General features: G+C 60.0%; 185 protein-coding genes and 15 tRNA genes (2 of these 200 cut by a window edge). 141 read left to right on the top strand and 59 right to left on the bottom strand.

The genetic code is table 11. The features are described 5' to 3' along the window. The 6 genes from FGKAn22_RS07320 to FGKAn22_RS07295 all read left to right on the top strand — a co-directional run. Nucleotides 1–66 carry the 3' portion of a hypothetical protein gene (locus tag FGKAn22_RS07320; protein ID WP_212784959.1) on the top strand. 540 nt of this gene lie to the left of the window's left edge, so the window shows 66 of its 606 coding nt (coding positions 541–606); its start codon lies off the left edge, out of view; its stop codon occupies nucleotides 64–66. Between the two features lie 4 nt (nucleotides 67–70). Next, complete coding sequence (locus tag FGKAn22_RS07315; protein WP_212784958.1) at nucleotides 71–820, top strand: oxygen-binding di-iron domain-containing protein; 750 nt, start codon at nucleotides 71–73, stop codon at nucleotides 818–820. 129 nt (nucleotides 821–949) lie between these two features. Further along, nucleotides 950–1,762 (top strand): CheR family methyltransferase, encoded by an 813-nt coding sequence (locus FGKAn22_RS07310; protein WP_246487362.1) that lies wholly within the window; start codon nucleotides 950–952, stop codon nucleotides 1,760–1,762. Continuing rightward, nucleotides 1,755–2,330 carry a chemotaxis protein CheD gene (locus FGKAn22_RS07305; RefSeq protein WP_212784956.1) on the top strand — a complete coding sequence of 192 codons (576 nt, stop codon included), beginning with the start codon at nucleotides 1,755–1,757 and terminating at the stop codon, nucleotides 2,328–2,330. The genes FGKAn22_RS07310 and FGKAn22_RS07305 overlap by 8 nt, the downstream gene beginning before the upstream one ends. Further along, nucleotides 2,327–3,403, top strand: coding sequence for a protein-glutamate methylesterase/protein-glutamine glutaminase (locus tag FGKAn22_RS07300; protein ID WP_212784955.1), 1,077 nt, complete (start codon nucleotides 2,327–2,329; stop codon nucleotides 3,401–3,403). Before FGKAn22_RS07305 ends, FGKAn22_RS07300 begins: the two co-directional genes overlap by 4 nt. Before the next feature lie 120 nt (nucleotides 3,404–3,523). Next, nucleotides 3,524–3,919: a hypothetical protein gene (locus FGKAn22_RS07295; RefSeq protein ID WP_212784954.1), complete on the top strand. Its 396-nt coding sequence runs from the start codon at nucleotides 3,524–3,526 to the stop codon at nucleotides 3,917–3,919. Between the two features lie 86 nt (nucleotides 3,920–4,005). Here the strand turns inward: FGKAn22_RS07295 and FGKAn22_RS07290 are convergent. Then, nucleotides 4,006–4,080: transfer RNA gene (locus tag FGKAn22_RS07290), tRNA-Val, on the bottom strand. 113 nt (nucleotides 4,081–4,193) lie between these two features. Between FGKAn22_RS07290 and gltX the strand changes: the two genes are divergently transcribed. From gltX to flhD, 5 genes are all read left to right on the top strand, one after another. After that, on the top strand, nucleotides 4,194–5,603 hold the full coding sequence (gltX, locus tag FGKAn22_RS07285; protein ID WP_212784953.1) for a glutamate--tRNA ligase: 1,410 nt from the start codon (nucleotides 4,194–4,196) through the stop codon (nucleotides 5,601–5,603). A 60-nt stretch (nucleotides 5,604–5,663) separates the two neighbouring features. Then, nucleotides 5,664–5,739, top strand: a tRNA-Ala gene (locus tag FGKAn22_RS07280). Between the two features lie 14 nt (nucleotides 5,740–5,753). Then, nucleotides 5,754–5,829, top strand: a tRNA-Glu gene (locus FGKAn22_RS07275). Nucleotides 5,830–5,948: 119 nt separating this feature from the next. Beyond that, nucleotides 5,949–6,024: transfer RNA gene (locus FGKAn22_RS07270), tRNA-Glu, on the top strand. Nucleotides 6,025–6,354: 330 nt separating this feature from the next. Beyond that, nucleotides 6,355–6,663: a flagellar transcriptional regulator FlhD gene (gene flhD, locus FGKAn22_RS07265; protein ID WP_212784952.1), complete on the top strand. Its 309-nt coding sequence runs from the start codon at nucleotides 6,355–6,357 to the stop codon at nucleotides 6,661–6,663. A gap of 127 nt (nucleotides 6,664–6,790) precedes the next feature. On the opposite strand, the gene FGKAn22_RS07260 is transcribed toward flhD, so the two are convergent. Then, the gene (locus FGKAn22_RS07260) at nucleotides 6,791–7,753 is read right to left on the bottom strand and encodes a GGDEF domain-containing protein (protein ID WP_212784951.1); all 963 of its coding nucleotides are present in this window, start codon (nucleotides 7,751–7,753) and stop codon (nucleotides 6,791–6,793) included. Nucleotides 7,754–8,159: 406 nt separating this feature from the next. On the opposite strand from FGKAn22_RS07260, the gene FGKAn22_RS07255 reads away from it, so the two are divergent. The 16 genes from FGKAn22_RS07255 to FGKAn22_RS07180 all read left to right on the top strand — a co-directional run bounded on the left by FGKAn22_RS07255 (nucleotide 8,160) and on the right by FGKAn22_RS07180 (nucleotide 43,215). Then, entirely contained in the window at nucleotides 8,160–8,540 is a 381-nt protein-coding gene (locus FGKAn22_RS07255; RefSeq protein WP_212784950.1) for an Ig-like domain-containing protein, read from the top strand. Between the two features lie 311 nt (nucleotides 8,541–8,851). Beyond that, the gene (gene modA, locus FGKAn22_RS07250) at nucleotides 8,852–9,619 is read left to right on the top strand and encodes a molybdate ABC transporter substrate-binding protein (protein WP_246487361.1); all 768 of its coding nucleotides are present in this window, start codon (nucleotides 8,852–8,854) and stop codon (nucleotides 9,617–9,619) included. Between the two features lie 737 nt (nucleotides 9,620–10,356). Next, nucleotides 10,357–11,007: an SCO family protein gene (locus FGKAn22_RS07245; RefSeq protein WP_212784949.1), complete on the top strand. Its 651-nt coding sequence runs from the start codon at nucleotides 10,357–10,359 to the stop codon at nucleotides 11,005–11,007. Between the two features lie 176 nt (nucleotides 11,008–11,183). Next, nucleotides 11,184–25,127, top strand: coding sequence for a choice-of-anchor D domain-containing protein (locus tag FGKAn22_RS07240; RefSeq protein ID WP_212784948.1), 13,944 nt, complete (start codon nucleotides 11,184–11,186; stop codon nucleotides 25,125–25,127). 98 nt (nucleotides 25,128–25,225) lie between these two features. Continuing rightward, a complete protein-coding gene (locus tag FGKAn22_RS07235; RefSeq protein WP_212784947.1) occupies nucleotides 25,226–27,190 on the top strand; it encodes a hypothetical protein in 1,965 nt (654 codons plus the stop codon). A 64-nt stretch (nucleotides 27,191–27,254) separates the two neighbouring features. Continuing rightward, the gene (locus FGKAn22_RS07230; RefSeq protein ID WP_212784946.1) at nucleotides 27,255–27,677 is read left to right on the top strand and encodes a hypothetical protein; all 423 of its coding nucleotides are present in this window, start codon (nucleotides 27,255–27,257) and stop codon (nucleotides 27,675–27,677) included. A gap of 44 nt (nucleotides 27,678–27,721) precedes the next feature. After that, complete coding sequence (locus FGKAn22_RS07225; protein WP_212784945.1) at nucleotides 27,722–28,411, top strand: FKBP-type peptidyl-prolyl cis-trans isomerase N-terminal domain-containing protein; 690 nt, start codon at nucleotides 27,722–27,724, stop codon at nucleotides 28,409–28,411. A gap of 135 nt (nucleotides 28,412–28,546) precedes the next feature. Beyond that, nucleotides 28,547–30,235: a cytochrome c/ABC transporter substrate-binding protein gene (locus FGKAn22_RS07220; protein WP_212784944.1), complete on the top strand. Its 1,689-nt coding sequence runs from the start codon at nucleotides 28,547–28,549 to the stop codon at nucleotides 30,233–30,235. A gap of 231 nt (nucleotides 30,236–30,466) precedes the next feature. Continuing rightward, complete coding sequence (locus FGKAn22_RS07215) at nucleotides 30,467–33,787, top strand: multicopper oxidase domain-containing protein (protein WP_212784943.1); 3,321 nt, start codon at nucleotides 30,467–30,469, stop codon at nucleotides 33,785–33,787. Further along, nucleotides 33,769–34,716 carry a choice-of-anchor D domain-containing protein gene (locus FGKAn22_RS07210; RefSeq protein ID WP_212784942.1) on the top strand — a complete coding sequence of 316 codons (948 nt, stop codon included), beginning with the start codon at nucleotides 33,769–33,771 and terminating at the stop codon, nucleotides 34,714–34,716. The genes FGKAn22_RS07215 and FGKAn22_RS07210 overlap by 19 nt, the downstream gene beginning before the upstream one ends. 55 nt (nucleotides 34,717–34,771) lie before the next feature. Continuing rightward, nucleotides 34,772–35,125 (top strand): hypothetical protein, encoded by a 354-nt coding sequence (locus tag FGKAn22_RS07205; RefSeq protein ID WP_212784941.1) that lies wholly within the window; start codon nucleotides 34,772–34,774, stop codon nucleotides 35,123–35,125. Nucleotides 35,126–35,419: 294 nt separating this feature from the next. Beyond that, nucleotides 35,420–37,654 carry a S8 family serine peptidase gene (locus FGKAn22_RS07200; protein ID WP_212784940.1) on the top strand — a complete coding sequence of 745 codons (2,235 nt, stop codon included), beginning with the start codon at nucleotides 35,420–35,422 and terminating at the stop codon, nucleotides 37,652–37,654. 91 nt (nucleotides 37,655–37,745) lie between these two features. Continuing rightward, nucleotides 37,746–38,117, top strand: coding sequence for a hypothetical protein (locus tag FGKAn22_RS07195; RefSeq protein WP_212784939.1), 372 nt, complete (start codon nucleotides 37,746–37,748; stop codon nucleotides 38,115–38,117). Between the two features lie 169 nt (nucleotides 38,118–38,286). Further along, nucleotides 38,287–41,583: a PAS domain S-box protein gene (locus tag FGKAn22_RS07190; protein ID WP_212784938.1), complete on the top strand. Its 3,297-nt coding sequence runs from the start codon at nucleotides 38,287–38,289 to the stop codon at nucleotides 41,581–41,583. A gap of 3 nt (nucleotides 41,584–41,586) precedes the next feature. Beyond that, nucleotides 41,587–42,204, top strand: coding sequence for a response regulator transcription factor (locus FGKAn22_RS07185; RefSeq protein WP_281411861.1), 618 nt, complete (start codon nucleotides 41,587–41,589; stop codon nucleotides 42,202–42,204). Between the two features lie 318 nt (nucleotides 42,205–42,522). Next, on the top strand, nucleotides 42,523–43,215 hold the full coding sequence (locus FGKAn22_RS07180) for a sensor histidine kinase (RefSeq protein WP_212784937.1): 693 nt from the start codon (nucleotides 42,523–42,525) through the stop codon (nucleotides 43,213–43,215). A 335-nt stretch (nucleotides 43,216–43,550) separates the two neighbouring features. Here the strand turns inward: FGKAn22_RS07180 and FGKAn22_RS07175 are convergent, their stop codons facing one another. After that, on the bottom strand, nucleotides 43,551–43,745 hold the full coding sequence (locus tag FGKAn22_RS07175; RefSeq protein ID WP_212784936.1) for an SAP domain-containing protein: 195 nt from the start codon (nucleotides 43,743–43,745) through the stop codon (nucleotides 43,551–43,553). A gap of 296 nt (nucleotides 43,746–44,041) precedes the next feature. Between FGKAn22_RS07175 and gspG the strand changes: the two genes are divergently transcribed. The 20 genes from gspG (at nucleotide 44,042) to FGKAn22_RS07075 (ending at nucleotide 61,605) form a co-directional block, all read left to right on the top strand. After that, nucleotides 44,042–44,479, top strand: a complete 438-nt coding sequence (gene gspG / locus FGKAn22_RS07170) for a type II secretion system major pseudopilin GspG (protein ID WP_246487359.1) — start codon at nucleotides 44,042–44,044, stop codon at nucleotides 44,477–44,479. A gap of 39 nt (nucleotides 44,480–44,518) precedes the next feature. Next, nucleotides 44,519–45,709 carry a type II secretion system F family protein gene (locus tag FGKAn22_RS07165; RefSeq protein ID WP_212784935.1) on the top strand — a complete coding sequence of 397 codons (1,191 nt, stop codon included), beginning with the start codon at nucleotides 44,519–44,521 and terminating at the stop codon, nucleotides 45,707–45,709. Nucleotides 45,710–45,729: 20 nt separating this feature from the next. Further along, nucleotides 45,730–47,409, top strand: a complete 1,680-nt coding sequence (locus FGKAn22_RS07160) for a GspE/PulE family protein (protein ID WP_212787182.1) — start codon at nucleotides 45,730–45,732, stop codon at nucleotides 47,407–47,409. Beyond that, nucleotides 47,387–48,268: a hypothetical protein gene (locus tag FGKAn22_RS07155; RefSeq protein WP_212784934.1), complete on the top strand. Its 882-nt coding sequence runs from the start codon at nucleotides 47,387–47,389 to the stop codon at nucleotides 48,266–48,268. The genes FGKAn22_RS07160 and FGKAn22_RS07155 overlap by 23 nt, the downstream gene beginning before the upstream one ends. Continuing rightward, the gene (locus tag FGKAn22_RS07150) at nucleotides 48,268–48,789 is read left to right on the top strand and encodes a hypothetical protein (RefSeq protein WP_212784933.1); all 522 of its coding nucleotides are present in this window, start codon (nucleotides 48,268–48,270) and stop codon (nucleotides 48,787–48,789) included. Before FGKAn22_RS07155 ends, FGKAn22_RS07150 begins: the two co-directional genes overlap by 1 nt. After that, nucleotides 48,786–49,445 carry a GspMb/PilO family protein gene (locus FGKAn22_RS07145; protein ID WP_212784932.1) on the top strand — a complete coding sequence of 220 codons (660 nt, stop codon included), beginning with the start codon at nucleotides 48,786–48,788 and terminating at the stop codon, nucleotides 49,443–49,445. Before FGKAn22_RS07150 ends, FGKAn22_RS07145 begins: the two co-directional genes overlap by 4 nt. Next, nucleotides 49,442–50,005: a hypothetical protein gene (locus FGKAn22_RS07140; RefSeq protein ID WP_212784931.1), complete on the top strand. Its 564-nt coding sequence runs from the start codon at nucleotides 49,442–49,444 to the stop codon at nucleotides 50,003–50,005. Before FGKAn22_RS07145 ends, FGKAn22_RS07140 begins: the two co-directional genes overlap by 4 nt. Then, the gene (locus FGKAn22_RS07135; protein WP_246487358.1) at nucleotides 50,002–52,377 is read left to right on the top strand and encodes a secretin N-terminal domain-containing protein; all 2,376 of its coding nucleotides are present in this window, start codon (nucleotides 50,002–50,004) and stop codon (nucleotides 52,375–52,377) included. Before FGKAn22_RS07140 ends, FGKAn22_RS07135 begins: the two co-directional genes overlap by 4 nt. Continuing rightward, entirely contained in the window at nucleotides 52,374–52,856 is a 483-nt protein-coding gene (locus FGKAn22_RS07130; protein ID WP_343214977.1) for a type II secretion system protein, read from the top strand. The genes FGKAn22_RS07135 and FGKAn22_RS07130 overlap by 4 nt, the downstream gene beginning before the upstream one ends. A 6-nt stretch (nucleotides 52,857–52,862) precedes the next feature. Then, nucleotides 52,863–53,240, top strand: a complete 378-nt coding sequence (locus FGKAn22_RS07125) for a type II secretion system protein (protein WP_212784930.1) — start codon at nucleotides 52,863–52,865, stop codon at nucleotides 53,238–53,240. A 77-nt stretch (nucleotides 53,241–53,317) separates the two neighbouring features. Then, complete coding sequence (locus FGKAn22_RS07120) at nucleotides 53,318–53,755, top strand: type II secretion system protein (protein ID WP_246487357.1); 438 nt, start codon at nucleotides 53,318–53,320, stop codon at nucleotides 53,753–53,755. Nucleotides 53,756–53,803: 48 nt separating this feature from the next. Further along, complete coding sequence (locus FGKAn22_RS07115) at nucleotides 53,804–54,487, top strand: response regulator (protein WP_246487356.1); 684 nt, start codon at nucleotides 53,804–53,806, stop codon at nucleotides 54,485–54,487. 190 nt (nucleotides 54,488–54,677) lie between these two features. After that, a complete protein-coding gene (locus FGKAn22_RS07110; protein ID WP_246487355.1) occupies nucleotides 54,678–55,265 on the top strand; it encodes a lytic transglycosylase domain-containing protein in 588 nt (195 codons plus the stop codon). A 144-nt stretch (nucleotides 55,266–55,409) separates the two neighbouring features. Next, the gene (gene hfq, locus FGKAn22_RS07105) at nucleotides 55,410–55,643 is read left to right on the top strand and encodes an RNA chaperone Hfq (RefSeq protein ID WP_212784928.1); all 234 of its coding nucleotides are present in this window, start codon (nucleotides 55,410–55,412) and stop codon (nucleotides 55,641–55,643) included. Next, entirely contained in the window at nucleotides 55,643–56,824 is a 1,182-nt protein-coding gene (gene hflX / locus FGKAn22_RS07100; RefSeq protein ID WP_212784927.1) for a GTPase HflX, read from the top strand. The genes hfq and hflX overlap by 1 nt, the downstream gene beginning before the upstream one ends. A 12-nt stretch (nucleotides 56,825–56,836) precedes the next feature. Continuing rightward, nucleotides 56,837–58,024 (top strand): FtsH protease activity modulator HflK, encoded by a 1,188-nt coding sequence (gene hflK / locus FGKAn22_RS07095; RefSeq protein ID WP_212784926.1) that lies wholly within the window; start codon nucleotides 56,837–56,839, stop codon nucleotides 58,022–58,024. Next, nucleotides 58,024–58,911, top strand: coding sequence for a protease modulator HflC (hflC, locus tag FGKAn22_RS07090; RefSeq protein ID WP_212784925.1), 888 nt, complete (start codon nucleotides 58,024–58,026; stop codon nucleotides 58,909–58,911). The genes hflK and hflC overlap by 1 nt, the downstream gene beginning before the upstream one ends. Before the next feature lie 33 nt (nucleotides 58,912–58,944). Then, nucleotides 58,945–59,112 carry a DUF2065 domain-containing protein gene (locus tag FGKAn22_RS07085; RefSeq protein WP_212784924.1) on the top strand — a complete coding sequence of 56 codons (168 nt, stop codon included), beginning with the start codon at nucleotides 58,945–58,947 and terminating at the stop codon, nucleotides 59,110–59,112. Continuing rightward, nucleotides 59,113–60,270 (top strand): ATP phosphoribosyltransferase regulatory subunit, encoded by a 1,158-nt coding sequence (locus FGKAn22_RS07080; protein ID WP_212784923.1) that lies wholly within the window; start codon nucleotides 59,113–59,115, stop codon nucleotides 60,268–60,270. A 24-nt stretch (nucleotides 60,271–60,294) separates the two neighbouring features. Continuing rightward, nucleotides 60,295–61,605 carry an adenylosuccinate synthase gene (locus FGKAn22_RS07075; protein WP_212784922.1) on the top strand — a complete coding sequence of 437 codons (1,311 nt, stop codon included), beginning with the start codon at nucleotides 60,295–60,297 and terminating at the stop codon, nucleotides 61,603–61,605. A gap of 317 nt (nucleotides 61,606–61,922) precedes the next feature. Here the strand turns inward: FGKAn22_RS07075 and FGKAn22_RS07070 are convergent. Next, nucleotides 61,923–62,009: transfer RNA gene (locus FGKAn22_RS07070), tRNA-Leu, on the bottom strand. A 400-nt stretch (nucleotides 62,010–62,409) separates the two neighbouring features. Further along, nucleotides 62,410–62,496, bottom strand: a tRNA-Leu gene (locus FGKAn22_RS07065). Between the two features lie 43 nt (nucleotides 62,497–62,539). Between FGKAn22_RS07065 and rnr the strand changes: the two genes are divergently transcribed. Together rnr and rlmB are read left to right on the top strand one after the other, a co-directional pair. Beyond that, nucleotides 62,540–64,825 (top strand): ribonuclease R, encoded by a 2,286-nt coding sequence (gene rnr / locus FGKAn22_RS07060; RefSeq protein WP_212784921.1) that lies wholly within the window; start codon nucleotides 62,540–62,542, stop codon nucleotides 64,823–64,825. Further along, nucleotides 64,818–65,555 (top strand): 23S rRNA (guanosine(2251)-2'-O)-methyltransferase RlmB, encoded by a 738-nt coding sequence (rlmB, locus tag FGKAn22_RS07055; RefSeq protein ID WP_212784920.1) that lies wholly within the window; start codon nucleotides 64,818–64,820, stop codon nucleotides 65,553–65,555. Before rnr ends, rlmB begins: the two co-directional genes overlap by 8 nt. Before the next feature lie 208 nt (nucleotides 65,556–65,763). On the opposite strand, the gene amrS is transcribed toward rlmB, so the two are convergent. The 11 genes from amrS to FGKAn22_RS07000 form a co-directional block, all read right to left on the bottom strand. Next, on the bottom strand, nucleotides 65,764–66,852 hold the full coding sequence (gene amrS, locus FGKAn22_RS07050; protein ID WP_212784919.1) for an AmmeMemoRadiSam system radical SAM enzyme: 1,089 nt from the start codon (nucleotides 66,850–66,852) through the stop codon (nucleotides 65,764–65,766). A 14-nt stretch (nucleotides 66,853–66,866) separates the two neighbouring features. Then, complete coding sequence (gene amrA, locus FGKAn22_RS07045) at nucleotides 66,867–67,454, bottom strand: AmmeMemoRadiSam system protein A (RefSeq protein WP_246487354.1); 588 nt, start codon at nucleotides 67,452–67,454, stop codon at nucleotides 66,867–66,869. Continuing rightward, nucleotides 67,435–68,247 carry an AmmeMemoRadiSam system protein B gene (gene amrB, locus FGKAn22_RS07040; RefSeq protein ID WP_212784917.1) on the bottom strand — a complete coding sequence of 271 codons (813 nt, stop codon included), beginning with the start codon at nucleotides 68,245–68,247 and terminating at the stop codon, nucleotides 67,435–67,437. Before amrB ends, amrA begins: the two co-directional genes overlap by 20 nt. 128 nt (nucleotides 68,248–68,375) lie before the next feature. Next, a complete protein-coding gene (locus FGKAn22_RS07035) occupies nucleotides 68,376–69,638 on the bottom strand; it encodes a complex I 51 kDa subunit family protein (protein ID WP_212784916.1) in 1,263 nt (420 codons plus the stop codon). Continuing rightward, nucleotides 69,626–71,224, bottom strand: coding sequence for an FAD-dependent oxidoreductase (locus FGKAn22_RS07030; protein ID WP_212784915.1), 1,599 nt, complete (start codon nucleotides 71,222–71,224; stop codon nucleotides 69,626–69,628). The genes FGKAn22_RS07035 and FGKAn22_RS07030 overlap by 13 nt, the downstream gene beginning before the upstream one ends. Further along, entirely contained in the window at nucleotides 71,221–71,850 is a 630-nt protein-coding gene (locus FGKAn22_RS07025; protein ID WP_212784914.1) for a 2Fe-2S iron-sulfur cluster-binding protein, read from the bottom strand. The genes FGKAn22_RS07030 and FGKAn22_RS07025 overlap by 4 nt, the downstream gene beginning before the upstream one ends. Beyond that, nucleotides 71,847–72,734, bottom strand: a complete 888-nt coding sequence (locus tag FGKAn22_RS07020; protein WP_212784913.1) for a 2-oxoacid:ferredoxin oxidoreductase subunit beta — start codon at nucleotides 72,732–72,734, stop codon at nucleotides 71,847–71,849. The genes FGKAn22_RS07025 and FGKAn22_RS07020 overlap by 4 nt, the downstream gene beginning before the upstream one ends. Next, complete coding sequence (locus tag FGKAn22_RS07015; protein WP_212784912.1) at nucleotides 72,731–74,449, bottom strand: 2-oxoacid:acceptor oxidoreductase subunit alpha; 1,719 nt, start codon at nucleotides 74,447–74,449, stop codon at nucleotides 72,731–72,733. Before FGKAn22_RS07015 ends, FGKAn22_RS07020 begins: the two co-directional genes overlap by 4 nt. A gap of 297 nt (nucleotides 74,450–74,746) precedes the next feature. Next, the gene (locus FGKAn22_RS07010; protein ID WP_212784911.1) at nucleotides 74,747–75,727 is read right to left on the bottom strand and encodes a malate dehydrogenase; all 981 of its coding nucleotides are present in this window, start codon (nucleotides 75,725–75,727) and stop codon (nucleotides 74,747–74,749) included. Nucleotides 75,728–75,813: 86 nt separating this feature from the next. Next, the gene (locus tag FGKAn22_RS07005; RefSeq protein WP_212784910.1) at nucleotides 75,814–76,068 is read right to left on the bottom strand and encodes an RNA-binding protein; all 255 of its coding nucleotides are present in this window, start codon (nucleotides 76,066–76,068) and stop codon (nucleotides 75,814–75,816) included. Next, on the bottom strand, nucleotides 76,069–76,401 hold the full coding sequence (locus FGKAn22_RS07000) for a MarR family transcriptional regulator (protein ID WP_212784909.1): 333 nt from the start codon (nucleotides 76,399–76,401) through the stop codon (nucleotides 76,069–76,071). It abuts the gene before it with no gap. Between the two features lie 235 nt (nucleotides 76,402–76,636). On the opposite strand from FGKAn22_RS07000, the gene sdhC reads away from it, so the two are divergent. From sdhC to FGKAn22_RS12590, 19 genes are all read left to right on the top strand, one after another. After that, entirely contained in the window at nucleotides 76,637–77,011 is a 375-nt protein-coding gene (gene sdhC, locus FGKAn22_RS06995; RefSeq protein WP_212784908.1) for a succinate dehydrogenase, cytochrome b556 subunit, read from the top strand. Continuing rightward, on the top strand, nucleotides 77,005–77,352 hold the full coding sequence (sdhD, locus tag FGKAn22_RS06990) for a succinate dehydrogenase, hydrophobic membrane anchor protein (RefSeq protein WP_212784907.1): 348 nt from the start codon (nucleotides 77,005–77,007) through the stop codon (nucleotides 77,350–77,352). The genes sdhC and sdhD overlap by 7 nt, the downstream gene beginning before the upstream one ends. Then, complete coding sequence (gene sdhA, locus FGKAn22_RS06985; protein WP_212784906.1) at nucleotides 77,352–79,115, top strand: succinate dehydrogenase flavoprotein subunit; 1,764 nt, start codon at nucleotides 77,352–77,354, stop codon at nucleotides 79,113–79,115. Before sdhD ends, sdhA begins: the two co-directional genes overlap by 1 nt. Nucleotides 79,116–79,127: 12 nt before the next feature. Beyond that, nucleotides 79,128–79,823, top strand: a complete 696-nt coding sequence (locus FGKAn22_RS06980; RefSeq protein WP_281411860.1) for a succinate dehydrogenase iron-sulfur subunit — start codon at nucleotides 79,128–79,130, stop codon at nucleotides 79,821–79,823. Continuing rightward, nucleotides 79,820–80,053: an FAD assembly factor SdhE gene (locus FGKAn22_RS06975; protein ID WP_212784905.1), complete on the top strand. Its 234-nt coding sequence runs from the start codon at nucleotides 79,820–79,822 to the stop codon at nucleotides 80,051–80,053. The genes FGKAn22_RS06980 and FGKAn22_RS06975 overlap by 4 nt, the downstream gene beginning before the upstream one ends. Before the next feature lie 28 nt (nucleotides 80,054–80,081). Beyond that, the gene (gene gltA / locus FGKAn22_RS06970) at nucleotides 80,082–81,371 is read left to right on the top strand and encodes a citrate synthase (RefSeq protein ID WP_212784904.1); all 1,290 of its coding nucleotides are present in this window, start codon (nucleotides 80,082–80,084) and stop codon (nucleotides 81,369–81,371) included. A 26-nt stretch (nucleotides 81,372–81,397) separates the two neighbouring features. Then, nucleotides 81,398–84,235 carry a 2-oxoglutarate dehydrogenase E1 component gene (locus FGKAn22_RS06965; RefSeq protein ID WP_212787176.1) on the top strand — a complete coding sequence of 946 codons (2,838 nt, stop codon included), beginning with the start codon at nucleotides 81,398–81,400 and terminating at the stop codon, nucleotides 84,233–84,235. Further along, a complete protein-coding gene (locus FGKAn22_RS06960; protein WP_212784903.1) occupies nucleotides 84,222–84,380 on the top strand; it encodes a hypothetical protein in 159 nt (52 codons plus the stop codon). The genes FGKAn22_RS06965 and FGKAn22_RS06960 overlap by 14 nt, the downstream gene beginning before the upstream one ends. Then, nucleotides 84,370–85,518: a 2-oxoglutarate dehydrogenase complex dihydrolipoyllysine-residue succinyltransferase gene (gene odhB / locus FGKAn22_RS06955; protein ID WP_212784902.1), complete on the top strand. Its 1,149-nt coding sequence runs from the start codon at nucleotides 84,370–84,372 to the stop codon at nucleotides 85,516–85,518. The genes FGKAn22_RS06960 and odhB overlap by 11 nt, the downstream gene beginning before the upstream one ends. 106 nt (nucleotides 85,519–85,624) lie before the next feature. Continuing rightward, on the top strand, nucleotides 85,625–86,617 hold the full coding sequence (locus FGKAn22_RS06950; protein ID WP_212784901.1) for an oxidoreductase: 993 nt from the start codon (nucleotides 85,625–85,627) through the stop codon (nucleotides 86,615–86,617). Nucleotides 86,618–86,779: 162 nt separating this feature from the next. Next, nucleotides 86,780–86,864: transfer RNA gene (locus FGKAn22_RS06945), tRNA-Leu, on the top strand. Between the two features lie 36 nt (nucleotides 86,865–86,900). Continuing rightward, nucleotides 86,901–88,199, top strand: coding sequence for a trigger factor (gene tig, locus FGKAn22_RS06940; RefSeq protein WP_212784900.1), 1,299 nt, complete (start codon nucleotides 86,901–86,903; stop codon nucleotides 88,197–88,199). 4 nt (nucleotides 88,200–88,203) lie between these two features. Next, nucleotides 88,204–88,812 carry an ATP-dependent Clp endopeptidase proteolytic subunit ClpP gene (gene clpP, locus FGKAn22_RS06935; protein ID WP_212784899.1) on the top strand — a complete coding sequence of 203 codons (609 nt, stop codon included), beginning with the start codon at nucleotides 88,204–88,206 and terminating at the stop codon, nucleotides 88,810–88,812. Nucleotides 88,813–88,855: 43 nt separating this feature from the next. After that, a complete protein-coding gene (gene clpX, locus FGKAn22_RS06930; protein WP_212784898.1) occupies nucleotides 88,856–90,106 on the top strand; it encodes an ATP-dependent Clp protease ATP-binding subunit ClpX in 1,251 nt (416 codons plus the stop codon). Between the two features lie 104 nt (nucleotides 90,107–90,210). Continuing rightward, nucleotides 90,211–92,631, top strand: a complete 2,421-nt coding sequence (gene lon / locus FGKAn22_RS06925) for an endopeptidase La (protein WP_212784897.1) — start codon at nucleotides 90,211–90,213, stop codon at nucleotides 92,629–92,631. Nucleotides 92,632–92,772: 141 nt separating this feature from the next. Beyond that, nucleotides 92,773–93,045 carry an HU family DNA-binding protein gene (locus FGKAn22_RS06920; RefSeq protein ID WP_212784896.1) on the top strand — a complete coding sequence of 91 codons (273 nt, stop codon included), beginning with the start codon at nucleotides 92,773–92,775 and terminating at the stop codon, nucleotides 93,043–93,045. Nucleotides 93,046–93,057: 12 nt separating this feature from the next. Beyond that, nucleotides 93,058–93,133: transfer RNA gene (locus FGKAn22_RS06915), tRNA-Val, on the top strand. A 14-nt stretch (nucleotides 93,134–93,147) separates the two neighbouring features. Continuing rightward, nucleotides 93,148–93,224: transfer RNA gene (locus tag FGKAn22_RS06910), tRNA-Asp, on the top strand. Between the two features lie 71 nt (nucleotides 93,225–93,295). Continuing rightward, the gene (locus tag FGKAn22_RS12590; protein ID WP_212784895.1) at nucleotides 93,296–95,185 is read left to right on the top strand and encodes a SurA N-terminal domain-containing protein; all 1,890 of its coding nucleotides are present in this window, start codon (nucleotides 93,296–93,298) and stop codon (nucleotides 95,183–95,185) included. A gap of 65 nt (nucleotides 95,186–95,250) precedes the next feature. Here FGKAn22_RS12590 and fabI read toward each other — a convergent pair whose 3' ends face one another. Further along, nucleotides 95,251–96,039 carry an enoyl-ACP reductase FabI gene (gene fabI / locus FGKAn22_RS06900; protein ID WP_212784894.1) on the bottom strand — a complete coding sequence of 263 codons (789 nt, stop codon included), beginning with the start codon at nucleotides 96,037–96,039 and terminating at the stop codon, nucleotides 95,251–95,253. Between the two features lie 103 nt (nucleotides 96,040–96,142). After that, nucleotides 96,143–97,462 carry an enoyl ACP reductase FabMG family protein gene (locus FGKAn22_RS06895; RefSeq protein WP_212784893.1) on the bottom strand — a complete coding sequence of 440 codons (1,320 nt, stop codon included), beginning with the start codon at nucleotides 97,460–97,462 and terminating at the stop codon, nucleotides 96,143–96,145. A 228-nt stretch (nucleotides 97,463–97,690) separates the two neighbouring features. On the opposite strand from FGKAn22_RS06895, the gene ccmA reads away from it, so the two are divergent. The 13 genes from ccmA to FGKAn22_RS06830 all read left to right on the top strand — a co-directional run bounded on the left by ccmA (nucleotide 97,691) and on the right by FGKAn22_RS06830 (nucleotide 109,953). Then, on the top strand, nucleotides 97,691–98,305 hold the full coding sequence (gene ccmA / locus FGKAn22_RS06890; protein ID WP_212784892.1) for a cytochrome c biogenesis heme-transporting ATPase CcmA: 615 nt from the start codon (nucleotides 97,691–97,693) through the stop codon (nucleotides 98,303–98,305). 13 nt (nucleotides 98,306–98,318) lie between these two features. After that, nucleotides 98,319–99,002: a heme exporter protein CcmB gene (gene ccmB / locus FGKAn22_RS06885; protein ID WP_212784891.1), complete on the top strand. Its 684-nt coding sequence runs from the start codon at nucleotides 98,319–98,321 to the stop codon at nucleotides 99,000–99,002. A gap of 4 nt (nucleotides 99,003–99,006) precedes the next feature. Further along, a complete protein-coding gene (ccmC, locus tag FGKAn22_RS06880) occupies nucleotides 99,007–99,741 on the top strand; it encodes a heme ABC transporter permease CcmC (protein WP_212784890.1) in 735 nt (244 codons plus the stop codon). Next, nucleotides 99,741–99,908, top strand: coding sequence for a heme exporter protein CcmD (gene ccmD, locus FGKAn22_RS06875; protein WP_212784889.1), 168 nt, complete (start codon nucleotides 99,741–99,743; stop codon nucleotides 99,906–99,908). Before ccmC ends, ccmD begins: the two co-directional genes overlap by 1 nt. Beyond that, nucleotides 99,909–100,382 carry a cytochrome c maturation protein CcmE gene (ccmE, locus tag FGKAn22_RS06870; RefSeq protein ID WP_212784888.1) on the top strand — a complete coding sequence of 158 codons (474 nt, stop codon included), beginning with the start codon at nucleotides 99,909–99,911 and terminating at the stop codon, nucleotides 100,380–100,382. 17 nt (nucleotides 100,383–100,399) lie between these two features. Then, complete coding sequence (locus tag FGKAn22_RS06865; RefSeq protein WP_212784887.1) at nucleotides 100,400–102,391, top strand: heme lyase CcmF/NrfE family subunit; 1,992 nt, start codon at nucleotides 100,400–100,402, stop codon at nucleotides 102,389–102,391. Then, a complete protein-coding gene (locus FGKAn22_RS06860) occupies nucleotides 102,388–102,915 on the top strand; it encodes a DsbE family thiol:disulfide interchange protein (protein ID WP_212784886.1) in 528 nt (175 codons plus the stop codon). Before FGKAn22_RS06865 ends, FGKAn22_RS06860 begins: the two co-directional genes overlap by 4 nt. Next, nucleotides 102,912–103,403: a cytochrome c-type biogenesis protein gene (locus FGKAn22_RS06855; RefSeq protein WP_212784885.1), complete on the top strand. Its 492-nt coding sequence runs from the start codon at nucleotides 102,912–102,914 to the stop codon at nucleotides 103,401–103,403. Before FGKAn22_RS06860 ends, FGKAn22_RS06855 begins: the two co-directional genes overlap by 4 nt. Further along, complete coding sequence (gene ccmI, locus FGKAn22_RS06850; protein ID WP_212784884.1) at nucleotides 103,400–104,659, top strand: c-type cytochrome biogenesis protein CcmI; 1,260 nt, start codon at nucleotides 103,400–103,402, stop codon at nucleotides 104,657–104,659. Before FGKAn22_RS06855 ends, ccmI begins: the two co-directional genes overlap by 4 nt. A gap of 265 nt (nucleotides 104,660–104,924) precedes the next feature. Further along, nucleotides 104,925–106,079: a porin gene (locus FGKAn22_RS06845; RefSeq protein WP_212784883.1), complete on the top strand. Its 1,155-nt coding sequence runs from the start codon at nucleotides 104,925–104,927 to the stop codon at nucleotides 106,077–106,079. Then, nucleotides 106,069–108,060 carry an MASE3 domain-containing protein gene (locus FGKAn22_RS06840; protein WP_212784882.1) on the top strand — a complete coding sequence of 664 codons (1,992 nt, stop codon included), beginning with the start codon at nucleotides 106,069–106,071 and terminating at the stop codon, nucleotides 108,058–108,060. The genes FGKAn22_RS06845 and FGKAn22_RS06840 overlap by 11 nt, the downstream gene beginning before the upstream one ends. Continuing rightward, nucleotides 108,053–108,508: a response regulator gene (locus FGKAn22_RS06835; protein ID WP_212784881.1), complete on the top strand. Its 456-nt coding sequence runs from the start codon at nucleotides 108,053–108,055 to the stop codon at nucleotides 108,506–108,508. The genes FGKAn22_RS06840 and FGKAn22_RS06835 overlap by 8 nt, the downstream gene beginning before the upstream one ends. A gap of 2 nt (nucleotides 108,509–108,510) precedes the next feature. Beyond that, nucleotides 108,511–109,953 (top strand): HD domain-containing phosphohydrolase, encoded by a 1,443-nt coding sequence (locus FGKAn22_RS06830; protein WP_212784880.1) that lies wholly within the window; start codon nucleotides 108,511–108,513, stop codon nucleotides 109,951–109,953. A gap of 16 nt (nucleotides 109,954–109,969) precedes the next feature. Here FGKAn22_RS06830 and FGKAn22_RS06825 read toward each other — a convergent pair whose 3' ends face one another. Genes FGKAn22_RS06825 through FGKAn22_RS06810 form a run of 4 tightly spaced genes read right to left on the bottom strand, consistent with a single transcriptional unit; the run spans nucleotide 109,970 to nucleotide 114,496 of the window. Further along, on the bottom strand, nucleotides 109,970–111,190 hold the full coding sequence (locus FGKAn22_RS06825; protein ID WP_212784879.1) for an ABC transporter permease: 1,221 nt from the start codon (nucleotides 111,188–111,190) through the stop codon (nucleotides 109,970–109,972). After that, nucleotides 111,187–111,888, bottom strand: coding sequence for an ABC transporter ATP-binding protein (locus FGKAn22_RS06820; protein WP_212784878.1), 702 nt, complete (start codon nucleotides 111,886–111,888; stop codon nucleotides 111,187–111,189). Before FGKAn22_RS06820 ends, FGKAn22_RS06825 begins: the two co-directional genes overlap by 4 nt. Continuing rightward, complete coding sequence (locus FGKAn22_RS06815) at nucleotides 111,888–113,099, bottom strand: efflux RND transporter periplasmic adaptor subunit (RefSeq protein WP_212784877.1); 1,212 nt, start codon at nucleotides 113,097–113,099, stop codon at nucleotides 111,888–111,890. Before FGKAn22_RS06815 ends, FGKAn22_RS06820 begins: the two co-directional genes overlap by 1 nt. Next, nucleotides 113,096–114,496 (bottom strand): TolC family protein, encoded by a 1,401-nt coding sequence (locus tag FGKAn22_RS06810; RefSeq protein WP_212784876.1) that lies wholly within the window; start codon nucleotides 114,494–114,496, stop codon nucleotides 113,096–113,098. The genes FGKAn22_RS06815 and FGKAn22_RS06810 overlap by 4 nt, the downstream gene beginning before the upstream one ends. 484 nt (nucleotides 114,497–114,980) lie before the next feature. On the opposite strand from FGKAn22_RS06810, the gene FGKAn22_RS06805 reads away from it, so the two are divergent. The 7 genes from FGKAn22_RS06805 (at nucleotide 114,981) to FGKAn22_RS06775 (ending at nucleotide 121,690) form a co-directional block, all read left to right on the top strand. After that, nucleotides 114,981–117,236 carry a TonB-dependent receptor gene (locus FGKAn22_RS06805; RefSeq protein WP_212784875.1) on the top strand — a complete coding sequence of 752 codons (2,256 nt, stop codon included), beginning with the start codon at nucleotides 114,981–114,983 and terminating at the stop codon, nucleotides 117,234–117,236. Nucleotides 117,237–117,247: 11 nt separating this feature from the next. Continuing rightward, nucleotides 117,248–118,180, top strand: a complete 933-nt coding sequence (locus FGKAn22_RS06800; protein ID WP_212784874.1) for a hypothetical protein — start codon at nucleotides 117,248–117,250, stop codon at nucleotides 118,178–118,180. Nucleotide 118,181: 1 nt separating this feature from the next. Further along, a complete protein-coding gene (locus tag FGKAn22_RS06795; protein ID WP_212784873.1) occupies nucleotides 118,182–119,219 on the top strand; it encodes a 4Fe-4S binding protein in 1,038 nt (345 codons plus the stop codon). A 1-nt stretch (nucleotide 119,220) separates the two neighbouring features. Beyond that, nucleotides 119,221–119,880: a sulfite exporter TauE/SafE family protein gene (locus FGKAn22_RS06790; RefSeq protein WP_212784872.1), complete on the top strand. Its 660-nt coding sequence runs from the start codon at nucleotides 119,221–119,223 to the stop codon at nucleotides 119,878–119,880. A gap of 77 nt (nucleotides 119,881–119,957) precedes the next feature. Further along, nucleotides 119,958–120,629 (top strand): energy transducer TonB, encoded by a 672-nt coding sequence (locus tag FGKAn22_RS06785; RefSeq protein ID WP_212784871.1) that lies wholly within the window; start codon nucleotides 119,958–119,960, stop codon nucleotides 120,627–120,629. Further along, a complete protein-coding gene (locus FGKAn22_RS06780; protein WP_212784870.1) occupies nucleotides 120,626–121,282 on the top strand; it encodes a MotA/TolQ/ExbB proton channel family protein in 657 nt (218 codons plus the stop codon). Before FGKAn22_RS06785 ends, FGKAn22_RS06780 begins: the two co-directional genes overlap by 4 nt. A gap of 3 nt (nucleotides 121,283–121,285) precedes the next feature. After that, nucleotides 121,286–121,690 (top strand): ExbD/TolR family protein, encoded by a 405-nt coding sequence (locus FGKAn22_RS06775; RefSeq protein WP_212784869.1) that lies wholly within the window; start codon nucleotides 121,286–121,288, stop codon nucleotides 121,688–121,690. A 213-nt stretch (nucleotides 121,691–121,903) separates the two neighbouring features. Here FGKAn22_RS06775 and FGKAn22_RS06770 read toward each other — a convergent pair whose 3' ends face one another. Both FGKAn22_RS06770 and FGKAn22_RS06765 read right to left on the bottom strand, forming a co-directional pair. Next, nucleotides 121,904–122,044 carry a hypothetical protein gene (locus FGKAn22_RS06770; RefSeq protein WP_212784868.1) on the bottom strand — a complete coding sequence of 47 codons (141 nt, stop codon included), beginning with the start codon at nucleotides 122,042–122,044 and terminating at the stop codon, nucleotides 121,904–121,906. Nucleotides 122,045–122,061: 17 nt separating this feature from the next. Continuing rightward, nucleotides 122,062–123,621: a DEAD/DEAH box helicase gene (locus FGKAn22_RS06765; RefSeq protein ID WP_212784867.1), complete on the bottom strand. Its 1,560-nt coding sequence runs from the start codon at nucleotides 123,619–123,621 to the stop codon at nucleotides 122,062–122,064. Nucleotides 123,622–123,944: 323 nt separating this feature from the next. Here FGKAn22_RS06765 and htpG point away from each other — a divergent pair, with 323 nt between their 5' ends. From htpG to pnp, 17 genes are all read left to right on the top strand, one after another. Continuing rightward, nucleotides 123,945–125,843 carry a molecular chaperone HtpG gene (gene htpG / locus FGKAn22_RS06760; protein WP_212784866.1) on the top strand — a complete coding sequence of 633 codons (1,899 nt, stop codon included), beginning with the start codon at nucleotides 123,945–123,947 and terminating at the stop codon, nucleotides 125,841–125,843. 292 nt (nucleotides 125,844–126,135) lie between these two features. Beyond that, on the top strand, nucleotides 126,136–126,945 hold the full coding sequence (locus FGKAn22_RS06755) for a phage tail protein (protein ID WP_212784865.1): 810 nt from the start codon (nucleotides 126,136–126,138) through the stop codon (nucleotides 126,943–126,945). Between the two features lie 90 nt (nucleotides 126,946–127,035). After that, the gene (locus FGKAn22_RS06750) at nucleotides 127,036–128,181 is read left to right on the top strand and encodes a sel1 repeat family protein (RefSeq protein ID WP_212784864.1); all 1,146 of its coding nucleotides are present in this window, start codon (nucleotides 127,036–127,038) and stop codon (nucleotides 128,179–128,181) included. A 187-nt stretch (nucleotides 128,182–128,368) separates the two neighbouring features. Next, the gene (locus tag FGKAn22_RS06745) at nucleotides 128,369–133,597 is read left to right on the top strand and encodes a YDG domain-containing protein (protein ID WP_212784863.1); all 5,229 of its coding nucleotides are present in this window, start codon (nucleotides 128,369–128,371) and stop codon (nucleotides 133,595–133,597) included. Between the two features lie 41 nt (nucleotides 133,598–133,638). Beyond that, nucleotides 133,639–135,300 (top strand): ShlB/FhaC/HecB family hemolysin secretion/activation protein, encoded by a 1,662-nt coding sequence (locus tag FGKAn22_RS06740; RefSeq protein ID WP_212784862.1) that lies wholly within the window; start codon nucleotides 133,639–133,641, stop codon nucleotides 135,298–135,300. 66 nt (nucleotides 135,301–135,366) lie between these two features. Beyond that, the gene (locus tag FGKAn22_RS06735; RefSeq protein ID WP_212784861.1) at nucleotides 135,367–135,633 is read left to right on the top strand and encodes a hypothetical protein; all 267 of its coding nucleotides are present in this window, start codon (nucleotides 135,367–135,369) and stop codon (nucleotides 135,631–135,633) included. A 149-nt stretch (nucleotides 135,634–135,782) separates the two neighbouring features. After that, complete coding sequence (gene typA / locus FGKAn22_RS06730; protein WP_212784860.1) at nucleotides 135,783–137,612, top strand: translational GTPase TypA; 1,830 nt, start codon at nucleotides 135,783–135,785, stop codon at nucleotides 137,610–137,612. Between the two features lie 104 nt (nucleotides 137,613–137,716). Continuing rightward, nucleotides 137,717–139,225, top strand: a complete 1,509-nt coding sequence (locus FGKAn22_RS06725) for a DNA recombination protein RmuC (RefSeq protein WP_212784859.1) — start codon at nucleotides 137,717–137,719, stop codon at nucleotides 139,223–139,225. Between the two features lie 113 nt (nucleotides 139,226–139,338). After that, complete coding sequence (locus FGKAn22_RS06720; RefSeq protein WP_212784858.1) at nucleotides 139,339–140,358, top strand: OmpA family protein; 1,020 nt, start codon at nucleotides 139,339–139,341, stop codon at nucleotides 140,356–140,358. 105 nt (nucleotides 140,359–140,463) lie between these two features. Further along, entirely contained in the window at nucleotides 140,464–142,068 is a 1,605-nt protein-coding gene (locus FGKAn22_RS06715; protein ID WP_212784857.1) for an NAD+ synthase, read from the top strand. 163 nt (nucleotides 142,069–142,231) lie between these two features. Continuing rightward, the gene (rimP, locus tag FGKAn22_RS06710) at nucleotides 142,232–142,657 is read left to right on the top strand and encodes a ribosome maturation factor RimP (RefSeq protein ID WP_212787175.1); all 426 of its coding nucleotides are present in this window, start codon (nucleotides 142,232–142,234) and stop codon (nucleotides 142,655–142,657) included. A gap of 52 nt (nucleotides 142,658–142,709) precedes the next feature. Continuing rightward, nucleotides 142,710–144,182 carry a transcription termination factor NusA gene (gene nusA, locus FGKAn22_RS06705; protein WP_212784856.1) on the top strand — a complete coding sequence of 491 codons (1,473 nt, stop codon included), beginning with the start codon at nucleotides 142,710–142,712 and terminating at the stop codon, nucleotides 144,180–144,182. 24 nt (nucleotides 144,183–144,206) lie between these two features. Next, nucleotides 144,207–146,789, top strand: coding sequence for a translation initiation factor IF-2 (infB, locus tag FGKAn22_RS06700; protein WP_212784855.1), 2,583 nt, complete (start codon nucleotides 144,207–144,209; stop codon nucleotides 146,787–146,789). Next, on the top strand, nucleotides 146,789–147,154 hold the full coding sequence (gene rbfA / locus FGKAn22_RS06695; RefSeq protein ID WP_212784854.1) for a 30S ribosome-binding factor RbfA: 366 nt from the start codon (nucleotides 146,789–146,791) through the stop codon (nucleotides 147,152–147,154). The genes infB and rbfA overlap by 1 nt, the downstream gene beginning before the upstream one ends. 7 nt (nucleotides 147,155–147,161) lie before the next feature. After that, nucleotides 147,162–148,103 (top strand): tRNA pseudouridine(55) synthase TruB, encoded by a 942-nt coding sequence (truB, locus tag FGKAn22_RS06690; RefSeq protein WP_212784853.1) that lies wholly within the window; start codon nucleotides 147,162–147,164, stop codon nucleotides 148,101–148,103. A 48-nt stretch (nucleotides 148,104–148,151) separates the two neighbouring features. Further along, nucleotides 148,152–148,421, top strand: coding sequence for a 30S ribosomal protein S15 (gene rpsO, locus FGKAn22_RS06685; RefSeq protein WP_212784852.1), 270 nt, complete (start codon nucleotides 148,152–148,154; stop codon nucleotides 148,419–148,421). Nucleotides 148,422–148,524: 103 nt separating this feature from the next. Beyond that, nucleotides 148,525–150,636, top strand: coding sequence for a polyribonucleotide nucleotidyltransferase (gene pnp, locus FGKAn22_RS06680; RefSeq protein ID WP_212784851.1), 2,112 nt, complete (start codon nucleotides 148,525–148,527; stop codon nucleotides 150,634–150,636). 195 nt (nucleotides 150,637–150,831) lie between these two features. On the opposite strand, the gene dksA is transcribed toward pnp, so the two are convergent. From dksA to FGKAn22_RS06665, 3 genes are all read right to left on the bottom strand, one after another. Then, nucleotides 150,832–151,254, bottom strand: coding sequence for an RNA polymerase-binding protein DksA (gene dksA / locus FGKAn22_RS06675; RefSeq protein ID WP_212784850.1), 423 nt, complete (start codon nucleotides 151,252–151,254; stop codon nucleotides 150,832–150,834). A gap of 70 nt (nucleotides 151,255–151,324) precedes the next feature. After that, a complete protein-coding gene (locus tag FGKAn22_RS06670; protein ID WP_212784849.1) occupies nucleotides 151,325–152,041 on the bottom strand; it encodes an SAM-dependent methyltransferase in 717 nt (238 codons plus the stop codon). Between the two features lies 1 nt (nucleotide 152,042). Further along, nucleotides 152,043–152,627: a Maf family protein gene (locus FGKAn22_RS06665; RefSeq protein WP_246487352.1), complete on the bottom strand. Its 585-nt coding sequence runs from the start codon at nucleotides 152,625–152,627 to the stop codon at nucleotides 152,043–152,045. Between the two features lie 56 nt (nucleotides 152,628–152,683). Here FGKAn22_RS06665 and FGKAn22_RS06660 point away from each other — a divergent pair, with 56 nt between their 5' ends. The 8 genes from FGKAn22_RS06660 (at nucleotide 152,684) to dbpA (ending at nucleotide 159,312) form a co-directional block, all read left to right on the top strand. Continuing rightward, nucleotides 152,684–153,181: a YceD family protein gene (locus FGKAn22_RS06660; protein ID WP_212784848.1), complete on the top strand. Its 498-nt coding sequence runs from the start codon at nucleotides 152,684–152,686 to the stop codon at nucleotides 153,179–153,181. 21 nt (nucleotides 153,182–153,202) lie between these two features. Then, the gene (rpmF, locus tag FGKAn22_RS06655) at nucleotides 153,203–153,382 is read left to right on the top strand and encodes a 50S ribosomal protein L32 (protein ID WP_212784847.1); all 180 of its coding nucleotides are present in this window, start codon (nucleotides 153,203–153,205) and stop codon (nucleotides 153,380–153,382) included. 86 nt (nucleotides 153,383–153,468) lie between these two features. After that, a complete protein-coding gene (gene plsX / locus FGKAn22_RS06650; protein WP_212784846.1) occupies nucleotides 153,469–154,506 on the top strand; it encodes a phosphate acyltransferase PlsX in 1,038 nt (345 codons plus the stop codon). After that, nucleotides 154,506–155,465, top strand: a complete 960-nt coding sequence (locus FGKAn22_RS06645) for a beta-ketoacyl-ACP synthase III (RefSeq protein WP_212784845.1) — start codon at nucleotides 154,506–154,508, stop codon at nucleotides 155,463–155,465. The genes plsX and FGKAn22_RS06645 overlap by 1 nt, the downstream gene beginning before the upstream one ends. 9 nt (nucleotides 155,466–155,474) lie before the next feature. Next, on the top strand, nucleotides 155,475–156,407 hold the full coding sequence (gene fabD, locus FGKAn22_RS06640; protein WP_212784844.1) for an ACP S-malonyltransferase: 933 nt from the start codon (nucleotides 155,475–155,477) through the stop codon (nucleotides 156,405–156,407). Between the two features lie 33 nt (nucleotides 156,408–156,440). After that, nucleotides 156,441–157,184, top strand: a complete 744-nt coding sequence (fabG, locus tag FGKAn22_RS06635) for a 3-oxoacyl-ACP reductase FabG (RefSeq protein ID WP_212784843.1) — start codon at nucleotides 156,441–156,443, stop codon at nucleotides 157,182–157,184. A gap of 245 nt (nucleotides 157,185–157,429) precedes the next feature. After that, nucleotides 157,430–157,912: a hypothetical protein gene (locus FGKAn22_RS06630; protein WP_212784842.1), complete on the top strand. Its 483-nt coding sequence runs from the start codon at nucleotides 157,430–157,432 to the stop codon at nucleotides 157,910–157,912. 8 nt (nucleotides 157,913–157,920) lie between these two features. After that, complete coding sequence (gene dbpA, locus FGKAn22_RS06625) at nucleotides 157,921–159,312, top strand: ATP-dependent RNA helicase DbpA (RefSeq protein ID WP_212784841.1); 1,392 nt, start codon at nucleotides 157,921–157,923, stop codon at nucleotides 159,310–159,312. A gap of 22 nt (nucleotides 159,313–159,334) precedes the next feature. Here dbpA and FGKAn22_RS06620 read toward each other — a convergent pair whose 3' ends face one another. The 3 genes from FGKAn22_RS06620 to FGKAn22_RS06610 form a co-directional block, all read right to left on the bottom strand. Beyond that, nucleotides 159,335–160,045, bottom strand: coding sequence for an MbcA/ParS/Xre antitoxin family protein (locus FGKAn22_RS06620; protein WP_212784840.1), 711 nt, complete (start codon nucleotides 160,043–160,045; stop codon nucleotides 159,335–159,337). 86 nt (nucleotides 160,046–160,131) lie between these two features. Beyond that, the gene (locus FGKAn22_RS06615; protein WP_212784839.1) at nucleotides 160,132–160,866 is read right to left on the bottom strand and encodes a UPF0149 family protein; all 735 of its coding nucleotides are present in this window, start codon (nucleotides 160,864–160,866) and stop codon (nucleotides 160,132–160,134) included. A gap of 50 nt (nucleotides 160,867–160,916) precedes the next feature. Next, nucleotides 160,917–162,773 carry an ABC-F family ATP-binding cassette domain-containing protein gene (locus FGKAn22_RS06610; protein WP_212787173.1) on the bottom strand — a complete coding sequence of 619 codons (1,857 nt, stop codon included), beginning with the start codon at nucleotides 162,771–162,773 and terminating at the stop codon, nucleotides 160,917–160,919. Nucleotides 162,774–162,933: 160 nt separating this feature from the next. Between FGKAn22_RS06610 and FGKAn22_RS06605 the strand changes: the two genes are divergently transcribed. The 12 genes from FGKAn22_RS06605 (at nucleotide 162,934) to FGKAn22_RS06550 (ending at nucleotide 171,278) form a co-directional block, all read left to right on the top strand. Beyond that, entirely contained in the window at nucleotides 162,934–163,140 is a 207-nt protein-coding gene (locus FGKAn22_RS06605) for a hypothetical protein (RefSeq protein WP_212784838.1), read from the top strand. A 160-nt stretch (nucleotides 163,141–163,300) separates the two neighbouring features. Continuing rightward, nucleotides 163,301–165,076 (top strand): type IV pilus assembly ATPase TfpB, encoded by a 1,776-nt coding sequence (gene tfpB / locus FGKAn22_RS06600; RefSeq protein WP_212784837.1) that lies wholly within the window; start codon nucleotides 163,301–163,303, stop codon nucleotides 165,074–165,076. 156 nt (nucleotides 165,077–165,232) lie between these two features. After that, on the top strand, nucleotides 165,233–165,466 hold the full coding sequence (gene acpP / locus FGKAn22_RS06595) for an acyl carrier protein (RefSeq protein WP_212784836.1): 234 nt from the start codon (nucleotides 165,233–165,235) through the stop codon (nucleotides 165,464–165,466). A gap of 37 nt (nucleotides 165,467–165,503) precedes the next feature. Further along, the gene (gene fabF, locus FGKAn22_RS06590; protein WP_212784835.1) at nucleotides 165,504–166,736 is read left to right on the top strand and encodes a beta-ketoacyl-ACP synthase II; all 1,233 of its coding nucleotides are present in this window, start codon (nucleotides 165,504–165,506) and stop codon (nucleotides 166,734–166,736) included. A 14-nt stretch (nucleotides 166,737–166,750) separates the two neighbouring features. Further along, nucleotides 166,751–167,560 (top strand): aminodeoxychorismate lyase, encoded by an 810-nt coding sequence (gene pabC, locus FGKAn22_RS06585; protein WP_212784834.1) that lies wholly within the window; start codon nucleotides 166,751–166,753, stop codon nucleotides 167,558–167,560. Then, nucleotides 167,557–168,537 carry an endolytic transglycosylase MltG gene (mltG, locus tag FGKAn22_RS06580; RefSeq protein WP_212784833.1) on the top strand — a complete coding sequence of 327 codons (981 nt, stop codon included), beginning with the start codon at nucleotides 167,557–167,559 and terminating at the stop codon, nucleotides 168,535–168,537. The genes pabC and mltG overlap by 4 nt, the downstream gene beginning before the upstream one ends. Further along, entirely contained in the window at nucleotides 168,534–169,136 is a 603-nt protein-coding gene (gene tmk / locus FGKAn22_RS06575) for a dTMP kinase (protein ID WP_212784832.1), read from the top strand. Before mltG ends, tmk begins: the two co-directional genes overlap by 4 nt. 43 nt (nucleotides 169,137–169,179) lie before the next feature. After that, the gene (gene holB, locus FGKAn22_RS06570) at nucleotides 169,180–170,136 is read left to right on the top strand and encodes a DNA polymerase III subunit delta' (RefSeq protein WP_246487350.1); all 957 of its coding nucleotides are present in this window, start codon (nucleotides 169,180–169,182) and stop codon (nucleotides 170,134–170,136) included. A 2-nt stretch (nucleotides 170,137–170,138) separates the two neighbouring features. Beyond that, nucleotides 170,139–170,936 (top strand): TatD family hydrolase, encoded by a 798-nt coding sequence (locus FGKAn22_RS06565; RefSeq protein ID WP_212784830.1) that lies wholly within the window; start codon nucleotides 170,139–170,141, stop codon nucleotides 170,934–170,936. A 38-nt stretch (nucleotides 170,937–170,974) separates the two neighbouring features. Then, a tRNA-Gly gene (locus FGKAn22_RS06560) sits at nucleotides 170,975–171,050 on the top strand. Between the two features lie 57 nt (nucleotides 171,051–171,107). Continuing rightward, nucleotides 171,108–171,181: transfer RNA gene (locus FGKAn22_RS06555), tRNA-Cys, on the top strand. Nucleotides 171,182–171,188: 7 nt separating this feature from the next. Next, a tRNA-Leu gene (locus tag FGKAn22_RS06550) sits at nucleotides 171,189–171,278 on the top strand. A gap of 117 nt (nucleotides 171,279–171,395) precedes the next feature. Here FGKAn22_RS06550 and FGKAn22_RS06545 read toward each other — a convergent pair. Genes FGKAn22_RS06545 through FGKAn22_RS12585 form a run of 7 tightly spaced genes read right to left on the bottom strand, consistent with a single transcriptional unit; the run spans nucleotide 171,396 to nucleotide 178,849 of the window. Further along, entirely contained in the window at nucleotides 171,396–173,372 is a 1,977-nt protein-coding gene (locus FGKAn22_RS06545) for a pilus assembly protein (RefSeq protein ID WP_212784829.1), read from the bottom strand. Between the two features lie 58 nt (nucleotides 173,373–173,430). Continuing rightward, nucleotides 173,431–175,746 (bottom strand): pilus assembly protein, encoded by a 2,316-nt coding sequence (locus FGKAn22_RS06540; protein ID WP_212784828.1) that lies wholly within the window; start codon nucleotides 175,744–175,746, stop codon nucleotides 173,431–173,433. A 19-nt stretch (nucleotides 175,747–175,765) separates the two neighbouring features. Beyond that, on the bottom strand, nucleotides 175,766–176,305 hold the full coding sequence (locus tag FGKAn22_RS06535) for a hypothetical protein (protein WP_212784827.1): 540 nt from the start codon (nucleotides 176,303–176,305) through the stop codon (nucleotides 175,766–175,768). 2 nt (nucleotides 176,306–176,307) lie between these two features. Further along, nucleotides 176,308–177,300, bottom strand: a complete 993-nt coding sequence (locus FGKAn22_RS06530) for a PilW family protein (RefSeq protein ID WP_212784826.1) — start codon at nucleotides 177,298–177,300, stop codon at nucleotides 176,308–176,310. Then, a complete protein-coding gene (gene pilV / locus FGKAn22_RS06525; RefSeq protein ID WP_212784825.1) occupies nucleotides 177,297–177,866 on the bottom strand; it encodes a type IV pilus modification protein PilV in 570 nt (189 codons plus the stop codon). The genes FGKAn22_RS06530 and pilV overlap by 4 nt, the downstream gene beginning before the upstream one ends. Continuing rightward, entirely contained in the window at nucleotides 177,863–178,396 is a 534-nt protein-coding gene (locus FGKAn22_RS06520) for a GspH/FimT family pseudopilin (RefSeq protein ID WP_212784824.1), read from the bottom strand. The genes pilV and FGKAn22_RS06520 overlap by 4 nt, the downstream gene beginning before the upstream one ends. Before the next feature lie 6 nt (nucleotides 178,397–178,402). Beyond that, the gene (locus FGKAn22_RS12585; protein ID WP_212784823.1) at nucleotides 178,403–178,849 is read right to left on the bottom strand and encodes a type IV pilin protein; all 447 of its coding nucleotides are present in this window, start codon (nucleotides 178,847–178,849) and stop codon (nucleotides 178,403–178,405) included. 250 nt (nucleotides 178,850–179,099) lie between these two features. On the opposite strand from FGKAn22_RS12585, the gene glk reads away from it, so the two are divergent. The 8 genes from glk (at nucleotide 179,100) to FGKAn22_RS06475 (ending at nucleotide 195,882) form a co-directional block, all read left to right on the top strand. Further along, complete coding sequence (glk, locus tag FGKAn22_RS06510; RefSeq protein WP_212784822.1) at nucleotides 179,100–180,104, top strand: glucokinase; 1,005 nt, start codon at nucleotides 179,100–179,102, stop codon at nucleotides 180,102–180,104. A gap of 53 nt (nucleotides 180,105–180,157) precedes the next feature. Next, entirely contained in the window at nucleotides 180,158–182,719 is a 2,562-nt protein-coding gene (gene glgP / locus FGKAn22_RS06505) for an alpha-glucan family phosphorylase (RefSeq protein ID WP_212784821.1), read from the top strand. 1 nt (nucleotide 182,720) lies between these two features. Further along, nucleotides 182,721–184,169, top strand: a complete 1,449-nt coding sequence (glgA, locus tag FGKAn22_RS06500) for a glycogen synthase GlgA (protein WP_212784820.1) — start codon at nucleotides 182,721–182,723, stop codon at nucleotides 184,167–184,169. Between the two features lie 296 nt (nucleotides 184,170–184,465). Beyond that, nucleotides 184,466–184,597 carry an ESPR domain-containing protein gene (locus tag FGKAn22_RS12620; RefSeq protein WP_212784819.1) on the top strand — a complete coding sequence of 44 codons (132 nt, stop codon included), beginning with the start codon at nucleotides 184,466–184,468 and terminating at the stop codon, nucleotides 184,595–184,597. Nucleotides 184,598–184,608: 11 nt separating this feature from the next. After that, nucleotides 184,609–186,225 (top strand): ShlB/FhaC/HecB family hemolysin secretion/activation protein, encoded by a 1,617-nt coding sequence (locus FGKAn22_RS06490; RefSeq protein WP_212784818.1) that lies wholly within the window; start codon nucleotides 184,609–184,611, stop codon nucleotides 186,223–186,225. A gap of 18 nt (nucleotides 186,226–186,243) precedes the next feature. Next, nucleotides 186,244–187,611, top strand: a complete 1,368-nt coding sequence (locus tag FGKAn22_RS06485; RefSeq protein WP_212784817.1) for a FecR family protein — start codon at nucleotides 186,244–186,246, stop codon at nucleotides 187,609–187,611. Between the two features lie 25 nt (nucleotides 187,612–187,636). Continuing rightward, entirely contained in the window at nucleotides 187,637–188,395 is a 759-nt protein-coding gene (locus FGKAn22_RS06480; protein WP_212784816.1) for a SapC family protein, read from the top strand. Between the two features lie 17 nt (nucleotides 188,396–188,412). Further along, entirely contained in the window at nucleotides 188,413–195,882 is a 7,470-nt protein-coding gene (locus FGKAn22_RS06475) for a two-partner secretion domain-containing protein (protein ID WP_212784815.1), read from the top strand. Nucleotides 195,883–195,962: 80 nt separating this feature from the next. On the opposite strand, the gene FGKAn22_RS06470 is transcribed toward FGKAn22_RS06475, so the two are convergent. From FGKAn22_RS06470 to glgB, 3 genes are all read right to left on the bottom strand, one after another. Next, on the bottom strand, nucleotides 195,963–197,153 hold the full coding sequence (locus FGKAn22_RS06470) for an EAL domain-containing protein (RefSeq protein ID WP_212784814.1): 1,191 nt from the start codon (nucleotides 197,151–197,153) through the stop codon (nucleotides 195,963–195,965). A 90-nt stretch (nucleotides 197,154–197,243) separates the two neighbouring features. After that, nucleotides 197,244–198,887 carry a glucose-6-phosphate isomerase gene (gene pgi, locus FGKAn22_RS06465; RefSeq protein ID WP_212784813.1) on the bottom strand — a complete coding sequence of 548 codons (1,644 nt, stop codon included), beginning with the start codon at nucleotides 198,885–198,887 and terminating at the stop codon, nucleotides 197,244–197,246. A gap of 24 nt (nucleotides 198,888–198,911) precedes the next feature. Next, nucleotides 198,912–201,074, bottom strand: a complete 2,163-nt coding sequence (gene glgB, locus FGKAn22_RS06460) for a 1,4-alpha-glucan branching protein GlgB (protein WP_212784812.1) — start codon at nucleotides 201,072–201,074, stop codon at nucleotides 198,912–198,914. 85 nt (nucleotides 201,075–201,159) lie between these two features. On the opposite strand from glgB, the gene glgC reads away from it, so the two are divergent. The 4 genes from glgC to FGKAn22_RS06440 all read left to right on the top strand — a co-directional run bounded on the left by glgC (nucleotide 201,160) and on the right by FGKAn22_RS06440 (nucleotide 207,002). Continuing rightward, nucleotides 201,160–202,485, top strand: coding sequence for a glucose-1-phosphate adenylyltransferase (gene glgC / locus FGKAn22_RS06455; RefSeq protein WP_212784811.1), 1,326 nt, complete (start codon nucleotides 201,160–201,162; stop codon nucleotides 202,483–202,485). After that, complete coding sequence (locus tag FGKAn22_RS06450; RefSeq protein WP_212784810.1) at nucleotides 202,482–204,239, top strand: glycoside hydrolase family 57 protein; 1,758 nt, start codon at nucleotides 202,482–202,484, stop codon at nucleotides 204,237–204,239. The genes glgC and FGKAn22_RS06450 overlap by 4 nt, the downstream gene beginning before the upstream one ends. Before the next feature lie 51 nt (nucleotides 204,240–204,290). After that, nucleotides 204,291–205,793 carry a 4-alpha-glucanotransferase gene (malQ, locus tag FGKAn22_RS06445; protein ID WP_212784809.1) on the top strand — a complete coding sequence of 501 codons (1,503 nt, stop codon included), beginning with the start codon at nucleotides 204,291–204,293 and terminating at the stop codon, nucleotides 205,791–205,793. Nucleotides 205,794–206,225: 432 nt separating this feature from the next. Further along, nucleotides 206,226–207,002, top strand: a complete 777-nt coding sequence (locus FGKAn22_RS06440; RefSeq protein ID WP_212784808.1) for an endonuclease/exonuclease/phosphatase family protein — start codon at nucleotides 206,226–206,228, stop codon at nucleotides 207,000–207,002. Nucleotides 207,003–207,024: 22 nt separating this feature from the next. Here the strand turns inward: FGKAn22_RS06440 and FGKAn22_RS06435 are convergent, their stop codons facing one another. The 12 genes from FGKAn22_RS06435 to FGKAn22_RS06380 all read right to left on the bottom strand — a co-directional run bounded on the left by FGKAn22_RS06435 (nucleotide 207,025) and on the right by FGKAn22_RS06380 (nucleotide 220,402). After that, entirely contained in the window at nucleotides 207,025–209,007 is a 1,983-nt protein-coding gene (locus FGKAn22_RS06435; protein ID WP_212784807.1) for a hybrid sensor histidine kinase/response regulator, read from the bottom strand. Then, complete coding sequence (locus tag FGKAn22_RS06430; RefSeq protein ID WP_212784806.1) at nucleotides 209,004–209,852, bottom strand: ABC transporter substrate-binding protein; 849 nt, start codon at nucleotides 209,850–209,852, stop codon at nucleotides 209,004–209,006. Before FGKAn22_RS06430 ends, FGKAn22_RS06435 begins: the two co-directional genes overlap by 4 nt. A gap of 83 nt (nucleotides 209,853–209,935) precedes the next feature. Continuing rightward, the gene (locus tag FGKAn22_RS06425) at nucleotides 209,936–211,864 is read right to left on the bottom strand and encodes a TonB-dependent receptor plug domain-containing protein (RefSeq protein ID WP_281411908.1); all 1,929 of its coding nucleotides are present in this window, start codon (nucleotides 211,862–211,864) and stop codon (nucleotides 209,936–209,938) included. Between the two features lie 168 nt (nucleotides 211,865–212,032). Then, nucleotides 212,033–212,108: transfer RNA gene (locus tag FGKAn22_RS06420), tRNA-His, on the bottom strand. A gap of 31 nt (nucleotides 212,109–212,139) precedes the next feature. After that, nucleotides 212,140–212,216, bottom strand: a tRNA-Arg gene (locus FGKAn22_RS06415). Nucleotides 212,217–212,249: 33 nt separating this feature from the next. Then, nucleotides 212,250–212,326: transfer RNA gene (locus FGKAn22_RS06410), tRNA-Pro, on the bottom strand. A gap of 39 nt (nucleotides 212,327–212,365) precedes the next feature. Next, nucleotides 212,366–212,938 carry a CDP-diacylglycerol--glycerol-3-phosphate 3-phosphatidyltransferase gene (pgsA, locus tag FGKAn22_RS06405; protein ID WP_212784804.1) on the bottom strand — a complete coding sequence of 191 codons (573 nt, stop codon included), beginning with the start codon at nucleotides 212,936–212,938 and terminating at the stop codon, nucleotides 212,366–212,368. A gap of 4 nt (nucleotides 212,939–212,942) precedes the next feature. Continuing rightward, entirely contained in the window at nucleotides 212,943–214,751 is a 1,809-nt protein-coding gene (uvrC, locus tag FGKAn22_RS06400; protein WP_212784803.1) for an excinuclease ABC subunit UvrC, read from the bottom strand. Continuing rightward, a complete protein-coding gene (locus FGKAn22_RS06395; RefSeq protein WP_212784802.1) occupies nucleotides 214,741–215,385 on the bottom strand; it encodes a uracil-DNA glycosylase in 645 nt (214 codons plus the stop codon). Before FGKAn22_RS06395 ends, uvrC begins: the two co-directional genes overlap by 11 nt. Next, a complete protein-coding gene (locus tag FGKAn22_RS06390) occupies nucleotides 215,386–217,521 on the bottom strand; it encodes a hypothetical protein (protein ID WP_212784801.1) in 2,136 nt (711 codons plus the stop codon). Between the two features lie 32 nt (nucleotides 217,522–217,553). Then, on the bottom strand, nucleotides 217,554–218,405 hold the full coding sequence (locus FGKAn22_RS06385) for a 23S rRNA (adenine(2030)-N(6))-methyltransferase RlmJ (RefSeq protein ID WP_212784800.1): 852 nt from the start codon (nucleotides 218,403–218,405) through the stop codon (nucleotides 217,554–217,556). After that, nucleotides 218,405–220,402 (bottom strand): UvrD-helicase domain-containing protein, encoded by a 1,998-nt coding sequence (locus FGKAn22_RS06380; RefSeq protein ID WP_212784799.1) that lies wholly within the window; start codon nucleotides 220,400–220,402, stop codon nucleotides 218,405–218,407. Before FGKAn22_RS06380 ends, FGKAn22_RS06385 begins: the two co-directional genes overlap by 1 nt. A gap of 206 nt (nucleotides 220,403–220,608) precedes the next feature. Between FGKAn22_RS06380 and FGKAn22_RS06375 the strand changes: the two genes are divergently transcribed. Both FGKAn22_RS06375 and FGKAn22_RS06370 read left to right on the top strand, forming a co-directional pair. Further along, nucleotides 220,609–222,126: an EAL domain-containing protein gene (locus tag FGKAn22_RS06375; RefSeq protein ID WP_212784798.1), complete on the top strand. Its 1,518-nt coding sequence runs from the start codon at nucleotides 220,609–220,611 to the stop codon at nucleotides 222,124–222,126. Between the two features lie 111 nt (nucleotides 222,127–222,237). After that, complete coding sequence (locus FGKAn22_RS06370) at nucleotides 222,238–222,447, top strand: hypothetical protein (RefSeq protein WP_212784797.1); 210 nt, start codon at nucleotides 222,238–222,240, stop codon at nucleotides 222,445–222,447. On the opposite strand, the gene FGKAn22_RS06365 is transcribed toward FGKAn22_RS06370, so the two are convergent. From FGKAn22_RS06365 to surE, 4 genes are read right to left on the bottom strand one after another with little or no spacing between them, the layout of a single operon-like run. After that, nucleotides 222,444–223,301 (bottom strand): radical SAM protein, encoded by an 858-nt coding sequence (locus FGKAn22_RS06365; RefSeq protein WP_246487349.1) that lies wholly within the window; start codon nucleotides 223,299–223,301, stop codon nucleotides 222,444–222,446. The genes FGKAn22_RS06370 and FGKAn22_RS06365 overlap by 4 nt on opposite strands. Beyond that, complete coding sequence (locus FGKAn22_RS06360; protein WP_246487348.1) at nucleotides 223,298–224,215, bottom strand: peptidoglycan DD-metalloendopeptidase family protein; 918 nt, start codon at nucleotides 224,213–224,215, stop codon at nucleotides 223,298–223,300. The genes FGKAn22_RS06365 and FGKAn22_RS06360 overlap by 4 nt, the downstream gene beginning before the upstream one ends. Beyond that, entirely contained in the window at nucleotides 224,212–224,868 is a 657-nt protein-coding gene (locus FGKAn22_RS06355) for a protein-L-isoaspartate(D-aspartate) O-methyltransferase (protein ID WP_212784796.1), read from the bottom strand. The genes FGKAn22_RS06360 and FGKAn22_RS06355 overlap by 4 nt, the downstream gene beginning before the upstream one ends. After that, nucleotides 224,865–225,611: a 5'/3'-nucleotidase SurE gene (gene surE, locus FGKAn22_RS06350; RefSeq protein ID WP_212784795.1), complete on the bottom strand. Its 747-nt coding sequence runs from the start codon at nucleotides 225,609–225,611 to the stop codon at nucleotides 224,865–224,867. The genes FGKAn22_RS06355 and surE overlap by 4 nt, the downstream gene beginning before the upstream one ends. Nucleotides 225,612–225,879: 268 nt before the next feature. On the opposite strand from surE, the gene bcsZ reads away from it, so the two are divergent. Next, nucleotides 225,880–226,974 (top strand): cellulose synthase complex periplasmic endoglucanase BcsZ, encoded by a 1,095-nt coding sequence (gene bcsZ, locus FGKAn22_RS06345; protein WP_212784794.1) that lies wholly within the window; start codon nucleotides 225,880–225,882, stop codon nucleotides 226,972–226,974. A 57-nt stretch (nucleotides 226,975–227,031) separates the two neighbouring features. Here the strand turns inward: bcsZ and bcsG are convergent, their stop codons facing one another. From bcsG to bcsE, 3 genes are read right to left on the bottom strand one after another with little or no spacing between them, the layout of a single operon-like run. Then, nucleotides 227,032–228,663, bottom strand: a complete 1,632-nt coding sequence (gene bcsG / locus FGKAn22_RS06340) for a cellulose biosynthesis protein BcsG (protein WP_212784793.1) — start codon at nucleotides 228,661–228,663, stop codon at nucleotides 227,032–227,034. Continuing rightward, nucleotides 228,660–228,830 (bottom strand): hypothetical protein, encoded by a 171-nt coding sequence (locus FGKAn22_RS06335; RefSeq protein ID WP_212784792.1) that lies wholly within the window; start codon nucleotides 228,828–228,830, stop codon nucleotides 228,660–228,662. Before FGKAn22_RS06335 ends, bcsG begins: the two co-directional genes overlap by 4 nt. Before the next feature lie 12 nt (nucleotides 228,831–228,842). Beyond that, complete coding sequence (gene bcsE, locus FGKAn22_RS06330) at nucleotides 228,843–230,450, bottom strand: cellulose biosynthesis protein BcsE (RefSeq protein ID WP_281411859.1); 1,608 nt, start codon at nucleotides 230,448–230,450, stop codon at nucleotides 228,843–228,845. Nucleotides 230,451–230,600: 150 nt separating this feature from the next. Here bcsE and bcsR point away from each other — a divergent pair, with 150 nt between their 5' ends. Beyond that, nucleotides 230,601–230,686, top strand: the start of a protein-coding gene (gene bcsR, locus FGKAn22_RS12615; protein ID WP_425513842.1) for a BcsR/BcsP family cellulose biosynthesis protein. It continues 109 nt past the right edge of the window; 86 of the gene's 195 nt are visible here — the first part of the coding sequence; its start codon is at nucleotides 230,601–230,603; its stop codon lies beyond the right edge, outside the window.

The raw sequence follows: 230,686 nt of genomic DNA, 5'->3' as shown, positions 1-230,686 counted from the left end.
ATCGAAGAAGCGGTGAGCCATATCCTGGCGACACTGAAACAGATCCAAGTACAAATGGCGGGTTGAGGCAATGAAGACTTTTCAGTACATCTATGAGGCCGGGGCGCACAAATGGGGTGCCATCACGCGCGACCCGACGAAGCCGGATTGCCTGATCGATACCAACGAATATCTGATCGTGAACGGAGATCGGGGGCTGATGACGGATCCGGGCGGTTCGGAGATATTCCCGGACGTATTTCTGGCGCTCAGTGCAGAATTCGACCCCGCCAAGGTCACCCACTTGTTTGCATCGCACCAAGACCCGGACATCATTTCGTCGCTGGCGCTCTGGCTCGAATTCAATCCTGAATTGCAGTGTTATCTGAGCTGGTTGTGGAACACCTTCGTTCCACATTTCGGCGGCAACGCGGATACCTTCATCTCCATTCCGGACGAGGGCATGCCTTTGGCGCTGGGAGACCTGACCTTGCAGGCGGTTCCGGCCCATTATCTGCACTCGTCGGGCAACTTCCATTTGTATGACCCTGCTGCCAAGATCCTGTTTTCCGGGGATATCGGCGCCGCATTGTTGCCGCCGGGTGAGGATGATCTGTTCGTGAAGAACTTCGATCGCCATATCCGCAATGCGGAAGGTTTCCACCGCCGCTGGATGGGTTCCAACGAGGCCAAGCTGGACTGGTGCGAACGGGTCAGCAAGCTGGAGATCGACATGTTGTGTCCGCAACACGGAGCGATCTATCAAGGCAAGGATGTGGGGCGCTTCATCGACTGGCTCGCCGCGTTGCCGGTAGGCAGCGGAATTCGCGCCCGGGGCTAGTCATGGATGGCGTGGTCGCAACATCGGTGCTATCGTCCATGCAACTCTAGACGACCATGTGGATGGGGGCGGCGAGGCGTTGCTGGATGACCCGACTCAAAGGACAGGAAAAAAATGAAGGTAAGCACAGTGAATCAGCTGGCACTCAGCGACCAGGAGTTCCGTCAGTTCCAGACGATGATCTACGACATCGCAGGGATCAGCATGTCGCCCGCCAAGAAGCCGCTGGTCAGCGGGCGGCTGGCGAAGCGCGTCAAGCAACACGGTCTGAACAGCTACGGCGACTATTTCCGCATCCTGATGCAAAAGGACAAGCGCGACGAGTTACAGGTAGCCATCGACCTGTTGACCACCAACGAGACTTATTTCTTCCGTGAACCCAAGCACTTCGATTTCATGCGCCAGCATGTGCCCGCGCTGCGCCGTCCGGGGAAACCTTTTCGCATCTGGAGCGCGGCGAGTTCGTCCGGCGAGGAACCGTACACCATCGCGATGGTGCTGGCCGATGTGCTGGGCGACGATGCCTGGGAGGTGATTGGCTCGGACATCAGCAGCCGGGTGTTGGAAAAAGCGCGCGGCGGACATTACCCCATGACGCGCATCGAAGGCATCCCGCGCCATTACTTGAGCCGTTTCTGCCTGAAGGGAACGGGGCCGCAGGAGGGTACCTTCCTGGTCGATCGCAACCTGCGCAACCGGGTATCGTTCCAGCAGGTGAACCTCAACGAGAATTTACCCAAGCTGGGCGAGTTCGACATGATCTTCCTGCGCAACGTGATGATCTATTTCGACATGGAAACCAAGCAGCAGGTGGTGGCGCGCATGCTGCCGCTGCTGCGCCCAGGCGGCTATTTTGTGGTCAGTCATTCGGAAAGCCTGAATGGCATCACCGACGCACTCAAGATCGTCTCGCCCTCCATTTACCGCAAGCCAGATGCGTAAACCCGATCATGTGATCGAAATATTCCTGCAGCCGGGGGATTTCTACTTCGGCGACAAGGATACGCGGATCCGTACCGTGCTGGGTTCTTGCGTTTCCATCTCGATGTGGCATCCGCAGAAGCTGATCGGCGGCATGTGCCACTACATGCTGCCCACTCGCGGGCATCGCCGGGCAGGCGAGCTGGACGGGAAGTATGCCGACGAGGCGATGGAGATGTTCATGCGCGAGATACGCGCCGCCCATACCGAACCTTCCGAATATCAGGTCAAGATTTTCGGGGCCGGAAACATGTTCCCATCGACCGGCAAAACCAGGAAACACGGCTGCCAGCGCTGCACTCCGGAGGCGGCCTACCTCAAGCCGGAAGGCGTCTGTCCCAAGGTACATTGCCGCAACGGTCAGGTAGCCCATTACCTGGTGCAGAAGTACGGATTTTCGATACATGCCAAACATCTCGGCGGAGAAGGGCACCGTCAATTATTCTTCGATGTCTGGAGCGGCTATGCATGGATGAAGCACGTTCCGGCTACTTCCGGTATTCCAATGAAAGGGACAGGTCAGGGATGAGCAAGATCAGGGTGTTGATCGTGGACGATTCGGCGGTAGTGCGGCAGGTGCTTACCGCGATGCTATCCGAGGATACGGACATAGAGGTGGTCGGTGTCGCTTCCGATCCTCTGTTCGCCATGGAGAAGATGGCAAAGCTGTGGCCGGATGTGATCGTCATGGATGTGGAAATGCCGCGCATGGACGGCATCACTTTCTTGAGGAAGATCATGACGGAACACCCTACGCCGGTCGTGATTTGCTCCACGCTCACCGAGAAGGGCGCGGAGACGACCATGCAGGCCCTGTCGGCCGGGGCGGTGAGCATCGTCACCAAGCCCAAGGTCGGATTGAAGAGTTATCTGCAGGACGCGTCGGACAATCTGATCCATACCGTCAAGGCAGCCGCACGCGCCAACGTGAAGCGGTTGGGTGATCCGGCCAAGGCATTGCAGGTCGCGCCGAAATTGACGGCGGATGCGATTTTGCCAGCTAGCACAAGCGCCATGGCGCAGACCACGGAAGCGGTGGTGGCGATAGGCACCTCGACGGGCGGTACGCAGGCGCTGGAAGCGGTGTTGACCAAGTTGCCGCGAGTCTCTCCCGGCATCGTCATCGTGCAGCACATGCCGGAGAAATTCACCGAGGCCTTCGCCAACCGACTCAACGGCATCTGCCAGATTGAGGTGCGCGAAGCCAGGACCGGCGATCGCGTGATGCCGGGGCTGGCGCTGATCGCGCCGGGCGGGCGGCATATGATGCTGAAACGCAGCGGTGCCTATTACCACGTGGATGTGGTGGATGGGCCGCTGGTGAATCGCCATCGTCCTTCCGTCGATGTGCTGTTCCGTTCGGCGGCGAAGTGCGCCGGGTCGAATGCCCTGGGCATCATCATGACCGGCATGGGCGACGATGGGGCGCGCGGACTGAAAGAGATGCGCGATGCCGGCGCCAGAACCATTGCGCAGAACGAAGAGACCTGTGTCGTTTACGGGATGCCCAAGGAGGCAGTCAAACTGGATGCGGTAGACCGGATAATGCCTCTCGGAGATATTCCTCATGCGATTCGGACGGCCACGGCCGGAAGGATGTAACGAGTGATTAAGCGGGGTAATCCGTCTCAATATCGGGGATTGTTTGCGTCATGGCATTGTTACGATGGCGTGATGACCTATACAGTAGCCGTATAAACTTAAACAGCCAGAGCCATAACCATGAAGAAAAGAAAACCGCTTCGCATCCCCGTCACGCGCGGCCTGAAAGATATCTACGCGATGGACATGCACCTTGCCTACCAGGCCGCCTGTCTCGGCCAGTTCAATGTCATGTCCTTCGGTCGTTTGGCGGCGGCGCTCTCGGTGGTGCGGTCGGCGCTCGAGCGGAATCAGACCACGAACCCCGACGCCGTCCCCACGCTGGACGCTTCCATCGAAACCCTGCTTGAAGTGAGGCGGCGCGGCGATGAAACGGATGTGTGGGAAATCACCGAGAGCGAGCGTCCTTCCGTGCTGGCCGGTATCGACATGGCCGAGGAATGCATCGGAACGCTGGATGTCGCATTGCTGGAACGAACCGCGGCAACGCTGCTCAAGCAAGTTTCAGGAGAGTAGGGTTAGAGCCGGAATCGAAATATTTTCGTACAGTTCGTACAAATAAAAAGGCCACTCTTCCGAGTGGTCTAAGTGTCTGGTTTGATTGGTGGGCGATACTGGGTTCGAACCAGTGACCCCTGCCGTGTGAAGGCAGTGCTCTACCGCTGAGCTAACCGCCCAATCAAGCGGCGCGCATTTAACCACAGCTGTATGTGCCGGTCAATTTGTTTATGAGATAGCGTGCATCTGGCGTAAAATGCGCGCCTTGTTTTTTGCCATCCCGTTTTTCATTATGACGACCATACGCACCCGTTTCGCCCCCAGCCCCACCGGTTACCTGCACATCGGTGGCGCGCGCACCGCGTTGTTCTCCTGGGCTTATGCACGCAAGCACGGGGGCACGTTCATTCTGCGCATCGAAGATACCGATGTGGAACGCTCCACTCCGGAAGCCGTGCAAGCCATCCTGGACGGGATGAACTGGCTCAATCTGAACTACGACGAAGGTCCGTTCTATCAGATGCGCCGCATGCCGCGCTACAAGGAAGTCATCCAGCAGATGCTGGATGCCGGGCATGCCTATTATTGCTACACCACGCCCGAAGAGCTCGATGCCCTGCGCGAAGCACAACGCGCGCGCGGCGAGAAGCCGCGCTACGACGGACGCTGGCGTCCGGAGCCGGGCAAGGTGTTGCCGACGCCGCCCGAAGGCATCCAGCCGGTGGTGCGCTTCAAGACGCCGATCTCCGGCTCGACTTCATGGAACGACCTAGTCAAGGGGCAGATCGTTTTCGACAATAGCGAGCTCGACGATCTCATCGTTGCACGCGGCGATGGCACGCCGACCTACAACTTCTGTGTGGTGGTGGACGACTGGGACATGGGCATCACCCATGTCATCCGCGGCGACGATCATGTCAACAACACGCCTCGCCAGATCAATATCCTCAAGGCGCTGGGCGCGACGGTGCCGCAATACGCGCACCTGTCGATGATCCTCGGCGACGACGGCACCAAGCTGTCCAAGCGCCACGGCGCCGTGAGCGTGATGCAATACGACGAGGATGGCTATCTGCCCGAGGCGGTCATCAACTATCTCGCCCGCCTGGGCTGGTCGCACGGCGATGAGGAGGTCTTTTCGGTGGAGCAGTTCTGCCAATGGTTCGATCTCGACCACATCACGCCCTCCGCCGCCCAGTTCAACACCGAGAAGCTGAACTGGCTGAACAATCATTACCTCAAGCTGACCGACAACGAGCGGCTGGCGGAAATGGTTCGCCCTCGCCTCGAAGTGCGCGACATCAAGGTTTCCGACAGCCCTGCGCTCTCTGCCATCTGTGGCCTGTATAAAGAGCGTGTCGCGACACTGAACGAACTGGCCGATGCGGCAGAAGTGTTCTACATCGACTTGCATCCGGAGGCTGCGCTGCTGGATGCCCAGCTTTCTGCAGAGGCCATCCCGGCTTTCGGTGATCTGATGCAGCTATTCACCACCGTTGCATGGGATGCTGCGTCCATCGGCGCCGCCATCAAGGAAGTCATCGGCAAGCATGGCTTGAAAATGCCCAAGCTCGCCATGCCGTTGCGCGTGATGCTGACAGGGCAGACCCAGACGCCTTCCGTTGATGCCTTGGTGGCGCTGTTCCCGCGCGAGATGGTGTTGGCGCGTATCGAAAAGAACCTTGCGAAAAAAACCGCGTGATCCGCTTTACAAGGTAGGGGCGCATCACTATAATGCGCGCTCTTTTCGGGGCATCACCCTGGGGGTATAGCTCAGCTGGGAGAGCGCTTGCATGGCATGCAAGAGGTCAGCGGTTCGATCCCGCTTACCTCCACCAAGAAAAGAAACGAAGTCCCCTTCGTCTAGAGGCCTAGGACACCGCCCTTTCACGGCGATAACACGAGTTCGAATCTCGTAGGGGACGCCAATTCGGTTGCACGTTGTTTCAGGACGCTGCAGCGGCATAACGACGAAAAATCAGACAAATAGCCCTTCGGGGCTTTTTTGTTGCTGACAGCGTTGTTGTGCATTCACAGGTTTTAAGAAGTCCCCTTCGTCTAGAGGCCTAGGACACCGCCCTTTCACGGCGATAACACGAGTTCGAATCTCGTAGGGGACGCCAAACATCAAAGAGCCAGGTTAACCCTGGCTCTTCGCTTTTGTGGCGCATCGACGTGCGACGTCAAAATGGACAGAGCAACGTTGCCCCTCGCTTGTATGCCGCGTTTCCGCTGGCCTCATCTGCCGTTGCCGCAAATAAACACCTGAATATCCCGCTGTTCATCCGTTCGCTTACGGGCTGAATCCGGATAATGAGAGCATCCTTCCTACATTCCTGTAATGATTCTTCCTACAAGAGAATTATTCTTTTTCTGATTTTTTCTTTTCATCACCCCGCGCAAAATGCAGTCGTCGAATCAAGACGTCAATTTCAATAGCGGGGGGAGTGAAAATGAACATCAGCCAATTGCACCAGGAAATCAAGCACACCAATCTGGCCTTCATGCAGCTCAGTCAGCAAATGATCCGTGCAGACAAGGCTCATGCCGTTTCCAGTCTTGGCATGAGCGAGGAGATGGCGGATCTGGTCGCCGGACTCTCCGAGGAGCAACTCATCAAGCTATCCACCGCCAATATGTTCCTGTGCTGCTTCCACTTCGATGACAGCGTGTTGCTCAATATGCTGACCGGTTACAGCAAAGACACGCAAACAGGGAAAATTGCTGTTGCAAGCAGGAAGGAAGAACTCATCGCCGCTTAGGCTCGATGACTCGGGGCGGGGCACGATAGGGCGCTCCCGCCTTGCCCGGGCGCGTGAGACGGGCATTCTTCCCGGCGTCCTTAGTCGTACGCCGTTACTAGCGGATTTCAGTTGTTGCGTCCGGGAATTATTCCTCGCACTTGACGCTGTTGCCGCCGCTCTCCTGGGCTATATGTAAAGCTCCCTCTGCCCGGGCAAACAAGCTGTCCAGATTATCATCCATATGCATTTGGACGACACCGATGGAGATACTGACGGGGGGGAGCGCATCACCGCTAGGCAGCACAACGGCGGCTTGGTTGACGGCGGCTCGCAGTCTTTCTGCTGCGGTGCAGGCATTGGCCAGAGATGTCGCATTGGGCAGGAAAACGCTGAACTGCGGGCCGCGGTAGCGTCCCGCCTGATCATCCGGGCGCAGAGAGGACAATATGGTCTGGGCAATGGTCCGGAGTGCCTGGTCGCCGCCCAGAGTTCCGAACTTGTCGCAAAAGTCCTGGAAGCCATCCATCTCAAGCATAAGCATGCAACTCAATTTTTGGTCCGCGATCCTGCGCTGCAAATATCGCCCCAGCTTGTCATGAGACCATTGCTGGCTATAGAGCCCGGTCAGTTCGTCAACTGTGTCGGAGCCTACATAGCCTTGCTCCCGCTCAAGGCTTTCAGCCATGCGCTGATCGCCAACGCGAATGCGGTGGCTCAGGATGCTGAGCATGTTGCGCGAAGCTTCCGATGAATTGTCGATCAGCGCCCAGAGGGCGGCTTGGTCGATGGCGATCAGTCTGCAGTCTGTCGCGGCAATGACATATGCGGAGACATAGCCGTCACCCAGAACGGACATTTCGCCCACACACTCGCCCTCGCCGAACATGGCTATAGGCTCGCCCCGGAATTCTTTCATCTGGACACTCAGGCGGCCAAACAGAATGATGTAAATCTGGTCGTTCAGTTGTCCGGGAGTTAATAGCGTGTCGCCTTTTTTCAGGCTGAGCAGCTTGGACTGGCTCAGTGTCTTGATGAGGAAATTGCGCGGCACACCACGGAACAAAGGTGATGTTGTCAGCAATGTCAGGATTTCTGGAGAGTGGTTCATAAATTACCTTCTTAAAAATCCGTTGCCAGCATCAGTCAGGGCGGTCACTGTGCGGAGATTTTCGGGGAATTCCACACTTTGCTTAAATCAGGCTGCTCGATTCATTTTCATGTTTATTGTGCCTGACTAGTTTGCTCCTGTTTGCATGTTCGCGACAGTGCACTGAATAGTATCAACTTTTGATATTCGATGCATGTCCGCGCATTCACCAAGAGCAGTTTAAGCGGCCGGGGTAAACGCGTGCGCTACGTTTCCGGAAAAACGGAAATACATTGTCTGCCTTATTTTCTCCTCTCTTCTTCGCGCATATGGTTGGCGCCATCGTAACGTTGGTTTGGATGGTGTGTTACGTGCTCGACTAGCGTCCGCGTAGCGTCATCAAGACCTGAAGAAAAGGCAGGATGTCATGAACTTTCCATTATCAAATCAGGGTCACCGAGACTTGTTCGCATATCTGGCAGCGGTATTCGTTGTGCTGCTGATACTGGTTCATCCCGGGGATGTGCCGCCATTGAATGTTTCATCCTCCTTGTTGCAAATTAAAGTGGGTAATACGGCAAGCATCAATGTTTCCGATGCATCGGGTGATGTGAGCGCCAGGTCGTCAGACAGCAATATCGCTACGGTAAGTTATGACCACGGTGCTGCCTTCATTAAGGGACTGTCTGCCGGATCGGTGACGATTACTATCTGGGACAAGGAGAGCAGTCAGCGAGTGGCAGTTGCGGTGATGCCTTCCGTTGGTGGCGAGGCGGTCACCAGTGCCCCCGGAGTGCCGGCGACATGAGTTGGCTCATCATTTGAAGACTATGTTTCTGGATATCCTCTCAAAAATTCCATAAATCCTTCACGCAAGCTTGAACTGGTGCCGGTATTGATCAAACGGTGTTGCCAGTTCGCGGCATGCATGCACGGCCCGGTAAATCCCGTCTGCACCAGTCTCATGCACGAAACGCTACCGCGCTCACCATGCGTACAAGGAGCGCGGTCACGTTCATGCGTTCACGGCTCGGCTATGTCCCGGCATGAATCGAGGCTTGGCGGCGGTACTATAATGAGACGATTGCCCCATAACTGGATTAGCCTCAGGTGTCGATAATGATGATCTCTGCATTGCGCGGCCATGTCGCCGCGGCCATGATGTTGTTCGGTCTGATGAGTTCACCGGTGTGCGCCGGCGAGGTGCGCGCTGCAGTGGCGTCGAATTTTTCCGCACCGATGGAGCGCCTTGTTGCATTGTTCCAGCAAGAAAGCGGTCACACGGTGAAGGTCAGCCTCGGTTCCAGCGGCAAGTTCTATTCGCAGATCAAGGGCGGTGTGCCGTTCGACGTGTTCCTTTCGGCGGACGAGGCGATTCCGAAGCGTCTGGTGCAGGAGGGGATGGCCGTCGGCGATTCGCGTTTGGTCTATGCCGTGGGCAGGCTGGTGCTGTGGAGCGCCCAGCCCGGTTTCGTGGATGCCAAAGGCGCCGTGCTATACAAGGGAGGCTATAACAAGCTGGCGATCGCCGATCCCCGGCTTGCACCCTACGGCATGGCGGCAAGAGAGACCCTGGAAAAATTGACGATGTGGAATGCGATACAGGGCAAGCTGGTGAAGGGCGAGAACATCACGCAGACCTATCAGTTTATCGCGACCGAGAATGCCGAACTGGGGTTCATCGCGCTGTCGCAGGTCATGCGCGACGGCCAAATGACCGCAGGCTCATGGTGGCTGGTGCCGCCCGAACTGCACAAACCCATCCGGCAGAGTGCGGTGTTGCTGTCCGGCGCGAAAGATCAATCTGCGTCGCGCGCGTTCCTCATGTTCCTGAAGAGCGAGAAAGCTGCGGCGGTGATGCGCAGTTTTGGATACGAGCTGCCTTAAGCAAACATGACGCTTCCACCCGACGAGCATCAGCGCGCATAACCGAGATACGCGACGAAGGCCCTGACAAGATGATCGTGCGCATGGCGGTCGGCGAATCGCATGTGCTGCTTTCGCGCATCACGCGCCGTTGCCGGAAGGTCTCCAGTCAGACATGACTCGGTTTTAAGCGAGGCATACACCTTCAGTCTGGTTCGGGCTCGGGCGTATTGTTGTGATTCGCGACGTGCTCCTCGAATACTTCCCTGATTACCCACTGGAAGCACACCGGACAGATGAACCTCACGCCTGAGGCTTCTACATTTGCATCTCCGGACCACAGCGGTTTTGTCGAGGTAATCGGCGATTCTGGTTTCATGGCATCCCTCCTGTTGTAGTTGCTGATCCAGTCTCAACGAGTAAGCCTGGTTTGCCTGTCGGCATCTCTCACAACCTGGGAAGCGATGCTATAGAAAAGCCTTTCGATAATTTATTCCGCGCACTGTGTAATTGCCGCTTGAGGGGGCGGTATTTTCGGGGGCGGGTAGGGTGTCTTGGCGGTGGTGGAAGCCATTAGTCAAGGCCGGCCCGGTGTGCTGTTCCCCATGTATCGCCGCACATGTTTTTTTACAGTCAACCCCCACCTCCCGAATACAGCCTTCCATATCCGGAAATACCCCTTGCCCGCCAGTGTGCTTGTTGAACCTTTGGTTGACACTTGCGCCACGGTTACGAACAGCCAGGAACAGGGAGAAGCCATGAAAAAGCACCAATCAATTCTTGCCATCGTGGCGCTATCGGTGGGGCTTGCAATCGTGTCCCTCAACAGTTTTGCATCCGGTGATGCCGATCAGTACCTGGCGATGGAGCACTACCAGACGATGGAACATCACCATCACCATGCAATGGTCGGCAATGGCTACACACGCTCTGTCGTTTCGTACCAGACCCCGGATGTGAAATTGATGGATACACATGGCAAGAAGGTTGCGCTTAACGACAGTCTCGATGTGGACCAGCCCGTCATGCTGAATTTCATCTTCACTACGTGTACGACGATCTGTCCGGTGATGAGTGCCACTTTTTCCCAGGTGCAGGAAAAGCTTGGACCGAACGCCGGCACGGTGCGCATGGTTTCGATATCCATCGATCCGGAACACGATTCTCCGGCAAAGCTGAATGAGTATGCAAAGCGGTTCGAGGCCGGGCCGCAATGGAGCATGTTGACCGGCAGTGTCGAGGACAGCATTGCCGTTCAGCGTGCCTTCAATGTCTACCGCGGCGACAAGATGAATCACGAGCCGGTGACGTTCCTGCGCAAAGGGGCCGACAAGCCTTGGGTGCGTATCGATGGCTTTGCCAGCGCAGATGAACTGCTGCGCGAGTACCACGGGTTGGTGCCGGACTAACAGATTTTGCGTATTGGGATATGCGATGAAAGTCATCGCCAAAAGCAGGTCTTTGCCTTAGTGCATCGAGTGAATGCGGTAACGAAAATACCTGAAACCGCCCAGTCATGGGCATTGGGACTCGGCAACCATATAGACAACGCAGGTGTTGCAAACATACCTGAGGGAGTATCGCCATGAAGCAGCGTAAATTCAGTCTTTACCGAATGACCGCATCAGTAGTGCTTGCCATGGCCGCCATGGTGGCGATCAATCCGGCTCACGCAGGTGCAGGTTGGGGAAATAGCACCAATGCGACCGGGGCGCCAATCAAGGTCCCCACTTATTATGCCAACAGTCCCTCCGGTTTCCGGTCAGACCTGTCGCCTATCGCCTTGCCGGGAGCGATGGTCAACACCGGGGTGCCCCTCAGAAAATTCGTCGATTCCCTCCCGGGCTTGGGAGCTACAGGTATCAACAACCTGGGCCAGTATTTGCCGGTTGCCGTTCCGGATACTACGACCTATCCGGGATCGGACTATTACGAGATCGGTGTGGTCGAATATACGCAGAAGATGCACAGCGATCTGCCCAAAGCCACGACGGTGCGTGGTTACGTGCAACTGGAGACGGCATCGAATGCCCTGTCGAGCAAGCACGTCGCACTGGCCTATCCCAATGGGACTCCGATATTAAATGCCGCGGGCCAGCAGGTGTTTGCGGTGGACAATCCGCATTATCTGGGACCGGTCGTCAGCGCGAAGCGTGGCGTTCCCGTGCGCTTCAAGTTTTCGAACCTGCTGCCGACCGGACATTACGACCCGATCACCAATTCTCGCGGCGGAGATCTGTTCCTTCCTGTGGATCAGACCCTGATGGGGGCAGGTTTTGGGCCGGACGGGATCAACAAGTACACCCAGAACCGTATCAACATCCACCTTCACGGCGGCGATGCTCCATGGATCAGCGACGGCACGCCCCACCAATGGATCACCCCTGCCGGCGAGAACACGCCTTATACCAAAGGGGCCAGCTTCCAGAACGTTCCTGATATGCCGGACCCGGGGCCGGGTTCCGGGACGCTGTATTACCCCAACAACCTGAGCGCCCGCATGATGTTCTTCCACGATCATACTGCGGGGATCACGCGCCTCAATGTCTATGCCGGCATGGCCGCGGGTTACCTGATATCGGATCCGGTGGAGCAGGGACTGGTAACAACAGGTGTCCTTCCCCTCGATCAGATTCCCTTGGTCATCCAGGACAAGACCTTCGTGCCGGCGGATATTTCCATGCAGGATGCGAAATGGGATGTAGCGCACTGGGGGCAGCCGGGGGACCTGTGGTTCCCTCATGTATATGAAACCAACCAGGACCCGAATTCGTTCGACGGCACCAATCCTGTCGGGCGCTGGGATTATGGACCGTGGTTCTGGCCGGTGTTCCCTGCGCCGAAGGCCTTGCCGACAGGCGAGTACGGCAATGAAACCATCGTGGCTGAAGCCTTCATGGACACTCCAGTGGTCAATGGTACTGCCTATCCCACCGTCAAGGTCCTGCCCAAGGCTTATCGCTTCCGCATCCTGAATGCCACAAACGATCGCTCGCTCAACCTCGGCCTCTATGAGGCTGAACCGCTCACCATTGAGGTTACTGCAGGCGGGGCTGGCTATTCGGCGACACCGGCGGTCACCATCACACCTGCGGTGGGCGATGTGACGGGCGCCGGGGCCACAGCCTCGGCCGTCGTCACGGCTGGCGTCGTGAGCAAGATCATCGTGACTAACCCGGGCACGGGCTATACCGCTGCGCCGACCATCAAGATCACGGACGCCACCGGCACGGGAGCAGCTGCCGTTGCCTCGGTTAGTACCGAGGTGAAGATGGTTCCTGCTGTGCCGAATGCGGCTTGGCCGGCAATATGGCCGACAGATGGGCGGGCGGGGGGCGTGCCCGATCCTTCAACGGCGGGGCCGGACATCGTTCAGGTCGGTTCCGAAGGTGGCTTCCTGCCGGCGCCGGCAGTGATCCCGTCCACACCGATCGGATATGAATTCAACCGTAGAAGCGTTACCGTGTTGAATGTCCTGACCTACGGGCTATACCTGGCGCCGGCAGAGCGTGCAGATGCCGTCATCGATTTCTCGGGCTACTGCCCCGGTACCAAACTCATCCTGTACAACGATGCCCCAGCGCCTGTGCCGGGGTTCGATCCGCGTGCCGACTATTACACGGGAAATCCCGACCTGACCGCGGTTGGCGGCGCCCCTTCGACATTGCCCGGTTATGGCCCCAATACCCGGACCATCATGCGGTTCGAAATTTCAGGGGCACCGGTTCCAGGATGCGTTCGGGCGGCGTTCACCCAGAGTGCAAATCCCAATACCAAGAATCCCAAGCTGACTGCACTGCAAACAGCGTGGCCGGCTGCCTATGCCGCGACTCAGCCCAAACCTGTCGTGGGAGAGGCAGCTTATAACGGGCTGTGGCCGACGACCTTCACCAACTCCTATGCCAGCATCCATACCGGCTCGATACGCGCGCCCAATTTTACTTTTACCAATGGCGATGGCTTGGCACAAACCTTGCCCGTGCAGAACAAGGCCATTCAGGAATTGTTCGATCCCAATTACGGCCGGATGAATGCGACGCTGGGGGTGGAGTTGCCGTTTACCAGCGCATTCAACCAGACCACGATCCCGCTCGGTTATGTCGATCCGGCGACAGAGACCATCGCCGATGGCGAGACGCAGATATGGAAGATCACCCATAACGGTGTGGATACCCACCCGGTCCACTTCCACCTGGTCAATGTGCAACTGATCAACCGCGTAGGCTGGGATGGGACGATCAAACCCCCTGCAGAGAACGAACTGGGCTGGAAGGAAACGGTGAAGATGAACCCGCTGGAGGACGTCATCGTGGCCGTCCGGTCCAAGGCGCCGACGCTTCCTTTCGGCCTGTCGGAAAGTATACGCGCGCTCGATCCGACCCAGCCGCTGGGCACCACCGGCGGACTCTCGCAAGTCAATCCAACCACTGGCTTACCGGCAACTATCACCAACGCAGTGGCCAATTTCGGATGGGAATATGTGTGGCACTGCCACATCCTGGGCCATGAAGAGAACGACTTCATGCGCCCCATCGTCTTTAAATACACGGCGGTCGCACCACTGGCGCCGACCAATGCAAGCCTCAATGCAGGGGTGCTCAACTGGACCGACCCGACGCCAGCCAATGCAGTCGCGACGATGGGCGACCAGCAGAACGAAATCGGATTCCGCATTGAACGTTCTGCCAACTACGGGGCATTCACGCAGATAGGGACGACGCTGGCGAACGCGACCAGTTTTGTGGACACGACCCCCAAACTTCCTCTCACGGACTATTCGTACCGGGTCATCGCCTACAACGCCGCCGGCAGTTCAGCGCCATCTAACATCGTGACACAGGTCCAGCAAGCGGGGGGCCTGACTCCGGGGAGCCTGGCGTTCGCTTCCCTGCCGATCGGAACGGTCAGTTTGCCGCAGACGTTGTCGCTGACCAATGCGACAGCCGCGGCCGTCACCATCCAGGGACGCACGATCAGCGGCGTGAATGCGGCAGACTATGCCGAGACCGACAATTGCGGTACCAGCCTCGCGGCTGCGGCAACCTGTACGATCAATGTGACGTTCACCCCGAAGACCAGCGGTTCCTCGATAGCGATGCTGACTGTCGCCACTTCGGCCGGATCGAAGACGGCTGCGCTGAGCGGTGCGAGTCCGGTCCCATCGGCCAAGATCACGCCTGCTACGCCGCTTGCCTTCCCGGCCCAGCAGGTCGGCACCGCCGGGGCAGTGATGACCGCCACGCTGACCAACACCGGGAGCGGACCGCTCGCCATCAGCGGCGTCACGATCAGCGGTACTAATGCGGCAGATTTTTCACAGATCAACACCTGCGGCACCAGCCTGCCCGCAGGCGTGGCCGGATCCTGCACGATCAGCGTGTCATTCAACCCCAGCCTGGTCAGCCTGGAGACCGCGACACTGAATGTGGTGACTGATGCGGGCACTCAAAAGGTCACCCTCAATGGACAGGGGGTAGCACCCGCCGTTACGTTGAACCCGACCGCGCCGCTGCAACTGGCGTTCGCTGCCCAGCAGGTTGGCACGGTCAGTGCGCCAAGCATTGCCACGCTGACCAATACCGGAAGCGGCCCCGTCACGATTACCAGCGTGACCATCACCGGGCTGAATCAGATCGATTTCGCGCAGACGAATAACTGCCCGATCGTCACGACTACGTTGGCTGCCGGCGCAAGTTGCACGATCAATGTGACTTTTAAGCCGACCGCTACGACGCCACGGACTGCAACTCTGAATGTTGCGACGACGGCGGGCACACCGACGGTTGCACTGGCCGGCGGGGGGCAGTCGCCATCGTCTGCACTGACACCAACCATCCCTCTGACATACCCGACACAACAAGTGGCCACTACCAGCGTGGCACAGGCGGCGACTCTGACCAACAACGGCGTCGGCCCGCTCGCCTACACAGGTGTCACGATCACCGGTACCCATGCCACCGATTTTGCTCAGACGAACAACTGTGCCACTGGGCTGGCCGTAGGCGCGAAGTGTGCGATTAACGTGACGTTTACGCCGACAGCGGTCGGTGCCAGGACCGCGACTTTGAACGTGGTCGACGCAAGCGGAACCAAGATGCTTACCCTGAACGGTACCGGCCAAGCGGCCAATTCGGCGACTGTGTCGGCTGCCGCATTGAGTTATACGGCCCAGCAGACAGGGACTGCCAGCGTGGCTCAGCCGGTGACTCTTACCAACACCGGAGCTTTGGCGTTGCCGATCACCAGCATTTCGATCACGGGTTTGAATGCGACCGATTTTGCACAGACCAATAACTGCGGCCTGAGTCTGGCTGCGGGAACGACGGGCACGTGTGCCATCAATGTGACGTTCAATCCGGCAGCGGCCGGAGCCAAGAGTGCCGCATTGACCATAGTCAATGCGGCCGGAACGCAGATCGTCGCCTTGGGGGGTACCGGACAGGCGCCGTCTTCCACGCTGGCGCCGGTAACGGCGATGGCGTTCGGGACGCTGCAGTCGGGGAGCCCGGCCACTGTTGCCCAGGTAGCGACGCTGACCAATACCGGTGTCGGTCCGTTGTCGGTCACCAGCATCGCGATCACCGGTGCGAACGCGGCCGAGTTCGCTCAGACCAACAATTGCGGCGTGCTGCCTGCCAGCCTGCCAGTCGGAGCGACCGGCACCTGTACCATCAACGTGACGTTCACTCCCGGTGCGGCCGGCGCGAAGAGCGCGACGCTGACCGTAACCGATGCATCGGGAGCCAAGACGATCCCACTGACGGCGACCAGCCAGGCAACGTCCTCGGTATTGAGCCCGACTATTCCATTGTCGTTTTTGGCACAGCAGGCCGGTACCAGCAGCGCGGCACAGGTGGCGACTTTAACGAATACTGGGGTCGGGCCTTTGTCGATCAGCAGTATCGCGATCAGCGGCGCCAATGCGACTGAGTTTGCTCAGACCAACAATTGCGGCACGTTGCCCGCCAGTCTTCCAACGGGTGCGACCGGCACCTGCACCATCAATGTGACATTCAATCCGGCCACGAGCGGTCCCAAGAGTGCGACGTTGACCGTGGTCGACGGGGTGGGGACGCAGACAATTGCCTTAAACGGCACCGGCGCGCTGCAATTGAATAGCTTTACACCGACTACACCGATGGTTTTCGCGTCGCAGCAGACCGGCACTGCTAGCGCGGCGCAGGTGGCGACCCTGGCCAACTCAGGAATCATTCCTCTGACGGTCACCAGCATCGCAATTAGTGGGGCCAACGCCGCTGACTTCACGCAGACCAACAATTGCGGCACGTTACCGGCCAGCCTGCCCGTGGGGATAACCGGGACTTGCTCGATCAACGTGGCCTTCACGCCGACCACGGCTGGCACCAAGAGTGCGACGCTGACTGTGGTCGATGGTGCAGCAACGCATACGATCGCCCTGAGCGGTACAGGCACCACGCAATCGGCCAGTCTGACGCCAGCTACGCCACTCGTATTTGCGTCGCAGCAGACCGGGACTGCCAGTGCGGCACAAGTGGCGACGCTGACCAATAGCGGGATTGGACCCCTGGCAGTGACCAGCATCACGTTCACCGGTGCGAACGCGGCTGACTTTGCGCAGACCAACAATTGCGGCACCAGCCTGGCGGTAGGGGCTGCGGGTACCTGTACCATCAATGTGACCTTCAATCCGACCACGGCCGGCGCGAAGAGCGCGACGCTGAGCGTGGTCGACGGCGCAGGGACGCATACGGTTGCGGTGAGCGGCACAGGCCAGGCACCGTCGGCCAGCCTGACACCCGCCACATCGCTGGCCTTCGCGGTGCAGCAGACCGGGAGCACCAGCGCAGCCCAACCGGTGGTGGTGACCAACACCGGCGTTGGTCCGCTGTCCATCGCGGGCATCACGATCGGCGGCACGAACTACCTGAACTTCACGCAGACCAGCAACTGCGGCACTAGTCTGGCCGTGGGAGCGAGCTGTACGATCAATGTGTCGTTCGCCCCGACCGCGGTCGGCGCCATGACGGCCACGTTGAATGTGGCTGATGGGGCAGGAGTCCATATGCTCGCCTTGAACGGCACCGGTGCCGTGCAATCGGCCAGCCTGACACCGGCCACACCGCTCGCGTTTGCAGCGCAGCAGACCGGCACCACCAGTGCTGCGCAAGTAGCGACCCTGACCAATAGCAGCACCCTGCCGCTTGCGGTGACCAGCATCGCGATCACCGGCGTGGACGCAGCCGACTTTGCGCAGAACAACAACTGCGGCACCAGTGTGGCTGCAGGTGCTACCGGGTCTTGTACCATCAGCGTGACCTTCAAGCCTGCCATTGCAGGCGCGAAGAGCGCGACCCTGACCGTGGTTGACGGCGCAGGGACGCATACGGTCGCGCTGACCGGCACCGGCCAGGCAGCATCGGCCAGCCTGACACCGGCGACACCGCTCACCTTCGCGGCTCAGCAGACGGGTACTACCAGCGCAGCCCAAGCGGTGGTGGTGGCCAACACCGGCGTCGGTCCGCTGTCCATCACGGGCATCACGATCGGCGGCACGAACTACCTGAACTTCACGCAAACCAACAACTGCGGTACCAGCCTGGCCGTAGGAGCGAGCTGCACGGTCAACGTGTCGTTCGCCCCGACTGCGGCCGGCACCATGACGGCCACGTTGAATGTGGCTGATGGCGCAGGAGTCCATATGGTTGCCTTGAACGGCACCGGTGCCGTGCAATCGGCCAGCCTGACACCGGCCACACCGCTCACCTTTGCGTTGCAGCAGACCGGCACCACCAGTGCAGCACAAGTGGTGACGCTGACCAACACCAGTGTCCTGCCGTTGTCGGTCACCAGCGTTGCGATCAGCGGCGTGGATGCGGCTGACTTCGCACAGACCAACAACTGCGGCACCAGTGTGGCTGCCGGTACCACCGGGTCTTGTAAGATCAATGTGACCTTTGCGCCGGGCACCATCGGCACCAAGACGGCGGTGCTGACCGTGGTCGATGGTGCGGGGACGCATAGCATCAACCTGAACGGTACGGGCTCCGTGCAGACGGCCAGCCTGACGCCGGCCACGCCGCTCACCTTCGCGGCCCAGCAAACGGGGACTGCCAGCGCGGCCCTGGTGGCGACGCTGACCAATACGGGCAGCCTGCCGCTGTCGGTCAGCAGCATCACGCTCACCGGCGCCAACGCGGCCGACTTCGCGCAGACCAATAACTGCGGCACGTTGCCGACCAGTCTGGCAGCGGGGGCGACCGGCAGTTGCTCGATCAGCGTCACCTTCAATCCGGCCACGGTTGGCGCGAAGACTGCGACGTTGTCCGTAGTCGACGGAGCGGGCACGCATACCGTCGCTCTGAATGGTACCGGTGCAGTTCAGGCCAACAGCCTGACGCCGACGACGCCGATGGCGTTCGGGATGCAGCAGACCGGCACCACCAGTGCAGTGCAGGTGGCGACGCTGACCAACTCGGGGATCATCCCGCTGTCGGTCACCAGCATCGCGATCAGCGGCGTCAATGCGGCTGACTTCGCCCAGACCAGCAACTGCGGCACCAGTCTGCCCGTGGGTGCGACCGGCGTTTGTACCATCAATGTGACCTTTACACCGGCGACTGTCGGTACCAAGAGTGCGACACTGACCGTGGTCGACGGGGCGGGGACGCATACGATTGCCCTGAGTGGTACGGGGGCCGTGCCCGCGGCCAGCCTCACGCCGACTGTGCCGCTCACCTTCGCGGCACAGCAGACCGGCACCAGCAGTGCGGCACAGGTGGCGACCCTGACCAATAACGGCATCATGCCGTTGTCGGTCACCAGCATCGCGATCACCGGTGCCAATGCGGTGGACTTCACGCAGACCAACAATTGCGGCACCAGCCTGGCTGCGGCGGCAAGTTGCACGATCAACGTGACCCTGGCTCCGGGTACTGCCGGTGCCAAAATCGCCTCACTGACCGTGGTCGACGGAGCGGGGACGCATACGCTCAGCTTGACCGGCACAGGCCAGACAGCGTCGGCCAACCTGACACCGGCTACGCCGCTTACCTTCGCGGTGCAGCAAATCGGCAGCACCAGCGCGGCCCAGGTAGCGACGTTGACCAACACCGGGGTCGGTCCGCTGTCGGTCACCAGCATCGCGATCAGCGGCCTGGATGCGGGGGACTTCACCCAGACCAATAATTGTGGTGCGCTGCCGGCCAGCCTGGCAGCAGGGGCGAGTGGCAGTTGCACGATCAATGTGACCTTCAAGCCGACGACGGTGGGCGCCAAGACGGCGACGCTCACCGTGGTCGATGGAGCCGGGACTCATACGGTCGCCCTGAGTGGTTCGGGTGCCGTGCCGCAGGGGAGCCTGACGCCGACCACGCGTATGGCTTTCGCAGAGCAGCAGACCGGCACTGCTAGTGCGGCCCAAGTGGCGACGCTGAGCAACACCGGCTTCCTGCCACTTGCTGTTACCAGCATCACGATCAGCGGCACGAACGCGGCGGAGTTTGCGCAGACGAACAACTGTGGCACCAGCCTGGCGGTAGGTACCAGCGGCACTTGCACGATCAATGTGACCTTTGTGCCGACCAGCACCGGCGCCAAGAGCGCGATGCTGACCGTGGTTGACGGAGGGGGAAGCCATACAGTCGCTCTGAGCGGCACAGGGGCCGTTCAGTCGGCTAGCCTGACGCCGGCGACGCCGCTCACATTCGCGCTGCAACAAACCGGAACCACTAGTGCGGCACAGGTGGCGACTCTGTCCAATACCGGCGTCATCCCGCTGTCGGTCACCAGCATCGCGATTACGGGTGCCAACGCGGCTGACTTTGCGCAGACCAACAACTGCGGTACCAGTGTGGCTTCAGGTGCCACAGGGTCTTGTACGATCAACGTGACCTTCGCGCCGACCACGATCGGTGCCAAGACGGCGACGCTGACGGTGGTCGACGGGGCCGGGACGCATACGGTCACCCTGAATGGTGCAGGCGATGTGCTGCTAGCCAGCCTGACGCCAGCCACGCCGCTCACCTTTGCGGTCCAACAGACCGGAACCGGCAGCGCGGCCCAGGTGGCGACGCTGACCAACACAGGTAAGCTGCCGCTGTCTGTCACCAGCATCACGTTCACCGGTGCGAACGCGGCTGACTTCGCCCAGACCAACAACTGCGGCACCAGCCTGGCCGTGGGGACTGGCGGTACCTGTACCATCAATGTGACCTTCAATCCGGCCACGGCCGGCGCGAAGAGCGCGACGTTGAGCGTGGTCGATGGGGCAGGGACGCATACGGTCTCGGTGAGCGGTACGGGCCAGGCGCCCTCCGCGAGCCTGACACCGGCCACACAGCTGGCTTTCGCGGTGCAGCAGACCGGGACCACCAGCGCAGCCCAACCGGTGGTGGTGACCAACACCGGCGTCGGTCCGCTGTCCATTGCGGGCATCACGATCGGCGGCACGAACTATCTGAACTTCACGCAGACCAGCAACTGCGGCACCAGCCTGCCCGTGGGCGCAAGCTGCACGATCAACGTGTCGTTCGCCCCGATTGCGGCCGGCGCCATGACGGCCACGCTGAATGTGGCTGATGGGGCTGGGGTGCAGATGCTTGCCCTGAACGGCACAGGTGGCGTGCAATCGGCCAGCCTGACCCCGGCGACACCGCTGGTGTTTGCAGCGCAGCAGACCGGCACCACCAGTGCTGCGCAAGTAGCGACCCTGACCAATAGCAGCACCCTGCCGCTGTCGGTCAGCAGCATCGCGATCACCGGCGTGGATGCGGCCGACTTTGCGCAGAACAACAACTGCGGCACCAGTGTGGCTGCGGGTGCTACCGGGTCTTGTACCATCAGCGTGACCTTCAAGCCTGCCATTGCAGGCGCGAAGAGCGCGACCCTGACCGTGGTTGACGGCGCAGGGACGCATACGGTCGCGCTGACCGGCACCGGCCAGGCAGCATCGGCCAGCCTGACACCGGCGACACCGCTCACCTTCGCGGCTCAGCAGACGGGTACTACCAGCGCAGCCCAAGCGGTGGTGGTGGCCAACACCGGCGTCGGTCCGCTGTCCATCACGGGCATCACGATCGGCGGCACGAACTACCTGAACTTCACGCAAACCAACAACTGCGGTACCAGCCTGGCCGTAGGAGCGAGCTGCACGGTCAACGTGTCGTTCGCCCCGACTGCGGCCGGCACCATGACGGCCACGTTGAATGTGGCTGATGGCGCAGGAGTCCATATGGTTGCCTTGAACGGCACCGGTGCCGTGCAATCGGCCAGCCTGACACCGGCCACACCGCTCACCTTTGCGTTGCAGCAGACCGGCACCACCAGTGCAGCACAAGTGGTGACGCTGACCAACACCAGTGTCCTGCCGTTGTCGGTCACCAGCGTTGCGATCAGCGGCGTGGATGCGGCTGACTTCGCACAGACCAACAACTGCGGCACCAGTGTGGCTGCCGGTACCACCGGGTCTTGTAAGATCAATGTGACCTTTGCGCCGGGCACCATCGGCACCAAGACGGCGGTGCTGACCGTGGTCGATGGTGCGGGGACGCATAGCATCAACCTGAACGGTACGGGCTCCGTGCAGACGGCCAGCCTGACGCCGGCCACGCCGCTCACCTTCGCGGCCCAGCAAACGGGGACTGCCAGCGCGGCCCTGGTGGCGACGCTGACCAATACGGGCAGCCTGCCGCTGTCGGTCAGCAGCATCACGCTCACCGGCGCCAACGCGGCCGACTTCGCGCAGACCAATAACTGCGGCACGTTGCCGACCAGTCTGGCAGCGGGGGCGACCGGCAGTTGCTCGATCAGCGTCACCTTCAATCCGGCCACGGTTGGCGCGAAGACTGCGGCCTTGACCGTGGTCGACGGGATGGGGACGCATACGGTCGCCCTGAACGGGACGGGTGCGGTGCAGGCCAACAGCCTGACACCGACGACACCGATGGCGTTCGGGCTGCAGCAGACCGGGACCACCAGTGCAATGCAAGTGGCGACGCTGACCAACTCCGGGATCATCCCGCTGTCGGTCACCAGCATCGCGATCAGCGGGCCTGACGCGGCGGACTTCACGCAGACCAACAACTGCGGCACCAGCCTGCCCGTGGGTGCGACCGGCGTTTGTACCATCAATGTGACCTTTACACCGGCGACTGTCGGTACCAAGAGTGCGACACTGACCGTGGTTGACGGCGCAGGGATCCATACGGTCGTCTTGAGCGGCACGGGCGCCGTGCAATTGGCCAGCCTGACACCGGCCACACCACTGGTGTTTGCAGCGCAGCAGACCGGCACCATCAGCGCGGCACAAGTGGCGACCCTGACCAACTCCGGAACCATCCCGTTGTCGGTCAGCGGCATCACGATCGGTGGTGTTAACGCAGCCGACTTCATACAGACCAACAACTGCGGTGCCAGCCTGGCTCCGGCGGCAAGTTGCACGATCAACGTGACGCTGGCTCCGGGATCGGTTGGTGCGAAGAGCGCTACGCTGAGCTTGGTCGATGGAGCCGGAACACAGGTTGTTGCTCTGAACGGCACTGGTGCTGTGCAGTCTGCCAGCCTGACTCCGTCTACACCGCTTACCTTCGCAGCGCAGCAGACCGGGACCACCAGTGCAGCATTGGTGGCGACATTGACCAACTCCGCGATCATTCCGCTGTCGATCACCAGCATCGCAATCAGTGGCGTCAATGCGGCCGAGTTTGTGCAAACCAACAACTGCGGTACGTTGCCAGCTAACCTGCCTGTGGGGCAGACCGGCACCTGCACGATCAACGTGACCTTCGTGCCTGCGACTTCCGGTGCGAAGAGCGCGACCTTGACCGTGGTTGACGGAGCAGGGACCCATACGGTCGCCCTGAACGGCACAGGAGCAGCGCCCTCGGCCAGCCTGACACCGGCTACAGCGCTCACTTTCGCGGCCCAGCAGACCGGTACAACCAGTACGGCACACGCGGTGGTGGTAGCCAACACCGGCGTCGGTCCGTTGTCCATCGCGGGCATCACGATCGGTGGCACGAACTACCTGAACTTCACGCAGACCAGTAATTGCGGCACCAGCCTGGCTGTAGGCGCGAGCTGCACGATCAACGTGTCGTTCGCTCCGACCGCGGTCGGCAGCATGACAGCGACGTTGAATGTGGCTGATGGGGCGGGTGCCCATATGCTCGCCTTGAACGGCACGGGCGCCGTGCAATCGGGCAGCTTTACCCCGGCCACGCCGCTCACGTTTGCAGCCAAACAGACAGGCACCACCAGCGCCGCGCAGGTTGCGACGCTGACCAACACCGGTGTTCTGCCACTCGCCGTCACCAGCATCTCGATCACGGGGGCCAATGCAGCTGAGTTCGCGCAGACCAACAACTGCGGCACCAGTGTGGCTGCTGGTGCCACAGGGTCTTGTACGATCAACGTGACCTTCACGCCGGTTACCGTCGGCGCCAAGAGCGCGACGCTGACTGTGGTCGATGGCGCCGGTACCAGAACAACCGCGTTGACCGGGATGGCGGTGGCTCAAGCTGCCATGCTGACTCCAGGTGCCTCGCTAATGTTCGCCTCGCAGCAGGTCATGTCTACCAGCTCTGTACAGGCAGTGACACTGACCAATACCGGAGCTGGTCCACTTCCGATCGCCAGAATCACGATCGGGACCTCGGGAGGGTTTAACCAGTTTGCGCAGACGAACAACTGCGGAGCCAGTTTGGCCGAAGGTGCGAGCTGCACGATCGGCGTGACCTTTGCTCCTTCGACGATGGGCACCAAGGCGGAAACGCTAATGGTGTGGCATGCGGGTGGCATGCAGACATTGATGCTGCGTGGTACGGCTGCAGCACCCGTATCCAGTTTGACGCCTGACGTGCCAACCTCGTTTGGAAATCAGTTGGTCGGAACCTCTAGTGGGGTAGTGCCGTTGACTCTAACAAACAACGGAGTCATCCCTCTCTCCATCACCAGCATTGCGATCGAATCATGGGGACAACTGAATCAATTCGGGCAGACCAATACCTGCGGCGCCAGCCTGGCGGCAGGTGCAAATTGCGTGATCTATGTTTCCTTCATGCCTTCATCCGCTGGCTTCAAACTGGCGACACTGATCATCAACGATGCGGCCGGTGGACATGCGGTAGCGTTGAACGGGACGGGAGTAACAACGCCGACAGCATCAACAACGACAGCGGCGCCGCTAGCAGCACAGCAGGTTGCGGTAACGTTGATCGTGCCGACATCCTCGCTGACCCCGGCCACGCCGTTCGCGTTTGCGGCTCAGGCGGTTGGGGCGGCCAGCGCACCGCAGGTGGCGACGCTGGCCAACACGGGAGCCACGCCACTCTCGGTAACCAGTATTTCGATCAGCGGGGTCAATGCAGCAGACTTTGCACAAACGAATACTTGCGGAGTACTGCCTGCGAGCCTGCCTATAGGCACTGCCGGAACTTGCTCGATCGATGTGATCTTTACTCCCAAAACGGCAGGAACAAAGAACGCGACATTGACCGTGGTAGATGGGGGGGGGACTCATACGATCACACTGAGCGGAACCGGACAGTAGGGTAGATATGGATCTGTTACGCGAATACAACAGGCTTGCGTCGGATCAGCAAGCTCTGGTTTGAAAAATATTGTGACCACCTCTGAGGGAGCATAGCCATGAAACAAAGTAAATTCGGGCCTTATGTGATTGATGCCGGATGGTTCAAGTGTCAATGGCCGAATTCCGGGATGAGCGGGAAAATTCTGGCCAGCATTGCGGCGACATCGCTGCTGCTCTCTGCTTGTGGAGGTGGTGGCGGCGGTGGTGGTGGAGTTGGGGGGGGGACTGGTGGTGCTGGACCAGTGGGCACGGCCATGACTATTGCACCGATGAAAGGCAAGTTCGGCGCTGGTTGTAGCGTCGTGGTGAGCAACCCGGCCGGTTCGTTTACGGCAAACGGATCTACTGACGCAACGGGACAAGCTACCGTGACGATTCCTTCCGGTGCAACTGGGCCATATGTCATCTCGGTAGTCGGCGGCGGCACCTGCACATACTTCAACGAATCGACCAACACTAATGTGTCTTACACAACTGCGGACAGCCTGCATGCTGTGGTGCCATCGGCCAGTGCTACCGGTGCTCCAGTGGCTGTAACCCCGCTCACAGAAATGGAATACACCTACCTAAAACAACAGGCGGGTGGTGCTATCACTCCAGCCATCACCGATGCACAAGCCGTGGCGGCGGTGCCGCCGGTCCTGGTGCTGGCCAAGAGTATGGGATTATTGAACGCCACCATCGACGTGCAGAACATGTTTGCGCTGCCGCCAGTGATTCCTGCCGCCGGTGTTACGCCAGCCCAGTTGGGCCAGGACGGTTACAGCGCCATGTTTGGTAAAGTTGCCGCCCAACAGCCTTCCAATCCGATGGCGGCTGTGGCCGCCTATGCGTTGCTCGCCAAAGCGGCGGCCTTGAGTGCCGCCTCATCTCCGGCCGCCCCGCAGGCGCTCGCTGATGCGCAGACGGCGATAGCGGCCATTCTGCCTATCGCTCAGGCAGTTTCCAACATGTATGGTCCTGCCAGTGCGACTGGCATGGCAGCGCCGATGAGCGTGACAGCGGCAACGCAGGCTGCAGCTGCAGCAGCAACTTCTGCAGCTGCAGCTGCTACCGGTGGCGCAGGCTATTTGTCGGATCTGACTGCTGGAGGGGTGCACCTGTTTTCGCCGGGTTACCAATATACGATTGGTGCCGTAACAACGACTGTTGCCCCTGTTGGCAAATCGATGACAGCCACATTGTCCAATGCCACCTATTCGATGGTGCGTACCTTTAAGGATCTGCTGAACAGGATATGGACAGCCCTGGTGAGCACCAGTAGCAATACGGATTATGTCCTCACTGCTGCGGGCTGGTCTGATGATCGCACGACCTCCATCAGTGCAATCGCCAACCTGGACGGCACCCTCACCGTTAACGATGGCGCATATGGCAGGTATGGCGTCAGGGTAGCGAAGATAGATATCTCGGGTATGGCGATTGCGTCTGCGGTGGCTGCGGTCGATGCCAATGGATTGACCACAGGCGCGGCGGTTGCTCCGGCCGGAAACTTTCCGGCTGGATCGATCGAATATGACGTCACCGACTTTGGACTCACTTCGCAGGACATCCACGAGGTGTACGCAGGAAGCTTGGGGTCGTATGTCCATGTGCTCGATGCGACTGGCATACAGTTGACCGCGCTTCCAGCGGCAAATGCACAGTTCTGCGTAGCCGGATTCCGCTTTATTCCGACTGCAACTGCGGGCAAATATGACGTATATGCAAACCCCACCCTGACCTGCCCAGCGCTCGCGACGGGCCAGTTGGCAGACGGCACGGTGAGCTTCACTCCAGTACAGGTGAACGGCCAGCAGTTGCTGGCGGTGACTGCAACCACACAGGTGTCAACCGCCTTGCCTGGCATCATCAACGGAACATTCAACAGTAGTTTTATTTCGATAGTTAACGGTAAAGCCTATCTGGGCGTAACGACTCCCAAGGGGGCAGATACCACAGTGTTGTTCGGGACGAGCAAGCGCTACAACAGGGTTGCGATTGATGCCCAAATGAACGCGGCGAATCTTCCGCTGCTTTGATCTGCTCGGGTGCAGCAATGGCAATGCGATGAGGCAGATGGACGGTAATAACAGGAGAAGTGAAATGAGAACGATTGCAAAAACAGTTTTTTTCGTCATCGTGCTGTCCTGGATACAGGGTGCCGGTGCCGGGGATGTGACGGTCCGCGAACAGGGGGGAGCCATTGTCCTGGAATCGATAGCCGCTTCGTCAGATATGACTCAAGACGCATCGGCCCCGGCCGCCATGCCGGCTGCAGCCTCTCCTGCACAAGCGCAACCGGCTCAAGCGCAACCGGCTCAAGCCGCTCCATCTGCCACGCGAGTGCCGGTCAAGGCTTATTACGACAAAGTTGATCGCGCAAACATCGAGAAGAGAATTGCCGACCGGGCGGCTCGCACCAAGAAGAGGTCGTTGGAAGCTGAAAAAGATGCTACCGAGAGGGCGGCCAAGGCCCAGGCTAACCAGCCTGGGCAGCAGGGCCAAGGGGCGCAAACAGCCCGGTAGGAAACGTTCTTGTAACTGTGGTCCAACGTAATTCGGAAAGGAAGATGACGATGTTGAAATGGATGATGGTTTTGGGCTTTGGTTTCTGTATGGCGCAGGCGAATGCCGAAGAGGCGCAGGTTCTCAAGACTCAGCGCGACATACAGAGTTACGGCATCGGGGTGAACATCGCGAAGAGCTTCAAAAGAGACGACGTCGATATCGACATGGACCTGCTGGTAAAGGGCATGAAGGACGTGATGGCGGGCGAAAAACTGCTGATGCCAGAGCGGGATATGCGTAGGGCAATGAATTCGCTCCAGGGCGACCTGAGGCAAAAGGCGGCAGCAAGGCATCGGATCGCGGCCGAGGACAACAGGAAGAAAGGCGAGGCTTTCCTGGCCGAGAACAAGACCAGGAAAGGCGTGGTGACGCTGGCCAGCGGGGTGCAATACAAGATCATCAAGGCGGGGGATGGCAGGAAGCCGATGGATTCCGATATGGTGGAATGCAACTACCGCGGTACGCTGCTGGACGGCACCGAGTTCGATACCACCGACCCCGGCAAACCCGCGACACTCAAGGTCTCTCAGTTGATCGATGGGTGGAAGGAGGCACTGAAGCTGATGCCTGCGGGATCGAAATGGCAGATATTTATTCCTTCACAGCTTGCCTACGGGCCGCGCGGCGTGGGCAGCGACATCGGGCCGAACGAGACGCTGGTCTTCGAAGTGGAGCTCCTCTCCGTCAAGTAAATTCTGGCGGGCATTGTCAGTGCATGCCGCTCGGCGGCGAACGGAAGGAGCAGCACAGTGCTGAATCATCAACGGACAAGGATGGGGGGCTGGTTGCTACTCGGCATTGCACTACCCCTCGCAGCATCGGCGGAGATGAATTCGTCCCTTACAGAGCTGGAAATCGGGCGGCGCATCTACCAGGAGGGCGTATTGCCATCCGGTGCGCCGCTGCATGGCGTGCGCATGGCGGGCAGCGTGGTCTCGGGTACCGAGGCAGCCTGCGTGAACTGTCACCGGCGCAGCGGCATGGGCGGCGTCGAGGGCGATATCCAGGTATCTCCCATCAACGGTCGTTTCCTGTTTGCGCAGCTTGGCGACAAAGCCTTGGCGACGATGGATCCCCGCGTTGGCAAGCGGATGAACCAGGCTCACGCGCCTTACAACGACGAGTCGCTGGGTACCGCCATCCGCCGCGGGATAAACAACAGCGGACGCGAGATGAGCGCCGTCATGCCTCGCTATACCCTGGATGAACCGGAGATGAAGGCGCTCACCGCCTATCTCAGTCAGTTGTCGGGCCAATGGTCGCCCGGCGTGACCGCCGAGACCATCCGCTTTGCCACCGTCATCGCTCCGGACGTGGAGCCGGAACGGCGCAAGGTGCTGATCGACATGATGCGCACCGCCTTCAACCAGAAGAACGGCAGCACGGTAACGGCCAGCAACCCGCGAGGCAGACGGCACATGACCTCGGCGGCAGAATTCGTACTGGGTACCGAGCGCAAATGGGAGTTGGATATATGGGAACTGCAGGGGCCGCCGGAGAGCTGGGGCGGACAACTCGATGAGCTTTACCGACAACAGCCGGTATTCGCCTTGGTATCGGGTGTATCGAATTCAACCTGGCAACCGGTGCACGACTTTTGCGAGCGCGAGAAGGTGCCGTGCTGGTTCCCCAGCGTCGATCTGCCTCCTGTGACGCAGGCGTTCTATCCGGTCTATTTTTCACGCGGAGTGGCCCTCGAGGCCGGTGTGCTGGCCAGACACTTGACGGATAAGGGACGTCAGCGGCCACAGCGGCTGGTGCAGATATACCGTGACGACACCGTTGGTCGAGCTGCCGCATCGGCGCTGACGCAAGCGCTGGCGGGCTCGGGAATCGCGGTGGAGGATCGCGTTCTGTCCGAGGGTTCTTCAGAGGCATTGCGCAACGTGATGGCGGGTATCGGCCCGAAGGACAAGGTCATGTTCTGGCTGCGTCCTGTCGATATGAGTGCGCTGGGAAATGAGCCCCCCCCGGCGGCATCCTATTTTTCCGCAGTGCTTTCCGGCGGCGAGCAGGGGCCGTTCTCCGCCGCATGGAAGCGGAGTGCGCGGCTGGTGTATCCCTATGAACTGCCGGACAAGCGCCAAACCAATCTGGCCTATTTCCACCAGTGGCTCGAGATGCGCAAACTGGCGCTGGTGGATGAGCCGCTCCAGTCGGAAGTTTTCTTTGCGCTGAATTTCCTGACCGACATGGTGGCGGAGATGCTGGACAATTTGTATCGCGATTACCTGATGGAACGGGCCGAGACCATGATCAGCAAGTACGAAGGCGGCAAGGCTGAGGAACAGGCGCGGGCGCGAGACGCGTTGAGACCGGCGGCCAGAAGCATGGCCGTCGCGCAAGCTGGTATGGATGAAAAGGCGCAAAGCGGAAGCAGGTCCGGCACCACTATTTATCCGCGCCTGAGCCTGGGGCCCACTCAGCGCTTCGCATCCAAGGGCGGTTATATCGTGCGCTTCGCTTCACCTTCCAGCGATGCGCTCGTGGCGGAGTCCGGCTGGATCGTTCCCTGATCCAGTTTCCCGGTTTCGAAACTTCAATCATTTCCCCGCAAAGAATACTTTATCCCCCTGCAATTTTTTTCGGTTCTTACCCTAGTTCGCTGTCATAAATCTGCAGCAATAATCGGACAGCAATACCTCTTTCTGGATTCGATTCATATCGGCACTTGGCGACCGGACGGCAGTTCGAATGACTGCCTCCTGGGGACTTTTATGCATGACATAACCTGAAAGGAGCATGGCATGAAGAAAAGCAAGTTCAAGCTGAACAGGGTGGCGGCGGCAGTGATGTTGGCAATGGCGGCTCCATGGCCTATCAATATGGCTTATGCCGGTGCGGGTTGGGGCAACAGCGTCGACGGCGCGGGCGCTCCTATCAAGGTTCCCACCTATTACGCCAACAGCCCATCCGGAACCCGGCCGGACGTTTCTCCTCTTGCCGTGGCGGCAGGAACCGTCAACACCGGTGTGCTTTTGCGAAAATTCGTCGATGGTCTTCCCGGCCTGACCGCTGCGGCCGCCAATGCCCGGGGCCAGTACCTGCCTGTCGCAGTCGCGGACAAGACGGCGTATCCTGGCTCCGATTACTACGAGATCGGCATCGTCGAATACTCCGAGAAGATGCACAGCGACCTGCCCAAGGCCACGACGCTGCGCGGCTATGTGCAACTGGAAACGCCGGCGAATGCCGCCACCAGCAAGCACATTCCGCTGACTTATCCCAATGGGACGCCGATCCTGAATGCCGCCAATCAGCCGGTCTTCGCCGTGGACAATCCTCATTATCTTGGGCCGGTGATCAGCGCGAACCGTGGCGTGCCGGTGCGAATCAAGTATTCCAATCTGCTCCCCATCGGGCAATACGACCCCATTACGAAATCGCGCGGCGGCGATCTCTTTCTGCCGGTGGACAAGACCGTCACGGGGGCCGGTTCCGGCCCCGTGGCAGCCAACAATTACACACAGAACCGCGCCGAGATCCATCTTCATGGCGGCGACAGCCCTTGGATCAGCGATGGTACGCCGCATCAATGGATCACGCCGGCAGGTGAAGTCACGCCTTACCCCAAGGGGGCCAGTTTTCAGAATGTTCCGGACATGCCCGATCCCGGGCCGGGTTCGGGGACGCTGTATTACCCCAACAACCAGAGCGCGCGACTGATGTTCTATCACGATCACACCTTCGGCCTGACCCGTGTCAACGTCTATGCGGGCGAAGCCGCAGGTTACATGATCTCCGATCCGGTAGAGCAGGGGCTGGTGACCAAGGGCATCCTTCCTGTTGATCAGATCCCTCTGATCATCCAGGACAAGACCTTCGTGCCCATGGATATCGCCCAGCAGGATGCGTATTGGGATACGGCGGCCTGGGGGCAGCCGGGCGACCTGTGGTTCCCCCATGTGTATGAACCGAACCAGAGTCAGACTGCCTTGGGCGGATTGAACCCGCCCGGGCGCTGGGACTACGGTCCGTGGTTCTGGCCGGCATTCCCTGCTCCCCTGGCTTTGCCTACGGGGAAATACGGGAGTGCATCCACGACGCCGGAAGCGTTCATGGATACTCCCATAGTCAACGGCACCGCTTACCCGACCGTGACGGTGCAGCCGAAGGCCTATCGCTTGCGTGTTCTGAATGCGGCGAACGACAGGTTCGTCAATCTGGGACTGTATGTGGCCGCCGACAAGAATACGATCACGACCCCGGCTCCAGTCCTGTGTAACGGAGTTATGCCAACGCTGTCGGCCAATTGCACGGAAGTGAAAACGATTCCTGCCGCGACGACTTTGCCGCTTTGCTCGACAGTCATGCCTGCACCCGCAAAAGATCCTGCCACGGATCTCCCGGTGGGAGCCGGAGCGACTTGTTGGCCGGACCTCTGGCCGACGGACGCGCGTGCCGGAGGGGTTCCCGATCCGCTGACAGCAGGGCCCAAAATGGTCCAGATCGGTTCCGAGGGAGGCTTTCTGCCCAAACCGCAGGTGATCCCCCCCACGTTGATCGGCTTCAAGCCGTTGAAGGCCGGTATTTCTACCCACGGCCTTTACATGGGGCCGGCAGAACGGGCGGATGTCGTCGTCGATTTCTCCCAGTTCGCCGGCAAGACCCTCATCCTTTACAACGATTCGCCCGCACCGGTTCCTGGAAACGACCCTCGCTATGACTACTACACCGGTGATCCGGATCAATCCGGCATCGGCGGCGCGTTCTCCACTTTGCCCGGATACGGCCCTAACACCCGCACCATCATGCAGATCGTCGTGGCGAAAGCGGCGCCCGCGGCTCCTTTCGATGCGTCTCCCGCCGGGCCGCTGGCCACCGAGTTGCTGAAGGCTTACACGGCAAGCCAGCCCAGCCCCATTGCGGCGGAAACCGCCTATAACGGCACCGCCGCACCCGTCGTGCTCGCCGATACCTATGCTGGTATCGAGATCGGCTCGTCGGTTACGCCAACTTTCAATTTCACCACCGGCGACACCTTGACCTACAAGCCCTACGATCCCGTGACCAAAACCGTTCTGCCCACGCTGAAAACCGTGGCCGCGGGCACCGCGGTCACCGACTTCCCGGTCCAGAACAAAGCGATTATGGAGCAGTTCGACTCGAATTACGGAAGGCTGAATGCGACGCTTGGGGCCGGATTGCCGTTTGCTTCATCGCTAACCCGGACCGCGCTTGCCCTCGGTTACATCGATCCGGCCACTGAGACGATCGCGGACGGTGAGACTCAGATCTGGAAGATCACTCATAACGGGGTAGATACCCATCCGGTGCATTTTCATCTGGTCAACGTGCAGGTGATCAATCGCGTGGGCTGGGACGGTGTGGTCAAACCGCCCGAGCCCAACGAACTGGGCTGGAAAGAGACGGTCAAGATGAATCCGTTGGAGGATGTCATCGTTGCGGTCAGGGCGAAGGCACCGGCGACACCATTCGGTATTGCCGATAGCTTCCGCGCCCAGGATCCGACCCAGGCACAGGGAGTCACCGCCGGGTTCACTCAGGTCGATCCTTTCACGGGTGCGCTCAAGACGGTCAGCAACACGACAGCCAATTTCGGCTGGGAGTATGTGTGGCATTGCCACATCCTGGGACATGAAGAGAACGATTTCATGCGTCCGATCGTATTCAAGTACACCGCGATGTTGCCGGCAGCGCCTGCTACCTTGGCGGGTGTCACTGCTGCGGCACCTGCCAGCGGAGTTACTCTCACATGGACGGACCCTACGCCTGCAGCCACAGCGACAACACCAGGCAATGCGCAAAACGAGATCGGGTTCACCATCCAGCGTGCCACAGGCGCCGGGGCTTTCGCGACCATCGGTACAACCTTGGCAAATTCGACCAGCTACACCGACACAACTGCGGTTGCCGGTACGACATATTCGTACAACGTAGTTGCCTTTAACGCCGCGGGCAATTCACCAGCATCGAATACCACGACAGTAACGCCCGTTGTCCTACCGGTAGCGCCGGCACCGACTCCGGCACCGACTCCGGCACGACACCGGCACCAGCACCAGCACCAGCACCAGCACCAGCACCGGTGCCGTCGTCTGCGCTGACGCCGAACTTGCCGCACAACTTTCCGCCACAGGCCCTCGGCACCGCCAGTGCGGCTCAGCCCGAGGTATTGAGCAATACAGGGAAAGTGCCACTTCCGATCAGCAGCATCAAGATCGGCGGAATCGACACATCACACTTCACGCAGACGAACAACTGTGGCGCGAAGCTGGCGGCCGGTGCGAGTTGCACGATCAACGTCGTTTCCAAACCGACTACCGCCGGCAGCAAGAGCGCGACGCTAATCGTCAATGATGCCGCGGGAATCAAGTCGGTCGCGTTGAGCGGTTCCGGCACTGGTTCGTTTGCCTCCAAGCTGTCGTTGGCTTCAGTGAACTATCCGACGCAGCAGATCGGCACCACAAGTGCAGTACGTGCGGTGAAGATAGCCAACACGGGAACGGCGCCGCTTCCAGTCACCAGTATCGTTATCAGCGGTACTGACGCAACGGACTTCGCTCAGGCCAACACCTGCGCAACCCCTGTCCCGGTAGGGGGGAGCTGTGCGATCAATGTGAAGTTTGCGCCCAGCACGATCGGCCCGAAGACTGCAACACTGACTGTGGTCGATGGTGCGGGGATGCGGACGGTTGCCTTGAGTGGAACAGGGGCAACAGTGTCGTCAACGCTGGCGCCGAACAGTTCGTATGATTTCGGACTCCTGAAAGTCGGCAAGGCCAGCGCCGTACAGGCAGTGACGTTGAGTAATACAGGAGGTCTGCCACTTGCAATCAAGGGCGTCAAGCTAGGCGGGGCTAACGTGAGCCACTTCTCGCAGAAGAACAATTGCGTCGGGAATCTGGCGGTGGGGACAAGTTGCAAGATCAACGTGGTGTTCAAGCCGAATGCGCTCGGCAGTCAGAGCGCCCAGCTGATTGTGGACGATGCTGCGGGCCCCAAGACCATCGCTCTGAGCGGCAAGGGGCAGTGATCGCCATGATGAATGGGCGGTTTGCGTGAGCGGATCAACTTAAAGGAGATGGCAAATGAAACAGAGCGCAAAAATCATCTGGTGCGGTGTAGCACTGGCATGGCTGCAAGGTGCAACGGCAGGGGAATTGGCAGTCAGTGAACAAGCGGGTGCGATAGTCCTGGAATCGGTTACGGCACCGGCAGATACGGCCCAAGGTCAAGCCCAGGCTCCGTCGAGCGCTCCGCCTTCGGCTCAACAGGATCAAAATGCTTCGTCATCGGAGAGAGTGCCGATCAAAGCCAATTATGAAAAGGTTGATCGCACACGCATCGAGAAACGACTCTCAGACCGGGAGGCTCGCACCAGGAGCAGGTCATTGGAGGCCGAGAAGGATGCGGCCGAAAGGGCCGCCAAAACGCAACAGTAAAGTGGCGGTTCCCAGTATTTTTCGGCACCGGCAGGAGGAATATGGGGAGGCAGCGAGCTTCCCCATGCAGCCTTCATCGTAGTCCGGTTGTATATGGACGTTTCTGGCGACTACACATGTCGACACTTCATTGCTTAGCGGAATTTCATGGTCGCTGTATTTCTTCCCCCCCTGTTTACCCGCTAAAGAATTAAGCAGTTTCCCGTATTGAGGGCTGCATCGATACCCAACATGATGCTTTTATAAGGTGTGGATTGACATCCCAGATTGTCTGCTCAGAGGCGAAGGAATTCCATGAATACCGTTAAACCGTGGCAATCATTCTGCACCGGCATGGTTGCCATTCTGGTGTTCTGCTGCTGCGGAGGGACGCAGGCTGCGGTCATCGATGCCGAACTGGAAACGGAGTTGGAGGCACATGTTCCGGGCGACGAGTTGCAAGTGATCGTGTCGCTTACGGACAAGGTGGATCATCGCTTGTTCGAGGTTCTGGATCGCCGTCATCGCGATACCCGGCTGTTCAAGGCGCTCAAGGAAAAATCGGCAGTCACGCAAGCGGAACACAAGACCTTTCTGAAGAAGCGCGGTGGGCATCACATACATGAGTTGCTGATGATCAACGGCATCGCCGTGACGGCGCGCATCGACGTCATCCGGGAATTGGCCACGCATACGGGGGTGGAAAGCATCCGGGCGGATAAGGTATTGCCGGCGCCGGCGGTGAGCTATGGTGGCCCGGCGAAACCACAGTGGAATCTCAGCGCGGTGCATGCCCAGGATCTCTGGACCTTGAATCATGCCGGCACGGGCGTGGTGGTGGCGAACATGGATACGGGTGTCGATCCTAACCATCCTGATCTGGCGGGCAAATGGCGTGGCGGCAACAACAGCTGGTATGACCCGCACGGCGAGCATGCCACGCCTTTCGACAGCAGCGGGCACGGTACGCAAACCATGGGCATCATGGTGGGCGGCGACGTGAGCGGCACGCCCATCGGCGTGGCGCCGGGTGCCAACTGGATCGCGGCCAAACTTTACAACGATGCCGGGATGGCCAGGTTCAGCGACATCCATCTTGCCTTCCAATGGCTGCTCGATCCGGACGGCAATCCGGTAACCCTGGATGCGCCGGACGTGGTCAATGCGTCGTGGGGGCTAGTGGGGGCCGCCGGGCAATGTATCACGGAATTCAGCGCCGACATCGCGGCGCTCAAGGCGGCCGGCATCGCAGTGGTGTTCGCCGCCGGCGATAACGGCGCCGCACCGATGACCAGCATGAGTCCGGCTAACGATCCGCAAGGCTTCGCCAGCGGCGCGGTAGATGTCCTGCTCGGCATCGCACCTTTCAGCAGCCGCGGCCCCTCCGCCTGCGACGGCAGCGTTTTCCCGAAAATGGTCGCCCCCGGCGTCAACATCAACACCGCCGATCTGTCGTCGGGCGGCCTGCCTCTGTACACCAACGTCTCCGGCACCTCCTATGCCGCACCGCATACGGCAGGGGTGATGGCGCTGCTGATCGATGCTTTTCCCAATGCGACTGTCGGCGAGCTTGAGTCCGCTCTGACACAAAGCGCGCAGGATCTCGGCGTGGCCGGGCCAGACAATAGTTACGGCCACGGTCTTGTCGATGCGTTGGCCGCTTACCAGATACTGCTCGGCGGGACGGGCGGCAGTCCTCCATCGATCGGCTCGACGCCGGTGATTTCTGCCGTTCAGGGAGCGCCCTATGTCTATGCCGTTCAGGCCAGCGATCCGACCGGTTCTGCGATCACTTTTTCGCTCGATGTCTCCCCGGCGGGAATGAAAATCAATGCCACCACCGGCGAGATTGCCTGGACACCGGATTATGCGCAGGAAGGCATCATCGCGGTGACGGTGCGCGCCGCTAACGCGCGCGGACTGGCGGTTACACAGGCGTTCAATGTGACTGTCGCCAGGACTAACGTTCCACCGGTCGCAACGAACGACAGCTACAGCGTGATCAAAGGCGGCGCACTTACTGTGGCGGCAGGTGGAGTGTTGAGCAACGACAGCGACCAGCACCGCGATCTGCTGACCTCCGTGCTGGTGCAGGAGCCATCCAATGGCAGCCTGAAGCTGAATGCCAACGGATCGTTCAACTATGTCCCCAAGGCAGGGTTCGCCGGCACCGATCGCTTTACCTACCGTGCCCATGACGGCGCCCTGTACAGCAACGATGCCACGGTGACGCTCACGGTCAGCGCGAACAAGCCGCCCGTCGCCCGGAATGATTACGTGCTGGCGCCATATCGGGATAAAACGGCCTATCAGGCCAGAGTCATCAGCGTGCTGGACAACGATTTCGATCCGGACGGCAGCCTCAATCCGGCGAGCGTCGAGATAGTCATGAAACCAAGCAAGGGGGGAGCCGTTGTGGTGAACGCGAATGGCACCGTGTCCTACATGCCGAAACAGGATTTTCGCGGCACCGAAGTTTTCCAGTACCAGATGACGGACAACCTGGGGGCATATTCGAACCGGGCCAATGTCTGGGTCAACGTGTACTGATGCACCACCGGATGCCTTGTCCGCATCGCGGGCTGGCGTTGAAATTTGGCTCGTTGATGGGCCGTTTTTGATCTCGGAAAGGAGAACCAGTATGAGTAAATTGACACTGTTGTTGAACAGTCTGTTCGGCGCCAGCTTGGCCGTTTCCGCTTGCGCAGCCGACTATGGTCCCTCCGGAATGGGCATGGACAAGATGAAGGGCGATACCCGGATGGGCATGATGAAGGGCGAGTGCCTGATGGACAGGGAGGGCATGGGCGGGGATTGCATGTTGATGGGGCGCCACAAGATGACCGGCACTGTCAGCATGATCAACCATGCCAAGGGTACTCTGGTATTGAAAAGCGGCGTGGCCGACATGACGTTGCATTTTCCGCCGGATTCCATCAAGACGCTCAAGAACGGCAGTACCGTCACAGTCTATCTCGGGTTCAGGATGGCGGAGCCTGTAGTGACGGAGTGATTCAAGCGAGATGTCCAGGGGCGTCTTATGGCGCCCTGTGCTTGCCCCTTTATCCCTCGGCGGGAAATCATGTAGCATGCCGGAACTAGCGGACGGGAGAAGGTTCTCGCAGTGTCAAAAAATGTCCCGGCCGGCAGCAGTCGATCACTTAGCCCAGGGGGCCGTATCCATGAAACTGTTTGGCCGTGTTTTCCGTAACAGCAATGCCAGTCATTCCCTTGCCAAAGACCTCAAGCCTTACCTCCCGCTGCTGGTTTATATCATTGTCGCGCTGCTGATCGCAGCAACGTATGCGCTCTCTTTCCGGCACATCGAAAAGCTGATCGAGGCCGGCGAACTTCGCGACCTTGGCGCGATCGCGGACGCAAAAGTCAGGCAGATCGCCGCATGGCGCGAGAGCGAGAAACGCCGGGAGCGGTCATTTTCGCGCGATTCGATGATCGCCGCCGAGTTCGAAAAATGGCTGCAGGAGGGGGCGCCGGCAAACGCACGCAAACAGCAGCTGCGCCAGATGCTGACCGAGATGCAGTACGTAAACGGCTATCACAGCATTGCACTGCTGGATAAGGGGGGGGCGGCGCGGATAACGGTCGGCGGCCAGCATGAAGTCGGAGGAGAAGATGCAGGACTGGCCACGCTGGCAATGAAACGCCGCGAAGTCGTGTTCGCCGATTTTCATTGGAGTACCCAGGGAGATGCCGGTATCAATCTCGATCTGGCCTCACCGTTGATCGCCAGCGGAAAACCCGACCGTATCGTCGGAGCCGTGGTGATACGGATCGATCCAGACCAGTTCCTTTATCCGCTTATCCAGTCGTGGCCCACCCAGAGCGCGAGTGCCGAAACGCTTCTGCTAAAGCGTGACGGCAACGATGCGCTGTTCCTGAACAATGTGCGCCACCAACAGGGGGCAGCGCTGAGCATGCGCATCCCGCTCAGCATGTCTACCTCGCCTTGCGCCATGGCATTGCTTGGCAAACGCCGTACCACCAATGGGATCGATTATCGCGGCATCCCGGTCGTCGCCGAGATGCGCTCGATTCCCGGCACTCCCTGGTTCATAGTCAGCAAGATCGATCGCGAGGAATTGTTTGCTCCGGTCAACCGCCTGCGAGCATGGTCAATGGCATTGGCATTCGGTTTCGTGATGGTCGGCGGGGGATTGCTGTTCCTTTGGCTTCGTAACCATCGTGCCCGTTACCGGTTGCTCAAGGCGCAGCGTGATTCAGCGGTCGAACGCGAACTGCTGGCCAAACATTATGAATACCTGACCCGATATGCGAACGACATCATCCTTGTGACCGATGAGGAGGGTAATGTCATCGAGGCGAACGCCCGGGCATTGCAGGCCTACGGCTACAGCCAGGAGGAGTTTCTGCAGATGCAGATCCGTGGCTTATGCGATGTCTCGCAGGATCCGGCTAGTTGTGCGCAGCAGACCGAGCTATTGGGTGAACAGGGGGAATCCCGCTTCGAGAGCATGACCCGTCGAAAGGACGGTTCGGTCTTCCCGGTGGAAGTCAGCGGACGGGTGATCGGGGTGGAAGGCGCGAAATATCTGCAGTTCATCATGCGCGACATCAGCGAGCGCAGGCAGGCCGATGAGGCATTACGCAGGAGTGAGACCCTGCTGAAGGAATCGCAGCAGATGGCGCATATCGGCAGCTGGGAGATGGACCTGGTCAACAATGTACTGTACTGGTCGGACGAGAATTACCGCATCTTTGGGATCGACCAGCAGTGTTTCGGTGCGTCCTATGAGGCGTTCCTCAATATCGTGCATCCGGATGATCGGGAGATGGTGAACCAGGCGTATACCGAGTCGATACAGAACCGCACGCCATACATGGTTGTGCACCGCCTGCTGCTCCCCGATCAGCGCATCAAGTACGTCCAGGAATGGTGTGAGACCCATTACGATGAGGAAGGCAAGCCTTTGCGTTCTGTCGGCACGACGCAGGATATCACCGAGCGTCAGTTGGCCAAGAACGAACTGCGCAAGTCGGCGGAAGTGGTCGAAGATCTGTACAACCATGCGCCGTGCGGCTACCACTCGCTGGATAAACACGGCATCATCCTCCAGATCAATGACACCGAGCTTGATTGGCTGGGTTATACGCGTGACGAAGTCGTCGGCAAGATGGCGATCACGGATTTCTGTACTGATAAGAGCATTCAGGATTTTCGTGAGAATTTCCCCCGCTTCATGAAAACGGGAGAGATCAATGGCGTGGAATATGACTTCGTATGCAAGGATGGCAAGATCATGCACATCTTGCTGAGCGCGACGGCCATCTACGACCATGAGGGGAATTATGTAATGAGCCGCTCGACGCTGCATGACATCACTTCGCGCAAGATGGCGGAGAACATGCTGGTCGAGAGCGAGGAGCGTTTCCGCATCATGGCCGATCTTGCTCCGATCATGATCTGGCTGGCGGATGCGCAAGGCGGCGACGAATATCTGGGGTGTAATTTCTTCAACAAGGGCTGGCATGAGTTCACCGGACTCCCGCTGGAGCAGACGCAGGGGCGAAATTGGCTGGACATCGTCCATGTCGCCGACCGGAAGAACTGCCTGGCCGCCTACACCAAGGCATTCAGGAAACTCCGGCCGTTCAAGCTGGAATACCGTTTGCGCCACCGTGACGGAAAGTTCCGTTGGGTGCAGGATTCCGGAATCCCGCGATTTACCGATGACGGCAGGTTCCTCGGCTTCATCGGCACCTGCATCGATACTTCGGAGCAAAGGTCGTTCGAGGCGATCCGCGGGGAAATGGAGCATGCCGGACGGCTCAACCTGGCCGGGGAGATGGCTTCCGGTCTGGCGCACGAATTGAGCCAGCCGCTGACGGCGGCGAACAATTACCTCGATGCCTGTCTGCGCCGCATGGATGAGCAGGAGTGGGACCGGGAAAAACTCCAGCAGGCGGTAAAACTGGCCCATCTGCAAACCGATCGGGCGGGCAAGATCATCGGCCAGCTCAAGAGTATGGTGCGCAAGCAGGGGCACGAGCGCACCATGACGGACATCAACCAGGTGATCAAGAACGCGGTGATCCTGCTGGAACGCGAATTCCAGCACCAGTCCGTCACCGTCGTGCTGGATTTGCCGGCATTGCCGCAGATCCCGGCGAACCGGGTCGAGATCGAGCAGGTGCTGATCAATCTGATGAAGAACGCCGTCGAGGCGATGTCGGCATCGCCGCAGCGCGAGTTGAGCATCGCTACCCGTGTCGCCGAATCCGGCGACATTCTGGTGATGGTGAGGGATACCGGCTGCGGGATCGTCGCGGACGACATGGACAAAATCTTCAATCCGTTCCACACTTCCAAACAAGATGGCCTTGGCCTCGGCCTGGCCATCTGCCGTACTCTGGTCGAGAATTATGGCGGCCGCATCTGGGTGGAACCGGGGCGTGACTCCGGGACCGATTTCAATTTCACACTTTCTGCTGGACGGTGATCTATGAACGAGTATGTCGGGCAAGCAATTGTGTATGTGGTCGATGATGATGAAGCCATGCGCGATTCCATCCGCTGGCTGCTTGAATCGGTGAATCTGAACGGTAGGATGTTCGCTTCTGCGAACGAATTCCTGGAAGGCGCTGATCCCAGGCGGCTGGGCTGTATCCTGTTGGACGTACGCATGCCCGGCATGAGTGGCATGGAGTTGCTGGACAACCTCAAGGCCCATGGCATATTCCAGCCGGTCATCATCATCACCGGCCACGGCGACGTACCGATGGCCGTTCGCGCGTTGAAGCATGGCGCTTTCGATTTCATCCAGAAGCCATTCAACGGACAGGACCTGCTTGACCGGGTGCATGCCGCTATCAAGCTGGACCATGAAAAGCATCAGCAACACCGTTACAAGGAAACTCTGCGTACCCACTTCGAGGCGCTGACTCCTCGCGAAAAGGAAATCATGGAGTTGGTGGTGGCTGGGGATTCGAGCAAGGTCATCGGACAGAAACTCGGCATCAGCCACCGGACGGTGGACATCCACCGCGGCAATATCATGCGCAAACTCAACATCGCCAGCGTCGCCGAACTGGTGCAGGGGCGGCTGGCACTACAGGATTGACGTCCCTCTGCGAAAATTTCCCATGCGGCGATGCTGCGGTAAAAACAGCAGTTCGCCTACCCGCTGCACTTTATGGCCTTCCCACTAACGCGTTAGGTAATCCCTCCTATTGATGGCGGCGTGTATTCGCAACATGATGTGCGCACGGTATCGAGGGGCGGGATAGACCGCATGTGGTATGCAATGAACGGAGGGACTGTCATGCGTGCAGAAACTGTAGGTCGATTGGGAAAGCCACTGGCTGTGGCGTCGGGGATGAACAGCAGCAACCATTCGTTCGGAATGAGGACGAACCAGCCTCATTTCGGGAATGCTCAGATGAAGTCGGCATGGCAGAGCACGCAGGATGAATTGCGGAGGTTGTCTGCCATGCTGTTGACGATACAGGAACGTGAACGGCAGCGCATCGCGCTGGATCTGCACGATGTGCTGGGCCAATCGCTGACCCTGATCAAGCTGTCGCTGGAGGATGCATCGCGCCTGCTGGCTGCCAACGAGACCTCCGAGGCTGCCGGTTCACTGCAGCGGCTCAAGCTCAAGGTCAACGATACCTTCGATGAGGTGCGCCGCATCGCCAAGGATCTGAGGCCATCGATGCTGGACGACCTCGGCATCATGGCTACGCTGTCGTGGTACTTCCGCGAAGTCGGGACGACGTGCCCGGACATGAAGATCGAAAAGGATTTCAGCGTCCAGGAGGCTGATATTCCCGCGTCGCTCAGGATCGTGATCTTTCGTATCGTGCAGGAAGCGACGGGCAATATCATCAAGCATGCCCATGCCGACCGCATCAAGGTGGTCATCAGCAAAACAGAAGGCGGACTGCGCCTTTCCATCAAGGACAACGGCCTGGGATTCGATCCGGCGGCGATGTCGCGCCGCAGCTCGTTGGATAAAGGGATTGGCCTGATGAGCATGAAAGAGCGGGCAGAGCTTTCCGGCGGCATCTGCGAGATCAAGTCCGCACCCGGCAAGGGAGCGAAGATCTGCATATCGTGGCGGCCCAATTAGGCAGTGGGTTTCACATCCGGGATCGATTAGTTGAACTCCCCGGCTTTGCCGGGGATTGTTTTTTCCGGATCTGATTTGTCCGGCATGGCAATTGGTATTTCTTAGCGCAGCCAGACAGCCCTCAGCTTGCGGCAACTCCTGGACCATTCGCAATCTTCCTCACAGTTGTAGCGTTTCTCGGTAGAGAAACAGGGCTCGTTGCCGCGACGTATCTGGACGTTCCTCACCAGCCGCGTTTGCGACATGTATGCGACGTTTTCGTTTATCCCCAATTCATTTGCCAACTGTTGGCGTTGTGTGTGGGTCATGAGTTTCTCCGGTGTGATTGTCTCGGGTCAGGCTGTTGCGCTGTTGATGCAGTCGCTGCGCCACAGGCAGTTGTGCTGGTCGCAGTAGCCGTGAAACGCGCTGGAGAAACAATCGAAATTCCCCTCCTTGCGCTGGATTTTGCGGATCAGTTCGGCCTTGGTTGAACCGTCCGGCTTGAGGTGATGGTTCCTTGCGATGGTTCGGACATCCTGCAATTTCATAACGAGTCTCCTTTGGAAAATCGGGTTGTCGGAATCAAGCTTAGAGAGCCGACTTTAAGGCAGCAGGGAAGCCGGAAAAATCAGCAAATTACTTGTTTTTGATTACGCTAAATTCCGTAGCTCCAGATAGGCGGTTCCCCCTTACCGTCAGCTGAGCAGAGCTGCGTACTTGTATCCCCCAAAATTCCGTGCTCGCAGTACATGTGAATACAGTTGTCCACGTAGAGAAAATTTGCATGCGTAGCGGTAACTTGGCAGCAAGCAAAAAACCATTGCTGAATTGGAGGACGTGAGAAATGGATAACCGAACTGCTATGCGAAGGCTGTACCGTCATGCATCAGGTTTTACCCTGCTCGAACTACTGGTGGTCATGGTGATCATCGGCCTGCTTGCCGGTTATGTCGGGCCGAAGTATTTCGCCCAGATCGGAAAATCAGAAATCAAGGTGACCCAGGCCCAGATTTCTGCCCTGGACAAGGCGCTGGAGCAATACCGGCTGGACACCGGCCATTACCCGTCTACGGAGCAGGGACTGAAGGCCCTGATGACGCGCCCAACGGGGGAGCAAAGATGGGATGGGCCGTACATGAAAAAAGAGATACCGCTCGATCCGTGGAATTTCCCATATTTGTTCAGGTCCCCCGGCGAACATGGCGATTATGACCTGATGTCTCTGGGCAAGGACGGGCGGCCGGGGGGTAGCGGGGAAGCGGCCGATATCACGAACTGGTGAGATGTCATCCTGATCGGCAGATCTGATGAAGGAGAACCGATGCGCTACGAGGTAAAAGCATTGCGTGGTAACGAGGGACTTTCGGCCTTTGCGCTGGAAGCCGTCGATAGCAACGATGCCATGGCCCAGGCCGTGGCTCAGGGCTATACGGTCATCTCGGTCAGGGCAAGGCAATCGTGGCTGCTGTGGCGGAACCGGGACAAGGTGGATTTCCCCCTGGTCCAGTTCTGCCAGGAATTGCTGGCGCTGCTGGAGTCCGGATTGGCGCTGGTGGAAGCGCTGGAGACGCTGGCGGAAAAGGAACAGCGCACAGGGGTCAAGAAGATACTGGTTCAAATCGTTTCCTGTCTTTACGAGGGGCATCCACTGTCCTACGCCTTGCAGCAATCAGGTGCGAAATTCCCGCTGCTGTATGTGGCGACGGTCCGCGCCAGTGAGAAGACCGGCGCGCTGCCGGAAGGGCTGTCGCGCTACATCGCCTACCATTCCCAGATCGACGGCGTGAAACGGAAAGTGGTCAGCGCCTCGATCTATCCCATGCTGCTGGCTGGCGGCGGCGGGCTGGTGGCCGTTTTCCTGATGGTATACGTCGTGCCGCGCTTCAGCCGCATCTATGAAGATATCGGCGGCGACCTGCCGTTCATGTCGCGCATCCTGATCCGTTGGGGCGTGTTCCTGGAAGCGCATGGCGCCTTGCTGTTGAGTGTCGCGTTACTGTCGCTGGCGGTGCTGGCTTATACGGCCACCCGGCCGAGCTTCAGGCAGTGGCTCGTGCAGCAGCTGTGGCGGATGCCGGCCATCGGCATGCGGTTGCATCTCTACCAATTGGCCGGATTTTACCGTTCGCTCGGGATGCTCCTGCGCGGCGGGATGCCGGTACTTCCTGCTCTGCAGATGGTTTCCGACCTTCTGCAGGTGTCGCTGCGTGGCCAGCTTGCCTTGGCCGCGACGAGCATCCGCGAGGGACATTCCATTTCGGACTCGATGGAGCGCTACGGCCTCACCACCCCGGTGGCGTTGCGCATGCTGCGCGTGGGTGAGCGCACCGGCAGGATGGGCGAGATGATGGAACGCATCGCGGCCTTCTACGAGGATGAAACGGCGCAGTGGGTGGAGCGCTTCACCAGGTTGTTCGAGCCGTTGTTGATGGCCTTCATCGGCCTGCTGATCGGCGGCATCGTCGTGCTCATGTATTTCCCGATCTTCGAACTCGCCGGGAGCATCCAGTGAACATCGCCGCTTCCGAAAAAATGCTGAATGCGGCGATATTCACGCCGGAGCAGATCCGTATGGCGCGTGCTGCAGCCGTATCGTCTCAGCGCCGCATCATCGAGGTGCTGGAAGAACAGTCCGGGCTGGATGCGGAATCTTTCGCCCAGGCTCTGGGCAACACATTCCATTACCCGGTGTATTCCATGGAAACGATGCATTCCATGACGCCGGCATTCGATATCCTGCAGTTCGCCGAGGCGCTGGAGCGTGAATGCATTGTGCTGCGTGACGATTTCAAGCGTCTGATCCTGATCATCGTCGACCCGTTCGATACCGCCCTGCAAGGATGGGCCGAACATCGCATCATGTCCGGCTTCAGCTGGGGCCTGGCTCATCGCTCGGATGTGGCGGCCTATCTGGCACGCTACGAAGATACCCTGCTGGCCATGGACAGTATCAAGCCCGCCGACGAAAAGGCGGTGGAGATCGGCGAAGAGGTCGAAGATCTGTCGCTGAGGGCCATCAGCGAAGACACCAGTCCGGTGATCAAGCTGGTCAACTCGACGGTGTATGACGCGCTGAAAGTCGCAGCCAGCGATATCCATCTGGAATCCGGGCCATCCGGCCTGGCGATCAAATACCGCATCGACGGAGTGCTGACGACGGTCGGTTCGGTACCCGGGCTGAGTCTGGCGGAGGAGGTGATCTCACGCATCAAGGTGATCTCCGAGCTCGACATTTCCGAGCGCCGCGTGCCCCAGGACGGCCGCTTCAAGGTGTCGGTGCGCGGACGAGAGGTGGACCTGCGCGTTTCCATCATGCCCTGCATCTTCGGCGAGGATGCCGTGCTGCGCATCCTCGACAAGAAGACCCTGTCCAGCCAGCTGGAAGGCCTGCGCCTGAGTTATCTGGGATTCGACGAGCTATCCATCGCCAGGATGCGCCATCTCGCCAGCGAGCCCTACGGCATGATGCTGGTCACCGGCCCGACCGGCAGCGGCAAGACCACGACGCTGTATGCGGCGATCTCGGAGATCAATCACGGCGAGGACAAGATCATTACCATCGAGGATCCGGTCGAGTACCAGCTGCCGGGCGTGCTGCAGATCCCGGTCAATGAAAAGAAAGGGCTCAGTTTCGCCCTCGGCCTGCGCTCCATCCTGCGACACGACCCGGACAAGATCATGGTCGGCGAGATACGCGACCCGGAGACTGCTCAGATCGCCGTGCAGTCCGCGTTGACCGGCCACCTGGTGTTCACCACCGTGCATGCCAACAACGTGTTCGACGTCATCGGGCGCTTCATGCACATGGGCGTCGATCCCTACAGCTTCGTTTCCGCGCTCAACGGCATCCTGGCGCAACGGCTGGTGCGGATCAATTGCCCGCAATGCACCACCGTGGACCAGCCGGACGCGCGCCTGCTCGCCGATTCCGGTCTGGACCGGCAGACAGCTGCTGCCATGCGCTTCCGGGTGGGGGCTGGGTGCGATCAATGCCGCGGCACCGGGTTCAGGGGGCGCAAGGCCATCGCCGAGATACTCAACCTGAACGACGAGATCCGCGAACTCATCATCGCCCGCGAGCCGTTGCGCGTACTCCGCGAAGCGGCGCGTCGCAACGGCACGCGCTTTTTGCGCGAGCTTGCCTTGGATATGGTGGGCCGGGGCGAAACCACACTACAGGAGATCAATCGTGTCACCTTCGTTTCGCGATGAGTTGCGCATAGTGCTGACCCCGGACCAGGTGCTGCTGGCGCGCATCGGGCGGTCTGTCACCTGGCGCGGCGTGAAGCGCCTTGTGCTGGAGAAGAAATCCATTCCCTGTGCGAACTACGCCGGTAGCCAGGCCAACGGTGGCGATGTTCAGGGGATGGCGACCCAGTGGGGGGCAGCGATACAGACGCTGGAAGCCACACTGGCCAAACAGGCAGGACGCAAGGCGTTCGCGACGGTGATCCTGTCCAATCATTTCATGCGCTATGTCCTGCTGCCCTGGAGCGATGTGCCCGGCGACGAAATCGAAGAGCTGGCCTATGCACGGCATGCTTTCCGTCAAGCCTATGGCGATGCCGCCGAAACCTGGGATCTGCGCCTGAGCCCCGGCAAGATCGGCATGCCGCAATTGGCCAGCGCCGTGGACCCGCGTTTGCCGGAGGCTTTGCGGGCATTGTTCGGGCGAAATGAGATTGCGCTCGAATCGATCCAGCCGCACCTGATGGCGGCCTACAACACCTGCCAGAACATCCTGGACGGACGCAGCGCATGGTTTGTGCTGGTGGAGCCCGGCAGCCTGTGCCTTGCCCTGTTGCGCGAGGGGCACTGGGAGAGTGTGCGCACCATGAGGCTGGATGGCGATGGCCGCGCGGTCTTGCCGCTGATCCTGGAACGGGAGTCGTTTCTGGCCGAGTCCGCCACGGCAATAGACGAAGTCTTTTTGTGGGCGCCATGGCTTGGGAATGTGCTGATGCCAAAGAGCAAACGCTGGAAGTTCTGGAAATTGCAGCCGCTGCTTCGGGCTGGCCTTGTGCCGGAGCCTGACGCACGGTTTGCTGCTGCGTTGAGCGGGTGTGCCTGATGGCAAATCTCCGGCTCGACTACCAGCATAGCCGTGCATTCCCCTGGGGCGGGGGGATATTGCTGACCATGTCGCTGAGCGGTTTGCTGATGACAGCTGCTTTTTACCGCGAGCTGCACACCAAGGCGGACGACTGGGAAGCGAAGCTGGAGCAGGGCAAGCCGCGGCAGCAGGACAGAGGTCTCGTCACACGTCCTGCCGAGGATGTGGTGCAGGAGGTAAAGCATGCGAACGAGGTGCTGCACCAGCTCGGCTTGCCGTGGGAAAGTCTGTTCCGGGCAGTGGAATCGTCCGGCAGCAAGGATGTGGTGTTGCTGGCATTGGAGCCGGATATGGAGAAACGGGTGATGAAGATCAGCGGTGAAGCGAAAAACATTCCGGCGATGCTGGGCTATGTCACGCAACTGGGAGAGCAGGATATGTTCGCTTCGGTTTACCTGCAAAGCCACCAGATTCAGCTGCAGAGCCAGGACAAGCCGGTGCGCTTCGCCTTGCTTGCAGTGCTGAAGGGGCAGCCATGAGCTGGCATCCCGCCGAGAGGATGCAGGCTGTGCTGCGCCGCTTTATGCCCGGCGCAACCGTGCCTGTTTCCTGCACAGCCCAATCTTCTGCTGCATTGCAGATTCCTATGGGGCGCCGGTTGCGCTGGCTGTCGCGGCAATGGCTGAACATCCTGGGGTGGCCGGGTGTGATGGCTTTGGGGATGCTGGTGGTCTTGCCGGCTTTCTATCTTTCCTCGATCCGTCCGTTGCAGGCGCATCTGGATGAGATACGCCATAGTGTCGCCCGGCAGCTCAAGGAAGATACCCGCAAACCAGATCGCAGCCGGCATCATGGTACGGAGGAACAGCTGGCCGAGTATTACCGGTTTTTCCCGCCGGCGCGTTCTGCGCCGCAGTGGCTGGAAAAGCTGGCCGCACTTGCCGAAAGCCGAGGGCTTAGGCTCGATCAGGGAGAGTACCTGGCCGCTCCGGACAAGGTAGGCAGACTGGTGCGATTCCAGATGACGTTGCCGCTGAAGGGCGAATATACGCAGATTCGCAAGTTTCTCGCTGCTTTGCCGGGCGAGCTTCCGGTCGTGGCGCTGGAACAGGTGCAGTTCGAACGCCAGAGCATCGCCGACCCGGAGGTGGAAGCCAGGATCAGGTTGGTGCTCTATCTGGGGCGGTCATCATGAAGCAGCACTCGTGGATTCGGCTGGCTTTGCTCATCGTTGCTGCAGCGTCGATCGCAATGACGTCCGCCAACGATGATGGCAGCGCTGCCGTAAAAACAGCCAAGCCTGCCACGCCGCGTGCGGGTGGGGCAGGGGCGATGCATTTCCCGGCGGAGGGTTCGGAGAAAAACACCGCAGCACAAGAGCTGCGCGTGGAGCTTGAGCGCCTGGCGCGTCCTGAACCCGCGCAGGAAGGCGGGCAGCAGGTGGCGGAGGGGGAAAACAGCGGTATCTTCAGCGTCACCTCCTGGTACGTTCCCCCGCCGCCACCCCCGGCGCAGCCCCCCCCACCACCGCCCAAGCCCACTGCGCCGCCGTTGCCGTTCAGCTACCTGGGACGCTATCAGGAGTCGCAGTCGCAGATCATCATGCTGGTCAAAGGTGACCGGGTCTATACCGTTTCTGCGGGAGAAGTGATCGAAAACACCTACCGCGTCGAGGGGGTGGTCGACGGGCGAGTCGAACTGACCTATCTGCCGCTCAACATCAGGCAGACCATCGAGACCGGCGAGGCATCATGAAAAATCTTGCACAGGGAGTCTGGGATATGTTCAGAACAGTGCTGAAAGCCTGGCGCAATGCCTTGCTGCTCCTGCTGATTGCGTCAGTCGTTGCGGGGTGTGCCGGACAGAAACAGTACCGCGACGGAATGGCGTCGATGGATGAAGGGCGCGTCGAGGACGGGCTGGCGCAACTGGAACAGGCCAGCAAGGCCGATCCAGGCAACATGTCTTACCGCGCCTCTTTGACCCGCAGTCGCGAACAGGCGGTGAACCGCTTGCTCGCGTCCGCGAACAGCGAGCGTGCCGCCGGGCATCCGGAAGCGGCCAAAGCGGATTACGAGCGCATACTGAAAATCTCTCCGGAAAACAGCACGGCCAGGGATGGGATCGCGGCACTGGAGATGGAAAACCGCCATGCCACCCAGGTCGAAGATGCGCATAACCTGTTCAAGAAAGGGGAGGTCGATGCTGCACTGGCACTTGTCAAGTCCATCCTTGTCGAGAATCCCAGGAACAGCCAGGCCCTGCTGCTCCAGCGCCAGATCGAGGATCAGTCCGACCGGGAGCAGATGGCCACTCCCTTGCTCAAGACGAGATTCAAGAAGCCGATCACCCTGCAATTCCGCGATGCCAATGTGAAGATGGTGTTCGAGGCGCTGTCGCGTACCAGCGGCATCAACGTGTTGCTGGACAAGGATGTGAAGCCGGATCTCAAGACATCGATCTTCGTCAAGGACGTGTCGGTGGAAGATGCGATCGACCTGATCCTGATGCAGAGCCAGCTGGAAAAGAAAATTATCAACGACAACACGGTATTCATCTATGCAAACACCTCGGCCAAGCTCAAGGAGTACCAGGATCTCAAGATCCGCAGCTTCCACCTGACCAATGCGGAGCCGAAGGAGATGCTGAACATGATCAAGACGCTACTGAAGACCAAGGACATCTTCATCCATGAAAAGACCAATTCGCTGGTGATGCGCGACACGCCGGAGGCGATCCGCCTGGCGGAGAAGATGATCGCGGACCAGGACATCGCCGAGCCGGAAGTCATGCTGGAGGTGGAGGTGCTGGAGATCACCCGTTCGCGCCTGACCGAGATCGGCATCAAGTATCCCAGCCAGATCGGTTTCACCGCACTGGGCAAGGCGGTCGCCGCTGCGACGCCGACATTGGCCGAGCTGCGCCAGCTTAACAGTGCCAGCATTGTCACCAGCCCGGCGCTGAACGTCACTCTCAACGCGCTGATGCAGGACAGCGACACCAACCTGCTGGCCAGCCCCCGCATTCGCGCACGCAACCGCGAGAAGGCCAAGATCATGATCGGAGATCGCGTGCCGGTGATCACCAATGCCGTGACGCCGGTTTCGACCGGCTCGCCGGTGATCACCGGTAGCGTGCAGTACCTGGATATCGGTCTGAAGCTGGAGGTCGAACCCGAGGTCCATCTCGACAACGATGTATCCATCAAGGTCGGGTTGGAGGTCAGCTCCATCGTCAAGGAGGTGCAGAACGCCCAATCCGGAACGCTGTCGTATCAGGTCGGCACGCGCAACACCTCGACCGTGCTGCGATTGAAGGACGGTGAGACGCAGATACTCGCAGGGTTGATCAACGACGAAGACCGCAATACCGCCAACAAAGTGCCTGGACTCGGTCAGCTGCCGATCCTGGGTCATCTGTTCGGCAGCCAGCGCGACGACGGTCGGAAAACGGAAATCATCTTGTCCATCACTCCGCGCATTGTCGGCAACAACCGCATTCCGAGTGCGCGCGAGGTGGAATATTGGTCCGGTACCGAGTCCAACCTGCGCAGCGATCCGCTGACGTTGCGGCCGCTTGGCACTGCTGTGCCAAACAGTTCAGCAATTCCATCAGCGGTAGCCCCGGCTTCTTTCGTGCCTCAGCCAGTTGTACCATCTCCTGCCGTTGCTCCGACTACCGCAGCCCCGACTAGCTCAGCCCCGACTAGCTCAGCCCCGACACCATTCTCCTGGCTGGGGCCGAACAAAGCGAAGGTCGGTGACCGGATCAGCGTGGCGCTCAACACCCAGGCGCTGCAGGGAGCAAACAGCGTCGGATTTCTGGTGGGGTTCGACCCAGCCGTACTGAAGGCTGCCGATGTCGTCGAAGGGGATTTCCTGAAGAAGGGCAACTCACCGTCTAATTTTACGAAGACCATCGACCAGGCTGGCGGGCAGATCCTGATCGGTCTGGCGGGAATGCCACCGGACAGTGCCGGCGGCAGCGTCGCCACGCTGGTTTTTGAGGTGACCAGTGCTACGCCGCAATCACCGGTCATGGTCAGTCGCATCAGTGGAACCGGGGCGGGGGGCGAGCCGTTGATACTAGTAGCTCCCGCTCCACATTTCATCGCGGTGTCGCAATGATGGTGCGTGCCTCAGGCGGTTTCACTCTGATCGAGATGCTGGTCACCGTGTCTATCGTCGCTCTGCTTTCGACCATGGCGTTGCCGATGGCGGAACTGGCGGTGCAGCGCGGCAAGGAACAGGATCTGCATCATGCATTGCGGGAGATACGCACGGCGCTGGATGCCTACAAGCAGGCGGTGGACGACGGGCGCATCATCCACTCGGTGGAGAAATCGGGTTATCCGCCGTCGCTGGATGTGCTGGTGCAAGGCGTGCCCGATGCCGGCGATCCGAGCGGAAAAAAAAGGATCTATTTTTTGCGGCGAATTCCGCGCGATCCGATGTTCAACGATCCGGGTACGCCGGATGCGGAAACCTGGGGCAAGCGCAGCTATGTGAGCAGCTACGACGCGCCGCAGGAGGGTAGCGACGTGTTCGACATTTATTCGCGATCGGACGGCGTCGGGCTGAACGGCGTTGTATACCGCAACTGGTGAGGAGATATGGGACGGCGCTTGCTGAAAACCGGTTTTACCCTGATCGAGTTGCTGGTGGTCATGGCAGTGATCGCGCTGTTGCTGAGTATAGCGACGCCGCGTTATTTCAGCAGCGTGGAAAAATCCAGGGAGGCAGTATTGCGGGAGAACCTTTTTCTGATGCGGGAGGCGCTGGACAAGTATTACGGCGACAACGGAACCTACCCCGAATCACTGGATACGCTGGTCAGTCGGCGCTACCTGCGCAACGTTCCGCGGGATCCGGTTACCGGCGAGAGTACGACATGGATCATCGTCAACGATCCCACGAAGGGCGGAGTGTTTGACGTAAAGAGCGGCGCGCCGGGGATGGGGCGGGACGGCTCGGAATACAAGGATTGGTGATGCCCGCCCGCTCAAATTGTTCGAAAGCAATTCCCTGTGCAGAAGCGTGTCGACAGGGCGGATTCACTTATTTAGGGTTGCTGGCGCTCATCGCTGCCATGGGGATGGTGCTGGCCACGGCCGGGGAGGTATGGCACTTGGCGCAGCAGCGCGAGAAGGAGCTGGAACTGCTGTTCGTCGGGCATCAGTTCCGCCGCGCCATCGCCCAGTATTACGAACATGCCCCCGATCCGAACCGGCGCTATCCAACGAGCCTGGATGCGTTGCTCAAGGACCCGCGCTACCCGTCGACGCAGCGCTACTTACGCAGGATTTATGCGGATCCGGTCGGCGGGGGTAAGGAGTGGGGCTTGGTCAAGGGGCCGGCCGGAGAGATTTACGGAGTGCACAGTTTGTCAGAGGAAGAGCCGGTGAAGAAGAGTAATTTCAGTGTTGTGGACAAGAACTTCGAGGGCAAGACGAAGTATTCGGAATGGGTATTTGTACATATACCAAAACCATCTCCTGCCAGATAGCATGTGCAGGATTTCTGAAAAAACACACATGGAAATCGGAGGCCAATGATGAGCGAACGAAAAACTGAAGTGATGTTGGGCGACAAGAAACGCATCCTGATCGTGGAGGATCACACTCTGCTGCGTGCGGGGCTTCGCGCTTTATTATCTCAGGATGCGGATATCGAGATCGTTGGCGAAGCCGATAACGGCCGCGATGCCGTCCGGGTGATCGACAAGTACCTTCCCGATCTGGTCCTGACAGATATCTCTATGCCGGGAATGAACGGCATCGAAGCCATCGTGGACATCAAACGGCGCCACCCGGAGACGCGCGTGCTGGTGCTGACCATCCACAAGACCGAGGAATATATCCACGAGGCTCTGAGGGCAGGTGCCAACGGATACTTGCTCAAGGATGCGACCCACGAGGAGCTTCGCGTCGCGATCCGCAGCGTACTGAACGGCAAGATCTACCTGAGTCCGGACATCTCGGCCAAGGTGATCAACGGCTATCTGGGGACGGACGGCGCCCCTCATCATGCCAGCCCATGGGACAGCCTGACCCACCGCGAGCGAGAGGTGCTGAAGCTGGTGGCCGAAGGGCGGCCAAACAAATTCATTGCCGATTATTTCTGCCTGAGCGTGAAGACGGTCGAAAAACACCGTTCCAACCTGATGAAGAAGCTCGACCTGCATAACGCCTCGAAATTGACGGCTTACGCGATCGAGAAGGGGTTGCTGGCCAGCTAGCCCGGCGGGCCGGCCCCCGTGTTTCTTTTTCCCTGAATGTACTGTTCAACGGGGGCTGCGCTTTCCATTAATGCCCCCTTCAATGCTACGCTGTTCGCTGTATTGAGAGCGCGCTTGACCGTGTTTAACCTGTGGCTGACTTGGAATGGTCACCATACGGAGGACATGACTCATGCGATTGCTTTGGAGTGTGCCAACTTACTTTGTATTCGGCCTTTGCCTGCTGCAACCGGTGTGGGCGAACATCTATACCTTCGTTGCCGACGATGGGGCAGTGAATTTGAGCAACATGCCGACGGACAGTCGCTATAAGGTCCTGGTCAAGGGGCAGGACGAGGCGGAGCCCGATACCGGCAGCCCTCCGGCTGCGTTGGCACGCAAGGCGCAATATGACCGCCTTGTCGATGACGTGGCACATACTTACGGTCTGGACAGTGCGCTGCTCCATGCCGTGATCTCGGTGGAATCCCGCTACAGTCCAAATGCCGTTTCGAAGAAGGGGGCCGCCGGGCTGATGCAACTCATGCCGGTCACTGCGAAACGTTATGGAGTAGCCGATGCGCTCGATCCTGTGCAGAATCTCCACGGCGGCGCGAAGTGTCTGCGCGATCTGTTGAAAAGGTTCAACAACGACGTCAGTCTGGCGCTGGCGGCCTACAACGCGGGGGAAAATGCGGTCGTGAGGAATGGCTACCGCATCCCGCCCAACCGCGAGACGGTAGCTTATGTGCCCAAGGTGCTGGATTATTACCGGAAGTACCAGACAAACGTGCTCTAGGGGCGAGCCGCGATTTTGCCGGGCGGCCGTTGGTAAAGTGGCAAACTGATGTTTGCCGGATGGTTTTTGCGGTAAACTGTGGTTCACAGCCGTACTGGAATCCAGTAAAGTGCCTACCCGTTCCTAACCGATAAGAGCAATAACATGAGTGCAAAAGGACAGCAGTTGCAAGACCCGTTTCTCAATACCCTGCGTAAAGAGCATGTGCAGGTCGCCATTTACCTGGTGAACGGCATCAAGCTGCAGGGGCAGGTCGAATCGTTCGACCAGTATGTGGTACTGCTGAAGAATACCGTCACTCAGATGGTATACAAGCATGCCATTTCCACCATCGTTCCGGCTCGCGCGGTCACCATCCCCTACGACTTCGCCGAGTAATGCAGCAGAAAACAGCCGGTTCTGAAACCGCAGTATTGGTCAGTCTCGATCTCGGTGAACCGGATTATGCTGAAAGCTTGGAGGAGTTGCGCCTGCTGGCGGAGACCGCCGGCGTAAGCACGCTGGCGATCATCGAAGGCAAGCGGCAGCGCCCCGATCCCGCCCTGTTCGCGGGCAGCGGCAAGGTGGAAGAGATCGCCGAGGCGCTCTCTGTGCACGAGGCCGATGTCGTCATCTTCAATCACGATCTGTCTCCTGCGCAGATGCGCAATCTCACTTCGAAGCTCGGCGTGCGCGTGATCGATCGCACCATGTTGATCCTGGATATCTTCGCGCAGCGCGCGCAAAGCCACGAAGGCAAGGTGCAGGTGGAGTTGGCGCAACTCCGCTATCTCGCCACCCGGTTGGTCGGTATGAATACCGACATGGGGCAACAGAAACACGCGGTGGGTGCGCGCGGCCCCGGCGAGACCAAGCTGGAATTGGATCGCCGCAAGCTGGACAAGCGGGTGCATCTGCTGAAGGAGCGTCTCGAGAAGTCGCGGCGGCATCGTCAGGTGCAGCGCCGTGCACGTAATCGCGGCGAGGTGCTGTCGGTGTCCATCGTCGGCTACACCAATGCCGGCAAGTCCACGCTGTTCAATGCTCTGACCAAGGCCAATGTCTATGCCGCGAACCAGCTGTTCGCGACGCTGGATACGACCTCCAGGCGCATCTATCTGGAAGGCCCGGCAGATGAAATCGAGGAGTCTGCGCAGCTGCCGACGGCCGCGCGGGGGCAGGAGGTGGTGCTATCGGATACCGTCGGTTTCATTCGTCACCTGCCGCATTCGCTGGTCGCGGCATTCCGCAGCACGTTGGAGGAAACGATACAGGCCGATCTGCTCCTGCATGTCGTGGACGCGAACAACGCCAATCGGGACGCGCAGGTCGCCGAGGTGAACAAGGTGCTGGAGGAGATCGGCGCGCAGGATATTCCGCAGATTCTGGTGCTGAACAAGATCGATCTGCAGGACGTCGCGCCGGGTATCGAACGCGACGAATATGGTAGAATCGCCGCCATTCGTTTGAGTGCCAAAACCGGCACGGGGCTGGACGATTTGCGCGCGGCTCTGGTGGAAGTCCGCGATGCCGAGGCAGTGGAAGAGCCTGTACAGGAATGGCACCCGCTTAACAACTGAGTAGGATGGACTATGGGATTGAATGATCCGCAATGGGGTAACAAGAACAGCGGCGGCCCGCCCGATCTGGAAGAGTTGATGCGCAAGCTCAACGCGAAGGTCTCCGGCATGATGGGCGGCAAGGGCGGCTCCGACAAGTCCGGCGGCGGCACTCCGGGGCAGGGTTTCGGCGGGGGCATCGGACTCATCGTCGTGATCGCTGCGCTGATCTGGGTGGGCAGCGGCTTCTATATCGTGAATGAAGGACAGCGCGGTGTCGTGCTGCGCTTCGGCAAGCTGGTCGAGGCAACGCAGCCCGGCCCTCGCTGGCATCTGCCATTCCCCATTGAGACAGTGGAGGTGGTCAACCTCAGCCAGGTCCGGACAGTGGAAGTGGGCTACCGCGAGAACGTCAAGAACAAGATGCTGAAAGAGTCGCTGATGCTTACCGACGACGAAAACATCATCGACATCCAGTTCGCTGTGCAGTATTTCCTGAAGGATCCCTCCGATTACCTGTTCAACAACCGCGCGCCGGACGAGAACGTGCGCCAGGCGGCGGAAACCGCGATCCGCGAAGTGGTCGGCAAGAACAAGATGGACTTCGTGCTCTATGAAGGGCGCGAGCAGGTGGCCGCCTCGGCGACCAAGCTGATGCAGGACATCCTGGATCGCTACAAGTCCGGTATCGTGATCAGCAAACTGACCATGCAGAACGCGCAACCGCCCGAGCAGGTGCAGGCCGCGTTCGACGATGCGGTGAAGGCCGGGCAGGATCGCGAGCGTCAGAAGAACGAAGGCCAGGCTTATGCGAACGACGTGGTGCCGCGCGCACGCGGTACGGCGGCACGCCTGATACAGGAAGCGGAAGGCTACAAGGCGAGCGTGATCGCCAATGCCGAGGGCGATGCAAGCCGCTTCAAGCAGATCCTCGTCGAGTACGAAAAGGCGCCTGCCGTGACTCGCGAACGCATGTTCCTGGATATGCAGCAGCAGGTGTTGAGCAATGTCAGCAAGGTGCTGGTGGACCAGAAGAACGGCAACAGCCTGCTGTATCTGCCGCTGGATAAACTGATCGAGAGTACACGTGTCGCTGGCGCGGCAGGAGAGGCGGTTGCAGCACCCGCGCCTGCACCTGCCACTACGCAGTCCAGCGATAACAACGCGGCACAGCGCGCGCGCGATTCGCTGCTGCTGGGCCGCGACCGGGAGGCACGCTAATGGACAAGAATATCGGTAACATCCTGATCGGCGCGGTTGCCGCATTGATCCTGTTGAGCATGAGCGTATACATGGTCGACCAGCGCCAGAATGCGATCGTGTTCCAGCTGGGCGAGGTGGTCAGCGTCAAGACCGAGCCAGGGCTGTATTTCAAGGTGCCGCTGATGCAGAACGTGCGCTATTTCGACTCGCGCATCCTGACGCTGGATACCACCGAACCGGAGCGTTTCATCACTGCCGAGAAGAAGAACGTGCTGGTGGATTCCTTCATCAAGTGGCGCATCGTGGACGTGAAGCAATACTACGTCAGCGTGGGCGGCGATGAGGTGCGAGCCAAAACCCGTTTGATGCAGACGGTCAACTCCAGTATGCGCGAGGAGTTCGGCAAGCGCACCATCCACGAGGTGGTGTCCGGCGAACGCGACAAGATCATGGAAGTGCTGCGCACCAAGGCCGATGCCGACGCGCGCAAGATCGGCGTCGAGGTGCTGGACGTGCGCCTGAAACGCGTCGATTTCCCGACGGAGATCAGCGAGTCGGTCTATCGCCGCATGGATGCCGAGCGCAAACGCGTGGCCAATGAGTTGCGCGCATCCGGCGCCGCCGAGGGCGAAAAGATCAAGGCCGATGCCGACAAGCAGCGCGAAGTGATCCTGGCCGAGGCCTACCGCGATGCGCAGAAGACCAAGGGCGAGGGCGATGCCCGCGCGTCCGCGATCTATTCTGCAGCGTTCGGCCGCAACGCAGAGTTCTATTCGTTCTATCGCAGTCTGGAAGCCTACAAGCAGACCTTCAAGAACAAGAGCGATGTGATGGTGCTGGACCCGAGTTCGTCGTTCTTCAAGTACCTGAAGAGCTCCGGAAAGTCGGTCAAGTCCGGCAAGTGATGCCGGCGTCGTGTCGTGCTTGAGTACTTGTGGATGTCGCTGGGGTTGATGTTGGTGCTCGAAGGCATGATGCCGTTTCTGTTTCCCTCCACCTGGCGTGAAACGCTGCACAAACTGGCGCAATTTCAGGACGGGCAATTGCGCTTTCTCGGTCTGACGCTGATGCTGAGCGGCCTGCTGCTGATTTATTGGGTGAAATAAATGCCGAATTGGTTGTTACCGGAATACATACAGGACATGCTCCCCGAGGAGGCGTGGCGTGTCGAGCGGATGCGTGCTCAGTTCCTCGAACTGATGCGCGGCCACGGCTATCAGCTGGTCGCGCCCCCGCTTCTTGAGTACGCCGAGTCCTTGCTGCTCGACGACAGTCGCGATGTGGATTTGCGTACCTTCAAGCTGGTCGACCAGCTGAGCGGCCGCACCCTGGCGCTGCGTGCCGACATCACCCCTCAGGTGGCGCGCATCGACGCGCACCTGCTCAACCGTCAGGGCGTGGCTCGTTTGTGTTACGCGGGCAGTGTGCTGCATACCCAACCGGTCGGCCTGACGCGCACCCGTGAGTTGCTGCAGATTGGCGCCGAACTGTATGGTCACAGCGGGCTGGAGAGCGATCTGGAGATTCAGCGGTTGATGCTGCAGGCGCTGGCCTTGCTGGGCGTCGATAACGTGCATCTCGACCTCGGGCATGTCGGCGTGTTCCGCGCCCTGGTGAATCATGCCGGCCTCGACAGGGAACTGGAAAACGAATTGTTCGCCGCGCTGCAGGGCAAGGACACCGCAGCGCTGCAAGCCTTGGTGCAGCCCCTGGATGCGGCCCTGCGTGATGCTTTGCTGGCGTTGCCGTCGCTGTATGGCGAGTGTGCCGAAGTGCTGGCGCGTGCGCGCCGGCAGTTGCCGGATTATCCCGAGGTCCGCGCCGCGCTGGATGCGCTGCAGACGGCTGCCGCCGACCTGCAGCCGCTGGTCTCGCGTGTCGGTATCGACCTCGCCGATCTGCGCGGTTATCACTATCACAGCGGCATGGTGTTCGCTGCCTATCACGCGGGCAGCCACGATGCGATCGCCCTGGGCGGTCGTTACGACGAGCTCGGCAAGAGTTTCGGGCGCGTCCGTGCCGCCACCGGTTTCAGTATGGATCTGCGCCAGTTGTACAGCCTGCTGCCGCGGCAAACGGCTTGCTTGGGAATTTGCGCGCCGCTGCTCGATGACGCAGCATTGAGCGACAAGATCGCGCAATTGCGCGCGGCGGGCGAGGCGGTGGTGGTGGATCTGCTTGGGGACAAGGCGTTGCGCACCGAGTTGCAGTGCGACCGCGAACTTGTATTGCGCGATGGCGTCTGGCAAGTCGCCGCTCTTTAAGATTGTTAATCCGGAAGTTTTGCAATGGCTAAGAACGTAGTAGTAATCGGTACCCAGTGGGGGGATGAAGGCAAGGGCAAGATCGTCGACTGGTTGACCGATCAATCGCAGGGCGTCGTGCGTTTCCAGGGCGGCCATAATGCCGGCCATACGCTGGTGATCGGCGGCAAGAAGACTGTGCTGCACCTGATTCCCTCCGGTATCCTGCGCGAACATGTGATGTGCTACATCGGCAATGGTGTGGTGCTGTCGCCGCAGGCGCTGCTCAAGGAAATGGATCAGTTGCAGGAGGCCGGCATCGACGTATACAGCCGCTTGAAGGTTTCCGAAGCCTGCCCGCTGATCCTGCCCTATCACGAGGCGATCGACAAGGCGCGCGAGGCGGCCAAGGGCGACGCCAAGATCGGCACGACCGGACGCGGCATCGGTCCGGCGTACGAAGATAAGGTCGCGCGCCGTGCGATCCGCCTGCAGGACATTTTCTATCGCGAGCGTTTCGCCGCGAAGCTGGGCGAGGTGCTGGATTATCATAACTTCGTGCTGAAGAACTATTTCCATGCCGCCACCGTCGATTTCCAGAAGACGCTGGACGAGACACTGGCCTTGGGCGAGCGCATCAAGCCGCTGGTGATGGATGTGCCGCGTGCGCTGTACGAGGCCAACCAGGCGGGTAGCAATCTGCTGTTCGAAGGTGCGCAGGGCGCGTTGCTGGACATCGACCACGGCACTTATCCGTTCGTCACTTCCAGCAACTGTATCGCTGGTGCGGCCTGTGCCGGAGCCGGGGTGGGTCCACAGATGCTCAACTACGTGCTGGGCATCACCAAGGCCTATACCACGCGCGTCGGCTCCGGCCCGTTCCCGACCGAACTGTATGACGCTATCGACAAGCGTGACCCGGTCGGCGAAGGCTTGGCCAAGCGTGGTCACGAGTTTGGTTCCACAACCGGTCGTGCGCGTCGTTGCGGCTGGTTCGACGCGGCAGCGCTGAAGCGTTCGATCCAGATCAACGGTGTCTCCGGTCTGTGTATCACCAAGCTGGATGTGATGGACGGCATGGAAACCGTGCGCCTCGGCGTCGGCTACCGCATCAATGGCGTGGAGAGCGATATCCTGCCGGCGGGCGCGGATGCCTTGGCGGATTGCCAGGCGGTGTATGAGGAGATGCCGGGCTGGAGTGAGAGCACCGTCGGTGTGAAGCGTTACGAGGATCTGCCGCAGGCCGCGCGCAATTACCTGGAGCGCATCGCGCAGGTGTGCAGCGTGCCGGTGGACATGGTTTCGACTGGGCCGGATCGCGACGAGACCATCGTGCTGCGTCACCCGTTCGAATAGGTCGTTGTAGTCGGGGAAATCGTTACGCATCGCGAAGTTTGCGGTGCGTATTTTTTGTGCAGTATGTTCTGCGGATATGACAAAGGCCCACATATGTGGGCCTTTGTCATTGGTGCCCAGAAGAGGATCCGGTCACACGAGCGCGACCCCGGTATCCGCTGCACCCGCAGAAGGGTGCGCCGTGGCTGTAAAGCCGCTAAAGCGGCAATAACCACGCTGCTCGGATGTCTTTCGAGTCCTGTCGCGAAGCACGCAGGTGCTTCGCTTTCCGGGCTGTAAAAGAAAACGGCCCGCATGAATGCGAGCCGTTGCCTATATGGTGCCCAGAAGAGGACTCGAACCTCCACAGTGTTGCCACCGCTAGGACCTGAACCTAGTGCGTCTACCAATTCCGCCATCTGGGCGATGCGAAGGCGCGCACTTTAATGACCGATGGACTTGTTGTCAATTAAAAATTGAATAATTCACATTTGCAGGATCCATGTGTGACGATCGGGGGGGCATGCCGGTGCGCCATGCTTACTGTGTTATGATGCGGGCCTTCATGCATCCAGCGACACTTCATTACGTAACCAGCGAAGCAAAAGGCGAGCAAGCATCGTTTGGTATAGAAAGAATTCCAGAAATGAACAGCCTCATGGGAACATGGGGCTGCTGCTCATTATTAGTGGCGCTCGGAAGAGGGCTCGGTCACGCAAGTGCGGCCCCGGCATTCGTTCTCGGATGTCTTATGAAACAAGTGGGTTTCCCTCTTTCCGGGAAAGAAAAGAAAACGGCCCGCATGAATGCGAGCCGTTGCCTATGTGGTGCCCAGAAGAGGACTCGAACCTCCACAGTGTTGCCACCGCTAGGACCTGAACCTAGTGCGTCTACCAATTCCGCCATCTGGGCGATGCGAAGGCGCGCAATTTAACTACTGAAGGATTTGTTGTCAATGAAAAAGAAAAATAATGTGCGTTTGCAGGATCCCTACCTCGAGCGCGAGCGCGAGCAATACGAACATCCGCTGCCCAGCCGCGAATTCATTTTGCAGATTCTGGGCGAGCAGGGCGGGCCGGTCAGCGAGGAAGAGTTGCTGCAATTGCTGCAGATAGAGGAGCACGAGGAAGACCTGTTCTCCCGACGTCTGCGCGCGATGGAGCGAGACGGACAGGTCATGCGCAACCGCAAGCGCGCGATCTGTATCGTGGACAAGCTCGACCTGGTCAAGGGCAAGGTGCAGGGACATCCCGACGGCTTTGGCTTCCTGGTTCCGGAAGACGGCAGCCCGGACATGTTCCTCAGCGAGAAGGAGATGCACAAGGTGCTGCACGGCGACGTCGTGATGGCGCGTCAGAGCGGCGTGGACCGCCGCGGTCGTCCGGAAGGCAAGATCGTCGAAGTGCTGGAGCGCGCCAACAGCCGCGTGGTCGGACGCCTGTACGAGGAGCACGGCATCCTGTTCGTGGTGGCGGAAAATCGCCGCATCAGCCAGGACATCCTGGTCGCACCGGGCGAGGCGGGCAGCGCCAAGGCCGGGCAGGTGGTGATCCTCGAGATCCTCAAACACCCGGACAAGCATGCCCAGCCTATCGGCCGCATCGTGCAGGTGCTGGGCAACTACGCCGATCCCGGCATGGAGATCGAGATCGCCTTGCGCAAGCACGACCTGCCGTACGAGTTCCCCAGGGACGCGGAGAAGCAGGCCAAGCATTTTGCGCCCGAGGTCAAGGCCGCCGATTGGGAAGGGCGCGAGGACATCCGCAACCTGCCGCTGGTCACCATCGACGGCGAGACCGCGCGCGACTTCGACGATGCGGTGTATTGCGAACCTGAGAAGGGCGGCTATCGCCTGGTGGTGGCCATCGCTGACGTCAGCCATTATGTGCAGACCAGCGATGCACTGGACCGCGAGGCGATCAACCGCGGCAACTCGGTGTATTTCCCGCGCCGCGTGATCCCGATGCTGCCGGAGGAACTGTCCAACGGCCTGTGTTCGCTCAACCCGCAGGTGGACCGCCTGTGCATGGTGTGCGACATGCACATCAGCAGCAAGGGCGATATCGGCAAATACCGCTTCTATCCCTCGGTGATGCACTCGCATGCGCGGCTGACCTACAACCAGGTGGCGGCGATGCTGGCCGACCCGCAGGGCGCGGAAGCGAAGCAATTCGCCGCGGTGTTGCCGCACATCCAGCATCTCTATGAGTTGTTCCAGAAGCTGCTGCACGCGCGCGAGAAGCGCGGTGCGATCGACTTCGAGACGGTCGAGACCCAGATGATCTTCAACGACAAGGGCAAGATCGAGCGCATCGTGCCGGTGGTGCGCAACGACGCGCACCGTTTGATCGAGGAGTGCATGCTGGCGGCCAACGTCTGCGCGGCGGACTACCTGCACTCGAACCAGCATACCGTGCTGTACCGCATCCACGAAGGCCCGACACCGGAGAAGCTGGAAGCATTGCGCGAGTTCCTCAAGGAGTTCGGCCTGCAACTGGGCGGTGGCGAAGAGCCACAGGCAGGGGATTACTCCAAGCTGCTGAAGAGCATCAAGGGGCGTCCGGATCATGGATTGTTGCAGACCGTGATGCTGCGCTCGCTGAAACAGGCCAAGTATGAGCCGGAGAACGTCGGCCACTTCGGTCTGGGCTATGAGGCCTACACGCACTTCACCTCGCCGATCCGCCGCTATCCCGACCTGCTGGTCCACCGTGCCATCAAGGCGGTGCTGCAGGGCAAACAATACAAGCCCGCGCAGAAATGGGCCGAGCTGGGGATGCACTGCTCGATGACCGAGCGCCGCGCCGACGATGCCACGCGAGACGTCGAGGCCTGGCTGAAGTGTTTCTACATGCGCGACCATCTCGGCAGCGTGTTCACCGGCACGGTTTCGTCGGTCACCGGCTTCGGCCTGTTCGTCTCGCTCGACGACCTGTATGTCGAGGGGCTGGTGCATGTGTCCGAACTGGGCAAGGACTATTTCCACTTCGATGCCGCCAAGCACCAGATGCTGGGCGAGCGCACCGGCCAGCGCTACCGCTTGGGCGACCGCCTGCAGGTGCGTGTGGTGAAGGTGGATATGGAAAGCACCAAGGTCGATTTCGTGCTGCACGAGGAAGAGGCAGAAGAGGAGAAGGGCGGGACAGCGTCCGGGAAGGAATTAAATGCGGGCGCCTGGGGTAATACGGCACCGAAGAAGGCCGGCTCCAAGAAGTCTTCCGGAGGGAAGAAGCATGGCTGACCTGCGTCTCATCTACGGCTTTCACGCCGTCACTTCGCGTATCCGCCAGAATCCGGACGGCGTGCTGGAGATCTACCTGCAGTCGCAGCGCAACGATCCGCGCATGCGCGACCTGATCAAGCTGGCCGAGGATAGTGGTGTACGCATGATTCCGGTCGATGCGAAACGTCTCGACGGCATGGCGGGCGGCACGCGCCATCAGGGCGTGGCGGCGCGCGTCGATGCGGCGCGCCGAGTGCAGCATCTGGAAGACGTGCTGGATACGATAGAGGAGCCGCCGTTGTTGCTGGTGTTGGACGGCGTGCAGGACCCTCACAACTTGGGCGCCTGTTTGCGCAGCGCCGATGCCTTCGGCGTGCACGCGGTGATCGCTCCGAAAGACCGCGCGGTCGGCATCACCGCAACGGTGGAGAAGGTCGCCTGCGGCGCGGCGGAGACCGTGCCTTACATCACCGTCACCAACATTGCGCGCACCCTGCGCGAACTGCAGGAGCGCAACATCTGGGTGGTGGGTGCGGCGGGCGAGGCCGAGCAGGACTTGCACGGCTTCAAGCACAAGGGCGCGCTGGCTTGGGTCTTGGGTGCGGAGGGCGAAGGCCTGCGTCGCCTGACACGCGAGACCTGCGACGAACTGGTGCGCATCCCGATGCTGGGCAGCGTGGAAAGCCTGAACGTCTCGGTCAGCGCGGGTATCTGTCTGTTCGAGGCACGACGTCAGCGAGCGGCTTAACAGGCTGTTGCAAAACTACTGTGGTGGTCATCTGCGGCGTTGCGCGGTACTCACTTCCTCGCCTACCCCCAAGGTATGTCTCGTCGCTGCGTTGACCAGCGACTTGCTGGCACCAGCTTAGTCGATTGGCCATGCAAAGCTCCGTGCGCCTTGCAGCTGACCATCCTCGCTGCGTTTTTCAACAGCCTGTAATTCTGGAAGAGCCTAGTTAGGACATGACGATGGGGATGCGCCGCCGTCCGAACTGTTTGCCGAACTGCTCGAAGTGTCCTGCTATCACCGTGCCGCAGTGCGGGCAGGCGCCATCAGGCGTGAGTTTGTAGTCCCGTATCTGGTGCCAGTCGCGCACGATCAGCGGCTGTTTGCAGCCCGGGCAGTAGGTGGTACCGCCGGATAGGTCGTGGACGTTACCAGTGTACACATAGCGCAGGCCGGCGGTCAGGGCGATTTCCCGGGAGCGCATCAGGATGTCCCTCGAGGTCGGGGGCACGTCAGTCATCTTGTAGTCGGGATGGAACGCGGTGAAATGCAACGGCACGTCCACACCGAGTTCCTTCGCGATCCATTCACTCATCTGTTCGATCTCTTGTGCCGAGTCATTGTGGCCGGGAATCAGCAGTGTGGTCAGTTCGACCCACACCTTCGTTTCATTGCACAGGTATTTCAGCGTATCCAGCACCGGCTGCAGGTGTGCGCCGGTCTGTTTGACGTAGAACTCGTCGGTGAATCCCTTGAGGTCCACGTTCGCGGCATCCATCTTGGCGAAGAACTCGCGGCGCGGCTGGTCGTGGATATAACCCGCCGTGACCGCGACGGTCTTGATGCCGTGTTCGTGACAGGCATCAGCGACGTCCATTGCATATTCGGCAAAGATCACCGGGTCGTTGTAGGTGAAGGCCACGCTCTTGCAACCCAGCCCTTTCGCGGTGCGCGCGATGGCTTCCGGGCTGGCCTGGTCGGCGAGCCTGTCGAAGCTGCGGGACTTGGAGATGTCCCAGTTCTGACAGAACTTGCAGGCGAGGTTGCAGCCCGCGGTGCCGAATGACAGGATGCTGCTGCCGGGGTAGAAGTGGTTAAGCGGCTTTTTCTCGACGGGGTCGACGCAGAAGCCCGAAGAACGCCCATAGGTGGTGAGTACCATGGTGTAACCGACGCGTCCGCGCACGAAGCAGGCGCCGCGCTGCCCCTCCCTCAGTTTGCAGTCGCGCGGGCATAGGTCGCACTGGATGCGGCCGTCCTCCAGCATGTGCCAGTATTTCGCCGGATGACGCTCGGCGGGGCTGATCGGCTCGTCCATTTCAGCGTACCCCTTTAGTGGTTTGCCTTGGGGAAGTCTGCCTCGCGCCACTTATTGACGGTGTAACGCGACAGCTGAACTTCTTCCGCCCAGAAACCATCATGCAATCCGGCCTTGCGCTTGAGATGCGCCATGAAGTGGCGAGGATGGGGTAACTGTTCCCAGACTTGAGGAAGAAAGGTACTGCGGTAGGGGCCGTATTCGAAGATGACCCCGTCCACGCCGGGGCGCAGTTGGGAGAGCGCATCATGCTCACCGCTGAACTTCATCCTTTCGGCAGCCGACAGCAGAGAGACCTCGCATTCGGTCATTCCCAGCTCGTGCCGGCAGAGCGGCGCAAAGCGGGGATCACGGAAGGCCGCGGCGAGGGCATTCTGATGGACATCCTCGGCCAAGGGGCGATGGGCCTGCAACGAGCCGATGCAACCGCGCAACTCTCCTGCCTGCGTCAGCGTGACGAAGGTCGCACCCCACTCACTCAGCCATTCATCCTGCGGCACGGACGGGTACGCCTCACCCAACGCTTGGGCGATGGCGCCGCGCGCGATGTGGATCAACGCCTTGCCGCGGCTCGCCGCTGTTTCATGCTCTTTCCTGCTCACCTTGATCTCCTTCGGTAAAGGCGATGGATGCATAGCCCACCACTCTGTCCTGAGACCCGGCGGTGTCGCCGGAGTTTCGCAGATCGAGCAGATGGGGAGTGAGGCGATGCCGCCGCGCGGCGACGATTAAGCCGTTGATCGGCGTGCCGCCGCAGGCTTGTTCGTGGTCGATGGGAGGGCCAAGTTTGAGGATGGTCTGAACGGTTTCTTCGTCCACGTGCCGGGCGGCGGCATAGGGCAGGAAATGGGACAGGTCGGAACTGATCACGATCAGCGTTTCCTCGCCGCCCCACAGTTTTTCCAGCACTTCTGCAACCTCCTCGGGCGTTGCCATGCCGACTGCCAGCGGGAGCAGTCTGAATTTGCCCAGCACCCTTTGCAGGAACGGCAGTTGCACCTCCAGCGAGTGTTCCAGCGCATGCGCGTCGGCGCTGACCGTCACTTGCGGCAAGTCGGCGATGGCACGCGCCGCCTCCGTATCCAGCTCGATGCGTCCCAGTGGCGTGTCGAAGGCATCCGCACCCGGCAATGCCAGCCCGAACACCGCGACGCGGTGGGTTGGACCGAGCAGCACCACGCGGCGGATGTGCGCGGCGGCGGGGCGCAACGTGGCGTAGGCGGTCGCCGCGATGGCGCCGGAATAGATGTAGCCGGCATGCGGAACGATCAGCGCCTTGGGAATCAGCTCATGAGGGGGCGCTTCGGCCAGCAGTTGTTGCACGTCATGCGCAAGCTGGCGCGGGTCGGCGGGATAGAACATGCCTGCGACGGCAGGCTGGCGGACGGTAGACATGGCAACCTCCCTTCAGGCAATGTTCATGATATGAGGGCAAGCAGGGCAGAATCAAGCCCGCCGAAACCGGGATTACGCCGGCTGCTTTCTCGTATGAAGGGGGTTGAGGGCGGCATTGGCCGCATCCCTCACTTCAGTGCTTGCTGATATTCGTGCCGGAAATGCAGGAAGGAGCTGTCGAGCAGGTGTACCACCCCGTTCACCAGGTGGCAGCGTCCGCTGCCAGGGAGCATGCGGCAGAGGGTTTCCAGGGTAGCCAGGTCCGCCGTCGTGCCGCGTCCGGTGTCGATGCGGTCCAGCAGGCGGCTGATGGTCGCTGTCCCTGTCTTGCAAGAGGGACATTGGCCACAGGAGGAATGGGCGAAGAAGCGAGCGTACTCGGCCACCCGTTTGACCATGCCGGTGCCATCCGAGACCACGATCATGGCGCCGGTACCCAGGCTTCCGCCGCGCTCGCGCAGGGATTCGAAATCGAGGTTCACGTCCAGATCGTCCGGGGTCAGCAGGGTGTTGGACGGCCCGCCGGTGAACACCGCCTTGAGCGGCTTGCCGGAAAGGAGTCCGCCGCCGTGGACGAAGATCAGGTCGCGCAGCGTGGTGCCCATCGGCAATTCGTACACGCCGGGGTGCAGCACGTCGCCGCTCAGGGAATAGAGCTTGGTGCCTGCACCGCGCCCGATTCCCTGTTTGCGGAACCAGTCGGCCCCGTTGCGCACGATTGCAGGAATGTGGGCCAGCGTCTCGATGTTGTTGATCAGCGTCGGACAGCCGTAGATGCCGCATTGCGCCGGATAGGGCGGCTTGCCGCGCGGGAACGGGAATTTCTCCCCGCCGCTCAGTCGGCCTTCTATCCACTCCATCGCGGCGGTTTCCTCGCCGCCGATGTAATGGCTGGAGCCGGGAACCAGTTCCATTCTGATGGTTTTTCCCAGTGCATCGCTTGCGAGCTTCAGCAATTCGCCGTCCTGCCATTGCGCGAGCGCAGCTTTCAGCGCAGCCAGCGAACGTGTCAGGTCCGGATTGATGTAGAACACGATGCGGCTGATGCCGCAGGCGAGCGCGGCCAGCAATGCACCTTCGATGATCTGGTGCGGCGTCTCCTCGAGCAACAGCCGGTCCTTGAAGGTGCCGGGTTCGTCTTCGTTGCCGTTGCATACCAGGTATTTGTCTGGATCGGCGGTTTCGTTCGCCACGGCTTCCCACTTGCGCCACACTGGGAAGCCGCTGCCGCCCAGTCCGCGCAGATCGGCATCCTTTATGGAGGCCAGAACGGACGCCGGATTCCTCACGGCAATGCGCAATGCTTCGCCGCCACCAGCTTCCTGCCAGCGCTGCATGTGTTCGCCGACTCGCTGCCGGGGATGCAGGAGGTTGGTATTCAGGATTTCCATATGTCTTTCCCTGCCGCGGTATAGGCGGGCAGTACCCGGGGGGCGCGTTGTTCCAGCGGCAGTCCGGCCAGGGTCAGTTCGCGGCGGGCGCGGTTGACGTGTTCCAGCGTGATCTTCTTCGGGCCTCTGTCGTGCTCTGCAGCGGCGGCGGCGCGGCCTGCGCGGCGGCCGAAGCCGATGATGTCCAGCAGGGCGTTGCCCATGATGCGGTTGCGCCCGTGGATGCCGCCCGCGACTTCGCCCGCCGCGTATAAGCCTGGCACGGTGGTCGCGCCGTCGACGTCGATGACCACGCCGCCGTTCTGGTAGTGCAGGGTCGGGTGCACGAGGATGGGCTCGCGCCGCGGGTCTATGCCCACGTGGCGGGTACGCGTCAGCAGCTTGGGGAATTCCCGTTCGAGCAGGCCGGGCTGGCTACGTTCCAGCCGCGGCGTGTCCAGCCATACCCCTACGCCGTTGTCGTTGTGGATGCCACGGCCTTCGCGGCACTCGCGGATGATGGCGGCGCTGACGATGTCGCGCGGCTGCAGTTCGTCGACGAATCGCTGGCCGTGGGCGTTCAGCAGCAGGGCGCCCGCGGCGCGCACGCCTTCGGTGACCAGCTTGCCGTAGAGGTGTGCCGGATGGACCAGCCCCGTGGGGTGGTACTGGAAAGAATCCAGCTCGCACAGCTTCGCGCCCATGCGGTAGGCGAGCACCAGTCCGTCGCCGGTGGCGCCGATGTGGTTGGAGGTGGGAAAGCCGTTCAGGTGCAGGCGGCCGAGACCGCCGGTGGCGAGGATGACAGAACGGGTGCGCACGATGCGCATGCTGCCGTCGGCCAGCGAGCCCAGCACCGCGCCCACGCATTTCTGGCCGCGCTCGTTGGACAGCAGCTCGACCACGGGACTTTGCTCCCACACTTCTATGCCTCGATGCTGCTTCACCGCCTCGCGCAGCACGCGCATCATCTCCAGCCCGGTGTAGTCGCGGCAGTGCACTACGCGCGGCGCGCTCGTGCCGCCCGCCTTGCGGGTATGCAGGTCGCCGCTCGGGGTCTGGTCGAATTGCATGCCTTGGTGGATCAGCCAGCGTATCGTTTCGGGACCGTCGCCGACCAGCGCCGCCACCAGCGCGGGGTCGCCCGCGTGATGGCCCGAGCGCAGGGTGTCCTGCATGTGCTGTTGCGCCGTGTCGCCGGGCTCGATCGCGGCCTGGATTCCGCCTTCGGCCATCACCGTGTTGCTGTCGCCCAAACGCAGCTTGGTGGCGAGCAGCACGCGCGCGCCGCGCTCGGCGGCGGCAAGCGCCGCAGCGCAGCCCGCGCCGCCGCCGCCAACCACCAGCACATCGGTGTCGGTAACCTGAGCGCCGGCCAGATCGGCTTCGTCGATGAATGCTTCGGCCTGCAGCAAGTCGGCCAGCTCGCGCTGGCAGTCCGCGCCTGCGTTTGCGCCTATGGTCAGCTTGGTCATGCTGCCGCGCAGGTAATCGGGGTGATAAGCGTGCAGCAGCGCATCCGGATCGGGCTGGTCCGGCAACGGAGCCAGTTCGGCATCGGCACGATAGGCGGCAAGCGCTGCCTGCAGGGACAATCCTCGCTTCACGGCTGTTCCTTCTTGTCTGCCTCTTGCTTGAGTTCTTCCAGTTTGTGGATCAGGTTGGGCGGACGCAAGTGGAAGAAGGCAGTGATGCGGCGGCAGAACAGGCCGACGTGAGCGGGCGCGATGTACTCTGGACAGGCACTGTCGCACAGCTCGCACATCACGCATTCGAGAAAGGCCTCACCGGCTTCGCGGTAGTGTCCTGCAGCGGCCAGCTTGACGCCTTCCTCCACCGAGATACCCTTGGGGCAGGACTTTACGCAGCCGTGGCAATGGCGGCAGCGGCTGGCTTCAGGGAATATTTCATGGAAGCGCGCCTGGATGTCCCAGCCGTCGGCGAGTTCGGTCAGCTGGTACTGGTGTCGGGGTGTGCCGGGAGCAGGCAGGAACAGCGCCTCCATTCCCGGTTCGACGAAGGTCTCGCACCCCAGTGCGACGTTGACCTCCTTGCCGCGGCGCACCAGGATGCGGCACGAGCCGCACACGCCCTCGAGGCAGCCCACGCCGGTGACGCGCGGCACGCCGCCCGCCCAGGCCGCTTCGACGATGGTCATTTGCGGCTCGGCGCGTACGGGAATGCCGTTGATCAGCAGTTCAACGGGTTGGATGTCTCGAGTGGCTTCGGTCATGGACGGGCGAGATCGATGATCTTGCGCAGGTCATAGTCCGGGCTGCCGCCGACCTGCTTCACCAGTTCCGCCATACGCTCGTCCAGCGTGGGGCGCTCTTCGCGGAACAGCAGGCCGACCGGGATACGGCCGTTCTTGTGGGCCATGTTCACCGCATGCATCGCGGCATCGATGTCGCTCACGTCGTGGTTTTCCTGCAGTTCTTCTGCGCTCTCCTTGAAGAACTTCGCGTCGTCGATGGCGTTGAAGGTGGGGCAGTGGCTCATCACGCTGATGAAGGAGAAGCCCTTGTGCTCCATGCCCTCCTTGATGAGTTGCGCGGTCATCTTCACGTTGGTGGCCAGCGTCTGGGCGACGAAGCTCGCGCCGTAGGTCAGCATGTACAGTACCGGGTCCAGCGGCTCCTCGACGCCGCCGTAAGGCGTGGTGTATGCCTTCATCTTGCGCTGCGAGGTGGGGGAAACCTGACCTTTGGTGAGGCCGTAAATGCGGTTGTCCATCAGCACATAGGTCATGTTGATGTTCTTGCGCGCCAAGTGGGGCATGTGGCCGCCGCCGATGGAGAAACCATCGCCGTCACCGCCGTTGACCAGGATGGCCAAGTCGGGGCGAGCCAGTTGCACGCCAGTCGCCACGGGACCCGCGCGGCCGTGCAGGGTGTGCATCTTGTAGGAACGGACGAAGTAGGGCAGACGCGAGGAGCAGCCGATGCCCGAGATGTTCACCAGGTAGTTCGGGTCCACGCCCAGTTCGGTCAGGGCACGGTAGATGCCGGTCAGCACGCCATGGTCGCCACAGCCGGGGCACCAGAACGGCTTGGTGTCGGTCTTGTAATCCTTGGGCAGGAGCTCGACCTTGTGCAAATGGGTCTGTGCGTTGCTCATTTCAGCATCTCCTCGGCTCGTGCGACGATCATGGCCGGGGTGAAGGGCAGCCCGCCGCAAATGGTGTAGGACTCGGGGCGCAGCGAAGTTTCCGCGCGGACGAAATGGGCCAGCTGGCCGGTGAAGTTCACCTCGGGCAGCATGAGCTTGCGGCAGGTGGCGCCGAAGGCATCGAACTGCTCGGCTGGCAGGGGCCACAGCAGCTTGGGATAGAAGCCCTTCACCGAATGGCCCTCGGCGCGCAGGCGCGCGATGGCCTCGCGCACCACGCCGATAGTGCTGCCCCAGGCGATGATGCCGAGATCCGCTTCGCCTTCGCCGTCCACTTCGACCGGCGCGAAATCGTTTACCACGTTGTCGAGCTTGCGGAAACGCTTGGCCTGCATCGCTTCATGGTTGGCCGAAGTGTAATTGGGTTCGCCGGCCTCGTCGTGCTCCAGTCCGGTGGCGATGTGCATGCCGCCCGGCGTGCCCGGATCGGCCATCGGGGAGATGAAGTCGTCGGTGATGAGGTAGCGCTTGTATTCGCCCTCGCCGTCCCAGCGCTTGCGTTCCACCACCTTGTAGCTGGCGGGATCGGGGTAGGGAACGGTCTGTGTGGAGAATGCCAGCGAACCATCGGAAAGCAGCATCACCGGGCATTGGTATTTTTCGGCCAGGTTGAACGCTTCCACGGTCAGCGCGATGCAGTCGCTCACGCCTTCCACCGACAGTACGATGCGTCCGCAATCGCCGTGGGAGCCGTGGATCGCCATGAACAGGTCGGATTGTTCGTGCTTGGTCGGCAAGCCCGTGGAGGGGCCGCCGCGCTGCACGTCCACCACCACGCAGGGAGTCTCGCTCATGAACGACATGCCCAGCATCTCGCCCATCAGCGCGAGGCCGGGGCCGGAAGTCGCGGTCATCGCCTTCTTGCCGGCGAATGCCGCGCCGAGCACCTGGGAGATGGAGGCGATCTCGTCCTCTGCCTGGATCAGCGTGCCGCCGCGCTTGGGCAGGTGGCGCGCCACATAGCGGGCGATCTCCGTGGCGGGGGTGATGGGATAGGCAGCGAAAAAATCCAGTCCGGCGATGAGCGAACCCAAGCCTATGGCGTCGTTGCCGGAGAGTACGACCACATCGCGTTTCCCGGTCGTCGGGTCGCTGACGCGCCACGGGTCGGTCTTGGGCAGGGCGGCGGCCAGTTCACGGCCGCGCGCGAAGGCATTGAGGTTGCTCTCGACGACCGTGGTGCCCTTTCTGGTGAATTTGGCGGTGAGGATCTCCCGCAGTGCCTGCTCGGAGATGTTGAACAGCTGGGAGAGCGCACCCAGCGCTACCATGTTCTTGGCCTTGATGCTGCCGAGTTCCTTGGCGGCCTGAGTCATCGGGATCGGGTACGCGTGCACGCCCTCCGGGATCTCGGGCTCGAAATCGCCCCCTGGTGCGTCGTAAACGAAGGCGGTGCCCGGGCGCAGCAGGTGGCGATTCAGGTCGTAGGCTTGGCCATTGAATGCGCACAAGACATCGAATGTGTCACCCTGGTTGAACAGCGGCGAGGCGCTTGCGCGCGTCTGGTACATGGCGTAACCACCCTTGATCTCGGCCGGGAATGTCTTGAAGGTGTAAACCTCGAGTCCGGCGCGCGCGCAGGCCTGCGTGATAAAGTCGCCGGCGGAGATGATGCCTTCCCCGCCTTCGCCGGCCACGCGGATAATCAAATCGTTCTTGTCCAAATCTAACCTCTGTGTTGATGCTGCAAAAAATGCCGCCCGGCAATGTGCGCGGTGCGATAACCCATGCTCACCATCTCGGTGAGCACCATACCCGAACGCTCCGACCGAAACTCCGCCGGAAAAACGCGGCGAGCCGGAAGGGTGACAAAGGGAATGAAGACTTCCTTGGTATGGGCTTGGCAGGCGGGTGCGAATTCTAATGGATAAGCGGTTCCGGCTCAACCCGATTGCGGGGTCGGACATTCGCAAATGCTTGTGCCGAATGGCATTCCGGGCCGGCGCCGCTCCGGGAAAAGGCTATAGCAGATGCTTCACGTGCTCGCGTTCTTCGAGTAGTTCGCGGTAGCTGTCCTGCATGTGTCTGCGCCCAAGTTCACTGATCGCAAGGTTTTGCACGATTTGGTACCTGCCTTGGTTGCACCGCACCGGGAAGCCGTAGATCACGCCTTCGGGAATGTCGTAGCTGCCGTCGGATGGAACGCTCATGGTTACCCAGTTGTTGTGGTGTGCGCCGAGCACCCAGTCGTGCATGTGCGCGACCGCTGCGTTGGCTGCGCTGGCCGCGCTGGACAGGCCTCGCGCCTCGATCACCATCGTGCCTCGCTTCTGCACTGTTGGAATGAATTCGTTTTCTGCCCAATTCTGGTCCGGCAGCAGGTCGCGCACAGGGATGCCGCGGATCTGTGCGTGGTTGAGGTCCGGGTATTGCGTGCCGGAATGGTTGCCCCACACGATCATGCGCTTGACGTCCCGGACCGGCTGGAATAGGTGCTGCGCAACCTGGGCGATGGCGCGGTTGTGGTCCAGGCGCATCATCGCGCTGAAGTTGCGCGGATCAAGGTCGGGGGCGTTCTTCATGGCGATCAGCGCGTTGGTGTTGGCGGGGTTGCCCACCACCAGCACTTTCACGTGGCGCGCCGCGACTTCGTTCAGTATCCGGCCCTGCACGGAAAAGATCACGCCATTGGCCTCGAGCAGATCCTTGCGTTCCATGCCTTTGCTGCGTGGGCGCGCGCCGACCAGCATGGCGATCTCGGCATCCTTGAAGGCTATCTTCGGGTCGTCGCTGATGATGACCTGTTGCAGCAGTGGAAAGGCACAGTCTTCCAGTTCCATCATCACGCCGCGCAACACCTGCTGCGCCTGTGGCAGGTCCAGCAATTGCAGGATGATGGGCTGGTCGTCACCCAGCATGTCGCCGTTGGCGATACGAAACAGCAGGCTGTAGCCGATTTGTCCGGCAGCGCCGGTGACGGTGATACGGATCGGGGCTTTCATGGCGGCCTCACGAGGAAGATGATGGCCTCATTCTGCCAGTGTTTTCCGGGCAGACAAAGGGGAACTTGCCTGTATGGGAACAGGGGTCAGGCGCGCGACCTGGGAGCGGTGATGACCAGGGAACGCTCGCCGAAGGACATCAACCCGAGATGATTCATGGCGTCGGTTGCCGCTTGCTGGCTGTTCATGGTGATGAGGATGATTCTGCTGTCGTGTTCCGGCAGGTCAAAGATTTTCAGGGTGGTTACTTCACCGAAAGACGAGAGGAATTCGGAGACGATTTTGCGTATGTGGTTTTCGTCGGTCAGTCCAGTGAGGTCGATCAGCAACTGTTTCATCATTTACCGGATTTCGTTGATGGTGGAAAACATATGGACATAACGCTCGATCAGTTCGCGGGTCTGGGTCGAAACGCCCAGTTCGACGCTGCGTCGGTCCGACGGGCAGCGCGTGCGGGTGATGACGCCGCGCTCCACCAGGGCGCAGATACGTCGCTGCACGGTGGCCGGCGATGTGATGTTCAGCAGCACCAAGCCCTTGAGGGTGAGCGGAGTGCCGTTTTCCTGATGGAAGCCGACTTCAATGACGATGTCGAAATCTTCGTGAGTGCGAAGATGCGGCAAGTGCTGCTTTTCGAACATCCTGATTGTTTTTAGTTTTTTGAATGCCGTCATAAGCGAGGATTCTGCTTTAGCAAGTGATTGAAGCAAAGCCGGATTGCATCGCATTTTGATTAGCATGGGATTTAATAATCTATTGCTCAATGGGTTATGCGATGTATTTTGGACTGCAGGGATTGCCGTTGCCGGAGGGGCGGTTATTCGAAGATTACGTGATGCCCCCCAGAACAAACGGCCTGGTATCGGGTGTAATATCGCGCCTGTGTTCACAGCTTGGTTGCGACAAATAATGAAAAAAGAACGCCCCAGACACCTCGCCCTCTATCAGATCAAGCTGCCGCTCCCCGGCCTCGTTTCCATCCTCCACCGCATCAGCGGCCTGTTGCTGTTCATTGCGCTGCCGCTGCTGTTGTTGTCGTTGCAATACAGCCTCAGCTCCATCGAGACTCATACCCAATTGCTCGACTTGCTGGCTCAGCCGCTGCCCAAGCTGATGATGCTGGGCCTGTTGTGGGCTTTCCTGCACCACTTCTGCGCGGGTATCCGCTACCTGCTGATCGATCTGCGCATCGGCTCCGATCTCGCCGGGGCTCGATACGGCAGCAAGGTAGTCCTGGCAGTGAGTATCCTGTTGACCGTTGTTCTGGGAGCGAAGCTATGGTGAACCGCATCGTTGTTGGCGCGCATTACGGTCTGCGCGACTGGCTGATCCAGCGTGTCACGGCGGCGGTGATGGCAGTTTATTCGGTGGCTCTGGCCGCCTGGCTGCTGTGGCAGCCGTACCTGAATTACGACATCTGGACCGCCTTGTTCTCCAGTCAGTGGGTGCGCAGCTTCACCTTGCTGTTCCTGCTGAGCCTGTATTACCACGCGTGGATCGGCGTGCGCGACATCGTGATGGATTACGTGAAGCCGGCGGGCGTCCGCCTGGCTATCCACGTGCTGGTGATCCTGGCGATGATGTTTTACACGATCTGGTCGGTGCAAATCCTGTGGGGAATGTGATGACGGTAGCGAAACGGACTTTCGATGTAGTGGTGGTCGGCGCGGGCGGCGCGGGGATGCGCGCGGCGTTGCAGCTGGCGCAGGCCGGACTGAAGGTGGCGGTGCTGTCCAAGGTGTTTCCGACACGCTCGCATACCGTCGCGGCGCAGGGCGGCATCGCCGCATCGTTGGGTAACGTCAATGAGGACAACTGGCACTGGCACATGTATGACACGGTGAAAGGATCGGATTACCTCGGCGACCAGGACGCCATCGAGTTCATGTGCCGCGCCGCGCCCGAGGTGGTGTACGAGCTGGAGCACTTCGGTATGCCGTTCGACCGGCTCGATAGCGGCAAGATCTACCAGCGGCCGTTCGGCGGCCACATGCAGGATTACGGCAAGACCCCGGTGCAGCGCGCCTGTGCGGCCGCCGACCGCACAGGCCACGCCATGCTGCACACGCTGTACCAGCAGAACGTAAAGGCCAACACGCATTTTTTCATCGAGTGGATGGCGCTCGACCTGATCCGCGACGAGGACGGCGACGTGCTCGGCGTCACCGCGATGGAGATCGAGACCGGTGAGGTGATGATCTTCCAGGCGCGCGCCACGCTGTTCGCCACCGGCGGCGCAGGCCGCATCTTCGCCTCCAGCACCAATGCCTACATCAATACCGGCGACGGCCTCGGCATGGCGGCGCGCGCCGGTATTCCGCTGGAGGACATGGAGTTCTTCCAGTTCCATCCCACCGGCGTCTACGGCGCGGGCGTGCTGATCTCCGAGGGAGTGCGAGGCGAGGGTGGCTACCTGGTGAACAAGAACGGGGAGCGCTTCATGGAGCGCTACGCGCCGACCGCAAAAGACCTCGCCAGCCGCGACGTGGTGTCTCGCGCGATCACCGTGGAGATCAACGAGGGGCGCGGCTGCGGCCCGTACGGCGACCACATCCTGCTCAAACTCGACCACCTCGGCGACGAGGTGATCAAGCAGCGCCTGCCCGGCATTCGCGAGATCGCGCTGAAGTTCGCCCACGTCGATCCGGCGATATCTCCCATCCCCGTCGTGCCGACCGCGCACTACATGATGGGCGGCATCCCGACCAATTACCACGGTCAGGTGGTCGCTCCCTACAAGACCGGACCTGACGAAGTGGTGCGCGGCCTGTATGCGGTGGGCGAATGCGCCTGTGTGTCGGTGCATGGGGCGAATCGATTGGGCTGCAACTCGCTGCTCGACTTGCTGGTTTTCGGGCGCGAGGCGGGGCGGCAGATCATCGAGGACTTGCAGAACCACCCGCATCCCAAGCCGCTGCCCGCCGATGCCGCCGAGCGTCCGTTGGCCCGGCTGGCCCGGCTGGAAAACCAGCAGAACGGCGAGCGCGTCGCCGAGGTGGGGAATGAGATGCGCAAGGTGATGCAGAAACATTGCGGCGTGTTCCGCTTTCCCGAACTGCTGGCGGAGGGCGTCGAACAGATCAAACAGGTCGCCGAGCGTGTCGCCCGTACCGGGATCGGCGACAAGAGCAGGGTATTCAACACCGCACGCATCGAGGCGCTGGAGTTGGACAACCTGATCGAGGTCGCACAGGCGACGATGGTTTCGGCTGCGGCGCGCCAGGAGAGCCGTGGCGCGCATGCTCGCGATGACTTCCCGCAGCGCGACGATCAGAACTGGCTCAAGCACAGCCTGTATTTCCGCGAGGATCATCGACTCGATTACAAACCGGTGCGCCTGAAATCGCTGACGGTGGAATCGTTCCCGCTCAAAGCACGCGTCTATTAGAGAGGTCTGGAGATGAAATTCCATATCTACCGCTACAACCCTGACACGGATGCCGCGCCGTACATGCAGGACTACGACCTGGACATCGAACCCGCGGGCAAGATGCTGCTGGATGCCTTGCTGCTGCTGAAGGAGCAGGACGATTCCCTGTCGTTGCGCAAGTCCTGCCGCGAGGGGGTGTGCGGTTCGGATGCGATGAACATCAACGGCCGCAACGGTCTGGCCTGCATCACGCCGCTCTCGTCGCTGAAGGAGCCAATCACGTTGCGCCCGCTGCCGGGGCTGCCTGTAATCCGCGACCTGATCGTGGACATGACGCAGTTCTTCAAGCAATACCATTCGATCAAGCCCTACCTGATCAACAACGATCCGCCGCCGGAGACCGAACGGCTGCAGTCGCCCGCACAGCGCGCGCACCTGAACGGTCTGTACGAGTGCATCCTGTGCGCCTGTTGTTCCACAGCCTGTCCGTCGTTCTGGTGGAACCCGGATAAGTTCGTCGGCCCCGCCGGGTTGCTGCAGGCCTATCGTTTCCTCGCCGACACGCGAGACCATGCGAGCAGAGAACGACTGGACGATCTGGAAGACCCGTACCGCCTGTTTCGCTGCCACACCATCATGAATTGTGTGGATGTGTGCCCCAAGGAGCTGAACCCGACCGAGGCCATCGGCAATATCAAGGATATGATGGTCAGGCGGCTGGTATGAAGAATCTGGAGAGGGTGCGCTGGCGTGCGCGGCGCGGTTTGCTGGAGCTGGATATCGTGCTTGGACGCTTCATCGAGGCACATTACGCGCAGCTCGACGAGACGGAGCGAGATGCCTTTGAGGTATTGCTGGATATGCCCGACAACCCGCTCTGGGATATGATTGCTGGCAAACAGGATGCGACGCGCGGCGAACAGCAAGCGTTGCTGGAAAAAATCAGGGCGGTCTGAAGGCGAGCCCAATGCAGGAGGAATATCGATGGAGAATAAACAACGCACCGCAACGCTGACCCTGGATGACGGGCGCAGCATCGAACTGCCTATCTTGTCCGGCACGCTGGGGCCGGATGTGGTGGACATGCGCGGCCTGAACAAGCTCGGCGTATTCACCTACGACCCGGCGTTCTTCGCCACGGCGAGCTGCACCTCCGCGATTACCTTCATCGATGGCGATGCGGGGCTGCTTTTCTATCGCGGCTATCCCATCGAACAGCTGGCGGAGAAATCGGACTTCCTCGAGGTGTGCTATCTGCTGCTGAACGGCGAACTGCCCAACGCCGCGCAAAAGACGGAGTTCAGGCAGATCATCACCCACCATACCATGGTGCACGACCAGCTTGCGCGTTTCTTCAACGGCTTCCGCCGCGACGCACATCCAATGGCGGTGATGGTTGGTGTGGTCGGCGCGCTGTCGGCGTTCTATCACGACTCGCTGGACATTAGTAATCCGCAGCATCGCGAGATATCGGCACACCGCTTGCTGGCCAAGGTGCCGACACTGGCGGCCATGGCGTACAAGTACAACGTCGGCGAGCCGTTCATGTACCCGAAGAACAAGTTCAGCTACGTGGAGAATTTCCTGTACATGATGTTTGCCACGCCGGCGGACGACTATGTGCCCAACCCGTTGCTGGTGCGTGCGCTGGAGCGTATCTTCATCCTGCATGCAGATCACGAGCAGAATGCTTCGACCTCGACCGTGCGCCTGGCCGGTTCGAGCGGCGCGAACCCGTTCGCCTGCGTCGCTTCCGGTATCGCGGCGCTGTGGGGTCCGGCTCACGGCGGCGCGAACGAGGCTGCGCTGAAGATGCTGGAAGAGATCGGCGATGTGTCGCGCGTGGCCGAGTACGTGCAGGGTGTAAAGGACAAGAAGTACCGCCTGATGGGCTTCGGTCACCGGGTATACAAGAACATGGACCCGCGCGCCAATGTGATGCGCGAGACCTGTTACGAAGTGCTCAAGGAGCTCAAGCTGGAGAACAACAAGCTGTTCGAGTTGGCGATGGAACTGGAGCGCACTGCGTTGAGCGACCCGTATTTCATCGAGCGCAAGCTGTATCCGAACGTGGATTTCTATTCCGGCATCGTGCTGCGTGCGATCGGCATCCCGACCAATATGTTCACGGTGATCTTCGCGCTGGCTCGCACCATCGGCTGGGTGTCGCAGTGGAACGAGATGATCGGCGACAGCGAGCACAAGATCGGCCGTCCGCGCCAGCTGTATCGCGGCGCGCTCAAGCGCGATTTCGTGCCGATGGAGAAGCGTTGAACGAACCGGCCAATTTCCTGAAACTGATGCAGGGCAGCTCGCTGCTGTTCGGTGCGAATGCGCCCTTCATCGAGGAATTGTACGAGCAATACCTGGCCGACCCGAAGTCGGTGACAGCCGAATGGAAGGCCTATTTCGATGCGCTGCCGCCACTGCCGGGTGGCGCGCACGACCAGGCGCACCGCAAGATCCAGCAGGCCTTCGCCGCCATGCCGAAAACGACCGTCAGCAGCGCGATTGCGCCGGATGCGGAGCTGGAGCGCAAGCAGGTCTATGTGCTGCAACTCATCAACGCGCACCGTTTCCTCGGCGTGCGCGTCGCCAACCTCGATCCCCTGAACCGCCATGCCAAGCCCGTGATCGCCGAGCTCGATCCGGCGTATTATGGCCTGGGCGAGGCCGACATGGACACCACGTTCGACACCGGCTCATTGGTCGGAGGGGCGCGCATGACCCTGCGCGAGATCCTCAAACTGCTGCGCCAGACCTATTGCGGAAGCATCGGCGCGGAGTACATGTACATCAGCGACGTGGGCCAGAAACGCTGGATCCAGAACCGCCTGGAGAGCGTGCGCGGGCTGCCCGGCTACGACGCCGCGCAACGGCGCCATATCCTCGAACGGCTGACCGCCGCCGAGACGCTGGAGCGTTACCTGCACACCAAATACGTCGGGCAGAAGCGCTTCTCGCTGGAGGGCGGCGATACGCTGGTTCCGCTGCTCGACCACTTGCTGCAGCGCTGCGGCAAGCAGGGCGCACTGGAGGCGGTGATCGGCATGGCACACCGCGGGCGCCTCAACGTACTGGTCAACATCCTCGGCAAGCAGCCGAAGATGCTGTTCGCCGAATTCGAGGGCGTTCACGCCGAACACCTGACTTCCGGCGACGTGAAATACCACCAGGGCTTCTCGGCGAACATCGCAACCCCAGGCGGCTCTCTGCATGTCGCGCTGGCCTTCAATCCCTCGCACCTGGAGAGTGTCGATCCGGTGGTGGAAGGCTCGGTGCGAGCGCGCCAGCACCGCTGCGGTGATCACGATGGCAACAGGGTGATCCCCATCCTGTTGCATGGCGATGCCGCGTTCGCCGGGCAAGGGGTGGTGATGGAGACGCTGAACATGTCTCAGACGCGCGGCTACCGTACCGGCGGGACGATTCATATCATCATCAACAACCAGATCGGCTTCACTGCGTCGGACGCGCGAGATACGCGCTCCAGCGCCTATTGCAGCGACGTGGCGAAGATGATCGATGCACCCATCTTCCATGTGAATGCGGACGATCCAGAGGCGGTGCTGCTGATCACCGAGATCGCCCTGGACTATCGCATGCAGTTCAATCGCGATGTGGTGATCGACCTGGTGTGCTTCCGCAAGCTGGGGCACAACGAACAGGACGAGCCGCTGGTGACACAACCGTTCATGTACCGCTTCATCCGCCAGCATCCCGGCACGCGCACGCGCTATGCGCAGCAACTGGCTGAGCAGGGCGTGGTTCAGCCCGATGAGGCCGAAGCGATGATCGCGGACTACCGCAAGGCGCTGGATGAGGGGCGCAATATCGTCGAACTGGCACCGGCACTGGTCGAGCGTGCCAACTGGACCCGTTTCAAGCGCGACGTGCCGTGGGATGCGGCGGTGGATACCGCGGTGCCTTTGGAGCGCTTGCGCCAGCTTGCCGCGCCGCTTACCACCGTGCCGGAGAATTTTACGCTGCATGCCCGCGTGCAAAAGATCGTCGAGGACCGCGTTGCCATGGCGAAGGGCGAACTGTCGCTGGACTGGGGGATGGCGGAGAATCTGGCTTATGCCACGCTGCTCACCGAGGGTTGTCCGGTGCGACTGACCGGACAGGACTGCCGGCGCGGCACTTTCTTTCATCGCCACGCCACTTGGCACGACCAGAATCGCAAGGAGTGGCACGAGGGCGCTTACACGCCGTTGCAGCATCTTTCGCCCGATCAGGCGGACTTCGTGGTGGTCGATTCGTTGCTATCCGAGGAAGCAGTGCTCGGCTTCGAATACGGCTATGCCACCGCCGAGCCGGATTCGCTGGTGCTGTGGGAGGCGCAGTTCGGCGACTTTGCCAACGGCGCGCAAGTGGTGATCGACCAGTTCATCGCCTCCGGCGAGGTGAAGTGGGGACGGATGTGCGGGCTGGTGATGCTGTTGCCTCACGGCTACGAAGGTCAGGGTGCGGAGCATTCCTCGGGGCGCATCGAACGTTACCTGCAGCTGTGCGCCGACTACAACATCCAGGTGTGCATTCCCTCCTCGCCGGCGCAGATGTTCCACCTGCTGCGCCGCCAGATGCTGCGTCCCATGAGAAAGCCGCTGATCGTGTTCACGCCCAAGAGCCTGCTGCGCAGCAAGGACGCGGCTTCGCCGCTCTCCGACCTGACGCAGGGGCGCTTCCAGCCGGTCATCCCCGAGGTGGATGCTCTGGATGCCGGCAAGGTGCGCCGCATCATCGCGTGCAGCGGCAAGGTGTATTACGAGCTGCTTGCCGCGCGGCGCGCCAAGGGTATCTCTGATATGGCGATCATCCGCATCGAGCAGCTGTACCCGTTCCCGCATGACGACTTCACTGCGCAGATCGCTGCCTATCCGAATGCCGGCGAACTGGTTTGGTGCCAGGAAGAGCCTGGCAATCAGGGCGCATGGCACCGCATCCAGCATTACCTGCTGCGCCACATGCGGAAGGGCATGCGCCTCGACTACGCGCTGCGCGCCTCTTCCGCCGCCCCGGCGGCGGGCTATCTTGCGGTGCATAATGAACAGCAGAAGGCGGTGATCGAAGCGGCCTTCCGTCCCGATCTGGATGTCAAGAATAATCCAGGAGATCGACGCAATGAGCACCTCTGAAAATTCATTTTTCGGGCGCATCGCGGCGTTGCGCGGTGCTCGCTTTCTCGCCTATCCAAATGATATGTCTCGTTCGCTGCGCTCCGTGCGCCTTGCGCTGCATCCCGAAAAACTGAATTTATCAGAGGTGCCCTATGTTGATTGACGTAAAAGTCCCGCAACTCTCCGAGTCTGTTTCCGAGGCGACGCTGCTGACCTGGCACAAGCATGCCGGCGAGGCGGTACAGGAGGGCGAGAACCTGATCGACATCGAAACCGACAAGGTGGTGCTGGAACTGCCTGCTGCCAAGAGCGGTGTGCTGACCAAAATCATGAAGGGCGACGGCGAGAAAGTGACCAGCGGTGAGCTGATCGCGCAGATCGATACCGCTGCGGCTGCTGAGGTGCAACCGGCTGTGCATGCCGAGGCGCCGGCTGCCGTGCCGCCGTCAGTGCGCAAGCTCGCACGCGAACATGAGATCGATGCGGCCCAACTGCAGGGCAGTGGCCGTGGCGGGCGTGTCACCAAAGAGGATGTGCTGAGCGCGGTTCAGCAGCCGGCTGCCGTGCCGCAATCCGTTCCGGCCATTGCGCCTTCCGGCAATCGCCCTGAGCAGCGCGTGCCGATGACGCGAATCCGCCAGCGCATCGCCGAACGCTTGCTGCAGTCGCAGCAGAACGCCGCGATCCTCACGACCTTCAACGAAGTGAACATGCAGCCGGTGATCGAGCTGCGCAACAAGTACAAGGACGCGTTCGAGAAGAAGCATGGCGTGAAGCTCGGCTTCACTTCTTTCTTCGTCAAGGCCGTGGTGCAGGCGCTGCAGAAGTTCCCGGTCGTCAATGCCTCGGTGGACGGCAGCGACATCATCTATCACGGCTATTACGACATCGGTGTGGCCATCGGTAGCGAGCGCGGCCTGGTGGTACCCATCATCCGCGACGCGGATAAACTGTCCTTTGCCGACATCGAAAAGCAGGTGGCCGATTTCGCCGCGCGCGCGAAGGACGGCAAGCTCACGCTGGAGGAGCTGACCGGCGGCACGTTCTCCATCACCAACGGCGGCGTGTTCGGCTCCATGCTGTCCACCCCTATCATCAATCCGCCGCAGAGCGCCATCCTCGGCGTCCATGCGACGAAGGATCGGCCGGTGGCCGAGAACGGACAGGTAGTGATCCGTCCGATGAACTATCTCGCGCTGTCCTATGATCATCGCATCATCGACGGGCGGGATGCGGTGCTGTTCCTCGTCGCCATCAAGGAAGCGCTTGAGTATCCGGGCCGGGTGCTGCTGGATCTGTGATGATTCGTAGGTCGGGTTAGCGATAGCGTAACCCGACAAATTTCCCCAATGAATGCCGCAAAAAAGTCGGGTTGCGCTACTCTAACCTGACCTACAGGAAACTAACATGAAGAAATTTTCCGCTTACCGCATCTTCGACGAAAACGGTAAATCCCAAGGCCGTTTCGTCGAATTGTCGCTCGACGATCTCGATCCAGGCGAGGTCGTCATCCGTGTTCATTACTCCAGCGTGAACTACAAGGACGCGCTTGCCGCGACGGGCGCCGGGAAAGTCATACGCCGTTTCCCATGTGTGGGCGGGGTGGATGCGGCGGGCGTGGTGGAAAGCTCGGCTGATGCGCGCTTCAAGGCGGGCGACGAGGTGTTGGTTACCGGCTATGGCATGGGGGTGGAACATGACGGCGGATATGCCGAATACGTGCGTGTTCCCGCCGATTGGGTGGTGTCGCTGCCGCAGGGATTGACGCTGTTCGATGCGATGGCGCTGGGTACGGCGGGGTTTACCGCCGCACTGTCCATCCACCGCCTGGAACAGAATGAGTTGAGCCCGGAAAACGGCAAGGTGATCGTCACGGGAGCGACCGGCGGAGTGGCGAGCCTTGCCATTGAGATGCTGGCCCAGCGCGGGTATCACGTGGTCGCCATGACCGGCAAGGAGAGCGAGCACGATTACCTGAAATCCTTGGGGGCGAGCGAGATACTGTCGCGCAAAGATGTGCCGATGGGCACGCGTCCGCTGGAGAGGGCACAGTGGGCAGGGGCGCTGGATGCGGTGGGCGGCGAGACCTTGGCATGGCTGACTCGCACCATGCAGCAGAACGGCGCGATCGCCAGCTTCGGCAATGCCGGCGGCATCGAACTGCACACCACGGTGATGCCGTTCATCCTGCGCGGCGTGCGCCTGATCGGCATCGATTCCGCCGCTACTCCCATGCCGTTGCGCCGCCTCATCTGGCAACGCCTGGCTACGGATTTGCGTCCGCAGCAGCTGGGCAAGGTCGTGCATACCGTGCCGTTCGCCGAGTTGCCGCGGGTTTTTCCTTCGATGTTGCAGGGCAGGGCGCATGGCCGCACGGTGGTCGCTATTTCTGCAGCGTGAATTCCTGACAGTGCTGTGAGATGCCGCTTCTGCGGCGCCTTGTTCGGCTCTGAAATTTCACCGTGTTTTGTGTGCGGGTAAAGCCGTATGAGTCATACCGCTGCCGGTGCGGCGAAAGCTTTAGTGATGCTATAATCCGCCGCAAAGCTGGAGCACAACAGCGCGAAAGTGGCGGAATTGGTAGACGCACTGGATTTAGGTTCCAGCGCCGCAAGGCGTAAGAGTTCGAGTCTCTTCTTTCGCACCAGCACAAAATTCAACTTCAACATCAAGGAAATACAGCATGTCCAGCGTAGAAACAGTGAGCGCGTTAGAACGTCGTCTGAACGCATCCATCCCCCAGCAGGCCATCCGCAGCCAGGTTGCCAACCGTCTGAAGCATATCGGGCGCACCGCCAAGCTCGCTGGCTTCCGTCCCGGCAAGATTCCCGCCAAGGTGCTCGAGCAGCACTACGGCGCTCAGGCTCATCAGGAGGCGCTGGGTGAAGCGTTGCAGCAATCTTTCGCGGAAGCTGCGCAGGCCAACAACCTGAAGGTGGCCGGTTATCCGCAGTTCGAGATCAAGACCAATGACCTGAATGCAGAGCAGATCGAATACAGCGCGACTTTCGAGGTGTATCCCGAAGTGGTGATGGGCGATGTCGGCGGCGAGACGATCGAGCGCGCGGTTTACGAGTTGGGGCAGAGCGACGTGGACAACACCATCGCGACCCTGCGCAAGCAGCGCGCCACGTTCGAGAAGGTGGACCGTGCGGCCCAGGCCGAAGATCAGGTGCGTATCGATTTTACCGGCAAGCTGAATGGCGAGGTGTTCCAGGGCGGCGAAGCCAAGGACTATCCGTTCCAGCTGGGCATGGGGCGCATGCTGCCCGAGTTCGAGGCAGCGATCACCGGCATGAAGGCCGGCGAGACCAAGTCGTTCGACATGACTTTCCCGGAGAATTACCACGGCAAGGATGTAGCGGGCAAGCAGGTGACCTTCACCATCACGCTGAATAGCGTTGAGGCGCCCAAGCTGCCGGAAGTGGATGCGGAATTCGTCAAGTCTCTCGGCGTCGCCGACGGTGACGTCGCCAAGCTGGAAGAGGAAATCCGCAGCAACCTGAGTCGCGAAGTCTCGCGCCGTTTGAAGGGGCGCAACAAGGATGCGGCGATGGACGCGCTGCTGAAGGTCGCCCAGTTCGATCTGCCCAAGTCCCTGGTGGAATGGGAAGTGCAGAACCTGATGCAGCAGACCGTGAAGGACATGGAAGCGCGCGGTATGAAGATGAAGGGCATGCCCTTGCCGCCGGAGTTGTTCAAGGAGCGTGCCGAGAAGCGCGTCAAGCTGGGCCTGATTCTTGCTGATCTGGTGCAGAAGCACGATCTGAAGGCCAAGCCCGAGCAGGTTCGCGCCCTGATCGACGATCACGCGCAAAGCTACGACCAGCCTGAGGAAGTGGTGCATTGGTACTACTCGAATCCTGCCCATTTGCAGGAGATCGAGAACCTGGTTCTGGAAGACAATGTCGTAAGTTGGACGCTGGGACAGGCAAAGACGACAGACAAGGCCGTGGCCTTCAATGAGCTGATGGGGAACTGACAAGATGCATTATCAAGAGCCACAAAATATCGGTTTGGTCCCGATGGTCGTGGAGACCAGCGGGCGCGGCGAGCGGGCCTATGACATTTATTCGCGCCTGCTCAAGGAGCGAGTGGTGTTCCTGGTCGGAGAGGTTAACGACCACACCGCGAACCTGATCGTGGCTCAGATGCTGTTCCTTGAGTCGGAGAATCCGGACAAGGACATCCATTTCTACATCAATTCACCCGGCGGTTCTGTCACGGCAGGCATGGCGATCTACGACACCATGCAGTTCATCAAGCCGCACGTCAGCACGCTGTGCATCGGTCAGGCGGCCAGCATGGGAGCATTCCTGCTGTCGGCAGGCGAAAAGGGCAAGCGTTTCGCACTGCCCAATTCACGCGTGATGATCCATCAGCCGCTGGGCGGTTTCCGTGGCCAGGCTTCGGACATCGAGATCCATGCCAAGGAGATCCTGTACCTGAAGAAGCGCCTGAATGAATTGCTGGCGCAGCACACAGGTCAATCGGTGGAGACCATTGAGCGCGATACGGATCGCGATAATTTCCTGAGTGCACCGGATGCCGTGAAGTATGGCCTGGTGGATCAGATGCTGGATAAGCGCGCTTAATAAAACGGCTGGTTTGCCGAAAAGTTAATGGAAGGTTGGTACGATGGCGGGCGATAAAAAGTCAGGGGACAAGTTGCTCTATTGTTCATTCTGCGGCAAGAGTCAACACGAGGTGCGCAAGCTGATTGCGGGCCCGTCGGTGTTCGTCTGCGACGAATGCATCACCTTGTGCAACGACATCATGCGCGAGGAGATCCAGAACGAACAGGGCAAGATCGAGAAGACCGATCTGCCTGTGCCGAAGGAGATCTGCGCGACGCTCGACGAATACGTGATCGGGCAGGAGAAGGCGAAGCGCATCCTTTCTGTGGCGGTGTACAACCACTACAAGCGCCTGAAGAGCAACGTCAATGATGGCGTGGAGCTGTCCAAAAGCAACATTCTGCTGGTAGGTCCGACCGGTTCGGGCAAGACCCTGCTGGCGCAGACGCTGGCGCGCCTGCTGGACGTGCCGTTCGTGATGGCCGATGCCACCACGCTGACCGAGGCGGGTTATGTCGGCGAGGACGTCGAGAACATCATCCAGAAGCTGCTGCAGGCTTGCGACTACGACGTGGAAAAGGCCCAACGCGGCATCGTGTATGTGGACGAAATCGACAAGATCTCGCGCAAGTCGGACAACCCGTCGATCACCCGCGACGTGTCGGGCGAAGGGGTGCAGCAGGCGCTGCTCAAGCTGATCGAGGGCACCAAGGCGTCTATCCCCCCGCAGGGCGGACGCAAGCATCCGAACACAGAGTTCCTGCAGGTGGATACCACCAACATCCTGTTCATTTGTGGCGGTGCATTCGACGGCCTGGAAAAGGTCATTCGCAACCGTTCCGAAAAGGCGGGTATCGGTTTCGGCGCAACGGTCAGCAGCAAGGTGGAACGCAAGACCGGCGAAACCCTGCGCGATGTCGAGCCGGAGGATCTGATCAAGTTCGGTCTGATTCCGGAATTCGTCGGTCGTTTGCCGGTGGTGGCGACGCTGGAAGAACTGGACGAGACCGCCCTGGTGAAAATCCTGACCGAGCCGAAGAACGCGCTGACCAAACAGTATCAGAAGCTTTTCGCGATGGAAGACGTCGAACTGGAGTTCCGCGAAAACGTGTTGCTGGCGATTGCCCGCAAGGCCTTGGCTCGCAAGACGGGTGCGCGCGGTTTGCGTTCTATCCTGGAGCACTCCCTGCTGGACGTGATGTTCGATTTGCCTTCCATGGATAATGTCAGTAAGGTGGTGCTGGACGAGGTTGGTACGACCGGCGAAATCAAACCCATGGTCATCTACGCCGACACGCCCAAGGCAGCTTAGTAAGCCCCAGATTCATCTCGCTCTTTATCTTGTCCCGATGGGGATGCTTGAATTAGCTGAAGTCATCCCCATTTGACCTTTCAATTACTGAAGAGGTTATTGCCATGTTTGAACAAGATACCCAAAGCACAACAAATCTGCACCCGCTGTTGCCTCTGCGCGACGTCGTGGTGTTTCCCCATATGGTTATCCCGCTGTTCGTCGGCCGCGCCAGATCGATCAAGGCGCTGGAAAGCGCCATGGAAGCCGGCAAGGGCATCGTGCTGGTCGCGCAAAAATCGGCGGCGAAAGACGATCCGGGCAAGGAAGATTTGTACGGCATCGGCAGCATGGCCAACATACTGCAGATGCTGAAGCTGCCCGACGGCACGGTGAAGGTGCTGGTGGAGGGCACGCAGCGCGTCAAGGTGCTGCGCGTGTTCGATGCGGACAGTCATTTTGATGCCGAAGTGGAGGTGGTGCCCTCCGAGGATGGTACGGACAGCGAGGCCGAGGCGATGCGCCGCGCGCTGATCGCGCAATTCGACCAGTATGTGAAGCTAAACAAGAAGATTCCCCCGGAAATACTGACTTCCCTGGCTGGCATCGACGATGCCGGTCGCCTGGCTGACACCATTGCCGCGCATCTGCCGCTCAAGCTGGAACAGAAACAGGAAGTACTGGAGGTGTTCGGGGTGCGCATGCGTCTGGAGCACTTGCTGGGATTGCTGGAAGCCGAGATCGACATTCTTCAGGTCGAGAAGCGCATTCGCGGTCGCGTGAAGCGCCAGATGGAGAAGAGTCAGCGCGAGTATTACCTGAATGAGCAGGTCAAGGCGATCCAGAAGGAGCTGGGCGAAGGCGAGGAAGGCGGCGACTTCGAGGAGCTGGAGAAGAAAATCAAGGCCGCGCACATGCCGAAGGAAGCTCGCGCCAAGGCCGAGGCCGAGATGAAAAAGCTGCGCCTGATGTCGCCGATGTCGGCGGAAGCCACCGTGGTGCGCAACTATATCGACGTGCTGGTCGGTTTGCCGTGGAAGAAAAAGACCAAGATCAGCGCCGACCTGAAGAAGGCCGAAGTGGTGCTGGAAGAGGATCACTACGGCCTGGATAAGGTCAAGGAACGCATTCTCGAATACCTCGCCGTGCAACAACGCGTGGATAAGCTGAAGGCTCCTATTCTCTGTCTGGTCGGGCCTCCCGGCGTGGGCAAGACTTCGCTCGGTCAGTCCATTGCGCGTGCCACCAACCGCAAGTTTGTGCGCATGTCGCTGGGCGGGGTGCGCGACGAGTCCGAGATCCGCGGCCATCGTCGCACCTACATCGGTTCCATGCCGGGCAAAATATTGCAGAACATGAGCAAGGTGGCGGTGAAGAATCCCTTGTTCCTGCTCGACGAAGTGGACAAGATGGGCATGGACATGCGCGGTGATCCGTCCTCCGCATTGCTCGAGGTTCTCGATCCCGAACAGAACAGCACGTTCGTCGATCACTATGTCGAGGTGGAATACGACCTCTCTGACGTGATGTTCGTGGCGACCGCGAATACGCTGAACATCCCCGAGCCATTGCTGGACCGCATGGAGATCATCCATGTCTCCAGCTATATGGAGGAGGAGAAGATCAATATCGCGACCCGCTATCTGGTTCCCAAGGCGATCAAGAACAACGGTCTGAAATCCGAGGAGATCAGTATTTCCGAGAGCGCATTGCGCGACATCATTCGCTATTACGTGCGCGAGGCGGGAGTGCGCAGTCTGGAACGCGAGATTTCGAAGATTTGCCGCAAGGTGGTGAAATCGCTTTCGCTTAAGGAGCGAGATACGAAGGTAGTCGTCAATGCCCGCAATCTCGACAAGTATCTTGGTGTGCGCCGCTACTCCTATGGTGTCGCCGAGAAAAACAATCAGATCGGTCAGGTGACGGGATTAGCCTGGACTGAAGTTGGCGGCGAATTGCTGACTATCGAAACCGCCGTGTTGCCAGGCAAGGGCAAGACCACGACTACCGGCAAGCTGGGCGAAGTGATGCAGGAGTCCATTCAGGCGGCTATCAGTGTGGTGCGGGGGCGAGCAAAGCGCCTGGGCATCAACGACGAGTTTTACCAGAAGACAGATTTGCATATTCACCTGCCCGAGGGGGCGACTCCCAAGGACGGCCCCAGCGCAGGCATCGGAATATGCACATCCATCGTTTCGGCTCTGACCGGAATTCCGGTGCGTGCCGATGTGGCGATGACCGGCGAGATCACTTTGCGCGGAGAGGTGTTGCCGATCGGAGGCTTGAAGGAAAAATTGCTCGCGGCGCAACGCGGTGGCATCAAGCTGGTGTTGATTCCTGAGGAGAACACCAAGGATCTCGCCGAGATTCCCGATAACATCAAAAACAAGTTGGAAATTCATCCGGTCAAGTGGATTGATCAGGTATTGGAATTGGCGCTGGAACGTAAGCCGGAGCCTTTGCCGGAGTCGTCCGAGGCCGCAGCCGCGGCCGGTTTGTCAGCGGCTGGAGATGTTCAGGGGGCCTCTCCAATCATCAAGCACTGAGAGAAAATTGCTGCCGGTCAATCAATTGCAAAGCAAGGTGAAAAAAATAATCGTAATTGCTTGACCGGAGTCTCGAAGCCTTGATATAAAGCCGTTGCAGGGCTTTTCCTGTTTTTTAAACCACAAGCAAAGGGGACTTACGTGAATAAATCTGATCTGGTTGATGCAATTGCAAATTCCGCTGATATCTCTAAGGCAGCCGCAGCTCGTGCGCTGGATGCGACTGTTGATTCCATCAAGAAAGCACTGAAGAAGGGCGATACAGTGAGCCTGGTTGGTTTCGGTACTTTCAAGGTCGGTAAGCGTGCTGCGCGTAATGGTCGCAATCCTCGCACTGGCGCCGTGATCAAGATCAAGGCAGCCAAAGTTCCTAAATTTACTGCTGGCAAAGGCCTGAAAGATGCTGTAAACTAGCATTCTTTCTTGGGGTGCTTAGCTCAGTTGGTAGAGCGTCGCCCTTACAAGGCGAATGTCGGCGGTTCGACCCCGTCAGCACCCACCAAGAAGACGAGTTTTGGAGTGGTAGTTCAGTTGGTTAGAATACCGGCCTGTCACGCCGGGGGTCGCGGGTTCGAGTCCCGTCCACTCCGCCAAATCAAGGCGAACGCAAGTTCGCCTTTTTTTACATCTGTTGTTTGTCCATCAATAAGTCTGTGGTGTCGCTATGTTTGATTTTGTTCATGAGAAGAAACGACTGGTGCAAATAGTCCTGGCAGTGATCATCCTGCCGTTTGCGTTCTGGGGCGTGGATTCGTATCGCCGCTCTGGCAATGCCGAGGCGCCTGCTTCGGTGAATGGCGCGAAAATCACCCAGCAGGATTTTGAGAATGCCTTGCGTCAGCAGCAGGATCGTTTGCGGCAAATGCTGGGCGGGAATTTCGATGCGGCAATGTTCGAGACGCCGGAAATGAAGCGCGCGGTGCTGGATAATCTGGTGGCGCAGAAGCTGCTGGTCGAACGGGCCAAAGCGGCCGGCTTGTTTGTCAGCGATGCACAGCTGGCGCAAGTCATCCAGAGTATCGAGGCGTTCCATGAGAATGGTCGCTTCGACAAGAAACGTTATGAAGCCGCACTGGCGGGGCAGAACATGTCGCCTTTGATGTTCGAGGCGCGCGTGCGCGATGACCTGCTTGGGCAGCAGATGCGCGACGGGTACGTGCAAAACGGATTTGCATCGAGCTCTGTGACGGATAATGTCATCCGTCTGAACGAGCAGCAACGCCTCGTTTCCATATCTACCGTTCCCTTCCAGTCCTTTGCCGACAAGGCGAAGGTGGACGAGGCGGACCTGAAAAAATATTACGAACAGAACCAGAAAGAGTTCCAGACCCCGGAACAGGCTAAGGTCGAGTACGTGACGCTGTCTGCAGATTCCTTGTCGAACAAGGTTCAGGTGACCGCCGATGAGGCGCGCCAATACTATGAAGCACACCTGGGCGATTTCGGCACGCCGGAACAGCGCCAGGCTGCGCACATCCTGATTTCCGTCCCGCTTGCTGCACCGCAAGCCGAGCAGGATGCGGCGAAATCCAAAGCGGAGAAGCTGCTGCAACAGGTCAAGCAGAATCCTGCCAAGTTTGCCGAGTTGGCAAAGGCAAATTCGCAAGACCCTGGGTCCGCCGCGAACGGCGGGGATCTCGGCTTTTTCGGGCGCGGCATGATGGTCAAGCCCTTCGAGGATGCCGCCTTCGCCTTGAAGGCGGGCGAAATCAGCGGGCTGGTGAAGTCGGATTTCGGCTATCACATCATCAAGCTGCTCGCGGTCAAGCCATCCGGCGGGCAGCCGTTCGAGGCGGTACGCCGGGAGATCGAGAACAAGCTGCACCAGCAAAAAGCGGCCGACATGTTTGCCGAGCTGGCGGAGAAGTTCAGCAACACCGTCTATGAACAGAGCGATACCCTGAAGCCGGCCGCAGACCTGGCAGGGTCGAAGATCGAGCAGAGCGGCTGGCTGGTAAAGGGGGCGGGCGCAAACGCACCTTGGACAGCCAAGATGCTGGAGGCGGTCTTTTCCGATGAGGCTGTGAAGAACAAGCGCAATACGGCTGCGATCGAAGTGGCTCCGAACACTTTGGTTGCAGCGCGGGTCGTCGAGCATAAACCCGCTGCCGTGCTGGCTTTGACCGAGGTGCGGGATGCGATTCGTCAGAAGTTGCTGAATCAGCAGGCACTGGATCTCGCTATCAAGCAGGGCGAGACGCTGCTGACCCAATTGCAGCATGGCGACAAGCTGACACTGGGCTGGAGTGCATCCCAGACCATCACCCGCGCACAACGCGGCCAGCTGGATATGGAATTGGTGCGGCAGATATATCAGGCGGATGCGGCGAAATTGCCTCAGTATGTCGGGGCCAAGGCCGGGCAGAACGGTTATGTGCTGGTGCGCATCGATGCCGTCAAGGAAGCCGGGGCGATCGACGACATGAAGCGCGCGCGCTATGCGCAGCAGTTGCGCCAATTGACCGGTGAGGAAATGTTCCAGGCTTATCTGGCCGATGCCAAGAAGCAGGCCACTATCAAAGTGAATCTGCCGGAGAAGGCAGCGCAGCCCTGACCGGTTGTTGTCGATGAATAAAAAACGCCACCCTTGGGTGGCGTTTTTTATTTGGTACAGCCCGATTATGCTTCGGTGGAGCCCAGTGCGGTGGTGTTGAATCCACCGTCGACGTAGGTGATCTCGCCGGTGATGCCGCTGGCCAGGTCGCTGCACAGGAAAGCGGCGGCATTGCCGACTTCCTCGATGGTGACGTTGCGCTTGAGCGGGGCATGTTTTGCGTTATAGGTAAGCAGCTTGGAGAAGTCGCCGATGCCGGCTGCGGCCAGTGTCTTGATCGGACCGGCGGAAATGCCGTTGGCGCGGATGCCCTTGCGGCCCAGTTCCATCGCCAGGTAACGAACGCTGGCCTCGAGGCTGGCCTTGGCCATGCCCATCACGTTGTAGTGCGGCATGGTGCGTACCGCGCCGAGATAACTCAGGGTCAGCAGGGCAGCCTTGCGGCCTTCCATCAGCGGCATGGCGGCCTTTGCCATGGCGGGGAAGCTGTAGGCGCTGATATCGTGTGCGATGCGGAACGCTTCCCGGCTGAAGCCATCGAGGAATTCGCCGTCCAGTGCTTCGCGCGGCGCGAAGGCGACAGCGTGCACGAATCCGTCGAATCCGTCCCAGTGCTTGCCCAGGTCGACGAACAGCTGGTTGATCTCGTCGTCGCTCGAAACGTCGCAAGGAAAGACCAGGTTGCTGTCGAACTCCTTGGCCATGTCTTCAACGCGGCTGCGTACTCGTTCGCCTTGGTAGGTGAAGGCGAGTTCCGCACCTTCGCGATGCATGGCTTGCGCGATGCCGTAGGCGATGGAGCGGTTGCTGATCATGCCGGTGATCAGGATGCGTTTGTTGGCCAGAAATCCCATGCTGTTCCTCTGTGAATGGTGGTTAAGGTCTTGGGCCCCGAAAACGCTTGCTGGACTGATCAATGACGAGGCCGCTCGTTATTTGCCTACACGGTCAAATGTTTTACTTGCAGTGCCTTTCAACAAGCTGCTTGGCGATGACGTCGTGATTCAGCCAGATAACCGCTGCTGCGGGAGAGGAGGTTTCATAGAACATCAACGGCCCGGTTCCTTCCAGCACCAGGGCACTCAACAGATCGGTTACCAGGGCTTTGCGGTCTTTGTGCATCTGGGTGATTGCATCTGAAGTGCCTATCATCAAATCGGCCAGCTCCCTGCTGTTATCCATAGGCCACGCTTCGAAATTGCGATAGCCTTTCATTACATCGCTTGCGTTGTAATCGTTGATATTCTGCAACAGGCCTTCCAGCGTGAAGCCTTCCTGCAACAGCGCACGGCATGCCTGCCATTGCGCTTCGGCCCAGGCACCGCCGCACTCCTTTTTCAGGGCATTGAGCAGGGGGAACAGCGAGAGTTCGACGCCGACGAAGATGTCGGAGGAATTGGTGCGGATCTCAGGGCAGTTGTAAACCGTCGCCTTAATCCCGTTGGCCCAGGCAGATTCGGCGACGCGTTCGAGACGCATCTTGGCATAGCCTTGGGTGTAGTTGGTGTAGGTTTGCCACTGGTAGCGGTCCTCGATGAGGATCTCGGTGCCGTGATAGCCGTAGGCCGTATAGCGAGCCTGTCCGCCGGTCCTTTCGACGCGCGCACGTATCGCAGCACTGCCTTCGATCAGATACTGGAAGGTATTGGCGGTGACTTCGTCGAAATTCATCAGGATCAATTTGCCCAAGTCGCTGTCAAGCAGCGCGCGCGAGGACAGGAAGCGGTCGCCCTGTCCCTTGTAGATGCGGTTCGCAATCGCCAGGAACACTTTTACCTTGGGGATGCCACCTGCCATGGTGTGGGCAAAGAAGACGTTGCTGCCATCCGGAATCATGCCGTCCAGCTCGGCCATCACTTTCGCCACCGAGTTCTTGAAGCGCTGCACGCCCGCCTCGCGGCATTTCTCGATGTGTGCCCAATCGAGCTTGTCGTCCTGCCAGCTCTTCAATGTCATGTCGCCAAGAAGGTCTGTGGGTGTCGGTTCGCCGGCAGGCGAGTCCAGGTCGAATCCTGCCATCAATGGGACATTGATGATGCGTCCGCCGAGATTGGCTTCGGCCTGGGCGAGTTCCTCGTCGGTCAGCGGGCGCAAGGCATTGTTTTCATCGCGGCGGCCGACGGTGATGCCGACGATGGTCATGCCCACCTTGCGAGCCTCGTCGATCAGGCCGTTGGCATAGCCACGGCCGAACAACTCGCCAAACAGCACAAAAACATCGCCTTTCCGGAAGATATTTGTCTTTGGAATATCCCGCAACGAAACTCGTGAACTCATAAAAATCAGCCTTCCGCCTGTCGAACAATTAAACAATCTGTTAATGATAGCCTGATTTGGCGTTTAGCCAAACCCGGCGCGTTGTTAAAAGTGGTTGGTTCGGAGTCGGTGGGTAGATGGTGCGCCTCAATAACCTTCTGCCGGCAGGGGGAGTCGAGCCGTGCGGTAGGTTTTTCGAATATCCATCGTATATAATCCCGCGCTGTTCAATTTCGGGTTTTCCCTTACATGCTGGAAGTCAGCAATCTTGCTTGCAGTCGCGGCGATCACCGCTTGTTTTCTGGCTTGAGCTTTACGCTGCATCCGGGGCAGATCATGCAGGTGCAGGGCGAGAACGGCAGCGGCAAGACCAGTCTGCTGCGCACGCTTTGCGGCTTCATGTCGCCCGACGAGGGGGACATCCTATGGCGCGGCGAGAGCACGCGGGAATTGGGCGAGGACTATTGCGCCGAGATGATGTATCTCGGACACCTGAATGCGATCAAGGACGAATTGAGCGCGCTGGAGAACCTGCGCATCTCGTCCGGACTGTCGGGTGTTGAACTCGACGAGAAAGAAGCGGTCGCCGCATTGCGCCGCATGGGATTGAAGGGGCGCGAGTTGTTGCCGACCAAGGTGTTGTCGCAGGGGCAGCGCCGGCGCGTTGCGTTGGCGCGCATGCTGGTGAGCAAAGCGAAGTTGTGGATACTCGATGAACCTTTGGCGGCGCTCGATGTCGCAGCGGTGGCCTTGATCGAGTCATTGCTGGAGGAACATCTGGCGCGGGAGGGGATGGTGATCTTCACTACCCACCAGCCGCTGCAAGTGGCGGGGATGGATATGCGTACTTTGTCCCTGTCATGATGGTCATCCGGTTATGAAGAAATCCACGATGTTCGATTTGTTGCTGCTGGTGGTCCGGCGCGATCTCATCCTGGCGATGAGGCGCCGTGCGGATGTGCTCACCACGCTGATCTTCTTCGTGATGGTGGTCAGCCTGTTCCCGCTGGGCGTTGGTCCCGAGATGGGCATGCTGCGCAAGATGGCGCCGGGCGTGTTGTGGGTGGCGGCTTTGCTGGCCTCGATGCTGTCGCTGGGGAGATTGTTCTCGGCGGATTATCTCGATGGCACGCTGGAGCAGATGATGTTGGCACCGCAGTCCTTGTCGATGCTGGTGCTGGGCAAGATGGCGGCGCACTGGATGGTGTCCGGGCTGCCGCTAGTGCTGATGGCGCCGGTGCTGGGGGTGCAATTTGATATGTCGGCACAGGCACTCGGCGTGCTGATCCTCGGGCTGCTGCTGGGCACGCCGATACTCAGTATGGTCGGCGCGATCGGCGCGGCACTGACGCTGGGTCTGCGCGGCGGCGGTGTGCTGTTGTCACTGCTGGTGTTGCCGTTGTGCATTCCGGTGCTGATCTTCGGCACGGGAGCGGTCGAGGCGGTATCGACCGGTTTGACGGCCGCGCCCCACCTGTCGCTGCTGGGGGCGTTGCTGGTGTTGGCCTTGGCGTTCACTCCCTGGGTGACCGCGCAGGCGTTACGTATTTCTATGGAGTAATAAGTTGGCAATTAACTGGTTCAAGTATTCCGCACCCACCACCTTCTACGGACTGGCGGGAAAAATGATCCCGTGGTTCGCATTCTCCGCCGCGATCCTGTTCGCAATCGGTCTGTACATCGGCTTCTACGTTGCCCCCACCGACTATCAGCAGGGCGAGTTCTACCGCATCATCTTCATTCACGTTCCATCCTCCATCCTGTCGATGTTCCTGTATCTCATCATGGCCGGCTATGCGGCGCTGGGATTGATCTTCAACACGCGTTTGTCATCCATGATGGCGACCGCGATCGCCCCGACCGGCGCGCTGTTCGCATTCATCTCGCTGTGGACCGGCGCGCTGTGGGGCAAGCCGATGTGGGGCGCATGGTGGGTATGGGATGCGCGCCTCACCTCCGAACTCATCCTGCTGTTCCTGTATCTCGGCTTCATCGCGCTGCACGCATCGATCGACGATCCGCGCCGTGCGGACCGTGCCAGCGCGCTGCTGGCGATCGTGGGTTCGGTCAATGTGCCCATCATCTACTTCTCGGTGAAGTGGTGGAACACGCTGCATCAGGGCTCGACCATCAAGTTCACCGGAACGACCATGCACATCGCGATGCAGCAGGCGATGTTCATCATGCTCGCGGCCTGCTGGCTGTATGCCATCGCGGTGGTGCTGGCGCGGGTGCGCAGCATCATCCTGGAGCGCGAACGCCATACCAAGTGGGTAACCGAATTGCCGGAGGTTAAATAATGAACTTGGATATCTGGATGCGGGAAAACCCGCTCACCTACATCTGGTTGGGATCGTATGCCGTCGCCTTTCTCATTTTTGCTGTCGAGATCGCGATGGTCAGACATAAACGCAAGATCACTTTGCAGCAGCTGCGCATGATGCGCGACGCAGGAGACGAGGAATAAATGAAGCCGCGCCAGAAAAGATTCATGTTCATCGCAGTGGGTGTTGTCGCCGTCGGCCTGGCCGTCGGTCTGGTGCTGAACGCGCTGGACAAGAACGTCAGCCTGTACTTCACGCCGACGCAGGTGTTCAACAACGAGGCGCCGCACGGGCGCAGCTTCCGCATCGGCGGTCTGGTCGAGGAGGGCAGCGTGAAGCGCGATGCGGACGGCCTGACGGTGAACTTCGCCATCACCGATACGCACAAGCGCATCCCCGTTGTGTACAAAGGCATCCTGCCGGACCTGTTCAAGGAAGGTAAAGGCGTGGTCGCACAAGGCACGGTCGGTCCGGATGGCGTGATGCATGCCGACGAGGTGCTAGCCAAGCACGACGAGAACTACATGCCGCCGGAAGCCGCCGACGCGCTGAAGAAAGCCCAGGCCGCGAATGCCGCCGCGGCGAGCGCTCCCGCTGCATCTCCTGCCGTTAAATAACTCCTGAAAGATTCAGCATGATTCCAGAGATTGGTCATTTCACGTTGATCGTTGCGTTGTTCCTCGCTCTTTGCATGGGCGTGCTGCCCATCGTCGGTGCGGCGCGCAACAACGCGGTGCTGATGGGCGTCGCCCGTCCGCTGGCTGCGGGCCAGTTCGTGTTCCTCGGCATCGCCCTCGCTTGCCTGGGGTATGCCTTTGTCTCCAACGATTTCTCCGTGTTGTATGTGGCGCAGCATTCCAATTCGCAGTTGCCTACCGTCTACCGGATATCCGCCATCTGGGGCGGGCACGAAGGTTCGCTGCTGCTCTGGGCTTTCATCCTCTCCGCATGGGCGCTGGCCGTCGCCACTTACAGCAAGCACCTGCCGGAAGAGATGGTGGCGCGCGTGCTCGGCGTGATGGGCCTGGTCGCGGTCGGATTCCTGCTGTTCATGCTGATGACCTCGAATCCGTTCGATCGTTTGATTCCTGCCGCGGCTGACGGGCGCGATCTGAATCCCTTGCTGCAAGACCCCGGCCTGGTGATCCATCCGCCGATGCTGTACATGGGCTATGTCGGATTCTCGGTGGCGTTCGCTTTCGCCATCGCCGCACTGCTCGGCGGCAAGCTTGATACCACCTGGGCGCGCTGGTCGCGCCCCTGGACCACCATTGCCTGGGTGTTCATGACAGGCGGCATCGCGCTGGGCAGCTGGTGGGCGTATTATGAACTGGGCTGGGGCGGCTGGTGGTTCTGGGATCCGGTGGAGAACGCCTCCCTGATGCCGTGGCTGCTCGGCACTGCGCTGATGCACTCGCTGGCGGTGACCGAGAAGCGCGGCGCGTTCAAGAGCTGGACTGTGCTGCTCGCGATCGCCGCATTCTCGCTGAGCCTGCTGGGCACCTTCCTGGTTCGCTCCGGCGTGCTGACCTCGGTGCATTCGTTCGCGGCCGACCCCAAGCGCGGCATCTTCATCCTCTCATTCCTGGTCGTCGTGATCGGCGCGTCCCTGCTGCTGTTCGCCTGGCGCGCACCCAAGGTCGGTCTGGGGGGGAAGTTTGACCTGCTGTCGCGCGAATCGCTGCTGCTGTCCAATAACGTGCTGCTGTCGGTGGCATCCGCTTCCGTGTTCATCGGTACGCTGTATCCCTTGTTCATGGATGCGCTGGGCTTCGGAAAACTGTCGGTCGGGCCACCGTATTTCGAGGCGGTGTTCGTGCCGCTGATGGTGCCGATGGTGCTGATGATGGGCCTCGGCCCGCTGGCGCGCTGGAAGAAGATCGACGGCCTCGAGCTCGCCAAGCGCGTGCGTTGGGCATTCGCCAGTGCGTTGCTGATCGCGTTGTTGTTGCCGCTGGTGATGGGCAAGTGGACTCCGCTGATTGCGCTGGGTTTGTTGCTGGCATTCTGGATCATCGCTTCGGTGGTGTTGAGCCTGCGCGAGCGGTTGGCCGGACGCGACAACTTCATGCAGAGGCTGCGTAACCAGTCGCGCAGCTATTACGGCATGCAGTTTGCGCACCTCGGCGTGGCGGTGTTCATCATCGGCGTGACGATGGTGAAGGGCTACGAGACCGAGCGCGACGTGCGCATGAATGTCGGCGACACGGTGCAGGCGGCCGGTTACGAATTCCGTTTCAACGGCGTCACAGAAGAGCAGGGCCCGAACTACGTGGCCGGACGCGGCAATGTGACGGTCAGCAAGGATGGCAAGCTGGTTACCGAGTTGCATCCCGAGAAGCGCCAGTACAACGCATCCGGCATGCCGATGACCGAAGCCTCGATCAGCGCCGGGCTGCTGCGAGACCTGTATGTGTCGCTGGGCGAGCCGATTCCGGACAGCAACGGCGCATGGGCCGTGCGCGTCTATGTCAAACCGTTCGTGGACTGGATCTGGGCGGGCTGTCTGTTGATGGCGCTGGGCGGCGTGCTGGCGATCAGCGACCGCCGTTACCGTATCCACAGCAAGCGCACCAAACCGGAAGTGAGTGGCGCTGAATTGCCATTGAAGGAGAAGACAGCATGATGCGTTTCATCCTGCCGTTCATAGTGTTCGTGATCCTGGCCGCGTTTTTGTATGTAGGCCTCGGCCTCAATCCGCGCGAAGTGAACTCGCCGTTGATCGACAAACCGGCGCCCGCGTTCACGCTGCCGCAGTTGCACGAGCCGGCCAAACTGTTTTCGCCGGCGGACATGAAGGGCAAGGTCTGGTTGCTCAACGTCTGGGCTTCCTGGTGCGTGTCCTGCCGTGAAGAGCATCCGGTGCTGATGGAACTGGCGCGCCAGAACATCGTGCCGGTCTACGGCCTGGACTACAAGGACAAGAACGAGGACGCCGAACTGTGGCTGAAGAAGGGCGGCGATCCCTATGTGCTGAGCGTGTCCGACGCCGATGGCCGCATCGGCATCGATTACGGCGTGTACGGCGTGCCCGAGACTTATGTGATCGACAAACAGGGGGTGATCCGGTACAAGCAGATCGGGCCGGTGACGCCGCAGAATCTGAGCGAAAAGATCCTTCCCCTCGTAGCGGAGCTGCAAGCGAAATGAAGAAATACCTGCTGATATTGTTGTTCAGCCTGATGCCCGTCTTTTCATACGCGGGCGAGGCGAAGGATATGGCCGAAGACCCGGTGCTGGAAAAACGCATGATCGGCCTGGCGGAAAAGCTGCGCTGCCTAGTTTGCCAGAACGAGTCGCTGGCCAGTTCGCATGCCGAATTGGCAGAAGACCTGCGCCGCGAAGTGCGCGAGCAGATGAAGCTGGGCAAGAGCGACCAGGAGATCATCGACTATCTGGTCGCACGTTACGGCGACTTCGTGCTGTACGATCCGCCGGTGAAGAAGACCACGCTGCTGCTGTGGTACGGCCCGTTCGCCCTGCTGCTCATCGGCGGCGGTGTGCTGGTCTACCAGTTGCGCAAGCGCAAGGGCCAGATCGCCGAACCTGAACTGTCTGCCGAGGAGGCGCAGCGCGCAGCGGCCTTGTTGAACGAGCCTGCCGATACCCCCAATCAACCGAAAGACCCGCAAGCATGACCCTATTCTGGATAGTCTGCGCAGTGCTGCTGATCGTGGCGCTGCTGTTCGTGGTGCTGCCGCTGTGGCGCGCTACAGCCAACAACAACGATGTGCTTCGCGATGCGGCCAATCTGGAAATATTGCGCGACCAGTCGGCCGAACTCGAAACCGATCTGCGCAACGGTTTGTTGACGCAAGAGGCGTTCGAGCAGGGCAAGCGCGAATTGCAGGCACGACTGCTGGAAGAGGTGAAGACCACGGGGCAAAGCGTCAAACTGACGCACAATCCCGCCAAGGTGTTGGCGGTCGTACTGGCGGTGTTGCTGCCGCTGCTCGCCGTGCCGCTCTATCTCACCATAGGCAACCCCAAGGCCATGCTTCAGCAGGAGGTGCTCGCCACCGCCGACGGTTTCGGCATCGTCCGTTCCGAAGCGGCGCTGCAGGAACTGGAAAAGAAAATGGAACGCATGCCGGAGAATCCCGACGGCTGGCTGCTGCTGGCGCGTTCCTATGCCGAGTTGCAGCGCTTCCCCGATGCGGTGCGCGCCTACCAGAAGCTGGTGCAACTGGTGCCCAACGAGGCGCAGCTGTGGGCGGATTACGCCGACGCGACGGCGATGAACAACAATCAGTCGTTGAAGGGCGAGCCGACCAAGTTCCTCGACAAGGCGCTGGCGTTGGATGGCAACAACACCGCCGCGCTGGCGCTGTCCGGGTCGGCGGCGATGGAGCGCGGCGACTATGCCGCGGCGATCACACACTGGCAGAAGCTTGTCGACCTGCTGCCGCAGGATTACCCGAACGTGCAGATGATCCACGACGGTATCAAGCAGGCCAAGGAATTCCTCGCGATGCAGAAGGGCGGCAAGCAAATGCTGGCGCAGATCGATGCGGCCCATGCAGCCGAGAAGGCTGCTGCCGCCAATCCGGCGATGGCGATCAGCGGCAAGGTCGCATTGAGTCCCGCGCTGACCGGGAAGGTTGCGCCGACCGACACCGTGTTCGTCCTCGCGCGTGCTGCGAACGGCCCCAAGATGCCGCTCGCCGTGTTCCGCAAGCAGGTGAAGGATCTGCCGCTGGCATTCACTCTCGACGACAGCATGGCGATGCAGCCCCAGCTGAAGCTGTCCGGTTTCAGCGAGGTCGTGGTGGTCGCGCGCGTCTCGAAGTCCGGCACGCCGATGGCTCAGCCCGGCGACCTGCAGGGAACCACAGCGAGCATCAAGCCTGGCACCAAGGGGCTGAACATCGTGATCGACACGGTCGTGCAATAGTCGGTCGACGTACATCGATCTGGCTGCGATGTACCGAATAATGTATCTGTAAGGGATCAAGGGGTTGAGCTGTGCTGCTATCAGCCGACTCAACCATCTCCTTGAGCCGTCTTCACAAACGTCATATTCTGCCTCTCCCTTCCTACATACTTCAGCGTATTGCGCGCCTGGGGTTTGGATAGGATATTTGCGCCGAAGGGTGTTGGCGCCGTCGTTTCATCCACAACGTTTTTTGCCGACCCGGTGACAACTAAGGGAGATCGGCATGTGCAAAAGAAACCTGGCGTTGCTGGCGTTTGTTCTCGCTATCCTCCCACCGACCGCAGCTGCAGATAACCCGATTTCAATCTTCGGAAAACTGGATGCCGATGTAGAGTCGGTTCGCAGCAGCCAGCCAGGGGCGGGCACCGCTTCCGCACGTAACCGCATCGCCACGAATGCGTCACGCATCGGCGTGAGGGGAAGCAAGGACGTGGGGGGCGGTAGGGAAGTTATCTGGCAGCTTGCTACCCGCGTGAATCTGAACGGTGCGGAAACGGGTGGTGGGGGAGGGCTTTTCACTCTATGGGGCAATTCTCGTATCGGCCTGCAAGGCAATTTCGGCACGCTGTTCCTTGGAGTATGGGATACGCCGTTCCGGCAGGCATACGACAAGGTCGACCTGTTCGACAATTCACATATTGCCAGTCCCATGGCTGTGCTGGGAAGCATCGGCAACGGCATCGGCGCCGCCACCACTGTTCCGACGGCAGCGCAGGGATTTTCACCCTCCGTAGGTGGCGTCACTGTCGCTTCTACTGGTTTCTATCGCCGGCAGAAGAGTTCGCTGCAATACTGGACTCCGCAGTACCGGAATATCCAATTCAAACTCGCCTACAGTGTCGACGATCCCGGCAGCCGGACCGTTGCGGCTAATCCTTCGTTGTGGTCGTTATCGGCCACCTATGATCGCGAGCCGCTATATCTTGCCATGGCATACGAACGTCACCAGGACTTGAAGGTGCTGGCGGGTGCCAATGTCCGCGGCACCGATACAGGCACGCGGCTGATCGGAGGCTACCGGATCGGGGCCGGCAAAGTCGGAGTGGTTTACGAGCGCCTCAGTTTCAGTACGCTGGCCTCAGGCAGTACTGCCCGTAACGCCTTGAGCCTGTCGGGTTCATACCGCTTCGACGACAGCAGCCTTGGCGCGGTGTATACGCACGCAGATGATTTGTCCGGCACCGTCGGCACAGGCGCCAACCAGTTCTCGTTGCGCTACGGCTATGTGCTTTTCGATGGCGCCGAGCTATATGGCCAATACACGGCCATCCGCAACCGGGCAAACGGCACTTACAACTTCGGCGATGGCCTGAACATAGCAACGTCATCCGGTGCAACGATTTCCGGACTTGGCGTGGGAGTCGCGTATGCCTTCTGATCCCCGCCGATTGCCTTACGCGAATCCTGAACTCCGGCGCATGTTATGGCTGCTGTCGGGATTGACCGCGCTCTTTGTCTTCATCTGGTTGGCGCCCGCGCTCTACACTGTGCAGGGTATGGCGAGTTACTTGCCGGTGCACATGTTTGCAGAAACATTTTCCATCGTCGTTGCGATGCTGGTGTTCGGCGTTGCCTGGAATGCCTACAGCGTGGAGCGTCCGGGCAACATTATCATCCTCGCCTGCGCACTGCTTGCGGTGGGGCTGGTCGATTTCGCGCACATGCTGTCGTTCAAAGGCATGCCAGAGTGCATTACCCCCAGCGGGCCGGAAAAGGCCATCAACCTGTGGCTGTCGGCACGCTTGCTGGCTGCGCTGGCGCTGCTTGCCGCGGCGTTGAGGCCATGGCTGCCTTTGACCGAACCGCGCACCCGCTACTGGCTGCTGGCAGGCAGCCTGGCCATTGCTGTCGGGGTAAGCTGGCTTGGACTGGCTTATCCGCAGGCATGGCCGCGTACATTCATTGCCGGCCAGGGACTGACGCCGTTCAAGATCGGCGCGGAATACGCGATCGTCGCCATCCTGCTGTTGCCCGCAGTACTGTTCTATCGTCAGGCAAGACGGCCGCAGACCTACGATGCGGCCAGCCTGTTTGCCGCCACGGTCATCACCATCCTGAGCGAATTGAGTTTCACGCTCTATTCCGACGTGGCTGACATCTTCAATCTGCTCGGCCATTTTTATAAAATCGTGGCGTATTTCTTTATCTATCGCGCGGTGTTCGTTGCCAGCGTGCGCGAGCCGTTCCAGCGGCTGGATGCCGAGTTCGCCGAGAACCGGCGGATCGCGAAGGCGCTGCAAACCGTGTCGCTGTATACCAGGAGCCTGATCGAGGCGAGCCTCGACCCGCTGGTGACCATCAATGCGGCAGGCAAGATCACCGACGTCAACCACGCGACCGAGCAGGTCACTGGGATGAGTCGCGCTGAGCTGATCGGGACGGATTTCTCGGATTACTTTACTGACCCGGACAAGGCTCGGTCAGGCTATCAGCAGGTGTTCCTCAAGGGTTCGGTCACCGATTACCTGTTGGCGTTGCGCCACCGCGACGGCCATGTGACTGACGTGCTGTACAACGCCAGCGTCTATTGCGATGAAACAGGCGAGGTGCTGGGCGTGTTCGCCGCCGCACGCGACATCACCGAACGCAAGAAGGCGGAAGAAAATCTGCTCGCACTCAAGAACGATCTGGAAATCAGGGTGCAGGAACGCACTACCCAGCTCGAGGCCGCGAACCAGGAACTGGAAGCCTTTTCCTATTCGGTTTCGCACGACCTGCGCACACCATTGCGCGCTATCGATGGCTTCTCCGGCATCCTGCTCGAGGACTATGCCGACAAGCTGGATGACGAAGGCAAGCGTTTGCTGAATGTGGTGCGCGACAACACCGTGCGGATGGGACAGCTCATCGACGACATCCTCAAGTTCTCCCGCGCGGGGCGCCTGGAATTGAGCTACTCCGCCATCGACATGGAAGAGCTCGCCCGCTCGGTCTGCGAAGAACTGCAGCCCGCCATAGCCGGGCACGAGGTGCCGGTGGAGATCGAACATTTGCCTTCCGCTATGGGCGACCGCGCCATGATGCGTCAGGTGTTCGTCAATCTGCTGTCCAACGCGATCAAGTTCAGCCGCTCCAAAGAAGGTGCTCACGTAAAGGTGGGGGGCTCAATCGAGGGCAATGAGGCCATTTATTTTGTGCAGGACAACGGGGTCGGATTCGACATGCAATATGTCGGCAAACTGTTCGGGGTGTTCCAGAGGCTGCACGGCATAACCGAATTCGAGGGAACCGGCATCGGCCTGGCCATCGTCAAACGTGTGGTTACCCGTCATGGCGGGCGAGTTTGGGCCGAGGGAAAAGTGGGAGAGGGGGCGACCGTTTATTTTGCTTTACCGACCAGGGAGAAGGAGCATGGATGAAGCGGTGAAAGAGGTTGAGATCCTGCTGGTGGAGGATAATCCGACGGATGCGGAGCTGGCCATACGGGCGCTGAAGAAAAGCAACCTGGCCAACCGGCTGGTGTGGGTGAAGGATGGGGCGGAAGCGCTGGATTTTCTGTTCGCTACTGGGGCATACGCGACTCGCAGCATCGGAGACGGCCCGCGAGTCATCCTGCTGGATTTGCGCCTGCCCAAGGTGGACGGCATGGAGGTGTTGCGGAGGGTCAAGGGCGACGAGCGCACCAAGACTATTCCCGTCGTGGTGTTGACCTCTTCCAAGGAGGACCGGGACGTGGCGGAGAGCTACCGGCTCGGAGTCAACAGCTACATCAGCAAGCCAGTGGAGTTCGACGAATTTGCCAAGACGGTAGCCGAGCTGGGGCTCTACTGGCTGCTGGTCAACCACCCGCCGGTGGTGCCGAGATAGCCATGGAACAGGCCGCCATAAATAAGGAATTGCGGGTCCTGATGCTGGAGGACACGCCTACCGATGCCGAGCTGATAGAGCATGAGCTGCGCAAAGCGGGTATTGCTTTCATCTCGAGACGAGTTGAGATGCGGGATGCGTTCGTCCACGCACTGGAGGACTTCAAACCGGATGTCATCCTGTCCGACTACCATTTGCCCGACTTCGATGGCATGACGGCACTGACGATAGTACGACACACCCATCCGGAGATGCCGGTGATCATGGTCACCGGCACACTTTCCGATGTTGAGGCGGTAGAGCTGATCGACGCGGGCGCCAGGGACTACGTACTGAAAGACCGCCTGGCGCGTTTGGCTCCCGCCGTCGAACGTGTGATATCGGCCGAGCTGGGTATCCGTGCGCGCAAGTCGGCAGAAAAGGCGTTGCGCGAGAGCGAGGCAAAATTTCGTGCGCTGGTGGAATCCACCAGCGACTGGATATGGGAAATCGACGAACATGGCATTTACACTTACGCAAGCCCGCAGATATACGAAATCCTAGGTTATACCGTTGAGGAGATAATCGGAAAGGCTCCGTTCGATCTGATGCCGCCCGAGGAGGCGCAGCGGGTCAGAGGCATCTTTGAAGCCATTCTGAAGGAGGGAAGGGCTTTCCGATTCCTGGAAAATGAGAATCGGCACAAGGACGGCCGGATCGTTTTTATGGAAACCAGCGCCACGCCCATTTTTGAGGGGCAGGGTGTTTTCAAAGGCTATCGCGGAATCGATCGCGACATCACCGAGCGCAAAGAGGCAGAGAAGGAACGCCGTACCAGCGCGGAAAAGCTGGAACATACCCTGCTGCAAACCATCGAGGCCGTCGCAGCCACCGTCGATGCTCGCGATCCCTACACCGCCGGACATCAACGGCGGGTGGCCGCTCTTGCCAGCGCCATTGCCCATGAAATGGGACTCCCCGAGGACAAGATCCGGGGGCTTTATCTGGCTGCCAGCATTCACGATCTCGGCAAAGTTCATCTCCCGGCCGAAATCCTCAGCAAACCCGGCACCCTGAGTCCGATCGAATATGAGCTGGTCAAGACACATCCCCAAATCGGATACGACATCATCAAGGATGTGCAGTTTCCCTGGCCGATTGCGCAAATGGTGCTACAGCATCACGAACGTCTGGACGGATCTGGTTATCCGCAGGGATTGAAGGCCGAGCAGATTCTGCCCGAGGCGAGGATACTGGCGGTGGCCGACGTGGTGGAGGCGATGTCGTCTCATCGTCCTTATCGTCCTGGTCTGGGACTGGAATCGGCACTGGATGAAATCGCCAGGCAGCGCGGAGTGCTTTATGCCCCGGATGCCGTGGATAACTGTCTCGCCTTGTTCAGGGAAAAAAACTACGCTTTCCCGACCAATGCGAAGCATGAGTTCTTCATGAAACCCACGACATAACTTCGGCTCTGACGCCTTATTGGTAGCGCAATGCCTCTATCGGGTCGAGTTGCGCCGCTTTCTTTGCCGGATAGAAACCGAAGAAGATTCCCACGGCTGCGGCAACGCCGAACGCCACTACTACCGAGCTGAACGAAATGATGACCAGCGTGCCGGTCAGCGCCTCGGTCAGCAGCGCGCCGCCGATGCCCAGCAGCAAGCCGATGAAACAGCCGACCACCGAGATGATGATCGCCTCCAGCAGGAATTGCAGCAGGATGTCGCGTTCGCGTGCGCCGATGGCCATGCGAATGCCGATCTCGCGGGTACGTTCAGTGACCGAGACCAGCATGATGTTCATGATGCCGATGCCGCCCACCAGCAGCGATACCGAAGCGATGGCACCGAGCAGAAGCGACATGATGCGAGTGCTCTCGGCTGCAGAGTCGGCCACGGCGGTGAGGTTGCGCAGCGAGAAGTCATCCTCCATGCCTTCGCGGATGCGGTGCCGCTGGCGCAGCAGAGAGCTCATGGATCGTTCCACCTCGGGCATGATCTCCTGTGTGGTGGTTTGGACCATCATCAGGCGCACCGAGCCCGGGAACTGATTGCCAAACACCTGGCGTTGTGCGGTGGTGAGAGGGATGAGGATGGTATCGTCCTGATCGCGCCCGTCCATGCCTTGTCCCTTTATTCCCAGCACGCCAAGTATCACAAAAGGGCTCTGGAGGATGCGGATGGTCTTGCCGACGGGGTCTTCGCCGCCGAACAGGTTCTGCGCGGCGGTCTGTCCGATCAGCGCGACACGAGTGGCGGAGCGCACGTCGGAATCGGTGAAGGCTGAACCGGAGACCACCGTCCATGAACGCGCGTCCAGATAGCTTGGTGTGGTGCCGATGACGGACGTGTTCCAGTTGTTGGGACCATACACCACCTGTGCGTTTCCCGGCTGGATCGGAGCGACGGCCTGGACACCCGACAGTTCGGCGATGGCATCCGCATCGTTTACCGTCAGGGTATGGGCGCCACCGCTGGCGGAGCGCACACCGCCGGTCGAAGTATGTCCGGAAAGCAGCACGAAGAGGTTGCTTCCCATCGCGGCGATGCTTTGCTTGATGGCGTATTGCGCGCCTTGTCCGATCGACATCATCAGCACCACTGCGCCCACGCCGATCACCATGCCGAGCATGGTCAGCATCGTGCGCAGGCGGTTTGCCCCCATTGCCTGCCAGGCTTCGCCGAGCATCGCTATAGTCATGTCGTGCGCTCCTGAACCGGGTGGTCGCTGACGATGCGTCCATCGAGAAAGTGGACCTGGCGCTTGGCGTGATGCGCAATGTCGGTCTCATGGGTGACCAGCACGATGGTGATGCCTTCGCGGTTGAGCGACTCGAACAGCGCCATGATCTCCTCGCCGGTGCGGCTGTCGAGGTTGCCGGTGGGTTCGTCGGCGAGGATCAGGCTCGGGTGGTTGACCAGCGCGCGTGCGATGGCGACGCGCTGTTGCTGACCGCCGGAGATCTTGTTGGGCATGGAATCGAAATATCTTTCCAGTCCGACCTTGACGAGCAGATCGCGCGCTCGCTGCTGGCGCTCGGTGCGATCCACGCCGCTGTAGATCAGCGGCAGGGCGACATTGTCCTGCAACGACATGCGCGGCAGCAGGTTGAAGCCCTGGAACACAAAACCGATGGTGCGGTTGCGCAAGCCGGCCAGTTCGTCCCGGTTCAGTTCGGCGACGTTTCGGCCGTTCAGCAGGTAGCGCCCGGCCGTGGGTTCGTCGAGGCAGCCGAGGATGTTCATGAAGGTGGACTTGCCCGAACCGGACGGCCCCATGATGGCGACGAACTCGCCCGCACCGATCTGCAGGCTGACATCCTTCAGCACTGGGAACAGGCCCGCGGAAGTCTCATAGGACTTGTGCAGCCCTTCGATGCGGATGACGGTGTCGTTCATCAGAACATTCTCATGCGCGGCGGCGAACTGCTGCTGGGCGTGCTGTTTGCGGCATGTGCATTGCCGACCACCACCTGGTCGCCCGCTTTGAGTTCGCCGCCAAGAATCTCGGTATTACGGTTGTCGGTGATGCCGAGCGAGACGCCAACAGGCGCCAGTTTGCCGTCCTTCAGCACATACACCTTGCCGGAGAAGGCGTCGCGCGGGTGCCCGGACAAATATTTTTCGTCCTTCGGTTTCGGGCCTACACCATTGGTTGCAGCCCCTTTCTTCGGCTGTTCGCCATTGGCCGGTTTGAAACGCAGTGCTGCATTGGGAACCAGCAGCGCGTCCTTGCGCTCCGCCACGGCGATGCTCACGTAAGCTGTCATGCCGGGCATCAGGATCTGCTCGGGATTGTCCACGTCGATCACCACGTCGTAGGTGACGACGTTCTGCAGCGTGGTCGGATTCAGCCGCACCTGGCGCACCGTTCCCTGAAAGCTGCGGTTGGGGAATGCATCCACACTGAAGCGCGCCGTCTGGCCGATGCGGATGCCGCCGACGTCTGCTTCGGCGAAGCTTGCGTCGATCTGCATCTCTGACAGATCCTGCGCGATCTTGAACAGGGTGGGGGTCTGCAGGCTGGCGGCGACGGTTTGGCCGACATCCACTGCACGGTCCACGACCACGCCGGAAACCGGCGAACGGATCACCGAGTAGGATAGATTGGCTTTATCTTTTTCCACGGCCGCGCGCGCGAGTTTTAGTTGTGCATCGGCGGCTTTCTTCGCCTGCACGGCGGTATCGAATTCCTGGCGCGACACGTATTCCTGCGCATACAGATTGCGCATGCGTGCCTCGTTGGCGCTGGCGAGATCCAAAGAAGCGGCAGCGCTCAGCACGTTGGCCTGACTCTGCTTCTGTTGCGCGGCGAGCAGCGCATCGTCCAGTTCCAGCAGCACCTGTCCTTTCTCGACCTTGCTGTTGAAATCCACATACAGTTTTTTCACCGTGCCCGAGACCTGGGTGCCGACGTTAACCAGCGACACCGGATTGATGGTGCCGTTGGCGGAAACGGTCTGGCTGAGATCGCCTTTCGCTATGCCTTCCAGGCGGTATTGCTGTTCCGGTGCGATGGCGCCAAGCTGGCGGTAGGCGACGACACCTGTACCTACGAGAACTACGGCTAGCAGGAGCAGGGCGACGGGGGAGCGCAGGATTTTCTTCATGGGAGTGCTTTCTCTGGTGCGGCGGGCGACAAGGTTTGCAACAGGTTGCCGTCCAGGTTGCCCATAGCCTGGGCGAGGGTGGCGCGGCCGATGTTCCAGTCGAGCATGGATTGGATGCGCTGCTGTCGTGCGCTGGCCAGCGCACTTTGCGCGTTCAGCACATCCAGGATGCTGCCCACACCGGCTTGGTAGCGGCCCAACGCGACACGCTCAGATTGCTCCGCGCTGTGCAGCAGGTCGGCGGTGGTGCGCAGCGATTGCGTGGCAGTGATGAGGTTCTGATAGGCGTTCCACACGTCCAGCGCAACCTGAGATCGCACACGTTCCATTTGTGCCTGCTGCGCTTCTACCTGTGCCTCGGCAGCGCGGACGCGGTAGGTGGGCGCAAAGCCGGAGAACAACGGCACGCTCAGGTTGACGCCGAGCGACGAGCCATGCGAGGTGATGCCCGCACTATTGGCCTGTGTGGTCGATGCGGTCAACGAGATCGACGGCTTGCCTGCGGCACGAGCTGCATCCGCACTGGCCTCTGCGGCTTTCACCTGCGCTTCGGCGGCGATCAGGTCAGGGCGCTGCCGTTTGGCTTCATCGATCAGTGCGTTCACGTCGCGGTCGAAATCCGGCGGAACGGTTTCGGAATTCGCCGCTGCGAGAGTCACGCTGCGATTGGCATCCAGGCCGATGATATTCGCCAGAGTTCCGCCAGTTTTCTTCTGGGTACCCTCCGCCGTGATGCGATTCAACGTCGCCTGCGAGTAGGCGGTCTGTGCCTGCAGCTTGTCGGCAGGCGTTGCGCTGCCGGCGAGATAGCGTGCTTCGGCGGCGTCAAAGCTTCCCTTCGCGGCGCGTTCTGCTTCGCGCGTCGCATCCAGCGCGGCCTGCGTCGCCTGCGTCTGGTAGTAGGCCTGCACCGCCGACAGGAACACGACCTGTACCGTGCTGTCCTGCGTCGAGCTCGCTGCAGCGAGCAACTGGCGCGCGCTCTCCAGGTTCGCGGCACGTGCGCCGAAATCGTACAGCAGATAGGAGAGTGTCAGTCCGAGGGTGCGCTGGTTGGTGCCGGGCGAATTGCGGTTGCCGGAAGCGCTCAGGCTGACGGCGGGAAAGTAGCTTCCCTTGCTCACCCCGACCTGCGCTGCCTGTACTCGCGAACTGGCCCACACCTCGCGGGTCTGTGGATTGTTGCACAGGGCCAGGTTGACCACGTCGAACAGATTGAGTGTGCTGCGCGGCGCCGCATCCGCGCAGGGATCGCCCACCGCGCCACCAAGGCGCAAAGCGGGCTTGAGCGGCAGGGACGCTTCGGTGTTCAGCGGATCTCTTTCCGCGCACAAGGCTACGCTGCTCCACAGGCAGAGCAGTGCTGGCAGGACCGAGCGTTGCAGGCGTAGTCGCATGGGGAGTCTTCGTATTCAGAGTGTTCAGTATAACGGCTGCCCTTCATCCGGAATTATTGCATTTGTAAAAAAATGTGCCGAGGTATCCGATGGAAATAGGGTGAAGACCTTACATCCGCGCGGGTATGAGTCTTCACCGTAATTTGTCACAGCAATTCCGCAAATGAATTGTGGTTCCGACATCACATCTGCTATGTGGATATGAGTCTCCCTCCAATATGTCGCAGGTTGCTTTGGGGATTGTGGTTCCGGCCTAACAATCCTGCTGCGCAGGATGGTTAGCCACCCAATATGCCGCACCAAGGGTGCGACATATTGGGGCTTCGGCATAACCTGAAGGTTAGCCTTCACCGCAAAATGTCGCAGGTCGTTTCGACCTGCGACATTTTGTCGCGCGACATCATGTCGCATTCCCAGTGTGGTTATTCGTTCATAGAATCCGCCTCCTAATTATTGACCATGGCAATACCAAGGGGGATGGGAAATGAAGGGGACGCAATTGTTTGCGCTCAGCGCGATTGCGCTGGCGATCAGTCAGGCCGTATATGCGGCAGGTGGCAAAAATGAAACGCTGGATGAGGTAGTGGTGAGTTCCACGACCATTGATGACCGTTTCACTTCCAGGAACGACAAAGCATCCAATACCACCGTCATCAGCGGAGAAAAGATCGACAAGGAGCATCCGCAAAATTTGTTGCAAGTGCTGCAAGGCATTCCGGGTGTGACCGCCGACCTGGACAGCGGCGAGTCGGTGAAGATCAAGCTGCGCGGCATCGAGAACCAGCGCTACATGGGCGAGAAGCCGGGCGTGGCCATCGTGATCGACGGGGTTCCGGTGTTCGAGCGCACCGGTAAGGTGAACATCGATCTGGACAATATCGCGTCGATCAAGGTAATCAAGGGCGGCGCCTCCTACCTGTTCGGCGAAGATGCGCTGTCGGGGGCTGTCGTCATCACGACCAAACGCGGCTACAAGAATGCCGGATTTACGGCTGCCAAGGAGCTGGGGTCCTACGGCTTTCACAAGGAGCTGACCAAGATCGGCTTTGCCAATGAGACTGCCAGCGGCCACATCCAGGCATCCCGCCGCGGCGCCCCGGATTTCTATTACCAGGGCAATTACTTCAGCAACTATCTGGACGGCAAGCTGGCCTGGTATGTCAACGATCACAGCGACCTGAGTTTCGGCTTCGAAACGTCCAAGCGCTTCAAGGATTCGCACGGCAGTGTCACCGGCGTGACGCAGGCGGCGATCGATCCGCGCAGCGTCAATAGCAGCGACTACGCGCGCAAGTTCAATACCAACCTGTCCAAGCTGAACCTGACCTACTCGAACGATTACGCGCAGAATGCCAATCTGCTGCTGACGACCTACCAGTACAAGGACCACACTACCTTCCTCTCCGCGCCGCAGAAATACAGCGGGACGGGGGCGGTTGTGAACGATCCCAATGCCTATATCACCGGCAATGAGTATAACCAGATTCAGTCAGGCCTCAAGGGAGAATGGCGTGCCTCGCAGGATGCGGTCGGCTGGCTGGCCGGGCTCGACTGGCGCAATAACGGCTATTGGAACCAGACCAGCAACCTCGTCAGCTATCGGAATGCTCCCGCGACGCCATGCCCGGTGAACTGCGCAGCAGGGGCCGTGACTGGGGACGACTTCACGCGCGAGCGCATCACCGGTCTGTACGGCGAGGTGACCTATAACGCGACCCCAGCGTGGTCGCTGACGCTGAACGGTCGCCACGATACCTCCAGCCTGGGATACAGCGCCAATCCGACCGTTGCGCGCGCCACCACGCTGGCGCTGGGCAAGAGCTTCAACGTGAATTCGTGGCGAATCGGGACAGCCTATGACCTGAGTGACAGCTCGAACGTGTACGGCAACATCTCAACCGGTTTCCGCACGCCTACCGTGCAACAGCTCTTCACCGGCACGGTGACACCCAACGGCGGCAAGACCCAGGATAATCCCAACCTGAAGCCGGAACAGGCGCTGAGCATGGAAGTCGGCGCGCGGCGCAAAACCGAGCTGTTCGGGGTGGGCGTGGACTTATCCGGCGCGCTGTTCCAGATCGATCGCAATGACTACATTCTGGCAGTGTCCGGTCAGTATTCCACCAACACGACGCTCTTCCCGGAGCGCTATGAGAACATCGGCGGGGTTCGCAACCGCGGCTTCGAGTTCGCCGCCAAGACCGATGCCGGCCGCCTGTTCTCTCTCGATCTCGCTTACAGCTATATCGATGCACGCTTTACCCGCTATGACCATTTCACCCAGACCTTGGGCAACCCGTTCGGCCCGCCTGCCGGCTACACGCTGAAAAACTTCAACAACACCGGCAAGATGGTGCCGCGTGTTCCCAAGAACCAGCTCAACAGCACGCTCAACTGGCGTCCCATGCACGACTTCAAGGCCGGGCTGGAAATGGACTTCAAGGGGGGCTACTACGCGGATGACATCAACCAGGAGTGGATCGGCGGCCGTACGCTGTTCAACCTGCTGGCGAACTATGAGGTAAAGAACGATCCGACTTTCCTGCGCGGCAGCAAGTGGAGCTTCTTTGCACGCATCGACAACCTGTTCGCGCGCAACTATTACGTCGCGGCGCGCGGCACCAACGACCAGGCCAACCCCATCACCAAGGTATATGACAGGGTCTATAACGCGGAAGACCTGTCACTCATCGTCGGACGCGGACGCGTCTGGTCGGCTGGGATCAGTGCCGCATTCTGAGGGAACGAGCAATGAGAATCTTGAAGCCTTCTGTACTCGTGCTGGCGCTGGCATCCGCCTCCCTCTCATTTGCAGCCGAGGTTCCTTCGCCCACGACCGTGCCCGCCGCGGCAAAGGAATATCCCGGACACGATCATGCCGCGATGGGCGGCATGATGGGCCGAGCGATGGCCTGGACCAACCATCCAATCCTGAAAACAAAAGTAGGAGGGGAGGCACGCGAGCGCATGACCGTCACGGTGGTGCCGCAGAACATCGTGGCGGATGGCGTCATGGCCTGGTCGAACAAACTCGCGGACGAGCATGGCCGCCGCCAGTTGCCGCTGGAGATGGCCGGAGCCAAGCTGGATAAGCCGGAGAGCGGCGGTTTCCACTGGCTGTCCGCTCGCGAGGAGCAAGGCGGCAATGTACGTGTCGCCTCTACCGTGTACTACTTCGGCGAACGCGGCGCGGAGAATCCTACAGCCATGTTCATGACGCAAAAGCATGAACTCGAGATCATTCCGCAACCTTACCCGCGCGAACATTCGCGCTACCGGGCGAACGAAGACTGGAAGTTTCTGGTGCGCTTCAATGGCCAGCCGCTTGCGGGCCAGAAGGTCGCGATGGAAACTCAGAACGGGACGAAGTCGGAATCGGTGAGCGATACGCAAGGCATTATCACGGTGCATCTGCCGGACGACTTCAAGGCAGAAGAGAAGCAAAAGGAGATGGGCTGGCGCGGCATGCGAGGTTCTGATTTTGTGCTGGTGGCGGAACGTGCCGACGGTGGCAAGAATTACCTCACGGCATTCAACGGCAGCTACGGCAAGAACGCGTTCGACCAGCGCAGCGTCGCGATGGGGATAGGCTTCACCCTGCTGGGTATGTTCGGTGCTGCGCCTCTGTTGCGCCAGCGCAAGGCGAGGAAGAACGATGCAGCAGAACAGAAAGTAGAGGTCTGACATGCTCAAGAAGATATTCCCGACGCTGGGACGTTTCCGCTTCACCGTGCAGATCGTCATGCTGTTCGTCACCGTGTACGGTGGTGCGCTGTTGGGCAGTTATACCGTGGATCGCATCTCTCAGGCGCTGCCTTCGCTGTCCTGCGCCTTCGACAAGACAACTGCCGATCACTGCATCCTGATCGTCAACCAGCATCAGCTGCATCACCGCATCGGCGACGCGCTGGTCAAGGCGCAGGTGATCACGCTCAAGGTGTTCATCCCCACGCTGATCTCGGTGGCGACGTTCTTTGCGTTCTTTTTCTTCCTCAATAAGGCGTTCTGCGGCTGGGTCTGCCCAATGGGGACGGTTCAGGAATTGCTTTATCGCGTCGGCCGCCGTCTGGGCCGTCCACTCAACCGTTTCAAGCCTGAGAACGTCGAGCGCGTGCGTCCCGTGAAGTGGCTGATGCTGCTGGTGCTGGTACTCGGCCTGCCGCTGGCCGCGGGCATGGGCTTCGCCGCGAACGAGCTGGGCGATCCCTATTGCCAGGTGTGTCCGTCGCGGCTGGCGACCACGCTGCTGACCGCCGACGCCGAGCAGATCGCAGTGCGCACCGGAACCAATATCAATTTCTTTCTCGGTGCGGCAGGCAACGCGCTGTTCGGCTTCGTCATCATCGCCGCGCTCGCCGCACGCCAGCCGTTCTGCCGCATCTGCCCGCTGTTGTCGTGGAACGCGATGTTCCAGCGGTTGTCCCCGATGCGTTTGGTGAAGAAGCAATATGACAAGTGCGCGAAGTGCGGCGTGTGCGAGAAGGCCTGCCCGATGGATATCCACGAGATCGGGCGCGAACACGGCAAGAAAGCCTTCCATGAGGACTGTACCTTGTGTGGGCGTTGCGCCGAATTTTGCCCGGACGATGACGTGATCCAGATCAGGTTCTTCGGCATCAAATTGTTCGGCTCATCGCGCGAGTATTACAAGAAGAGCGTGAAGCAGGAGTCGCCGGAAGGCATGCCGAAGAATAAGGTGATCTGGCTGGCTCAAGAGAAATAGTATGGGCGATTTTCTCGATCCGTCGCTTCTGCCTCAACAGACCACGCTGTTCACAGTCTGGCTGCTCGGCGTGTCGCTCGGACTGACCGCTTGCACCGCCACCTGCCTGCCTTTCATGGGGGCTTGGGTGCTGGGGCGGGGCGGCACACAACTGGACGCGTTGCGCGACACCATGTTGTTCGCGGGCGGGCGCATAGTTGCCTACGCCATGCTGGGGGCGATAGCGGGCGGTGCTGGCATGTGGCTGTCTACGATGCTGCGCGGCGGCACGGGTAATCTGGTGATCGGCCTCGCGTCTATAGCCGCGGGGATTTGGCTGGTGCGTCCCACGATAGCGCACAAGCCTTGCGGCATCGTGCGCAAGGCGGGGAACTCGCCGCCGATGCTGCTGGGCTTCTCGCTGAGCTTGACCCCTTGCGCGCCGTTAGCCTCACTGCTGGCGGTGTGTGCGGGCGCGGGCAGCGTGGGCACGGGCGTGGCGAACGGCGTGGCGTTCGGCTTGGGCGCGGCGCTGACCCCCTTGCTGGTACTGCTGCCGCTGATCTGTGCCTTTGGCGCGAAGCTGCGCGAGAACCGCGAATGGCTCACCCGCTGGATACGCTGGGGTGCGGCCGCTGTGCTGATCCTGCTCGGTCTGCGGCGCATCCTGCTGGGGCTGTGATGGGATGCGCGAGTTCGCTGAGAATGCCGGGCGGCACCCTGCTAGAATGCGGCAGTTCAACCGCAAGAGAGTTTTGCATGATCGCACCCGCCATGACACGGCCTGACAAGGTTACGTTGCCCGCCGCCTCCCTGGGCGAGCGGGCGGCCGTTGTCGCGCTGGTCATTGCGGTGCACGTTGGCCTTGGGCTGGCATGGATGATGCGACCGGAACAGGCGGCCATCGCTGTCAGCGAGATGTCGGTGTCGGTCGCGATGCAGCAGGCCGAAATGGCCAAGCCGCAGGCGCAGCCCGAGCCACCCCCGCCGAAACCGCAGCCTCGCATCGAGCGCGCCGAGAAGCCGGTTACGAAACAACCGGTGCAGGAAGCGGCCGAAGCTGCGCCGCAGCCTGTCGCAGCGGCGCCGGTGCAAACCGTTACCGCGCCGCCCGCCGTGGCGGCCGCGCCGGTGGCCGATACGGCGCCGGACTTCAAGGCAGCCTACCTCAACAACCCTCGTCCGGCCTACCCGATGGCGGCGCGCCGCATGGGCTGGGAGGGCAGGGTGGTGCTGAACGTCGAGGTGCTGGCGGAAGGCTCTTGCGGCGACGTCAACGTGTTCCAGAGCAGCGGCCATGAGGTGCTCGACAACGCCGCGCTGCGCACCGTGAAGGGCTGGCATTTCGTGCCGGCAAGCCGGGCAGGGCGCCCGATCACGCAATGGTTCAAGGTGCCGATCCAATTCTCACTGAAGGAAAACGAAGCATGAACGAGTTGTTCTCTACAGATTCTTCCATCGTCGCGGGCACGCTGTTCTTGTTGCTGCTGCTGTCCGTGGCGACCTGGTCCATCGGGCTGTTCAAATTGTGGCGGCAGAAACAGGACAAGAAGCGCAACCGGGTTTTCATGGATGACTTCTGGGCAGCGCGCGACTGGCTCACTGCGGCAGAAGTAGCTGGGCGCGGCGAGGGCGACGTGGCGCGGCTGGCACAGGCGGGGTTCGCGGAACTCAAGGCGCTGGGCGCCGACCGCCAGGACCTGATGCACACCGGCGCGCCGCAGGAAGTGCTGGAACGCCAGCTGCGTCAGCAGGTGCAGAACATCCAGCGCCACCACGAACGCGGCCTCGCCGAGCTCGCCACCATCGGCTCGACCGCGCCCTTCGTCGGCCTGTTCGGTACGGTGTGGGGCATCATGCACGCGCTGCAGAACATCGGTCAGAGCGGCTCGGCTTCGCTGGATGTGGTCGCCGGTCCCATCGGCGAGGCGCTGGTGGCTACCGCCATCGGCATCGCCACCGCGTTGCCCGCGGTGCTGGCGTACAACTATTTCCTGCGCCACCTGCGCCTGCGCGTGACCGAGCTGGAGAACTTCGCGCTCGACTTCATGCGCTTAGCACTCAAGCACAACTTCAAGGGGTAGGCGATGGCCTTCAACAACGGTTCTGACGACGGCATGATGAGCGAGATCAACGTCACGCCGCTGGTGGATGTGATGCTGGTGCTGCTGGTGGTGTTCATCATCACAGCCCCCTTGCTTGCACCGCAATCGCTCAAGATCAACCTGCCCAAGACCGACTCGGTGCAGAGCAACGACAATCCGCAGAAAGTCAGCCTCTCGGTGGATGCGCGCGGCAACCTCGAACTGGACAGCATGCACGTCAGTGACGAGGGGCTCGCCGAGATGCTGAAAAGCCGCGCCGCCGATCCAAAGTTCCAATTGCAGATCGAGGCGGACAACGCCGTGCCCTATGGGCGCATCGCCGAACTGATGGCGCTGGCGCAACATGCGGGCGTGAGCAAGCTGTCGTTCATCACGCTGGCGAAATAAACCCGTATCAACAGAGAATACCAAGATGGAAAAGCGGTTCAGGGGATTCGGTGCAAACTCGCCGGAGCGTGTTCAGTGGAAACTAAAGGAGGTTCGATATGAAGAATGCAGTGATCGCAATGTTGCTGGTGTTGGGTGTTTTCGTTTCGGCTAGCGTGTTCGCTTGCGATGCCGGCGGACACAATAAGTCCAAGCCGGGTACGAGCACACCGGCTACGCCGGCTCCAGCACCCGCACCGGCAAAGTAGGCATAGCGGAATCAGTAAAACAAACAGGGCTTGGAAAACCAAGCCCTGTTTGTTTTAAGGCAGCACGGATAAAAAACAAAGGCACGCCGAGGCGTGCCTTGTTCATTTCCAACTACTGATTACTTACCACTTGTTGCCGCTGTTGTTGCCTCGACCCTGTGAGAAGCTGGGGCGGTCGCCGTTGCGGCGCGGGGCGTTGTTGCCGCCGCGGTTGCCGTTGTTGCCGAAGCTGCGCTCCTGGCTGCGAGGCTGCTGGCCTTGGCCGGCAAAGCCCTGGCTACGACCTTGGCCGCCGAAACCCTGGCCAGCGCCTTGGCCTTCGCCACGTCCGGCGTGGCTATGACGGCTGTCCGGCGCGCTGTGGTGGAAACCACCGCCGCCGTTGTTGCCATTGCCGGCAAAGCTGCCGGAACGGTTGCCGCCGAAGCCGCCGTTGCGGTTGCCGCCGCCGAAGCCGCCGCCATTGCCGCGATTACCGCCGAAACCGCCGCCGCGTGGGCCGCCGTTACCGCGCGGACGATCCGAGGACGGGCCGGTGCGCAGTTTGTATTTCGGTTCCAGGCCTTCGATGGTGTGCATCTTGATGGTCTGCTCGGTGTAGCGTTCGATGCGCTTCAGCAACTGCGCATCGCGGTTCGAGGCGAACGAGATGGCGATGCCGGAGGCGCCGCCGCGGCCGGTACGGCCGATGCGGTGCACGTAGTCCTCGGCGAACTTGGGCAGGTCGAAGTTGACCACGTGCGTGATGCCGGGCACGTCGATGCCGCGCGCAGCCACGTCGGTGGCGACCAGCACGCGCACGTTGCCGTTGCGCAGGTTGAGCAGGGTGCGGTTGCGTTCGCGCTGGCTCATGTCACCGTGCAGTGCAGCGACGGCATGGCCTTGCGCGGAAAGCTGGTCGGCGAGGCCGTCGGCGTCGCGCTTGGTGGCGGTGAACACCACGGCCTGGTTCAGGTCGGCGTCGGTCAGGATGTGGCTCAGCAGCTTGTTCTTGTGCGCCACGTCGTCGGCGAACATCATGCGCTGCTCGATGTTCTCGTGCTTGGCCTTGGCTGCAGCGATCGAGATACGCTTCGGTTCCTTCAGCAGGCGCGAGGCGAGGTTGCCGACCACGCCGTCCAGCGTGGCGGAGAACAGCAGGGTCTGGCGTGTCGCGGGCGTCGCCTCGGCGATGCGCTCTACGTCATCGACGAAACCCATGTCCAGCATGCGGTCGGCTTCGTCGAGGATCAGCATTTCCAGGCGCGAGAAGTCGATGCGGCCGCGCTCCAGGTGGTCGATCAGGCGGCCCGGGGTGGCGACCAGGATGTCTACGTGGCCGGACAGCAGGCGGTTCTGCACCGGGTAGGGCATGCCGCCCAGGATGCTGATGATCTTGAAGCGCATGTGCTTGCCGTACTTGGTTGCGGCGTCGCATACCTGTTGCGCCAGTTCGCGCGTCGGGGTCAGCACCAGCACGCGAGGGCCTTTGCTGCGCGATTCGGATGGCGTAGCCAGGCGGTTCAGCGCGGGCAGGATGAAGGCCGCGGTCTTGCCGGTGCCGGTCTGGGCAGAGGCCATCAGGTCGTGGCCGGCCATGACTTCGGGGATGGCCTGAGCCTGGATGGGCGTCGGCGTGGTATAGCCGGTCTCGGTGATAGCCTTGAGAATGGCGGGATGTAAATTGAGTGCTTCGAACGTCATGTTGCTTTCCTTTGGAAAAAAGGTAAGCGCAGGCAGAAAACTACACCTTGTATATGGGGTGGCAGATTAACCGGCGCATAAAACATCGTTGCTAACCGGAAAACCCAAAGAATCTTGAGTTCTTTATAGACAGGCGCGATTGGATTCGCGCGAGAGATAGGTCAGATAACGATGAACCAAATGCCGCAATGGCTGCGGCAAGGGGCGCATTATACGGGCGGAAAAAATAAAAGCCAGCGATATTTTATATAGATAGCCCGGCCCTTGAAAAACCTTCGCCAGTCCCCAGATGCTTGCCTGTCGTTAATCACTAGGGAGACAACATGACTGAAAGTGCCACCGCCAACCGCGAGACCCTGGGCTTCCAGGCCGAGGTGAAGCAGCTGTTGCAGCTGATGATCCATTCGCTGTATTCCAACCGCGAGATATTCCTGCGCGAACTGGTTTCCAACGCTTCGGACGCCTGCGACAAGCTGCGCTTCGAGGGGCTGCACAATGCGGCTCTGTTCGAGAACGAATCCGATTTGCAAATCCGCATCGGCTACGACAAGACGGCGCGCACGCTGACCATTGCCGACAACGGCATCGGCATGAACCGCGACGAGGTGATCAACAACCTCGGCACCATCGCCAAGTCCGGCACGCGGGAATTTTTCTCAAAATTGTCCGGCGACCAGCAGAAGGACGCGAACCTGATCGGCCAGTTCGGTGTGGGCTTCTATTCCGCATTCATCGTCGCCGACAAGGTGGTGGTGACGACGCGACGCGCGGGCGAAAAGGCCGATCAGGGCGTGCGCTGGGAATCGGACGGCGGCGGCGAATTCTCCATCGAGATGGTGGATATGGCAGCGCGCGGCACCGAGATCACCCTGCACCTGCGCGAGGGGCAGGACGACCTGCTCGACGGCCATCGCCTGCGCGGCATTATCCGCAAGTACTCGAACCACGTTGTCCAGCCCATCGTGATGTTCAAGGAGGAGTGGAAGGATGGCAAGCAGGAGATCACTGCCGAAGAGGAAACGGTCAACCAGGCTTCGGCACTGTGGACGCGTTCCAAGAACGAGATCACCGATGAGCAGTACAAGGAGTTCTACAAGCACGTCGGCCACGACTTCGAGGATCCGCTGGCCTGGAGCCATGCGCGCGTCGAGGGGCGTCAGGAATACACCCAGCTGCTGTATGTCCCGGCGCACGCGCCGTTCGACCTTTGGGATCGCAACGCCCGCCACGGCATCAAGCTCTACGTGCGCCGCGTGTTCATCATGGACGACGCCGAGCAACTGATGCCGATTTACCTGCGCTTCGTGCGCGGGGTGGTCGATTCCGCCGACCTGCCGCTCAACGTGTCGCGCGAGATCCTGCAGGAGTCGAAGGACATCGAGGCGATCCGCAAGGGCTGCACCGGCAAGGTGCTGGGTCTGCTGTCCGACATGGCGGAGAACGACAAAGAGAAGTACGCCCAGTTCTGGGAAGCATTCGGCAAGGTACTGAAAGAAGGTGTCGGCGAGGACTTCGCCAACAAGGACAAGATCGCCGGGCTGCTGCGCTTCGCCTCGACCCATGCCGACACGCCGGAAGAGACCGTGTCGCTGAAGGATTACATCGGTCGCATGAAGGAAGGCCAGGAGAAGATCTACTACGTCACCGCCGAAACCTTCAATGCGGCGAAGAACAGCCCGCATCTGGAAGTGTTCCGCAAGAAGGGCATCGAGGTGCTGCTGTTGTCCGACCGCGTGGACGAATGGGCGCTGAGCTACCTCACCGAATTCGACGGCAAGCCGCTGGCCTCGGTGGCGAAAGGCGGGCTGGATCTGGGCAAGCTGGAAGACGAGGCCGAGAAGCAGGCGCAGGAGAAGGAGGCGGACGAATTCAAGCCGCTGACCGACAAGATCAAGGCCAGCCTCGACGGGCGCGTCAAGGAAGTGCGCGTCACGCACCGCCTGACCGACAGCCCAGCCTGCCTGGTGGCCGACGAGCACGACATGAGCGGCAACCTCGCGCGCCTGCTCAAGGCTGCGGGCCAGAAGGCGCCGGTGTCGCAGCCCATCCTCGAGATCAATCCGCAGCACCCCGTGGTGCTGCGCCTTAAATCCGAGGAGCAGAAGTTCGACGACTGGGCCGCGGTGCTGTTCGACCAGGCGCTGCTGGCCGAGGGCGGACAGCTCGACGACCCCGCCACCTTCGTCAAGCGTGTGAACCAGTTGATGATGGCGCTGGGTTGATGCACGTGCTTGGTAACTGCCTCCCGGCACGATAGCAAGGCGACTACTGCGTCGCCAATGGATGGGAAAATGGCCACCCGATTAACCCGGGTGGCCATTTTCTTTGTGAACGACTGCAGACCAAGCGGTGAGCGGACGAAATGCGCTTTCCCCTGGTAGATATACCGATAGCCCAAAAATATATAGGCATTTTTTGTCGTTGCCGCCCGGTGTCCGGAAAACTAGAATCGTGCGGCGACTGGATGAGCCAGCGCGACAACCATTCATGTCATGTCATGTAAGGGAGAACAATATGAGAACTATTTTGGGTCGTTCCGCATTATCGTTTGCTCTGGTCGCTGGTCTGATCGGTGGCGCCGCTTGGAGTCCAACCAGCTACGCCTGCGCAGAAACGCCGGTCCTCGCAAGCATCTGCATCATGGCGACCCCCTCCACCTTCGGTGACTTCAACAGCCAATACTCAAAGGCTGATGGCAGGACAGTGGCTGTCGGTCAGAACCAGGCGTTGTTCTCCCTCATCGGGGCAAGTTACGGCGGCGACGGGAAGGCCACCTTTGCTCTACCTGACATGCGTGGACGCTTTCTGCTCGGCTCGGGGAATGTCTCCAACCCTCAACTGCCTCAAGCGGAATCAGGGCAAAAGGGTGGGTCGGCAACCGTTACGTTGACGCAGAGTCAATTGCCTGCACACGTGCACACCTTCACCAACGTAACGGTGGATTTCAGCAAAGTGACGGCCACCACTACGCTCGGCACGATGGCGGTCAGCATGACAGGGAATGCGGCGCTGAAGGGCTCGTCGGCAACGGGAAATCAAGGTACCCCATCGGGAAACTACTTGGGTACCACGGTTCTCGGTAGCAACAAGATATATGCCGACAGCGCACCCTCAACGGCTTCGCTGAATGCGGCCAGCATCGATACCAGCAACCTCAAGGTTGCGCTTAGCGGCGCACCGGCCACCACCCTCAGTGGCACCTCGGGAGCCAGCGGTACTACCGCGGTGGCGGGTAGCAGTGCCCCTTTTCCTGTCCTACCACCCTATTTGGCGATGACTTACTACATTGCGACGAAGAACGCGCTCTATCCGTCCCGCGATTAGCGTTTTAGACAGGACCGTGCGCTGTTCCGGCGTTCAACGCAGGAATAGCGCGGCGGCCGTTCTCTTTTTTCGTGTGTCTCATTTGGAGTGGTGAAGGAATTTGCTGCTGTGCATATGATCTTCGGCAATTGCCCGCAAGCGCTGCGCGATGTGCGCATTCTGACGGGCGATACACACCATTCGATATTTCATTTCGTTAACTTGGTGCCTTTCCCGACGATATCTGAAGCGGATTTCGTTGACACACAACGGAATAGAAACGTATTGAGCCGCCATGCGTTCTTCCGCTTTGTTATGAGAAATGTCCTCCTTTTCTTCCTGCTATCCGCCCTGGCGCCTTTTGCGCTGGCAGGTGGCTTTGAATCCGAACTCGCATCGGCGCAGAAGGCCCTTGCGGCGGGTGACTACAAGAAGGCTTATCCCCTTTACGCGAAGCACGCCGCAAAAAATCCGCTGGCGCAATTCACCTTTGGGATGTTTTACCGCGAGGGTTGGGGGCGTTCTGCCGATCCCGTGGCGGCATGCCGCTATTTCGAAAAGGCGGCGCACGGAAACATTCCGGCCGCGCAGCAATTCTTAGGCGACTGTTTCGCGCAGGGTATCGGCCGCACTGCCGATGGAAAGGCCGCTTTGGAGTGGTACCGAAAAGCGGGCAGCAACGGTGTCTTTGTCGCACTCTGTTCCGCCGGGCTCCTCTACATCGAAGGCAGGTTGGTGGAGAGGGATGTGCAGCAGGGACTTGCCCTCTGCACACAGGCGGCTCAGTCGGAATCGACTGCCGCCATGGTGAAACTCGCCGATTACTATCGAGAAGGAATCGATGTTCCGCAGGATTGGGCAGTCGCGCGCTACTGGTACCAGCAGGCGGCGGAGCGACGTGTTCACGAAGCGCAATACCGGCTGGGCATCATGCTGGGCGAAGGCAAAGGCGGCGAAGCCGACCTGTCAGCCTCGCTGTTCTGGCTGGAGACGGCGGCGAGTGAAGGCTATGCCCCGGCCTATCTGCCGACTGCGATTTTGTATGCCAACGCTCAAGTGGATCCGAAGACCGGCGCGTTGGCGCCGGGGCATCTCGCAAAAATCTATATGTGGAACTCCGCCGCGAAGGCCAGAACCACCGACACGGCGCAGCTTGCCGAGATCGCGCGCATCGAGGAAATGGTGCTCAAGGTGATGCCGCCTACATGGAAACCCGAACTGGACAAAAAAGTCGCCGAGCATTTGGCGAAATATTAGGCAGTACCCTGACTCCGCGATCGGCTCGCGTCATCTCGAATAGGCCGGCAGTCCGGAAATACCTATATATTTCGGCATATGTGTTTTTTGGCGTTCTGTCGGTAGAATCACGCGGATTTTTCGGGCCGATGCGATTGCGTTCGGCGCTGTGTTGAAAAAAATAATATTTATCAAAGGGATGACCAACATGAAGCGTCACGCATCGATGAACCGCACTTATCGTCTGGTCTGGAGCCAGGTCACCCATACCTGGGTTGCTGTTGCCGAGAACGCCAGGGGGCATGGCAAGTCGATTTCGGGACGCAAGCTCATGGCGGTCCTGATGGCGCTGCTGTCGCCGCTGGCGCAGGCTGTGCCGGTGGGCGGGCAGGTCGTTTCGGGTACGGGCAGCATCGCCCAATCCGGCGCCACCACCACCATCAACCAGACCAGCCAGAACCTCTCACTCAGCTGGCAAAGCTTCAACACCGCGCCGACGGAGACGGTGAACTTCGTGCAGCCCTCGGCTGCCGCCATCGCGGTCAACCGCATTTACGACACCAACGGCACCCAGTTCCTCGGACACCTCAATGCCAACGGCCAGGTCTACCTCATCAACCCCAACGGCATCCTGTTCGGCGCGGGCTCGCAGGTCAACGTCGGCGGCCTGGTGGCCTCCACGCTGGACATCAATGACGCCAGCCTGAACAGCGCGACGCGCAGCTTCAGTGGCAACGGCAACGGCAGCGTCGTCAACCAGGGCACGATCAACGGCGGCTATGTGGCGTTCATCGGCAACACCGTCAGCAACCAGGGCACCATCGTTGCGAATGGCGGCACGGTGGCGCTCGGCGCGGGCAATGCCGTCACGCTGACCTTCGCGGGCAACAGCCTGGTGCACATGCAGGTGGACCAGAATACCCTGAACAACCTCGCCAAGAACGGCGGCCTGATCCGTGCCGACGGCGGGATGGTGCTGCTGACCGCGGGCGCGAAGAATGCGCTGCTCGCCAGCGTGGTGAACAACACCGGCGTCATCGAGGCGCGCAGCGTGCAGAACGTTAACGGCACCATCGTGCTCGACGGCGGGAACCTCGGCGCAGCGAGTAACAGCGGTACGCTGGACGCTTCCGGCCTGGGTGCCGGCGAGACCGGTGGCACGGTGAAGGTGCTGGGTGGCACGATCGACCTGCTCGCGGGCAGCAACATCAATGTTTCCGGCGACGCGGGCGGCGGCACGGCACTGGTCGGCGGCAACTTCCAGGGCAAGGGGCCGGAACAGAACGCCGCAACCGCCACCGTCGCGGCCAATACCGCCATCAATGCCGATGCCGTCACGAACGGCAACGGCGGCAAGGTCGTCGTCTGGTCGGACAGCCACACCAGCTTCGACGGCTCGATCAGCGCGCGCGGCGGCGCTGCCGGCGGCAACGGCGGCTCGGTCGAGACCTCGGGTAAAAAGCTGGACATCGGCAACAACACGCGCGTGACCACGCTATCGCCGCTGGGCACGGCGGGCAACTGGCTGCTCGATCCGGTGGACTTCACTATTGGTGTCGGTGGCAACATAACGGCTGCAACCTTGATTACTGACTTGGGACTAGGTTCTGTGACCATCCAGACCGGGGCGACCATGACCTGTACGGGAGTTGCCTGCGGTGCGGGTACGGCGGGCAACGGCGACATCAAGTTGCTTCCCAATGAGGTTGTGAACTGGGCTGGGGCTAACTCGCTGACCCTGAGCGCCTACCGCAACATCGACATCGGTGATGGCGCAACCTTTGACGCAAGTGCGGGCACAACAGGCAACATTAACCTGTATGCCGATAATACGGGTACCGGTATTGGCACCGTAACTTATGGCGCTACCAATTTGGGTTTCGTCTCCGTTAACACCGGAGCCATCAATATCCGATACAACCCGGTTAATTTCACCGCTGCCATTCCAACGGTATATGGTGCCTCTAATAACGCAGGCACTGTCAATGTATTCAAGCTGCTCAACATCAACAACGCTTCAGGCGCCGTGAACAACAAAACCTACGACGGCACTACCACGGCCACGTTGGGCACCGCGTTTTCACTGCTGAGTTCGCCCGACAATGTCACCGTGGGCCAGCGCGTCAGCCTGAGCGCCGCCGGCGCGACCGCCACCTTCGCCGACAAGAACGTCGCCAACGGCAAAACCGTGACCCTTTCCGGCTATACATTGACTGGCGCCGATGCCGCCCTCTACTACCTGAACGGCCAGCCCGCGAACAAGACCGCCAACATCACGTCGGCTTCGATCACCGTCAGCGGCATCACCGCCGGCAACAAGGTCTACGACGCGACCACCGCAGCCACCGTGAACACCGCGGGCGCGGTGCTCACCGGCAAGATCGGCGCCGACGTGGTGACGGTCTCCGCCACCGGCACTTTCGCCAACAAGAACGTCGCCAACGGCAAGACCGTCACCTTGAGCAGCACCTACAGCGGCGCCGACGCAGGCAACTACACCTTCACCGACCAGGCCAGCACCACCGCCAACATCACGCCGGCCAACCTCACCGTGACGGGCATCACCGCGAACAACAAGACTTACGACGCCACCGTTGCAGCGACACTCGCAGGCACGGCGACTGTCGCTGCGCTGGGCAGCGATGTGGTTTCCGTGGGCGGCGCCGGCAGCGGTACCTTCGCCGACAAGAACGTCGGCAACGGCAAGGCCGTGACGGTGACCGGTTACACGATCAGCGGTACTGATGCCGGCAACTACACGCTGGTACAGCCGACCGGCGTGACCGCAAACATCGCGCCGAAGTCGCTGACGGTGAGCGGCGTCACCGCAAATAACAAGACCTATGACGGGACCACGACGGCGACGCTGCAGGGGCCGGCAGTACTTGAAGCTGCGCTGGGCACTGATGTAGTGACGCTGGGCGGTCTAGCCAGCGGGGCGTTCGCGGACAAGAACGTGGGCAACGGCAAGACGGTGACGGTGAGCGGCTTTGCGCTGAGCGGCGCGGATGCCGGTAACTACACGGTGGTGCAGCCGACCGGCGTGACGGCGAACATCATTCCGAGGACGCTGACGCTGCTCGCCACCGCAGTTAACAAGACGTATGACGCGACCACGACGGCGACGCTGAGCCCGGGGAGCGCGTGGCTGAATGGTTCGCTGGTGGCGGGAGAAACGGTGACGCTGAATGGGACGGGCACAGGGGCGTTCTTGGACAAGAATGTGGGCAACGGCAAGGCGGTAACGCTGAGCGGCTTTTCGCTGGGCGGTGCGGACGCGGGCAACTACACGATGGTGCAAGGTGGCGTGTCGGCGAACATCTTTCAGAAGTCGTTGACGGTAAGCGGCGTCACCGCAAATAACAAGACCTACGACACCAGTGTTGCCGCCACCTTGAGCGGCACGGCGACCGTCGCCGCGCTGGGCAGCGACGTGGTTTCCGTGGGCGGCACCGGTAGCGGCACTTTCGCCACCAAGACCGTTGGCAACGGCAAGGCCGTCACGGTGACCGGTTACACCATCAGCGGAACTGATGCCGGCAACTACTGGGTTATACAGCCCACCGGCCTCACCGCCAACATTACGCCGGCCAACCTGTTGGTGACCGGGGTGGTCGCCAACAGCAAGACCTACGACGGTACCAACTCGGCCACGCTGGTCGGATTGGCAAGCGTCGTTGCGTATGGCACCGACGCGGTCACCGTGGGCGGCACCGGCAGCGGCACCTTCGCCGACAAGAACGTCGGCAACGCCAAGGCCGTCACCGTGACCGGCTACACGCTGGGTGGGGCCGACGCGGGCAACTACGCCATCGTACAGCCCGGGTCGACCGCCAACATTACGCCGGCGGCGATCACCGTGAGCGGCATCAGCGCCAGCAACAAGACCTACGACGCCACCACCGCCGCCACCGTCAACACCGCAGGCGCGGTGTATACCGGCAAGATCGGCGCCGACGTGGTGACGGTTTCCGCCACCGGCACCTTCGCCGACAAGAACGTCGCAAACGGCAAGACCGTCACGCTGACCAGCACCCACGGCGGCGCCGATGCGGGCAACTACACCTTCACCGACCAGGCCAGCACCACCGCCAACATCACGCCGGCGGCGATCACCGTGAGCGGCATCACCGCCAGCAACAAGACCTACGATGCCACCACCGCCGCCACCGTCAACACCGCAGGCGCGGTGCTCACCGGCAAGATGGGCGCCGACGTGGTCACGGTTTCCGCCACCGGCACCTTCGCGGACAAGAATGTTGCGAACGGCAAGACCGTCACGTTGACCAGCACCCATGGCGGCGCTGATGCCGGGAACTACACCTTCACCGACCAGGCCAGCACCACCGCAAACATCACGCCTGCCAACCTTGCAGTGACCGGCGTGACCGCCGCGAACAAGACCTATGACGCGACCATCGCGGCGACGCTGGGCGGCACGGCGACGGTCACCGCGCTGGGCACCGATGTGGTCACGCTGGGCGGCACGGGCAGCGGGACGTTCGCCAATAAGAATGTCGGCAGTGGCAAGGCCGTGACCGTCACCGGCTACACACTGGGCGGTACGGACGCGGGCAACTACACCGTCGTGCAGCCCACCGGCGTCACCGCCAACATCACCCCGGCCAACCTTGCAGTGACCGGCGTGACCGCTGCAAACAAGGTGTATGACGCGACCACTACGGCCACGCTAAGCGGCACGGCTTCGATCGCCGTACTGGGTACCGATGTGGTGTCGCTGGGCGGTCTAGCCAGCGGGGCGTTCGCCGACAAGAATGTGGGCACCGGCAAGGCGGTGACGGTGACCGGCTACACCATCAGCGGAGCGGATGCCGGCAACTATGCGCTGGGGCAGCCGGCCGGCCTGACCGCGAACATCACACCGGCCGCATTGAGCATCAGCGGCATCACCGCTAGCGACAAAACGCATGACGGCACGACTGCGGCGACCATCAGCACCGCAGGTGCGGTGTATACCGGCAAGCTCGGTGCCGACGCGGTATCGGTGAGCGCGACCGGTACGTTCGCCGACCCGAACGTAGGCAACGGAAAGACCGTTACGCTGACCAGCACGTACGGCGGCGCCGACGCAGGCAACTACACCATCACCGACCAGGCCAGCACCACCGCCAACATCACTTCTGTATCTGTTCCGGCCGCACCGCCGCAACCGGCGCAGAATGCGATCGCCCAGGTGCAGGCTAGCGTGCTGCCTCCCCAGGCGAGCATACAGCCTCAGGCTTTGAGCCTGTCCCCTTCCATAACGGTGGAACAGAGTTCTGGAGCTGTCAGCGTATCCAAGGATGAAACAACATCAGGGGCGGGCAGCAGTGCCTTGGTGAATACCACCCTGAACATCGGAGGTATGGGAGCAACATTGCACATTGTGAATGGCGGCATGAAGCTGCCGGAGAACATGGTCCACGTAAACGACTAAAAAGATTCGCTATGAAATTCGATACCAGGCAGCACTTCGTTATGAAACCGTTATTGGCAGCGCTGCTGCTTTCCCCTCTCGCCGTCCAGGCGGCAGGCCCGGCCGCGCCAAACGCGGGGACTATCCTGCAGGAGATCAAGCCTGCCGTTCCTCCTGCGCCGTCGTCCAGCGGAACGGGGCTCAAGATCGAATCGCAAGGCGGCGTCAAGCTGCCTCCCTCCGCGCCGTTCGAAGTGAAGACCATCAGGATCACGGGCAATACCCTGTTCGATACGGCGACCCTGCATGCGCTGGTGGCAGAAGGAGAGGGCAAGAGTCTCGACCTTTCCCAGCTGAATGATCTGGCTGCCCGCATCACCGATTTCTACCAAAGCCACGGCTATCCGCTGGCCCGGGCGATCATTCCGGCGCAGACGATCCGCGACGGTGTGCTGAACATCGAAGTCATCGAGGCGCGTTACGGCAAGATCAATCTCGACAACCGCAGCCGGGTGAACGATGGGCTACTGCAGGACACGCTCTCCCCCTTGCAGAGCGGGCAGGTCGTCGGCCAGAAGGAAATGGATCATGCACTGCTGCTGCTCTCGGACATCCCGGGAGTCGAGGTCAACGCGACATTGAAACCCGGCGAGGCCGTAGGCACCTCGAACCTTCAGGTGGAAGCTGAGCCAACCGCTGCGGTTACCGGAAATGTGGGACTGGACAACTATGGCAACCGCTATACCGGGAAAGTGCGTGCCGTGGGATCGGTAAACTTCATCGACCCGCTGCATCAAGGCGACGTTCTAAGCCTGAGCGCCCTCAGCTCCGGAAGGGGGCTGGATTATGCTCGCGTCAGTTACGAGTCGCTGCTGAACGGGCAGGGTACCCGTATGGGTGGAGCATATTCGGCGGTGCGCTACATCCTGGGCGACACCCTGGCGCCGCTCAACAGTCACGGCACCGCGCAGGTAGGCAGTCTATGGGCGAAGCATCCTTTCGTGCGCAGTCGGGATGTCAATCTTTACGGTCAACTCCAGTACGACCAAAAGCAGTTGCGCGACCGCATCGATGCAAGCGCGATCCGGACCGATCGACACCTTGGTAACTGGGTACTCAGCCTGAGCGGAGACTTGCGCGATGCGCTTATGTCCGGCGGCGTCAATACCTGGAGCCTGGGCTGGACATCGGGGCGCGTAGGCTTCGACGATGCCGCGGCGCAGGCTGCCGATGCGGGAACGGCGAAAACGCAGGGCAGCTTCTCGAAATGGAATGCGAACTTCTCCCGCCTGCAAGCGCTGTCGGCAACGAACGCACTTTATTTCACCGCGGCGGCCCAAGGGGCGAACACCAATCTGGATTCGGCCGAGAAAATGACCGTAGGCGGCCCCTATACGGTGCGGGCTTACGACATGGGTGCGGCGTCGGGCGATACCGGCTATACGGCAACCGCCGAACTCCGTCACGATTTCGGCAAAACCGGGTACGGTCAGTGGCAGGCATTGGCCTTCATCGATAGCGCGCATGTCACGGTCAACAAGAAGCCTTGGGTCGCGGGAACCAATAGCGCGACCCTGACCGGCGCAGGGGTGGGGATCAACTGGATCGGTCCTGACCGGTGGCATGCCAAAGCGTACGTTGCCTCACGCCTAGGTTCGGCACCGGCGCTGGTGGGGGGTACCGCTTCGACCCGGGCATGGGGCGAGGTCGGCAAGGAGTTCTGACGCCGGTCTTCGAACGAACCAACTCTTCCTCTCGCAGTCGAATGGACTCTGCGAAAGGAGGTTGCCATGCGTATCTTCCTATATCTAATCGCCGCCGCGGTATTGGCGGGTTGTGCGACGCCGGCTGAAAGGGCGGTCCAGATGCAGCGCCAAGTCAACGAAATGATCGTGGTTTATGGCCCCGCCTGCGAAAAGCTTGGTTACAAGTGGAACTCCGACCAGTGGCGGGACTGCATATTGCGGCTGGACACGCGGGACGTCTACCAGCGGGGATACCCGTTGACGACAACTTGCATCAATCAGCCGGGCTTCATGCAGTGCTCCAGCTTCTGAGCGGTAACTGATGCGTGGTGCGACTGCCGGCTCGGATAATGCGGGTCGGCGTTTGTCCCTGATTTCTTGTTGCTATTTTTTCCTATGCGGGATATGTGCGCCCGTTGTGATAGAATGCGCGCCCTTTGAACTTTGCAGGTAGTTATTCCATGTCCCGCGCCCTCCGCAATATCGCCATCATCGCCCACGTTGACCACGGCAAGACCACGCTGGTTGACCAACTCCTCCGCCAGTCCGGTACCTTCCGCGAGAACCAGAAGGTGGACAATCGCGTGATGGACAGCAACGATCTCGAAAAAGAGCGCGGCATCACCATTCTCGCGAAGAACACCGCGATCAAGTACGGCGAATATCACATCAACATCGTCGACACACCGGGACACGCCGACTTCGGCGGCGAGGTGGAGCGCGTGCTGGGCATGGTGAACGGCGTGCTGCTGCTGGTGGATGCGGTCGAAGGCCCGATGCCGCAGACCCGCTTCGTGACCAAGAAGGCGCTGGCCCTGGGCTTGAAGCCCATCGTCGTGATCAACAAGGTCGATCGTCCCGGCGCGCGTCCGGATTGGGTGGTGAACCAGACTTTCGACCTGTTCGACAAGCTGGGCGCGACCGACGAGCAGCTCGACTTCCCCATCATCTATGCATCCGGCCTGAACGGCTGGGCTTGCCTGGATCTGAAGGATGCGCCTTCCCAAGGCGGTTCTGCCAACGACATGAAGCCGCTGTTCGAGACCGTGCTCGCGCATGTTCCGACCCCGCCGGGCAGCCCGGATGCGCCGCTGCAATTGCAACTGGCCGCGCTTGACTACTCGACGTTCACCGGTCGCCTCGGTGTCGGTCGCGTGTTGAACGGTCGCATCAAGCCGGGCCAGCAAGTCGTGGTGATGAACCACGAAGAGCAGGTGGGCTCGGGCCGTATCAACCAGGTGCTGGGCTTCCAAGGGCTGGATCGCGTGCCGGTCGATGGCGCCGAAGCGGGTGACATCATCATCATCTCCGGTCTGGAAGAGATCGGTATCGGCGTGACCATCTGCGACAAGGACAATCCGGTCGGCCTGCCGATGCTGACGGTGGACGAGCCGACGCTGACCATGGACTTCATGGTGAACACCTCGCCGCTGGCCGGCACCGAAGGCAAGTTCGTCACCAGTCGCCAGATCCGCGACCGCCTGAACAAGGAGTTGCTGACCAACGTCGCGCTGCGCGTGGAAGATACCGAAGACGCCGACGTATTCCGCGTCTCCGGCCGCGGCGAACTGCACCTGACCATCCTGCTGGAAAACATGCGCCGCGAAGGCTTCGAAATGGCGGTGGCCAAGCCGCGCGTGGTTTACAAGGACATCAACGGCGAGAAGTGCGAGCCGTACGAAAACCTGTCGATCGACCTTGAAGACGGCCATCAGGGCGCGGTCATGGAAGAGATCGGTCGCCGCCGCGGCGAGCTGACCAACATGGAATCCGACGGCCAGGGACGTACCCGCCTGGAATACCACATTCCGGCGCGCGGCCTGATCGGCTTCCAGTCCGACTTCATGACCATGACTCGCGGCACCGGCCTGATCGGCCACGTGTTTGACGACTATGGTCCGGTCAAGGCCGACCTGCCGGGGCGCCACAACGGCGTGTTGATCTCGGCAGAAAACGGCGAGGCCGTGGCCTATGCGCTGTGGAACCTGGAAGATCGCGGCCGCATGTTCGTGTCTCCCGGCGATAAGTTGTACGAAGGTATGGTCATCGGCATCCACAGTCGCGACAACGATCTGATCGTCAACCCGATCAAGGGCAAGAAGCTGACCAACGTACGCGCCTCCGGCACCGACGAGGCCGTCCGCCTGACCCCGCCGATCCGCCTGACGCTGGAGTCCGCAGTCGAGTTCATCGACGACGATGAGCTGGTCGAACTCACTCCGCAATCCATCCGGATCCGTAAACGTTACCTGACGGAAAACGAGCGCAAGCGCCAAGCTCGCGGTTTGTAATTCGCCGGTTGGCTTGAAGTAAAAAAGGGATGCGCAGGCATCCCTTTTTATTTGCACAGGTCGGTTGATTTATACTGCAACTCAATTTGGGGGAGTCGGTACGCATGGAGCAATTGGGCAGCATTCTCGTTTCTTTATTCGTCGGCTTGCTGGCCGGTGCTGCCGTATTCCGGCTGATCCAGCGCGAGCGCATGGCATCCGCTGTGGCGCAAGCAAAGGCCGAAAGCCAGATCGAACTGGCGCGACTCGGTGAGCGGCTGAGCGCGGCGCAGGAGGATGCGCGGCGATTGTCGGCGGAACATGCCGCCGCCGAGGTTATCGGTCAAAAGCTGGAGCAGGAACTTGGCGGTCTGCGCGAGAAGCTGGGCGCGGCGGAATCGACGGTCGCCGGACAGCTTGAACACATAGCGACGCTCAGGCGCGAGAAGGACGAGCTGGCCGCATTGCGCGACCAACTCACCGCAGAGAGGCAGCGCTTGAGCACCCAGGTCGCCGAACTGAACACGACGCTCGAAGCGGAACGTACCCAGACTCAGGAAAAGCTGCAGTTGCTGACGCGTGCCGAAGAGCAGTTGTCCGACCGCTTCAAGACGCTGGCCGGCGAGATACTGGAAGACAAGACCAAGCGTTTCACTGAGCAGAACCAGACCAATCTCAACCAGTTGCTGGAGCCGCTCAAGATCAAGATCACCGAGTTCCAGGGCAAGGTGGAGGAGGTCTATGTGCAGGAGGGCAAGGACCGTTCCGCGCTGGCCGAGCAGGTCAAGCAACTGATGTCGCTGAACAATCAGCTATCGAAGGATGCGCACAACCTCACCAGCGCGCTTAAAGGCCAAGCCAAGGCGCAGGGAAACTGGGGCGAGCTGATCCTGGAGCGGGTGCTGGAGGCATCCGGCCTTCGCAAGGGCTACGAATACGATGTGCAGGAAAGCCATACCCGCGCGGACGGTACGCGTGCGCAGCCGGACGTGGTGGTGCATCTGCCGGAAGAGCGGCATCTGATCGTCGATGCCAAGGTGTCACTGACGGCCTACGAGGAGCATGCGAATGCGGAATCCGAGCAGCGGCGTGAAGTCGCGCTGAGACGACATCTGGATTCGGTGCGCGCGCATATCAAAGAGCTGTCGGAAAAGAATTACCAGCAGCTTTACAGCCTGAAGTCGCTCGATTTCGTGCTGATGTTCATCCCGGTGGAGCCGGCCTTCATGCTGGCAATATCCCACGACAGCGAGTTGTGGCACGACGCCTGGAAGAAGAACGTGCTGCTGGTCAGCCCCAGCACTTTGCTATTCGTGGTGCGCACCGTGGCGCACCTGTGGCGACAGGAGCAGCAGAATCGCAATGCGCAGGATATCGCCAGCCGCGGCGCCGAACTCTACGACAAGCTGGTCGGCTTTGTCGGAGACCTGGAGAACTTGGGCGATAAACTGGAGCAGGCAAAGCGTTCCTACGATGGCGCGCTGAACAAATTCGCCAATGGGCGCGGCAACGTCATCCGTCAGGCGGAAATGCTGAAGGAACTGGGCGTCAAACCCACCAAGCAATTGCCGCCAAAGCTGGTCGAGTTGTCACGGGATGAGACGTCTGCCGATGTTCGTCTGTTGCGCGAATAAGTAGGTAAAGTTGCATAGTTGTTTTTTTGCAACAAAGGCTTGGGAGCGGGCAAAGTTGGATACAATCCAGCCGTTCTTTAGTTAATCGATCGATGTACACCAAGGAGAAAAAGATGAAGAAAACTGGCATGCGTATCGCGTTGACGGCAGCACTGTTGGGCATGACTGCAGCACAGGCGAGTGAATTCGACGGCGGCTGGATTGGCGGCAAGGTCGGTTCCAACAGTTCCAGCATGACTGGGGTGGATACCCAGAGAGCGACCGGCTACGGCATCGAGGGCGGCTACAACTGGAACATGGGTGGCTTCCTTCTGGGTGTGGATGGCTTCGCCGATTCCAATAGCAAGAAGACTCACAACCCCGGCGCCGTCAATTACGGCAGCACCGTCTATGGCCTGGATGCCAAGCTGGGTCTGCCGGCCGACAAGTGGTTGCCCTACGCCAAACTGGGTTATGCGCACACCGGTGGCAACGGCGCGGCCAGCGCGATCGGCGGCAGCGCCGTTCATTATGGTGTGGGCGTGGAATACAAGTTCGCTCCCAACTGGAGCGTGTTGGGCGAGTATACCGGCGGCAGCGGCAAGTCCGGCGCGACCAAGCTGAACAACAATAACCTCAGCCTCGGTATCAACTACTACTTTGGTGGGACTGCCGCTGCGCCGGCTCCGGTGGCTGCGCCGGTAGCAGTTAAGGAAGAGCCTAAGGCTGCTCCTGTTGCGGCACCTGCGCCGGTCAAGGAAACATGGAAGACATTGCTGGAAGACAAGCCGGTTCGTATCGAAGGCGCGAACTTCGATACCAACTCGGCCAAGCTGCGCAGCACGTCCTTCCAGAAGCTGAATGAAGTGGTCGAATTCGCGAACAAGTACAAGGATGCGCGACTGGATGTGACCGGCCATACCGATAATCGCGGCTCCAAGGCATATAACCAGAAGCTGTCCGAGCGCCGCGCAGCCTCGGTAAAGACCTACCTGGTCAAGAAGGGGGTGGTCGCCTCGCGTATCACCACCAAGGGTTATGGCTTCGATCAGCCCGTGGCTGACAACAAGACCACCGAAGGTCGCGCGCAGAACCGTCGCGTCGAGATCCGTTCGGTGCTGAAGGAAGAGAAGAAGGTGCGTGTGACTGAATAAGGCAACCGCGTAACTCACGGAAGAGCGGGCTGGCGACAGCCCGCTTTTTTGTTGCCTGAATATCGCGATGGTAAGATGCGCACCTTCAACTTTTTAAGTTCGACCATGAAGCTGGCAATCGCACAAATCAACAGTACGGTGGGCGATCTGGCGGGGAATGCCGCCAAGATCCTGAGCTACGCCGAGCAAGCCAGGGAGCAGGGCGCTCAGCTGCTGCTTGCGCCTGAACTGGCATTGTGCGGCTATCCGCCGGAAGACTTGCTGCTGCGCGATGGTTTCAATCATGCGTGCGCGCAGGCGTTGGGCGAGTTGGCCGGGAAGATCTCCGGCATCGCCGTGGTGGTCGGGCATCCGCACGAGCATGGCGGGAAACGCTATAACGCGGCCTCGCTGCTCCGTGACGGCAAGGTGGAGGCGACTTACCACAAGCGCTTGCTGCCGAATTACTCGGTGTTCGACGAGGAACGTTATTTCGATCATGGCGGTATGCCCTGTGTCTTTGAGATCGAGGGGGTCCGCTTCGGCGTGAATATCTGCGCCGACATCTGGGAGCCGGGGACTGCCAGCCTCGCACGCGAGGCGGGCGCACAAGTGTTGCTGGTCCCCAATGCATCTCCTTATGCTCTGGAAAAGCAGGAGGCGCGCTACGGGGTCATTCGCGACCGCATTTCGGAAACCGGCATGTCCGTGGTGTATGCCAACCTGGTCGGCGGTCAGGATGAACTGGTGTTCGATGGTGGGTCGTTCGCCATGGATGGCAGCGGCACCCTGACCGCGCAGGGGTCGCGCTTCGATGAGTCCCTGATGTTGCTGGAAATGGGGCAGGATTTGCGTCCTGTCGGCGAAATGGCGGAGCCAATGAGCGAGGAGGCCGAGGTCTACCGCGCGCTGTGCGTCGGCGTGCGCGATTACATAGTCAAGAATCGCTTCCCCGGTGTACTGCTGGGTTTGTCCGGTGGCATCGATTCGGCGCTGACTCTGGCGGTCGCGGTGGATGCGCTGGGGGCGGACAAGGTTCATGCGGTGATGATGCCTTCGCCTTATACCGCGCAGATCAGCCTGGATGATTCGCGCGAAATGGTGAAAACGCTCGGGGTGCGCTATGACGAGTTCTCCATCGAACCGATGTTCCAGAGTTATCTGGCCACCTTGCATGATGCCTTTGTGGGGTGCGAGGCGGATACCACGGAAGAGAACCTGCAGGCGCGCATCCGAGGCACCTTGCTGATGGCCCTGTCGAACAAGTTCGGTTCGCTGGTGCTGACCACCGGCAACAAATCCGAGATGACCGTCGGTTACGCCACGCTGTATGGCGATATGGCTGGCGGCTTCGCCGTGCTGAAGGACGTCGGCAAGATGCTGGTGTACCGCCTGGCGCGTTACCGCAACACGTTGGGGCAGGTGATTCCCGAGCGCATCATCATCCGTCCGCCCAGCGCCGAGTTGCGCGCGGACCAGACCGACCAGGACAGCCTGCCGCCCTACGAGGTGCTGGATGCCATCATGGCCTGCTATGTCGAGCAGAACCTTTCCGTTCCCGAGATAATCGCCCGCGGCTACGATGAGGCCGATGTCCGGCGCGTGGTACGGTTGATCCGCATCAGCGAATACAAACGCCGCCAGTCCGCGGTGGGCATCCGCATCACGGAGCGCAGCTACGGCAAGGATTGGCGCTACCCGATCACGGTGTGTTATCAGGACGGATTCTAGGTTCATTCCCTTTGCGCGAGAACAAACGGCTGCGGAGGGGTGTTCCACGCATGCCGTTTTTTTTCGTGCCCTCAATCAAATTTCCATTCAATGGCGAGATTTGCTACAATGCGCCGCGTTTTGTGATGGGCCTCGAGCCCGTTTTTTATTTGTGGGCCCGAAAATGGATGTGGTGAAGCTGGTCGAAACGACGGTAAATGGCTTGGGTTATGAGCTGGTGGACTTTGAGCGCTCCGGCCGCGGAATGCTGCGCGTGTTCATCGACAAGCCGGAAGGCATCTCGGTAGATGACTGTCAGACGGTGAGCAATCAGCTTACGCGCCTGTTCCTGGTCGAGAATGTGGATTACGACCGCCTCGAAGTGTCTTCGCCGGGGCTGGATAGGCCGCTGAAGAAGGAAGCGGACTTTGTACGTTTCGCCGGGCAGAAGGCGCAGCTGAAGCTGCGCATGCCGCTGGCGGGGCGCAAGAATTTCGTCGGCGTGATCGGTGCGGTGAGTGACGGGGTGTTGCAGTTGGATGTGGACGGCAGTCAGGTTGCGATCGAGCTGTCGAATTTGGATAAGGCACGTCTGGTGCCGACATTTTAGTTTTTGGTGTCCGTCCCCGCCGGGACGGGCGGGTAATTAGCCGGAGAATGGTATGAGTCGTGAAATCTTGTTGTTGGTGGATGCGCTGTCGCGTGAGAAGAACGTGGACAAGGAAGTCGTGTTCGGGGCGTTGGAGTCTGCGTTGGCTTCGGCGACCAAGAAGCGCTTCGAGGATGAGGCCGATGTGCGCGTCGCTATCGATCGCAATACCGGTGAGTATGAGTCTTTCCGCCGCTGGGAAGTGATGGACGACGAGACGTTCGAGACCCCCGATCTGCACATCAAGCTGGAAGAGGCGCAGAAGCGCGATTCCGGTATCCAGCTCGGCGAATTCATCGAAGAGCAACTGGAGAACGTCGACTTCGGTCGTATCGGCGCGCAGGCTGCGAAGCAGGTGATCTTCCAGAAGATCCGCGATGCCGAGCGCGAGCAGGTGTTGGCCGATTTCATGGATCGCAAGGAACACCTGGTCTCCGGCACGGTGAAGCGCCTGGAGCGCGGCAATGCACTCATCGAATTCGGCAAGATCGAGGCGTTGCTGCCGCGCGATCAGATGATCCCCAAGGAGAACCTGCGCGTCGGTGATCGCGTCAAGGCACACCTGTTGCGCGTCGATCGCAGCGCCCGCGGTCCGCAAGTGATCCTGTCGCGTACTTCCAATGAACTGCTGGTGAAGCTGTTCGAGCTGGAAGTGCCGGAGATCGAAGAAAAACTGCTGGAGATCGTCAGCGCCGCTCGCGATCCCGGTTCGCGCGCCAAGATCGCGGTGCTGTCGCATGACTCGCGTATCGATCCGATCGGCACCTGCGTCGGCATGCGCGGTTCCCGCGTGCAGGGCGTCACCAACGAACTCGCGGGCGAACGCGTCGATATCATCCTGTGGTCCGAAGATCCCGCGACCTACGTCATCAACGCGCTGGCTCCTGCCGAAGTGAGCAGCATCGTGGTGGACGAGGAAAAGCACAGCATGGACGTGGTGGTCGAGGAAGAGAACCTGGCTCAGGCGATCGGTCGCGGTGGCCAGAACGTGCGCCTGGCCAGCGAGATGACCGGTTGGGAACTCAACATCATGACGGTGGAACAATCCAGCGAGAAGCATGCTGAAGAGTTCTCCAAGATCCGCGCGATGTTCATGGAAAAGCTTGACGTGGACGAGGAAGTCGCCGACATCCTGGTGCAGGAAGGTTTCAATACCCTGGAAGAAGTGGCTTATGTGCCGCTGGAAGAGATGCTGGAGATCGAATCGTTCGACGAAGCGACAGTGAACGAGTTGCGCAGCCGCGCACGCAATTCGCTGCTGACGGCGGCGATCGCCAGCGAAGAGAAAGTGGAACATGGCATCGAAGACTTGCTCAAACTGGATGGCATGGACGAGCAGACGGCGCGCACCCTGGCATCCAAAGGTGTAACTACGCAGGAACAACTGGCGGATCTGGATGTGGACGAATTGGTCGAGCTTTCCGGTATGGACGGCGAACGCGCCAATGCCCTGATCATGGCGGCACGCGCACCCTGGTTTGCATAAATCGGCGGTTTTTAGAGGACAGTAATGGGAAAAATGAACGTAGCGCAATTTGCGACGGAACTGGGATTGCCGGTTGCCTTGCTGCTGGAGCAGTTGAAGGCGTCAGGCGTCAGCAAGGAGCAGGAGTCTGACTCGATCTCCGAGACGGACAAGGCGCAATTGCTGGAGCACTTGCGTCAGGCGCACGGTGCGGAAAAGCCCGCCAAGAAGATCACGCTGACCCGCCGTGAGACCACGGAGATCAAGAAGGCCGACAGTTCCGGTCGCGCGCGCACCATCCAGGTGGAAGTGCGCAAGCGCCGCGTGGTAGCGCCGGTGGCAGGGGCTGAGTCCGTCGCTCCGGCTGCTGAAGCACCCAAGGTCGAGCCCGCGAAGGTACTGGATGAACAGGAGCTGGCGGCACGCGAACAGGAAGCGCGTTTGCAGGCAGAGTTGGCGGCACGCCAGGCTGCCGAGTTGCAGGCCAAGCAGGAACGCAGCAAGCGCAAGACAGTCAAGGCTGCAGAGCCGGAGCCTCAGGTCGTTGCCAAGAAGGTCGAGGAAGTCGCGCCGGTTGCCGCGCCCGCACCAGCACCCGCTGTCGCTGCACCAGCGCCGGATCTGGCGGAGGGCACCTTGCACAAGCCGACACTCAAGCCTGGCGACAAGGTGGAGAAGCCCGTCAAGAAAGCCAAGGTCGAGGCCAAGACAACCCCATGGGAGGACAAGGGGCAGAAGAAGCGTGCTCCGGCCAAGGCCGGCGAAAAGACCGGTTCCTGGGCTACCCCGGTGCGTGCGCCGCGCCACGACAAGCATAATCACAAGCAGGCGGCGGAGCCGACCCACGCATTCTCCTTGCCGACCGAGCCGATCGTGCGCGAAGTTGCGGTACCCGAGACCATCACCGTCGCCGAACTGGCGCAGAAGATGGCCGTCAAGGCTGCAGAGATCATCAAGGTATTGATGAAGCTGGGTTCGATGGTGACCATCAACCAGGTGCTTGACCAGGAAACCGCAATGATCGTGGTCGAGGAAATGGGGCATGTCGCCAAGCCGGCCAAGGTGGATGAGCCGGACGCCTACCTTGCTGAAGAGGCCGAACACAAGGATGTGCCGCTGGAGCCGCGCGCTCCGGTCGTTACCGTGATGGGTCACGTCGACCACGGCAAGACCTCGCTGCTCGACTATATCCGCCGTACCCGCGTGGCTTCCGGCGAAGCCGGCGGTATTACCCAGCACATCGGCGCGTATCACGTCGATACGCCGCGCGGCATGATTACTTTCCTCGATACGCCGGGTCACGAGGCGTTCACCGCAATGCGTGCACGCGGCGCCAAGGCGACCGATATCGTGATCCTGGTGGTGGCTGCCGACGACGGCGTGATGCCGCAGACCAAGGAAGCGATTCACCATGCCAGGGCAGGTAATGTGCCCATCGTGGTGGCAGTGACCAAGATCGACAAACCCGATGCCAATTCCGAGCGCGTCAAGCAGGAGCTGGTGACCGAAGGCGTGGTACCGGAAGACTGGGGCGGCGACGTGATGTTCGTCGAAGTTTCCTCCAAGTCCGGTCAGGGCATCGATCAGTTGCTCGAAGGCGTGCTGTTGCAAGCCGAAGTGCTGGAGCTGAAGGCGCCGCGTGCGACGCATGCCAAGGGGTTGGTGATCGAAGCGCGTCTCGATAAGGGCAAGGGCCCGGTCGCTACCGTGCTGGTGCAGTCCGGCACCATGAAGCGCGGCGATGCCGTGCTGGTCGGATCGGTGTTCGGTCGCGTGCGCGCCATGCTGGACGAGAACGGCAAGGCCGTCGGCGAAGCGGGTCCGTCCATTCCGGTCGAAATCCAGGGCTTGTCCGAAGTGCCTGCCGCCGGCGAAGAACTGCTGGTCATGGCAGACGAAAAGCGGGCGCGCGAGATCGCCTTGTTCCGTCAGGGCAAGTACCGCGGCGTGAAGCTGGCGAAGCAGCAGGCGGCGAAACTGGAAAATATGTTCGAACAGATGGCCGAGGGCGAAGTGCGTACCTTGTCGCTGATCGTGAAATCCGATGTGCAGGGTTCTGCCGAAGCGATCGCACAATCGCTGCAGAAGCTCTCCACCAGCGAGGTCAAGGTCAACCTGATCCATGGCGGCGTGGGTGCGATCAGCGAGTCCGACATCAATCTGGCGCTCGCATCCAAGGCGATCGTGATCGGCTTCAACACCCGTGCCGACGCGGCCGCGCGCAAGCTGGCCGAATCCGCGGGCGTGGACATCCGCTACTACAACATCATTTACGCCATGGTCGACGAGATCAAGGCGGCGCTGTCCGGCATGCTGGCTCCCGAGAAGAAGGAAGTCATCCTTGGCATGGTCGAGGTTCGCCAGGTGTTCACCGTTTCCAAGATCGGTACCATCGCGGGCTGTTACGTGCTGGAAGGCATGGTGAAACGCGGTGCGAAGGTGCGTGTGCTGCGCAACAACGTGGTGATCCACGACGGCGAGCTGGATTCCCTGAAGCGATTCAAGGACGACGTGAAGGAAGTGAAGTCGAACTTCGAATGCGGCCTGTCCCTGAAGAACTACAACGATCTCGTGGTGGGCGACAAGCTAGAGGTGTATGAGATCGTCGAGGTCGCGCGCGCACTCTGATGTCGAACTTCGCCAGAACCGACCGTGTCGCCCAGCAGATCCAGCGCGAGCTGGCCGAGCTGGTGCGGCTCGAGATCAACGATCCGCGCGTGCGCCTGGTGACCATCACCGGGGTCGAAGTGGCCAACGATTACTCGCATGCCAAGGTGTTCTTCACTCGGCTGGACGGCAAGCACGAGGAAGCGCAGCAGGGGCTGGAACGCGCCGGTGGTTTCCTGCGCAGCCAGCTGGCTCGCAGCCTGAAGCTGCGCATCATGCCGCAATTGCACTTCGTCTACGACGCTTCGGTCGAACGCGGCAGCCATCTGTCGCAACTCATCGACCAGGCCGTCGCCAGCGACAAGCAACACTCTGACGAATCCTGACTCCCCGATGGCGCGTAATTTCCGCCCGCTGGATGGCGTGCTGTTGTTCGACAAACCGCTGGAACTGAGCTCCAACACCGCACTCCAGAAAGTTCGCCGCCTGTTCCAGTCCGAGAAGGCCGGCCATACCGGCACGCTTGATCCGCTTGCCACCGGTCTGTTGCCGGTCTGTTTCGGCGAGGCGACCAAGTTTTCCACCGCTTTGCTCGATGCCGACAAGACTTATCGCGCGACGCTGCGCCTGGGGCAGACCACGACCACCGGCGATGCGGAAGGCGAGATCGTTACCGAACGTCCTGTCAATGTTGTTCAGGCCGATGTGGATGCCGTGCTGGAGAGATTCCGGGGCACTATCCTGCAGCTTCCCCCCATGCATAGCGCACTCAAGCATCAGGGCAAGCCGCTCTACGAATACATCCGCAGGGGCGAGACCATAGAGCGCGAGCCGCGCGAGGTAGTGATCCACGAGCTGGTGCTGGACCGCTTCGTCGCGAACGAGATGGACATCACCGTGCGCTGCAGCAAGGGAACTTACGTGCGCACGCTGGCCGAGGACATCGGCGAGGCGCTCGGTTGCGGCGCGCACCTGATCGCCTTGCGCCGCACCGCTATCGCCCATTTCTACCTGAAAGACGCCTGCGACATGGCGCAACTGGAGGCGATGACCATGGAGCAGCGCGAGGCCCATGTGCTGCCGGTGGACAGCCTGATGCCGGGTATGCCCCAGCTGCAGTTGGATGCCGTGCAGGTCAAGCGTCTGGCGCAGGGGCAGCGGCTGGCCCTGGATGCCGGATTGCCCGACGGCAAGGTCAGTCTGCACGGCCCGCAGGGCTTTGCCGGGGTCGGGGTGCTGCAAGGCCGTCGCCTAGCTCCCGACCGGTTGTTATCCAGTGTGGCAAAACAGGCCGCCAAGATTAATTTGGCGGAAAATTATGGGGTTGAGCAATAGTGGCATTCAAGGGTAGAATGCCGCACTTTTTTTAGGAGAGTAAAACCAATGGCAATCACCGCCGCGCAAAAAGCGCAAATCGTTTCTGACTATCAACGTGCCAAGAGCGACACCGGCTCCCCCGAAGTGCAAGTGGCCCTGATCACTGCTCGTATCAGCTACCTGACAGAGCACTTCAAGGACAATGCCAAGGATCACCACTCCCGCCGCGGCCTGCTGCGCCTGGTCAGCCGCCGTCGCAAGCTGCTCGACTACCTCAAGAGCAAGGACGATGCGGCGTACCGCGCATTGATCCAGCGCCTGGATATCCGTAAGTAAGCATCAAGTATCAAGCGGGTCGCGAATGCGGCCCGTGTCGTTTTGGCTGGTCTATTTCCTGTGGCGCGATTGCGCGTTACGTCATGCATAAGGGGGAACAATCTTGAGTCACTATAAAAAAACACTAGCGTACGGCAATCATCAACTCACTCTGGAGACCGGCGAGATCGCCCGTCAGGCCAGCGGCGCAGTGATGGTCAGCCTGGACGACACCGTGGTGCTGGTCACCGTGGTGGGGCGCAAGGATGCGAAGCCGGAGCAGGACTTTTTCCCCCTGACCGTTGACTATCAGGAAAAGACCTATGCCGCGGGCAAGATCCCCGGCGGCTTCTTCAAGCGCGAAGGCCGTCCGAGCGAAAAGGAGATCCTGACCAGCCGCCTGATCGACCGTCCGCTGCGTCCGCTGTTCCCGGAAAGCTTCTACAACGAAGTGCAGATCGTCGCGACTGTGATGTCTTCCGATCCCGAGATCGACTCCGACATCCCGGCAATGATCGGCGCATCCGCAGCGCTGGCGCTGTCCGGCATCCCGTTCGACGGCCCGATCGGCGCGGCACGCGTCGGTTATGTTGACGGCAAGTATCTGCTGAACCCGACTGCGACTGAACTGAAGACTTCGCAGATGGATCTGGTCGTCGCCGGCACCGACCGTGCCGTGCTGATGGTGGAATCCGAGGCACAGCAACTATCCGAGGAAGTGATGCTGGGCGCCGTGGTGTACGGCCACGAACAGATGCAGGCCGTGATCAACGCGATCAACGAGATGGCCGATGCGGTCGGCGCGCCGGCATGGGACTGGGTTGCTCCCGCCAAGAACGAGGCGCTGATCGCCAAGATCAATGCGCTGGCCGAGAGCGAACTGAAGGCCGCTTATGCGATCCGCTCCAAGCAGGCGCGCACCGACGCGGTCAACGCCATTCGCGCCAAGGTGTCCGAGGTATTGGCGACGCCGGAATTCGAGAGCGTCTCCAAGAACGAGATCGGCGAACTGTTCAGCGCGCTGGAAGCCCGGATTGTCCGCGGGCAGATCCTGGGCGGCGAGCCGCGCATCGACGGCCGCGACACCCGCACCGTGCGCCCGATCACCATCCGCAACGGCGTGCTGCCGCGCGTCCACGGCTCTTCGCTGTTCACCCGCGGTGAGACACAGGCCATCGTGGTTGCCACGCTGGGCAGCATGCGCGATGCGCAGGTCATCGACGCGCTGCAAGGCGAATATACCGACCGCTTCATGCTGCACTACAACTTCCCGCCGTATTCCACCGGTGAGACCGGCCGCGTGGGTTCGCCCAAGCGCCGCGAGATCGGCCACGGCCGTCTCGCCAAGCGCGCGCTGGTGGCAGTGCTGCCAAGCGAAGAAGATTTTGGCTACGCGGTCCGCGTGGTGTCCGAGATCACCGAATCGAACGGCTCCAGCTCCATGGCTTCGGTCTGCGGCGGCTGTCTGTCGCTGCTGGATGCGGGCGTGCCGCTGAAGGCGCATGTCGCCGGCATCGCGATGGGCCTGATCAAGGAAGGCAACCGTTTCGCGGTGCTGACCGACATCCTCGGCGACGAGGATCATCTGGGCGACATGGACTTCAAGGTGGCCGGTAGCGAAACCGGCGTGACCGCGTTGCAGATGGACATCAAGATCAACGGCATCACCAAGGAGATCATGCAGGCTGCGCTGACCCAGGCGCGCGAAGGCCGCATGCACATCCTCGGCCTGATGAAGCAGGCGATGCCGGATGCTCGCACTGAGGTTTCCGAATTTGCGCCGCGCATGATCAAGATGAAGATCAATCCCGAGAAGATCCGCGACGTGATCGGCAAGGGCGGATCGGTGATCCGTGCGCTGACCGAAGAGACGGGCACGACCATCGACATCGACGACGACGGCAATATCACCATCGCCTGCGTCAGCGGCGAGGCGGGTAACTTGGCCAAACAGCGTATCGAAGACATCGTGGCCGAAGTGGAAGTCGGCAAGGTCTACGAAGGTCCGGTGGTCAAGCTGCTCGACTTCGGTGCCTTGGTCAACGTGCTGCCGGGCAAGGATGGTCTGCTGCATATCTCCCAGATCGCCCACGAACGCGTCAATGCCGTGTCCGACCACCTCAAGGAAGGCCAGGTCGTCAAGGTCAAGGTGCTGGAAGTGGACGACAAGGGCCGCATGAAGTTGAGCATGAAGGCGCTGCTGCCCGCGCCTGAAAAGGCTCCCGTGGCCGAGTAAGAATCGGTTGCTGCAATGAATAAAGCCCCGCGATGCGGGGCTTTTTCATTGCAGCTTTGCTGTTGCCTTTGGGCCCGACATAACTTGCACAGTGCGCAAATTAATCTGCGCCGAAGAAAAAAGGCCAAGGAAACCTTGGCCTTTTTTGTCTTTGGCTATGACTAACCTAAAGGTTAGTCTGCAAGTAGCGAAATTTTATTTCGCTACTTGCCTTTCCCTGATCTCGTCCAGCGTCTTGCAGTCGATGCACAGGGTGGCGGTCGGGCGTGCTTCGAGGCGGCTCAGGCCGATCTCGATGCCACACTTGTCGCAGTAGCCGTAATCGCCGGCATCGATCCTGGCCAGCATCTTGTCGATATTCTTGATCAGCTTGCGTTCGCGGTCGCGGTTGCGCAATTCCAGGCTCATGTCAGATTCCTGGGTGGCGCGGTCGTTCGGGTCGGCAAACACGGTCGCTTCATCCTGCATGGTGTGTACCGTGCGGTCGATGTCCTGGCCAAGCTCAGCCTTGATCCCATTCAGAATCTGGCGGAAATGCTCCAGTTGATTCGGATTCATGTAGGCCTCGCCCTTCTTCGGTTTGTAAGGAGCGACAGATTTTTGTGGCTGTACCGGCATTGCACTTCTCCAACGGGTGAAAAATCAAGGTCCGCTTTAATACCAGAAAGCGGGGCGCAGGGCAACTAAATCAACTGCGGGCGAGCAGCAAAAACAGGCTGGGCCGCTTGTTCAACTGCGGCGGCGGCATGGCTTTCCATTGCGCGATGCTGCGCGTCAGGATCTGTTCGCCGGGCAGGGTGATGTCGCTGGCGACGCACAGCAGGGTCTGCGGGCGGCACTGGGCCAGCAGGGCGCCGAACAGCTTTTCGTTGCGGTACGGCGTCTCGATGAACAGCTGGGTCTGGTGCCGCTTGGCTGATTCGGCTTCCAGCGTCGTGATAGCCTTCTTGCGGTCTGTTTCCGCGATGGGCAGGTAGCCGTGAAAGGCGAAGCATTGGCCGTTCAGGCCGGAAGCCATCAACGACAGCAGGATGGAGGAGGGGCCGACCAGCGGCACGACGCGGATGCCGTTGCGGTGCGCCAGATTGACCAGGTCGGCGCCCGGGTCGGCGATGCCCGGGCAGCCTGCTTCGGAAATGATGCCGACATCCTCGCCGGCCAGCAGCGGCGCGAGCAGGTCGTTCAGTTCCCTGGCCTGGGTGTGTTCGTTGAGTGTGGCGAATTGCAGCGACTGGATAGGCTGCTCATGCTTGAGTGCTGAGAGGAACTGGCGCGAGGTCTTCGGTTGTTCCACCACGTAATGTTTCAGCTTGCGCGCGATGTCGATGACGTGCTGCGGCAATACCTGTTCGGCCGGAGTGTCGCCCAGCGTGCAGGGGATGAGATAGAGAGTGCCTTTTGTCATGTCAGAACAGGCTCACGTTTTCGCGGCGCAGCATGTCGCACAGCAGGATAAGGGGCAGGCCGATCAGCGCGTTGGGGTCGTTGCCGGTCATGCTGCTCATCAGAGCGATGCCCAAGCCTTCGGATTTTGCGCTGCCCGCGCAGTGGTAGGGCTGCTCCTTGAGCAGGTAGGCTTCGATCTCGTCGTCGGAGAGGTCGCGCAGGGTGACATGGTTTTCCGCGACTTCGGCCTGGATATTGCCGGTCTTGCCGTTCAGCAGCGCCAGCGCGGTATAAAAGGTGGTGGTCTTGCCGCGCATGGCCCGCAGCTGCCGGACCGCGTTGTCGTGGGTGAGCGGCTTGCCGATCTGCTGGCCGTCCAGCAGGGCGACCTGGTCCGAGCCGATGATCAGGGCGTCGGGATAGGCGGCGGCCACGGCGCGGGCTTTTTCCTGTGCCAGCCGCAGCGAAGTGGCGCGTGCGGATTCGCCCGGCAAGGGGGTTTCGTCCACATCCGGGGCGGCAGTTTCGAAGGGGAGTTGCAGGCGTTTTAGCAGTTCGCTGCGGTAAATCGAGGTGGAGGCGAGGACAAGCAACTGAGAACTCAAGGATATTCCTTAGGATTTTTGACAGAGAGCGTCGAAAAATATATCATGCGCGCCTCATGTACGCACGGCCTTTCATCGATACCTTGGATTTTGCCCGAAACGGCAAGGAAATAAGCGCTGAAGTGCCCGTCGCCGAGATGCCGCGATTGCTGGATGAGCTGGAGAACCCGCAGGGGATTTTAAGCTATACGGTGCGCGGAGGTCTGGATAAGCAGGGTAATCCATTCTTGGATATCGGTATCGCCGGGCAGTGCCAGTTGCGTTGCCAGCGCTGCCTGAGTGCGATGGATTATCCGGTCCGTCTCGATGCGCGCCTGATGTTGCGCGATCAGGCGGCTCTGGATGAGCTGGACGACGAAGAAGAGGAATGCGACAGCATTCTGGCGGAGACGCACATGGATGTGCTGAATCTGCTGGAAGAAGAGATTTTGTTGAGTCTGCCAATCGCCCCCAGGCATGAATCGGGTGTTTGTCAGGCGGCAGATGGCGAGAATGCGCCCAAGGAAGAAAAGAGTCCTTTTGCGGTTCTGGCGAAATTGAAGGTTGTTAAATAGTTTTTTCGAGGAGTAGTTAACATGGCAGTTCAACAGAACAAAAAATCCCCGTCGAAGCGTGGCATGCACCGCGCCCACGATTTCCTGACTAACCCGCCCACAGCGGTCGAGCCGACCACCGGCGAAGTGCACCTGCGTCACCACATCAGCCCGACCGGTTTCTACCGCGGCAAGAAAGTAGTCAAGACCAAGGGCGAATAAGTCTTTGAAGTGACGCAGCCGGCTGTGATGGCCGGCTGCGTTTTCTTTTCTGTTTCTGCTTTCTTTATCTTCCCAGGGATCGCTTAGTGGACGTCACATTGGCCATAGATGCGATGGGAGGCGACCACGGCACGACGGTCACCATCCCCGCCGCAGTTGAATATCTGAAGCAGTTTCCCGGCGATACCATCGTTCTGGTGGGTATCCCCGATGCCATCGAGTCGGAACTGCGCGCCTTGGGCGTGCAGGCCGGTCCGCGCCTGCGCATCCATGCTGCGAGCGAAGTGGTGGGGATGGACGAGCAGCCGCAATCCGCGTTGCGCGGCAAGAAAGACTCATCGATGCGCGTCGCGATCGACCTCGTCAAGAGCGGCGAGGCTTCCGCCTGCGTCAGCGCTGGCAATACCGGTGCGCTGATGGCCACGGCACGCTACGTGCTGAAGACTCTGCCTGGCATCGACCGTCCCGCCATCGCCTCTTACCTGCCGACCAAAAAAGGCCAGGTCTGTATGCTCGATCTGGGCGCCAACACCGATTGCACCGCCGAACACCTGCTGCAGTTCGCCCTGATGGGTTCCACGCTGGTGACCGCGCTGGAGCATAAGCCCAATCCGACCGTCGGTCTGCTCAACATCGGCAGCGAAGACATCAAGGGCAACGAGGTGGTCAAGCAGGCCGCAGAGTTGCTGCGTGGCAGCGACCTGAATTTCTACGGCAACGTCGAAGGCAACGACATCTTCAAGGGCACCACCGACCTGGTGGTGTGTGATGGTTTCGTCGGCAACGTCGCGCTGAAGACCACCGAAGGGCTGGCACAGATGCTGGGCGGCTTCCTGAAGGAAGAGTTCAAGCGCAATGCTTTCACCAAACTGGCGGGACTGATTGCGATGCCGGTGCTCAATGCATTCAAGCGCAGGGTCGACCATCGCCGCTACAACGGCGCGAGCTTCCTCGGACTGAAAGGCATCGTCGTTAAGAGCCACGGTTCGGCGGATATCTTCGCCTTCCGCTGTGCCATCGAGAAAGCAGCCGAAGAGGCGCGCGAGGGCATGCTGCTCCACATCAGCGAACATGTCGAAAAATGGCACCACGAGCGCCAGAAAACAGAACAAGGAGTTGCCTGATGCATTCGAAGATCATCGGCACGGGCAGCTATCTGCCCGCCAAGGTGCTGACCAACTACGACCTCGAAAAGACGGTCGATACCTCGCATGACTGGATCGTCACGCGCAGTGGCATCGTCGAGCGGCACATCGCCGCCGAAGGCGAACTGACCAGCGACCTCGCGCTGCAGGCTAGCCGCAAGGCGATCGAGGCGGCAGGCATCGGCGCCGACGAGATCGACCTGATCATCGTCGCGACCACGTCGCCCGATCACCTGTTCCCCAGCACCGCCTGCGTCCTGCAGGACAAGCTCGGCATCAGGAACGGCGGCGCCGCATTCGACATGCAAGCCGTATGCGGCGGCTTCGTCTATGCGCTGAATACCGCCGACATGTACATCCGTTGCGGCCAGGCCAAGACCGCGCTGGTGGTCGGTGCCGAAGTGCTGACGCGCATGCTGGACTGGAACGACCGCACCACCTGCGTGCTGTTCGGCGACGGCGCGGGTGCTGTGGTCCTGCGCGCATCCGACAAGCCTGGCATCGTCGCCAGCAAGCTGCATTCCGACGGCAGCCATCGCCACATGCTGAAGGCCGAGGGCAATGTCCGCAACGGCGAAGTCGACGGCGATCCCTTTATCAAGATGGACGGTCAGGCGGTATTCAAGTTTGCGGTCAAGGTGTTGAGTGATGTCGTTGAAGAGCTTCTGGAAGAGCAGAAGCTGAGCGGAAGCGACATCGACTGGCTGGTGCCGCATCAGGCCAACATCCGCATCATCGAAGCGACCGCCAGGAAACTCGGCTTGGGCATGGACAACGTAGTCGTGACCGTCGCTAATCACGGCAACACCTCGGCAGCCTCGATCCCGCTGGCATTGGATACGGCAGTGCGCGACGGGCGTATCAAGGCCGGACAGAATATCCTGATCGAAGCCGTGGGTGGCGGGTTCACCTGGGGCGCGGTTCTCATCAAGTGGTAGGGCATGACAATGACTAAATTCGCATTTGTATTTCCGGGACAGGGTTCGCAGTCGCGCGGCATGATGAACGGCTATGCCGATTTCGCCGCCGTGCGCGACACCTTCACCGAAGCTTCCGACGTGCTGAAACAGGACCTGTGGCAACTGGTCGCCGAAGGCGAAGACGCCGAGCTGAATGCCACGGTGAATACACAGCCCATCATGCTGACCGCAGGTGTGGCAGTGTATCGCGCCTGGCAGTCTCAGAACGGTGCTGCTCCGGCCATCATGGCTGGCCACAGCCTGGGCGAATACACCGCCTTGGTGGCCGGCGGCGCGATCAGCTTCGCCGATGCGCTGCCGCTGGTGCGCTATCGCGCGCAATGCATGCAGCAGGCCGTGCCGGAAGGCGTGGGCGGTATCGCCGCGATCCTCGGGCTGGACGACGACATGGTCCGCGCCGTGTGTGCCGAAGGCGCGCAGGGCGAGGTGCTGGAAGCGGTGAACTACAACTCTCCTGGCCAGGTGGTCATCGCGGGCAATCGCGGTGCCGTCGAGCGCGGCATGGAGCTGGCGAAGGCCAAGGGCGCGAAGCGCGCGATCATGCTGCCGATGAGCGTGCCGTCGCATTGCAGTCTGCTGAAAGGCGCTGCGGAACAGTTGCGCGACTACCTGAAGAACGTCACTGTTCAAGCGCCGAGCATTCCTGTGTTGCACAACGCCGATGTGGCTTCCTACAGCGATGCCGCCAGCATCCGCGACGCGCTGGTGCGCCAGCTGTACTCGCCGGTGCGCTGGGTCGAGACCGTGCAAGCGTTCGGCAAACAGGGCATCACGCACAACGTCGAATGCGCACCCGGCAAAGTGCTGGCAGGCTTGAACAAGCGCATCGACACCAACCAGCAGGCGCTGGCCATCAACGACGGCGAAGTGCTGAAAGCCGCACTGGCCGCGCTCGCATAAGACGTCGTCTCGAAAACTGAAGGGGGATCTCACATGGCATTGCAAGGACAAATCGCGCTGGTGACCGGCGCTTCGCGCGGCATCGGCCAGGCCATCGCACTGGAACTGGGCAAGCAGGGCGCGACCGTGATCGGTACCGCGACCAGCGACAAGGGCGCGCAAGCCATCAGCGACTATCTGGGGGCGGCGGGCATCAAGGGCGCGGGCTTCGCATTGAACGTCAACGACGCGGTGCAGACCGAGCAGGTGCTGGGCGCGATCCGCGCACAGTTCGGCGAGATATCCATCCTGGTGAACAACGCGGGCATTACCCGCGACAACCTGCTGGCGCGCATGACCGACGAGGAGTGGGACGATGTTCTGGCGACCAACCTCAAGTCCGTGTTCCGCATGAGCCGCGCCGTGCTGCGCGCAATGATGAAGGCCCGCGGGGGCCGCATCATCAGCATCTCCTCGGTGGTCGGCAGCATGGGCAACCCGGGCCAGGCCAACTATGCCGCATCCAAGGCGGGCATGGCGGGCTTCACCAAGTCGCTGGCGCAGGAGATCGGCAGCCGCAACATCACGGTGAACTGCGTTGCCCCCGGCTTCATCGATACCGACATGACCCATGCGCTGGGCGAAGAAGCACGCGCCAAGCTGGTCGAGCATGTGCCGCTGAAGCGTCTCGGCCAGCCGGCCGACATCGCCGCCGCAGTTGCTTTCCTTGCCGGCCCGAGTGCTTCCTACATCACCGGCGTTACGCTGCACGTGAACGGCGGGATGTACATGGAGTAAGGTGGTCGCAGCGTAACGGCTTGAGTCGTTGCGCTGCAAACGGTCGTTCGATGACGGCCATCGTTTTTCAGTCTCACGAGGTATGGCCTTGCGTCGCAAACCATACACTCTCTTTTTCGCGACAGGCCGGACGAATCCGGCTCGCGCTAACCAGTGGCTTATGTCACCGTATTCTGGTGACTTAGCCGATTGGCTATGCAAAGCTTTCTGCTTTACGGCTCCTCTCATTCATTTAAAGGTCCACGATGTATCCAGTCCATGATGTCGATGCAATCCTGTTGCTGGCCCTGAGCCTTGCCGCGAAGCGACGGCCTGCCGAGCTGGTCGAGATCGTCGCCGCGGCCGACCTGGTCAACGGAAACATTCCTCCTGAAACTAAGTTGTCGGATGCGTTTTCCCGGCTCTCCGCCTACGGTCTGATCTCCGAGCAGGAGGGCGGTTACACGTTGTCGCAGGACGCACAGGCGATGGTGGCGATGCTGCGCAAGAAGGCCGAGACGCGGGAGCGTATCTTCGACATCAAGGAGAGCCTGGCTGACTACCGGCTCAACGGCGAGCATCAAATGCTGCAGGTCGCTCCTGACCTGTTGCTCGCCGCGATCCAGGCGCACAAGAAAGCCAGAAGTTCGGGGCGGAGTTGGCTGATCGAGAAGCCGAAGCCGGTGTGGATTTCAAAAAAAGAACTGGTCAGGGGCAAGACCCTGCCGGGCAGACGACGCAAGTCCTGAGTATCGCCATGACCGACACTACTGGACACCCGTTCGACGAACTACCGCTGCCGTCCGCGATGCAGGCGAACCTCAAGCAGCTGGGCTACCTGACGATGACCCCGATACAGGCCGCCAGCCTGCCGATCACGCTCGCAGGACACGACCTGATTGCGCAGGCCAAGACCGGCAGTGGCAAGACCGCGGCTTTCGGCCTGCCGCTGCTCGCCAAGCTGAACCCGCGCTGGTTCGCGGTGCAGGCGATGGTGCTGTGCCCGACGCGCGAACTGGCCGACCAGGTGGCGCAGGAGATACGCCGCCTTGCGCGCGCCGCCGACAATATCAAGGTCGTTACGCTGTGCGGCGGCACCACGATGCGCCCGCAGATCGCCAGCCTGGAGCACGGCGCGCATATCGTCGTCGGCACGCCGGGGCGCATCATGGATCACCTTGACCGCGGCACGCTGACCTTGGAGGGGCTGAACACGCTGGTGCTGGACGAGGCCGACCGCATGCTGGACATGGGCTTCTACGACCAGATCGCTTACGTCGCAAGGCAATGCCCGGCCCGTCGCCAGACGCTGCTGTTCTCGGCGACTTATCCGGACGGCGTCATGCAATTGGCGCGGCAGTTCATGCATAAGCCGCAGGAAGTGAAGCTGGAGGAGCAGCACGACGACAGCAAGATACGCCAGCGCTTCTACGAGGTGAGCCGCGAGGGCCGCTTGCAGGCCGTCGCCGCTCTGCTCAAACACTACCGCCCGGTCAGCACGCTGGCCTTCTGCAACACCAAGCAGCAATGCCGCGACCTGCTCGATGTGTTGCAGGCGCATGGCATCAAGGCGCTGACGCTGAACGGCGATCTGGAACAGCGCGAACGCGACCAGGTGCTGATCCAGTTCGCCAACCGCAGCTGCTCGGTGCTGGTTGCCACCGACGTCGCCGCGCGGGGCCTGGACATCGCCCAGCTCGAAGCGGTGATCAACGTCGACGTCACGCCCGACCCGGAGGTCCACGTCCACCGCATCGGCCGCACCGGACGTGCCGACGAGGACGGCTGGGCGCTGAGCCTTGCCAGCCCGTCCGAGATACACCGCGTCGAGACCATCGCGAAGATGATGGGCTTCGAACCGGACTGGCATCAACTCAATGAAATGGCCGGCGACGATGCCCCGCTAGTTCCGCCCATGGTCACGCTGCAAATCCTCGGCGGCCGCAAGGAAAAGATCCGCCCCGGCGACGTGCTGGGCGCGCTCACCGGCGAAGCCGGGTTCACCCGCGAACAGGTCGGCAAGATCACTGTGACCGATTTCTCCACCTACGTCGCAGTCGCGCGCAACATAGCCGACGAGGCGGTGCGCAGATTGTCGGCAGGCAAGGTGAAGGGCAAGACCGTGAAGGTGAGGGCGCTGGGGGATTGATCAATCCGGTTCACGCCGAGGGTTATCTGGCAGTGTAGAAGATCGCATCCAGCATGCCTCTGATGCGGCTTCGTCCCTTCTCTGAAAATAGGAAATCTACCGGCTTCCTCCTGCCCAGTGCGATTTTCGGCGTGAACATCCAGCGATCAACTGCGGCGGGGCTGCCCAAGACAGACGCGGCGTAATTGGACAGTTCAGCAATCGCTTCTCTGTCTACCTCAACCTTCTTCACTTCCCTCATGCCGGCGTCGGACTTCTCGACAGGAAGAGTCTTCGTGCAAGCGGGATAGCTCGTGCATCCCCAGAATTCCGGATTTTGCACATTGTTCTGCCGGAGCCCCTTAAAGAGATTTTTTTCCCGTCTCTTGCGAATGACCATTTCCGATCCGCAATGAGGGCAGTACTTCACGTCCTTGGGAAGAAATGAGATTGCCGGCCGAATTCCCCTCTTGTCCACGAAACACAACAATTCGTTAGGAACGGCCCCAGTCCAGGACCAGCGGCCATCCTCTTCTTTTCGGGCGCCATGCCGGAGCGCGTAGTCTTCCAAGGCAGACGGAACTGTTAATTCGTGACGTATCCCATCAATTATTTGGCCCAGCCGAATAAATTCTTCATCGGGAGATATGGCAATGTCTTCAACGGCTTCGTCGCGAATGTTCAAGTCTGATGATGATCCACCAGCCACCTCGTTAAATGCCCTGCCTGTCTTCGTATTATTGAACTGCGGCATTTTTATGTTTTCTTTGCTTCCTGTTATTGAGCGAAGGCGAAATCATCCGTACGACGGTTGTGCCTCGCTGCATAGATCAAGCTACCTCAATGCAATACGGCCGCCCCGCAACACTTCTTGAACTTCTTCCCGCTGCCGCATGAGCATGGATCGTTGCGCCCGATCTTGGGTTGGTCACGCTGAATTGTGCTGGCGGCCATGCGCTCGAACACCGGTTTTCTGACGGGCTGCCAGTACCGGTAGATCCAGGCCACGCTCGCGGGAATCTGTTTGCCGATTTCCTCGCGCTGCTCGGGTGTCTCGGCGAGCGCGATCTCTTCCGGGGTGACATCGTCGGAGCCGAGCAGATGGATGGGCCGAAGGACTTTTGCTCCGTCGGGATCGTCGAAAAGCGGCTGCCAGTCTTCCCGGCATAGCGCGATGCCTGTCATGAAGCCATGTGCCCACATCTCCCCATCGGCATATTCGCGCGGGTTGTCCTCATAAACCAGCGTGTCGAAGATCGGCTTGTGTGCATCCGGATCGTTTTGCAGGCTTTCAGTGATGCTGTTCAAGTGGCGAATGATCAGGTCGAGGACATGCTGGGCCTGTTCCAAGGTCTCGAACGCAGGCTCGTCGCTGGCTTTGGGTCCCCAGACTCTCGGCAGCCATTGGCTGGGTTTTAATGAAGTCGGCCCGATAGCGATGGCGGTCAGGTAGCCATCAAGCGTGTCCAGCATCATCGTCTCGTCCGAGGTGATGTCCGACAGCAGGAAGCGATTGAACTCCCCTATCTCTTTGGGAGATAGGGCGAACGACTGGGAAGCGGCGGGTTGGTTCATGGTGCTCGGCCAATAATGGAAAACGGCATTTTACGGCGAGACCATCAAAACTACACAGCTTCTTCCAGGCTCATCTCCAGTTCCAGCCAGCTTTCTTCGAGCTCCGCGACCTTGGTTTCCAGCACTATACGCCGGGCATTCAGGTCGGCGATGAAGTCGTTGTTGCAACTGCTATAGGTGGCGGGGTCGGCCAGCTTGCCGTTGATCTCGGCCAGTTCGGCCTGTGCCTTGTTCAGGTCGGCTTCGAGTTTGGTCTGTTTCGACAGCAGGGCTTTCTTCTTTGGCTTGGGGGCGGCGGTTTCCTGTCTGGGCTTTTCCGGCTGCACCTGCGCCGTCTCGCGCGGGCGGCGCGCTTCGATCCAGGATCTGTAGTCCTCAAGATCGCCGTCGAACAGTTGCGCCTTGCCGTCGGCGACCAGCCACAGTTCGTCGGCCACGGCGCGGATCAGGCTGCGGTCGTGGGATACCAGCACCACCGCGCCGGTGTATTCCTCCAGCGCGAGCGTGAGGGCGTCGCGCATGTCCAGGTCGAGGTGGTTGGTGGGTTCGTCGAGCAGCAGCAGGTGCGGCTTCTGCCAGGCAAGCAGTGCCAATGCGAGGCGGCTCTTCTCGCCGCCGGAGAAGCTTTCCACCGGGCGATCTTCTTCGTTGCCGGCGAGGCCGAAGCGGCCAAGGAAGGTGCGCAGCGCGAGTGTGGTTTCCTTCGGTGCGATGCGTTCCATGTGTTGCAACGGTGTGGCCGCGCTGTCGAGGTTTTCCAGCTGGTGCTGGGCGAAGTAGCCGATGCGGATGTCCGGCGTGAGTTCCAGCTTGCCGGTGGTGGGGGCGAGTTCGCCGACCAGCAGTTTGATCAGCGTGGATTTGCCCGCGCCGTTCGGGCCGAGCAGCGCGATGCGCGCGCCGCTGCGCAACATCAGGTCGACGTTCTGGAACAGCATCTTGTCGCCGTAGCCGAAGCCCATTTTCTCCACGCGCATGAGCAGATCCGGGCTGCGTTCCGGCGCTTCGATCTCCAACTCGAAATGGCCGTCGGCGACATGCGCCGGGGCGATGCGTGTAAGCCGCTCCAAGGCCTTGATGCGGCTTTGCGCCTGCTTGGCCTTGGTGGCCTTGGCGCGGAAACGGCGCACGAAATCCTCCATGTGCGCGATCTTTTCCTGCTGGCGCTCGTAGGCCTGGTTCTGCTGCGCGATGCGTTCGGCGCGGGCACGCTCGAAGTCGTCGTAGTCGCCCGCGTAGTTGTCGATCACGCAGTCGTGGACATGCGCGATGCGGTTGACGGTGGCGTTGAGGAATTCGCGGTCGTGCGAGACCAGCAGGATGCTGCCGGGGTAGCGCGACAGGTATTGCTCCAGCCAGAGGATCGCCTCGAGGTCGAGGTGGTTGGTCGGCTCGTCGAGCAGCAGCAGGTCGGCGCGGTGCATCAGCGCACGGGCCAGATTCAGTCGCATGCGCCAGCCGCCTGAGAAACTGGTCACTGGGCGCTCCAGCGAGTCGGTGGCGAAGCCCAGTCCGTTGAGTAGCTGTGCGGCGCGTGCCGGAGCGCCGTAACCGTCGATGGCCTCGAACTGGTGCTGGGCCTCGAACCATGCGGCGTCATGCTGTTCGCGCGACAGGATCTTTTCGAGTTGGCGCAACTGCACATCGCCGTCCAGCACGAACTCCAGTGCGGGCTGATCCGAGTTGGCGATCTCCTGTTCGACGAAGGCGATGGTCTTGCCGCTCTGCATCGAGATGTCGCCGCCGTCGGGCTTGAGTTCGCCGCGGATCAGGCGGAAGAGGGTGGATTTGCCGCAGCCGTTCTTGCCGACCAAGCCGATGCGCTGGTCGGCGAATGCCTGCAGATTCGCCTGCTGGAATAGCGGAATCCCGCCCTGCAGGAAGGTCATATTCTGAATATTGAGCATCGCGCCATGATAGCAGAGGGGGCGGTCCATCCGGCTTGCAGCGCATGGGATGTGTCATGGGGTAGGGGGCATAAAAAATATTAAAGGTTTCCGTATCCTTGCCGATAACCCCTAGGTTGTTCAGGGAAGTTGTGTTCATATCACCAATAAGGAGAGCGTAATGGCAATCAGTTCGGTTAATTCGGGCAGCAACTATGTGTCCCAAGTGCAGCCCCAGCCGCAGACTCACGCTGAGCGAGTTGCGGAAAAAGAGAATGACGGTGATCGCGACGATGGCGGCATGGCGGCGGCAATGAACGCTCCATCACAACCCACCGTGAATACCAGCGGTCAGACGGTCGGCTCCGTCATCAGCGTCAAAGCCTGATCCTTATCGGCAGGTTTGACTTAAAGCAGCGGGCATCATGCCCGCTGTTTTTTTGTCCCTCACGAATCCCAAGTGCCCACCGGCCGATGTCAGGCTGTGAAGCATTTCCCCTCAGGCCCGCAAGCCATTAGACTTATGCCATTCCATCCGGGGGCGTGCCATGACCAAAGAGAATTTCATCGCCGCACAGCAGGGGCAGAAGCTGACGCTGGAGTTCGTGCTGCGCTGGCTGGTACGGGACGATATGGTCCCGGAGGCGGAGGCGGAGAGGTTGCTCCAAACCCATAAGAGTGCGCACGTGCATCCTCTGGTGATTGTTGGCGAGCAGAAATGGCGCAACGCCTTGCCGCCCAACAAGATCCTTACCATCGAATTCCTCACCGAATGGCTGGCGGCACATCTCGGCATGCCGCATTTTCATATCGACCCGCTGCAGCTGAATTTTGGCGGCATCGCCAATATCGTTTCCAAGTCATACGCCGAGCGCCTGAAGATCATGCCGGTCAAGGCGGGTGAGGGGGAGGTGACTATTGCCACGGCTGAGCCGTTCGTCACTGACTGGGTGGCGGAGTTGGAGCGAGTGCTAAACCTGAAAATCAGGCTGGTGCTGGCCAGCCCGCTCGACATCAACCACTACCTGCCGGAGATATACAGCCTCGCCCAGTCGGTGCAGCTCGCCAACAAGGCGAAGACGGGGCAGGTCATCGGGGTGCAGAATTTCGAGCAACTAGTCGAACTGGGCAAGAACAAGAACCTGGATGCCAACGAGCAGCATGTGGTGACGCTGGTGGACTGGCTGTTCAAATACGCCTTCGAGCAGCGCGCCAGCGACATTCATCTGGAGCCTCGCCGCGACCTCGGCATCGTGCGTTTCCGCATCGACGGGGTGCTGCACCAGGTCTATCAGTTGCCTTCCAGCGTGACCAATGCCATCACCAATCGCATCAAGCTGCTGGGGCGCATGGATATGGTCGAGAAGCGCAGGCCGCAGGACGGGCGCATCAAGACCGTGAGCGCGGACGGCGACGAGATCGAGCTGCGGCTTTCTACTATGCCGACAGCCTTCGGCGAAAAGCTGGTGATGCGTATCTTCGACCCGGAGATCCTGGTCAAGAATTTCGCAGACCTCGGTTTTTCGCGCGAGCAGACCGCGCTGTGGAACGACTGGACGCGCCAGCCCAACGGCATCATCCTGGTGACCGGCCCGACCGGGTCTGGCAAGACAACTACGTTGTACTCCACGCTGAAGCAGCTCGCCACGCCGGAAGTGAACGTTTGTACCGTGGAAGACCCGATCGAAATGGTCGAGCCGGCGTTCAACCAGATGCAGGTGCAGCACAACATCGGGCTGAATTTCGCCGACGGCGTGCGCACCCTCCTACGGCAGGACCCGGACATCATCATGGTGGGCGAGATCCGCGATGTGGAGACCGCCGAGATGGCGATCCAGGCGGCGCTCACCGGGCATCTGGTGCTGTCGACGCTGCACACCAACGACGCGCCTTCCGCCATCACCCGCCTGCTGGAGCTGGGCGTGCCGCCCTATCTGCTGAGCGCGACGCTGCTGGGCGTGATGGCGCAACGGCTGGCCCGCACGCTGTGCCCGCATTGCAAGGCGAAGGGTGAGATCAGCGACGAGACCTGGCAGGAGCTGGTCAGTCCGTGGAAGGCGGTTAAGCCGGCGCAAGTCAACGTCGCCACCGGCTGCCTGGAGTGTCGCATGACCGGTTATCGCGGTCGCACCGGCATCTACGAGATGCTGCCGCTCAGCGCGGAGATGAAGAAGCTGCTGGTCAAGGATGCCGAGCTGAACAAGATCAAGGCCCTGGCGCGGCGCGAGGGAATGAAGCCGCTGCGGCTGAGCGGGGCGGAAAAGGTGGCGGCGGGGTTGACCACGGCGGAGGAGATCATCAAGATCGCGCCGCCGCTGGATTGAGGCGCCTACCGGGCTGGCACATCCCCGTTTTAGGGCTTCTGGACAGGCTTTTCGGGGTGGGTTGGCAGCATTAGCAAGTAGTGATTTGGAATTCCGGGCATATTTGATACAATGCGCGGGCTTTTTTGAACTTTAATCAAGGGTAGGAGAGAATAAATGTCTATTGAACAACGCGTTAAGAAGATCGTTGCTGAACAACTCGGTGTGAATGAATCCGAAGTGAAGAACGAGTCTTCCTTTGTCAACGATTTGGGTGCCGATTCTCTGGATACCGTTGAGCTGGTTATGGCTCTGGAAGAAGAGTTCGAGTGCGAGATCCCCGACGAAGACGCAGAAAAGATCACCACCGTTCAGCAAGCCATCGACTACGTCCTGGCTCATCAAAAGTAATTCATCTTCTCCTTTCTGTTGCTAAAACGGAGTCAGTTTGTCTAAACGTAGAGTAGTCATTACCGGACTGGGGATCATCTCCCCGGTCGGGACGGGGATTCCCACGGCTTGGCAGAATATCGTCGCTGGGACATCGGGTGTCACCAGGATCTCCCACTTCGATCCGAGCCAACTCGCTTGCCAGGTTGCGGGCGAGGTCAAGGACTTCGATGTGATGCAGTACCTGCCCGCCAAGGATGCGCGCCGCATGGATCGCTTCATCCATTTCGGCTTGGTGGCCGGTATGGAGGCATTCAAGGACTCCGGTTTGCAGGTCACCGAGCAGAACGCCGAGCGTATCGGCGTGAACATCGGTTCCGGCATCGGCGGCCTGCCGATGATCGAAGATACCCATAACGACTATCTCGCTTCCGGGCCGCGCAAGATATCGCCATTCTTCATTCCGGGCACCATCATCAACATGATCTCCGGAAACCTTTCGGTGATGTATGGTCTGAAAGGGCCGAATCTGGCGATGGTCACTGCCTGTACCACCGGGACGCATTGCATCGGGGAATCGGCGCGCATTATCGAATACGGCGATGCCGATGTGATGATCTGCGGCGGCGCCGAGGCGACGATCAGCCCGCTGGCAGTCGGCGGCTTTGCCGCCGCGCGCGCGCTGTCCACACGCAACGACGATCCGGCGACGGCCAGCCGTCCGTGGGACAAGGACCGCGACGGCTTCGTCATCGGTGAAGGTGCGGGCGTGCTGGTGCTGGAAGAGTACGAACACGCCAAGGCGCGCGGCGCGAAGATCTATGCCGAACTGGCCGGTTATGGCATGAGCGGCGATGCTTATCACATCACTTCCCCGAACAGCGACGGTCCCAAGCGCAGCATGTTGAATGCATTGCGCAACGCCGGACTGAATCCGCAGGATGTGGATTACGTCAACGCGCACGGCACATCCACGCCGATGGGCGACAAGAACGAGACCGAGGCGATCAAGCTGGCTTTCGGCGATTATGCGAAGAAGCTGGTGGTGAGCTCGACCAAGTCGATGACCGGCCACTTGCTGGGTGGCGCTGGTGGCGTGGAATCGGTGTTCTGCGCGCTGGCGGTGCACCATCAGATCGCTCCGCCTACGATCAATGTCTTCGAGCAGGATCCGGAGTGCGACTTGGACGTCTGCGCGAATGCTGCCCGTAACATGAAGATCGACGTCGCGGTCAACAACAACTTCGGCTTCGGCGGAACCAACGGCTCGCTGGTATTCCGTAAGATCTAACCTTATCCCTCGCGATGCTGGTCAACGGTATACCCGGTAACACGATCAGCATCCGCGATCGCGGATTGCTCTATGGCGACGGGGTGTTCCGCACCCTGCGCGCATCCCAAGGCAAGGTACAGCACTGGCCTCTGCACTACCAGAAACTTCAACATGACTGTCATGCGCTGGGCATCGCCTGTCCCAGCTTCGACCTGCTTTCCGCCGAACTGGGCGAGTTGCTTGTCCGCCATCCGGACGGCGTGGTGAAACTGATCGTCACACGCGGCTTAGGCATGCGCGGCTATGTCCCTCCTGCAGGCGGCGAGCCGACGCGCATCTGGGACGTCTCGCCGCTGCCGCAATATCCTTCCGATAACGTAACGCGAGGCATCAAGGCCAGGGTCTGCGACCTGCGATTGTCCGCCCAACCGCGCCTCGCGGGCATCAAGCACCTCAATCGCCTGGAGAATGTGCTGGCCGCGGCGGAATGGGATGATGCGGAGATCGCGGAGGGTTTGCTGCTGGATGCCGATGGCCATGTCATCGAGGGCACGCGCAGCAACCTGTTTCTGGTGGTGCATGGCGGATTGGTCACGCCTGACCTGTCGCGCTGCGGCGTGGCGGGGGGGCAGCGGGAGCGCGTGATGGCTTGGGCTGTTCAGCATAACGTATCGCTGCAAGTGCGCGATGTCTCGCTGGACGAGGTGCTGCAAGCCGACGAATTGTTCCTGGTGAACAGCATCATCGGTCTGTGGCCGGTACGTGAACTTCAACAGCGTTGCTGGGATGCCTTCCCGCTCGCGGCGAGGATTGCACAATATCTGGAAAGCGGGGAAGCATGATTCGGCGTTTGTTTACCACTCTGGTGTTGTTGTCCGTGCTGGCTGGCGGCGCGTTGGGCTATTACGCCTGGCGGCCGATGCCGCTGCCTGAGACACCATTCGCATTCGATCTGAAGCAGGGTAGCAGCCTGAAGGGTATAGCGCGCAACTTGCAGGAAGCCGGCTTGCTGCAACAGGACTGGGCATTCGTGATACTGGTGCGTTTGCTGGGCCAATCGGCTGAGATCAAGGCGGGCAGCTATGAGCTGAGCCAACCGGTGTCGCCGCTGGAGCTGGCGCGTATTATTACCCAGGGCGAGGTCAGCCTGCGCCAGGTCAGTGTCATCGAGGGCTGGACCTTCCGCCAGATGCGCGCCGCGCTGAACGCCAATCCCGACATCACGCATGACACATTGAACCTGACCGATGCAGAGATCCTGCAGCGCATCGGCGCACCGGAAAGCCACCCGGAAGGCCTGTTCTTTCCCGATACCTACAATTTCGCCGCGGGCAGCAGCGACCTGACCATCTTCCGGCGCGCTTACCAGGCGATGCAGCAGCGCCTGCAGACGGCGTGGGAGGCGCGCGAACCCGGCTTACCGCTTGAGACTCCATACCAGGCGCTGATCCTGGCCTCCATCGTGGAAAAGGAGACCGGCACGCCTAGCGACCGCCCGATGATCGCCGGCGTGTTCGTGAACCGCTTGCGCAAGGGGATGCTGCTGCAGACCGACCCTACCGTGATCTACGGCTTGGGGGAGCAGTTCGACGGCAACCTGCGCAAGCGCGACTTACTTACGGATAATCCCTACAATACTTACACCCGTCCGGGGCTGACGCCGACGCCGATCGCGCTGCCGGGCGTGGCTGCCATGCAGGCTGCACTGCACCCGGCGCAGACCGACGCGTTATACTTCGTGGCACGCGGCGACGGCAGTTCATATTTCTCCAGCAGCCTGGCCGAGCACAACCAAGCGGTTAACCAATACCAGAAATGAGCAAATTCATTACATTCGAAGGCATGGACGGTGCTGGCAAAAGCACCCACCTGGCGTGGTTCGCCGGCGCTTTGAGTCAGCGCGGTATCGATGTGGTCATGACGCGCGAGCCGGGCGGCACGCCGTTGGGCGAGCAACTGCGCGAGATGCTGCTGAACCAGCCGATGAACATAGGCACCGAGGCGCTGCTGATGTTCGCAGCGCGCATGGAGCATGTCGAGGAAGTCATCAAGCCCGCGTTGCGCGCCGGCAAATGGGTGATCTCGGACCGTTTCAGCGATGCCAGCTTCGCCTACCAGGGCGGCGGCCGGGGCATGGACTGGGACAAGCTGACCCAGCTTGAGCAATGGGTACACGGCGACCTGCAACCCGACCTGACGCTGTTCTTCGACGTGCCGGTCGAGGTGGCACGGCAGCGCCTGTCCAACAATGCTTCGCTCGATCGTTTCGAGCAGGAGCAATCAGAGTTTTTCGAGCGAGTGCGTGCTGGTTACCACCAGCGGATCCGTCAGAACCCGCAGCGCTATGCCGTGATCGACGCGGCGCAGCCCATGGATGCGGTTAAACATCAACTCGAGAAGATCGTTTCATCTATTTGATATGGAAGGAATATATCCATGGCAAAAAGGCGACTGGGCTCGCTTGCGGGAATTGCGCAAGCGCCCGCCGCAAGGTCTGCTGTTCAAGGGACCCAAGGGCATAGGCAAGCTCGACTTGGCGATGCGCTTTGCCCAGAGCCTGCTGTGCGAACACCCGGATGAGTCCGGTTTTGCCTGCGGAGCGTGCCCTTCCTGCCACTGGTTCGGGCAGGGATCGCATCCGGACTTCCGCCTGCTGCAGCCCGAGGCGCTGAGCCTCGACGGCGAGGAAAGCGACTCCGGTAAGAAACCCAGCAAGCAGATCTCCGTCGACCAGGTACGCGGCCTGAGCGATTTCCTCGGTATGACCGCGCACCAGGGCGGCAGACGCGCGGTCGTCATCCATCCTGCCGAGGCGATGAACACCAATGCCGCGAACGCGCTGTTGAAGAACCTCGAGGAGCCGCCGCAGGGGCTGCTGTTCATACTCGTGTCGCACAAGCCGCAGCAGTTGCTGCCGACCATCCTGAGCCGCTGTCTGTCTTTTGCGCTGGCTGCGCCCGATGCGGCGAGTGCGGAGCGCTGGCTGGCGGAGCAGGGGGTGGAACGCCCCGCGGATGCGCTTGCCGCGTCCGGTTTCTCGCCGCTGCAGGCTGTGGCGCTCGACGAGCAGCTGGGCGGCGAGGAGCGCGACAAGCTGCTGCGCGCCGTGCGCCAGCCCGCCGCGCTGGACGTGTTCGCACTGGCCGAGGCGCTGCAGAAGACCGAGCAGGTGCTGGTGGTGCAGTGGTTGCAGCAATGGAGCTACGACCTGAGCTCGATGAAGCTGGCGGGCAGGCTGCGCTACCATCCCGGCGAAGAAGCTGCTATCCGGAAGCTGGTCGAAGCCGTCGAGCCGCTGAACCTCGCACGGCTGCAAAAATACCTGCAGACCGCGAAGCGCGAGGCGCAGCACACGCTCAATCCCAAACTGTTCCTCGAATCCCTGCTGCTCTCTTACCGTCAGCTCATGCTCGAATAACCATGCCTTTCGTCGATTCCCACTGTCACATCAATTTCCCCGACCTGGCTGCAAACCTTCCCGATGTGCTGCAACGCATGCAGGACAACGAGGTAGCCGCCGCGCTGTGCGTCTCGGTCAACCTTGCCGATTTTCCGCAGGTGCTGGCGCTCGCAGAACAGCATCCGAATGTCTACGCCTCGGTCGGCGTGCATCCCGATTACGAAGGGGTAGAGGAGCCCAGCGTCGCGCGTCTGGTCGAGTTGGCCGCGCATCCCAAGGTCGTCGCCATCGGTGAGACCGGTCTGGATTACTTCCGCCTCAAGGGCGATCTGGAATGGCAGCGCACGCGTTTCCGCAACCATATCCGCGCCGCACGAGAGAGCGGCAGGCCGCTCATCATCCATACCCGCGAAGCGGCAGCGGATACCCTGCGCATCATGCAGGAAGAGAATGCCGCGGAAGCGGGCGGCGTGATGCATTGCTTCACCGAAACGTGGGAAGTGGCGGAGGCCGCATTGGCGATGGGCTTCCATATTTCATTCTCCGGCATCGTCACGTTCAAGAACGCAAAACAGATCAAAGAGGTCGCGCAGCGCATGCCGCTGGAGCGCATCCTGATCGAGACCGACTCCCCTTATCTGGCACCGGTGCCGCATCGCGGCAAGCTCAACCAGCCGGCTTACGTGAAGCATGTCGCCGAAGAGATCGCGGCGTTGCGCGGCATCACGCTTGCCGAAGTCGGGCAGCGTACCACCGAGAATTTTTTCAGATTGTTCGAGCTAGAAAAAAATGATGAAATTTTTGCGCGGGGATGTTGACATCGATTTGAGAATCCCTATAATGCGCAACTCGTTTTGCGGGAATAGCTCAGTTGGTAGAGCGCAACCTTGCCAAGGTTGAGGTCGAGAGTTCGAGACTCTTTTCCCGCTCCAAATCCCAAGGGAAAGCAGCAAAGCTTTCCCTTAATCATTTAAGCCAGTGTGCAGCACGGCGCGATAGCAAAGCGGTTATGCCCCGGATTGCAAATCCGGTTAGTCCAGTTCGACTCTGGATCGCGCCTCCAGATACCCGCCCGGGTGGTGAAATTGGTAGACACAACGGACTTAAAATCCGTCGAGGCTTAACCCCTCGTACCGGTTCGATTCCGGTCCCGGGCACCATCCGTGATAGCGTCCATTAACCTGTTCCGCAATTCCCCTGCAGTAAGTCTGATCGACTCGCTTCCCTTTCCAAGAAAATCAAACATTGATTCTCCTGGAAATCGGTGTGTCGTTGCCTCATTTATTATTCAAATACCAGTAAGTTCTGATCCGGTGGGTTGAAACGCTGATCGGAGGCTTCTGTCCACCCAGGGCAGACAGGCAGTCCGAGCCGACGCATTCCGGATTGCCGCCGCCGATCAGGAATGGGACACGTATGGTTGTTCCATCGGGTTTTCTGATCTCGACCACGCCGGATACGGGCGAGGGGGGCAATCCGCCACCGGCGAATACAACGTGACTGTATTGGGCGGTCAATGGTTGGAGGCGGTATCCTTTTGCGATACCCAAGGATGAAGTGCACGAAGTCGTGGATGGTTCAGTGGGCTGGTTGGTACCGAAGAAAACATAGCCTGCGGTCACCAGCGGGGCATTGACGACTTTCTCGCCATTGGCGAGGGTGATCTTGTAGCCGTTGGCGCTGCCATTGTAAGTCGCACTCGTGGCATCGAACAGGGTATCCGAGGTAATCGGGGTCATGCCCGTGGCATTGTTCCCGGTAAACATATCCTTCAGGAAAAACACCCGGTTGGACTTCTGGCTGTCGACATCGACATAGAGCGGGTGTTCGCGATCCCCGGTGCCAGCTATGACGGCATCATAGGTGGTGGTGCTGATCACTTCGGGCGGAAAGAAAAACTTGCGGGGTGCGGGAGAGGTGGGAATGGAGCAAGGCCCCGAGCCGCACCCCAGGGCGGCAAGTTTGTGCACGCGCCAGTTGTCCGGGGTTGAGAGTCCTGCTGGCTCAAGATCGACGCGCCAGATATTTCCGCCGGTGTCGCCTGTATACAACCGATCAATGAATCCATCGGCGTTCTTATCCATCAACGTGATATCCGAGGGAATGCTGTAATTCATGCCTTCAACCAGGCAGGATGCTTGCATTGCGGTTCCTGAGCAAGTTGTGCTGCCGATTGTTTGCGGGATAGCTTTCCATACCACTGCGCCGGTAAGAGCATCCAGAATGAAAATCCCTCGACCCATGGTATCCGCTACGGTCGGCGGGTCGACGTCTTCATTGGGGTCGTAGCCTGCACCGAAGATCACCACCGGATTGGCGTAGCCGGCAACCTTTGCCACTTTGGGCTGAGACCAGGTCTGGCCGAGTTCGCTCATGTCGGTTGAGGTGTTGTCTTTTTTCCACAACAGGGTGGGGGCGGTCGGGTTGGTGACGTCCAGGGCATAGATGAGTCTGCCGCCGCGGCGCATCGACAGGTAGAGTACAGCCCTAAGCGTCGTGCCACTGCCATTCACCAGCTGATAGACCCCAGAGATCCCGTCAACGAAATAATCCTTTTTGGCCGGGGGAGGCAGGATTCCAGGCGGTGTCGAAGGCAGGTTTAACTGCGGGCTATTGGTGCGCAGTCGGTTGAATTTGGGGAGCATCTCGCTCGGGATGAAGCCCCACAACTCGCTACCCGGAGCAGGCAGGGTGCTGCCAGTCGGGTTGGTTTGATTGCCGTTGATGGCATGGAAGACGCCGCCGTTATCGCCATAGAACACCACTACACCTGTCGAACCGCCGTAATTGAGTACAGTGGGGCGGGAGTGCAACACGTCGCCGTGCACCGAGGGACGGATGTTGACTGCGCCTCCGGGGCCGGTCTCATCGCCATAGTTGTCTTCACCGCGGATCCAGTGGATCAGAGAGGTTCGATTGGGCGTGGCTCCTCCCCGAGTGGCAGTCATGGTTGCACCGCCAACGCCGGCAGCTGGCGTCGCTGGTGTAACGGTTATGGGGTAATCGAAGGTGTTGGCCGTCACATTCGAGATGGTGAAGCTGCCGACATAAGCGCTCTCATTCGTTCCCGGCGTGCCGCTGATGACGATCGTGTCGTTGCCGGAAAAACCATGCGCCGTTACCGTGGCCGTTGCGGTAGCGCCTGTCCGGGTCAGGCTGGTAACGTTCTTGGTGACTGATGGGATACTGGCCGTGATGATGCCGGTGGCCGGGGTGGCCGGCGAGATGGTGGTGGTGAAGGTGAAGCTCTTCACGCTGGGGATGCTCGTGATGGTGAAGGTACCGTTGTATTCGGGAACCGTAGTTCCAGTGCTATCCACGACACCGGTCAGCGTGACGGCTCTGCCCGTACTGTAACCGTGATTGGAGCTGGTCGTTACCGTTACCGTCGTTTGGCCCGCAGTTCGCACCACCCCCGGGGGAGACGCGCTCGGTGCATTGATGGTTACGGTGGACATGCAGGGCGACGGGCAGGCGCCGGTCGCTTTCTGAGTGCTGGTGGAGGTGCTGCCAGCGGGGATACCGGTTTTCCGTGGCACTGATGGTGAAGGTGAAGGTATCGGTGGTCGCGTTGGTAATCGTAAAAGTGCCGTTGTATTCGGGCTGATTGGCGCCACTGAGCGTTACGGTATTGCCAACGGTGAAACCATGGGCCAGCGATATGGCCGTCATGGTGGTTCCGCTGCGCGTGAGCAGGAGGATGCTCCTGGGAGTGCCTGGTTTGCTGGCCGTATAGGTGCCGGTCGCCGGTGTTGGCGGATACTCGGCTATGGGATAGGTGAAATGGGTGGCATCTGTCACTGCAATGGTGAAAGTGCCGTTGTAGTTATCCGGCGTAGCATTGGCGATGGTAATGGAATCTCCGGTCGTGAAGCCGTGGTTGCCTGCGGTAGTGACGGTCGTCGTGGTGCCGGAGCGGGTAAGGTTCGTGATGTTCACGCTGCTTGAACCGCCAAACATCACCGCAGTGATATTGGTATTGGCGGTGTCGAAGGCATTGGCGGCATTCGTCAGATCCGCATTGCAACTTGTCCCGCTGGGGCAGTAGGTATACAGCTTGCGCGGGTTGGTCGTCGCCCCAGCCGGGTCCGAGTAATCGTCGGAGAGGTTGGTCAGGCGGATGCGTTGTCCCGCGCCACCTTTTTCCACCAATTCCCCGTCCGGCAGGTCGAACCCTTTGCCTGCAGAGTTGAGCATGCTCGGGTAGTTGATCCAGAAGCCCCCGGTGGCCGGGTCAACGGTGCTGACGGGATCGGTTGCGCAGGTCTGCCCGTTGGCGGCCAACAAGGCCTGCTGCGTGGCGGTCAATGTTCCGGTGTAGTAGGGGTTGTCGGTTCTTGAACAAGTCCAGAAGCTGACTGCGTTGGGCGAGAGGAATCCGGTGCCGGAAGAATCGAGTGCCGGATTGCCTATACTGTCGCCTAACTGCAGGCTGCCGGTAGCGGGATCCAGAATGAACGAATATTGCTTCAGGTTTCCCGCCCATCTCGGCAGCGCACCGGCATCGGGGCGGAACATGCCCATGTAGATCTGGTTCAGGAAAGTCCCTTGGGCATTCGAGCTGACGGGCAGGCTGGAGGAGGAGAAAACGCTGTTGACCGCCTGCACCTCGTTGAGGATCTTCAGGATGGCGACCACCAGGCTGCTGTAGTCGTTCGTGGCGAAATATTTGCCAGCGCCATATCGCGCCATGTTGGTCAGGAGCGCAGCATATTCGGACTGGCAGCTCGCGCCGAGAATCCCGACGGTGTATGTCGTGATGTTTTGGACGCCGGTCGGAGTACTGTAGAGGTCGGCCTGATTCATATAGCGCGCCCACTCGTCGGCGTAGAAGCCTTTGGTCTCGTGGGCTGAAGTCGGGAAGGTGAAGGCACCGCACGATGTGCTTACTCTATTGGTGATCAGCGTCTTCTGGGCTGCGGTTACTCCCGGGGCATTGTTGAGAGCGTTGCTAGCGGAGTCGGGAGCGTCGCCGGGGGTGCCGGAAGAGCTGAATGAATTCCCGATGAAGATCACGAAATTCTTCTGGCAACCGGCAGGAGGTTTGATGTCCGCATATGAACGCCCGGAAAGTCCGGTGCTGCCATGGTAGTAGGCCCAGGCCTCCTGCATGGTTGCGGCTGTGGCTTCTCCCGACGCCTTGATAGCGCCGTTTCCCGTTCCACCCGTGGTAGTCCACGATTTGATCCAGGCCAGCAGTCCCGGTTTGTGGGCGGCATCCATGGCGATCAGCGGTTGGGCCAGACAGCCTCCCGTGGAACTGACGGCACCGCAGTTTGCATTGTTCACGTCGCGGATATTGTTGCTGTTGTACACCATTACGCCGATGTTGACCCGGGCGCTGCCGTCCGGATTGACAGGGAGCCCGTTGACCACGTTGTACAAGGCGCACTGCTCAATGCCGCCCACCGAGCCGCTCATGGCCGTGGCTACGCCATCGATGATGCAAGTGGAGCCGGCCGAACTTGAAGAAAAATTGGCGGCGTTGTCCAGCACAAGCAGCACGTTGGGCACGTTGCCAAGGATGCCCAGGCCGCTGTAGATATCGATGTCTTCTGCGTCGCACGGAATTGAATATCCGAGCAAGGCAGCCAACATGCCGCTTAGAATGAGCCGTATCTGATTCATGATGAACTCTCCGCTTTAATCAAGGGCATTCCGTTCCAACCGGAACGCGCATGGATACCCCCTGGGTGCTGGTGGCATTCGCTCCGGTGCGGTTGTCGGTTACTTGCGCCTGAACTTCCCATTGCTGCAGATAACACCAGGACGGCCCTGTGCCAGCCGATGCCACTCCCGAGACCATCAGCCCCGTCTGTTTGGCCGTGGCGCTGCTGATACAGGGAACGTCGGCGGGATTGGCAGGATTGAGCTGGGTATTCGTAACCGCCAGGGAGCCAGTACATCTCGGCTCCGGTACGTTGGCCGTGTAATCGGAAGTGCCGTCGTTGTTGATGTCCACTGCGATGACTTGCGAGACGGGATTGGTGGTGAAGTTGGTGCTGATCACCTGCTCGGTCGCATTTTCTGCAGCGGTCGCCGTCTCTTCCTGCATCTGCGTATTGCCGGCGATGCGCGTGTTGACGTTGCTTGCGCGAAGGGCAGACATGACCAGCAGGGTCAACACCACCAGCATGACCAGCCCCACGATCAGGGTTTGTGCGCGCTGTTTGTTCCTGGTGTTCATGGCTATTCCCTCCGCCCGCTGGGATTGACGAGGCGCACCACCTGGCTGTAGACATGGCGCATGTATGGCCCGCCTGGCGTAACCGTCCCCGCTCCGCCCAAGGCGTAGGTTTTGGTGTCCGTGTAACCGGCGGTCGGGTCGTTGTTTCGCACCAGCAGATTGACGCGGATCGCCATGACATTCCCCCAGTCGTCAACGGTTGGAGTCGTGGTATAGGTGGCTGGAGAGCCGCTGGTCGACGATGCTGCGACGCCGTAATCGAATTGCATGTCTTCGATGCCTTCTACCAGCGGAATGGTAGTTTGGGCGCCATCGATGAATTCCACCATTTTCAGGGTGGGGACGGTGTCTGCGCTGCCGGTGCAAACGCTGCAGCTGCTGATGTAATAGAGACGAACGATGTATTTGTGCAACGGGGCCAGGGTGGCGCAGTCTTTTTGTTTCAAATTGAACCCGCTCGTTCCAAATGCGAATGCGGAGGTATCCGTATTGCACCGGGATACCTGGAGATAGGTGGTTCCCGCAACGGCACCACCTGCAGCGATGGCGGGTGTAGCCGTCCGCCGCACGACCAGAATCGATGTTCCTGCCAGGCGATTGGTTACACAGCTTGGAGTTGTGGCGGCCCCGGTATAGCCATAGACGGGCACAGGAACCCCTTGGGTGCCGGAATCCCAGCCTTGGTTGGCTGCAGTGATGTCACAAGGATCGGCAGGCACCGCGTAGGAGGTGGTGAGTGGGGGAGAGTATTCACCGTAATATCCTGCGAGTTTGATGTCGTTACGCAATATCTCCATGGCATAACGGCCGTTCTCGATTTGCCGGCTGGTTTTTTCCAGTTCAGTACGCGAGCTGCTCTGCCGTACGATCAGAGTCGTGATCCCGGCCAGCAGGATCAGTCCGATGGTGAGCGCGACCATCAGTTCCACCAGCGAAAAACCAGACTGTGGCGCTGGTGCAGAAGAGTTATCCAGTTTGTGGGGGAAGTTCATCATGGCGCGGTCAGAGTGGCAAATCTTACGGGCAGGCTCACTACGCGCCGCATGGCTTCGCTGCCATACAGCCCCGCCCCGCAACTCAGGCTGGCAGGAGGGGGGGCGCTGTCTCCCAGTCCTTGCCAGGCCACGCTGATCACAGCGATGCTGGTGGCAGCATCGTAAGTAATGCAGCCCCGCCCCCCCACCAGGGTTCCGGCAGAGCCCAATCCCGCTTGTTGTTCGCTTGCACCTTTCAGGGCATTGCTCCATTCGCACAGGTCGCGCGCAGCGATGGTGGCACTGGCTGCGCAATCGGCAGCGGCAGGTTGCCCATCGGCCGGGTCGCCTATGTTCGTGATTGTGTAACTTGCGACATTTGTGCGGTTGGCGTTGATGCGCCCGACCATGTCCTGCAGCAGGACAAGCGCCTGCACACGTTGGTAGGACTCCATCTCGGAGCGTTGGGATTGCATCATCAGTCCGGCCAGCCCTAACAAGCCCACCAGCAGGATGATGAGTGTCACCAGCACTTCGATCATGCTGGCGCCGGACTGTTTGAACAGGACATCGCGGGAGCTGTTCATGGGCAGGCTCCCACTTTGCTGTTCGGTCGTCCGCTGAGGTCGATGCTGATACATCGCACGGCAGTGCTCGAAGTGCTGCCGATCTCGAAGGAAGGTACCTCGGCGGCAGTGGCAGCAGTGAGACGTCCGTTGCCTGCATAGGCGAGGCCGCCTGCCGGGCAGGCAACGGTAGAACTGGGAGAGCCTGACTTGCAGGTGATGGACAGGCCGGATAGCGCGCTTTGTTGATTCAGGATGGTGCCGTCAGGCGCCGTCACTGACCAGCCGTTTGTCCATGCGCCGCCTGCTGGGGCGACCGTTACCGGGGCGGCACGCTTGATTGCCTCGCTGCGAGCCAGGGTCAGTGCGGACATGATATCGAATGACGCTGTCTTGATCCGCTGTCCGGCCACGAACGCACGGTATGAAGGAGTCGCAATCGATGCGAGTATGGCGACAACGGCGATGGTGACGAGCAACTCGACCAGAGTAAAGCCAGGCAATCTTGCCCTTTGCGCTGCAACGTACAAGAACAAGGAATCTGGCTTCATGATCGGTTACCAGCACACCGCCACAGTGCCGGTGCCGCTCACACCCTTTGTTCCCGCCTGATCGATGCTGATACTCCCACACTTGGTGTCGTTGGCCGCCTGATTGCCAGTCGGGACAGCGGTAATGGTATAGCCGGGCGGGATGGCCGTGACGGGGATGGGCTCGGTAATGGTGTAGTTTCTGGAAACATCTGCAGGAACGGCAACGCCAAGCGATGCCAGGGTCGTCGCATATTGGCGCGCATTCAGCATATATTGCTCCTGCTTGTTGGCCACGCCCATGATGAAGCTTTCGGCCGCGGCGCGATTCGACTTGACGGTGTATTGCACATAGGAGGGATAGGCTATGGCAGCCAGTATGCCAATGATGGCCACAGTGACCATCAGTTCGATCAAGGTGAAACCTCGCTGGAGTCGCCCGCTTGCAGGAGTTTCATTACATGTCATATTCATGCTGTCTCCCTCTATGCGTGGCCAGTAGTGATAAAGGATGGCTGTTCTACTGGCATAGGTGATTGCAAATGTAGCAGCCTTATCCAAGCGTATTAATACCAGATTTGCTGTATTTATTCATTACCTATAGCAATCTGGTGCGGTGATGCCCTCATACCGGTTTCCGGTTCCAAGCTGTTAGAATCCAATGCACTCGGGAAAGATGCGAGTTCGACTCGCCACCTTGGCAACCGGAGACAGCACACCTAACATGCAATCGACATCTGTCAGAGTATTGAGCGGTGACATCGGCGCTACCAAGACGCGTCTCGCTGTCGTCGATATCAGCGGCGCACATCTGAGCATCGAATGCGAAGCCATTTATTCGAGCCGCGATTACGCCGGTTTCGACATTCTCCTGGGCGAATTTCTTTATGGGGTCGAGAGGACTGACCATGCGGCATTCGGCATCGCCGGGCCGGTGCAGGGCAGGGAGGCAAGAACCACGAATCTGCCCTGGCACATCGATGCCGATGCCTTGCAGGAACGCTTCAGCTTTGCACGCTGCACTTTGCTCAACGATCTGGAAGCGACAGCCTGTGGGCTGCCTGCGCTCGGTGCGGAAGACCTGCTGACTCTGCAATCCGGCGCACCGGATGCCTGCGGCAATGCCGCCGTGATCGCGGCTGGAACGGGCTTGGGCGAAGCAGGCTTGTATTGGGACGGGGAGGGTCATCGGCCCTTCGCCACAGAAGGCGGGCACTCCAGCTTCAGCCCGTCCAACGAGATGGATGTCGCATTGTTGCGCCATCTTCAGCAGCGATACAGCCACGTCAGCTGGGAACGCGTGGTCTCCGGTATGGGCTTGGTCACTCTGTATGAATTTCTCTCACTCTATCGTCAAGCTACCGTGCCGCAATGGCTGGCCGAACAGATGGAAAGCGATGATGCGGCTGCGGCCATCTCGCAGGCGGCACTGTCCGGTCGCGACGACATCTGTCGTGAAGCGCTGGACTGGTTCGTGCGCCTGTATGGCGCGGAAGCAGGCAATCTCGCGCTCAAGGTGATGAGCCGCGGCGGCCTGTACCTGGGCGGGGGGGTCGCGCCGAAGATATTGCCGCTGTTGCAGGAGGGCGGGTTCCTCGATGCCTTCCTCGACAAAGGCCGGATGCGTCCGTTGCTGGAGGCCATGCCGGTGCAAGTGATCCTGAACGACCGCGCAGCGCTGTATGGGGCGGCCTTGAGGGCGGCGGCAATTGAAAAGCCTGCGCTATAATCCGCGCTCTGGCGCCAACACCATTTCGATTTCTTTGACTGGGTGATTTGATCATGGAAAAAAGCACTTCCTATGTTTTGCAAGTCCGGCCCAAGGTTCCTGCCCGCTTGGCCCGCCTCGAAGAACTCGCCAACAATCTGTGGTACAGCTGGGATCGCCCGACCCGCGCGCTGTTTGCGCGCTTGCACCCCGGTCTGTGGAAGGCTACGGGACAAAGTCCGAAGGCGTTTTTGAAACGCGTGGACGAGCAGCGTTTAGCGGATGCGGCGGAAGATCAGGTGTTCATCGCCAATTTCAATCGCGTACTGGCGGATTACGACACCTACCATGCTTATCGCCAGCCGGCTGGCGGTTCGAACTGGCTGCACAATGGCGACCTGGTGGCTTACTTCTGTGCCGAATTCGGTTTCCATGAGAGCTTCCCGATCTACTCCGGTGGCTTGGGCATTCTGGCTGGCGACCATTGCAAGGCGGCGAGCGATCTGCGTTTGCCGTTCATCGGCGTCGGCCTGCTGTACCGCCAGGGTTATTTCCATCAGACCATCGACGGCGACGGCAACCAGATCGCCACCAACAGCGATTCCCATTTCGAGGATCTACCCATCATTCCGGCCAAACGCGCGGACGGCTCCGAGGCCTATACCGTGGTGGACCTGCCGGGGCGCAAGCTCAACCTCAAGATATGGCAGGCCAAGGTCGGGCACATCACGCTTTATCTGCTGGACACCGACCTGGAAAGCAACAGCCCGCATGACCGCGATATCACCCACCGCCTGTATGGCGGCGACAAGGTGATGCGCATCGAGCAGGAGATCGTGCTCGGCATCGGCGGCGTGCGTGCCCTGCAGGAGCTCGGCTTGAAGCCGACCGTGTGGCACATCAACGAGGGGCATGCGGCATTTCTGGTGGTGGAACGGATCCGCCAGAAGATCGTCAACGAAGGTCTGGATTTTGACTCCTCGCTCGAATGCGTAGCGGTCAACACCATCTTCACCACGCATACCCCGGTACCGGCCGGGCACGACCATTTCAACGAAGGCATGGTGCAGGCCTATTTCGAGCACTACTACCCGGAACTCAAGCTGAGCCGCGACGAATTCCTGGCGCTGGGGCGCACCAAGGATAGCCCGGACTTCAACATGACGGCGCTGGCCCTTCGCGGTACCCGTTTCCACAACGGCGTGTCGCGTATCCACGGCGATGTGTCAGCGAACATCTGCGGCGACATGTGGCCGGAGATCGAGCACAAGGAAAATCCGATGACTTACGTCACCAACGGCGTGCATGCGCCGACTTTCCTGGCGACGGAGTGGATCGAGGTGCTCGAGCGCCACCTCGGCCTGGAGTGGAGCGTGCGCATGAACGACGTGGAATTCTGGGAGGACGTCGAGCGCATCCCCGATCACCTGTTCTGGAGTGTGCGCCAGTCGTTGAAGGCAAAGATGCTGAACATGGTTCGCGAGCGCATCAGCGCGCAGCACTTCCGCAACCATGGTTCCGAGGCGCACCTGGACCGCCTGCTCAAGTACGTCAATCCGGAGAATCCCAATATTCTCACCATCGGCTTTGCGCGCCGCTTCGCCACCTACAAGCGCGCAACCATGCTGTTCGGCGACCTCGACTGGCTGCGCGAAATCCTCAACGACCCGGAACGCCCGGCGGTGTTCATCTTCGCAGGCAAGGCGCATCCGGCGGACATTCCGGGGCAGGATCTGATACGCCGCATCACCCAGATATCCAAGATGCCGGAGTTCATCGGCAAGATCCTGCTGGTGGAAGGGTACGACCTCGCGCTGTCGCGCAAGCTGGTCTCCGGCGTGGACGTGTGGCTGAACAATCCGCTGTATCCGCTGGAGGCGAGCGGCACTTCCGGCATGAAGGCGGGGATCAACGGCACCATCAACCTGTCTGTGCTGGACGGCTGGTGGGGCGAGAGCTACGACGGCAAGAACGGCTGGGCGATCAAGCCGCTGTCGGAATCGCTGAGCGAGGAGGCGCGCACGCGCGAAGAGATGCGCACCCTCTACGAATTGCTGCAGGACCAGGTCGTGCCGCTGTACTACGAGCACAGCAAGATGGGTTTCTCGCAGGGATGGGTGAAAATGGCCAAGCATTCGATGGCGTCCATCATGCCGCGCTTCAACTCCAAGCGCATGGTGGGCGAATATCTCGCCAAGTGTTACCTGCCGGCCAGCCAGCAGCATCGGCTGTTCAAACAGAACCAGTACGAAAATTCGCACGCCGTTGCCGAATGGAAAGCGCGAGTCCGCCATGCATGGACAGGCGTCACATTGCGCCGCCTGGACAGCGAACGCAATGAGATCAACTACGGCGAAGGCCTGCGTTTCGAAGTCGGCATCAAGCTCAACGGTCTGAAGCCCGGCGACGTGGTCGTGGAAATGCTGCTGGGCTTGCAAACCAAACGGGAACGGTTGCAGCAACTGCGCCGCTACCGTTTCGAATCCACCGGCACGACGACGGATGCGGGCGAGGACGTGTTCGCGCTGGAGATCGTGCCGGAACAGTGCGGAAAACTGGAATACCGCATCCGTGCCTATCCCTATCATGAGCTTCAGACCCATCCGTTCGAGTTGGGTATGATGCGCTGGCTGTAACATGAGAGTTCTGTTCGCCACTTCCGAGGTTGCGCCGCTGATCAAGACCGGTGGCTTGGCGGACGTTAGCGGTGCTTTGCCCGCCGCGTTGCGCGCCATCGGCGTCGACGTGCGGGTGCTGGTGCCGGGCTATACGCCGGTGCTGGCGCAGATGCCGCAACACACGGTCGTCGCTAGATTCACCGGCTTGCCGGGTTTTCCCGCCGCGCGACTGCTGTCCGGCGAAACCGAGAACGACGTGCCGCTGCTGGTACTGGATTGCCCGGAGTTGTATCAGCGAGAAGGCGGCCCTTATCAGGATATCGACGGGCAAGACTGGCCGGACAACGCCCTGCGTTTCGGCCTGCTCTCCAAGGTCGCCGCCATATTGGGCAGCAGCGCATCGCCGCTGGACTGGCATCCCGACCTGGTGCATTGCAACGACTGGCAGACGGGGCTGGCACCGGCCTACCTGCGCTTTGCCCATGGCGTGCCCAGCGTGATGACCGTTCACAATTTGGCGTTTCAGGGCATCTTTCCTCCCGAGACACTGCACGAACTGCACTTGCCGCCATCCTGTTTCGGCATCGATGGCGTCGAGTATTACGGCAATCTGTCGTTTCTCAAGGCAGGCCTGTTCTATGCCGACCACCTGACCACCGTCAGCCCGAACTATGCGAGGGAGATCCAGCAGGAACCACTCGGCTTCGGCATGCAGGGATTGCTAAGTTTGCGCCGCGACAGCCTGACCGGCATCCTCAACGGCATCGACATGCACGAGTGGGATCCGGCAAAAGACGCCTATCTCGCCCACCAATACAGTGTCGCCCACATGGTCGGCAAGACCACGAACAAGGAAGCCCTGCAAAGAAGGATGGGCCTGAACCTCGGTGCGGAAGTTCCGTTGCTCGGCGTGGTCAGCCGGTTCACCCACCAGAAGGGGCTGGATCTGTTGCTAGAAATCGTCCCGCGGCTGGTCGGGTTCCCTGTGCAACTTGCCATGCTCGGCACGGGTGACGCGCAATTGCAGAACACCGCCCGTGAATTGTTGCTGCGCTATCCGGGACAGATCGCCGTGCACATCGGCTTTAGCGAAGAGCTCTCGCATATGATCGAGGCAGGGGCGGATATGTTCGTCATGCCATCTCGCTTCGAGCCCTGCGGCCTTAACCAGTTGTACAGCCAGCGCTACGGCACGCCGCCCATCGTCCACGCTACCGGCGGCTTGGTCGATTCGGTGGTGGATGCCAGTGCGCAGACACTGAAGGACGCCACCGCGAGCGGTTTTGTGTTCAGCGGCATGAGCGCTGATAACCTGTTTGGGGCAATTCGGCGTGCGGTGGAGTTGTACCGTGAAGCGCCGAAGTGGAAGGCGCTATGCAAGAATTGCATGGGTAAGGATTTTAGCTGGCAGCGCAGCGCCGAGGCCTACCGGGACGTCTATCTCAAGGTATTGAAGCAATTGCCTTAAGTCTGTTGTAAACCGACAAGAATGGTCGGCTAATTATAGGCCTATTGGCATATAGGCTTTTCTTTCAAAATATGCATAATCTCGGCGTCAGTTAATTCCACCAATGGTTGGTGGGAGGTTCGCTGTGTCTTCGACAGTCCTAGAAAACAGTCCTTTATCCAGTTCGAATTGCGGTGCTCGGTGGCGTTCGACTTTATTTGCATCTTGCCTCCTTGCAAATCGGCAACGTATAAATTCCGTGTCGTCCAGACTGGACTGGTGGCCGCCTGGCAAGGCGTGTTTTCGTGCAGTTCAATATGAACCATATCTATCGACTCGTTTGGGGTTCTCTCCGCAATGCCTGGGTGGTGACGCATGAACACGCCATCACACACGGTAAGGACTCCATCATCCGACGCATGAGGCGTGGCGCGGGCAACTCACATTAATGGATTCGAGGATGGAAAGACTTATACGCCACATCACGTTGGCCGCCTTTTTTGGGGGAGGACTGTTGGTAACGCCGGTGACTTCATATGCGGAAGAAGTTAAATCTGCCGCCAGTGCGGAGAGTGAAGCGGAGCCTGCCGTGCTGCGCTTTGATATCAGCGGTTACACGCTAGAGGGGGCGACATTGCTTTCCCAGGCAGAGATCGATGCTGCAGTGGTGCCATTCGTCGGCAAGGACAAGGATTTCTCCGACGTGCAGCGCGCGCTGGAAGCCGTTGAGGAAGCTTATGCCAAACATGGCTATACCGCGGTGCAAGTATTGTTGCCGGAGCAGGAACTGGAAAAGGGGGCTATACGATTTCACGTGGTAGAGAGCCGCTTCGGCAAAGTGACGGTGAAAGACAATCGCTTCGCCAGCGAAACCAACGTTCTGAATGCAATCCCTTCGGTGCGTAGCGGGGGCGTCCCGCGTTCGAAGCAGATAGCGCGCGAATTGAAACTCGCCAACGAGAACCCGGCGAGGCAGATGAACGTCATTCTGAAGTCCGGCGGAAAGGACGACGAGGTAGATGCCAATGTGATCGTTACCGATGACAAGCCGACTGCGTGGGGCGTGACGCTGGACAACACCGGCTCGCCGGAAACCGGGCGTACGCGCCTCGGCGTTTCTTACCGGCATGCAGATCTGTTCGACAAAGATCACGTGGCCAGTGCGCAATTCCAGATATCTCCCGAACATCCCAATCGCGTTACCGTGATAGGTGGGAGTTATAAGGTTCCTCTTTACCAGTCCGGCGATAGCGTTGAGTTCTTTGGCGGATATTCGAATGTCAACTCGGTGGTAGGTGGGTTATCCAATTTCCAGGGCGGCGGCCTGTTGTTCAGTGCGCGCTATAACCATCCGCTGGACAGAGTAGGCAGCTTCGATCCTCGTTTGTCGTTTGGCTGGGACTGGCGCGATTTCAGTCGCATCCAGCAAACCACCCCGCCTGTCACCGTGCTGTACAACGAGATCGTCGTCATGCCGGTGAGTATCGCTTATTCACTCCAGGGCAAGCTAGCGAAGAGCGATATCGGGGCCAATGCATCGTTCTCCGCCAATCTGCCTGGCATGAATAAAGGGCGCCGTGCGGACTTCGCCAACTACGACCCCTCGGGGGTGTTGTTGCCCAACGCCAATTACCGCGTGGTGCACTACGGCGTGAGCTATGCACAACAGGTCGTGGAGGATTGGCAATTCCGGGCTTCATTGAGCGGGCAGTGGAGCAATGATGTGCTGGTGCTGGGCGAGCAGATGCGACTGGGTGGCAGCGACGGGGTGCGCGGATTCGCCGAAGGCAGCGAAGGCGGCGAGACGGGCGCGCGGTGGAACCTGGAAGGTTATACACCGGATTTCGGCAGGAACGATGTCACCGTACGCGCGCTGGCGTTCTTCGATGCGGGGCAGGTGAAATCGGCCAATGGCGCAAAGTCTTCCATCTCCGGTGCGGGGCTGGGGGTGCGTGCCGGTGTTGCCAGCCGGTATTCGCTGCGGATGGATGCGGCTCGCATCATCAACGCGGGCACGGACCCATTGCAGCGCGTTGGCGATTGGCGTGCGCATATCGGTTTGGCGGCCACCTTTTGACAAGTTGAGATGTAGTTTATGAGCAGATACAGCCTATTGCTTCTGGTGACCTTGTTGAGCCTGGCCTCGCCAAGCCAGGGGCAAGCCGAGGAGGTCGCCGGCAAGGTCGGTTACATGAGCGGAACGCTGGTTGCGCAACGCACAGACGGTACGATCAAAGTGCTGGGCCCCAAATCCGAAGTGTTGGCGGGCGACATGCTGATCACCGCAAAGGACAGCTATGCACAGGTGCTGATGAACGATGGCGCGAAAATGACCTTGCGCCCCCACTCGAATCTGAAGATCGAGTCGTATCAGTTCCGCAAGGAGGAACCCAAAGCGGACAATGCGGTATTCCGTCTGCTGAAAGGCGGGTTCCGCACGATAACCGGCTTGATCGGCAAGCGAGGGGACCCCGATGCCTACAAGCTGCGCGCCGCCTCGGCCACCATCGGCATTCGCGGCACGGATTTCACTTCACGCCTGTGCGCGACCCAAGGGTGTCAGGACGAGAATGGTGCATCAGCCAAGCAGATCGTCAAACCTCCAATCGTGCAATCACCAGTTATCGGTCGCGTAATGCTGATCCAAGGGGCGCTGATTGCCAAAGAAGAAAGCGGCAAGTCGCGCAAGCTGACTCTGGGTGCGCCGGTGTATGAAGGCGACGTGCTCACCACCGGCAAGCAATCCCATGCGGTGGTCGCTTTCCGTGACGAAGGGCGCGTGAGCCTGCAGGAAAACACCGTTTTCCATGTCGAAAAATTCAAATACGACAAGGCTGCCTCGCAGGAGAGTGCCGTCCTGAGGTTGATAAAAGGGGGCGTGCGTGTGGTCTCCGGTTGGATCGGACGTGTCAACCATGACAATTACCAGTTGAAAGTATCCTCGGCCACCATCGGCATTCGCGGCACGAAATATGGCGCTTGGTGTTATGGCCCTTGTGTGACCGGCGCACTGGAAGGCGTCGGTGTGGAGGTCACGGAAGGCGAGGTGGTACTGGTTGCGCCCGGTGGATCGATGGCCGTCGCTGCGGGTATGGCTGCTGCAATCGCCATCGATACGGGCAAGCCGGTGCCTATCGTTAAGGTGCCTGCCGGCGCGTTGGACAACAAAGTCCCGCTTCCGGAAAGTGTGCCTGTGGATATGAAGGAGCAGTTCGGCGCCGAAGCCGGCACGGGAGAGCCTGGGCTGTATGTGACGGTGCATGATGGGCATGTGATCCTTGTCCAAGGCGATAATAAAATTGACTTGGGGCGAGGGGAAACCGGATTCACCAATGAACAAGTGTTGTCGCGACTTACAGCCACTCCGGTATTCATGGGTAATGACAACGCCCAGATAAATTCCGAATCGAGCAACAACAGTCCTAATCCAACAGTCAACCAGACCGGCTGTGTTGTGAAATGAGTTCAGGGCGGAGAATGAATTGACAATGAGTAATTTTGCTTTTTACCGGAAAGTGGTCGCACTGAACTCAGATGTGCATCGCAACCTGAAATTCGCGTCCAACGAAGTGACTTTCACCTTCGCACGTGACACCAACGCGGTGTTGATGGCAGGTGTCGAATTCGCCGAGGCGGCACGTGAATATCCCATCGTATTCATACGGGGGGAAGATCAGAAGATGCGTCCTGTTGCATTGCTTGGGGTCCGCAATGGAGAGAACCTTTTTGTCGATGAAGAGGGCAAGTGGGATGCTCGCTATATCCCGGCGTTCGTGCGCCGTTACCCCTTCGTGATGGCCGAAGGTGGCGCACAAGGTCAGTTGATCGTGTGCATAGATGAAAACTGCCCGGCTCTGAATACAGAGCACGGCGAATTGCTGATCGATAAGGAGGGCCGACTGCAGCCGCGCATGAACGAGATGATGCAGTTCCTGCAAAACTTCCAGCAGGAATTCACCCGCACCGAGCTGCTCATGGGACAGCTCGATGAACTCGGCCTGTTCGTGCAGCAAGGGGCTCGCTTCGATACTCCCGCAGGAGGGACCTTCCAGCTGAATGACTTCTTCCTGATCGACGAAGCAAAATTCGGCCAGATCGCCGATGACAAGCTCCCGCTGCTTTTCCGCAGCGGTGCACTGGGAATGATCTATCTGCATCTGGCTTCGTTGGGCAATATGCGCAAGCTGCTTGATCGACTATCTGCCCGTTCGGCGATCACGCCCGGTCAGAACGCGGCGATTCATTGATGTTGAGGGGATGCGCCATGTCTTTCAGTAAGGCAACGAAACAGGTTCGCTTCAAGCTCAATCCGCTATGCGCTGCGGTACTGTTCGCATGTGCGGCGCAGAGCTCCTACGCCAACCCGCTAGGGCCCTCGGTTGTCAACGGCCAAGCCAACTTTGCCATCACCGGTACCACCCTTACAGTCACCAACACTCCCGGTACCATCATCAACTGGCAAGCCTTCTCGATAGGCGCCAACGAGGTGACCCGCTTCGCCCAGCAAAGCGCGGCCTCCACCGTGCTCAACCGGGTTACTGGCGGCGTCTCGTCCAGCATCCTCGGTACCCTGCAATCCAATGGCCGCGTATTCCTGGTCAATCCCAACGGCATCGTATTCGGCGCGGGAGCGACCATTGACGTGGCTGGACTGGTCGCCACCACGCTTAACCTGAGCAATGCCGACTTCCTCTCGGGGCGCTACCACTTCACCCAGATGCCGGGTGCACAGAACATCAGCAATGCCGGAAATATCACCGCACAGAGCGGCGGACAGATTTACCTCATTGCACCGAACGTCGAAAACACCGGCGTTATCACTGCCCCTAATGGCGATATCCTATTGGCCGCGGGACACGAGGTCGAACTGGTCAACAGCCTGGATCCCAATCTCAGGGTCAACATCATCGCTCCGGCGGGTGATGCCACTAACGTCGGCAAGCTCATGGCCGAGGCTGGCAGCCTTGGACTGTTCGGCACGGTGGTCAGGAACAGCGGCACCGTCAGTGCCGACAGCGCCGTCATGCAGGGCGGCAAGATCGTGTTCAAGGCCAGCCATCGGGCGGAAGTGGGTGGTGCCGTCAGTGCGTCAGGCTCCAGCGGCGGCAGCGTGGATATCGGCGCGGCACACTCGTCCGATCCCAATGCGCCGGGTGTCGTGATACATACCGGCAGCATTACCGCGAATGGCACGACGGGAGCGGGCGGTGCAGTCGGTATGAGAGCGGACAGTATTCTTTCCTCCTCCTCCATCCATGCTGACGGCACCAATGCGGGCGGCAAGATAAGCGTTCAGGCAGCCGGCCGCGCGCTCTCCACTTCGTCAGCGCGATACACGGCGAACAGCAGCCTGGGACAGGGCGGCGATGTTCTTGTTTCCGCCAATGTTTCCAACTATACCTCTGGCTCATACAGCGCGACCGGCGTGACCGGCGGTAACCTCACTATCGCAGGAAGTGAGATCAAGCTGGCGGGTGCCCAGCTCGATGCAAGCGGCACGAACGGCGGCGGCAATATCCACGTCGGTGGGTTGATGCATGGTGGCGCGGGATTCGGGGCTCAAGGCATCTCGCTCGCCAATGCCACCAACGTACTTGCCAACGGCTCGACCAGCTTCAAGGCCGATGCGCAGCAGTCTGGCAACGGTGGAGAAATTGTGCTGTGGTCGGATCAGGCGATGCGTTTCACTGGCAACATCAGCGCGAAAGGTGGCTCAACCAGAGGGAACGGAGGCATGGCAGAGGTCTCCGGACTTGCTTCGCTCGCTTACGGCGGCCTGACAGATCTTTCTGCCACGAATGGCCTGAATGGTACTTTACTGCTGGACCCGCGCAACATCACGATCATGCCGGGGAACGGAGCATTGTCCGCGCTGCCATACCAGGAAATCATCGACCCGGCACCCGGTGCCGGTGAGGGCTTTGGCGGGATGCAGAATCTGGTCTTGGCCAGCGGAAACATCTTGGTCTCTTCTCCGCTGGATAGCTTCACCGCGCTGAATTCAGGCGCGGTGTATCTATATAACCCGGGGGGCACGCTAATTTCCGCGCTGGCAGGTTCGGTGGTCGGCGATAAAGTAGGCGCACTCACTCAAACCGCCTGGGGCATCACATCTGATAACAACGGTGTTACGGCTCTCGCCAATGGCAATGTGATCGTGGGGAGCAATAATTGGAGCGGCACGCGAGGTGCAGTGACTTGGATGAATGGCACAACCGGTGCGCTTTCCGATGGCACCATTGGTGGCGCGGTCTCCGCTGCCAATAGCCTGCTCGGCAGCACGGCCGGGGACAAGGTTGGCGAAAGCGTGATGGAACTGGGTAACAGCAAAGTACTGGTGACCACGCTGACCTGGAACAATGGTGGTGTTGCAGCCAATGCGGGTGCGGTGACCTGGATGGATGGCGCAACGGGTAAACTTTCCGATACCACCACGGGCGGGGCTATCTCCACCACTAATAGCCTGGTTGGTAGCACTGCGGGGGATCAAATCGGGTCGGGTGGCATAGCTCTGGTGACCGACAATTTGAACTATTGGAACTTTGTGATACGAAGCCCGCTGTGGGGTAGTGGCGGTACCGCAGCCAACGCTTTGGGCGCGGTGACCTGGATGAATGGCGTGACGGGCGAACTTTCCAACAGCACTGTTGGTACGCCGGTTTATGGAGGTGTGGTATCCGCTGCAAACAGCTTGGTCGGCTCAACAGCAGGCGACAAGGTGGGGACAATGACCCTCACTTCCAACTATGGCTGGGGCCCAACGACGGGTGAGTACAGCGGGATCGTGGTGCGGAATGGCAACCTGGTTGTCAGCAGTAATAACTGGAACAACGGCGGTGCGGCAGCAGGCGCCGGTGCAGTAACCTGGATGAATGGCGCGACGGGCGCGCTTTCCAATGGCGCACTGGGCGGAGCGGTTTCCAGTGCGAACAGTCTGGTTGGCTCCGCTGCGGGCGACAGGGTCGGTATGGTTACAACCCACCCTTGGAGCGGGTGGACAGCAGATAGAAGAGGGCTTGATTGGCTTCCCAACGGCAACTTCCTTGTGGGCAGCGGAGAGTGGGGCGGCGGCATGGGCGCGGTGACGTGGGTTAATGGAACGCTGGGGATTAGCGGGGTAGTGTCGTCCGCCAACAGCATCGTCGGATCCGCTGCCGGGGATATGGTCGGCGTCGGCTGGAATGATCTTTATACCGCGGACCCCGGCCTGGTGATACTTCCAAACGGCAACTACGTCGTGGTGAGCTCGCGCTGGGGCGGCGGCAAGGGGGCGGTGACATGGGGCAACGGCAGCACCGGAACGTCAGGTGTCGTGACTGGCGCGGCCGCCGCGAGCGCCGGTATCGCCCCTAGCCTTGTGGGGGCAGTCGGGGCGAGTTACGTCGGTGCACAAGGCATCGCGGTGCAAGCCGGCGGCAGCAATTATCTGGTGAAGAGCCCGTGGTTTGATTTCAATACGCTGATTGATAGCGGCGCAGTCACCTGGATGAATGGGGCGACCGGAGCGCTTACCAGCGGTGTTTTCGGCGGCGCGGTTGATGGCACCAACAGCCTGATGGGCGGGTTTGCCTACGACAACGTCGGTGCGGTCACGTTGTTGAACAACGGCAATTTCCTTGCAACTACCCCTGTCTGGTCGGGAGGCAGCCCAAGCACCGGCTTGGGGGCGGTGACCTGGATCAGCGGCGCCACCGGCAAGCTGGCCGATCTCTCGAATGGCGGAGCGATTTCCAATATCAATAGCCTGGTCGGTTCGACAGGCGGCGACATGTCCGGCAATGGCATCATCCAGCTCGCCAATGGCAACATTCTGGTGAGGAACCCGAATTGGGATAACGGAGCCAATGTGAATGTCGGTGCACTGACCTGGATGAAGGGGGCGACGGGTGAGCTTTCCAACAGCACAGTCGGGGTGCCGGTTTATGGCGGTGTGATAGGCACGGCGAATAGCCTGGTGGGCGCTTATGGCGGGGTGTGGAACGGTATTTCCTATGCTGGTAGCGAACACGTGGGCAATACCGTTACCACACTCTCCACGGGCAATGTCCTGGTGCAGACCCCTACGTGGCATAACCCGACTACCAATGCAGACTACGCCGGGGCCGTGACCTGGGTGAATGGCGCCACGGGCAAGCTGGTGGATGGAAGTGCCGGCGGAACGATCTCTGCCTTGAACAGCCTGGTCGGTGATGTGGCGAACAGCTCTGTAGGCTTCTACGCCATTACTCAACTGGGCAATGGCAAGGTCGTGATCGCCAGCCCGTCCTGGAGTAACGGGGCGGCAACCGGTGCGGGCGCGGTCACGTGGATGAATGGCGCAACGGGTGCACTGTCGGATGGCAGTTTTTCCGGTTCGATCACCTCGGCCAACAGCTTGATCGGCGCGACAGCGAACGATAGCGTAGGTATGGGCGTGACTTTGGCCAGCGATGGCACGACCTTCTGGAATTACGTGGTGCACAGCAACTGGAACGGTGTCGGTGCGTTGACCTGGATGGATGGCGCAACCGGCAAGACATCCGATACCTTGGGTATTTCGGCGGCCAATAGCCTGGTGGGTTCGGCTGCAGGTGATGCTGTCGGCAACAGCTGGATGCAGCAACTGGGTAACGGCATGGTGCTATTCACCGATACGTCCTGGGGAAGCAACAAGGGGGCCGTTACCTGGATGAACCCGGCAAACGGCTTGTTGGCGAATGGAACGGCTGGAGGCATTGTCTCGGCAACGAACAGCCTGGTCGGCAGTACGTCGATGGATTCCGTCGGATCTGGCGGAATCACCGAGATCACCGATGGGGCGACGTTCTGGAACTACGCGGTGTCCAGTCCCAATTGGGCAAATGGAGCCGTCACCGGTGCGGGGGCGGTGACGCTTGGAAATGGGGTGACCGGAACAGCAGGCACAGTATCCGCCAGCAACAGCCTGGTGGGTAGTGCAACGAGCGATAGCGTCGGCTCGGGCGGCATCACTCTGGTCAGCAATGGCATTTCGTTCTGGAACTATATAGTGAGCAGCCCCGCGTGGGGCGGTGCCGGGGGGGCCGGAAAGGGCGCGGTGACCTGGGTGAATGGCCAGACGGGGAGGTTATCCAATGGGGCGTTGGGCGGTACGGTAGATTCCACCAACAGTCTGCTGGGTTCCGTTGCGGGAGATTGGGTCGGCGTCGCTCCGGCCCCTTCGTGGTCTTCAGCGCTTACCGGTGTTAATGCCTTCGGCAATGGCAATGTGCTGATCCGCAGCGAGCAATGGGGCGGAGGGATCAGCGCGTTCAGCTGGATGAATGGCGCAACCGGTGCCTTAGCCGGTGGAGCAACGGGCGGCGTGGTGTCAGCCACCAACAGCCTGCTGGGAAGCACCGTGGGTGACAATCTAGGCAACGGTGTTGTAGGTCTCACCCAGTTGCAGGTGAATGGCAACTGGGTGATCACCAGCCCTGATTGGGGGAGCGCCGGCGGATGGAATGGCGGAAAAGGTGCCGCCACCTGGATGAACAGTGCGACCGGCCAGCTGGCAGATGGCTCATTTGGTGGAGTAGTTTCCGCAACCAACAGCCTGGTTGGCAGTGTCGCAGGGGATGTCGTCGGTGGGGACTGGGCGTGCGATTGCGCCTACTCCGGCGGGATCACCGCGCTTTCCGATGGCCATTATGTAGTGCACAGCCTCAACTTCGGTGCCGTCAGCTGGGGTAATGGCACGACGGGTCTGGTAGGCCTGGTGACCGCCAGAAATAGCGTATTCGGCACGTTCGGCAATGTCTCGGAGTTGACAAGCCAGCCGGGCAAGGTCTTGCTTGGCAGCAAGACGGCCAATGGCGGCGCGGGCGGAGTGTATCTGTTCGGTACCCCGGCGGCGGTTGGCCCTTTGTTTGGGAACAGCCCGGGCGTGGATGCGACCATAGGCGCCGGCTGGATCGCCGGCACGCTGAATCTGGGCACCAACGTGGTGTTGCAGGCCAATAACGACATCACTCAGGAAGTCGGGGCGGGCATCACCGCAACAGGTTCGGGCAACCTTACCTTGCAAGCCGGACGCAGCGTCATGTTGAACGATGCGATCGACATTGCGGGCGCGCTCAACATCACTGCGAACGATGCCGGCGCAGTTGCGGCAAATCGCACCGCAGGCAATGCAGTCATCGATACGACGCTGGCGACGATCACGGCGGGCCTGATCAACCTCGCCAACTCCGGCGGCGACATTCTGGCTGGAACGCTGGCTGCCGCTACCGGGGGCATCAATCTGAACGCATCCGGAAATGTCGTGCTGAATGGCGCTTTGGTAGCCGCCAGCGGAAATAACATCGTGCTTGCCGCCTCCGGTAATTTTGACAACAGGGCAGGAACAGGTGCCCTTGGCGTATCGGGCGGCGGCCGCTGGCTGGTCTATTCGACAGCCCCTGCTCTCGATGTCCGCGGCGGTCTCGTTTACGACTTCAAGCAATACAATACGACTTATGGCGGAACAGTTCTAGGCAGCGGAAACGGATTCGTTTACTCGCTGGCCCCTGTGATTAACGTGACACTGGGCGGCAACGTCAGCAAGGTCTATGACGGATTGCTCGGCGCTGCTCTGTCTGCTGCAAACTTCACCGCGGCGAACGCTGTGGATGGGGACACCATCACGTTGAATGGCGTCGGCAGCTACGACACCAGGAATGTCGGCAATGCCAAAGCGGTGAATGTGAGCAGCGTGGCAATCGCCGGTGCATCCAATGGATTTGCCCCAGTGTATGGCTATCAACTCGGTGCGGTCACCGGTACGGCACTGGGCACCATCACGCCGGCGACAATAAGTGCCGTAACCGGCATCACTGCCGCCAACAAAGTGTATGACGGCACCGCAGGCGCCACTCTTAATACCGCAGCGGCAGGGTTCACCGGCATGATCGCAGGCGATCTCTTGAGCGTTACTGGAGCCACAGGCGCGTTCATCGATAAGAACGCCGCCATCAGCAAGACAGTCACCATCAGTGGTATAGCTTTGGCGGGTATCGATGCCGGCAACTACACCTTGGGCAGCACCTCTGCGAGCACCGTTGCCGACATTACTCCAGCTTCCTTGACCGTCACCGCGAATGTACTGAACAAAACCTATGGCGCAGCCGACCCGGCATTGGGTTACGTCGCCACCGGGGTGATCGGTACCGACACGCTTACCGGCGCACAAACGCGCGCGGCAGGGGAGAACGTCGGCACTTACGCCATCAGTCAGGGCACGCTGACCAATCCTAACTACACCATCGCCTACACCGGCAGCAGCCTAGGCATCACCCCGGCCGCATTGACTGTTTCGGCGAATGCGACAGGCAAGTTGGAGGGGGGCGTTGATCCACTGCTGACCTACATGGTGGCCGGATTGAAATTCACCGACACTGCCGCGACTACGCTGAGCGGCGCTCTGAGCCGTGTGGCGGGAGAAACTGCCGGAACGTATCCGATAAGCCAAGGCACCTTGGCTTTGCTCAGCACCAATTACACCATGAGCTATGTGCCGGCGAACTTCACCATCACTGCACCGGTTTTGGCAACGCCCACCGTCATTAACTCCTTAACGAGTACTGTGTCGGTTATTCCCGCCCCCCAGATGTTCGCTGGGGTCATTGCTACCGCGACAGTTGCTGCCGCTGATACTGCAACTGGCAATGAGCAGAAGCAGGAAGCACTGCAGACCATCGAAGCGGCAAATTCGGCAGCACAACCTCAGGCACCGAAACCTCTGCCGGTTTGCCAGTAAAAACAATTCAGCTGCTCAGCCGCGGTTTTCAGCTCATGCCATCGGGGACGGGGGAGTGGTGCGGCGAGACTGGAAAGGTGTTAAACCCCGCAAAGTAAAACCAGGTCTTGCAGCGCAACAGGCTTGCCAAAGTGCCAGCCCTGTCCAAACTCGCATCCCATGTTCGATAGCGCATCCCGCACCGCCCGTGTTTCAATCCCTTCGGCGACTACGTTCATGCCCAGAGAATGCGCTAGGGCTATCGAGGAGCGCACGATTTCCTGGCTTTGCTCCGATTCCAGCATTCGCGAGATGAACGCCCGATCAATCTTCAAGGTGCCAATCGGGTAACGTTGCAGGTGATCCAGTCCGGAATAACCGGTGCCATAGTCATCCAGAGCAAGGTTGCTGCCCAATTCGACGAGACTGCTCAGGATCTCTTGTGCGACTTCCGGATGCTCGATCATCACTGTTTCCGTGAGCTCCAGCTTTAATTGTGTCGTTGGCATGCCATAACGTGCGATGACGGCCTTGACATCATTGACCAGCGTTTTGCTGGTCAATTGTGTCGCGGACAGGTTGACACTGATGAAGGGCGTTTCATGGTTTGTAAGTTGCCGGAGGTTGGGCCAGTCACGACAAGCGCGCTCAAGGGTCCACAGGCCAAGCTCACGTATCAGGCCGGTCTGTTCGGCCAACCAGAGAAAGTCCATGGGCGGAACCAGGCCATCCGTCGGATGGCGCCAGCGGACCAATGCCTCGAAGCCGGCTACGCAACCATCGGATATGTTGCAGATCGGTTGATAATGGAGCTCGAATTCGTCATTTTTCAATGCTCGTGTGATGCCATGAGCGAGTGACAATTTTTGTGTGGCTTCTCCCTTTAATGCCTTGCGCTGATGAGCCTGATGATCTGTTAACGGAGACTTGTCTTCATGCATCGTTCGATGGCTTTGATTGCTCCGGTAACGATCCAGAATGACCAGAAGAAGATGGCGCAAAATCGGATCGCTCTTTTCAAGCAGGCCTTCCACCAATTTTCGCTGGATCGGGATGAGTATGGTTCTTTCGACAGCCAAGGCTGTTGCTGTACGTGGCTGGTGGTCGATCAGGGCGATCTCGCCGAACATCTCCCCCTTGCGCAGTAGACCCAGCCGTTGTTCTGGCCCATGACTCACTCCAACGATCTCTACAGCACCTTCTTCGATGAGGTAGGCGCAATCACCGGCATCGCCGGTGTTAAAGATGCGTTGCCCACTGGTAAAAATCTCTCGATCAAGCTCATCAAACATACAGTTTCCCCCTGACTCGATATAGTTTGAATTACCTTTCCAGCAATGCGGTCATTCTAGCATTAGAGGTGAAAGCGATTTACACCATCGTTAGCGGCAGCGTTCGTGATAGTGTTGAATCAATCCGCGAGTCGAAGCGTCATGTCGTGAGGCCAAACTACCGTCGCGCAACTCCGGCAGAATCTTGCCCGCCAGTTGCTTGCCCAGTTCCACGCCCCATTGGTCGAAGGGGTTGATGTTCCACAGCACGCTTTGTACGAACACCTTGTGCTCGTACAAAGCGATCAGCATGCCCAGCGTGTGCGGGTCGAGCCGGTCGAACAGCAGGGTGTTGGTCGGCTTATTCCCGGGGAATACCTTGTGCTGCAACAGTGCTTCCAGCGCCTCGCCGCGTAGTCCTTGCGCTTCGAGCTCTACGCGCGCCTCTTCGACAGTCTTGCCAAGCATCAACGCTTCGGTCTGCGCAAAGCAGTTGGCCAGCAACAGTGAATGGTGTTCGCCCAGCGGATTGTGGCTATGGAGTGGCGCAATAAAATCCGCCGGGATCATTCGCGTACCCTGGTGGATGAGCTGGAAGAAGGCATGCTGGCCGTTGGTGCCGAGCTCGCCCCAGATCACCATGCCGGTGTCGTAATCCACAGGGGTGCCGTCGCGATCCACGCGTTTGCCGTTGCTCTCCATATCCAGTTGTTGCAAGTAAGCTGGAAAACGGTGCAGGTACTGGTCGTAGGGGAAGAGGGCGTGGGAACCGGCGCCGAAGAAGTTGCCGTACCAGATGCCGAGCAGCCCCATCAAGGCCGGGATGTTCTGCTCCAGTGGTGCGTTGCGGAAGTGTTCGTCCATCGCATGGGCGCCGCCCAGCAGCTCCTCGAAATTGTCCATGCCGATGTATAGCGCGATGGGCAGGCCGATGGCCGACCACAGCGAATAGCGCCCGCCGACCCAGTCCCAGAATTCGAACACGTTGCGAGGGTCGATGCCGAATTTTGCGGTGGCATCGAGATTGGTGGAGATAGCTGCGAAGTGTCGCGCGACGGCCTGTTCGTCACCCAGCCGTTCGACCAGCCAGACGCGTGCCGAACGTGCGTTGGTCAGCGTTTCCTGTGTGGTGAAACTCTTGGAGCTGACGATGAACAGCGTGGACTCGGCGTCCAGTTTCTTCAGTGTTTCGGTGAGTTGGGTACTGTCGATGTTGGAGACGAAATGTGCGCGTAGATTTGGGCTGCCGTAGGGTTTGAGCGCCTCGCACGCCATCAGCGGGCCGAGGTCGGAGCCACCGATGCCGATGTTGACGATGTCGGTGATCTGTTTTCCTGTATGGCCGCGGTGTGTTCCGTTGCGCACCGCGTCGGAGAAGCTGCGCATCAGCCCCAGCACCCGGTGCACATCGGGCATGACATCCTTGCCGTCCACCAGGACGGGGATACCTTGGGGCGTGCGTAGTGCGGTATGCAGCGCGGCGCGCCGTTCGGTGGAGTTGACCTTGTCGCCGCTGAACAGGCGTTCTATCCAGCCGGGCAGTCCAGCCTGTGAGGCAAGCGCCAAGAGCAGCTTGACCGTTTCAGCATTGATTCTGTTCTTGGAATAATCGAACAGTAGGCCGTTGAGCTGGACCGAAAATTTATCGAAACGTGCCGGATCGTCGCGGAACATCTGCCGCATGTGGAGGGGCTCGATGACTTTTTGATGTGCCTTGAGTGCCTGCCAGGCAGGGGATTCGATCAGTCTGGACATGATATTCGACTCGATTGGTTAGTCTTAAGCCGCGGGCACAAGCACGACAGCTGCCAACGGCGGCAGCGCAATCTCGGCGGAGCAGGGGAGTCCCATCCACGGAATAGCCTCTGCCTGGATCAAACCCGCATTGCCCATGTTGCTGCCGGTATAGTGCTGAGAATCGCTGTTCAGCACTTCGCGGTACTGAGCCTGCTTAGGCAGACCGATACGGTAACGGGCTCGCGGCACAGGCGTCAGGTTCAGTGCGACGACGGCGCAGGAGCCGTCGCGGGCGCGACGCTGGTAGGACAATACCGATTGTTCCGCGTCATTGCAATCGATCCAGCTGAAACCTTCGTGCTGGAAGTCAAGGTCATACAAGGCAGGCGTGCTGCGATAAAGCTGGTTGAGGTCGTAGCACAGGTTCTGCACGCCGCGGTGATAGTCCTGCCCCAGTTGCCACCATTCCAGTTCCCAGGCGGACTGCCATTCACGTCCCTGCGCGATCTCGTTGCCCATGAAATTCAGCTTCTTGCCCGGGCTGGTCATCTGGTAGGCGAGCAGCAGGCGCAGGTTGGCGAACTTCTGCCAGGCATCGCCAGGCATCTTCGACAGCAGCGAGCCCTTGCCGTGCACCACTTCGTCGTGCGAGAACGGCAGCACGAAGTTCTCGGTGTAGGCGTAGAGCTGGCCGAAGGTGAGCTGGTTATGGTGGTAGCGGCGGTGTACCGGATCGTTCTGGAAGTAGCTCAGCGTGTCGTTCATCCAGCCCATGTTCCACTTGATCGAGAAGCCCAGTCCGCCGAGATAGGTTGGGCGCGACACTGCGGGCCAGGCGGTGGACTCTTCGGCAAAAGTCAGCGCGCCGGGGAATTCCTCATGCACCATGATGTTCATCTCGCGCAGGAAATCCACCGCTTCGAGGTTCTCTCTCCCGCCATATTTGTTCGGGATCCATTCGCCTTCTTTTCGCGAATAGTCCAGGTACAGCATGGAGGCGACAGCGTCCACGCGCAGGCCGTCGAAGTGGAACTCGGCCAGCCAGTAATGCGCGCTGGACATCAGGAAGCTTTTCACCTCGTTGCGACCGTAATTGAAGATGTGCGTGCCCCAGTCCTGGTGAAAGCCGAGGCGCGGGTCTGCGTGCTCAAACAGTGCCGTGCCGTCGAAGCGCGCAAGTGCCCAGCTGTCCTGAGGGAAGTGCGCCGGCACCCAGTCGAGGATCACACCGATGCCGGCCCGGTGGCAAGTATCGACGAAGTGGCGCAGTTCATCCGGCGAACCGAAGCGGCTGGTCGGCGCGAAATAGCCTGTGGCCTGGTAGCCCCAGGATTCGTCCAGCGGGTGCTCGGAGATCGGCAGCAGTTCGATGTGGGTGTAGCCCATGCCCTTGACGTAAGGCACGAGGTCGGCGGCCAGCTCACTGTAGGTGTAGAAGCGGCCGTCGGGATGGCGCTTCCATGAACCGGCGTGGATTTCGTAAATATTGATCGCGCCGTGCAGCCAGTCCCATTGCGCGCGACGTTCCATCCATTCGCCATCCTGCCAGCGGTGCTGGTTGAACGGTGCGGCGAGGGCAGCCGTGCCGGGGCGCAACTCGTAGCCCTGCGCATAGGGGTCGGTCTTGGTCAGGACGTGGCCGCTATCGCGGTTGCGGATCTCATAGCGGTACAGCGCATGCTGCTTGATCTCGGGGATGAACAGCTCCCACACGCCGCTGGAACCGAGCGAACGCATCGGATGAACGCGGCCATCCCATTGGTTGAATTCGCCCACCACGCTGACGCGTTCAGCATTCGGCGCCCAGACGGCGAAGCGGATGCCTTGCACGCCGTTGATCTCCACGGCATGCGAGCCGAGCATGCGGTAGCCCTGACGCAACTTGCCTTCACTGAACAAGTAGAGGTCTTGCGGGGAGAGGTGCGGCGGAAACTGGTAGGGGTCGAAGATCTCGTGGGTGGCATTGCCGTAGTTCATGCGCAGCCGGTAGGGGCGGGCGGGTTCTTCTTTGCTGCGCCACTCGAATACACCGGATGGATGAACGGGCTGGAGTGGCATGACATTGTCATGATTCAGCAACTCGACGGAGGTAGCATTCGGATCATATGTCCGGATGATCCAGTCGGCACCATCGCGGTGCAACCCCAATAACCCGAACGGGTCGTACAGACGGACTTGAAGCAGCGATTCTATAAGTGTATTCACCTACCACCCTCTTTTATTCTTGTCTGACGAAACGATTGTAAACGATAATGAAAACACTGGACTTGCATAAGTAGGGGAACTGCGTATGAATGCCGAACTGAATTACGTGCAGAGAAAGTATCATCCCGCTATCGGGGACACTGCGCCGCGTTTTATCAGCCGCATCACCAAGAATACCTACGCCATGGTGCTGGCAGGCGGTCGCGGCAGCCGCCTGCACCAGCTCACCGATTGGCGCGCCAAACCTGCAGTTCCCTTCGGCGGCAAGTTCCGCATCATCGATTTCGTCCTCTCCAATTGCGTCAACTCCGGTATCCGCCGCATCGGGGTCGCGACGCAATACAAGTCGCACAGCCTGATACGTCACATTCAGCGCGGCTGGTCTTTTCTGAACGGACAGTTCGGCGAATCCGTTGACATCTTGCCTGCGCAGCAGCGCGTCGACGAAGAACACTGGTATCAGGGCACTGCCGATGCGGTGTATCAGAATATCGACATTCTGCGCGAAGCCGATCCCGATTTCGTCTTGATACTTGCCGGTGATCACATCTACAAGATGGACTACGGCAAGCTGCTGGCTTCACACGTGGAAAAAAAGGCCGACATGACGGTAGCCTGCCTGGAAGTGCCGATCGCCGATGCGACGGCTTTCGGCGTGATGGGAGTGGACGAACACGCGCGCGTGGTGAAATTCGACGAGAAGCCAGCCAAGCCCGCATCCATGCCCGGCAAGCCGGACAAGTCGCTGGCCAGCATGGGTATCTATGTGTTCAACACCCGCTTCCTCTTCGAACAACTGATCCGTGATGCAGACGATCCCAATTCCAGCCATGACTTCGGCAAGGATATGATCCCATACCTAGTGAACAAGCACCGAGTGTTCGCCCAAAGTTTCGATCACAGTTGCGTGGGCATGGGCGACGACAAGATCCCCTACTGGCGAGATGTCGGAACCATCGATTCCTATTGGGCGGCCAACATGGAGCTGACCAGAGTGATCCCCGATCTGAATATGTACGATCAGGAGTGGCCGATCTGGACGCACCAGGAGCAATTGCCCCCGGCGAAATTCGTGTTCGACGAAGATGAACGGCGAGGTACTGCAATCGATTCCCTGATTTCCGGCGGCTGTATCGTGAGCGGCTCCGTCGTGAGACGTTCGGTACTGTTTTCCAACGTGCGCGTGAACAGTTACTGCAATATCGAGGATTCGGTGATACTGCCCAATGTGGAAGTAGGGCGGCATGTCACGTTGAAACGAGTCATCGTGGATAAGTGTTGCCGCATTCCGGAAGGGCTGGAAGTCGGCATCGATCCGGAAAAAGACCGCAAGCGCTTCCACGTCAGCCCGAATGGCATCACGTTGATCACTCCCGAGATGTTGGGGCATAAGGTTCACAGCATCCGATGACGCCATTTCCTCCGCCGTCGGGTGGCGTCCCTTCTGCTGCGCAAAAGAAAAACGTCGACCTGGTCCTTCTCTGGCATATGCACCAGCCGGACTACCGCGACTATTCCACCGGCGATTTCCTGCTGCCATGGACCTACCTGCACGCCATCAAGGACTACACCGACATGGCCTATCACCTGGAGCGCCATCCCAAGGTACATGCCGTGGTGAATTTCGTGCCGGTGTTGCTCGACCAACTGGAAGACTATGCGGACCAGTTCGCCACGGGCAAGTTGCGCGACCCGTTGCTGCGCCTGCTGGCGCACGAGAACACCGATGCGTTCTCTGCCGAAGAGCGGCAACATGTGCTTGATGCCTGCTTCCGCAGCAACCATACCAAGATGATCTCGCCCTATCCGGCATACAAGCGGCTGTGGGAGCTGTTCAACCGATTGCAGGCCGATGGGGAACCCGCCTTGTCTTATCTATCGGGCCAATTCATGGCGGACTTGCTGACCTGGTATCACTTGGCGTGGTGCGGCGAAAGCGTACGCCGCGAAAACGATCTCGTGGTGCAACTGATGAGCAAGGCGGAATGCTTCAGCATCGAGGATCGCCGGAATCTGTTCTCGCTGATAGGCGAGTTGATCGGTGGCATCATCCCGCGCTACCGCAAGCTGGCGGAGTCCGGGCAGATCGAGATTTCGGCGACCCCGCACTATCATCCGCTGGCACCGCTGCTGATCAATTTCGCCAGTGCCAAAGAAGCCATGCCGAATGCGCCATTGCCGCAATCCCCGTGTTATCCGGGTGGCAGAGGACGCGTTGCGGCGCATGTCACCAGGGCAAAACAGAGTCATGCAGCAAGGTTCGGCAATGAGCCAGAAGGCATGTGGCCGGCCGAAGGCTCGATCTCGACCGCCACGCTGGACGTGTTGGCGGGTGAAGGGTGCCGTTGGGCGGCCAGCGGGGAGGGGGTGTTGGCGAACAGCCTGCACCAGCATCGGCAAAGCGTTTCCGATCGCGGGCAATACTTGTACCGCCCCTACCAGATGGAAAGCGGGGCTGAGGGTTTGACCTGTTTTTTTCGCGATGACCGCCTGTCCGACCTCATCGGTTTCGAATATTCGCGCTGGCATGGCAAGGATGCGGCGCGCAATTTCATCGAACAGATCGAGGGAATCGCCAGGCATGCGCCGGAAAGGGAAACGCCCATCGTCAGCGTCATCCTGGATGGCGAAAATGCCTGGGAATACTACCCATACAACGGTTTTTATTTCCTCGATGATCTGTATACCGAACTTGAATCGCACCAATACATACACACCAGCACCTACAGCGATTACCTGAAACAGAGTCCGGCTCGCCCGGATAGCGCGCAGATGGGTAGACTGCCGGGCATCGTGGCTGGCAGCTGGGTGTACGGCGATTTCTCGACCTGGATCGGTTCCAAGGACAAGAATCGCGCTTGGGATCTACTGTGCGTGGCTAAGCAAAGTTACGACATGGTGATGGCCAGCGGGCGACTCGACCCGGTCGAACAGGCGGCAGCCGAGAAGCAGCTGTGTTCCTGCGAAAGCTCCGACTGGTTCTGGTGGTTCGGCGACTACAACCCATCGCACGCGGTAGCCAGTTTCGACCGTCTGTTCCGCCACAACCTGACCGAACTGTACCGTCTGTTGAAACTGCCCCCGCCACAGAATCTGGCGGAGCCGATCAGCCAGGGGAGCGGCACACCCGAAGCGGGCGGGGCAATGCGCCGGTCATCCGAATAGACTTTTCCGCCCGCGAAAACGGGTTCGTCCAGCCATGATAATACCTCGACCATGCTAACCAAGCGCGCCAGCGGCATATTGCTTCATCCTACGTCGCTTCCCGGTAAATTTGGCGCCGGGGATTTGGGGGCGGATGCGTACCAGTTTGTTGACTGGCTGAAGAGCGCAGGCCAAACCTATTGGCAGATTCTGCCGCTCGGTGAGATCGGGCCGGGCAATTCGCCGTACATGAGCAGTTCCGCTTTCGCCGGCAATATCCTTCTTATCGATATCGCAGAGCTGGCAGGGCAGGGCTGGCTCGATCAGGATGATCTGATCCCTCATCCTGAGTTCCGCTCCGACAAGATCGATTTCGGCCTGTTGCGGTCATTCCGCATGGAACGGCTGCGGCGCGCTGCAGTACGTTTCTTCGCACTTGGTAATGAAACGATGCGCAAGGCGTATGACGAATTTTGCCGCGCCGAAAGCGAGTGGCTTGAAGACTATGCGCTGTTCATGACGATCGCCCAACACCAGAATTGGCTCGAATGGAGCTACTGGCCGGCTGAGTTGGCACACCGTCATCCGGATGCTTTGCGCAGTATGGCAAAGGATAGTGCCGATGAAGTGGGCTTCTGGAAATTCTGCCAGTGGTGTTTCTCGCGTCAATGGCTGGGTTTGAAGAAGTACGCCAATGCCCATGGCATCCGGATCATTGGCGACGTGCCGATATTTGTCGCTTATCAAAGCGCAGACGTGTGGGCGCATCAGGAATTATTCGAACTGGACGAGAACGGCCGACCCTCGATTGTCGCGGGAGTGCCGCCCGACTATTTCAGCGAAACAGGACAATTTTGGGGAAATCCGCTCTATCGCTGGGACATGCACGAAACAAACGGCTATGCCTGGTGGGTGGCGCGCCTGCGACACGCGCTGAAGTTCGCTGACCTGGTCCGTATCGATCATTTTCGTGGCTTTGCCGCCTGCTGGGGAATTCCGGCCAATGCGCCCAACGCTATCGGCGGAAAGTGGGTGCCGGGTCCTGGGGAAAAGCTGTTCAATGCCTTGAAAAAGGCCATTCCGCAACTTCCCATCATTGCGGAAGACCTGGGGTTGATCACTCCGGACGTAATCGAGCTTCGTGATCGATTCAAGTTGCCCGGCATGCGCATCCTGCAGTTCGCGTTCTCCGAGGGAGAGGGGCACCATTTTTTGCCGCATCATTATGTACCCAATGCAGTCGCATATACCGGCACTCACGACAATGACACGGCCTTGGGATGGTGGAATTCGGTGTCTGACAGGGAAAAGACTTTTGCACAGCATTACCTGAAAAGCGACGGTCAGGCGATCCACTGGGACATGATGCGTGCGCTTTCCAACTCCGCGGCCAATACGGTTGTCTATCCCATGCAAGATGTACTAGGACTGTCCAGCGAACATCGCATGAACTTTCCGGGAGAGCCGTCCGGAAACTGGGAATGGCGCTTTTCCTGGGATCAGGTTCGCCCGGAATTTACGCAAACATTGGCAAAGATGTCCGCAGACCACAATCGCCTTTGTCAGCTCTTCTGATGTGGCGATGAAAAAATGGTCGTGAAACATGCTGCCTAATTTTTCAGCGTGACTAACTACAGCCTTTCCCCACCTTAAGTTCGAGCCGTGAAACGCTTGGTTATCCCCCTGATTCTGTGGAAAAGCTCTCATTTTTTAGCAGGGGCCACAGCAAGCTGCCTAGTCGTACGATATACATACAGCCAGCAGCCATTCGGCGATCAGCTAATTGATGGGAGAGGCAATCAGCGATTTTGTGGAAAAGCGAACGGAGTTTTACTTTGAAATATTCGCATAATGTATATTATGTCAAATTAATATCGGGTTACTGGGCACAGGATGTGCGCATATTTATGCCTATTCTTGCTTTTCAATTTTTATGAAGTTACTCTTGCGTCGGCACCACGAGCTGCACACGAATAAATAAAAAATCACATGTGAACTACCCAATTTATGAGCACGTTCAAGGTACTGCAGTTCAATATGCAATTCGGTCAAGTATGGGACGATGCTGATCCGGATGGCGCACCCGTCGATATTGAGCGGACCCTCGCAGAAATTCGCAGCCATGATGCCGATATCGTGTTGCTTCAGGAGGTGGAGCATGCCATGCCGGGCGGCGCACAACCGTATCCGCCCCCCAATTACACCTATTTGAGCAAGTCTCTGGATGGTTATCATGGCTTTTTTTCCTACCCGAAGGCAGACCCGCGTGAGTTGCCATTTGGCATAGGACTCGCCATTTTTTCGAAGACCCCTTTATTCGATACCTCAACGCGTCACTTGCCGTCTCCGCCGATCGAATTCGAATTCGCGGGAGAACAAAAAACCCCTACCGACCGCCTGCTCATTGGCGCAAAAACCAGGATAGCCGGACATGAACTCCAGCTTTTCAATACACACCTGCTGGCGTTTTTTATGCTGAACTCGTCCAGCGAGCATCATTCAGACCAGCGCCAACTCGTTATTGAACAGATGCGCCGCCACTCCGGCGGCCCAACGCTCCTTGGTGGAGACTTTAACGTCAGCAAGCATGACTCACTGGTTAGGCAGTTTGCCGAGGCCGGTTACCATGCTGTACAAACGCACGAGGTCACGTGGCGCCGACGCCCCTATGTTCTCGATCATATTTTCTACAATCGCCATCTGTCGCCGGTTCGGCACGCCGTCATACCCACCATGGCATCCGACCATCATATGCTCTTGGCGGAATTCACTTTTGCGGATTGATAGCAGTAGTCATCAAAACCCCTCAAGCCGCCACCGGAGTAGCTGTTTCCAGAAGATAAACAACCAGTGACCTGAGCTTGGCCGGGCGAACCGGCTTATGCAGTAAATGATGCCCCCCCACACTGGCCAGCTTCAATACGGCCGGGCCTATGTCGCCGCTGATCAAGATGCAGGGAATCTGCTTGGCATGATGCTGGCGTATCAACGCAACGACATCAATGCCACTTCCTTCATTGTCCAGTTGATAGTCGGTGATGATGAGATCCCAGGTATTGCCCTCTCGCAGGAGTTGCCTTGCCTGCGTTAATGATGCTGCCGTACTGACCTCGCAACCCCATGAGGCCAGGATGCTGGAAGTGCTGGAAAGCACCAGGGCATCATCGTCGACGACCAGCAACCGTTTCCCGGTCAAAGGCGACACCTCGAATTCCGGATCGGGGTCGGATGGTGGCGGAGCTGTAACCACGGGCAGTTTGGCAGAGTGTGGTGCGAGCGGCACGTCCAAGGCGAATACTGATCCTTTGCCGAGCGCGGAACGAAGCTCAATGCGGTGTCCAAGCAATTTCACCAGACGATCCACGATGGACAATCCCAGCCCCAGTCCCTTGTTTGCGTCCAGTTGCGGTTGTGCCAACTGGAAGAACTCGCGGAAGATGTTTTCCTGGTCGGTATTGGATATACCGACACCATTGTCGCGTACCTCGATGCGCAAGAATCGACCGCGTCGGCGGCAAGCGACCATGACGCAGCCATTCTGATAAGTGTAGCGCACCGCATTGCTTACCAGATTCATCAGGACACGCTCCAGCAGCATGGGGTCACTGGTGATATAGCCGGAAAACGGCTGGACGATGAGGCGGATATTTTTGATGCTGGCTAGCATCTGATAATCCGCACTGACCCGATCCAGTATGGCGCTCACATCGCAGGTTTGAATCTGCGGCACGACCACACCGGCATCCAGCTTGGAAATGTCGAGCAAGGCATTCAACAGCGTGGAAAGCGCCTCGATAGAATGCTCGATTTGTCCAGCCAGATGCTGTTGCTCGGCACCGGACACCTTGCGTTGCAATTCGGCGACATACAAGCCCAAGGCATGCAGCGGCTGGCGCAGGTCATGGCTGGCAACCGCCAGAAAGCGGCTTTTGTCGTGACTGGCACGCTCCGCCTCTTCTTTCTTGGCTCGCAGCGCCTGAGTCGCTTCTGCTATGCGCTGATGCAAGATGGCGCGCTCTTGCTGCAGTTGCTCAGCCATTTTATTCAAGCCCTGGGCCAGCGTCCCCAATTCATTGACGCCAGTTCGCAAAAAAACGCGGGCATCGAGATTGCCTTCGCCTATCGCCTGCACTGTGTTGCTCAGCCTGCGTATGGGATAAGTGATGCTGCGGCTGGCCAGATAAACAAGATAAAGGGAAAATACCAAAAACAGGGTGGTCGCGAGCACCGTATACCAAAGCATGTGCATCTTGGACTGCTCGGTTTGAAGTTTGCTCATTTCGACGATCACCCCGCCCGTTTGCTGGATGTTCGACTTCCCCTCGAAATCATCCAGAGCGACTTGGGCAGGAATGATCGGTTGATAGACCCATAGACTTTCCTTGCTGCTGCTTATCGGGTTCAGCAGGCTTACTTCTTCGTGGAGCGTATGAGTCTGCGATGGTGCTGACTGCGCATCGGCGTATTCGGCATTCCTGAGGGAACTGGAAAACACCCCTGCGCTAACCAATGTCTCCGAGGCTGAATTCAGGACAACCAGTCCACGCACATCCGGTTGTTGCAAAACGCCGTGGGCGATATTCTGCAAAAATGTCCGGTTGTTGGAGAAAACGCCATATTCACTGCTCGACGCGAGTTGGCGCGCAATCAGTTTTCCGCGTTCCAGCAACCCCTGATCCAGATCGGAAAAACGGCTGTACAGGAAGAATGCCTCCAGACTGACTACCATGATGAGCGATGGAACCACTGTGATCAGAGTCACGCGCCAACTGATGCCGGAACGTTTCATCGTCTTCCCTCCCTTGCTTTATTCATGCGTTCACGTATCTCCTCCGGCGAGGGCAGATTAATCCCCAATGAACGCGCCACCTGATTATTCAGCGCGATAACGTACAAATCAGGATAGTGCGGTTCCGGCAACCGCTTGTTCCTTGCAAAGTAAACCAGTGCTGCACCGGTCTGCGCGGCGAGTTGCTCCGGCGTGGAGAAAATGGCGCAAAGCGCACCGGCATTCACATAGGCCTGCGAGATGCCGATCAACGGCACCTTATGTTGATAACTGGTCAGCAAGATGTTGCGAACGTTGCTTGTGTTGTATATCGCGTTATCCGGGATGGTGAGCAACACATCCGTCTTGTTCAGCAGGTCATCCAATGCAGGAAACAAAAGATCGGGCGAGCGGACTGGCTGGGCGATGAGTGTCAAGCCGCGCTCGGTGAAGCTCTTGCGCAAGCCAGGGAGTTCGAGGTGCGTGTCCGGGGAATGTAACAGGCCTACCCTGAGATGATTTGGAAGGGTCGCCTGCAAGAAATCCAACTGCCGTTCCCATGGCTGGTTGAGATAGATTGCAGAAGTTTCCTTTCCCGCCTTCTGTGGGGGCAGACTCTCCAATAAGGACTCATACCCTCTTTGATGGATCATGACCCCTAATACAGGCCCATTAGAACTGTTCAGGGCTGCTTCCGTCGCTTTCATGCCGATGGCAACTACCAGATCGACTGGTCCAGTCGTTGAACTCGCCTCTCCGGCTTGCATCTGTAAGAATCTGAACGAAGGCGGCAAAGACTGACTTAACGTTTGGGAAAACGAGCGGTACGGTGCGCTATTGTCGCTCAACAGCAGAAGCACGCGCATATCACCGGCCCAAGACGATTCCGATAGCAGAGCCGCTACCAACAGAATCAAGGGGGCCAAGAGTCGCGGCAAGATAAATATTCCTAGAATTCCAGCGTTGCGGTCAGGTAGGCGCGGCGCTTGCCCACAATAGCGGTATTGTACTCAGTGTAATGATCGCTTAATGCATTCTGAACCACGAGGGCAATTTTTCCATCTTCGCCGAACTGCTTTGCGATTCGCAAATCAAGGCGTCGCGTCAGGGGTTGCGGGCGCCCGGCATCCAGCACCTGGACTTTGTCCTGATGATAGAAACCGATACCGAGCTGTGTTCCTTCGGCAAAATCGTGCGAGAACAATATGCTGGCGCTGTTCAAAGGCATGGTCAGGCCAAAATCAGCGACAAACCTGTTCAGGGTACTCATCGGGACTAGTGTTGGAACCCCGGCGGGACGGGCACTGATAACCTGGTGGGCGTAATTCAGCGTCACTTTGCTACCCTCCCCCGTCTTGTAATTTAATGTGGTTTCCATACCAGTGTAAGTGGCGGAGAAGAGACTCTTGAAACTGCTCGAACGAATGATTGAGCCGGGAACAACAACGGGATCGACCCAGATGATATTACTGATTTGGTCGTGGTATGCCCGTATGTCGATCGTCGAACCAGTTTCGTCCAATTGCCCGACATAGCCAATCTCGCGGGAAAGCGCTCTTTCCGGACTCAAGCCCCCGGCCGCTTTGAACTCCTGCAATTGACCAACGCCGACCCGGAAACGCCGGTCGCCGAACTCCTCCACCATTTCGGGATTGCGGTAAGCAACCGATACGCTGGCGCGCAACGTATGGCGCGGAGACAAATGATGGTTATATGCGATTCGTGGCGAAACGCGGGTTTGTCCCAGCGCATTTTTTTCCACCATTGCCCCGATATTCACCAATGCACTTGGTGTGGTGCGCCATTCGTCGTGGGCAAACAAGCGGTATTCGCGCCATCTTGGCTGAGTTGAAAAATTGCTTGCCGAATCTACCGCATCGCGGCGCATACCCAAGCCCCACACGATACGATTAGTCGGCGCAGTGAGCAGAGTGTGTTGCAGTTCGAGCTCGTGACGATGAATCAGCGTTTCGTCAGCAATAAAGTAATTCTGCACCGGAAAGGGGGTGGTGTAGCGATTGTCGGCGACACTGCGGCGTATGTGGTAGTAGCTCAGTTGCACATCGCTGTCCCCGTCGATTGTATGTAGCCAATTCAGTTGCTGGAAATCAGAATGAGATTGCATATCGCGAGCGGTGTTGACGTGTCCGGGGGCGGTTAGGTTGAGAATCCCCATGCCACGGGAGCTTGCACTGTACCCCAGTTGCAAATCGAGGCTATCGTGGGCGGTGAAACGGTAATTGCTCCGGAGGTTAACTAATTGCGTCGTGCTGCTGTCATTCTGGCCGTCAAAGCCATTGTCCTTACGCGAGGCGAGCGTGACCCGGTAATCCCAATTCTCGCTCACATTCCCGAAGCGAGCTGACACATCCGAAATTCCAGCATCCCCTTTCCCGACGGAGACTTGGGCTTTGTCATAGGCGGAAGCCTGCCGCGTGAAGATGCTGATCACGCCTTGTACCGAATTGGAACCATGCGAAGCTGCAGACGGACCACGCACCACTTCGATCCGTTCGATGTCGCCGATGTCTAGCGGTAATTCCTCCCAGTCCACCGTCCCGTAAGGCGGCAGATACACCGTCCGGCCATCGATCAATACTTGCATCCTGCGTGCATAGGCGTCGGTCGTCCCGCGATAGGAAACGACAGGAGTATGGCCATTCGCATAACTCACATACATGCCCGGCACCAGCTTGAACAGGTCGGCAATGTTGCGGAAACCTGAGGCTGCGATCATGTCGTGGTCGATCACGGTCATGGCATTAGGGGTTTCGGAAATGGGCTGCGCCAAGCGCGACGCGCTCAGCACGACGGGAAATTCCTGCAGGTAATCCTGCTCGCTTGGGTAGTTAGCCCCCCAAACGCTGCCGGATACCATCCATGTGGAAAAAATGCTTACGCACCATCGCTGTCGAAACGACCCCATACCCTCTTCTCCCTGACGTATTCTTTTTTATTGGCGCAGCAATGCAAACACATACTGCTTGCGCGGGATTATACGGCGGGGAAAAAGAAAAAGGACCAGCGATTGCTGGTCCTTGAGACTTGGGGTGGCTGATGGGACTCGAACCCACGACAACTGGAATCACAATCCAGGACTCTACCAACTGAGCTACAGCCACCACTGATAAAACAACTTTGCTTGTCCGACACTGGCGTGCCCGACAGGAATCGAACCTGTAACCCCCAGCTTAGAAGGCTGGTGCTCTATCCGGTTGAGCTACGGGCACAATTCTTTTCGCGGTGTACTACCTTTTGAAACCTGGTCGGGGTGGAGAGATTCGAACTCCCGACATCCTGCTCCCAAAGCAGGCGCGCTACCAGGCTACGCTACACCCCGAAGGCTGCGCATTATACAGACGCAGGCTGATAAATCAATTCAGTTGTGAGATTTTTTCAACTGCGGAGAAGCCAGCATCAGGTAGTAGCCCATCGACCACAGCGTCAGCAGTGCGGCGAGGTACAACAGCAGCGCCCCGATCACCTGGCAATCGATGCCAAGCAACCGGTCGTGATACAGCAACAGCAGGATCGCGATCATCTGGAAGGTGGTCTTGATCTTGCCCAGCATCGAGACGGCCACACTCTTGCTCTCGCCGAGCTTGGCCATCCATTCGCGCAACGCCGAGATGGTGATCTCGCGCCCGATGATGATGAAGGCGATGATCGCATCGGCGCGCCCCAGCTTGACCAGCACGATCAGCGCCGCCGCCACCATCAGCTTGTCGGCCACGGGGTCGAGGAACGCCCCAAAGGCGGAAGACTGGTTCAGTCGGCGCGCCAGGTAACCGTCCAGCCAGTCGGTCGCCGCCGCCAGCAGGAATACCAGGGTGCTGATGAGGTTCTTCAGTTGCGGGCTCAGCGTGTTGTCGGATAGATAGAACACCGAAACGAACACCGGGATGAGCAGGATTCTGAGCCAGGTAAGCAGATTGGGGATATTGCTGAACATGCGCTCAGTGTAGCTGCTGGTAAATCTTCTCGGCAAGCGCTTTGCTGATTCCTTCGACTTGGCACAGCTGTTCGACGCTAGCCTGCGCCACCTCGCGCAAGCCGCCGAAGTGGGTCAGCAGGCTGCGCCGGCGCTTGTCCCCTACCCCGCTGATCTCTTCCAGGCTGGAAGCAGTGCGCGCCTTGCCTCTTTTTGCGCGGTGTCCGGTGATGGCGAAGCGGTGGGCCTCGTCGCGGACCTGCTGGATCAAATGCAGCGCGGGTTCGTCGCTGCGCAGCTGCTGGGCCGTGCCGTCCGGGGATATCAGCTGCTCCAGCCCGGCCTTGCGCTCCTCGCCCTTGGCGACCCCGATCAAAGCCAGGTCGGTCAGGCCCAGTTCCTGCATCACTTCCATCGCGATGTGCAACTGCCCCAGGCCGCCGTCGATCAGCACCAGGTCGGGCCGAGCGCCCTCCCCTTCGGCGAGTTTCTGGTAACGGCGCGTCAGCGCCTGGCGCATCGCCGCATAGTCGTCGCCCGGGGTGATGCCGGTGATGTTGTAGCGGCGGTACTGCGACGAACGCATATCGAGGTTTTCGTACACCACACAGGAGGCGACGGTCGCCTCGCCCATGGTGTGGCTGATGTCGAAACACTCGATACGCTGCAACTCCGGCATGTCCAGCAGTTCGCGCAGCCGCTCCAGCCGCAGCTTCTGCCCGCCTTGCTGCATCAGCCGCTGCTGCAACGCCAGCAGCGCGTTGCGCTGCCCCATCTCCAGCCATTGCTTGCGCTCGCCGCTGGAGGCCGTACTGATCCGCACCGTGCGTCCCGCCTGCTCGCTGAGCAATTGCGCCAGCGCCTCGTCATGGAACTCCGCCGCCAGCACGATCAGCGGCGGCACGCTGCGGTTCAGATAGTGCTGCGCGATGAAGGCCTGCACGATCTCGTCCGCTTCCATGTCTTCGGCGTGCTCCGGGAAGAAGCTCTTGTCGCCCAGATGCCGCCCGCCCCGTACCATGGCGAGGTTCACGCAGGTCAGGCCGTCCTGCTGCGCCAGCGCGATAATGTCAGCATCGGTGGCGCTGCCGGTGGATTCGACGAACTGCTTCTGCTGGACGGTGTATAAGGCACGCAACTGGTCGCGCAGCACGGCCGCCTGTTCGTAGTGCTGTTGTTCCGCCGCCTGTTCCATCGCGGCACGCATGGCCTGCTCGACCTCCTGTTGCTTGCCCTGCAGCAACAGCACCGCGTTGCGGATGTCGGCCCGGTAATCCTCCTCGGAGACCAGCTTCACGCAGGGCGCGGTGCAGCGCCCAATCTGGTGCAGCAGGCAGGGACGAGTGCGGTTGCTGAACACGCTGTCCTCGCAGGTGCGGATGCGGAAGACCTTCTGTAGCAGCTGCATACTTTCCTTGGCCGCATAGGCATTCGGGTAGGGACCGAAGTACTGGTGCTGGCGGTTGGGCGCGCCGCGGTAATACGTCAGGCGCGGGAACTCGTGTCCGGTCAGCACGATGTATGGATAGGACTTGTCGTCCCGGAACAATATGTTATAGCGAGGTCTTAGCGACTTGATCAGGTTATTTTCCAGCAGCAACGCCTCGGCTTCGGAGCGCGTCACGGTGGTCTCGATGCGCGCGATGTGCGACACCATCAGGCGGATGCGCGGCGAGATATTGGTCTTCTGGAAGTAGGACGAGACGCGTTTCTTGAGCTGCTTAGCCTTGCCGACATACAGCACGTCGCCCTTGCTGTCGTAATAGCGATAGACGCCCGGCAGCAACGGCAGGCTGTCGAGTACCGATTTGGGATCGAATTTTTCAGCGCTCAAGATGTTTCGCGATATCGCCGACGACCGCCTCGAACATCTCCGTGGTCAGTCGCCGGGTCTGGGTGTTATAACGGCTGCAATGGTAACTATCATAGAGCGTCAAATCGCCCGGCAGTTCATGGCGCGCTCCGTGCGCAAAGGCGAAGCTGCTCTTGCGCAGCCCCAGGGCCGTCAGCACCGCCTGGTGCGCGATCGTCCCGAGCGCCATGACCGCCGCGCCTTGAGGCAACGCCGCCAGTTCGCCCGCCAGATAGCCGTTGCAGTTGCGGATCTCGGAAGGTTCCGGCTTGTTCTGCGGCGGCAGGCAGCGCACCGCGTTGGTGATGCGGCAACCCTTCAGATGCAGGGCGGAGTTGGCATTTCCCGCCGCATCCAGCGGCTCGGCAGCGCTGGCAAAGCCGTATTTATGCAGCGTGCCGTACAGCAGGTTGCCCGCATAGTCGCCGGTGAACGGCCGTCCGGTGCGGTTCGCTCCGTGCATGCCCGGCGCCAGCCCGACGATGAGGAACGGGCTTCCGGCCGCGCCGAACGAACTCACTGGCAGTGCGTGATAGGTCGGTTGCTCGATGCGCACCTGATCCAGAAATTCGGCCAGGCGCGGGCAACTGCGGCAATCCGTGGTAAACGTCGTCATCTAGCGATGCCCGAAGAAGCCGACATACCAGAGCCCGACCAGCGCGGCGATGCCCGCCGCGATCACCAGATAATAGGGCCACAAGGCCTTCTTCTCGGCGAACGGATCGACCAGCGAGCGCTGTGCGTTTTCCGGCAACTCGGCCTGACCCGTCAGCGAAGTGCCGAACGGGATGTTGATGCGCATGCGCGCATTGATCGCCCAGCCGCAGGCATCCAGGATGGGTCCGAGGTTGCGCCGCTTCAGTTTGAACCAGGCCAGCACCATGGAAGGACCGGATACCAGCAGCATCAGCCCGATCACCGCGAGCGGGATCTGCCAGAACTTCAGCCCCAGGATACCGCTGACGATGGAGGCAACGATGCCGCCGATGGCGCCGATGGCCAAGCCGATGGCGGCGAAGATACCGGCGAACTTGCCCACGTCGAACGGCGGTTTCGGCGGCGCGGCGGGCGTTTCACTCACGTGCTTCCCGTTCTCTACCGCGGCCTTGAGCATCTTGTCGTCCACCGCGCTGGCCTTGGTGGCGGCGAACTTCTGCAACTGCTCGCTGATCATCCTGGACAGCTTCTTGTAGGGCGACCAGAACGCCTGGCGGATGCTGATGGGATGGTCGACGATGCGCACGATGCTGGCGTTCCAGTCCTGTCCTTTGCGGTCGTAGAAGATGCCGTTGCGCCCCACCATCAGGAAATCAGAATCACCCGCGGTGAATGCGGCGGCGATGTTCATCTTCTCGGCGCCGCCGTTGCGCACGCACTCGCAATACGCTAGGCACACGCCGCTCATGGTGGCGAATGCGGCATGCTTGTTCGTGTCCGCGACCTTGACGCACAGCTCGCAGCTGCGCCCGTCCAGGTACAGCGTGCCGACCTGGAACACCGCTTTCTCCCTGCCGGTGTAGAAGCTGCGGAATGACACGAAGTTGTTCGCCAGCTTGAACAGGTCGCGGTTGAAATGCAGCAGCTTCTCCACCGAGCGGATCGCTTTCACCTCCGCCTCGACCGCCTTGTCCTGGCGCAGCAACTCGTCGATGGCGGCCTTGTGCCCGTTCCCCAGAGTCTCGCGCAGGCGAACGATGCCCAGTTGCTCCACGCTGTTCGCGGGCTTAGTCGCCTGCCAGGCGTCGAACGGCGCAAACCGGGCGCACAGAGCGGCCCATTCCGCTGCCGTCAGACTGTCCTTGTTGCCGAGCAGCGGCACGAGCACCCGCTCGCGCAAGGCTGCCAGCCTGTCCTGCCAGGCCGGATTGATGCCGGATGTCAAAGGCAGGGGCTTGTCCGCCGCCACCGTTGCCAGCGGGAAATCGGCCACTTCCTTGCTTTGCATGGACAGGTTTTGCGCCGCAAGCTGCTGGTAGTCTTCGACGGCACGGCTCAGCGGCATGGCGGCTCGGGCGTCGTAGGCCGCGAGCTGGCAGCGGGTGAAATAGTCGCCGACCTTGTCCCGGACGGCATGGAACGCCTCCGCGGCGGCGAGCGTACTTTCGCCCAGCAACAGCACCGCCGCATCGCCCTCGCCCTTCGCATACCACGCCGCATAAGCCCGGGCCTCGGCGAAGAACTTGTCGGAGATCTCCTGGCTGATGCCGGCCTCCCCGCTCAGGTCGGCCGCCGTACCGCAGCACTTGGCGATGTCCTCGACCGTCGCGCGCAAACCGGCGTCGGCGATCCGTCCGGCGCAGATCACGCCGTCGCCGTTGAACTCCAGCCCCGCGACGAATTTCTCGATGTCGGCCATGTCCGCCAGCGATATCCCGCTCGCTTCGGGCTTGCCCAGGCTCTTCAGGATGTGCCGCGCTGAAGCCAGCAGCTGCTTGCCTTCCTCGCCGGAGTCGTCGATGTCGGTTAGCGCCAGGCTGTCCGCTCCCTTGACCAGCAGATCGGCGTCCTTCAGCAGGCGTCCCGCCCACTCGACCGCCGCCAGCACTTCATTGGCGCGGACTTGCGCGTCGCCGTCGGCGTCGATCAGATCCAGCGTCCTGTTGTCGAATTCGATGCCGCGCGTCGGGCAGCTCAGCGCTGCCCAGAGTTTCTGGTCCAATTCGCGCAGGGCCAGCAAGTCGGCCCCACTGTCGAGCTGCACCTGGTCGAAGCCGCCGGCGCGAAAGAATTTCCAAGTATGAGAGGCAGCCATGTGTTCCCTTTCAGACGAAGGATTTGCGGAGATTATAGGCTGGATTCATGGTGCTCAAGGATGAAATCGGCCTGAGCATCCTGCGCCAAGTGCTTGACCAGATAGGGCATCACCTCCTGCAATACCCCGTACAGCGTCCACGGCGGATTGAGCACGAACATGCCGCTGCCGTGCATGCCGAAACCGTCCTCGCCGGGAGCCTGCACGCTGAGCGCGACATGCAGCCAGCTCTTCACCGGCAGTTGCTTGAGTTGCTCCGGCAACTGTTTCGCCTCGGCACGCTGCAGCTGCGGATACCACACCGCATACACGCCGTTGGCGAAACGCTTCAGTCCTTCCTGCAAGGCCGTCACCACGCGCTTGTAGTCCTGCTTGTCCTCGTAGGGCGGGTCGATCAGCACCAGCGCGCGGCGCGGCGGAGGTGGCAGCAAGGCCTTCAGTGCTCCGAAGCCGTCGGCGGTCTGCATCAGCACCTGCGTGCCGTATCCGGCAAAGTTCTCCTGCAGGATATCGCTGTCGGTCGGGTGCAGCTCGAACAGCCGCATCCGGTCCTGCTCGCGCAACAGTTCGAGTGCGACCAGCGGCGAGCCGGGATACAGCTTCATCTGGCCGTCTGGGTTGATGCGCTTCACCAGTTCGACGTATTCGGCCAGCGGCGCGGGCAGGTCGTCGCGCTGCCACAGCCGCGCGATGCCGCTCTCGAACTCGGCGTTCTGCGTTGCATAGCCGGTGTCCAGCGCGTAGCAACCGGCCCCCGCATGGGTGTCGATGTACCAGAACGGCTTGTCCTTCTGTTCCAGATAGCGCAGCAACTGCACCTCGACGAAGTGTTTCAGAACGTCGGCATGGTTGCCGGCGTGAAAAGCGTGGCGATAGCTCAGCATTAAGTCGTTCCTTCGCGGTTCAGCATGGCTTTCAGGTTGGCAAGCTTGTTCTTGCCCTCTTCCTTGGTGACGGTCGGCGCGGCCTCCTTGTGGCCGCCGGCATACTGCAGCTCGTCTTCCGGCATCTCCTCGATGAAGCGGCTAGGCTCGCAGGCGAACCAGTCCTTGCCGCGCTTGCGGCGGTTGCAGTAGCTGATCTGCAGGCTGCGCTGGGCGCGCGTGACACCGACGTACATCAACCGGCGCTCCTCCTCGATGCCCTTCTCGTCGCTGTCTCGGAACGGCAGGATGTCCTCCTCCGCACCGATGATGAACACGTGCGGGAACTCCAGCCCCTTCGAGGCATGCAGCGTGGAAAGCGAGACCGCATCCTGCTCCTCGTTCTTCCCGTCCAGCATGTTGATCAGGGCGATGGTCTGCACCATGGCGATCAGGGACTTCTCGTCCTGTTCGGCCTTGCGCTTGAGCCAGTCGATGAAGTCCTGCACGTTCTTCCACTTGGCGTCGGCCTGCCGCGACTCGTGCGAGTCGTACAGCCAGGTTTCGTAGTTGATCGCGCGCAGCAGTTCGTCCAGCAGTTCGCCGCACGGGTCCTTGTCGGCGCGTTCCTCGATGCGGCTGATGAAACGGCAGAACAGCATCAGGTCCTCGTACTGGCGAGGCGGCAGTTCGTCGGCCATGGGCGACTCGAACGCCGCCTCGAACAGGCTGATCTTGCGCTTCCCGGCGTAGCTGCCGAGCTTCTCCAGCGTGCTGTTGCCGATGCCGCGTTTGGGCGTGGTGATCGCGCGGATGAAGGCAGGATCGTCGTCCGGGTTGGCGATCAACCGCAGGTAGGAGGTGATGTCCTTGATCTCAGCCTTGTCGAAAAACGAGGTGCCGCCGCTGACCGTGTAAGGCACGCGCTGGGCGCGCAGCTGCTCCTCGAACGCTCGCGACAGGTGGTTGCTGCGGTACAGGATGGCGTAGTCGGCGAAGCGCGTGCGGTGCTCGAACTTGTGCGCCATCAGCCTCATCACCACGCTCTCGGCCTCCTGGTCCTCGTCGCGCGCCGCGTAGATCCGGATCGGATCGCCGATGCCGTGGTCACTCCACAGCTTCTTTTCGAACACCTTGGTGTTGTGGTTGATCAGGTGATTGGCCACCGTGAGGATGCGCTGGGACGAGCGGTAGTTCTGCTCCAGCTTGATCACACGCAGCCTGGGGTAGTCGTTGCTCAGGTTGTGCAGATTCTCCACGCTGGCGCCGCGCCAGGCATAGATCGCCTGATCGTCGTCGCCCACCGCGGTGAACTGCTCGCGCTTGCCGGCCAGAAGCCGGGTCAACTGGTACTGGCAGTCATTGGTGTCCTGATATTCGTCGATCAGCAGGTAGTGCAGCCGGTGCTGCCAGCGCTCCAGCGCCTCCGGATGCTCGCGGAACAGGACCACCGGCAGGTGGATCAGGTCGTCGAAGTCCACCGCCTGGTAGGCGCGCAACGTCTCCTGGTAGCGGGCGTAGACGCGCGCCTGCACCTTCTCCACGTCGTTCCCGCCCTGCTCCTCCGCCTGCATCGGCGAGACGAAGGCCGATTTCCAGTTCGAGATCTGCGTCTGCAGGTCCCGTATCTCCTGCTTGTCGCCGGAATTGGTCAGCTCGCCGAGTATCTTCCAGCTGTCGCTGGAATCGAGGATGGAGAACTGCGGCTTGTAGCCCAGCAGCCCGGCCTCGGCGCGCAGGATGTTCATGCCCAGCGAGTGGAAGGTACTCACCACCAGCCCCTTGGCGTCCTTACCCGGCAGCAGCGTGCCGACGCGCTCGCGCATCTCGTTGGCCGCCTTATTGGTGAAGGTGATGGCCGCAATATTGCGTGCCGCATAACCGCACTCCTGCACCAGGTAAGCGATCTTGTGGGTGATGACGCGCGTCTTGCCGCTGCCCGCCCCCGCCAGCACCAGCAAGGGGCCGTCAAGGTAGGACGCGGCTTCGCGCTGGACTGCATTGAGTTTGCTTAACATTCAGGAAAACCGGGTGAAGGGAAATCTCACGAGGGCGGCATGATACCAAAGCGGAGCTGGCACCGGCACGGATTACCCCGCCGAGGTGAGCAACGGGTACAAAAACATGGGAGAATGGCGCGACTTGTTTTCAGCGCATCGACCGGCCCAGCCTGGCTACGCAAATGAAGATGCTGATCAACACCAACGCAGAAGGAAATTAAAGGATGCGGGGTCGCGAATTATTCCGTGCCGTTCAATGGTATATCGTAGCGGCAGCCGTCACTGCCACCGCAGCGGCGCTGGTCTTCGCCATCTATTTCACCGAAGCCGGCCTGCCGTGGATATCCTTCCTGACCGGAATCCTCGTGGCTGCCGTATTTGCCGAGGCGGTCCGGGTATCGCGCTCCGAATGGGTCGTGATGCGCCGCACGGCGCAAGTTTCCTCCCTGAAAGACAAGCTCGAACATGAAACGACTCTGCGCAAGAAGGCAGAGGAGAAACTCACCTCCGACAAAGCGCGTCTACAGCTACTCGACGAAACGTTGCTGACCATGGTTGCCCTGATAGATACGGAAGGGCATTGCCGCTACCACAATCGCGCCTTTCGGGACTGGCTGCACCTGAGGCCTGAACTGATCGACGGCAGGCATATTCGCGAAATATTCGGTGCCAAGGCCTACGCAGATATTGCGACTGCGGTCCGGCAGTCCCTGGATGGACAGCCCGCACGTTATGAACACACGCAGCAAATGCCCAATGGCGCCGTCTATCGCTTGTCGGTGGAACAGATTCCTCAATTTGACGAAGCCGGCAAGGTCAACGGATTCTATTTCCTGGCCGACGACATTACCGCGCGAGGCGACCTGCATCCGCCGGAAAAACCGGCTCCCGGCCCGGACTCGACCGAAAGGAAGATTCCCGCAGCAGCCTTGGCCCGGAACGAAGCAACCGTCCAGGAACTGCTCATCGATGCCGAGCGGATTACCGGACAAAAGGAAGCCGGCAAGCGGATCATGGTGGCGATCCAGAAAGGTGAATTCCGCCTCTATTGCCAACTGATCTCTCCTCTACCAGCCAATTCCGGCAAGGCGGAACATTACGAGATACTGATCCGGTTGATGGAAGAAGAGGAAGGCATGCTGCCGCCTGGCGCCTTCTTCCCTTTGGCCGAGCGGCATGGGCTGATGCCCTTTCTGGATCGCTGGGTGGTGCAGCATGTGCTGGAATGGGCTTCCAGCATCAACCAGCAGCAGCTTCGTCGTAAAGATTCAATATATTTCATCAACGTGGCGGCTGCCACGATCGGCGATCCGGATTTCCCGGATTTCCTGCAGACGACCCTGCTGGAGTACGGAATACCGGGCTCAGTCCTGTGCTTCGAGGTGCCCGAGTCGGAGCTTGCCTCCAGAGGTGCGAGCGCCGTCGAATTCATCCAGCGGGTGAGACGATGCGGCTGCCGTGTCGCTCTGAGCGGTTTCGGCAGGGATGCAGTTCCATTCGAGCGGATACGCGGTTTCCAGGTGGAGTTCCTGAAGATCGACGGCAGCATCATTCTCAACATGCTCAGGGATCCAACGGACCTCGCCAAGGTGGTTTCCATAGAACAAGTGGCAAAAAAGATCGGGGTCAAAACCGTTGCGGAACTGGTGGAGAGTGAGGAACTCATTGCAAAGCTGAGAAGCATCGGTGTCGATTTCGCCCAAGGCTTCGGCATCTCGCGGCCTCGCAGCCTGTCAGAGTGATCTTAGGAGTCAGTCCATACCACAGAGTTCTAAACTTCCCCTACTGACTGCCGATATATCCAGCAAGGGTTGCGCATTTGCTCGCAGCCTAATGACGGCAGGAGGTGCATCATGGGCGTACTGACTATGCATATGAGCGGCTACGAAGTCGAACGCGGCGATGTGGCGGAGTCCCGGTATGACGACGAGGTGCTGTGCGCGGGCTGGGTTCCTACGTTGTCCATGCACCAAGCGCACCCTGAGCAGACGTCGATGCCCAGGGAACTCGCAACGACGGACATCGAGGCATTCCTGCGCAAGATGTACGCATTTCAACGTTAGGCGGAGATTTTTACTTCCAGACCTGACGCACGGATGCATTCTGCAAAGGCCTGCAGCTTTTCAACCGGCAAAGCCGACAGGCGCGGTGCCTCGGCTTGCAGTGATGGGCGAGCCAAGCCGTAGAGCAGCACGCCTTGTGGCTTGTGTCCCTCTCGCAACAATCCGCCGATGAATCCCAGATAATCCTCCTCGTCCTGCCGCGACGGCGCTTCACCATCCAGCGCGAACCAGCAGGTTTGCAGCCAGGTAGGACATAGCGCGATGGCGGCAATCAGGTTGTCATGCACTTTGGCCATGCTGGTGCGGGTGTCGTTGATGCGCTGCATCCCCGCCTCACTGGCGCGATCCAGTTTGAACCACACCTCGCCGTTCAGCTTCGCCAGTTCACGCAGCCCCTGTTGCACCTCGCTGCGGTACAACAGGCTGCCGTTGGTGATGAGCACGGTCTTCACCGTTTCCGGCAGCGCTGCCTCGCCGCGCATGCGGGCGATGAGTTCGATGACTTGCGCGAATTCGGGCGCGCTGGTCGGTTCGCCGTTGCCGGACAGCGCGATGTCGTTGATGCGCCGCGCGCCTTCCGGAACGCGGGTCAGCATGAAATCGCCATGCAGCAGTTCATGCAGAAAACCGCGCAACTCTTTCTCCAGCAAGGGCAGGTCGACAGGCGGTGCGCTGCCGCGCGTCAGGTCGGGAACCTGGCAGTAGATACAGCGCCAGTTGCAGGCATTGTTCGGATTGAGGTTGATGCCGACCGAGACGCCGCCAGCCCGGCGCGACACCACCGGGTAGACGTAGGTCAGATCCGCGCTACCGCGGTCGTGATTGGAAGTGCTGAGTGCTTTTTTTGCGCTCAAGACTTGCCGAGCGGCAGGTATTTCGCCGGATCGACCGGCTTGCCCAAACGCCGCACCTCGAAGTGCAGTTTGACCTGGTCGGCATCGGTATTGCCCATTTCGGCGATCTTCTGGCCGCGCGTGACGCTCTGCCCTTCCTTCACCAGCACCTGGTCGTTGTGCGCATAGGCGCTGAGGTAGGTGTTGTTATGCTTGATGATGACGAGCTTGCCATAGCCGCGCAAGCCACTGCCGCTATATACCACCTTGCCCGGCGCGCTGGCGAAGACCGGCTGGCCGAGCTTGCCCGCGATGTCGATACCCTTGCGGTTGGCGGATTCAGAGAATTCGCCGACCACCTTGCCCTTGGCTGGCATACTCCATTCCAACGCTTCGTCGGCATCCGCGCTGTCGTCTGCTGGCTTGGATTCGGATTTTGGTTGGGGCTTGGGCTGAACGTCTGACGGTTTGGCCGGCGTTGCCGCGGCAGTTTTACCGGGCTGTTGCACCTGGTCGATCTGCGCCGCTGCTGCCTCGTTATAGGCGTACTTCACCACCTTGGGCTGGTCTTTCACCAACGGCTTGCTCTCCACTGCGGCGGGACGTGCAGCCGCAGCGCTGGCGAACAGGCGTATCTGCTGGCCGATCTGGATGACGTTGGGGTCCTGGATGCCGTTCAACTCGGCCAGTTCATGATAGTCAAGACCGTAATTGAAAGCGATGCTGTACAGCGTATCGCCCTTTTCCACGATGTGTACCTGTGGCCGCCAGTCCTTCTCGCGCGATGCTTTTTTGCGCGCCGCTTCGGCGGCAACTGCGCTTTTCGCAGCGGCCCCTCCGTGCTCAATGACCGGCGCATGCTGCTTGCTCGATGCGCACCCCGCCAACACGGCCGCTGCGGCCATCAAGGCGAAAAACCGATTCACTCTGTTCATGCTTTCCCCATCAACAATGGCACGAATTTCACCGGTTCCAGCCGGGTTTCGCGGAAGCCGCGCTCATCGCGCTCGACCAGGTACAGCCATTGCTCCTGCATCCCGACCGGCAGCACCATTCTACCACCGACCGCCAGCTGCTCCCGCAGCACGGCGGACAGCGTGGGTGCTGCGCACGCCATGATGATGCCGTCGAACGGTGCAAGTTCAGGCAGGCCCGCCGTGCCATCGGCATAGCGCACGCTGACGTTGCGCATCTTGAGGTCGCGCAACTGCCTCCGTGCGCGTTCATACAAGGGCTGGATGCGCTCGACGGTATAAACATCCTTCGCCACCTGCGCCAGCACGGCGGCCTGATAGCCGCAGCCCGTCCCGATCTCCAGGACGCGGTTGAGCGGCTTGCCGTTGCGCAGGATCTCGGTCATGCGCGCCACGATGTAGGGCTGGGAGATGGTCTGGTTGAAATTGATCGGCAGCGACACGTCGTCGTAGGCGCGGCTGGCCAGCGCCTCGTCGACGAACAGGTGGCGCGGTACTTCGAACATCGCGGCCAGCACCGCCTCGTCCTTGACCCCCTGCTCGCGCAGCCGCTCGATCATGCGCGCGCGCGTGCGCTGTGAGGTCATGCCGATGCCGTTGAGCCGGGTACTCATCGCTGTCCCATCCAGCCGCGCACCGCATCGAGCTGCCCGTATTGCGTGAGATCGATCTGCAGCGGAGTGACCGACACGCGTTGATGTCCCACTGCATGGAAGTCGGTGCCCTCGCCTGCGTCCTGAGCCTTGCCGGCAGCACCCACCCAGTACACGGTCTCGCCATGAGGGGTGCTGGCCTTCACCACCGGCTCGGCCTTGTGGCGCTTGCCGAGGCGCGTCACCTCGACACCCTGTAATTGCTCATAGGGCACGTCCGGCACATTCACGTTCAGCAGCCATGGATGGCTATGTTTCTGTTCGGCGAATCGCTGCACCAGCCCGGTCGCAACCCTGGCCGCTGTCTCGTAGTTGAAGAATTCCTTACCCACCAGTGATACCGCAATGGACGGGATGCCCAGCAGGAAGCCCTCGGTCGCCGCCGCCACCGTGCCGGAGTAAATGGTGTCGTCTCCCATATTGGCGCCCGCATTGATGCCCGACACCACCATGTCCGGTTGCTGGTCCAGCATGCCGGTGACAGCAAGGTGCACGCAATCGGTCGGCGTGCCATTGACGTAATGGAAACCGTTGGGCGCTTTTCGCAACTTGAGCGGACGGTCCAGCGTCAGGGAATTACTCGCGCCGCTGCGGTCGCGTTCCGGCGCGACTACGACCACATCGGCGACATAAGAAAGATGTTCGGCAAGGCAAGCCAAGCCGGGGGCGAAATAACCGTCGTCGTTGCTGATCAGTATGCGCATCGGTGGGCAGAAATATCCGGAAAATGCCGAAGAAAATTGGGAGGCTTGGCCTATCCAAGCGGCGCGAATGATGGCGCAAAACCGCGCTTAAGACAACAGGAAAAACACGACACTACCCGTGCAAGGACCGGAATTCCGCGGGACGCGGATGCCCGCCGTGTCCCGGGTTATACTGGTTCCGCCTGGATTCCTGCGCACGATGATTACACGAAACAACGTTACTCGCTGGGCAGGCCGGCACTTCGACTATCCATTCGCATAGGCCATCGTGAGGAACTGCTTCGCCGCCCTTATCCTGTTGATCGTTCCCCTGCTGGCGCAGGCAGGACCACGCTGCGCGGCGCCGTGGCCGCTGTGGCAGGAATTTGCGAAGACGCACATCCAGGCCGACGGACGTGTGATGGATCACGGTGCGGGAGACATCTCGACCTCCGAGGGGCAGGCGTACGCGCTGTTCTTTGCACTGGTCGCGCATGACAGGCAGCGCTTCGACCGCATTCTGAAGTGGACGAGCGACAACCTCGCCCGGGGAGACCTGCGCAGGAACCTCCCCGGCTGGAAATGGGGCAAGGACGAAGACGGTGCCTGGCATGTCCTCGACCCGAACCCGGCCAGCGATGCCGACCTGTGGCTGGCCTACTCCCTCTACCATGCTGCAGCCGTCTGGAAGCAGCACTCCTACCGCGAAACGGCATCCGCCCTGCTGAAGAACATCGCTGCGCAGGAGGTCGCCGTCTTGCCCAACCTCGGCAGCATGCTGCTGCCGGCTCCGTATGGTTTTACTGTGGATTCGAAGTCCTGGCGGCTGAACCCCAGCTATCTTCCTGTCCAGTTGTTGCGCTACTTTTCTACGGTCGACAAGCAGGGGGCATGGAACGAAATAAGACGGAACACGCTCCTGATGATTGCCGCCACCTCGAACCGAGGGACTGTCCCAGACTGGGTTTTATACGATGCGCAGAAAGGTTTCCAGTTTGATGCCGAAAGGGGTAAGTACAGCAGTTACGAAGCCATCCGGATCTACCTCTGGTGGGCGATGCTGAATCAGCAGGATGAATTGTTCGAAGCGCTCCGCCCATATGTGACGGGCACCCCACACTTAGCTCTGGAGATGTTGCCGGAACGCGTCGATGTATCGGATGGCACCGCAAGCGGACAGGCGCCGATCGGTTTTACAGCAGCGCTTGCGCCCTACCGCTTCGTCTTATACCACCAGCGAAACAGGACACCTACCTCACTCGGCGATGGAGCGGGTTATTACAACTATGTGCTGAGCCTGTTCGGTTATGGCTGGCTGGATCGACGCTACCGGTTTAATCCGGACGGAAGCCTAGGTGCGGCATCAAACAGGTGCTCACGATAGAACATCGACTACCAGCCCTGTCTATTCGTCTCATCTCTGGATGGAAGCAGTCCGTCGTCAATTAAACTCGCCCCACGCTTCGCCGTCCTGGCGCCAGTAAGAACGGCCGTTGTTACGGATAACTACTGCACTGTCGTTCTGCGACACGAACGTTGTGACGGCCAGATCGTCGACATAGTCGGCCGGGTTATAACCGCTTCCAGTGAACGGAGAGACCTCCATCATGCGTGCGACGATTTGGGATACCGCGAGGTAGCTGGTCTCCGCGGCTATCGTCAACGTGCCGCCCTGGCGCTGCCCTCCCTCGCCGATGACCTTGATTCCGACCGGAACCAGCGTGATCCGCGGACTTGGGATTTCACGCAAGCCGAGGATCTGCATCTTGTCGCCCTGCACGGCGGCGCCATGCTCAGGGATCATCGCCACGACGGCGCGACGGCCCGAGTGTTCGAGTTCCGCCATGAACTTCTCAAGCTCATCCAGCAGCGTAGATAGGCGAATCTTGTAAGTTTCCATGCTATCCAGCTTCGAATTCGCCCCCACCATACGGTTGCCGTCGTGCAGGCTGATGCTGTTGTAGTACAGTGCAACGCGCGAACTGTCGGATTTTCCACGGCGCTCTAGCCAGTGTCTCAGCACGGAGAGATCGTCGTAGATGGGTGCGCCATCGAAAGCGTGCTGTGTAACGGCCACGCCGTCGAGCGGCATGGGCGGGACATTCAAGCGTTGAGCCTGAACCGTCTTAAGGAAGTCGTAAAAATGGCCGTCATGGTTCATGGCCAGGTGGGGTTCGAAGCCGCTCCGCTTGAGGCTGCCCATCAGGTAGCACTGTTCTGCCGCAGGCTGGTTCATAGCCTCATTCGACGATTGTCCGCAAGTCGCGCGCTGGATGCGGATGGCCGCAGGGCCGCTGTACGAAGCGGCAGAATTGAAATTCGTGAACAGGAAGTCGAAGCGTTTCCACAATGGATGCTGATCGAGACCGACGGCGCGTACATCGTCCCACGACAGCGAGCAGACATGGATGAAGATCACGTCAAAGGGAATCGCCTCCGTGGACGGCGCGGGGAAAGTGACGGCGCGCGTCGATTCCTTCGCATAGAAGGTCTTCAGCATGTTGTCGAAGTCGGGCTTGCCCCTCGCTCCTTCTGCCTCCTGAGGGGGCAATTCGCGGGCCTCGACGGCGATGCGATCCGAGGTCAACTGCAGCACGGCCATCGTTGCCATGTAACCGACCACGATCAGGCCGAATCTCACCCAAGGTGAGATTACCCGATAGATCAGCCACGCGACGACCAACATCGCAAGTAAGCTTACGTTCACGAAGCGTCCCGCCAGTTCCACAAGGTAACCGGCGTCGAAGCTGGACAATAGCGACACCTGCGAAAGCACTCGTCCGATGGAGGGCAGCCACGAGTCGTAGTAAAGCAAGGCGACCGCGAGCGGCACCGCCACCACCTGTTTCGCCCCGCGCCAGTAAAGCGACGTAATGGGAACCAGAAGGAAAACAGCGAACGCCAGGTTTTCCATGAAATGGAAACCGATCGCCTCGTTCCAGAACAGGAGAAATTTTGCCCCGAAGTAGAAATTCCACCTGCCCAGCGAAAGGATGGCGCGAGCGCGCCCGGACTGGGACGCGGGGTCTTCCGTAGATCTATTTTCGGTTGTCTGTTTTTCCGACTGGTTCATGAACCGGACTTGCCTTGTTGCCCGGACTGTGGCATGTATTGCTCGAGCACCGTCAGGCGGAAGGTCTTGTGGCGGCGATAAGTCCGCCATGCCTCGAGCCAGACCGGCAACTGGTAACCGGCCAGCATGCCCAGGCAAAACGAGAAGATGATAGAGACGACCAACATGGCGGGAAGCTCCTATGGGTGAACCGTTCGCAGCTTCAACGCATGCTGCATAGCCGAAAAAGGGGGGCGAATCGGAGTCCGGCCTGCCGCGACAGCAGGGCCGTAACCAGCCGATGGTTGCATGGTCGGCGGCGCGCCACTGGCCAATGCTGCCGTGAAGTCTTCGTAGTGCGCTTCCGTGGCGCGCAGGTTGAATTCTGCCAACGCGCCGGTAATATCCTCGGCCGACAGGAAACGCGACTCTGCGGTGAAAAGCACGGAAACCGGCAACCGGAACAGGCGATCCAGCGTCGCGCCGATATCTTGCTCCTCGCAGGCGAACAGGAACACGTAGATGCTTTCGTCGTCCGCCGTGCACAAGTCCCCGGGACGTTTCATGATGCAGTAGCGCAAGGTTTCCAGGATACCCAGCCCGGGCGTCAGGGAGAGGCGCACCAGCGCATTGTGAATACCCAGCACTTGGGCGCGTTCCATCACATTCGACACTGCGCCCATGAAGTTAGCCGGTGCCACATATCCCGCTTGCTCGACGGCCACGACGCTGGTCATGGCTTCCTCGAAGTCGGGCGGCAAGGCACCCGAAAAGGTCTGCCCCTGGATGGATTTCAGCAGGCTTTGCATACGCGCGAAGCCTGTCTCGCTGGGGATAACCAGGTTCGCACCTAGGTTCAACAGCAACTGTTCGTGGCTGTGCCTCAATCGCCCGCCATCCTCCTTGACCGCGATCTTGATCTGGGGGCCGATCGAGCGTCTCACTTCGAAAATCAGGCGAGCCAGCATCTCCAGTGGCGACCCTGCGCTGTAATTGATCACCACGGTAGGGGCGCGCGCCGACGAAAGCGCCTCTTTCATCTGTTCAGCCGTCTCGAATACGCGCCAGCCGTCGGGCGCCGAACGGCCGCCGGGCAAGGCTGCCCGCGTAACGAAAACATCGTCTTCGTCCACCGCGCGTTCTGCAGCTTCGGCATTAAGAGTACCGCGCTGATCGACCCACCAGCTGCCATGACCATCGGTGTCCAGGCGGAACGACTTGTCCGCTATTACTCCTCCATCCGCAAACCAGTAGTAGACGTCCCAATGCACATTGCCGTCCCTCTTGCGCAAGCGCGAAAGGCCTGAGAAGCGGTGCGCCAGACGCAGGAAATCGGCTTCATGGTCAGGCTGGCCCGCGGGTCTGGGACACATCCACAGTACCGTGCATCCGCTACGCTCCGCCCATTGTTGCCAGGCCGCGGCGTCAGTATCCACGCTCTCACTGACAACGAAACTGTCTGCGCCCTCGACGAGAATCAGGCTGCCTTGAGCCACTCCAATGAAATCCAGTTCCTTCAAGATTCTGACGCACACGCCGCGATCGCCAGCCTTAATCCGGAAGATGCGCAGATCACCCTGATGCAGGCACTCCGCCACTTCCCCGCTCAAGACCGCCGGCAAGCCAAGGTAGGAGGACGGATCCTTTGTGATCCACTCGGCATGACCGGATGCACAGGCAGCCACCAGGGTCGTGCAGGCTACATCCAGCCCTAGTTCGGCATCGTGCGTCACGACGTAAACTCGCCCGGTGGCCAACTTACCTGCTACATCGGGCAATTTTTTGATTCCGATCAGATGTTCCCGCACTATTTTTCTACCCGGCAACTGAACTGCGGGTACATAACCACCCGCCTAAATTCTGTGTTCGTATTGGCAATACGCAATAATACGTAGATAATACACCATTGTTTAATTGGGAATTTTGGATTTATATCGAATTCCCCTAGCCATTAACCGATGCGCGACCATTCCGACATTGCCGGACTTTTCTCAAAATTGACCTACGACACGGAACGGTACCAAGAGATTGGAGCCCTCCACAG

The sequence above is a fragment of the Ferrigenium kumadai genome (assembly GCF_018324385.1).
GTDB classification, from domain to species: Bacteria; Pseudomonadota; Gammaproteobacteria; order Burkholderiales; family Gallionellaceae; genus Gallionella; species Gallionella kumadai.
Note: the sequence above shows the minus strand (reverse complement) of the source record. Positions and strands in the feature narration are given on the sequence as shown.

Bases quoted from the DNA above. Each gene is read 5' to 3' on its own strand.
- FGKAn22_RS07315 (WP_212784958.1), top strand. From the start codon at position 71: ATGAAGACTTTTCAGTACATCTATGAGGCCGGGGCGCACAAATGGGGT.
- FGKAn22_RS07305 (WP_212784956.1), top strand. From the start codon at position 1,755: ATGCGTAAACCCGATCATGTGATCGAAATATTCCTGCAGCCGGGGGAT.
- FGKAn22_RS07300 (WP_212784955.1), top strand. From the start codon at position 2,327: ATGAGCAAGATCAGGGTGTTGATCGTGGACGATTCGGCGGTAGTGCGG.
- FGKAn22_RS07295 (WP_212784954.1), top strand. From the start codon at position 3,524: ATGAAGAAAAGAAAACCGCTTCGCATCCCCGTCACGCGCGGCCTGAAA.
- gltX (WP_212784953.1), top strand. From the start codon at position 4,194: ATGACGACCATACGCACCCGTTTCGCCCCCAGCCCCACCGGTTACCTG.
- flhD (WP_212784952.1), top strand. From the start codon at position 6,355: ATGAACATCAGCCAATTGCACCAGGAAATCAAGCACACCAATCTGGCC.
- FGKAn22_RS07260 (WP_212784951.1), bottom strand. From the start codon at position 7,753: ATGAACCACTCTCCAGAAATCCTGACATTGCTGACAACATCACCTTTG.
- FGKAn22_RS07255 (WP_212784950.1), top strand. From the start codon at position 8,160: ATGAACTTTCCATTATCAAATCAGGGTCACCGAGACTTGTTCGCATAT.
- modA (WP_246487361.1), top strand. From the start codon at position 8,852: ATGATGATCTCTGCATTGCGCGGCCATGTCGCCGCGGCCATGATGTTG.
- FGKAn22_RS07245 (WP_212784949.1), top strand. From the start codon at position 10,357: ATGAAAAAGCACCAATCAATTCTTGCCATCGTGGCGCTATCGGTGGGG.
- FGKAn22_RS07240 (WP_212784948.1), top strand. From the start codon at position 11,184: ATGAAGCAGCGTAAATTCAGTCTTTACCGAATGACCGCATCAGTAGTG.
- FGKAn22_RS07235 (WP_212784947.1), top strand. From the start codon at position 25,226: ATGAAACAAAGTAAATTCGGGCCTTATGTGATTGATGCCGGATGGTTC.
- FGKAn22_RS07230 (WP_212784946.1), top strand. From the start codon at position 27,255: ATGAGAACGATTGCAAAAACAGTTTTTTTCGTCATCGTGCTGTCCTGG.
- FGKAn22_RS07225 (WP_212784945.1), top strand. From the start codon at position 27,722: ATGACGATGTTGAAATGGATGATGGTTTTGGGCTTTGGTTTCTGTATG.
- FGKAn22_RS07220 (WP_212784944.1), top strand. From the start codon at position 28,547: ATGAATTCGTCCCTTACAGAGCTGGAAATCGGGCGGCGCATCTACCAG.
- FGKAn22_RS07215 (WP_212784943.1), top strand. From the start codon at position 30,467: ATGAAGAAAAGCAAGTTCAAGCTGAACAGGGTGGCGGCGGCAGTGATG.
- FGKAn22_RS07205 (WP_212784941.1), top strand. From the start codon at position 34,772: ATGAAACAGAGCGCAAAAATCATCTGGTGCGGTGTAGCACTGGCATGG.
- FGKAn22_RS07200 (WP_212784940.1), top strand. From the start codon at position 35,420: ATGAATACCGTTAAACCGTGGCAATCATTCTGCACCGGCATGGTTGCC.
- FGKAn22_RS07195 (WP_212784939.1), top strand. From the start codon at position 37,746: ATGAGTAAATTGACACTGTTGTTGAACAGTCTGTTCGGCGCCAGCTTG.
- FGKAn22_RS07190 (WP_212784938.1), top strand. From the start codon at position 38,287: ATGAAACTGTTTGGCCGTGTTTTCCGTAACAGCAATGCCAGTCATTCC.
- FGKAn22_RS07185 (WP_281411861.1), top strand. From the start codon at position 41,587: ATGAACGAGTATGTCGGGCAAGCAATTGTGTATGTGGTCGATGATGAT.
- FGKAn22_RS07180 (WP_212784937.1), top strand. From the start codon at position 42,523: ATGAAGTCGGCATGGCAGAGCACGCAGGATGAATTGCGGAGGTTGTCT.
- FGKAn22_RS07175 (WP_212784936.1), bottom strand. From the start codon at position 43,745: ATGAAATTGCAGGATGTCCGAACCATCGCAAGGAACCATCACCTCAAG.
- gspG (WP_246487359.1), top strand. From the start codon at position 44,042: ATGGATAACCGAACTGCTATGCGAAGGCTGTACCGTCATGCATCAGGT.
- FGKAn22_RS07165 (WP_212784935.1), top strand. From the start codon at position 44,519: ATGCGCTACGAGGTAAAAGCATTGCGTGGTAACGAGGGACTTTCGGCC.
- FGKAn22_RS07160 (WP_212787182.1), top strand. From the start codon at position 45,730: ATGCTGAATGCGGCGATATTCACGCCGGAGCAGATCCGTATGGCGCGT.
- FGKAn22_RS07150 (WP_212784933.1), top strand. From the start codon at position 48,268: ATGGCAAATCTCCGGCTCGACTACCAGCATAGCCGTGCATTCCCCTGG.
- FGKAn22_RS07145 (WP_212784932.1), top strand. From the start codon at position 48,786: ATGAGCTGGCATCCCGCCGAGAGGATGCAGGCTGTGCTGCGCCGCTTT.
- FGKAn22_RS07140 (WP_212784931.1), top strand. From the start codon at position 49,442: ATGAAGCAGCACTCGTGGATTCGGCTGGCTTTGCTCATCGTTGCTGCA.
- FGKAn22_RS07135 (WP_246487358.1), top strand. From the start codon at position 50,002: ATGAAAAATCTTGCACAGGGAGTCTGGGATATGTTCAGAACAGTGCTG.
- FGKAn22_RS07130 (WP_343214977.1), top strand. From the start codon at position 52,374: ATGATGGTGCGTGCCTCAGGCGGTTTCACTCTGATCGAGATGCTGGTC.
- FGKAn22_RS07125 (WP_212784930.1), top strand. From the start codon at position 52,863: ATGGGACGGCGCTTGCTGAAAACCGGTTTTACCCTGATCGAGTTGCTG.
- FGKAn22_RS07115 (WP_246487356.1), top strand. From the start codon at position 53,804: ATGAGCGAACGAAAAACTGAAGTGATGTTGGGCGACAAGAAACGCATC.
- hfq (WP_212784928.1), top strand. From the start codon at position 55,410: ATGAGTGCAAAAGGACAGCAGTTGCAAGACCCGTTTCTCAATACCCTG.
- hflX (WP_212784927.1), top strand. From the start codon at position 55,643: ATGCAGCAGAAAACAGCCGGTTCTGAAACCGCAGTATTGGTCAGTCTC.
- hflK (WP_212784926.1), top strand. From the start codon at position 56,837: ATGGGATTGAATGATCCGCAATGGGGTAACAAGAACAGCGGCGGCCCG.
- hflC (WP_212784925.1), top strand. From the start codon at position 58,024: ATGGACAAGAATATCGGTAACATCCTGATCGGCGCGGTTGCCGCATTG.
- FGKAn22_RS07085 (WP_212784924.1), top strand. From the start codon at position 58,945: ATGTCGCTGGGGTTGATGTTGGTGCTCGAAGGCATGATGCCGTTTCTG.
- FGKAn22_RS07080 (WP_212784923.1), top strand. From the start codon at position 59,113: ATGCCGAATTGGTTGTTACCGGAATACATACAGGACATGCTCCCCGAG.
- FGKAn22_RS07075 (WP_212784922.1), top strand. From the start codon at position 60,295: ATGGCTAAGAACGTAGTAGTAATCGGTACCCAGTGGGGGGATGAAGGC.
- rnr (WP_212784921.1), top strand. From the start codon at position 62,540: ATGAAAAAGAAAAATAATGTGCGTTTGCAGGATCCCTACCTCGAGCGC.
- rlmB (WP_212784920.1), top strand. From the start codon at position 64,818: ATGGCTGACCTGCGTCTCATCTACGGCTTTCACGCCGTCACTTCGCGT.
- amrS (WP_212784919.1), bottom strand. From the start codon at position 66,852: ATGGACGAGCCGATCAGCCCCGCCGAGCGTCATCCGGCGAAATACTGG.
- amrB (WP_212784917.1), bottom strand. From the start codon at position 68,247: ATGTCTACCGTCCGCCAGCCTGCCGTCGCAGGCATGTTCTATCCCGCC.
- FGKAn22_RS07035 (WP_212784916.1), bottom strand. From the start codon at position 69,638: ATGGAAATCCTGAATACCAACCTCCTGCATCCCCGGCAGCGAGTCGGC.
- FGKAn22_RS07025 (WP_212784914.1), bottom strand. From the start codon at position 71,850: ATGACCGAAGCCACTCGAGACATCCAACCCGTTGAACTGCTGATCAAC.
- FGKAn22_RS07020 (WP_212784913.1), bottom strand. From the start codon at position 72,734: ATGAGCAACGCACAGACCCATTTGCACAAGGTCGAGCTCCTGCCCAAG.
- FGKAn22_RS07010 (WP_212784911.1), bottom strand. From the start codon at position 75,727: ATGAAAGCCCCGATCCGTATCACCGTCACCGGCGCTGCCGGACAAATC.
- FGKAn22_RS07005 (WP_212784910.1), bottom strand. From the start codon at position 76,068: ATGATGAAACAGTTGCTGATCGACCTCACTGGACTGACCGACGAAAAC.
- FGKAn22_RS07000 (WP_212784909.1), bottom strand. From the start codon at position 76,401: ATGACGGCATTCAAAAAACTAAAAACAATCAGGATGTTCGAAAAGCAG.
- sdhC (WP_212784908.1), top strand. From the start codon at position 76,637: ATGAAAAAAGAACGCCCCAGACACCTCGCCCTCTATCAGATCAAGCTG.
- sdhD (WP_212784907.1), top strand. From the start codon at position 77,005: ATGGTGAACCGCATCGTTGTTGGCGCGCATTACGGTCTGCGCGACTGG.
- sdhA (WP_212784906.1), top strand. From the start codon at position 77,352: ATGACGGTAGCGAAACGGACTTTCGATGTAGTGGTGGTCGGCGCGGGC.
- FGKAn22_RS06980 (WP_281411860.1), top strand. From the start codon at position 79,128: ATGAAATTCCATATCTACCGCTACAACCCTGACACGGATGCCGCGCCG.
- FGKAn22_RS06975 (WP_212784905.1), top strand. From the start codon at position 79,820: ATGAAGAATCTGGAGAGGGTGCGCTGGCGTGCGCGGCGCGGTTTGCTG.
- gltA (WP_212784904.1), top strand. From the start codon at position 80,082: ATGGAGAATAAACAACGCACCGCAACGCTGACCCTGGATGACGGGCGC.
- FGKAn22_RS06965 (WP_212787176.1), top strand. From the start codon at position 81,398: ATGCAGGGCAGCTCGCTGCTGTTCGGTGCGAATGCGCCCTTCATCGAG.
- FGKAn22_RS06960 (WP_212784903.1), top strand. From the start codon at position 84,222: ATGAGCACCTCTGAAAATTCATTTTTCGGGCGCATCGCGGCGTTGCGC.
- odhB (WP_212784902.1), top strand. From the start codon at position 84,370: ATGTTGATTGACGTAAAAGTCCCGCAACTCTCCGAGTCTGTTTCCGAG.
- FGKAn22_RS06950 (WP_212784901.1), top strand. From the start codon at position 85,625: ATGAAGAAATTTTCCGCTTACCGCATCTTCGACGAAAACGGTAAATCC.
- tig (WP_212784900.1), top strand. From the start codon at position 86,901: ATGTCCAGCGTAGAAACAGTGAGCGCGTTAGAACGTCGTCTGAACGCA.
- clpP (WP_212784899.1), top strand. From the start codon at position 88,204: ATGCATTATCAAGAGCCACAAAATATCGGTTTGGTCCCGATGGTCGTG.
- clpX (WP_212784898.1), top strand. From the start codon at position 88,856: ATGGCGGGCGATAAAAAGTCAGGGGACAAGTTGCTCTATTGTTCATTC.
- lon (WP_212784897.1), top strand. From the start codon at position 90,211: ATGTTTGAACAAGATACCCAAAGCACAACAAATCTGCACCCGCTGTTG.
- FGKAn22_RS12590 (WP_212784895.1), top strand. From the start codon at position 93,296: ATGTTTGATTTTGTTCATGAGAAGAAACGACTGGTGCAAATAGTCCTG.
- fabI (WP_212784894.1), bottom strand. From the start codon at position 96,039: ATGGGATTTCTGGCCAACAAACGCATCCTGATCACCGGCATGATCAGC.
- FGKAn22_RS06895 (WP_212784893.1), bottom strand. From the start codon at position 97,462: ATGAGTTCACGAGTTTCGTTGCGGGATATTCCAAAGACAAATATCTTC.
- ccmA (WP_212784892.1), top strand. From the start codon at position 97,691: ATGCTGGAAGTCAGCAATCTTGCTTGCAGTCGCGGCGATCACCGCTTG.
- ccmB (WP_212784891.1), top strand. From the start codon at position 98,319: ATGAAGAAATCCACGATGTTCGATTTGTTGCTGCTGGTGGTCCGGCGC.
- ccmD (WP_212784889.1), top strand. From the start codon at position 99,741: ATGAACTTGGATATCTGGATGCGGGAAAACCCGCTCACCTACATCTGG.
- ccmE (WP_212784888.1), top strand. From the start codon at position 99,909: ATGAAGCCGCGCCAGAAAAGATTCATGTTCATCGCAGTGGGTGTTGTC.
- FGKAn22_RS06865 (WP_212784887.1), top strand. From the start codon at position 100,400: ATGATTCCAGAGATTGGTCATTTCACGTTGATCGTTGCGTTGTTCCTC.
- FGKAn22_RS06860 (WP_212784886.1), top strand. From the start codon at position 102,388: ATGATGCGTTTCATCCTGCCGTTCATAGTGTTCGTGATCCTGGCCGCG.
- FGKAn22_RS06855 (WP_212784885.1), top strand. From the start codon at position 102,912: ATGAAGAAATACCTGCTGATATTGTTGTTCAGCCTGATGCCCGTCTTT.
- ccmI (WP_212784884.1), top strand. From the start codon at position 103,400: ATGACCCTATTCTGGATAGTCTGCGCAGTGCTGCTGATCGTGGCGCTG.
- FGKAn22_RS06845 (WP_212784883.1), top strand. From the start codon at position 104,925: ATGTGCAAAAGAAACCTGGCGTTGCTGGCGTTTGTTCTCGCTATCCTC.
- FGKAn22_RS06840 (WP_212784882.1), top strand. From the start codon at position 106,069: ATGCCTTCTGATCCCCGCCGATTGCCTTACGCGAATCCTGAACTCCGG.
- FGKAn22_RS06835 (WP_212784881.1), top strand. From the start codon at position 108,053: ATGGATGAAGCGGTGAAAGAGGTTGAGATCCTGCTGGTGGAGGATAAT.
- FGKAn22_RS06830 (WP_212784880.1), top strand. From the start codon at position 108,511: ATGGAACAGGCCGCCATAAATAAGGAATTGCGGGTCCTGATGCTGGAG.
- FGKAn22_RS06825 (WP_212784879.1), bottom strand. From the start codon at position 111,190: ATGACTATAGCGATGCTCGGCGAAGCCTGGCAGGCAATGGGGGCAAAC.
- FGKAn22_RS06820 (WP_212784878.1), bottom strand. From the start codon at position 111,888: ATGAACGACACCGTCATCCGCATCGAAGGGCTGCACAAGTCCTATGAG.
- FGKAn22_RS06815 (WP_212784877.1), bottom strand. From the start codon at position 113,099: ATGAAGAAAATCCTGCGCTCCCCCGTCGCCCTGCTCCTGCTAGCCGTA.
- FGKAn22_RS06810 (WP_212784876.1), bottom strand. From the start codon at position 114,496: ATGCGACTACGCCTGCAACGCTCGGTCCTGCCAGCACTGCTCTGCCTG.
- FGKAn22_RS06805 (WP_212784875.1), top strand. From the start codon at position 114,981: ATGAAGGGGACGCAATTGTTTGCGCTCAGCGCGATTGCGCTGGCGATC.
- FGKAn22_RS06800 (WP_212784874.1), top strand. From the start codon at position 117,248: ATGAGAATCTTGAAGCCTTCTGTACTCGTGCTGGCGCTGGCATCCGCC.
- FGKAn22_RS06795 (WP_212784873.1), top strand. From the start codon at position 118,182: ATGCTCAAGAAGATATTCCCGACGCTGGGACGTTTCCGCTTCACCGTG.
- FGKAn22_RS06790 (WP_212784872.1), top strand. From the start codon at position 119,221: ATGGGCGATTTTCTCGATCCGTCGCTTCTGCCTCAACAGACCACGCTG.
- FGKAn22_RS06785 (WP_212784871.1), top strand. From the start codon at position 119,958: ATGATCGCACCCGCCATGACACGGCCTGACAAGGTTACGTTGCCCGCC.
- FGKAn22_RS06780 (WP_212784870.1), top strand. From the start codon at position 120,626: ATGAACGAGTTGTTCTCTACAGATTCTTCCATCGTCGCGGGCACGCTG.
- FGKAn22_RS06775 (WP_212784869.1), top strand. From the start codon at position 121,286: ATGGCCTTCAACAACGGTTCTGACGACGGCATGATGAGCGAGATCAAC.
- FGKAn22_RS06770 (WP_212784868.1), bottom strand. From the start codon at position 122,044: ATGAACAAGGCACGCCTCGGCGTGCCTTTGTTTTTTATCCGTGCTGCC.
- FGKAn22_RS06765 (WP_212784867.1), bottom strand. From the start codon at position 123,621: ATGACGTTCGAAGCACTCAATTTACATCCCGCCATTCTCAAGGCTATC.
- htpG (WP_212784866.1), top strand. From the start codon at position 123,945: ATGACTGAAAGTGCCACCGCCAACCGCGAGACCCTGGGCTTCCAGGCC.
- FGKAn22_RS06755 (WP_212784865.1), top strand. From the start codon at position 126,136: ATGAGAACTATTTTGGGTCGTTCCGCATTATCGTTTGCTCTGGTCGCT.
- FGKAn22_RS06745 (WP_212784863.1), top strand. From the start codon at position 128,369: ATGAAGCGTCACGCATCGATGAACCGCACTTATCGTCTGGTCTGGAGC.
- FGKAn22_RS06740 (WP_212784862.1), top strand. From the start codon at position 133,639: ATGAAACCGTTATTGGCAGCGCTGCTGCTTTCCCCTCTCGCCGTCCAG.
- FGKAn22_RS06735 (WP_212784861.1), top strand. From the start codon at position 135,367: ATGCGTATCTTCCTATATCTAATCGCCGCCGCGGTATTGGCGGGTTGT.
- typA (WP_212784860.1), top strand. From the start codon at position 135,783: ATGTCCCGCGCCCTCCGCAATATCGCCATCATCGCCCACGTTGACCAC.
- FGKAn22_RS06725 (WP_212784859.1), top strand. From the start codon at position 137,717: ATGGAGCAATTGGGCAGCATTCTCGTTTCTTTATTCGTCGGCTTGCTG.
- FGKAn22_RS06720 (WP_212784858.1), top strand. From the start codon at position 139,339: ATGAAGAAAACTGGCATGCGTATCGCGTTGACGGCAGCACTGTTGGGC.
- FGKAn22_RS06715 (WP_212784857.1), top strand. From the start codon at position 140,464: ATGAAGCTGGCAATCGCACAAATCAACAGTACGGTGGGCGATCTGGCG.
- rimP (WP_212787175.1), top strand. From the start codon at position 142,232: ATGGATGTGGTGAAGCTGGTCGAAACGACGGTAAATGGCTTGGGTTAT.
- nusA (WP_212784856.1), top strand. From the start codon at position 142,710: ATGAGTCGTGAAATCTTGTTGTTGGTGGATGCGCTGTCGCGTGAGAAG.
- infB (WP_212784855.1), top strand. From the start codon at position 144,207: ATGGGAAAAATGAACGTAGCGCAATTTGCGACGGAACTGGGATTGCCG.
- rbfA (WP_212784854.1), top strand. From the start codon at position 146,789: ATGTCGAACTTCGCCAGAACCGACCGTGTCGCCCAGCAGATCCAGCGC.
- truB (WP_212784853.1), top strand. From the start codon at position 147,162: ATGGCGCGTAATTTCCGCCCGCTGGATGGCGTGCTGTTGTTCGACAAA.
- rpsO (WP_212784852.1), top strand. From the start codon at position 148,152: ATGGCAATCACCGCCGCGCAAAAAGCGCAAATCGTTTCTGACTATCAA.
- dksA (WP_212784850.1), bottom strand. From the start codon at position 151,254: ATGCCGGTACAGCCACAAAAATCTGTCGCTCCTTACAAACCGAAGAAG.
- FGKAn22_RS06670 (WP_212784849.1), bottom strand. From the start codon at position 152,041: ATGACAAAAGGCACTCTCTATCTCATCCCCTGCACGCTGGGCGACACT.
- FGKAn22_RS06660 (WP_212784848.1), top strand. From the start codon at position 152,684: ATGTACGCACGGCCTTTCATCGATACCTTGGATTTTGCCCGAAACGGC.
- rpmF (WP_212784847.1), top strand. From the start codon at position 153,203: ATGGCAGTTCAACAGAACAAAAAATCCCCGTCGAAGCGTGGCATGCAC.
- FGKAn22_RS06645 (WP_212784845.1), top strand. From the start codon at position 154,506: ATGCATTCGAAGATCATCGGCACGGGCAGCTATCTGCCCGCCAAGGTG.
- fabD (WP_212784844.1), top strand. From the start codon at position 155,475: ATGACTAAATTCGCATTTGTATTTCCGGGACAGGGTTCGCAGTCGCGC.
- fabG (WP_212784843.1), top strand. From the start codon at position 156,441: ATGGCATTGCAAGGACAAATCGCGCTGGTGACCGGCGCTTCGCGCGGC.
- FGKAn22_RS06630 (WP_212784842.1), top strand. From the start codon at position 157,430: ATGTATCCAGTCCATGATGTCGATGCAATCCTGTTGCTGGCCCTGAGC.
- dbpA (WP_212784841.1), top strand. From the start codon at position 157,921: ATGACCGACACTACTGGACACCCGTTCGACGAACTACCGCTGCCGTCC.
- FGKAn22_RS06620 (WP_212784840.1), bottom strand. From the start codon at position 160,045: ATGCCGCAGTTCAATAATACGAAGACAGGCAGGGCATTTAACGAGGTG.
- FGKAn22_RS06615 (WP_212784839.1), bottom strand. From the start codon at position 160,866: ATGAACCAACCCGCCGCTTCCCAGTCGTTCGCCCTATCTCCCAAAGAG.
- FGKAn22_RS06610 (WP_212787173.1), bottom strand. From the start codon at position 162,773: ATGCTCAATATTCAGAATATGACCTTCCTGCAGGGCGGGATTCCGCTA.
- FGKAn22_RS06605 (WP_212784838.1), top strand. From the start codon at position 162,934: ATGGCAATCAGTTCGGTTAATTCGGGCAGCAACTATGTGTCCCAAGTG.
- tfpB (WP_212784837.1), top strand. From the start codon at position 163,301: ATGACCAAAGAGAATTTCATCGCCGCACAGCAGGGGCAGAAGCTGACG.
- acpP (WP_212784836.1), top strand. From the start codon at position 165,233: ATGTCTATTGAACAACGCGTTAAGAAGATCGTTGCTGAACAACTCGGT.
- pabC (WP_212784834.1), top strand. From the start codon at position 166,751: ATGCTGGTCAACGGTATACCCGGTAACACGATCAGCATCCGCGATCGC.
- mltG (WP_212784833.1), top strand. From the start codon at position 167,557: ATGATTCGGCGTTTGTTTACCACTCTGGTGTTGTTGTCCGTGCTGGCT.
- tmk (WP_212784832.1), top strand. From the start codon at position 168,534: ATGAGCAAATTCATTACATTCGAAGGCATGGACGGTGCTGGCAAAAGC.
- FGKAn22_RS06565 (WP_212784830.1), top strand. From the start codon at position 170,139: ATGCCTTTCGTCGATTCCCACTGTCACATCAATTTCCCCGACCTGGCT.
- FGKAn22_RS06540 (WP_212784828.1), bottom strand. From the start codon at position 175,746: ATGAATCAGATACGGCTCATTCTAAGCGGCATGTTGGCTGCCTTGCTC.
- FGKAn22_RS06535 (WP_212784827.1), bottom strand. From the start codon at position 176,305: ATGAACACCAGGAACAAACAGCGCGCACAAACCCTGATCGTGGGGCTG.
- FGKAn22_RS06530 (WP_212784826.1), bottom strand. From the start codon at position 177,300: ATGATGAACTTCCCCCACAAACTGGATAACTCTTCTGCACCAGCGCCA.
- pilV (WP_212784825.1), bottom strand. From the start codon at position 177,866: ATGAACAGCTCCCGCGATGTCCTGTTCAAACAGTCCGGCGCCAGCATG.
- FGKAn22_RS06520 (WP_212784824.1), bottom strand. From the start codon at position 178,396: ATGAAGCCAGATTCCTTGTTCTTGTACGTTGCAGCGCAAAGGGCAAGA.
- FGKAn22_RS12585 (WP_212784823.1), bottom strand. From the start codon at position 178,849: ATGAATATGACATGTAATGAAACTCCTGCAAGCGGGCGACTCCAGCGA.
- glk (WP_212784822.1), top strand. From the start codon at position 179,100: ATGCAATCGACATCTGTCAGAGTATTGAGCGGTGACATCGGCGCTACC.
- glgP (WP_212784821.1), top strand. From the start codon at position 180,158: ATGGAAAAAAGCACTTCCTATGTTTTGCAAGTCCGGCCCAAGGTTCCT.
- glgA (WP_212784820.1), top strand. From the start codon at position 182,721: ATGAGAGTTCTGTTCGCCACTTCCGAGGTTGCGCCGCTGATCAAGACC.
- FGKAn22_RS12620 (WP_212784819.1), top strand. From the start codon at position 184,466: ATGAACCATATCTATCGACTCGTTTGGGGTTCTCTCCGCAATGCCTGG.
- FGKAn22_RS06490 (WP_212784818.1), top strand. From the start codon at position 184,609: ATGGAAAGACTTATACGCCACATCACGTTGGCCGCCTTTTTTGGGGGA.
- FGKAn22_RS06485 (WP_212784817.1), top strand. From the start codon at position 186,244: ATGAGCAGATACAGCCTATTGCTTCTGGTGACCTTGTTGAGCCTGGCC.
- FGKAn22_RS06480 (WP_212784816.1), top strand. From the start codon at position 187,637: ATGAGTAATTTTGCTTTTTACCGGAAAGTGGTCGCACTGAACTCAGAT.
- FGKAn22_RS06475 (WP_212784815.1), top strand. From the start codon at position 188,413: ATGTCTTTCAGTAAGGCAACGAAACAGGTTCGCTTCAAGCTCAATCCG.
- FGKAn22_RS06470 (WP_212784814.1), bottom strand. From the start codon at position 197,153: ATGTTTGATGAGCTTGATCGAGAGATTTTTACCAGTGGGCAACGCATC.
- pgi (WP_212784813.1), bottom strand. From the start codon at position 198,887: ATGTCCAGACTGATCGAATCCCCTGCCTGGCAGGCACTCAAGGCACAT.
- glgC (WP_212784811.1), top strand. From the start codon at position 201,160: ATGAATGCCGAACTGAATTACGTGCAGAGAAAGTATCATCCCGCTATC.
- FGKAn22_RS06450 (WP_212784810.1), top strand. From the start codon at position 202,482: ATGACGCCATTTCCTCCGCCGTCGGGTGGCGTCCCTTCTGCTGCGCAA.
- malQ (WP_212784809.1), top strand. From the start codon at position 204,291: ATGCTAACCAAGCGCGCCAGCGGCATATTGCTTCATCCTACGTCGCTT.
- FGKAn22_RS06440 (WP_212784808.1), top strand. From the start codon at position 206,226: ATGAGCACGTTCAAGGTACTGCAGTTCAATATGCAATTCGGTCAAGTA.
- FGKAn22_RS06435 (WP_212784807.1), bottom strand. From the start codon at position 209,007: ATGAAACGTTCCGGCATCAGTTGGCGCGTGACTCTGATCACAGTGGTT.
- FGKAn22_RS06430 (WP_212784806.1), bottom strand. From the start codon at position 209,852: ATGCGCGTGCTTCTGCTGTTGAGCGACAATAGCGCACCGTACCGCTCG.
- FGKAn22_RS06425 (WP_281411908.1), bottom strand. From the start codon at position 211,864: ATGGTATCCGGCAGCGTTTGGGGGGCTAACTACCCAAGCGAGCAGGAT.
- pgsA (WP_212784804.1), bottom strand. From the start codon at position 212,938: ATGTTCAGCAATATCCCCAATCTGCTTACCTGGCTCAGAATCCTGCTC.
- FGKAn22_RS06395 (WP_212784802.1), bottom strand. From the start codon at position 215,385: ATGACGACGTTTACCACGGATTGCCGCAGTTGCCCGCGCCTGGCCGAA.
- FGKAn22_RS06390 (WP_212784801.1), bottom strand. From the start codon at position 217,521: ATGGCTGCCTCTCATACTTGGAAATTCTTTCGCGCCGGCGGCTTCGAC.
- FGKAn22_RS06385 (WP_212784800.1), bottom strand. From the start codon at position 218,405: ATGCTGAGCTATCGCCACGCTTTTCACGCCGGCAACCATGCCGACGTT.
- FGKAn22_RS06380 (WP_212784799.1), bottom strand. From the start codon at position 220,402: ATGTTAAGCAAACTCAATGCAGTCCAGCGCGAAGCCGCGTCCTACCTT.
- FGKAn22_RS06375 (WP_212784798.1), top strand. From the start codon at position 220,609: ATGCGGGGTCGCGAATTATTCCGTGCCGTTCAATGGTATATCGTAGCG.
- FGKAn22_RS06370 (WP_212784797.1), top strand. From the start codon at position 222,238: ATGGGCGTACTGACTATGCATATGAGCGGCTACGAAGTCGAACGCGGC.
- FGKAn22_RS06360 (WP_246487348.1), bottom strand. From the start codon at position 224,215: ATGAACAGAGTGAATCGGTTTTTCGCCTTGATGGCCGCAGCGGCCGTG.
- FGKAn22_RS06355 (WP_212784796.1), bottom strand. From the start codon at position 224,868: ATGAGTACCCGGCTCAACGGCATCGGCATGACCTCACAGCGCACGCGC.
- surE (WP_212784795.1), bottom strand. From the start codon at position 225,611: ATGCGCATACTGATCAGCAACGACGACGGTTATTTCGCCCCCGGCTTG.
- bcsG (WP_212784793.1), bottom strand. From the start codon at position 228,663: ATGAACCAGTCGGAAAAACAGACAACCGAAAATAGATCTACGGAAGAC.
- FGKAn22_RS06335 (WP_212784792.1), bottom strand. From the start codon at position 228,830: ATGTTGGTCGTCTCTATCATCTTCTCGTTTTGCCTGGGCATGCTGGCC.